The sequence below is a fragment of the Mesorhizobium sp. ZC-5 genome (assembly GCF_025753855.1).
Lineage (GTDB): Bacteria > Pseudomonadota > Alphaproteobacteria > Rhizobiales > Rhizobiaceae > Neomesorhizobium.
Genome location: NZ_JAOWPT010000001.1, coordinates 275,001 through 498,542 on the forward strand (window position 1 = coordinate 275,001; position 223,542 = coordinate 498,542).

Below are 223,542 nucleotides of genomic sequence, written 5' to 3' on the forward strand. Positions count from 1 at the left end.
CTATGTCGGTTCGACCGGCCTCGCCACCGGACCGCACCTGCACTACGAATTGATGGTCAACGGCCGCAAGGTCGACCCGATGCGCGTCCGCCTGCCGGTCGGCCGCGTTCTCAAGGGCATCGACCTCGAAGCGTTCAAGCGCGAACGCAAGCGCATCGACGATCTTCTGCAGCAGGAAGACAAGGACGGGCTGAAGGTCGCGGCGGCGAAGCTCGCCGGATAGTTCCGGAAACCGGCCCTCAGTTCCCCAAAACTAAATTCACATCGGGATTTGCAATTCCATCTGCCTTCCGGTGGAGTCAGATCGGACTAGCGTCCTTCTGCAATTTCGGAGTGGCGCCGGATATGGTCGTCCAGGCAACGACGGCCGAAAGCACGCAGAGCCCGGCGGTGACCCAGGCGACGGCCGAAAAGGCGGCATCGCTCGCGGCAAGCCGGACGGCATCGATCTCCGCCGGGAGATTCGCGGCCGGTTCCCCAAAGCCCGGCACGTTGGCGGTGCTTCCCAGCACCGCCGCATAGCGGAACGCCGCCACGCCGCCGAGCGCGGCCACTGCGAGCAGCCCGGCGATGCGCGAAACCGCATTGTTGATCCCGGAAGCAGCGCCGGTGTCATTGTCTTCGACTGCCGTCATGATGGCGGTCGACAGCGGTGAAACCACCAGCGCCATGCCGAGCCCCAGCAGCACCATCGCCGGGAATATCGCAGTCCAGAATCCGTGGTAGCCCGCCCCGACCGGGACCGCCAGGCCGGCAAATGCCACCGCGACGACCAGGCTGCCGGCCGCAATAGGCAAGCGCGGCCCGATTCGGTCAGAGAGCCTTCCGACCGGGCCGGACAGCAAGGCGATCGCTGCCGACAGCGGCAGGAAGATGAAACCCACTTCCGCTTCGCCAAGGCCCCAGCCGGCAATCAGCAGCATCGGCAGATAGAAGAGAACTCCCGACAGGGCGAAATAGAGGAAGAAGGTCACCACGTTGGCGCCGGTGAAAGCCCCGATTCGAAACAGCGACAGGGTGACCATTGGGTCGCGCTGGCGGCGCTCCCAGAAGATGAAGCCCGCGAAGATGACCAGCCCGGCCACGACGTATGCGATCGACCGGTTTGCGGACGATCCCGCGTCTTCGGCGGACAGCGCGGTGAGACCGTAAGCAAGCGCGCCCAACCCTACCGTCACGATCGCGGCGCCCCCGAGGTCGAGTCTGCGCCTTTCGGCTGGCCGGTCCGCCGGAACCCTGGCGAGGAGAAGGTAAATCGCGACGCCACCGAGCGGCAGGTTGATGGCGAAGATCACCCGCCAGACGCTGTCGTCGAAGACCGACAGAACCAGCCCGCCGATCACCGGCCCGAGCGCGGTGGTCAGTGCCGACGCCGCGGCCCAGATCCCGATGGCCCTGCCGCGTTCCTTTTTCGGATAGGCTTTTGCGATGATCGCCAGGCTGCCCGGCACCATGATCGCGGCGCCGATGCCCTGGACGGCACGCCCCCCAATGAGCGACGCCGGGCCAGGTGCGGCAGCGCAGGCGAGCGACGCGATGACGAAAAGCACGATGCCGGCGACGAACGTCCGGCGCAGGCCGAAATTGTCGCCGGCAGCCCCGCCGGCGAGGATCAGCGCCGACAGCGTCAACGCGTAAGCGTTGGAGATCCACTGCGCGTCGGCGAGCGTGGCGCCGAGGTCGGCACGGATCGCCGGGATGGCGATGGACACCACCGAGCCGTCAATGAAGCCGAGCGCCGATGCCAGGATTGCCGCGATGAGCACGAAGCGGCGCTGCGGTTGCGGGCAGAACGTGCCATTCGCGGCGCCAGTGGAAACGGCGGCCCCGCTCGCTTCAACGGCGTCTCCACTCGCTTCGGATGGTGATTGCATGGAGCCTGCTTGGGTTGGCGGGAAGGCTCTCAACCTACTCCATGAATTCGACGGTGACACCCTTCTTGACGATCTTGGCCAGTTCCTGCGCGTCCCAGTTGGTCAGGCGCACGCAGCCATGGCTCTCGGTCTTGCCGATCTTCGAGGGATCGGGCGTACCGTGGATGCCGTAGGTCGGCTTGGACAATGCGATCCACACGCTGCCGACAGGCCCGTTGGGACCGGGTGGAATTTTCAGGATGCCGTGATTGTCGCCCTGCTTGAAATTGATCTTAGGATTGTAGGTGTATTCCGGATTGAGAGCGATGCGCTCGACAGTGTGCGTTCCGGTCGGCGACGGCGTGTCGGACGAACCGATGGTTGCTGGATAGGCAGCCACCAGCTTGCCGGCCGCGTCATAGGCTCGAACCTGCTTTTCACCCTTGTCCGCCACGATCCGCGCGACCTGCGCGTTGACCGGACCGCCTGTATTGGCGACGCGGATGATGGTGCCGGGACGGCCGAAATTGGCATCGCGGTTGAGCGCCTTCAGGTATTTTTCGTCCATGTGGAAACGCTCGGCGAGCATTTCGGACACCGAGGTGTAGCCGAGCCTTTCGAGCTTGGCCTTCTGGCCGTAGTCCGCGGGAACCGCGGCGACAAACGGGCCGGCGGCATCTTCCGCGGTGATCGTGTAATTGATGAAGGCGTCACCGCCGCTCTCGGCCAACGCCTTCTTGATGCCTGCGGCATCGATCGAGCGCAGGACTTCGCCGGTCAACTGGCGATAGGAGACAAGGCCCTTGTCGACATTCGAGCCGAAGTGCCCGTCGATGACCCCCGGCGACGCGCCCTTGCGATCGAGCAGCACCTGCAGTTCCGCCACCTCGATGCGCGCGGCGGACGTGGTGGGAGGCTCGATGGTTGGCGGATTGGTCGGCTCGACAATGATGTCGGAAGGCTGGTTAGGCGCAATTCCACCCGTGGAAGGATCGGGTGATGTCATCGCCGTGTCGGGACCGATGCCACCCGGTTCGAGCGGCGCCCGCTCGACCGGTTGCCTGGTGATCGGTGGGCGTGTCGCGGTGCGCGGGGGCTGTATCGGCTCCGCGTATCCGCCATCCGGCGCTTCGGGGAACGCATTGCGGGGATATTCCTGCTCGCTTGGATAGGCCGGATATTCCTCGAGCGGAAATTCGGAATATTCGTCGATCGGCGGCGCCGGCCGGCGGCCGAGTTCCTCGAGCCGGTCGCGGCGCAGGCGCTCCATGTCTTCCGGATCGTCGAGGTAGTAACGCTCGGATTCGGCCCGTTCCCGCATGGCGCGGCGCATCGGGCGGCGGCGCTCGCCGCGCGGCTCGATGGCAATGATCTCGCCGGTATAGGCATCGACGATAACCCGGCGTCCACGTCCATCGTAGTAGACTTCAACGTCGCCGGCCTGGGCGAGTTGAATCCCCATGGCTGCACGCTTGCCGGAACCGCCCACTTCGTTGCGTTCCGATGCAAATGCGCCGACCGAGCTCAGGCCGGCGGCAAAGGCCGAAGCAACCATGATTTTGCGGAACATATTGCCTAGTTCTCCGTCAGACGACCGCATCGCGCGCAAAGCAGCCCCGCTTGATAACGGTGCCGCTTCAGAAACTGGACCATCGAACATGAACCGGGCATGAAAATGGCCGTTTGGCGGCGCCTTTTGAGCGCGATCGATCCGTCCCTTCAAAGCTTCAACGGTGCAGCCGAAAAAAGGTTTCGCCTTTCATGGGCACGAGCTTCTCCGTTGCCACGCTCCGGTTTTTGCCGGCCTGGCCATTGGGAGGCTGTCGTGCCTCCCGTGTGAAAAGTGTGGGGGAGGCGGTGCACGTCTGCCGGACGGACCGACAGCGCTGTTTTTAGTTTAACGATGCCCGAAAGGCGCGCACCGCCGGCGTTGCTGCCCCGCCCGGCTCGCCCTGTGCCCGAAGGCCGTAGGCTCACCGTACGTCGAGGGCCGAGACCTTGGAGCATGACCTCCAACCTCGCCAATCCGGAGCGAGGCCAGTCCCGACGCCGCTGTCCTCCCTGGTCAACCCGGTGGCCACCCAGACCCCCACAAAGAACAACACGGTCATTATGCGGGAGGCGGCGAAGGGTGTGGACAGACGAATTTTGCAACAATCGTACAAGCCATTGAAATTGCAGGAAAGAATCTTTGGCGGAGAAGGAAGAGGGCTGGAATCAGGGTGATTCTGTCCACACCCTCTCCTTCGTCATCCTCGGGCCTGACCTGAGGATCCATGCCGTGAGGTTGATGAGAGAAGAGACCGATCAAGTGATCGCCAATTGTATGTGCACCGCAGTCGCGCTGCCGTCAGGTCGCGGCATGGATCCTGGGGTCTTCGCGACGGCCTTCGGCCTGCTTCGCCCCAGGATGACGAAGGCGCGTTTTCTTTGACGCTTCCGCCAACCGAAGCACCCCCACCCCGCGGCCTGCGGTCGCCGATCTTCCCTCAAGAGGGAGGTGAAGGCCGTGGCCTGCGCCGCCTAAAACCCGGTCACCGCCGCCGGATGGCGGTGAGCGAGATTGCCTCGATCATGGACGCCCGTCCCCTGGCGGCGTCGAAGCCGTTCATGCCGGTCGCCATGGTGAGCGAATTGAGGATGGCCTCCTCGGTCGCCTCGATGACGGCCTCGAAGAGCGGCGAGACCGCGTCGTTGGAGAGCGTTGGAAAGCTGGCGAGCGCCTTGCGGCGCGCAGGCGTACGCCGGACGGGCTCGGCGGTCGAGAAGGCGAGTGCGTAGTCGCCGGAGCCGTTGCTCAAGGCGGCGCCTGTGCGGGCAAGACCACCGAAACAGCGCTCAGCCAGCCGCCTGAGATTGCGCGAGCACAGCGGCGCATCGGTGGCGACAATCATGACGATCGAGCCGTCCTTGTCGTGCCCATCGTCGACGCTGTCCGGCTTGTAGGCCTGTCCGGCGATGGAAAGAGTGCCGCCGTAATTGGACTGGACGAGCACACCCAGCGTGTAGGTCTCGGCGGCCACGGTGACGCGGCGCGAACTGGTGCCGATGCCGCCCTTGCGGCCGAAGGCGACCGTGCCGGTTCCGGCGCCGACCGCCCCCTCCCCGACCGGACCGGATTTCGCGGACGACAGCGCCGTCATCATCTCGTCGATGGTCGGGCGCGGGGCGCGAATGTCGTTCAGCCGCGAATCGTTGGTTTCCCCGACCACCGCATTGACCGACACGACCTGCTCGTTTCCGGGTTGGGCGAGCGTATGGCGAATGATGGCCTCGATACCCCGGCCGACTGCGAGCGTGTTGGTCAGGATCACCGGCGTCTCGGTCTCGCCAAGCTCTTCGATCTGCGTGGCGCCGGCGAACTTGCCGAAACCGTTGAATACGGCGAGGCCGGCAGGCACCTTGTCCTGGAACAGATTGCCGGCATGCGCAAGGATGGCGGTCGCGCCGGTGCGCGTGCGATCGCCTTCGACGCAGGTCACGTGTCCGACCAGGACGCCGGCGACATCGGTAATCGCGTTAAGAGGCCCAGGCTCGAAGTGTCCCGGGGTAATGCCCAGGGTTCGCAACCTTACACGGTCGTTTTCCGTCATGCGAATTCCAGTCCCGAGTTCCAACGGACGGCACCGAATGTCAGGCGCCCAATCCCAATTGCTTGCGCATTTGCTTCGTCAGCTTCGCCGCCACCAGCCGGTGGCTCTCGCGCAGGTAATCGCGCAGGGCCCCATCGTCCATCGATTCGTCGCCGTAGCGCTGGATCCATTTCATGCCGCGCGACGCGAGATAGGGCGCAGGCCGACAGCCAGGCTGCTCCTTCAGGATGTCGAAGGCCATCTCGGAAACCTTGAAGGTGACCGCGAGTTGGCTGCCATCGTCCCAGCCGCCGATGGCGAAGACCTTGCCGCCGACCTTCCAGACATGCGCGCCGCCCCACTGGACGACGTGGGTCGTGGACGGCAGCGTGGCGCAGAAGCGGTTGTAGTCATCGGGAGTCATGGTCGCACCGGGGACAGTTTACTCTTATCCGCTCGCATCAGTTATGAAATGGACAACCCGCTCCGCGGATAAAAGTAAACTGTCCCCCTGCATCAGCCATCCTCACCGTCGTAATAGCGCCGCGTCGCCGCCATGTCGAAAATGTCGTCCTCGGAGCGAAGCGCGCGAACCATTATCTTGTTGGAATCGGGATAGACGCAGACCTCGTTCGGATTTTGCTCGCCGATCATCAGGTAGCTGCACAGGCCAGGGCCGCTGTTGATGAAGGAGTGGCCGATCTTCTGGCCGGCCGGAAAGCAGACATAGTCGCCGGCCGTCATTTCGTATCGTTCGTCGCCGAACAGCAGCGTCACCTCGCCGTCGAGGATCAGCGCGTGTTCCTCCTCGAGCATGTGATAATGCCTAGGGCAGAGCCGCATGCCGGGCGAAGGCTGCTCGATCAGCATGCCGACATGATAGTCCCGTCCGACAGCCGCATAGGTGAGATGCCTCGACCTGCCGCCGAAACGCGGCCCCTGCCCTTCGACGTTCCATTCGACCTCCTCAGAGGAGATCGGCGGCTTGGGAGGGACAGTGTCGGCAGTCTCCACGGCGGCATCGAACGGCGGTTGTTCGCCGCCGACATCCTCGCCATCCCAATAGCCGCGAAGGGCCGCAAGGTCGAAGATCGCACGCCGCCCGAGCGCGTTGACCGACACCTTGTTGGAATCGGTGTAGACGCTGACCTCGTTGGGATTGCGCTCGCCCACGATCACATAACGGCAGGTTTTATTGCCGTTGTTGATAAGGCAATGCCCTGCCTTCTGGCCGGCGGGAAAGCAGACGTAGTCGCCGGCCTCCATCTCATGGGTCGCGTCGCCGAGGCGCACCGTCAGCGTGCCTTCGAGGATATAGACATGCTCCTCCTCGAAGATGTGGTAGTGGGCCGGATTGGTTTGCCTGCCGGGATCGAGTTCCTCGATCGCGACGCCAATATGATAGTTTTTTCCCACGGCGGCGAGCGTGAGATGCCGGTAGCGGCCGCCGAAGCGGGTGCCGACTGTGTAGTCTTCCCACGGTACGTCGGAGGAGCGGATCGGAATCGGGGGATTGGGCGGCGACATGCCGGCACGATCCTCCGATTTGGCCATGGAGGCAACTGACAGCCCCTGCCAGTACAGAGCGCCCCCTCCACCACGCTTCGCGTGGTCCCCCTCCCCCGCTTCGCAGGGGAGGATCCGGCAGCGGTGCAGCCGGCGCGATCTGGATCCTCCCCCGTTTACGGGGGAGGGGGACCACGCGAAGCGTGGTGGAGGGGGCTAAGGCCGATGCAGCCACTTCCCTAATCAACGCGATTTACGCCGCTTCGGCTTCCTTGCCGGTCACGGCCGTCGGCTTCGAGCGGAAATTCAGCCGGTCCGACCCCGCGGTGATCTTGACGGTCGAGCCGTCGAGGATCTCGCCGAGCAGGATCTTTTCCGCCAGCGGGTCCTGCAGTTCCTTCTGGATCACCCGCTTCAGCGGCCGCGCGCCATAGGCCGGGTCGTAACCCTTGCTGGCGAGCCAGTCGATCGCATCAGGATCGAGCGACAGCGTGATCTTGCGGTCGGTGAGCAGCTTTTCCAGGCGCTTGAGCTGGATCTCGACGATCTTGCCCATGTCCTGGCGGCGCAGGCGATGGAACAGGATCACCTCGTCGATGCGGTTCAGGAATTCCGGCCTGAACGACGCACGGACCACGCCCATGACCTCGTCGCGCACCTTGTCGACATCCTCTCCCTCGCCGAGATTGACGAGATATTCGGCGCCGAGGTTCGACGTCATGATGATCAGCGTGTTGCGGAAGTCGACGGTGCGGCCCTGGCCGTCCGTCAGGCGCCCGTCGTCGAGCACCTGCAGGAGCACGTTGAAGACATCCGGATGCGCCTTCTCGATCTCGTCGAAAAGGATGACCTGGTAGGGCCTGCGGCGCACGGCTTCCGTCAACGCACCGCCTTCCTCATAGCCGACATAGCCGGGAGGCGCGCCGATCAGCCGGGCGACCGAGTGCTTTTCCATGAACTCCGACATGTCGATGCGGACCATCGCGTGCTCGTCGTCAAACAGATAATCGGCGAGCGCCTTGGTGAGCTCGGTCTTGCCGACGCCGGTCGGGCCGAGGAACATGAACGAGCCCATCGGCCGGTTCGGATCCTGCAAGCCGGCGCGTGCCCTGCGGACGGCCTTCGACACGGCCTGCACGGCTTCGCCCTGCCCGACGACGCGGACGGCAAGTTCGTCTTCCATGCGCAGCAGCTTCTCACGCTGGCCTTCCAGCATCCGGTCGACCGGAATGCCGGTCCAGCGCTCGACGACATGGGCGACGTGATCGGGGGTCACCGTCTCCTCGACCATGGTGCCACGGCCTTCCAGTGCTTCGGCCTCGGTGAGCTTCTTCTCGAGTTCGGGGATGCGGCCATAGGCAAGCTCGCCCGCCTTCTGGAATTCTCCCTTGCGCTGGGCGATGGCGAGTTCGTTGCGCGCCTCCTCGAGCTGACCCTTGAGGTCGGCGGCAAGGCCGAGCTTTTCCTTTTCGGCCATCCACTGGCTGGTCACACCGGCCGATTCTTCCTCGAGCCCGGCAAGCTCCTTTTCCAGCCGTTCGAGACGATCGCGGGACGCGTCGTCCTTCTCCAGCTTGAGCGCCTCGCGCTCGATCTTGAGCTGCATGATGCGGCGGTCGATCTCGTCGAGCGCTTCCGGCTTGGAATCGATCTGCATGCGCAGCCGCGAACCCGCCTCGTCGACGAGGTCGATCGCCTTGTCGGGCAGGAAGCGGTCGGTGATGTAGCGGTTGGACAGCGTGGCGGCGGCGACAAGTGCCGAGTCCGAGATGCGCACCTTGTGGTGCTGCTCGTACTTTTCCTTCAGGCCGCGCAGGATCGAGATGGTATCCTCCACCGTCGGCTCCGAAACGAAGACCGGCTGGAAGCGCCGCGCAAGTGCTGCGTCCTTCTCGACATGCTTGCGGTATTCGTCGAGCGTGGTGGCGCCGACGCAGTGCAACTCGCCGCGCGCCAGCGCCGGCTTCAAGAGGTTCGACGCGTCCATGGCGCCATCGGCCTTGCCGGCGCCGACCAGCGTGTGCATCTCGTCGATGAACAGGATGATGCCGCCGGCAGCCGCCGTCACTTCCGACAGCACGGCCTTCAGCCGCTCCTCGAACTCGCCGCGGTACTTCGCGCCGGCGATTAGCGCGCCCATGTCGAGCGCCATCAGTTGCTTGTCCTTCAAGCTCTCCGGCACGTCGCCGTTGACGATGCGCAGCGCCAGCCCCTCGGCGATCGCCGTCTTGCCGACGCCGGGCTCGCCGATCAGCACCGGGTTGTTCTTGGTGCGGCGCGACAGCACCTGGATGGTGCGGCGGATCTCGTCGTCGCGGCCGATCACCGGGTCCAGCTTGCCGGAACGGGCATCCGCCGTCAGGTCACGCGCGTATTTCTTCAGCGCGTCATAGCCCTGCTCGGCGCTTGCCGAATCGGCGGTGCGGCCCTTGCGGACATCATTGATGACCTGGTTGAGCGCCTGCGCCGTGACGCCGGCCTTGGCCAGTATCTCGGAACTCTTTGCCGACTTCTCGACCGCGAGCGCGGTCAGGAGCCGCTCGACGGTGACAAAACTGTCGCCGGCCTTCTTGGCGAGTTCCTCGGCGGTGGAAAACACTTTCGCCAGCGGCTGCGCCAGATAGAGCTGGCCGTTTCCGCCTTCCACCTTGGGCATCGCCTCGAGGGCGGCCTCGACGCCGAGCTTGACGTCGCGGATGCTGCCGCCAGCGCGCTCGATCAGCGACGCGGCAAGGCCTTCGTCGTCGTCGACGAGCACTTTCAGGATATGTTCGGGCGTAAATTGCTGGTGATTCTTGGCCAGCGCCATGGTCTGCGCGGACTGGATGAAACCCCGGACGCGCTCGGAGTACTTCTCTAGGTTCATGTCTGTCTCCTTTTCGTCACCGGCCCGCTTGGCGGCACCGGATCGGCTTGCGGTGACGGACCCGCTCGGTGAGCCAGGTCCTGTTGAGGCAGATATGGTGCTGGGGTCGCGCCGCCTCAAGACGTCCCGTCATTGCCGAAACGACAATATTTTGCACGGACGGATAAAGCAAAAGCGGCGGAGATTTCTCTCCGCCGCCTGGCAATGCCTTGCCCGCAAGGAGATGCGGGCCTCGCTATCAGTTCTCGGTGACGGCGGGTTCGCCGCTGGCTGCCTCGGTTGGAGCCGCATCGGCAGTATCGCCACCCTCGGCCTGGCTCGCTTCGACGCGTGGACGGCGCGGGCGCCTGGCGCGGCGCGGCGCGGCATCCTTCTCGCCGGCGGTTTCGTTGAGTTCTGCCTGGGCTGCGAGACCGGCCGGCGAAAAATTGTCGAACTGCGGTGCGGGCGGCTGTTCCGCCGCGGCCGTATTTTCCACCTGCGCTTCGTCGGAGCGGTTTTCACCCTGCTCGTCACGGTGGTTTTCGCCCTGCGCGTTGGCCTGGTCACCGCGCTGTTCGCCGCGGGACCCATAATCGCCACGCTGACCGTTCTGGCCATAACCGCCATTCGGCCGGCGATCGCGGTCACGATGGCGATTGCCGCCGTTGCCGTTTCGGCCGCCTTCGCTGTTCAGCGCAACCTCGGCCGGAGTGCCGTCGATAACCGGCTGCGGGCCAGAGCCATGGCTGACGGCAGGCGACGGAGCGTCGGCAGTGCCGTTGTTGTTGCCATTGTCGAGATCGTCGCGCTCGTCATCGCCGTCTTCGTCGAAATCGTCCCGGTTCTGTTGGGGATTCTGGATCGGCATCTGCGCCTGGGCGGCAGCGATGATGCGGTTGTAGTGTTCCGCGTGCTGCAGGTAGTTCTCCGCCATGACACGATCGCCGGCGCTGTGCGCATCACGCGACAGCGTGGTGTATTTTTCCGCGATCTGTTGAGCCGAGCCGCGGATTTTGACGTCCGGGCCGTTGCTCTCGTAGTTGCGCGTCAGTGGGTTCGGGCCTTTGCGGTTGTTGTTATTATTGTTGTTATTATTGTTATTGTTACGACCCCGCATGCGCCGGTTCTGTTGTTGTGGCCTCATTATTTTCTCTTTGCGTTGAAAAATCGTTCGCGGACGGCGCACATCAGGTGTCAGCCGTTCCGTTTGTCCTGCCGGTGCTCGCCCGCATCTCCTGCGCTGGCGTCACGTACCATCCTGTATTCGGTTCATTTACTTGCCGGACGATCCCCGCACGAAGCTAAGGCGTCGTTTACGCAAGAAGGCAGCTTGTTTCTACGGGAACCGAATCGATAACAGTACTGCCTGCTTCGTCTCATCCGGTTACCCGACCCTATCCACATTCCCAACCATTGCCAAGCGTTTTTTCTTGCTATTGAAAAGTGCATTTCAGCGTTGGAAAACAAGGACGCGGTCGCTTCCGGCAAGATCCTTCACCGCGGCAATCAACATGCAGCCGGCTTGGCGAAAGACCTCTGTTACTTCGGCCTTCTGGGTGTATCCGATCTCTACGGCGATCCTCGCGCCGGCTTCGAGACAAGCATCTGCTCCTCGGGCAATGATGCGATAGGCGTCGAGACCATCTTCGCCGCCATCCAAGGCGCGGGCCGGATCGAAATAACGCACTTCCGGCTGCAAGGTCTCAAGCTCTTTGGATGTTATATAGGGCGGATTTGAGACAATTAAATGATAGCGACCTTCCGTCGCGGCATACCAGTCGGAGAGGAGCGGTTCGAATCGCGCTCCAAGCCCGGCATCGGCAGCATTGCGGGCAGCCGTTTTCAGCGCATCGGCGGAGATATCGACGCCGACCGCGGTGGCCTGCGACACTTCCTTGAGCAGCGCCAGCGCGATCGCCCCGGTGCCGGTGCCGAGATCGAGGATGCGGCAGGTGCCTAGCCTAGCCGCCGTTTCACGGACGAACGGCAGTACCGTATCGACCAGGGTCTCGGTGTCGGGTCGCGGCTCCAGAGTTTCGGCCGATAGCGACAGGCGCAGTCCGTGAAAATCGCGAAAGCCGAAAATGCGGTGGACGGGTTCGTGCGCAAGGCGGCGAGACAGCGCATCGTCGATTGCGGCAAGCACGTCCGATGAAATCGGCATATCGGGCCTGACGATCGCGTCCGTGCGTGAGGTAGCCGAATAATGCTCGACGATCATGCGGGCTTCCAGCGCCGGATCGTCGATGAAGGGGACCGTCAGGCGGGTCTTTGCATCGGCAAGAATTTCTTCGAGCGAACGGCTCAACACGGTATCTCATCGACGAGAGTACCCCCACCCCTAACCCCTCCCCTCAAGGGGGAGGGGGACGCGGAGACGGCTGCGTCAGTATCCCCCTCCCCCTTGAGGGGAGGGGTTAGGGGTGGGGGTGCGAAAGCCGGCAAAGAGACGGCGCTCATGCTATCAGCCATCCTGACCAAGGTCCGCCAGCAGCTTCGACTGGTGGTCGGCGATCAGCGCATTGATGATCTCGTCAAGCTCGCCGAGCATGACCCGGTCGAGCTTGTAGAGGGTCAGGTTGATGCGGTGATCGGTGACCCGGCCCTGCGGGAAATTGTAGGTGCGGATCCGCTCGGAGCGATCGCCCGAACCGACCTGTGAACGGCGCGATTCGGAGCGTTCCTGGTCGGCTTTCGAGCGCTCCATGTCGAACAGCCGCGCGCGCAGGATCTGCATGGCGCGGGCACGGTTCTGGTGCTGCGATTTTTCCGCCTGCACGACCATGATGCCCGTCGGCAAATGGGTGATGCGCACCGCCGAATCGGTGGTGTTGACGTGCTGTCCGCCCGAGCCCGAGGCACGCATGGTGTCGATGCGGATATCTTCCGAGCGTATCTCGATGTCGACTTCCTCGGCCTCCGGCAGCACCGCGACCGTAGCGGCCGAGGTGTGGATGCGCCCTTGCGCCTCCGTCGCCGGCACCCGCTGCACGCGATGCACGCCCGATTCGAACTTCAGCTTGGCGAAGACGGCCTTGCCGGAAATGGTCGCGATGATTTCCTTGAAGCCGCCGGCATCGCCGTCGCTGGCCGAGGCGACCTCGAAGCGCCAGCCCTGTTCGGCGGCGTAACGTTCGTACATGCGGAAAAGGTCGCCGGCAAACAATGCCGCCTCGTCGCCACCGGTGCCAGCGCGGATTTCGAGGATGGCATTCTTGTCGTCGGCGGCATCGCGCGGCAACAGCAGGATCTGGATTTCCTGCTGCAATTCCTCGATGCGCTCCTCCACGGCAGGCATGTCGGCCTCGGCCAGGGCCCGCATCTCGGCATCGGTTGCCTTGTCGGCAAGCATCGATTCGAGATCGGCAAGTTCCTGCTCGGCGGCGCGCAGCGCACGGATCTTGCCCGCCATTTCCTGGATTTCCGAATATTCGGAAGCCATCTTCACATAGGCCTCCGGCTCCGGACCGGCCGCCATCAACGCTTCGAGCATGTCAAAACGCTTCACTACCTGGTCCATGCGGTCGCGGGGCAAACTGGTCATGTGAGGTGTCAGAGCGGGATGTTGTGTTGTTCGGCGAAGGCGTGCAGGTCGCCGCGCACGTTTTTCGCGGCGTTGGGATGGGCCAACGCCTCTTCCATTAGGGTGGTGAGTTCTTCAAGCGGCAATTCGGTCAGCATCGCCTTGACCGGGCCGATCGCCGCCGGCGACATCGAGATCGAGCGGTAGCCGATGCCGATCAGCGCCATCGCCGAGATCGGCCGTCCGGCAAGCTCGCCGCATAAGGTGACTGGCGTGCCGACGCGATGACCGGCGTCGGCGATCTGCTTCAGCACCCTGAGGAACGGCACCGACAGCGGGTCGAAGCGCTCGGAAATCTGGGTATTGCCGCGATCGGTCGCCATGACGAACTGGAAGAGGTCGTTGGAGCCGACCGACACGAAATCGACGGTCTTCATAAGTTCGTCGAGCTGCCAGAGCAGCGACGGCACTTCTACCATCGCGCCGAGCTTCAAGAGCGTCGGCAGGTCGTGCGCGAACCGGGACAGATGCCTGACCTCGCGGTCGATGATCTCGCGCGCCTGCATGATCTCGCCGATCTCGGTGACCATCGGCAGCATCAGCCGCAACTCGCGCCCGCCCGCCGCCTTGAGCAATGCGCGCACCTGGGTTCTGAGCAGCGCCGGCCGGTCGAGCGTCAGCCGGATGGCGCGCCAGCCGAGTGCCGGGTTTTCCTCGTGGGCGACGCTCTTGAAGTAAGGCAGCACCTTGTCGCCGCCGATATCGATGGTGCGGAAGGTGACCGGCTTGTCGCGCGCCGCATCGAGCACATCGCGGTAGAGGCGCTCCTGCGTCTCGGCGCGCGGGAAGGTCGCCGCGACCATGAACTGCAGCTCGGTGCGGAAGAGGCCGATGCCGGCGGCGCCCGATTCGGCCAGCTGCGGCAGGTCAACGGCAAGGCCGGCATTCATCAGCAGGTCGACGTGGGTGCCGTCCTTGGTCGACGAAGGTTTCTTGCGCAGTTCGCGATAGAGTTCCTGCCGCCTGGCGCGGAAGCGGACTTTCTCGGCATACGCACCCTCGACATCGGGCTGCGGCCGAAGGTGGATGCGGCCTTCATCGCCATCGACGATGATGGCGTCGCCGTTTTCCGACATCGACACGGCGCCCTTGACCTGGCCCGCGACCGGGATGCCCATGGCGCGGGCGACGATGACGACGTGGCTGGTGACAGCGCCGTCTTCGAGGACAAGGCCGCGCAGACGGTCGCGCGGGTAGTCGAGGAGTTCGGCGGCACCCATCGAGCGGGCGACGATGATGGCGTCCTTCGGCAAGGTTGACGCGAGCAGCTCCGGCCCATGCCCCATCAACTGGCGCAGCAGGCGGTTGGCGAGGTCGTCGAAATCACTCATCCGCTCGCGCAGATAGGGATCGGTCATGTGCAGCATGCGGGCACGCATGTCGCTCTGCACCTTCTCCACCGCCGCTTCGGCGGTCAGGCCGTTGCGCACTGCCTCCTCGAGCCGGCGCACCCAGCCGCGATCGTTGGCGAACATGCGGTAGGCTTCGAGCACGGCACGGTGTTCGCCCTCGAACGCAACATCGCGACGCGACAGCATGTCGTCGATCGACAGGCGGAGTGAACCGAGCGCCTGCTCCAGGCGGCGCGTCTCCTCGTCGCTGTCTTCGTTGAAAAGATTGGTGACGACGATGCGCGGTTCGTGCAGAACGACGTGGCCGAGCCCGACGCCATCGTTGAAGGACAGGCCGGTGAAGCTTGCCGGGCGGCGCAGGTCGAGTTCGAGACCCGGACGGGTAAGCCGCGCCAGATCGCCGGTGGCGATCATTTCGGCGATGACCATCGCCGTGGTTTCCAGCGCCTCCAGCTCGTCGTCGCGGTAATGCCGCTTTGTACGGTTCTGCACGACGAGAACGCCGAGCGTGCGCCCTGCCCTGAGCACCGGCACGCCGAGGAAGGAATTGTAGATTTCCTCGCCCGTCTCCGGCAGGTAGGCGAAGGCCGGATGCTTCTGCGCATCGGAGAGGTTGAGCGCCCGCGCGCTCGCGGCGATGGTACCGACGAGGCCCTGCCCCAGCCGCAACTGCGCCAGGTGGACGGATCCGGGGTTCAGACCCTCGGTGGCGTAGAGCTCGAGCACCGCATCGGCGCGCAGCACATAAAGCGAGCACACCTCGGCCACCATGTTCTGCGCGATTTCGCGGACGATGCGGTCAAGCCGCTCCTGCGGCTCCAGCGGCTCGGCCATGAGCTCGCGGAGCCGTCTCAGAAGCACGCGCGGTCCGGCGGCCATGTCACGCATCGGGCTCTCCAGCGGCTTTACCCGGCCACTCCCTCCTTGAAAGTGCCGGCCTGCCGCGACTGGAATCTCGTCTGTCTACTGCTTATCCAGACCGTACACGGAATGCAAAGTGCGAACTGCAAGTTCCGTGTAGGGACCGTCGATCAAAATGGAAATCTTGATTTCCGACGTGGTGATGGCGCGGATATTGATCGCCTTTTCGGACAGCGCCTTGAAGGCGGTGGCCGCGACGCCGGCATGGCTGCGCATGCCGATGCCGATCACCGATACTTTCGACATGCCGGCTTCCGATTGCAGCACATCGAAGCCGATGGTCTGCTTGACCTTGCCGAGAACGGCGAGCGCCTTGTCGAGGTCGCCCGACGGCACCGTGAAGGTCATGTCGGTGAAGGCGCCGTCCTCGGAGATATTCTGGACGATCATGTCGACATTGATGTTTGCTTCGGCAAGCGGGCCGAAAATGCCCGCCGCCACGCCCGGACGGTCCGAAACGCGCCGCAGCGATATCTGGGCTTCATCCTTGGCGTAGGCAATTCCGGTGACTACCTGCTGTTCCACGATTTCATCCTCGTCGCAAATGAGCGTTCCGGGCGGATTGTCGAAATCCCCCATGCCCGGAGCATCGGGGTCGTCGAAGGAAGACCGCACGAAGGTGCGCACCCGGTGCACCATGGCCAGTTCGACCGACCGGACCTGCAGCACCTTGGCGCCGAGCGACGCCATTTCGAGCATTTCCTCGAACGAGATCTTGGCGAGCCGCCGCGCCTTGGGTTCAATGCGCGGGTCGGTCGTATAGACCCCGTCGACATCGGTATAGATGTCGCAGCGGTCGGCGTGAACAGCAGCCGCGATCGCCACCGCGCTGGTGTCCGAGCCGCCGCGCCCGAGCGTTGCGATGCGGTTGTCCGGCCCAATGCCCTGGAAACCGGCGACAACCGCCACCTGGCCCTCGCCGAAACGCTGGATCAGGAACGAGCCGTCGATATCCATGATGCGTGCCGCGCCATGGGCGTTGTCGGTCTTGATCGGGATCTGCCAGCCTTGCCACGAACGGGCGTGCACGCCCATGTTCTGCAGCGTGATGGCCAGCAATCCGGCTGTCACCTGCTCGCCGGAAGCGACGACGGCGTCATATTCGCGGGCGTCATGCATCGGCGAGGCTTCGCGCGTCCAGCCGACCAGCTCGTTGGTCTTGCCGGCCATCGCCGAGACGACGACTGCGACTTCATGGCCGGCATCGACCTCGCGTTTGACGTGGCGCGCGACGTTGCGGATGCGGCTGATGTCGGCGACCGAAGTCCCGCCGAATTTCATCACGATGCGCGCCATGAACCTGAAATGCCTTCTGATGCCGCCGGTTGGGCTGGAAACGAAACGAAAGCGCCCTGGGTGGCCAGGGCGCGAATGCGCGGTTTCCATAGCCAAATCAGGAAATTTGCGCAAGAACACGATCAGGGGATGCGCCCCTGCCCAGGGCGGCACAAGAGAACATGATCGAAATCGCAGCCGGCTTGCCGATCAAAAAGGGAAAATTCCTTCTGGGGTGGCGCTCGGCTCATCGCAAGGCGTTTCCCAGTTGCTGGGATTTGATCGGAGGGCATGTCGAAGCGAATGAGACGGCAGAGCAGGCACTCGTTCGCGAATTTCAAGAAGAAGTCGGCATCACACCCACGACGTTCGAATTTGTAACCAAATTCGAGACGCCTGACGGTGCCGGCGATCGAATACTTTCTCTTTCAGTTTATCGGATTACCGCTTGGGCCGGCGGCGAACCTAAAATCCGCAACGACGAACACGAGCGTCTCGGCTGGTTTACCGGCAGCGAGGCAGCCAACTTACCCGATTTCGCAGTCGGAGAATACAAGCGGCTTTTCGCGAGTCTGGATCGGCATCCGTAGAGCCGCGTCTCCTGGACAAATTGAAGCCTGGTTTCCCTTAGCCGGGATCGGGGCAAAACATCGCCATTCCCGCGCGGTAGACTCCGCCATTGGCCCCGAATAAGACTTGTATCGTCGCAATTCGGAAAGAATCCGGCCGGATGGCTGAAGAACGCGTGCAACGCCGGCTCACCGCCATCCTGGCCGCTGATGTGGTCGGCTACAGCCGTCTCATGGGCGCCGACGAGCCGGGAACGCTTTCGGCTCTGAAAGTGCATCGCCGCGAACTGGTCGATGGCAGGATCGCCGAACATGAAGGCCGGATCGTAAAACTCACCGGCGACGGCATGCTGGTCGAGTTCCCGAGTGTGGTCAACGCAGTGGCCTGCGCGGTGGAGATCCAGCGCGGTATGCAGGCCCGCAACGCCGAGATCCCCCACGGCCGTCGCATCGAGTTTCGCATCGGCGTCAATCTCGGCGACGTCGTTGTCGAGGACCGCGACATTTTCGGCGACGGCGTCAACGTGGCGGCGCGGCTGGAAGGCATCGCCAGCCCCGGCGGCATATGCGTTTCGGCTTCGGTGCGCGAGCACATCGGCAACCGGCTCGACATCCATTTCGAGGATATCGGCGATCAGTCCCTGAAGAACATCGAACGGCCGGTGCGGGTGTACCGCGTTGCCCTGGCGCCGCAACCAGGAACGGTGCCGGCCGGCTTCCGGCCAACCAGCCCCACCGCGGACAAACCGTCGATCGCCGTGCTTCCCTTCGCCAACATGAGCGGCGATCCCGAACAGGAATATTTCGCCGACGGAATGACCGAGGACCTCATCACCGACCTTTCGAAGGTCTCGGGCCTCTCCGTCATCGCCCGCAATTCCGTCTTCACCTACAAGGGCAAGTCGGTCGACGTCCAGGAGGTGAGCCGGCGCTTCAACGTTGCGAAAATCCTCGAAGGAAGCGTCCGCAAGGCGGGTCAGCGTGTCCGCATCAACGCCCAGCTCGTCGACGGCCGGGAAGGGACCCACCTTTGGGCGGACCGCTACGACCGCGACCTGACCGACATCTTCGCCCTGCAGGACGAGATCACCCATGCCATCGTCGAGCAGCTCAAGGTGAGGCTGCTGCCGGCGGAGAAGCAGGCGATCGAGGCGGAGCCGACGCGGAACCTCGACGCCTACAACTATTACCTGCAGGGGCGGCATTTCTACCATCTTCACTCCACGCGGCATGCCTTGCTTGCCCAACGGCTTTTCCGCAAGGCCGTCGAGCTCGATCCCCTCTATGCACGCGCCTATTCGGGCCTGGCGGACTGCGCCTGGTTCCTCTTCACCAACCATCATGAGGGCGCGAGCGTCGACGAGATCCTGACGGCGAGCACGACGGCGCTGCGGCTGGATCCGATGCTCGCGGAAGCGCATGCCTCGCATGGCATGGCGCTGCATCTTTCAGGCCGTAACGGAGAAGCGCTGGCCGAATTCGACAAGGCCATTGCGCTCGACCCCAATCTGTTCGAGGCCTTCTACCTCTGCGCCTATGCGTGCCGCGACGGCGGCGATCCGGAAGGTGCGGTACGCATGTACGGGCGAGCGGCCGAGCTTGCGCCGGACGACTATCGCACCAAGATGCTGCAAGCGGTGATGCTGAGAGATGTAGGCAGGCTATCCGAGTTTCGGGCGGCGGCCGAAGAGGGCATCGAGCGCGCCGAACGTGCCCTCGAGGCCAACCCCGACATTCCGCTGGCCGCCTCGCTCGGCGCCTCGACGCTTGCCGCGCTGGAAGAGCGCTCGCGAGCCCTCGACTGGGCCGCCCGGGCCCTGACCATCGCCGCCGACGATCCGCTGACACACTACAACATCGCCTGCGTTTACGCGCTGTTGGGTGAAGAGGAAAAGGCTCTCGACCTGCTCGAGCCCTGGAGCCAGCGCGTCAACAAGGTGACGAAGAACTGGCTGGTGAACGACACCGATTTCAACGCGCTGCGCGATCATCCCCGCTTCAGGCGTCTGGTTGAGCGGCACGCATAGGGCCAACTGGCACCGAACCGCTGAATTCAGCGTGGCCGCCGCATGGATCACGGAATGGCGTAGACCTGCACTCCCTGCGCGATGCCGCGCAGCGAGACCTGGTGCGACTGGGGCCTCAACGCCTTCCGCCTGAGCAGGTCGCCGGTCTTTTGGTCGTCGATGACCGCGCCGGTGGCAAAAATGGACTGCGAGTCAGCAAGCCCCTGCACACGCGAGGCAATGTTCACCGTCTGGCCGAAATAGTCCTGCCGTTCATTCATCGCCACGGCGATGCACGGGCCTTCGTGTACGCCGATCTTGAGAAGCAGGTCCTCACGGCCGTTCTTCTCGTTGAGTTGCAGCATCGCCTCGCGCATGCGCAACGCCGCCGCGACTGCCCGGTCCGGCGTCGGGAACGTCGCCATGACCGCATCGCCGATGGTCTTGACCACGGCGCCGGCCTCCGCCGCGACGATTTCCTGAAGCACCTGGAAATGCGAGCGGACGAGGTCGAAAGCGACGAGGTCGCCCACCCGCTCGTATAGCTCCGTCGAGCCGCGAAGGTCGGTGAACAGAAAAGTCAGGCTGGTGATCTTGAGGCGCTGGTCGACGTCCAGCGTATCGGTGCGGAAAAGGTCGCGAAAAGTCTGGTTGCTCAACAACCGCTTGGCGGTGAGGAAGGACCGACGCCTTTCGAGCAGGCAGTGCAGTGTTTGGCCGGCGATGAAAACGGTCGGCAGGACGCGGCCATCCGTGCGGTTTTCCAGCGCAATGCGCAGCGGTCCAGGACGCATCTCCAGCGTCTCGTTCCGGCCATGCTCCCGATCGAAGGACAAGGACAGGTTCTGCCGCTCGCGGGTCGGCTCCCCCTTCACGTCGATGAACTGCGCCGAATGGGTGACCGGCTCGAAGATGATCAGGAACTCGGCCGGCTGCTGGATCGACAGCACGCCTTTCTCGCCCGCGCCGAGTTCGACATGATCGAGCACGAATTCATCGAACAGTTGCTGATAGCTGTCCTCCGGCACGTCGACCCCCGATCCCCAATACATCTGCCGGTAATATTCCTCGACAGAGAGATCATCCGGACTGTGGGCCGCGATGCGACGGACGCGCGGGCTGACGGTGAAGGTCACATCGACCATCTCGTCGAGCGTCGGCTCGTAGGAATCGGCGCAGAGCGAACAGAGATATGCGTTCTTCTGCACTGTCTTCAGGGTTGTATTGCTGTCGAGTACGCCGCCGCAGCCTGGGCACAGCACATTCCAGGCGATGTCGAACATGCCCATCCGCGTTCCATGCAGGAAGGCCGCGACGACACCTTCTTCGTCAAGACCACGCTTCTCGGCGAAGGCGAGCGGATTGATCCGGCACAGCTGGTGGTCGGGCGCTTCGGCAACGAGATTTTCGATGGCGGCGACCGCGTCCGCGTCGGCCGACTGCCGGAGCACTGCGAAAAGATGCTTGGTTTCACTCATGCTCGCGCCTTAGCCCATCATTGACTGTCGCTCACCCGGTGCATGCTACACCCGCCGCAGACCTTACGCCACAAGAGCCGTGCTCCGGTTGGCCGGGGTCGAGGGTGACGCCCATACGCGGAAGTCACGTCTTCAACCGATAGCCGGTACGGAAAATCCAGGCGACGATCGCCATGCACAGAGCCAGGAATGCCAGCGTCATGCCGAGGCTGATGCCGATGCCGACATCCGCCGTGCCGAAGAAGCTCCAGCGGAAGCCGCTGACCAGATAGACGACCGGGTTGAACAGCGAGACCGTCTGCCAGAATGGCGGCAGCATCTCGATCGAATAGAAACTGCCGCCGAGGAAGGTGAGCGGCGTGACGATCAGCAACGGGATGAGCTGCAGCTTCTCGAAACCGTCGGCCCAGATGCCGATGATGAAGCCGAACAGGCTGAAGGTGACGGCGGTAAGCACCAGGAAGAGCAGCATGAAGAACGGGTGCTCGATATGCAGTGGCACGAACAGGCTCGCGGTGGCAAGGATGATCAGGCCGAGCATGATCGACTTGGTCGCCGCCGCGCCGACATAGGAAAGCACGACTTCCAGGTAGGAAACCGGCGCCGACAGGACTTCGTAGATGGTGCCGGTGAATTTCGGGAAATAGATGCCGAAGGAGGCGTTGGCGATGCTCTGGGTCAGCAGCGTCAGCATGATCAGCCCCGGCACGATGAAGGCACCGTAGGAGACGCCGTCGATGGCGTTGATGCGCGAGCCGATGGCGGTGCCGAACACGACGAAATAGAGCGAGGTCGAGATGACCGGCGACACGATGCTCTGCAGCAGCGTGCGGAACGCCCGCGACATTTCGAACATGTAGATGGCTTTGACGGCGCGCCAGTTCATGTACGGTCACTCACCAGGTTGACGAAGATATCTTCCAGCGAACTCTGGCTGGTCTGCAGGTCCTTGAAGCGGATACCTGCCTTGCCGAGGTCGGCAAGCAGGGCGGTAATGCCGGTGCGTTCGCCGCGGCTGTCATAGGTGAACACGAGTTCCGAGCCGCCGTCGGCGAGTTCGAGCTGATAGGCGGAAAGCGCTTGCGGGATACTCTCCAGCGGGGTTTGCAGGAGCAGGGTCAACTGCTTCTTGCCGAGATTGCGCATCAGTTCGGCCTTGTTCTCGACCAGGACGATCTCGCCCTTGTTGATGACGCCGATGCGGTCGGCCATCTCCTCCGCTTCCTCGATGTAGTGGGTGGTGAGGATGATGGTGACGCCGGTCTCGCGCATCTGGCGCACCAGATTCCACATGTCGCGCCGCAACTCCACGTCGACGCCGGCGGTGGGTTCATCCAGGAAGAGGATGTCCGGCTCGTGCGACAGCGCCTTGGCGATCATGTGGCGGCGCTTCATGCCGCCCGACAGGGTGATGATCTTGGCGTCCCGCTTGTCCCAGAGCGACAGGTCCTTCAGGATCTTCTCGATGAGCGCCGGATTGGCCGGCTTGCCGAACAGGCCGCGGCTGAAAGAGACGTCGGCCCGCACCGTCTCGAAGGCGTTGGTGGTGAGTTCCTGCGGCACCAGCCCGATCATCGAACGGGCGGCGCGGTAGTCGGTCTTGATGTCATGGCCGGCGACGCTCACCTGCCCGCTGGTCGGGTTGACGATGCCGCAGATGGCGCCGATCAGCGTTGTCTTGCCGGCGCCGTTGGGACCGAGCAGCGCAAATATCTCGCCTTTCCTGACCTCGAGGTTGATGCTCTTCAGCGCCTCGAATCCGGACGAATAGGTCTTGCAAAGGTCTTTGACTGAAATGATGGGCTGCATGAAAACGGGCCGTCGTTTGGCGGGAAAATTTGCGAAAAACCGGCGCAATGGAGCCGGACAGGTTTTCTATATGGGTCGCCGCGCCGGCAATACCACACCACGGCACGCAGGCGGATGAGAATTTTGTTGCGTCCGGTCTAAAGCGCGTCGCGCCGAATAGAATTCGGCGGCCGCGCTTCAGATTCTTTGATTTGATGCATGTCGTTATCCCGAAACCGAGGACACTTTCGGGCGACATGCATTAACCGAGCTTTCCCCGCCAAAGATTTGGATAGTCGGTGACGAAGCCGACCGGAGCAACCTGCAGCACCTCGTCATAGCCGAACATCGGACCCTGATAGGAATATTCCGCCTCGCTTTGACGGCGATAGTGCTGTTCGAGCCGGATCAGCTTCAGCTCGGGGAAGGCCAGGTAGGCGGCCGGCGCCGGCGTGTCCTGACCAATGGCCAGATCGAAGCGGCGCAGTGCCAGGAGGTTGGTCGCCGGGGTGAAACCGAGATCGACATCGATGAGGTCTGCCAGGCCTGGCTGAACGGCGCCGTTGAGCAGCCAATCGTCATCGATATTCCTCTCGATCTCGAGCGAGAGATCGCGGGCACCACGGAAGCCGCGCACGCAAGCCGACCGTGCCTGCCAGCGTTTGTCGCAAAGTGCCGCGTAGGCGAGGCTGCATGGCTCTCCCTCATGTTCGAAGATGGCGTGCCCATGCAGTTCCCAGCCGTCGTCTTGGCGAATGAGGCGGCAGGCATCGTGCCCGGGAACGTCGAGGCGTTGCCAGAGGATCGTGGCGACGAGTTCAGTCATGGTTCTCCCTTCGCGCTGCGGATCATCACTCTAGACCATGCCTGCTGACATCTTTCCGTCAGGAGCGTCAAAGCGCAGGATTTTCCGCAGTAAAGGTCACTGCGGTCAAAATCGCGTGATGCCTCGCGGCTGCCGGTGCTTCCGTGCCAAATCCAAGATAACGTTCAAGATTGTCACAGACGTATCTCCAGGAGACCGGTATGAGAACGATAGCCGTCGCCATTCTTTTATCGCTGGGTGTCGTTTCCGCTCATGCTCAAACGCGCGCCGACACCACGAACATGAGTTGCGCGCAGATACGCAACGTCCTGGACCAGAATGGCAGTGCGATCCTCCGTCAGCGCTCGTCGCGGAATGCGAGCATCGTGTCTTCGGGCGTCTACGTGAAGGACGGGCGCTACTGCGGCATCGGCCAGACCGCCCAGCCGGCGAGCGTGGTCGCCGCCGACACCGGCAACTGCCGTGTCCAGCGCTGCATGAGCAACGCCCGCGGCAGGTAGTCCGTCTCGGCCTTCAGCACATTTCGAAGCGATATTCTTTGTCCTCCGGCGTCACCAGGTTGCGGTCGCGCAGGACGATCGGAATCTTGCCGCCACGCTTCGAACAGGCCCGCATGAACGCTTCCGGATCATTATCGGGATACTCGATCTCCAGAACCTGATTGTAGATCGATGTGTAAGCGTCGCACTCGTCGTAGACCTCGCATTCCTCGGCGATGGCGAAATCGAAACCCGCCAGCGTCCTGCCGGCCTCGCCGATTTCGGGGTTGTTCTTTTGCCCGACCGCAAGTCCAAGCTCGTGAGCGAAGTCGGACATCAGCCTGGCCAGCGCCAGATTGTCGTTCATGCCGAGCAGGCCGGACGACCTCGACCAGGTGTCCAGATTATCGGGCTCGATGGCGCTGAAGCCATCGTCCGCGCATTTCCTGATCCACGGAGCGATCACGCTGAAAATGGCTTGCCGTTTTGCCGCGGTGGACGTGTCGAGGAGGAATTCGCCCGGCCAGTTCCCGTCCTCGACCGGCTTGCCATCCTGGCCGCGCAGCAGGAGATCGGGGTGTTTTTCTTTCCACAGGGCCGTTTCTTCGGCCTGGGTCTGAAAACCGTTGAAATAGCAGATCGAATAGAGGCCGGGCGCCGGCGGCGACTGGCGGTCGCGGCTGACCGTCTTGACGCCAGCCGGCGGTGGGTAGTCGCCGCCGAGCTGTGAATCATAACCACCGTTCGGCGGCAGAAAGACGATGCCGGCGGCATGCGCGGCCGGGCCGTTGGCATAATCGCCCAATAGGATGAGGATGGCCGCTGCCGCCACGCCGAAAAACGGACATGGCGACGGAAAAAGCCGTCGCGAAGGCGCGGACATTCGAGCGGCACCCCGTGAATGGACAATCCAATCACATCACGGACTTGCGGGGGTTGCAAGCAGCCGCATGGCGCGGGCCGGCAGCAGGGCCTCTGCTCGCGACGCGGAAAATCGTGCCTTGACTTTCGGCGCCCGGAACCCGACTTCCTTTCTCCCGAAGGGAGACCACAAGATGCCCGAGGCCCGACGAACGACGATCGACACCCGTGAAGTCGAGCACTTTTCCGCGCTTGCCGCGGAATGGTGGAATCCGAACGGCAAATTCCGGCCGCTGCACAAGTTCAATCCGATTCGGCTTGCCTATATCCGCGACCAGGTGGCGGCCCGCTTCGGCCGCGACCCGCGTGCGGCGCGGCCTTTCGAAGGTCTGCGCATTCTCGATATCGGCTGCGGCGGCGGCCTCCTGTGCGAGCCGATGGCGCGGCTCGGCGCCACCGTCGTCGGCGCCGATGCGTCGGCCAACAACATCGAGGTGGCCAGGCTGCACGCCGCGGAAGGCGGGCTCGACATCGACTATCGCGCCACCACGGCCGAGTCGCTTGCCGACGAGGGCGAGAAGTTCGACGTCATCCTCAACATGGAAGTCGTCGAGCATGTCGCCGACATCGATCTTTTCATCGGCAAGTGCGGCGAGATGGTGAAGCCGGGCGGCATCATGTTCGTCGCCACCATCAACCGCACGCTCAAGGCACTGGGCCTTGCCATCATCGGCGCCGAATATCTCCTGCGCTGGCTGCCGCGCGGCACCCACCAGTACGGCAAGTTGGTGCGCCCTGACGAGTTGGAGGCCGCGCTCCAGAAGGCAGGCCTGTCGGTGATCGACCGCACCGGCGTCGTCTACAATCCGCTCGGCGATCGCTGGCAGCGCTCCAAGGACATGGACGTCAACTACATGGTGCTGGCGGAAAAGCCCGGAGCCGCCTGAATCAGGCTTCCCGGCTTTGCGCCCTGGTGGTCATCACGACGCCGGCGGTAATGATCGCCGCACCTGCCCAGGTGAGAAGCTGGTAGCGCTCGCCGAGGAAGAAGGTGCCGGCGACCAGCCCGATCGCCGCCGCGACATAGCCGATCTGGCTGAGATAGACCGGCCCGCCGACCGCCTGCAGGCGGAAGAAGAAGGCGAACATCGCCGAAGCCGAGGCGACCTGGGCAAGCACGAGCAGCGGCAGGCCGGATAAGACACCGAAGGCGCTGCCGCCCTCGAACCACAGCAAACCCGCAAGCAGCATCGCCGCCGACGCGAGATGGCTGCCGACCGCGAGTTCGATCGGCCCGGTTCCTTCCGGCCAGTCGTAGGTGCGGTAGATATTGCCGGCGGCAAGGCTGACCGGGATGAGCAGCCCGATCAGCACCCAGAAGGGTTCGGCCGGCTGGCCCGCCTCGCCGCGCGTCAACGCCACCATCAGCGCGCCGACGAAGCCGACCGCGATGCCGGCGATGCCGAGCAGGTTGGGGCGCTTGACGCGGAACAGTATCGACAGCACTAGCGTGACCACCGGCGACAGCGTGAACATGATGCCGGTGTAGCCGGCGCCGAGGTGCGGGATGGCCGAGAACATCAGCAGATTGGGAATGGCGTAGGAGATCGCCGCCGCCACCGCGAAATAACGCAGCTTCCGCGCCGAGATGACGAAACGGTGCCGCCGCACAAGCAGGACGATGAGCAGCACGCCACCGGCACCGAACGAGATGACGAAGGCCCACAGCATGGCGGGCACGCCGCTGACCGTGGCGATCTTGCCGAACGGCAAGGTCAGCCCGAGCAGGCCGCCGGTCACCAGAAGCAGGCCGAAGGCCGAGTCCCAGACAGATTTCATCGAGGCTTCCGTGCCGCTTGATTGTGCTTGCATTGCCATGATCGGTGCCCTTGCGAAAGGCGCAGCCGGCAATTTGCTTGCGCGGCTGTCAGCTACCAGATAACATAGCGATAAGATTCTTAATGTCAAGATACTTTATGGAGAGACAGATGGATCGCGCTGCGCGGGCAGTCGAACAGTGGCGGAAGGAACGGCCGGACCTCGATGTGAGCCCGATGGCCGTGCTGGGGCGGCTGCGCCAGGCAGCCACCATGATCTCCCGAACGCGGCTCGACCCGCTGTTCGAAAAATTCGGCCTGCAGTCCGGCGAATTCGACGTGCTGGCGACGTTGCGCCGTTCCGGAGCGCCCTTTGCGCTGACTCCGACGGCGCTCTACGAGGCGACGATGGTGACCTCCGGCGCCATGACCAATCGCCTCGACCGCTTGGAGAAGTCCGGGCTGATTGCCAGGGCTCCGCACCCCGAGGACCGGCGTGGCGTCATCGTGCAACTGACCGCTAAGGGCCGCGCGCTGATCGACGAGGCCGTCACCGCACATGTCGAAAACGAGCACAACGTACTCTCGGGCCTGACGCGGGAAGAGCAGGACAGGCTGGCGGAACTGCTGGAAAAGCTGATCAGGAGCGTGGCTTAGCCGTATTACCCGAGGCTGGAAGGCGCATAAGCCTTCTGCCGACTTGCCTTCAGGACTGAACCGCCGAGTACGAAGCGGAGCTTGGAAGCTCCGCCTCCGGCCGGGTCAAACAAACGCGCCGTGGCAGTGCTTGTATTTCTTGCCGGAGCCGCAAGGACAGGCCTCGTTGCGGCCAACCTTGCCCCAGGTCGACTGGTCGTTGGGATCGCGGTCTTCCGGCTCGACGACGCGTGAGGTTTCCTGTCTCACGAGCAGCGCGGTCTCGCCGAAATCGTCCTCGCCGGTGGTGCCGTCGATATGGTGGCCGAAGGTTTCCGGCGCCTGCGGCGGCGGTGCCTCGGCGGCCTCGCGCACCAGTTCGACGCGCATCAACTGTGCCGTCACCGCCTGGTTCAGGTTGCCCAGCATCGCCTGGAAAAGCTCGAAAGCTTCCTGCTTGTATTCCTGCAGCGGATCGCGTTGCGCATAACCGCGGAAACCGACCACCGAACGCAGATGGTCGAGATTGACGATGTGCTCGCGCCACAAATGGTCGAGCGTCTGCAGCACCACCGAGCGCTCGACATAGGCCATGATATCCGGTCCGAACCGTTCGGCGCGGTCGGCGGCCTCCTTGTCGGCAAGCTCGGTCAGACGGGTACGGATCTCGTCTTCCGCAATACCTTCTTCCTTGACCCAGTCCTCGATCGGCAGGTCGAGATTGAGGTATTGCCGCACACCCTCCTTGAGGCCGACGGCATTCCACTGCTCGGCATAGGCGTTTTCGGGAATGTGGCTGTTGACGAGATCGTCAATGACGACTTCACGCATTTCGGCAATGGTGTCGCCGAGTCCTTCGCCGTCCATCAGTTCGATGCGGCGCGCGAACACCACCTTGCGTTGGTCGTTCGACACGTCGTCGTATTTCAGGAGATTCTTGCGGATGTCGAAGTTGCGCGCCTCGACCTTCTTCTGTGCCTTTTCCAGCGCCTTGTTGATCCAGGGATGGATGATCGCCTCGTCTTCCTTGAGGCCGAGCTTCTGCAGCATGCCGTCCATGCGCTCGGAACCGAAGATGCGCATCAAATCGTCCTGCAGCGACAGGAAGAATTTCGAGCGGCCGGGATCGCCCTGGCGACCGGAGCGGCCGCGCAACTGGTTGTCGATGCGCCGGCTTTCATGGCGCTCGGTGGCCAGCACATAGAGCCCGCCGGCGGCAAGCGCCTTCTCCTTCAGCTTCTGGATATCCTCGCGGATGGCCTTTTCCTTGGCGGCGCGTTCCTCGCCCTCGGGCATGTCGCCGAGTTCCCGGATGATGCGCATGTCGGCATTGCCGCCGAGCTGGATGTCGGTGCCGCGGCCGGCCATGTTGGTGGCAATGGTGACGGCGCCCGGCACACCGGCCTGGGCGACGATCGACGCTTCCTGTTCATGGTGGCGGGCGTTCAGGACCTGAAAGCCCTTCATGCCTTCCTTGCGCAGGCGTTCGGCGAGAAATTCCGACTTCTCGATCGAGGTGGTGCCCACCAGGATAGGCTGGCCCTTGGCGTTGGCGTCGCGGATCTCGCGGACGATCGCCTTGTATTTCTCCTCGACCGTCCGGTAGACCTCGTCGTCCTCATCGATACGCTTGACGGGCAGGTTGGTCGGGATCTCGAGCACGTTGAGATTGTAGATGTTGCCGAATTCCTCGGCTTCCGTCAGCGCAGTGCCGGTCATGCCGGCGAGCTTGGCGTACATGCGGAAGTAATTCTGGAAGGTGATCGAGGCGAGCGTCTGGTTCTCCGGCTGGATCGCCACATGCTCCTTGGCTTCCAGCGCCTGGTGCAGGCCTTCGGAAAAGCGGCGGCCCGGCATCATGCGGCCGGTGAATTCGTCGATGATGACGATCTCGCCATTGTTGACGATGTAATCCTTGTCGCGCTGGAACAGGCAATGCGCCTTCAGCGCGTTGTTGACGTGATGGACGATGGCGACGTTCTCGACGTCGTAAAGCGATTCACCCTTGAGGTGACCGGCCGCACGCAGCAGGTTCTCGAGCTTCTCGGTGCCCTCCTCGGTGAAGATCGAGGTTTTCTGCTTTTCGTCGACTTCGTAGTCCGCCGGCTCGAGCTGCAGGATGAAGGCGTCGATGGTGTTGTACATCTCCGAGCGGTCTTCGAGCGGGCCGGAAATGATCAAAGGCGTGCGCGCCTCGTCGACGAGGATCGAGTCCACTTCGTCGACGATCGCGTAATTGTGTTCGCGCTGCACCATCTGGTCGCGCTCATACTTCATGTTGTCACGCAGATAGTCGAAACCCAGCTCGTTGTTGGTGGCATAGGTGACGTCGCAGGCGTAAGCCGCGCGGCGTTCCTCGTCCGAAAGCCCATGCACGATGACGCCGACGGTCAGGCCGAGGAACTTGTAGACCCGGCCCATCCATTCGGCGTCGCGCGTGGCGAGGTAGTCGTTGACGGTGACGACATGGACGCCCTTGCTGGCCAACGCGTTGAGATAGACGGGCAGCGTGGCGACGAGCGTCTTGCCTTCGCCGGTGCGCATCTCGGCGATATCGCCGCCATGCAGCACCATGCCGCCGATGAGCTGCACGTCAAAGGGCCGCATGCCGAGTACGCGTTTTGCGGCCTCCCGCACAGTCGCAAAGGCTGGGACAAGCAGATCGTCGAGGGAAGCGCCGTTGGCTATATCCTGGCGGAACTGGTCGGTGCGGGCGCGAAGCTCGGCATCGGACAGTGCCGCGACCTCGTTTTCCATCGCGTTGATCGCTTCGACGCGCGGCCGCATCGATTTGACGCGGCGATCATTGGAAGAGCCGAAGATTTTGCGGGCAAGACCGCCAAGACTGACCATCAACTGGTCCCTTTCAATCCCACAAAGCCCGTGGGGGACACGGGCTGAACCAAGTGCACTTGTATGAATACACGGGTTCCATAACAGAAAGCGTCCGGAAATCGCTTCTGGACGCAAAGTCGAAGGACAGATAAGAGGGGCCCCTTGCGATGTCAACGCTGCTTGATTGCGGCGTGTCGCGCGAAATTTCGCCAGATTCGACTGGTCTTGAAACGTTTCCAATCCGCTGGAGAGTCTCCTTATGCCTTTTTCGTTCCGTAGCGCCTCGCTTGCCCGTATCGGGCTTGCAGCCGGGCTCGTTGCGTTGTCGTCGCTGCCCCTCGTCGCGCAGGAGACTGCGCCCGCAGCCCCGACCACTGCCCCTGCGGCGCCCGTCGACCCCAACGCGGTCGTAGCCACTGCCAACGGCAAGCCCATTACCGAAGCCGACCTGACGCTTGCGGAGAACGATCTCGACCCGCAGTTTTCGCGGCTGCCGCCGGAACAGCGCCGCGCCGCCGCACTGTCGGCGGTGATCGAAATCCGCCTGCTCAGCGACAAGGCCGCAGCCGACGGCATCGACAAGCAGCCCGATTTCCAGCGCCGCATGGAATTCCTCAAGCAGCGCGCCTTGCATAGCGCGCTCGTGGAATCGGAAGTCGCCGCGAAGGTGACCGACGCCGAGATCCAGGCCCGCTACGACACCGAAATGGCCAACACGCCCCCGGTCAACGAGGTGCACGCCCGTCACATCCTTGTGAAGACGAAAGAAGAAGCCGACGCGATCATCAAGCAGCTCGACGGCGGCGCCAAGTTCGAGGACCTCGCCAATCAGCACACGACCGACCCGAGCGGCAAGACGACGGGCGGCGACCTCGGTTATTTCGCGGCCGGCCAGATGGTGCCGGAATTCGAGAAGGCGGCGTTCGCCCTCGAGCCGGGTTCCTATACCAAGCAGCCGGTGCAGAGCCAGTTCGGCTTCCATGTCATCAAGGTGGAGGACAAGCGCGCCCAGCAGCCGCCGGCCTTCGACCAGGTCAAAGAGCAGTTCCGTTCGCTGGTGCTGCGCGACAAGTATTTCGCGATGGTCAAGTCGCTGCGCGACGCCGCCAAGGTCGACATCACCGACCCGGCGCTGAAGACCGCCGTCGACGCGATGGACAAGCAGAAGTAAGATTTTGCCGTCTGGATAATGAAAATGGCGCCGCGGTTACGGCGCCATTTTCATTTGCGGTCCGCGCTGGCGAGACCACGCGCAATGATTGTCGCGACGCTGCGGATCGTCTCGTCGTCCTCATCGAGGCGTCCGGTGAGGAGATGGATCCAGGCGTAGCCGGACAGCATGTCCGCGACCATGGCCGGGTCGACGTCCGGATGGATTTCGCCGCTCGCTTTGGCACGCTCCGCTATCTGTCCCGTTTGGGCACGCCGCTCGCGCATGTAACCGGCAAGAGCCTGGGCAGCGGTTTCGTCTGATTGCGCTTCGGCGACGAGCGAGCGGAAGATGTCGCCGGTCGGCGTTTCCCGCCACTGCCGAAGCAGGCTCCTGACGAAGCGGAACATGTCGTCTTCGAGGGAGATGCCGGAGCCGAAGTCGACATCGCGCTTCTGCCGGTGATAGACGTCGAGCAGCAATGCGGCTTTGCTTGGCCACCAGCGATAGATGGTCGGTTTGCCGGCGCGAGCACGGCGCGCCACCGCCTCGATTGAAAATCCGGCATAGCCCTGTTCCAGCAGCACCGCCTCCGCTGCCTCCAGGATTGCTTCGGCGCTTTCCGGGTTGCGCTTGGCGCCGATCGATCGGCGCATTTCCTTCACGTCCTTTGTCACATCCTATCCCTGCATTTCGTCCAAGCCTTAACATAAACGCTTGACGAAACGAAACGGCTCGTTTTATATGCAAACGAAACGTTCCGTTTCTATGGAGACAAAATGCCGCTTCCCGTCACCAATTCCATCACAGCAACTGCATCGGCCGCGCCCGGCCAGACTCGGCCGGCTCGGTTTTCCCGGCCGCGCTTCGCACTTCTGGTGTTGCTCGGCGTCTATCCGCTGATCACGCTGCTTCTCTACCTGGTCCTGCCGCTGACCGATGGCTGGCCGATCTGGCAGCGCACCCTGCTCATCGCGCCGATCATGGTGACCATAATGGTCTGGGGGCTCATCCCCGGCGTCCAAAATCTTTTTCGTAGCTTCATCAATCCGGTGGGGCGCTGATATTCGCGTCCACTTATCGTTGTCCCCAACCTCGTCGGAGGGTATGCGACAAAGCTTGGCTCAAACGGCCGGACTGCCGAGAATGGCTTCGGGATCTCTATTGGACGATATCCACACCGCACCCTCGGATGAGACCCCGCAGCGGTTCATCCGGGAAAACCTGCATGTCGCGTCAGTGCCCATGGTTCCCGAAGTTCGCCTTTACACGGCGCATTCGGGAAGTGGGCTCAGGCGCCTTTCCGGCGAAGGCCGACTCGTGCCGCCGCCCTATTGGGCGTACCGATGGGCGGGCGGCACGGTGCTCGCCCGTTATTTCCTCGATCATCCGGACACAGTCAGCAGTCGCCGCGTACTCGACCTCGGCGCCGGCTCGGGCATCGTCGGCATCGCCGCGGCGAAGGCCGGGGCGAGCGTCGTGATCGCTGCCGATACAGACCCGTTCGCCGCGGCAGCGACCCGTCTCAATGCCGATCTGAATGGCGTTTCGATCACAGCGATGACGGATGATCTCACCGTAGGTCCACCGCCTGCGGTCGATGTCGTCGCCGTCGGCGATCTCTTTTATGAACGCGATCTCGCCGAGCGGGTTACGGCCTTTCTCGACCGCTGCCTAGCAGCCGGCATGAAGGTGCTCGTCGGCGATCCGGGCCGAGCATTTCTCCCCCGTTCGCGGCTTCGCCTTGTTGCCGAATATGCGGTGGCGGATTTTGGCGACGTGACGGATGCGCCGGTGAAACAAAGCACCGTCTTTTCCTTCGAACCGGATGAAAAGACCGTTTCTGTTAGCTGTCCCTGATATCCGGCTCTGACACGGGAAGCACGCGCGATTTTCGGAAACGCCTTGCGCCGCTGGACATGATCGGGCAAACGGAACCCTTTCATATCCTTCGCCGACCGAGGTCCCATGTCGACCACCGTTTCTCCGCTCGCTCCGAAAACGCATCCCAGGATGCCGGCGATCGACGGCGTTCGCATCGCAACCGCCGAAGCGGGCATAAAATACAAGAACCGCACCGATCTGATGGTCATGGTGTTCGACGAGGGCACCGAAGTCGCCGGCGTCTTCACGCGGTCCAAATGCCCCTCGGCGCCGGTCGATTACTGCCGCGACAACCTCAAGGCCGGCAGGGCGCGGATCCTGGTCGTCAATTCGGGCAACGCCAATGCGTTCACCGGCAAGAAGGGGCGTCAATCCACGGCGATGACCGGCGAGACCGCGGCCAAGGCGGCGGACTGCAAGCCCGGCGACGTGTTCCTCGCCTCGACCGGCGTCATCGGCGAGCCGCTTGACGCGGGAAAGTTCAGCCACCTGCTGGCCAACATGGTGAAGGACGCCAAGCCGACCCTCTGGGCCGACGCCGGCAAGGCGATCATGACGACGGATACCTATCCGAAATATGCAACGGCCAAGGTGAAGCTCGGTGATGCCGACGTCACCATCAATGGCATCGCCAAGGGCGCCGGCATGATCGCGCCAGACATGGCGACGATGCTCTCCTTCGTCGCCACCGACGCGCCGATTGCAGCGCCGGTGCTGCAGGATCTGCTGTCCAAGGGCGTCGGCAAGACCTTCAATGCGGTCACCGTCGACAGCGACACATCTACCAGCGATACGCTGCTGCTTTTCGCTACAGGCGCTGCCGCCGGCAATGGCGCGCCCAGGATCACCGACCCAAAGGACGCAAGGCTCGGCCAGTTCCGCCGCGCTCTCAATCGCATACTCAAGTCGCTTGCCTTGCAGGTCGTTCGCGATGGCGAGGGCGCCCGCAAGCAGGTCGAAGTCACCGTCACCGGCGCCAGATCGGCGCGTTCGGCGAAACGCATCGCACTGTCGGTCGCCAATTCACCGCTCGTCAAAACCGCGGTTGCCGGCGAGGATGCCAATTGGGGTCGCGTCGTCATGGCTGTCGGCAAGGCCGGCGAACCGGCCGACCGCGACCTTCTTTCGGTCTGGTTCGGCGACATCCGCGTCGCCCACAATGGCGAGCGCGACCCGGATTATTCCGAGGCGGCTACATCGACCTACATGAAGGGCGACGAAATCCGCATCGTCGCCGACATCGGCATCGGGCGCGGCAAGGCGACCGTCTGGACCTGCGATCTCACCAAGGAATATGTGGAGATCAACGGCGATTATCGCAGCTGACATGTCTGCCGCCGGGACATTCGCAAAACCGGATCTGGCGCGAGTGCGCCGCTATGAGGCTGCAGGGTTCCGCGCCTGGCCGGCGGCGGCAGTGCACTACGACGGCACCTGGGTGATCCGGCTGACGGCCGACCATCCGGCCAAGCGATTGAACTCGGTCAATCCACTCGATCCCAACGATGTCGTCGATCTCGACGCTCGCGTCGCCAAAGCCCAGCGTCGCTTCGAGGCATATGGGCAGAAGCTGACCTTTCGCCTTTCCCCGCTCTCCGGTCCGATTCTGGCCGGCTACTTCGACAGCCGGGGCTGGAGCACTTTTTCGGAATCGATTGTCATGCGGCTGCCGCTTGCCGAAGCGCCGGTAAAAACCGCCGTCGACCAGGTGCCAATCAGGGACATCGGCCGCTTTACCGCGGCTGCCGCCCAGGCGCATGGCCTGGACGAATCACAGCGTTCCGGACTCTCCGAACTGCTTGGCCGCATTCAGCCCGAGATCGGGCTGTTCGTCCTGGAAAGCGGCGGCAGGCCGGTGGCGAGCGCCATTTGCGTGCACGACAACGATCTTGCCGGGTTTTTCGAAATTGCCACCAATGTCGCCCAGCGTGGCAAGGGCTACGCGCGCCGCCTTGTGCTTTCGGCGCTGAAATGGGCCGGTTCGTCAGGTGCGCGCGAAGCCTGGCTGCAGGTCGAAGCCGACAACGAGCCGGCATATCGGCTTTATGCTTCACTAGGCTTCAGCGAAGTCTATCGCTACCACTACCGCCAGCCGCCGGAGAAATAGGCGTGGAAAAGGGCGAAAGGCGCCTCCTGCTGGTTGCTGCCTGTACGCTGGTCGACGCCGACGGCCGCGTGCTGTTGGCGCAGCGCCCGGAAGGCAAGACGCTGGCAGGCCTCTGGGAGTTTCCCGGCGGCAAGGTCGAGCCGGGCGAGACACCGGAAGAAACGGTGGTGCGCGAACTGCGCGAGGAGATCGGCATCGAGACGAAGGTGCCATGCCTGGCACCGCTGACATTCGCCAGCCACACCTACGACACGTTCCATCTTTTGATGCCGCTGTTTGTCTGCCGCCGGTTCTGGGGCACCGCACATCCGAGAGAAGGGCAGGTGCTCAAATGGGTGCGGCCGCGGCAGATGCGCGACTATCCGATGCCACCTGCCGATGAGCCGTTGATCCCTTTCCTGATCGACCTGCTCTGATCGCCAGCCCAACATCGTTAATCGATCCTTTAGCCTATCGTGAAAAATTGAACGGATAGAGGGGCCGATTTGCGTCTTGCGCGCACCGGAGGGCTGGGCATGCATCCCGAAGACGAGTGGAATCTGATCCGCAAAGACCGTGCGCGCCAATTTAGCGGCACCAGCATGGGGCTTGTCAGGATCGCGCTGCTGTTTGGTTTCATCGCAGTCGCTTTCGCGATGATACTCGTGCCGATAGCCGACGATCAGTCCCGACTCTATCGCGCTGATTCTCCTGTCGGCATCGACAACTTCAAAACCGGAACGATTGGGCACCGGGAGACTTATACCATCCGCCGCAGTGTACTGCAGCCATCGCCGCACGCTGTTTGCACTATTCGCGGCAACGGCCAACGCGAAGGCGATTGCTGAAGCGTATTTAGACCCCGTTAATGCTGTGCCGTTAACCTTTCTTAACGCGTTGGAAGTAAAGTCTATTCCAGGCATAGCGGGCGGCTGACAGATGTTTAGACGATTTCTCAAAGATAAAAGCGGGGCGACCGCGATCGAATACGGGTTGATCGCGGCTCTTATCGCGCTTGCCATCGTCGGCGGTATAGGGGCAACTGGCGGCGGCGTTGCCGAACGCTGGAACGACAATGCCCAGCAAATCGTCGATTGGCTCAACCGCTGACGGTGCGTTGTTATTTCTTGCCGTGATCGATCAGTCCAAGTGCCTTGGTCAATGAAACCTCTGCCGAACCAGGTTTGAGCGGCTTCTGCTGCGAGCCGTGCGGTGCCCATCCGGACATCCAGATGAATGAGAACGTAGCGCGGATGCGGCCATCGGCGTCCGAGAAACGCTCCGCATATATTTCGGCGGCCCTCTGGAACAGCCGCCGTGTGCCCGGCCGCCGCGAGCGCGCTGCAAGCGCGTTCGTCGCACCCATGGCGCGGAGATCCCGTATCAGCCCGAACATCGTATCGTAACGCACGGTTACCGTCTCGACATCGGTAACCGGCAAAGCGAATCCGGCTCGCTGAAGCAGCCCGCCGGCATCGCGCACGTCGGTGAAGGGGATGACGCGCGGACTGGCGCCGCCGAGGATTTCGGTTTCCGCCGCAAGCAGGCTTTCGCGCAGTTCCACAAGCGTTCCGGCACCGCTGAAAGCGCCAAGGAACAAGCCATCCGGCCGCAATGCGCGGCGGATCTGGATCAGCGCGCCGGGAATGTCGTTGGCATCCTGCAGGGCGAGCAGCGAAACCAGGAGATCAACGCTTTCGGGCTCCAGCGGCAGATGTTCGCCTGTGGCTAACCTGCCGGCATCGCAGCCGAGAAAAGCCGGATCCGCCTCGATGCGGATCACTTCGCCGACCTTGCCGCTTGCGGTTATCGCGTCGGCAGCCGTCCGCGTCACGCAAAAGGCCGCAACAGCCTTGTCGAAATGCCGTTCGATGGTTGCCAGCCGCTCCGAAAGATCGTCGACAGCGCGGTCCATGAGGAAGCCGGCGCTTGCGTCCGCCCTGGCAAGGGCGCGCCGCTTTCGCTCCAGAATCAGCCCCGCGTCGAAAATTTGTTCCAATTGCAGTCTGCCCTTGCACGCTGCCGGCTTGCCCGGTCGACCTTTTCGCTCTCATATGGCCATTCGCTCGGGAAAAAGCTCGTGACCGATCCGCGGCAGGAGATCAAGGCATTTGCGTCCACCATTTTCGAATGGCCGGGACGGCTGCTGTTTCCGCCGGTCTGTGCCGGTTGCCGCCGTCAAGTTTCGCAGCCGGGCACGCTGTGCGGTGCCTGCTGGCCGAAGTTGAAGCTTCTCGAGAGGCCATGGTGCGAGGTGATGGGAACTCCATTCAGCCATGACATGGGCGACGGCTTCCTCTCGGCCGACGCAATCGCCAATCCGCCGCCGTTCAGGCGGGCGCGTGCGGCGGTCTCCTATTCCGGCGTTGCCCGCCAGATGGTGCAGGGCCTGAAATACAGCGACCGCACCGACCTGGCTCCGTGGATGGCGCGGTGGATGCTGCGCGCCGGCTCCGAACTGCTTCCCGATGCCGATGTCGTGGTGCCGGTTCCGTTGCACTGGCGGCGTTTCTTCTCGCGGCGTTTCAACCAGTCCGCCGAACTGGCCCGGGCCGTTGCCGCGCTCTCCGGCAAGGCATTCGAGCCGTCGGCCGTCCAGCGTGTCAAGGTGACCCGGCAGCAGGTCGGGCTCGGCCAACGCGAGCGCGAGGACAATGTCCGCGGCGCCTTCCGGGTGCCCGCGGAGGCGGAGATTCGTGTCAGCGGACGCAATGTGCTTCTCGTCGACGATGTCTACACGACCGGAGCGACGGTATCGGCGGTCACCAAGGCGCTGAAGAAAGCGGGAGCCGGACAGGTGGATGTGCTGACGTTCGCCCGCGTCATCCCCGGGGACTTTCAGCCCGGCGAAGCGGCAACTATATAGGGTGGAGACAATACGGAATTCGCCATGACTGATGTAACGATCTACACGCGCATGATGTGCGGCTATTGCACGGCGGCCAAACGGCTGCTCGACAGCAAGGGCGTCGCCTACACCGAGCACGATGCGAGTTTTTCTCCGGAACTCCGGCAGGAGATGATCCAGCGTTCCAACGGCCGCTGGACCTTTCCGCAGATATTCATCGGCGAGACACACGTCGGCGGCGCGGACGACCTGCATGCGCTAGATGCCGCCGGCAAGCTCGACGCGCTGCTTGCCAGCGTCAAAGTGAACTGAGGATTTTCGATGAGTGTTTTCAAGGCTGCAGCCATCCAGATGCGCTCCGGAGCCGACCCCGAGAAGAACGTCGTCGATTTCGAGCGGATGGTTCGCGAGGCAGCCAGCAACGGCGCGCGCTATCTGCAGACGCCGGAAATGACTAACGCGATCGTGCGTGACAAGGAAGCCCGCGCGGCGACGTTCCGCCCGGTGGAGACCGATCTGATCGCGCGGACCGCGGCACGGCTCGCAGCAGAGCTCGGCATCCACATCCATATCGGCTCGAACGCCATCGCAGTCGGCGATGGCAAACTAGCCAACCGGGCGCTTTTCTACGACGCGAGCGGCAATCTCGCCGCCACCTACGACAAGATCCACATGTTCGACGTCGATCTAGACAATGGCGAGAGCTGGCGCGAATCGGCCGCTTATGCGCCAGGCACGGAGACCGTGATCGTCGAGTTGCCGGAGGCCAAGTTCGGCCTTGCCGTCTGCTACGACCTGCGCTTCCCGCAGCTCTTCCGCGCCCAGGCGCTGGCCGGCGCCGAGGTGCTGACCGTGCCTGCCGCCTTCACCCGCCAGACCGGCGAGGCACATTGGCATGTGCTTCTGCGCGCCCGCGCCATCGAGAACGGCGCCTGGGTGATCGCCGCCGCGCAGGGCGGCGTGCATGAGGACGGCCGCGAGACCTACGGCTATTCGCTGATCGTCGATCCGTGGGGACGTGTCGTTGCCGATATCGGCAGCGCCGAGCCTGGCATCATCTATGCCGACATCGACACCGCCGCGTCCGCCGCCGCGCGCAAGAAGATCCCCAATCTGAAGAACGCACGCGACTTTTCGGTCAGGCTCGCCGGCGGCAATGCCGGCCTGAGGGCTGCATCTTGATCCGCTTTTCGCTCGGTTGCGAACATGACCACGAATTCGAGGGCTGGTTCCGCAACAATGACGACTTCGAGACCCAGAAGAAACGCGGTTTCGTGGAATGCCCGGCTTGCGGCTCGCACAAGGTCGAAAAGGCTCTGATGGCGCCGGCCGTCTCGACCGGCCGCAAAAAGGAAAAGGTCGCGCTCGCCATGAACGCCCAGCAACAGGCGGCGATGGCGCAGCTCAAGGCACTGTCGGAAAAGATGCGCGAAAACGCCGACTACGTCGGCGACAAATTCGCCGAGGAAGCGCGGAAAATCCATTTCGGCGAGGCCGACGCGCGCGGCATCTATGGCGAAGCGACGCCCGACGAGGCGCGCGGCCTTGCCGAGGACGGCGTCGAATTCCTGCCGATTCCGGTGTTTCCGGACGACCGGAACTAGCGGACCGACCGGCCCCTGGCCACCGTTTCTTAAAGACTCGCCGTTAACACTCTCCCTCAAGACGGAAAACGGAGAGTATTTGCGTGCGCTTTTCCGCGGCCACGACAGCCGAGCGCTTTCTGCCGGAAGGCATTGCCTTGCGTGCCAGGCCGCTGCTCGTGCGCGTGGACGCGTTGCTGTTCACCACCGACGATCGCGGCGTGGCGGGACGCATGTCGGTGATCGCCTTCGCGATCCGCATCTTCAACGCCGTCATTGCCTTCGTCAGCCAGGTCATGCTGGCGCGTTGGATGGGCAGTTTCGAATACGGCATCTTCGTCCTCGTCTGGGTGACGATGATCATTGTCGGCAATCTCTCCTGCCTCGGCTTCCACACCACCGTCATCCGGTTCATTCCGGAATATTTCGAGCGCGGAAAACTCGCCGAACTGCGCGGCCTCCTGATCACCAGCCGGCTCTTCGTACTGTTCGCCTCTACCGCGATCGCCGCGATCGGAACGCTGGGATTGTGGCTGTTTTCGCCGCTGGTCGAGAGCTATTACGTCATTCCCTTCTATCTCGGCATCATCTGCCTGCCGATGATGGCGCTTTCGGACGTCCTGCAAGGCATATCCCGCGCCAATTCGTGGACTCTGTCAGCCCTCTCGCCCTCCTACATAACCAGACCGATCCTGATCCTGGTGTTCATGGGGGGAGCGTTGATTGCCGGCTATGAGCCTTGCGCCGAGAACGCCATCATCGCGGCGATCCTGGCGACCTATGTGACGACGATCGCCCAGCTGGTCGAGGTCACCACGCGCCTCGATCGCCGGCTGCCGGCGGGGCCACGCAAGATAAGGTTCCGCGAGTGGTTCGTGGTGTCGCTGCCGATCTTCCTTGTCGAGAGCTTCTTCTTCCTGCTCACCAATGCCGACGTGCTGATGGTCGGTGTCTTCATGCAGCCGGACGATGTCGCCGTCTATTTCGCCACCGTAAAGACCCTGGCCCTCGTGCATTTCGTCTATTTCGCCGTCAAGGCGGGCGTCGCCCAGCGCTATGCGCAGTTCACCCATTCCGATCCGGAAAAACTGGCTGCCTTTGCACGCGAGACGGTGTCGTGGACGTTCTGGCCGTCACTGCTGATGGCGATGGTGGTGCTGGTGCTCGGTAAGCCGATGCTGATGCTGTTCGGCCCCGAATTCGACAGCGGCTATCCCCTGCTTTTCCTGCTGGTTGGCGGGGTGGTGGCGCGCGCGGCCGTCGGACCGGCTGAGAGCCTGCTCACCATGAGCGGCAACCAGAACATCTGCGCGGCAGTCTACGCGATGACCCTCGTGCTCAACATCGGCCTCTCGGTGCTTCTCATCCCGGTGTTCGGCCTGTGGGGCGCGGCAATCGCAACCGCGCTTTCCATGATCTTCGAAGCGTCGGCCCTGTCGTTCACGGTCTGGCGCAAGCTCGGCATCGTGATGGCCATCTTCTGGCCTACCGCGCCGGCAAAGGGAGCATTCTGATGGTAGCCGTCCCGTTGCTGGAGGAAATGAGCGGCAGCCCTTCGGCGCCGATGATCGCCGAACTGGCGGGCCTGAACGACGGCGTCGTCGACCGCGCGCACATCGAGGTGCTGGAGGGTAATCGGCCGCCCCGCAAGCTCGCCATCTATCCGGCATCCGCCGGTTTCGACCTGGTCGATGAACTCGATCATCTCTGCACGCGCTCGATCGAACCGAACGTCTTTTTCAATCCCCGCTTCCTCGCTCCGGCGATGCCGCGCCTCGAGGACCGGGAGGTCCGCCTGGCCGTCATCCGCGATGGTGACGAATACCGCAACCGCCTGCGCCTGCTGGTCCCCTTTTCGGTCGAGCGGCCGACGATACCGCTCGGCGTTTCGATCATGCGCACCTGGTCGAGCCCGTTCGGGCCGCTCGGCACGCCGCTGGTCGACCGTGACGATCCCGCCGGCGTCATCGAGGACTTCTTCGCCATCCTATCGCGCAAGCACCTGAAATTGCCGAAGGTCTTCGTGCTGCCGGAGATGCGGCTGGACGGTCCCGTCGCCAGCCTGCTGAGTTCGGTCGCCGAAAGCCGCGGCCTGACGCTGGTCACCACCAACCAGGCCGAGCGGCCGTTTCTCGAGAGCGACCTCGACGGCGCCGCTTATTTCAAGGCGGCACTCAGGCCGCATCATCTGCGCGAATTCCGTCGGCTGAAGCGGCGGCTCGCCGACATGGGCAATCTCGAACACCATGTCGCCCGCGAGGAGGAGGAAGTCCGCCTTGGCGTCGAGGCTTTCCTGACCCTCGAGGCGGCCGGCTGGAAAGGCCGCGAGCGCACCGCGATGGCGATCGACCGCTACCGTGCCGCCTTCGCCCGGGAAGCCGTGTTCCGCATGGCGGAACGCGACCTCTGCCGGGTGCATACGCTTACCCTCGACGGCAAGGTGATCGCCTGCCTCATCGTGTTCATCGAGGCGGGCATCGCCTACACGTGGAAGACGGCTTACGACGAGGCCTTCGCCGCCTATTCGCCGGGCACGCTGCTAATGATCGAGGTGAGCTATAATCATCTCGACGATCCCAACATCGTGGCAACCGATTCCTGCGCGGTGCCCGACCATCCGGTCCTCACCCGGCTATGGATGGAACGCAAGCCGATCGGCACCATCGTCGTCGGCCTCACGCCCGAGGCCGACCGCGCGACGCGGCAGGCCGCTTCGCAACTGCATCTCTACAACGAGACGCGCAACATGGCGCGCCTGCTGCGCAACCGGGTGAAGGACCTGCTGAAGCGGCGGTAAGCTACCGCCCCGCTTCCTGCTTGGCCCTGTCGCGGAAAATCCGCCGGATCACCTTGCCGCTTGTCGTCAGCGGCATCGATTCGACGAACTCGACCTCGCGCGGATATTCGTGCGCCGAAAGCCGCTCGCGCACCCATAGCTTTATCTCCTCGGCCAGCGCCACGCTGGCAGCCGCGCTGTCCTTCAGCACGACATAAGCCTTGACGATCTCGGTGCGAACCGCATCCGGCTTGCCGACAGCGGCGGCGAGCGCCACCGCCGGATGGGCGGCCAGGCAATCCTCGACTTCGCTCGGGCCGATGCGGAAACCCGCGGAGGTGATGACATCGTCGTCGCGGCCGAAGAAATGCACGTAGCCGTCAGCATCTTCGATGCCCTGGTCGCCGGTGGTCATCCAGTCGCCGATGAACTTCTTCGCGGTGGCTTCGGGGTTCTGCCAGTATTCGAGGAACATCACCGGGTCCGGCCGCGCAATGGCGATCTGGCCGGCGGCGCCGGCCTTCACGCGCCGGCCCCCGTCGTCGATCACCGCCACACGGTGGCCGGGGACCGGCAGGCCGATGGCGCCGGCGCGGCTGACGCCGAGTGCTGCACAGGACGACAGCACCAGATTGCACTCGGTCTGGCCGTAGAATTCGTTGATGGTGAGGCCAAGCTCCTCGCGGCCCCATTCGAAGGTCTCGCGGCCGAGCGATTCGCCGCCGGAGCCGATAGTCCTCAGATCGAGTCGGAACCGTTTCGATATATCCGGCACCGTTTTCAGCATGCGCAGCGCCGTCGGCGGGATGAATGTGTTGCGCACCTTCATCTTCTCGGCCAGCAACAGCGCCGCCTCCGGATCGAACTTTTCGAAGCGACCCGACACCACGGGCACACCGAGATAGAGGCCGGGCAGCAGGACGTTGAGCAAGCCGCCGGCCCAGGCCCAATCGGCCGGCGTCCACAAGAGATCGCCCGGCTGCGGCAGGAATTCATGCGGCATCTGCACACCCGGCAGATGGCCGAGCAATACCCGGTGCCCGTGCAGCGCGCCCTTCGGTGGCCCGGTCGTACCCGAGGTGAAGATCATCATCGCCGGATCGTCTGGGCCGGTATCCTCGGCAACGAAATGCGGCGCATTGTCGGCGACGAGTTGGTGAAAATCCCGTGCGCCGCCATCGGCTCCGTCGATCAGGACGATCTGTTCCAACGATGTCAGCCGGCCGCTGATCTTCTTCAGCTTGGCATGGCCGGCGGCATTGGTGACGATCGCCGCGGCACCCGCCGTCTGCATGCGGTATTCGATCGCCTCAACACCGAACAGCAGCGCCAGCGGCACCGCGATGGCGCCGAGCTTGTAGATCGCGACATGGGCGACGACCGTCTCGAAGCATTGCGGCAGCAAAAGCGCGACGCGGTCGCCGCGTTTCAGGCCGCCGGCGCGCAGGCCGTTGGCAAGCGCATTCGACCGTGCCGCGAGTTCGCCGTAGGTGAGACGGCCGGCCTCCCCTACGACGCGGTATTCGAGCAGCGCGGTGCGGTCCGGCGCCGTTGCCGCCCAGCGATCGGCAACCGCCGTGCCGATGTTGAAGCGCGCCGGGATGTTCCAGCGGAAGTCGCGATAGAGATCGCGGTAGCTGTCGCGTCTTTCGAGCATGGGCAAATGCTGCGCTCCTCGGGCGCGAGAAGCGCCGGATCGGAATGGCGGAATACCTATGGGCGGCACCGCATGATCGTCAACTCCGGGTGACTATGCCACATCGACGATATGCTTGTTGTTGCCAGAAATCGCTATGACCCGATAACCTCGCCGGATACTGGCGCCATGCCACCGTGGAAAGGTTGGACCGATGGTTGATCTGGGCGACGTGCTCGATCCTATTCGCAAGCAGGTGATCGATATCAAGGATGCGCTCGCTCACGCGCGCTACCGCTATGATGGATTGGACCTCATCCTGACTGGCGTGGCCGAGGCCAAGGTTCGTGGCGCCAGTCAGGAGATTTTCATGGTCGCCGGCGAAAAAATGGACGCCATCGACAACATGATCGATGAGCTTTACCGCCGGCTGTCGGCTCTCGACCGGGAACTCGAAAATCTCTGACCGGCGGTGAATGGATCACAGAAGCGAAATGAGACTATCTGCGTTTTTGCTGGCGCAGCGAAACCCGGTTGCCATCCGGATCGATGGCGGTTGCCCGCAGACCAAACGGATATTCTTCCGGCTCGGGCTCGGCAAGCGCAACACCGCGCGCTTTGAGTTCGGCGAAGTCCTTGCGGAGATCCTCCGACTCGATAAACAAAACGCCAGGCACCGAAATATCCGGGGCGCCTGGGGCCGCTTTCCCCTTGCCCGCGCTACCCGGCCAAAGCAGGACATCGAAATCCTGACCTTTGAAACCAATCGTCAGGAAGCGGCCCTCTGCCCACGCATTGTCGTCCCGTTTCTCGAAACCGAGGGCTGTGTAGAATTCGAGCGCTTTGTCTTGATCCGAGACGAACAGCGTCGCGAACATGATTTTGCTGAACATTTTGCGTTCCTCTATCTTGATTGATGTCGAGAAGGACGCTGTGTTGACGATCCGGCAGCCCCGGATGTGACACCAGACTACAATTCTCAAACTTATCTCGGGATTGGGCAGGCGGTGGGCATTTCCCGGCGCCGGGCTGCGCCGGCCGACGAAGAGCGTCGGAAGCACCCGCTGAGTTTCACATGGGTGAAAGTGATGGTGCCCCCTGCCGGAATCGAACCAGCACTCCTTTCGGAACCTGATTTTGAGTCAGGCGCGTCTACCAATTCCGCCAAGGGGGCCCTTGCCTGGAAGGCTGAACGGCTGCGGACTATACGGTCAGAGGGCAACTCGTCAACTGGGGAGTGATGTATTCGCCGATGAAGCACGGACTGACAATGGACTGCCACCGCCACCCGGCTTCAGCCGGCGACAATTGGTGGCATGCGCCGGCCATTGTGCGGCGCGGCGATCCTCTTTAGACAGGCTTCGCGCAAACGGGGATGCCGATGCTTCGCAGATTGTACGACTGGACGCTGTCGCTGGCGGCGCGTAAGTCCGCCGAATGGTGGCTTGCCTTCATCGCTTTCATCGAAAGCTCGGTCTTCCTGGTTCCCGCCGACGTGCTTTACCTGCCGATGGCGCTGTCGCGCCCGGATCGCGCCTACAGATATGCCTTCATTGCCACTGCCGCCTCGGTTCTCGGCGGCATCGCCGGCTGGTTCCTCGGCCACTACGCCTACGAGGCCATAGCCAAGCCGGTGCTGGAATTCTACGGCAAATACGATGAGTTCGAGGCGCTCCGCACGTCCAGCGGCACCGGCTTCATCCTGCTGATGCTGGTGACCTCGGGGCTTGCCCACCTGCCGCCGATCAAGGTGGTGACCATCCTCTCCGGGGTCATCGGCGTCGACATCTGGGTGTTCATCATCTCGGCGATCCTCGCCCGCGGCGCCCGCTTCTATTTCCTCGCCTGGCTGCTGAAGACCTACGGCGAACCGATCCGCGAATTCATCGAGAAGCGCCTTGGTCTCATTGCGGGCCTGGGCGCCGCCGCCCTCATTTTGCTTTATCTGCTGGTCAGATATCTGCACTGACACCGGCAAATCGACGAACGAAAGAACCAGCATGACCGCCGTGACCGCGCCTTCGGGCCGCCAGCAGACCCTGACCGCCGTTTTTCTTCTGGTCGCCATGGCCCTGACGGTCGGCACCGCGCTCGGCTTCGAACACATCGGCGGCTACATGCCGTGCAAGCTCTGCCTCGAGCAGCGCATGCCCTACTACATCGGCGTGCCGCTGATGGCGCTGGCCGTGCTATCGTCGACATTGCACTGGCCGCCGATCGTGACGCGCGGCCTGCTCATTGTCGGCGGCCTGCTGATGGCCTATGGGCTCTATCTCGGCGTCTATCATGCCGGCGTCGAATGGGCGTGGTGGCAAGGGCCGACCGATTGCGCAGTGGTCGCGCCCGCCGACACCGGCGGTGCCGGCGTGCTCGACGCCATCAACACGGTAATACCGCCATCCTGCAACAAGGCGGCGCTGCGCGTCCTCGGCCTGTCTTTCGCCGGCTGGAACGTGATCGCCAGCCTCGTACTTGCCGCGGTGGCGTTTCGTGGCGCTTTGGCCAGAGCCTGAAGCTCAAGGCTCCAGTTCGACGTCCCAGTAGAGATAATCCATCCAGCTTTCGTGCAGGTAGTTCGGCGGGAAGCGCTTGCCGTTGTTGTGCAGGTCGTGGACGGTCGGCTGGAAAGGCCGCTGGATCGGCCACATCTTGGCCTGCGCCGGCAAAAGCCCGCCCTTGCGCAGATTGCAGGGTGAGCAGGCGGCCACCACGTTCTCCCAGGTCGTCGCCCCGCCGCAATGGCGCGGGATGACATGGTCGAAGGTGAGGTCCTCCGGGGTGCCGCAATACTGGCACTGGAAACGGTCGCGCAGGAACACGTTGAAGCGCGTAAACGCCGGGTTGCGCGACGGCTTGACGTAGGTCTTGAGGCTGACGACGCTCGGCAGCTTCATCGAGAAGGTCGGCGAGGAAACCGAATGCTCGTATTCGGCAACGATATGCACCCGGTCGAGGAACACCGCCTTGATGGCGTCCTGCCACGACCAGAGCGACAGTGGGTAATAGCTGAGCGGGCGGTAGTCCGCGTTCAGCACCAGCGCTGGAAGCCCATCCGGCGACACTGCGATCGTCACTTATGGCACCTCCTTGGCTCTCGAACCGATCGGCGCGGATAGTGTAAGCCCGAGGTGACAGGAATGTGAAGCCGCTACGGTGTTACACCAGCCGGCAAAACATACTGTTTTTTCGGCTTTTTTACGGTTTCAGGTTGCCGGAGCCGCTTCCCGGCCCTTCCATTCGCGGTAATAGGCCCAAAAAAGCCGCGATGCGACCCCGCGCCAGGGGGTCCATGATTCGGCCAGCGCAATCAGCGCCTTTTCGCCGGGACGTGATTCGAGGCCGAATGCGTGGCCGACGGCGGCCTGCAAAGCGACGTCGCGCGCAGGGAAAACATCCGGGTGTCCGGCGGAGAAAAGCAGGTAGCATTCCGCCGTCCACGGACCAATGCCGGATATGGCGGTCATCCGGCCAACCGCGTCGCCGGCCTCCAGACCGCAGAGGTGGTGCAGGTCGAGGCCGTCGGCGACCGCCGCCGCGATCGCCAGCAGCGTCTTCTGCTTCGGCCGCGACAGGCCGGCTTCGCGAAACACCGCCTCGCCGGCGGAAAGCAGGCCGTCCGGCGTCAGCGGATCGACCAGCCTTGTCAGGCGGCCGAAGATGGCGTCGGCGCTGGCCCGGCTGACTTGCTGCGAGACGATGATCGAGGCCAGGCTTTCGAAGCCGGGCTCGGTGAGGCGCAAAGGCACCTCGCCCGCCGCGGCGCGCACGTCCACGAGCCGCGGATCGATGACACAGAGTTCGTCGAGGCCGTCGGAAATGTCGTCAATCGAGCGGATACGGCGCATGCGGAGCCTTGTTCATGAAGAGACGGCAAAGTAGCAATCTGGAAAAGCCGCGCACAACCCGATCGGCCACCGAAAGATGAGCCTCCTGACATTCCGCTTCGCCCCCAGCCCGAACGGCGAATTGCATCTCGGCCATGCCTATTCGGCGCTGCTCAACCAGAAGCTGGCAAAGGAAACCGGCGGGCGCATGCTGCTGCGCATCGAGGACATCGACCTCACGCGCTGCACGCCGGAGTTCGAGCAGGATATCTACCGCGACCTCGACTGGCTGGGCATCGAATGGGAAAAGCCGGTACGCCGGCAATCCGAACATTTCGCCGACTATGAAGCCGCCCTGCGGACACTTGTCGACGCGAAACTCGTCTACCCGGCATTCATGAGCCGCGGTGAAATCCGTGCGCATATCGCCGAAAGGGAAACCGCGGGCCGGCCATGGCCGCGCGACCCCGATGGCGCACCGCTCTACCCGGGACTGGACAAAGCCCTCTCCCGTAGGGAACGGCAACGTCGCATCGACGATAGCGAACCATTCGCCTGGCGGCTGGACGTCGAAAAGGCATTAGCCGCGCTGCCGACCAAGGAACTGTCATGGCAGGAGGCCGCCGACGAAACCCTGGATCGATTCGACACCGTTACGGCCGCCCCGCTGGCCTGGGGCGATGTCATACTGGCGCGCAAGGAGGTTCCGACCAGCTATCACCTGTCGGTGGTCGTCGACGACGCCTTGCAGGGCGTCAGCCATGTGGTGCGCGGCCGCGACCTCTATCTCGCGACCGCCATCCAGCGCCTGTTGCAGGAGCATCTAGGCCTGCCGGCGCCGCTTTATTTCCACCACGGGCTGATCGAGGGCCCGGACGGGCGAAAACTTTCCAAAAGCAACCGAGACACCGGTATCCGCACCTTGTGGGAAAGCGGCGCCACGCCAGCCGACATCCGGCGCATGATCAGGCTCGACTGACGGCCGCTACATCCGCGCCAGTCCGGCCTTGACCAAGGCGAGCGCGGCGAGTGTGAGAAACGCTCCCGACAAGCCGGTGCCCATGGCAAAGGTGAGGTTGCCCATGGAAATGCCGTGGACGTTGGCAACGAAGATCGACGCGAAGAACCCGACCGTAATCAGGATCATGTTGCCGAACGGCCCGAATCCGTCATCGGCCATGATCGCATCCATGATCGAGCCGAAGAAAAAACCCATCACCGTGACTGAGGCGACAGCCATCATCAGCCACGTTGGGTCGAGCTTCCAAAGCATGCCGGGTCCTTTCAAAAACCTGACACGGCTAACCCCTGAACCCCACCCCGGTTCAATACCGCTCAGGATAAGGATCAAATTGTTTCGCTTTGCTTATCCGATTGAACGGCATTAGAGCCAACCGCTTCGCATTCCTTTCACCACGGCTGTTCCCCATGACATCGCCAGCACGGCTCATCCCCGCCCTCTTCGTCGTGCTCTGGGCGACCGGCTTCATCGGTGCGCGCTACGCGATGCCATGGGCGGAACCTTTCACGTTCCTGGCCGCCCGTTTCGCTATTGCGTTCACACTGCTGGCGCTTGTCCTGCTTTTCCTGCGTGAGCGCCATGCAAACCGCCGCGGCATCGCCAACGCGATCGTCGCCGGCGCACTCATGCACGGCATCTATCTGGGCGGCGTCTTCTGGGCGATCCACAAGGGCATGCCCGCCGGCATCTCCGCTCTCATCGTCGGCCTGCAGCCGCTGATCACCGCTGTCATGGCGGGCAAATTCCTCGACGAGAAGATTCTGCCGCGCCACTGGCTCGGCCTCGGGATCGGCTTCGCCGGCGTCATCGTCGTGCTGTCGCCGAAATTCGGCTCGCTGGGCAGCGGTATAACGGCAGCCACGCTCACAGCCGCGGTGACGGCGGTCATTGCCATGAGCGGCGGCACCATCCTGCAGAAGCGCTGGGGATCGGGAACCGACATGGTGACCGGCACCAAGTATCAGTATCTGGGCGCGGCAATCGTCATGGCGGCCGGCTCGCTGCTGTTCGAAACGCGCACCGTGACATTCAACGGCGAACTGGTCTTCGCCATGGCCTGGCTGGTGATCGTGCTTTCGATCGGCGCGATCTTTCTGCTGATGTACCTGATCCGCGAAGGCGAGATGTCAAAGGTGGCGTCGCTCTTCTACCTCGTGCCTGCCGTCACGGCGGTGATTGCCTGGGTGCTCTTCGGCGAGACGCTGACCATGCTCCAGATATTCGGCATGGCGCTGACCACCTTCGGCGTTGGCCTCGCCACCGCACAGGGCACGGCGGCAAAGCCTTCGGTAGTCTAAAGCGCGTCGCGCCGAATAGGATTCGGCGGCCACGCTTCAGATTCTTTGATTTGATGCATGTCGTTATCCCGAAACCGAGGACACTTTCGGGCGACATGCATCAGGCGCCGACGCGGGCGCGGGCATCGAGATAACGCTTGATCGCGGCGTTGAACTCGCCTCCGAGGATGAAGATCAGGGACATGATGTAGAGGAACACCACCGCGATCATGATCGAGGCCAACCCGGCATAAGTGGTCACGTAGGATGAGAAATTGTCGAGATAGCTGGCGAAGATCGTCGAACCCGCCAGCCAGGCGGCCAGCGTGAAGATGATGCCGGGCACGATGTCGACAAAGCGCCGCTTGCCGGCCGGCAGCCAGAAATGCACGGCAATCAGCCCGAGCACGATGACTGTGGAGGCGATCACGTAACGCCATAGCGTGAAGGTGCCCATATAGGGTTCGATCCAGTCGAATTGAGCCTTGGCAAGGCGCGCGATCAGCGGCGCAAAGACAAGAAGAACGCTGATCACCAGAAAAGCGATGGTGGCGAAGATCACAAAAGCCAGGCTCTGCACGCGGCGATAGATGAGCGAGCGCGTCTCGGTGACGCGGTAGGCACGGTTCAGCGATGTCCTCAATGCCTCGATGCCGTTGGAGGCGAAGAAGGCGGCAAGCACCACGCCGAACGTCAAAAGGTCGCCGCGCTGCACGGTGAGCACGTTGACGACCTCGCGCGCGATCGGCTCGGCGATCTGTTCCGGCCAGGTGTCGAAGACCAGATGCACGGCAGTCTCGGAAAAGGCTTGCGCGCCGAGGAAGCTCGCCAGGGTCGTCGCGAAGATCAGGAACGGAAACAGCGCCATCAACGCGCTGATCGCCAGATGGCTCGCCATCGACCATCCGTCGTCGTCGTTGAAATGGCCGAGAGCGTCAAAGAGCACGCGCCGCGTCGCAACTATCCTGCGCACCCTGTCTCCTTCCAATTGTTTCCTCGCCGCGAATATGGGAAGTGATTGCGGCAAATGGCAAGCGTCACAGACACTACGAACCGCCACCTGCCCGAGTTGCGCACAATCATCGTCACCGGCGCATCCTCCGGCATCGGCGCCTTTTGCGCCCGCGCCCTGAAGGCGGATGGCTGGCGGGTGTTCGCCACCGCGCGAAAGCCGGAGGATATAGCGGCTCTCGAGGCCGACGGCATCGAAAGCTTCTATCTCGACTATTGCCAACCGGATTCGATCGCCTCGCTGGTGGAAGCCGTGCTCGACCGTACCGGCGGCAGGCTCGACGCGCTCTACAACAATGGCGCCTACGCCCAGGCAGGCGCTGTCGAGGATCTGCCCGTGGCGGCCCTGCGTGACCAGTTCGAGGCGAATTTATTCGGCTGGCACGACCTGACACGGCGCATCGTCCCGGTGATGCGCGCGCAAGGGCACGGCCGCATCGTCCATTGCTCGTCAATCCTCGGGCTGACCCCGGTGAAATTCCGCGGCGCCTATGCGGCGGTGAAACATGCGGTCGAAGGCCTGATGCTGTGCATGCGCATGGAACTCGAGGGCACGGGCATCCATGTCTCGCTGATCGAGCCGGGACCGGTGGAATCGAAGATCGCCTCGAACGGCCTCTTCTGGTTCGAGAAATACATCGACCACGAGAATTCGATGCATCGCGCCGAATATCAGGCGCAGCTTGCAAGATTGCGCGGCGGCGGCTCCAAATCGCGGTTCAAGCTCAAGCCGGACGCGGTTCATGCGGTATTGCGCCACGCCCTGCTGTCGCCTCGGCCCAGACCGCATTATGTTGTCACATTGCCGGCAAGGATCGGCGTATTCCTCAAACGCGTTTTGCCGGCATCGGCGCTCTACCGGATTCTGTCGAAGCAGGGCTGATCTCTGGGCGAACAGCCCGATCCCAGGAAGGAACCATGGCTACAGTATTCAACTTTCTTGCCGTCCTGGTAATGATCGCCGTGGTGGTCGTGCTGATCCGCGGTCTCGTGAACATGATGCGGGGCGGTTCCGGCAACACCTCCAACAAGCTTATGCAGATGCGCGTCCTGCTGCAGTTCATCGCGCTGGTGCTGATCCTGCTGGCGGTCTACTTCAACCGCGGCTGATCGAACGGCGTCGGAGGCAAGCGTGGTCAAGCTCAACAAGATCTACACCCGTACCGGCGACGACGGCACCACCGGGCTCGGGACCGGCGAGCGGCGGCTGAAATCCGATTTGCGTGTCGACGCGTACGGCACCGTTGACGAGGCCAACGCCTGCATAGGCCTCGCGCGCCTTCATACCGCGGGGACGCACGCCGAACTCGACGCCATGCTGGGCCGGATCCAGAACGATCTTTTCGATCTCGGCGCCGATCTCGCGACCCCGGATACGGGCAAAGACCTCGGCTACGAGCCGCTGCGGATCATCGCGTCGCAAGTGAAACGGGTCGAGGAGGACATCGACCGGCTGAACAAGAATTTGCAGCCGCTGCGTTCGTTCGTCCTGTCGGGCGGTTCGCCGGCCTCGGCGGCTCTGCATCTTGCCCGCACGGTCGCCCGCCGTGCGGAGCGCATCATGGTCGAACTCGCCCAGAACCCGGCCGAGCACATCAATCGCGACGGGTTGAAGTACATCAATCGCGTATCGGATTTTCTGTTTGTCGCCGCCCGCGTGGTCAATGACAACGGAAACGCCGATGTGTTATGGGTGCCCGGCAAGAACCGCTGAGAAGACATTTCGACAATTCTACTCTGGCGGGCATCTGACGCAGTTTTTCACCGCTTGCGGTGCTCACGGACCGACGTCCGCTGCGCTCCGGTTCTCGAAAACCGCGCCACCTGCCTTACCAGCGCGAATTCTCAAACGTCTTCCCCAGACACTGCCGGGGGGAGCGGCGGGAAAAAATGTTCATTCCGCTTCACGACGCCAACAGCCTGAAATACATCAAACTGCAGTATGTCACCTTCGGGTTGATCGCCATCAACGTGGTGGTGTTCCTGTTAACGACACTCGGCAGCCAGGATTTCAACGAAGCGACGCTGATCGGCTTCGGTTACATTCCCTCCGTCGTCTTCGACGTCGCCGAACTGCCTCCGGAATATATCTATATTCCGGAGAGTTTCAGCTATGTCACCTATGCTTTCCTGCATGGCGACATCTTCCACCTCGGCGGCAACATGCTGTTCCTCTGGGTGTTCGGCGACAATGTCGAGGATGCGCTGGGCCATTTCCGCTTCCTTGTTTTTTATCTTCTTTGCGCGGTCGGCGGCGCGCTTGTCCACGGCCTGGTCGATACCGGCTCGCAAATGCCGCTGATCGGCGCATCCGGCGCCATCGCAGGCGTCGTAGCCGCCTACCTGATCCTGCATCCGCGGGTTAAAATCTGGGTGCTTGCCTTTGCCCGCATTCCGCTGCGGTTGCCGGCATACATCGTGCTGGCGCTGTGGATCGTGTTCCAGTTCCTGATGTTTGCGGCCGGCGGCGAGGACCAGGTTTCCTGGGCCTGCCATATCGGCGGCATCATCACCGGCACCGTGCTGGTGTTCATCCTCAAGCGGCGCGACCAGCCATTGCTCGACCGCGAGATCGTCACGCCACGCTCGGTCAGGGTGGAACAGCCAAGTGCGGTGGAGCCTGTCGAGACGCAGCCGGTACCGCGCTGGGGACGCCAATAATTCAACCGATTCAAGCGTTACGCGGATATTGACGTTCACGTTCCCCCTCACTACGGTCCGCGCGCTTCCAAAGGCCCTCGCAGGCCGGACGCGCGCATGACAACGACCCTTTTTCCGTCCAATATGTCGGCAATCGACAAGCTGGATGGTCTCAGCGCTGCTACAGCGCGTTCAAAATTTCCGCCGGAGAGGTGATAAACTCGATGAAAGTGCTGGTTCCTGTCAAACGGGTGGTCGATTACAACGTGAAGATCCGGGTGAAATCGGACGGATCGGGCGTCGAGCTTGCCAATGTGAAGATGTCGATGAACCCGTTCGACGAGATCGCGGTGGAAGAGGCGATCCGTCTCAAGGAAGCCGGCAAAGTCGAAGAGATCATCGTCGTTTCCGTCGGCCCACAGCAGGCGCAGGAAACGCTGCGCACCGCACTCGCCATGGGCGCCGACCGCGCCATCTTGGTCAAGACAGACGAACTGGCCGAGCCGCTCGGTGTCGCCAAGGTGCTGAAGGGCGTCGTCGACGCCGAGAAGCCCGGCCTCGTCATCCTCGGCAAGCAGGCGATCGACGACGACGCCAACCAGACCGGCCAGATGCTGGCCGCCCTGCTCGGCTGGAGCCAGGGCACCTTTGCTTCCAAGGTCGTCATCGAAGGCGACAAGGCCAAGGTGACCCGCGAAGTCGACGGCGGCCTGCAGACGGTCGAACTGAAGATGCCGGCGATCGTCACCACGGACCTGCGCCTCAACCAGCCGCGCTATGCCTCGCTGCCCAACATCATGAAGGCGAAGAAGAAGCCACTCGACGAGAAGACGGCGGCCGATTTCGGCGCCGACCTGAAGCCCAGGCTGAAGGTTGTAAAGACCGAGGAGCCTGGCGGCCGCAAGGCGGGCGTCAAGGTGAAGGACGTGGCCGAGCTTGTCTCGAGCCTGAAGTCCGCAGGCGTCATCTAAGGTTCGGATAGGAGAACAAGAAAATGGCTATTCTTCTGATTGCCGAACACGACAACGCATCCGTTTCCGACCAGACAGCCAAGGCGCTGTCGGCGGCCCTCGAGATCGGCTCCGACGTCGATATTCTTGTCGCCGGCAAGGACGCCAAGGCTGCCGCCGATGCGGCCGCCAAGCTCAAGGGCGTGCGAAAAGTGCTGCTCGCGGAGGCCGACGAACTGGCCGAGCGGCTCGCCGAGCCGGTTGCAGCGCTCGTCGTCTCGCTGGCCGGCAACTACGACACCATCATCGCCCCGGCGACGACCATGGGCAAGAACGTGACGCCGCGCGTCGCAGCCCTGCTCGATGTCATGCAGGTGTCGGAGATCATCGAGGTTGTCTCGGCCGACACCTTCAAGCGGCCGATCTATGCCGGCAACGCCATCCAGACGGTGCAGGCGACCGACAAGACCAAGGTGATCACCGTGCGCACGGCATCCTTCCAGGCGGCTGGCGAAGGTGGTTCGGCTTCGGTGGAGACGGTCAACGCCGCCGCCAATCCCGGCCTGTCGAGCTTCGTCGAGAACCGCCTGTCGGAAAGCGACCGGCCGGAACTCACCTCGGCCAAGATCATCATCTCCGGCGGCCGCGCACTCGGCTCGTCGGAGAAGTTCCAGGAAGTCATCCTGCCCGTCGCCGACAAGCTGGGCGCCGCAGTCGGTGCATCCCGCGCCGCCGTCGATGCCGGCTACGCGCCGAACGACTGGCAGGTCGGCCAGACCGGCAAGGTGGTCGCGCCCGACCTCTACATCGCCGTCGGCATTTCCGGCGCCATCCAGCACCTCGCCGGCATGAAGGATTCCAAGGTCATCGTCGCCATCAACAAGGACGAGGAAGCGCCGATCTTCCAGGTCGCCGACTACGGCCTCGTCGGCGATCTCTTCGTGGTCCTGCCGGAACTCGAAAAGGCGCTTTGACTTTAGTCGCCTCCATGCGCAAAATCTAAAGAGCGGGGTAGACGAAGCTGCCCCGCTCTTTTAGTTTGCACTGCAACAAAATTGGGCGAAACGCCTAAGACGGGATCAGTGTAATGGCCGCAACGATCGAAACCATCGGCATCGTCGGTGCCGGGCAGATGGGCAGCGGCATCGCCCATGTCGCAGCGCTCGCCGGCTACAAGGTGCTGCTCTACGACGTCTCTCCCGAGCAGATCGAGAAGGGCATGGCCACCGTCAGCGGCAACATGGCCCGTCAGGTGAGCCACGCCAAGCTGGAGGAGAAGGACCGCCAGGCGGCTAGCGCCCGCATCACGGCCGCGCCCAAGATCGAAGACCTTGCAGGTGCCGACCTCGTCATCGAGGCTGCAACCGAGGACGAGACGGTGAAGCGCAAGATCTACGCGCAACTCTGTCCGGTGCTGAACCCGGAGGCGATCCTCGCCACCAACACGTCGTCCATCTCCATCACCAGGCTTGCGGCGCAAACCGACCGGCCGGAGCGTTTCATCGGTATCCACTTCATGAACCCGGTGCCGGTGATGAAGCTGGTCGAACTGGTGCGCGGCATTGCCACCGAGGACCAGACCTTCGAGGCCGCCAAGGAATTTATCCGCCGGCTCGACAAGACCTCGACTGTGGCCGAGGATTTCCCGGCTTTCATCGTCAACCGAATCCTTTTGCCGATGATCAACGAGGCGATCTACACGCTCTACGAGGGCGTCGGCTCGGTCGATTCGATCGACACTGCGATGAAGCTCGGCGCCAACCATCCGATGGGCCCGCTGCAGCTCGCCGACTTCATCGGCCTCGACACCTGCCTGTCGATCATGCAGGTGTTGCACGACGGACTGTCGGATTCCAAATACCGCCCCTGCCCGCTGCTGGTAAAATATGTCGAGGCCGGCTGGCTCGGCCGCAAGACGGGCCGCGGCTTCTACGACTATCGCGGCGAACACCCGGTGCCGACGCGCTAGCGGCGTCTGGAGACGATCTTCAGCCAAGGCGTCAGATGGAAGACGCTCATCAGCGCGTACATAAGAGCCATTCCGCTCAGCACTGACGCGCCCGGCCCCACCGAACAGATATCCGGCGAACCGTAGAACCCCGTCACAAGGGCCATGACGGCGAAGGTTGGGGCGGCCGCGAGGTGCAGCCAGTCACCAACGCGGCGTGCTGCCGCGTTGGTGACTGCGGTACCGACAGATCCGCTGCTGGCGGGCAACATTTCTGCCGGGCGGTGGTGATGGAGCGTCATCAACGTCGACCCGAGCCGTTATTCCACCGTATCGGGCAGCCCTTCGCCCGTCTCGACCAGATTGCGCAGGCTGTCGGCGATCAGCCCAGTCCACGCGCTCTTGCAGATATCGAAGCATTCGACCTCGGGAACCAGGCCGGCATGGGTGAAGCGAATTTCCGTCTTGTCGCCCTTCCCGGAGATGTCGAAGATCATCTTCGTGCCTTCCCATTCCGTTTTGTCTTGCAGGAAGTTCATCCGGGCTTCGACGACATGCCACACCACCTTGCGGTCCGGAACCAGTTCCGCCGTCTGCTGCTTGCTGAAGTGCATGTCCTTGTAGCGGTACGTCCACTCCTGGCCCGCACTGTCGGTCTGCCCTTCGATGTCCTTCCCCCACCAGTCGCGCGGGCGGTTGATGGCGTCGAACGCCTCCTTCGGGGATCGGTCCACCAGGATCGATGTAGTGAAATCGCGGTTAGCCATGACGGCTGCTCCATGTCTTCGGTTGTATTCCGACGCCACCAACCTGCTGGCTGGTTGACGATGGATAGACTAAGAGCGGGTTGCGCATGGGTGGGAGTTACAAGTGTGACGGGATTTGAATGGACTCGCTGATCACCGCGGCTGCCCGTGCCCTCGCGGCAGGTGACCCCCTCGGCGCATTGAAGCGGGTCGCGCTGCGTGACGACGCGCCCGCGCTGGCGCTCAGAGGCATCGCGATGGCCCAGCTCGGCGATCTCGTCCGGGCAAAGACTCTGCTCAAGAGTGCCGCGCGCGCCTTCGGTCCGCGAGAGGCGGTGGCCCGAGCGCGCTGTGTCGTCGCCGAGGCCGAGATCGCCCTCGTCTCACGCGATCTGTCCTGGCCCGCAAAGGCACTCGACACGGCGCGGGCGACGCTCGAAAAGCATGGCGACCGGTTTAACGCGGCGCATGCGCGGAATCTCGAAGCGCGGCGCCTGCTGTTGATCGGGCGCCTCGACGAGGCCGAGCGCGCGCTTTTTCCGCTCGGCTCGACACCGCTGCCGCCGGCCTCGCGGGCGGCCCATGAACTGATCGTCGCCGGCATCGCCATCCGGCGCCTGCAGACCAAGGCGGCGCGTGCAGCGCTCGCCGGGGCAGCACGCGCGGCCCGCCAAGCTGGTATCCCGGCGCTTATGGCAGAGGTGGATAGTGTCGCCCGCGCGCTCGATATCCCAGCGGCGCGCTTGATAGTCGGCGGCGACGAGCGCCCTCTCCTGCTCGACGAGGTCGAAGCGTTGTTCGCGTCGGAGGCACTCGTCGTCGATGCATGCCGCAATGTGGTGCGCACGGCCGGGACGGTCGTATCGCTGGCGACACGTCCGGTGCTGTTCGCGCTTGCCCGCGCACTGACCGAGGCCTGGCCGAACGACGTGTCGCGGAGCCTGCTTCTCGCCCGAGCCTTCCGAGCAAAACATACCGACGAATCGCATCGCGCGCGCCTGCGCGTCGAAATCGGCCGGCTTCGGGCAGAGCTTGCCGTCCTGGCGGATATCAGCGCGACGGAGCGGGGCTTTGCGCTTTTGCCGCGCAATGCCGGCAGGATCGTGGTGCTGGCGCCGCCGGTGGACGAACAGAACCCGGCGGTGCTTGCATTGCTTGCCGACGGCGAGGCGTGGGCGAGCTCGGCACTGGCAATCGCGCTGGACACCAGCCCGCGCACCGTACAGCGAGCCCTGGAGCAGCTTGCCGCGGCCGGCAAGGTGCAGTTCTATGGCCGCGGGCGGGCACGTCGCTGGATGACGCCGCCGGTGCCGGGCTTCCCGACAAGCTTGTTACTCCCAGGTCCGCTGCCGAGCGACTAGATTTGCATCGTTCAGATCAACGCGAGACCCGATCCATGAAACCCACCGCTGCCGAAATCCTCCGCGAATACGGACCCTTTCCAGGTGCCGACCAGATCCATGGCGTCACATTCGATGGAAAGCGCGTATGGTTTGCCACCGGGGACACGCTGAGGGCTCTAGACCCGGAGAGCGGCGAGATACTGCGCTCGATCGACGTCGCTGCACACGCAGGAACCGCTTTCGACGGCAAGCATCTGTTCCAAATTGCCGAGGAGACCATACAGAAGATCGATCCGGAGACCGGGCGCGTGCTGTCCACCATCCCGGCGCCTGGTGGCGGTGGCGATTCCGGGCTCGCCTGGGCTGAAGGGTCGCTCTGGGTGGGAGAATATCAGGCGCGCAAGATCCATCAGGTCGACCCTGAAACAGGCAAGGTGCTGCGCTCCATCGAGACCAACCGCCACGTCACCGGCGTGAGCTGGGTCGACGGCGAACTCTGGCACGGCACCTGGGAAGGCGGCGAGAGCGACGTGCGGCGCATCGATCCCGAGACCGGCAAGGTGCTGGAAAAGCTCGATATGCCGGCCGGAACGGGCGTCTCAGGACTGGAGTCCGATGGAGGCGAGCGATTCTTTTGCGGCGGCGGCGACAGTGGTACAGTGCGGGCGCTTCGTCGGCCCCGGCGAGATTCCGCGGCCTAGCCAGGCGTCCTGCGTCTCACGACGATGCCGCCGTTCATCGCATGTCATCGCTGCTCCTGTCCTGCGGGACATTCCCTCGGGACGATCTTAGGAGTGACTGCGGAGGCACGTTCGCGTTTCCCTCGGTTCGGTCACGATAGAGAGCCGCGCGAGCGAGAAGCATCAACGTGACCGGGGTGGTGATCGTGACGAAGACGCCGATCAGGATCTCGTGCACCGCAGGCCGCGAGCCAAGCATCGAAAAGCAGACGATCGACGCGAGCGCAATGGCACCGGTTCCCCAGCTCGTACCGAGGGTCGGCGCGTGCACGCGTTCGAAGAAGCTGCCGAACCGCAGGGTTCCGATCGCTCCGATCAGCGTCAATCCCGCGCCGACGAGGACCAGGAAGGCCGTCAACAGCGCGGCCCAGGCCGGGAGGTCCGCCGCATGCGTCATTCGATCACCTCCCCGCGCATGAGGAATTTGGCGAGAGCGACGCTCGAGGCGAAACCCAGCACGCTGATGATCAGGGCCGCCTCGAAATAGATCTGGCTCCCCGTGCGGATGCCGATGGTCAGCACCAGCAGCATGGCGCCTACATACATGGCGTCGAGGCACAGCACCCGGTCCTGCGCGCGCGGCCCGCGGATAAGCCTGTAGGCGTTGCATCCCATGGCCGCGACGAGCATGACCTGAGCCACGAATACGGACCACAGGAGGATGTCGGTGATCATTCGAATATCTCCATGAGCAGCGCCTCGTAGCGATTCTTGATCAGGGTAACCCACTCCTCTTCGTCCTTGAGGTCGAGAACGTGGATGAGAAGGACACCTGTGTCGTGAGCGTATTCGACCCATGCGGTTCCCGGCGTGCTGGTGACGATGCAGGCCAGGACGGCAAGTCCCGTGCTGTCGCGCAGGTCGAGAGGTATGGCCACGAAGCCGGACACCCGGTGGCGGCCGCGCCCTCCCTGGAGGATAATGCTGGCGACCGCGATGTTCGACTGCAGGATATCCAGTATAACCATGCCAAACAGTTTCGGGATGACCTGCCATCGCCTCAGCCTCGGCTTCGATGGATGCAGCGCCGCCATCGCGCACGATGCTGCAGCAGCGATCACTCCCCCGAGGAGGAACTGTCCGGGCGAAAAGGACGTAAGCAGCATCCACATCAGCAGGAGCGCCAAGGTCAGGACCGGATAGGGCAGCACGCGGCTCATCTGCCATCAGCCCCCGGATGGCTCGTCCCCAGAACGCCCTGGATGTAGCTCGATGGGTCATGCAGCGAGCGGGCCGCGGCCTCGGTGTAGCTGATCATCGCGCCTCCCTCGATCGTCAGGGCGAGGCAGAGGGCCAGCAGAGCCACGATCGGCGCGACCTCGACCACCAGCACACGCGGGACGATCACCTCGAGCGGCGCCCAGAAGGTCCGGATGCCGGTACGCATCATGGCGACGAGCGCCGCCAGGCCGGACAGGATGAGCAGCGCGACCAGCAGCCAGGTGCGCGCCGGGATCTCGCTCGGTGTCGCCAGTCCGTCCAGGTTCAACATGCCCGTCAGCATGGCGAACTTGGCGATGAAGCCTGACAATGGCGGCAGCCCCGCGAGCAGGAGCGCGACGCAGCCGAAGCAGACGCCGAGGACGGCGAGCGCACCCGGCATGACCACGCCGACTTCTTCCTTCTCGTTCTCCTCCGGATCGGCCTCATCGCCATAGGCTTCCATCGTCACGGTCAGCAGGTCGGCTCCGGGTTCACGTGCGCGCTCCACGAGTTCGATCAGCATGAAGAAGGCCGCGGTGCTGAACGTTGAGCTGACGAGGTAGAACAAGGCCCCGGACACGACGGCGGTATCGCCCATGCCGACAGCCGCAAGCAGGGTTCCCGACGAAACGAGTACACTATACCCGGCGAGCCTACCCATCGCCTGGGAAGCGAGCACGCCCGACGTCGCGAAGGCGACCGTCGCCATGCCGCCCCAAAGCAGGACCGCACCGCCGAAGCCGGTCAGTTCCCCTGCCTCGCTGCCGAAAAGGAGGAGCGTCAGGCGAAGGAGCACGTAGACCCCGACCTTGGTGAGCAGGACGAAGATCGCGGCAACCGGGGCCGCGGCGGCCATGTATGCGGGAGGCAGCCAGAAGCAGAGCGGCCACATGCCCGCCTTGACGAGGAACGCGACGCCCAGGATCGCCGCGCCCGCCTGCAGCAGCATCCGGTCCTCGGCGGGGACGGCAGGCAGGCGCACCGCCAGATCGGCCATGTTGAGCGTGCCGGCGACGCCGTAGATCAGGCTAACGCCGATGAGGAACAGGAGCGAGGCCGCCAGGTTGATCGCGATATAGTGGAGGCCGGAGCGGACCCGGAATGCGCCCGAGCCGTGCAGGAGCAACCCGTAGGATGCCGCCAGCGTCACCTCGAAGAAGACGAACAGGTTGAACAGGTCCCCCGTCAGGAACGCACCGCCCAGTCCCATCAGCAGGAACTGGAAAAGCGTATGGAAATGCGGCCCCATCCTGTCCCAGCGCGCTGTCGAGAACACCAGCGACGCGAGCGCCAGAATGGATGTGAGCGCCAGCATCAGCGCCGACAACCGGTCAAGCACGAGCACGATGGCGAAGGGAGCGGGCCAGTTTCCGACCGCATAAGCCGACGACATCGCGCCGGCCCCCTCGGGAACCGCGCCGGCGAGTTGTACCAGGGCAAAGGCCGTGGCCACGAGCATGACCGTCGATGCAATACCGACCAGCGCCTTCACGGTATGACGCGTCTCGTCGATCAGCAGGAGCGCCGCGCCCGTGACGAGCGGCAGCAGGATCGGAACGATCAGAGCATGCTTCGCCCAATCCATCAGCCCGACTCCCGGCCGTCGACGTGGTCGCTGCCCGTCATGCCACGGGACACCAACAGGACGACCAGCAGGAGCGCGGTCGTCGCGAAGCCGATCACGATGGCGGTGAGCACCAGGGCCTGTGGAACCGGATCCGCGTAGCCCGCGGGATTTCCCATGCCGTCGGCGCCCAGAACGGGAGCCGCGCCGACGCGCAGGCGGCCCATGCTGAAGATGAAGAGGTTCACCGCATAGGAAAGCAGCGAGAGGCCGATGACGAGTTGGTAGGTGCGCGGACGCAGAATCAGCCAGACGCCCGATCCGGTAAGAACCCCGATGGCGATGGCGAGCGTCAATTCCATCACTGGCGTTCCTCCTCGAGACGGGCGGCCCGCAAGCGGCGAATCGACTGGTGGGCGATGGCGATCAGCATCAGCACCGTGGCTCCGACCACGAGGCTGAACACGCCGAGGTCGAAAACGGTCGCGCTCGCCAGCGGCACTTTCCCGACCAGCGGCAGGTCCGCATACCGGAAATACGAAGTGAGGAAAGAATCACCGAGCAGCAGCGAAGCCGTCCCTGTCAGGGCCGCCAGCAACAGTCCGACACCGATCCAGACAACCGGCAGGATGCGCAGCCTGTCTTCCACCCAGACCGTTCCCGCCGCCATGTATTGAAGGATGAAGCCGGCCGCCATCGCCACCCCCGCTACGAAGCCTCCACCGGGAGCATCGTGGCCGCGAAGGAGGAGGTAAGCGGCCAGCACGATGACCACCGGGAACATCCATTGCATGATCACCGAAGGCACGAACAGGTACTCGGCAGCCGTCGCACCGGCCTCCCTGTCCGGCTCAGCTTCGTCGTAGGAACGCTGGACCTGCTGCTGCTCCGGACGCTCGATGCTGTCGGGCGCCGGGCGAAACCGCCGCAGGAGGGCGAAGACGGTCAGGGCCACGATGCCGAGGACGGTGATCTCGCCCAGAGTGTCGAAGCCCCGGAAGTCCACGAGGATCACGTTGACGACGTTGCGCCCGCCGCCTTCACTGTATGCTTTCTCCATGAAAAACCCGGCGATGGATTCGGGTGGCGTACGGGTCATGACGGCGTAGGAAATCGCGGTCATCCCCGCCCCGGCCGCAACCGCGATCGTCAGGTCGCGGATGCGGCGTAAGCGCGCCATCCAGCCGCCGGGCTCGACCAGGGCCGAGGTGCGCTTGGGCAACCAGCGCAGCCCGAGCAGGATGAGGACCGTAGTGACGATCTCGACGACGAGTTGGGTTGCCGCGAGATCTGGCGCCGACAGCCAGACGAAGGTCATGCAGGTCACAAGGCCCGTCGCCCCCAGCAGGACAAGCGCCGCGAGGCGATGGAACTTCGCCTGATGGGCGGCCGCTAACGCGCAGATCATGCCGATGCCCCACAGGCCCGCGAAAGCCAAATCCGTCGTTCCGTTGCCGTAGGCCTCGAAGCCTACGCCTGAAGCGAACAGGGGAATGGCGGCGGCAGCGATCGCCGCCCCCGCGAGCAGACGCATCTGCGGCTGCAGGCGCCTCGTTCCGAATATGTCTTCCACGAGACGCGCCCATCGCCAGGAGACCGCTACCGTAACCTGCTCGAAGATCCGGTAGCCCTGGATCCGGCCGAGAAGCGGGGCGCTTTCGGAACGTTCAAGATAATCCCCTGCCGCCAGATACAGCAGTGCGCCTCCTGCCAGCGCAACCGCGCTCATCGCCAGCGGGAGCGTGAAGCCGTGCCAGACCGCAAGGCTGTATTCCGGCGTGGCGTCCCCGAGCACCGACGACACGGCGACATGCAGGAAGGGACCGATGGTCATGCCGGGGATGATGCCGACGATCAGGCAGGCGACCACCAGGAACGTGACCGGGAACCGCATCCAGAACGGCGGCTCGTGCGGCTCGCGCGGGAAGCTCTCGGGCGGGGCGCCGAGGAAGATCGAGTGGATGAGCCGGATGGAATAGGTGACCGCGAGCGCACTGCCGAGCACCGCTGCATAAGGCGCAATTGTATCCACCCAGGAGTCGGCATGGGTTTCGACTGCTTCAGCGAAGAACATCTCCTTCGACAGGAAGCCGTTCAGCAGCGGAACGCCCGCCATGGCCGCACTTGCCACCATTACCAACGTTCCAGTGATCGGCATGTAGCGGAACAGGCCGGAGAGGCGCCGCAGGTCGCGTGTGCCAGCCTCGTGATCGACAATGCCGGCCGCCATGAACAGGGAGGCCTTGAAGGTTGCGTGGTTCAGCATGTGGAATATGGCGGCAACGGCGGCAAGCGGGCTGCCGAGGCTCAAGAGCAGTGTGATCAGCCCGAGATGGCTGATCGTGGAATAAGCCAGCAGACCCTTCAGGTCCTGCTGGAACATAGCAAGGTAGGCGCCGAGCACGAGCGAGGCCATTCCCGCAAGCCCCAATATGGTGAACCATTCAGGCGTGCCGGAAAGCACCGGCCACAGCCGCGCCATCAGAAAGACGCCCGCCTTCACCATGGTCGCCGAATGAAGGAATGCCGAAACAGGCGTTGGGGCCGCCATGGCGTTGGGCAGCCAGAAGTGGAAGGGGAACTGCGCGCTCTTCGTGAGCGTTCCGAGCAGGATCAGCAGCAGCGCCGGAACATAAAGGTCATGGCTGCGTATGGCATCGCCCGACGCGAGCACCACGTCGAGATCGTAGCTGCCGACGATGTGGCCGACGATGAGAACGCCAGCCAGCAGGGCGAGGCCGCCGATCGCCGTAATCGTGAACGTCATGCGGGCGCCGTCGCGAGCCGCCTGGTTGTGGTGCCAATAACCGATGAGCAGGAAAGAGAAGATGCTGGTGAGTTCCCAGAAGATCACCAGGAGGATCAGGTTGCCGGAGAGAACGACACCCAGCATTGATCCCGTGAACGCCAGGAAGAACAAATAGAACCGGCGAATCGGATCCTCGGCCGACATATAGTACCGGGCGTAGACGACGACGAGGAACCCGATTCCGCAGACCAGCAGCGCGAAAATCCACGCGAATCCGTCCATCCTCAGAGTGAAGTCGAGACCTAGCGCCGGGACCCATTGGATGCGGTGAATGACACTGTCCCCGCTGCTGACGGACGGATAGAGCGAGAGGGTCAACGCCAGGCAAGCGAGCGTCGTGGCTCCGGCAAGCCACGTCACCGTCGTGCGCGAATCCGTCGGAAGCAGGACTGCCGCCAAGCCTGCCAGAAAAGGCAGGGCTATGATCAGAAGGATCGGGTAATGCTCCATCATGCTCCTTGTGACCGCGTGGCATCTAACGGCTCTTTAAGCCATCCACGGTGATCCGCCAACGACCGCACCTGGCTCACCGTACGTGAAGGTCGATCGGCGCGCGAAGCTGCGAATGGCCGCACTACCCACCTCCAGGACCTCGACCCATGGCGGCTCATGAACATCGCTCCCGATGACGGCCATGCCGGAGCCAGACGCGACAGCCGCTCATAGTCGGAGCGGGTCAACCTGACCGCAGGTTTGCGGCTTCAGCCGCACGGCTCAGTTCTGGGCGGCTCCCACCAGCCGCCTGGCATCGTCGCCCGCCCATTCGGCCGGACCGTTCATGTGGGCGAGGAGACAACCTTCGGCGTCGACCAGCAGCGTCACCGGCAGGCCAAGCGCCAGGCCGCGTTTTTTCATGTCGTTGAACAGGTCTAGCGTGTTGTCGCGGTAGTAAGCGAGATTCTCGATACCGATTTCTTCCAGGAACTTCTTCGGCTTCGCGTCGTCGCCGGTGTCGACATTCACCGCAACGACTTCGAATTTTTCGCCGCCCAGCTCTTTCTGCAGCGCGTCAAGCGCCGGCATTTCCGCCCGGCACGGCGCACACCATGTCGCCCACAGATTGACCAGCAGCGTCTTGCCTGAACGGTCGGCCAGCGTCATCGGCGTGCCGTCGGGCGCGTTGAAGGCCAGGTTCTTGACCGATTGCGGCGGATCGGCCGACAGCATCGCGGCGACCTCGCCCGTGGCGGCTTCGCCCACCGCCTTGGCCTTGTCGGACTTGGCGGCGCACGCTGCGACATCGGCCTCGTCGGGCTCAGCCTGCGCGGCAGGTTGCGGCAGCGGGGCGTTGCCAGACGGGGGGCCGCTGACATATACCGCGACCGCGCCGGCAACGACGCCGGCAAGGGCTGCCATCAGCACCAGCCGCCAGGCCGGAAAGAGATTTTTTCCACCATCTGCCATTTCAGTCTCCGGGGATCGGATATCACGATGAGCGACAAGAAGGCCAGCAACGCGATGTGGGGCGGACGTTTTGCCTCGGGCCCCACCGCCATCATGGAAGCCATCAACGCCTCGATCTCCTTCGACAGGAAGCTTTATGCACAGGACATCGCCGGTTCACTGGCACACAGCGAGATGCTGGCTGGACAGGGCATTATTTCGGCGGCGGACCAGAAGAAGATCGCCGGCGGGCTGAAGAAGATTCTGGCCGAGATCGAGGCGGGCACTTTCGAGTTCTCCACTCGGCTGGAAGACATCCATATGAATGTCGAGTCGCGACTGGCCGAATTGATCGGCCCGGCAGCCGGCCGCCTGCACACGGCACGCTCGCGCAACGACCAGGTGGCGGTGGATTTCCGTCTGTGGGTAAAGGCGGAGCTGCTGCGCACGGCCGAAGCGCTGAAGAAGCTGATCGCAGCGTTTCTCGACAGGGCGCAGGAACATGCCGCGACCGTGATGCCGGGCTTTACGCACATGCAGGCAGCGCAGCCGGTGACCTTCGGCCACCACTGCATGGCCTATGTCGAGATGTTCGGCCGCGACCTCTCACGCGTGCGCGATGCAATCGAACGCATGAACGAAAGCCCGCTGGGCGCGGCCGCCCTTGCCGGCACCGGTTTCCCAATCGACCGCCACCGGACCGCAAAGGCGCTCGGTTTCCGCGAGCCGACGCGCAACTCGCTGGACAGCGTCAGCGACCGCGACTTCGCGCTGGAGTTCCTGTCGATCGCGGCGATTTGCGCCACACATCTGTCGCGGCTGGCCGAAGAGATCGTCATCTGGTCGACGCCGCAATTCGCCTTCGTGCGGCTGTCAGACAGCTATTCCACCGGCTCATCGATCATGCCGCAGAAGAAGAACCCCGACGCGGCCGAACTGATCCGCGCCAAGACGGGTCGCGTGAATGGCCACCTGATCGGGCTGCTTACGGTGATGAAGGGCCTGCCGTTGACCTATTCGAAGGATATGCAGGAAGACAAGGAAGCGGTGTTCGACGCCGCCGAGACGCTGGAACTGATGCTGGCGGCAATGGCCGGCATGGTGGCCGACATGACGGTGAATGCCGAGGCAATGAACCGCGCCGCGGGCTCGGGCTATGCGACGGCGACAGATCTTGCCGACTGGCTGGTGCGCGAGGCCGGCCTGCCCTTCCGCGACGCGCACCACGTCACCGGCAAGGCCGTAGCAATGGCCGAGGCGAAAAAGGTCGGGCTGGAGGAACTGCCGCTGACAGAATTGCAGAAGCTTAACCCGGCGATCACGGCGGATGTCTTTTCAGTGCTGACGGTGGAGAAATCGGTGCAGAGCCGCACCTCGTTCGGCGGCACCGCGCCACAGGAGGTGAAGAAGCAGATACGCTATTGGAAGAAGCGGCTGGCGAAAGCGTGAGTGGTTCCGCCAAAAAGCGACTTCGCAGATGTGTGCGGAAAAACCGGTTTCCAGCCTTCGCGGACATGCGCTACAAGCGGCGGACGGATTTTCAGGGATGATGGATCGATGACGGGCAGGCTCTTTTCGGCACTGGTGGTTCTGGCCGCACTCGGCGTGGTGGCGGGCTGCGGCCGCAAATCGGATCTCGACACGCCCTACCAGGCCGCCGTCGATGCCCGCAAGGAAGCCGAGAAGGCGAAACAGCCGCTGCCGCCGGAGCCGACGCCGCCGGTGAAGGACAAGCGCTTCATCCTCGATGGCCTGATCGAATAGCTTTCCCGCTGCCGGAACTAATCCCGTGAACCATTTCGACTACCGCGACGGCGTGCTGTTCGCCGAAGACGTGGCCCTGCCGGAGATCGCTGCGGCCGTCGGCACGCCGTTCTACTGCTATTCGACGGCGACGCTGACGCGGCACTACACCGTCTTTGCCAAAGCCTTTAAGGGCCTCGATGCCCTGGTCTGCTATGCGCTGAAGGCCAATTCCAACCAGGCGGTGCTGAAGACTCTGGCCAAGCTCGGGGCGGGCGCCGACGTCGTCTCGGAAGGCGAATTGCGGCGCGCGCGCGCTGCCGGCGTTCCACCGCACAAGATTGTGTTCTCCGGCGTCGGCAAGACGGCGCGTGAAATGGATTTTGCGCTCGCAGCCGGCATCCATTGCTTCAACATCGAATCCGAACCGGAGCTGGAAATGCTGTCCGCGCGCGCCGTCGCCGCGGGCAAGGTCGCGCCGGTATCGCTGCGCATCAACCCCGATGTCGACGCCAAGACGCACAAGAAGATTTCCACCGGCAAGGCCGAAAACAAGTTCGGCGTGCCGTGGCAGCGGGCGCGCGACGTCTACCGCCGGATGGCCGAACTGCCGGGCATCAAAGCGGTCGGCATCGACACCCATATCGGCAGCCAGATCACTGAGCTGCAGCCTTATGACGACGCCTACAGGCTGCTCGCCGAACTCGCAGGGACGCTGCGCGCCGATGGCCATGCCATCGAGCATATCGATCTCGGCGGCGGACTTGGAATTCCCTACAGGACTGACAACAACCCGCCGCCATTGCCCGATGCCTATGCGGCGATCGTCAAGAAGCACGTTTCGAAGCTCGGGCTGAAGGTGATCTTCGAGCCGGGCCGGCTGCTCGTCGGCAACGCCGGCATCCTTGTCTCGGAAGTCATCTACGTGAAGGAAGGCGAGGCGAAGAACTTCGTCATCGTCGACGTGGCGATGAACGACCTGATCCGGCCGACACTCTACGACGCCTTTCACGACATCAGGCCGGTGGTGCAGCCGCCTGCCGACGCGCCACGACTGACCGCCGACATCGTCGGGCCGATCTGCGAAAGCGGCGACTATCTCGGTCATGACCGCGAACTGCCGAAACTGAAAAGCGGCGACCTGATCGCCGTGTCGACGGCGGGCGCTTACGGCGCCGTGCAGTCGGGCACATACAACACGCGGCTCCTCATCCCCGAAGTGCTGGTCAACGGCGACCGTTTTGCCGTAGTCCGGCGGCGCCAGACTTACGAAGAGTTGATCGGGCTGGATTCCTTGCCGGACTGGCTTTGACAGTGCACGAGGTGAGTAAATGCCGACCGAGTTCCAGATCACCAGAGAGAGCATCGCCGGTACCGAGGCACTGATCCGCTCGCATGTCAGGCACACGCCTGTACTGCGTGCCGACATGGTCGATTTCGGCCGCCCTGCGCTGACGGTCGACCTCAAGCTCGAGTGCCTCCAGCATTCCGGTTCGTTCAAGGCACGCGGCGCCTTCGCCAATTTGCTGACGCGGGAGATACCAAATGCCGGTGTCGTCGCCGCCTCGGGCGGCAATCACGGGGCGGCGGTTGCCTACGCCGCGATGCGGCTCGGCGTGCCGGCGACGATCTTCGTGCCGAGCGTATCGCCGAAGGCGAAGACCGACCGCATCCGCAGCTATGGCGCCGAACTTGTGATCGGCGGCGACCGCTACGCCGAAGCATTGGCTGCCAGCGAGGAATTCGCGGAAAAATCAGGTGCCCTACAGATTCACGCCTTCAACCAGCCGGAAACACTGCTTGGGCAAGGTACGTTGGGCATGGAGATCGAGGCCGACCTGCCCGACATCGACACGCTGCTTGTGGCGGTTGGCGGCGGCGGGCTGATCGGCGGCATCGCCGGCTGGTTTGCCGGGCGCGTCCGCATCGTCGCCGTCGAACCCGACGGCGCCCCTACATTGCATGACGCGCTCGCCGCGGGCGAACCGGTCGACGCGCCGGCGGGAAGCATTGCCGCGGACTCGCTGGCGCCGAAGCGCGTCGGCACGCTGATGTTTCCGGTGGCGCAGGCGTTCGTCGAACGATCCGTGCTGGTGAGCGACGACGACATCGCTGCGGCACAGGCCGCCCTCTGGGACAGTGTGCGGGTCGTCAGCGAACCGGGCGGCGCCGCCGCATTCGCAGCGCTGCTTTCTGGAAAATATGCGCCCGCCCCAGGCGAACGCGTCGCCGTTCTGGTCTGCGGCGCCAACACGACAGCGGTGAAATTCGAATAGGACGTTGGGCTGCCTCGCCGCCACTTGCGGCAAGGCAGGTGCCTTGCGGATTAGAATGACAGCGTCGCCGCACCGTCCTTGATCTCGGCGTGCATGGCGCTCGCACCGACGATGACGACGCCGTCGAGCAGGTCGGCCTGCTCGTAGCCTCGCGATTTTACGCAGGGCGGACAGGCCCAGATGACGCCTCCCCGCTTCTGGAAGTCCTCGATCAGTCCGGCGAGCGGCTCCAGCGGCGCGACCTGCGTCAGGCGCTGGCCACCGCGGCGAACGAGATCGATCGCGGTGCTTGTCAGGAAGATCGATACTTTCAGTCCGGCGGTCAGGCCGCCATTGGCGATGGTCAGGGCGACGGAAGACAGTTCCGATTCGATGCCCTTGGTGACAACCACCACCAATTTATCAGTTCCTGCTTGCATGATATCCTCCAGTTTTCTTGCGATGTCCGTTCAATACAGCGACCGAGGGAGCAGCGTCTTTGGCCGGAGTGCCGAAAGAGTTGATCGAAAGTCCGGAACGCGCAGGGGCCGCCACGCCCGCGGACAACGACGTCCTGTCTGCCGTGCTGGGCACGATTAGGCTCTCCGGATCGCTGCAGTTCTGTTTCATGCCAACCGGTGCCTGGCAGACGGACGCAGCACCGTCACTCGCGGCGATGGCCCCAAGCGCTACCAACTCGATGCCCTTTCACATCGTGGTGGAGGGAGCCTGCTGGCTGAAAATGGATGGCGCGGAGGTTGCGCTTTCGGCCGGTGACATCGTCGCGTTCCCGTTCGGCACCGGCCATCAGCTCGGCGCCGGCAACGACGGCAGGCTGGTGACGCCGGTTCGGGACCTGCCGCCGAAGCCCTGGCGGGAAATCCCGGTCCTCCACTATGGAGACGAACCGCAAAGGGTGCGGTTGCTGTGCGGCTATCTGCATTGCGACGCGTTGAATTTCCGCCCCCTCAGGAACGCGCTGCCGCAACTCGTCTGCGTCAGGACAAAGGGGGCGGATGAAGCCCGCTGGCTCGCCGCGGCGATCGGCCAGATGGTGGCAGAGGTGGACAGGCCGCGCACCGGTGGACTTTCGATGCTGGAGCGGCTGACGGAAATCATATTCATCGAGCTGTTGCGGCATCAGATCGTCGCCGCGAGGCCCGGAGCGACCGGATGGCTCGCGGCGTTGGCTGAGCCATCGCTGGGGAGGTGCCTTTCCCTTATCCACGACAACCCCGGGCGCGATTGGTCGCTGCAGGCCCTTTCAGCTGCTTGCGGGCTATCGCGCAGCACACTCGCCGAACGTTTCGAGACGATACTTGACACATCGCCGATGCGCTATCTGCGCGAATGGCGGCTTTATCTCGCCGGGATCGAACTCGGCACGACCGCCAGGTCAATCGCCGCGATCGCGCATGCCGCGGGATACGGTACCGAGGCAGCTTTCAACCGCGCATTTTCGCGCGCCCATGGCATTCCGCCGGCGGCATGGCGGCAGAACGCCAGGCGGAGCTAGGCTCCTACCGGCTAGCGGGACGGTCTCCCTCAAGGCAATTCCCCGCCGAATCCTGGGATTCCGAACCGATCGCAGAGTTCACGTTTTTGTCACCCGCCTCGCCTTTGCCGTGTTTGCTGCTATTCTTCGAGTCGTGGAGGCGACGCCATCCTGCGTTGTCTGTCTGGAAAGGCCGATGAACGAAACACCGACCGTCAGCACCACACGCGGATTTGCCGGACGGCTGAAGCGCACGCGTCTTGTGACGCGGGCGGCTGTGATGCTTGAGCGGCTGTGGCCGCTGGCATTGCCGGTGGTGGTTGTGGTCAGCCTGTTCCTGTCCCTTTCGTGGCTCGGCCTGTTCCGTATCGTGCCTGATACGGCGCGGCTTGCACTTGCCGTTCTATTCGCCGCCGGCGCCATCGTTGCGCTCTATCCGCTGCGCTTCTTCCGCCGTCCCACGGCAGAGGAGATCGACCGCCGTATCGAGCGCGCCAACGAATTGCAGCATACGCCGGTGCTGGTCCAGACTGACAGGTTAACCGGCAAGGACGACAGTTTCGGCCAGGCGCTCTGGCAAGAGCATCAGCGCCGCATGGCCGAAAAGCTCGGCCGTGTGAGCGGCGACCTGCCGCGCACCTCGGTGCCGGAACGCGACCCCTGGGCGTTGCGCGCCGTCGCTGCCCTGCTGCTTGTCGCGGCTTTCGCCTTTTCGCTGGGGCCGCTCGGCGGCAGCGTCACCGACGCATTCAGGGCACACGCCGCGCGCGACGCGGTTCCCGCACGTATCGATGCCTGGGTGACGCCGCCGGCCTACACCGGCAAGGCGCCGGTATTCCTGACTGCGGACGCAACACAGGCGGCACCGGTCTACACCGTTCCGGAAGGCAGTGACGTGGCCTTGCGCGTAACCGGCGGATCCGGCGAGGAGACGCTCGGCTACACCGACATGAATGGCAACACGCGCGACCTGACGCCCAATGCACCGGCACAGCAGCAGGCCAAGCCGGCGAATTCCCCCGATGCGCCCGGCGCGCCACGCCAGTTTGCCGGCAAGCTCAACACCGACGGCGTCCTGGCGCTGAAGTCGGGCGAGCAGGAGGTCGCCAAATGGTCATTCTCGGTAATCCCCGACAGGGCACCTGAAATCCGTTTCGCCGGCGAGCCGAAACGTGCCGTTAACGGCACCTTTGAATTGAACTACGAAATCGTCGACGACTACGGCGCAGCCTCCGGCGGGACGGAATTCGTTCTCGACGAGTCGCCGAAGCCGGGCGCACGCCCTCTCTACGCCGCGCCTGAAATGCCACTGACCCTGCCGCGCAGGGGTGCCGAGAACGGCGCGGCGAAAGCGACGCGCGACCTGACCGAGCATGTGTGGGCCGGCGCAAAAGTGAAGCTGACGTTGAAGGCGACCGACGATGCCGGTCATGAGGCAAGCAGCGAGACCAAGACGATCACCCTGCCCGAGAAGCCATTCTCCAACCCGCTCGCCAAGGCGGTGGTAGAGCAGCGGCAGATCCTGGCGCTGGACGCCAACCGCAAGCCGCACGTGCTCGACCTGATGGATGCCATCACGCTGCGGCCCGAGGACACGTTCGACAACATGTCGCATTATCTGGCGATCATGAGCGCGCGGACCCGGCTGCGCATGGCGCGCAGTGACGACGACCTACGCGGGGTCGTCAGCTATCTCTGGGAAGTCGCGCTCGGCATCGAGGAGGGCGATCTCTCCGCCGCCGAGAAGCGGCTTCGCCAGGCCCAGGAAGCCTTGAAGCAGGCGCTCGAAGACGGCGCCAGCGACGAGGAAATCGACAAGCTGATGAATGAGCTTCGCCAGGCGATGAACGAATTCCTGCGCGAGTTCGCCGAGCGCGCGCGGCAGAACCCGAACATGGCGCAGCAGATGCCGCCGAACAGCGAGATGATGCGCGAGAGCGACCTGCAGCGCATGCTCGACCAGATCGAGAATCTCGCGAAATCGGGTTCGCGCGACCAGGCGCAGGAGCTGCTGTCGCAGCTTCAGGACATGATGAACAACCTGCAAGCCGCACGCCCGCAGCAAGGCCAGCAGGGCCAGAACGGCCAGCAGAGCGAGATGCGCGAGCAGATGGACAAGCTGGGCGAGATCATGCGGCGCCAGCAGGAGATGATGAACGAGACGTTCCGCATGGACCAGATGCAGCGCGGGCAGCGCCAGCGCGGCGATCAGCAGGGGCAAGAAGGACAGGAAGGTCAGCAGGGTCAGCAAGGGCAAGGCCAGCAACCCGGCCAGCAGGGCCAGCCGATGTCGCCCGAGGAATTCGCCGAGGCGATGAAGCAGTTGCAGGAAGGCCAGGGCAAGCTGCAGGGCGATCTGGGCGACCTGATGAAAGGCCTCGAAGGCATGGGCATCCAGCCCGGCGAAGGTTTCGGCGAGGCCGGCGAAGCTATGGGCGATGCGGGCGATGCCCTTGGCGAGGGACAGGGCGAGCGGGCCGTCGGCGACCAGGGACGCGCGCTGGAGGCGTTGCGCCGTGGCGCCCAGGACATGATGCAGCAGATGCAGCAGGCCATGCAGGGCGATCAGGGCGGTTCCGAACAGGGTGGCCGCCAGCAGAATGCGGACCGCGACCCGCTCGGCCGTCCGCGCGCCACGACCGGTCCGGATTTCGGCAACTCGGTTAAGGTGCCGGACGAGATCGACGTGCAGCGCGCCCGCCAGATCCTCGACGCCATTCGCAAGCGGCTTGGCAATGCGCTGAGCCCGGCACTCGAAAAAGACTATCTCGAGCGACTGCTCGAATTGCGGTAGCAACCCGCCGGAATCCTAACTGCTCGTAAACCATAAGCGCCTGAAACCGGCGATTTTTACGGCGCGCAATTGTTCCGTAAGCCTGACCTGCTACGCGAAAGGTGGAGAACCACGAGGCGCGGTGATGGCGGACGATGCAGCGATTGCAACGGCAGGTGCCGACGGTGGCTTGCTGACCGTCAGCGAAGCGCATGCGTTGGTCGACGTCGCAAACGGCGCCAATGCGTCCTTGCGAACCTTGCTCGATTGGGTCGAAAACTACCTGATGGCAGGTCATCCGGACCTCGGCCGGACCGGCGCCGTGTGCCCATTCACCAAGCAGGCGGCCAAGATCGACACCGTGCGCATGGGCATCTCTCAGGCAGCGCCGCAGGATGAGGAAAAGGCCTTCGTGCTGATCCGCGACGGGTTTGCCGAACTGGAAAAGATCCCAAGCAAACCGGCGATGCGCCATTTTCGCACGGTGATCGTCGGTTTTCCCGGATGCAACAGCGAGGCCGGCGTCGCCATGCTGAAACGGGTGCAGCGAAGGTTGCGCTTCTACTCGCTGCGGCGCGGCAAAATGATCGGCATGATGCACGCCACTTCTGAGGATCCCGGCTTGTGGAACCCCGATTTCCGCCCGCTGCGGTCGCCGCTGCCGGTGCTGGCGATCCGGCATATGGTTGAGCAGGACGCGCCATTCGCGGCCAAGCATCCGCCGCTGATGGTGGCGTATCTGTTGAGGTTCCCGCTGGCGGGAGCAAAACGACTCGTCGCCTACATGCGGGCCGGTGGCTGAACCATGAACAGCCCGGCAAGGTTGGCTGTGGCCGGACAAGCCCCTGCCCCCGACGGACAGCTTGCCGGCCTCGACATTGCCGTGGTCACGAGCGCCGAGGGCTTCGTCGCGCTGAGCAATGAATGGACCGCTTTGTTCGAGCGTGCCGCCGAACCCGCACAAGTCTTTCAAAGCTTCGTCTTTCTCGATCATTGGGCCCGGCACTATCTGGACGAGCGAACGTCGCTTTCCATCGTCACAGGCCGCAAGGGCGGCAGACTGGTGATGGCGTGGCCGCTGGTGCGACGCAAACAGGCAGGGGCAGACACCCTGGCCTTCATGGGCGCGCCGGTGGCGCAGTTCGGCGACCTTTTGATCGACAAGGGCCTGGAGACCGAGGACTGGCTTCGAGCCGGCTGGGCTGCCGTGCGGAGCCTGGGCGCCGATCTGTTCGAGGCTCGCAAGGTGCGCGCGGATTCCGCCTTTTTCCGCTGCCCAATCGAAGACCGCACTATCGCTTTCGACCACCAGGAAGCACCATTCGCTGATCTTGTCCGACGCGTTGGCGTCGATGGGCCGGGCAAAGCTTATTCAGCGAAGGAACGCTCCAACCAGCGCCGTCATCTGCGGCGCCTTGGCGAGCGGGGCGAGATCGCCTTCCATCACCATGATCCGGGATCGCGAGCCGCCGAACTCGCGGTGCAGGCTGTGGCGCTCAAGCGGGAGTGGCTGAGCCGCAGTTCGATCCTGTCGCCGACGGTTAGCGATCCGCGCTTCGAGGCCTTCTTCCGCGATATCGCCGCCGACGCGCAAAACGGTTCGCCGCTGCGTGTCTCGGTCATCGAATGCGACGGGAAGCCGGCCGGCATCGATCTTTCTTTCGACTGCAAGGGACACACCTTCGGTCACGTTCTCGCCAGCGATCCCGGCTACGAGCGCGAGGGCGTCGGCGCCGTCCTGGTGCACCAGGTGTTCGCCAACGCACGCCAGCGCGGCAACACGACATTCGACCTGCTGGCGCCGGCCGATCCCTACAAATTGCATCATGCCGACGGATCGACACCCGTACAGGATATCGTGGTGCCGTTCACCGCGAGAGGCCGCCTGTTTGCGGAGCTTGTGCTGCGGCGGCTGAAGCCAACGATGAAAGCGGCCGCGCGGTTATTGCCCGCGCAACTGCTCCGATCAGTCGCATCGCGTCTCCAGGCCTAACGGCAGCGCGCTCTATTTCCGGACGGCGGTGACTTCGATCTCGACAAGCCAGCTCGGATTGACCAGTGCGGCAACCTGCATCGCCGAGCGCGCTGGCAGATTGGGCTGCGCTTCGGTGCCGAAGAACTGGGTGTAGCCCTTCATGAAACCGGCGAAATCCATCTTGCCGTCCATCTTCGGGTCGCCGACCAGGAAGACCTGCATCTTGACTACGTCGCCCATTGTCAGGCCGAGATCCTTGAGGGTTGCCTCGATCGACTTCAGCACGCCTACGGTCTGGGTCTCGGTATTGCCGAAAGCTTCGGGGCTGCCCTCGGCGGCAGCCTGATCGGCAACCGGCGGCACGGCGCCGCTGACATAGACCGTAGTCAGGCCCGATGGAACTTCGACGGCGCGAGCGATCGGGAAATTGGAGCCCGGCGTCGCATGACGCACGACCTCACCCGCCGCGGGTTTTTCCTGCGCGGTCGCAATCGCCGCGGAAAGCAACGCGACCGACATTGCGGCTGCGGACAGAAGATTTTTCGGGATCATGTCATTCCTCGCATTTCACCGTGGTTCGCGCCCCCGCACAGAACACGGCTCCACCGCACGTCGAAACCGGCGAGCCATCGGGCATCAATCAGGGGCGTGCCGCCTGCACGTCCTCGACCGTCACCGCGTCGGTATAGTTGTTACCGAAATGCGTGCGGATGTAGTTGACCACCGCCGCCACCTGCTCATCGTCGAGATAGGAGCCGAGCGGCGGCATCGCCTTCTGGCCGCTGATCACCATGAAGACAGGATAGGCACCCGCCTCGAGGTTCTCATTCTTGGCGAGTGCGGGATATTTTCCGGCGCCAACCGCGCCGACACCCTCCGGCATATGGCAGCCCTGGCAGATCGCGGCATAGATGGCTGCCCCGTCGCGAGGTTCAATCTTCACCGCGTCGCCGAAGCCGGTGGAATCCGACGACTGCGCCAAGGCATGGCTTGCGGCGAGCACCGCTACCGCGGCAGACGCGGCTAACGAGATGATCCGGTTCATGTCCAAATCCTCCATGTATCGATCCGTGCTTACCCGCTGACCACGCGTTGATGGAGACGGCCGATGGCATCGAGAGACGAAAGGATCGCCCCCTCCATCCAGGCTGGAATGTAGGAGATATGCTCGCCGGCCATGGCGATGCGGCCGTCGATCGAGCTTGCGGCCTGGTAATGCTCCTTGCGCTTTTCTTCGGTCCACTCGCCATAACAGCCGAGCGTCCACGGGACGCGGTGCCAGCCGACGGAAACGCCGTTGTCGAATTCATCCTTGTATTGCGGATGGATCTGCGCGCCATATTCCAGCGCCTTCTGGACCCTCTGCTCGGGCGGCAGCGAGGTGAACTCGTAGGCCCAGGCTTCCCAGGAATAGGCGCCGAGCAGCACGCCCTTGCCGGGACTGTGATAGTCGGTGCTTGGATAGGAGATCAACGTGTTGGGCAGGTCGGTGAAGCTGATGCCGCCATAGATGTGCTCGTCCTCTTCCCAGAAACGACGCTTGAACTGCAGGCCGACCTTGACCGCGGCGGCGTAAGGCAGGTTCTCGATCGCAGCCTTCATCTCGGGCGACACCTTGATCTCGATCTGGCTGAGGATGGAGAACGGCACGGTGCAGATGCACCAGTCGGCGGTTGCCGTCTGCGGCTCGCCGCCCTTCTGCGAATCCTCGTAGCGGACGGTGACGCTCTTGTCGTCCTGGTCGATGGAGATGATCTTCGAATTGTAGCGGATCATCTCGCCTACTTCGCGCTCGAACGCCTTGGCGATCATGTCCATGCCGCCCACCGGCTGCAGCATCGTGGTCTGGTATTCGTAGAGGTTGCCGATGCTGAGATTGCTCCACAAGCCGGACTGCACGATATCCGTCAGGCCGATCGGCTGCGACGGCTTGGCGATCGGCATCTGGCCGCCGCCGGGATCGACTTCGAAGCCGCGCCGCTCACTGCTGTGGTCGCCGGCGACATAAGCGTAGTTCTCGTCGAGGGCTCCCCAGCTTTGCAATGCTTCGAGCAGTTTCTCGCGGTCCTCGGTCGAGACAGTCTGGTCGAGGCCGCCCTGTTTCGTGACCTTCGAGAGAAGCTCCGCGACATGGCCGTTGAAGTCGCTGTTGATGTGACGATAGCGCTGTGGCTTGCCGCCGAACGCCTTGGCCGAGTGCAGGTAGGCGTTGTGGTTGACCTGGACAAAGGCCTCGAGCTTGACGCCGAGCCGCTTGCAATAATCGAGCACCGCATGGTGATGATAAGGAATGCGCCACGGGCCAGGGTTGATGTACAGCCCTTCGTCGAACTCGCAGTCCTGTTCGAAACCGCCGAGTTCGGTGTATTTGTCGCCGCCGCGGATGGTCCAGCAGCGCCCGCCGGCCTTTTCCCGATATTCCAGTATCTGGACCTTGTAACCCACCTTGGCAAGTTCGTAGGCGGCGACCATGCCGGCCAGCCCAGCGCCAAGGATCAGCACCGAGGCCCCCTTCGGGTCTCCGTCCAGCTTGATCGGCCCCTTGTAAGGTGACTCTTCGGCGAAACCGAGGGTTGTCATCGCCTGATACATGGCGGCACTGCCGGCAAGGGTGCCTATCATGGCGAGGAGGTCACGGCGGCTGAGTTGGGAAGTTCCGGAAAGCATCGAACGCACTCCTTCGGTCAGGAACCGAAAGCAGCTTAGTCCCATGCAAGCCGCCCGTCAGGAGTGTAGGGCGTCAATTCGATAAGGCCAGTCGCGTGCCGGCAGCTATGGCAAACGGATGGTAAATGCCGGCTGTACACGCACCAATAACATGCAGAAAGAAAACCGCTTCACTTGGCAAAGAACTTAACATATATAGTCCCGCCACAACCCACGGCTGTTGCTTCCGGATCAACAACTTCGCAGATGGTTCGAGGCGAAAGACACAGTAAAAGGCAGCCGCGACAATAGAAAGACGGATCACAGGACATGACCACCGAAGCTGTCGAAGCCTCCGGCAACAATTTGGATGACGCCGAAAAGGCGAGCCTTGCGATAAAGCGCATCGGTATGATTGCATTGATGGCAATCGGGCTTGGCTTCTTCATGCAAGGATTGATCCTGACTGCGAAGCTTGCCAGCGGCGGATCGTTTCCAAACATCACGTTTCTTGCCGACCTCACGCAGGGTGTCACCTGGTCGTTTCTGGTCTGCAGCGGTGTCGGGATTGCCACGACGCTAGCCAAGGCGCGAGCCGCGCTTGCCGGCATGATTGCCTTCATCTTCGCACCGATCGCCGTGGCAGTGGCAAAAGGAAGCCAGAAGGTGATGGCCGGACTGCTCAACGCCGCGGAGCAGCCAGCCGTGCTGTCATTGGCGACGGTCAGCACCCTGCGTGCCATCGAATATGGGCTGCTGGGTTGGCTGCTCGCCACACTGATCCGCAAGGATGAAAGCCGCGCGTTCCCCTATATCGCAACCGGCATCGCCATCGGCGTCATCTTCGGTGGCACGATCGTCGCCATCTCGTATCAGGTCGCGCTGGGCAAGGGCGTCGTGATGGGCGCTCCGCAATTGGCCGGCAGCCTGGTCAACGAAATCGGCTCGCCGATCGGTTGCGCACTGCTGATCTATATCGGCCAGTTCATCGGCCGTAACGTCAAGATCCTCTCGGCCGCGAAGGCCTAAGTGGGTTACTCAAATAGCCGTAAAATTCTCACTCACGACCGAAAAGCGGCGTCAAATCTTGTGTTGCGCGGAATCCAGCGCGTGATCGCAAGCGGCCCAATGCGGCGAGTTCCATCTTGCCGGATGTTGGCGACAGTTTTTTCCGGGAGCATCGCAGGGGCGTAAAAGACAATTCGTCATCCCAGCAATAGCGCCGCAAGTGCTTGAAAACCGACATTTAGCCGTCAAGCCACATTGCCAGCCATAAATTGCCGATTTCGTCGCGGAAGCCTCCCGGTATCATACTGAAACCAAAAGTGTTCTTTGAAAAACTGCGGCTTTTTCGGTTTGCCGGCGAAGCTGCCTCAAATCGGCCCAGCTCTTCCATTTTTTACGCGCTCCGCTAGCTTCCATGACAGTTCAGTGACAGAAGCGTGACGCTTTCAGTTGGAGTTGAGACCGCCTTGGCGCGACCCGTAGCAAATACAAGTCAGCAGGCATCGCGTTCAGAGCGAGAGGCGCGAAGCGGCCGGCTGCCCTTAGCCCTGAGGATCGCGACCTCGGTGACCATCTCGCTGCTGATCTCGGCCGCGCTCGTTTTTGCCGTCGAAATCGTCGCGCGCGGCTCGTTCGAGAGCACACTGACTTTCCTGCGCGAGCCGCTGCGGCCGGGCTGGACCACCATCGTCTTTTTCGCGCTGCTGCTGACCTGCCTCGACGCACTGCTTGGTCGCGCGCACCTAGCTCTGCTGATTACCGCCCCGCTGGTGCTTGGCGTCGCCTTCATCAGCAAGCAGAAGGCCTACTATCTCGGCGACCCCCTTTATCCGACCGACTTCCTCTATGGCGCGCAGATCATCGAACTGTTGCCGCTGCTGGTGCGCGAAAGACCGTGGACGGCAGTGGCAATTGTTGTCGGCGCGCTGGCTGCCGCAGCGCTGCTGACGGCAGCCTGGATATTCTGGCGTCGCCGTCGTCCGTCGCTGTCCTGGCGTGAGCGCAGTTTGCGACTGGCGCTGGCGCTGCCTGTCCTGGCGTTCTTCGTTTCGATCATGGACTATTCCAACTTCTCCTGGGCGCGAGACCGGCTGCAGATCGTGCCGATGATGTGGGACCAGAAGGAGAATTATGCCTTCAACGGCTTTATGTTCGCCTTCGCGCTCAATCTGCCGATGGCGAATGTAAACGCGCCGGCAGGCTATTCCGCCGATGCGATCCAGCAGGTGCGGACCCCGACCGGTATCGCCACCGTGCCTTCCGAAAAGCCTGACATCATCATCGTGATGAGCGAATCTTTCTGGGATCCCACCCAGCTGCCGGGCGTCAAGATCACCCCAGATCCGATCGAGAACGTCCGGAAGCTCAGTTCCGGTCATATGTTCTCGCCGGAGTTTGGCGGCATGACCGCCAATGTCGAGTTCGAGGCGCTGACCGGCTTCTCAAACGCCTTCCTGCCCTATGGCAGCATTCCCTATCAGCAATATGTGCGCGACAAGATCCCTTCGCTGGCAACCTTCCTGAATGACGAGGGCTATCAGACCCGCGCCATCCACCCATTCACCAAATGGTTCTGGAACCGCGGTGCGGTCTATGACGCGTTCGGCTTCGACAAGTTCATGTCGGAAGAGGATATGCCGACGCTCGGAAAGCGAGGCCCGCTGGTTTCCGATGCGGCGCTGACCGAAGAAATCATCCGCCAGGCAGACAGCAGCCGCGATCCATTCTTCTTCTTCGCGGTGACGTTGCAGAGCCACGGCCCATATGAGCCATACCGCTATGCTGACACGACCCATAAGGTCGAGACCGCGGCAAGCCCGTGGACACGGGAGTCTATCCTTACCTATTCGGAAGGCGCCTCGGACGCCGACAAGGGACTGCAGCGCCTCGTTGACTGGGCGAAGAAGCGGAAGCGCCCGACCGTCATCGCCTTCTTCGGCGACCATCTGCCGCCGCTCGGTCCGGTCTATGTCGATACCGGTTTCATGAAAGAGCCGGTCGCGCCACGCAAGGGTCCGCTGGCGGAGATGAGCCTGCATCACGAGACGCCCCTCGTCATCTGGTCCAACCGCAAGGGACCGGTGAAGAACCTTGGTTCGATCAGCCCGTCCTTCATCCCGCTTCACGTTCTGAAAGCGGCAGGCATCACCCATCCTTACTACACCGGTTTCCTGGGCGAGGTGCGGGATCGCTACCGCGTCGTAGACCGCAATATGCTGGTGACGCCGAAGAACGAGATGACCGAAAACTGGGGTAAAAAGGGCGATCTCGACCCGGTGATCCGCGACTTCCGCTTGCTGCAGTACGACCTGATGTTCGGTGCGCGGCATGGCATGCCGGGCTTCTTCCCTGAACTCGGCGCCAGGGATCCACGCACGAGCTAGGCCAGGTGCGTCGTTCCAGTCGCCAACGCCAAGGGGAGCAAATCAGGCCGGGTCGGTTGGAGATGTCTTTGTTTCTGTCCGACGCTGCGGTGGGCGTGCAACTCAGACGGCATACAGTTCCATAGGCTTGTCGAAGCCCTTCAACTCGTACGCTCTTCCTTCCCCCGCGTTGGTTTCCGCCGGGGCTCGACTGCGAACGGCCCCGGTGACGAGAATACAGCCTGCCTCGGCGACCGACTGGGCGCGGGCCGCGGTATTCACCACAGTGCCGATTGCCGTCAGGTCGCGGTGCGATCGACCAAATTCTCCGAAACTGGTCTGGCCCGAGTCGATGCCAATACCAACGCCAAGTTCACTTCCATCCGCTTCAGCACCCTTAGGAAAATCAAGCTCACGGCCGAGATGGCGACAGCGATGCTGGATGTCGCGCGCAGCCCGCACCGCGCGCTGTGCATGATCGTCGTGGCGAATCGGGAAGTTGAAGATCGCCATGATCGCGTCACCAACGGTCTTGTTGAGCAGTCCGTCATATTCCCAGATAGCCTCGGCGCATTCATCATAAAAAACATCCAGAAGCGATGAGACAGCGGTTGCGGGATGCGATTGCGAAAGCGTCGTATAGCCCCTTAAATCGGCAAAAAGCACCGACACGTCGACATTGATCTGGCGAGCCTTCATCACACGCGTGAACATGAGTTCGCATATTGTACAGGTGTTTGGGTTCATCCGGCTGGGGCGTATGCCAAACGCACGGAATGGTATGGACGCTGGCCCACGCAGAGGCACGGGCAGATGCATCTGCTGCCAGCAGCCCTTGCAAATCATAGATCGGGGAAGCGACATCGCTTATTCTTTCAACGGCAGGCGCCAATTCTAGCACAATCGATTGGAACTCTCTGTCAAAAACGTCTCGTCGGCGCACTGCAGAAAACGAGACCAGTGGGTCCCATAATGTGCCGACATCGCCCGGCGGGTTCGAATCTGCCTGCCTTCGCGGTAACGAGATTGTCCTAGGACGGCTGTCCGGGATCGGTCTCCATCAGCGACTGAAGCCCGCTCATCCCAGCCCACCATGCCGACAGCCCCGGATAGGCGGAAAGAGCAGTCCGGCCATCCTCGGCGGCGGTGAAATAGGCCATCATCGCCGCAAGGTGAATATCGGCGAGCGTCAGTGCGTCACCAGCGAGAAACGGGCTGCCGGAGGCAAGCTTCTCGAGTGCACCAAGGACTGTATGCGATCTAGCGATGCCTTCGGCGATCACGCTTTCATCCGGCACCGTGCCGAGCGCCGCATTGAAGACGCGCGGCGAGAATACCTGGCGCACCATCGGCCAATAACCATAGGAATCGGCGATCGCGATCACCTGGTTCATCCTCGCCCGCTCTTGCGGTCCGCTCGGCTGCAGATGCGGTCCGGCAAAGGCCTCGTCAACGTAGCGGGTGATCGCCGCGGTCTCATAAAGCACGAAATCGCCGTGCTTGAGTGTCGGCACACGGCCGAACGGGTGCAGCGCCAGGTAATCGGATGGAATGATCTTCGCGAATGGATCGATCTCGACATGCGTCCAGCCGATGCCCTTCTCGAGCAACGTCATGCGGACGATACGCAGATAGACGCTGTAGCGATAACCGTAGAGAACGATTTGTGCCGTGGGATCAGGCAAGCGCCCGGACCACTCGATCGCGGATTTCGGCGAGGGTGAACGGCTTCTGCACGACATCCACGATGACGCCGCGCAGATCCTCCGCGCGCTCGCGCTGGTCGGCATAGCCGGTGACCAGCATGATGCGCAGCCCCGGATAGGACGATGCGGCCGCTTTCGCCATCTCGATGCCGTCCATCTCGGGCATGCGGATATCTGAAACGACGAGATCGAAACCGCCGCCCGACGCGCGGATGCAGGCAAGGCCGGCAGCGCCATCGTCGGCAGTTTCGATTGCGTGTCCGGCGCGTTCGAGTGCGCGGGCAGCGAGTGTACGGACGGATTCGTCGTCCTCAACGATCAGGATTTTTGCCATGGCGCGGATACTGGCCGTGATTTCTTGACGATACCTGAACGCGGCCGGCGCTCGGGCGATGTCGGCCCGGCATGCTTACCGGTTTCTTATCAGGCATCGCCCTTGACGATGCCGACGAAGGGCAACTCGCGGAATGCGTGGGCAACATCCATGCCGTAGCCGACGACGAAATAATCGGGGCACTCGAAACCGACGAACTCGGCAGTAAGGTCGGTCTGCCGTCGGGTGTGCTTGTCGAGCAGGACCGCGATGGAGACGCTTCGCGCCCCGCGCGAGAGCATAAGCTCGCGGGTGAATTTCAGCGTCTTTCCCGATTCCAGGATATCGTCGATCAGCAGAACGTCGCGACCGGCGACTTCGTTGTCGATGTCGCGCAGCACCCTGACCTCGCCGCTGGTGGTGCCAGCGCCATAGCTGGAGATGAAGATGAATTCGACCTCCGGCGAAAGGCCGGTGTCGTGCATGGCGCGAATAAGGTCGGCGGCGAAGATGAACGAGCCCTTTAGGATCGAGATGACCAGGAGATCATGGTAGTCGCGCCCGGCGATCTCCTTGGCCAGTTCGAGATTGCGGCGGGCGATGGCCGAGGCCGAAAACAGGACTTCGATGTCCTTGCCGCGAACTACAGGCATGATGGTCTTCCCAGTATTAGCGGCCGAAAGTGACCGAAACGGACTTAACCCCGTTTTTAGGCGCCGGAAGACGGCTCGCAAAGGCGAATCTCTCCCCGGGGGCGACCGTACTGCCCGATGTCCCCAGATTGTATCTGGTGGTGACGTCGTCGTTGCCCATCACTCGGATGTCCAGGGCGGGCATCGGCTGTGGCTTGCCGCCATCGTTCACCGCCTCGCCATCGATGTTCAGCATCATTCGGCCGCCGGACGTGTCGACGCGCGAGCTGACCGAGGCGATGCGCAGGGGCTGTGCCGCTCGCTGCATCGGGCCAGATGCATCCAAGACCAAGGCGTGCCCGCCGGAAAACCAGAAAGCCGCGGCGGCGAGAGCGAGACCGGCTGTCCAGAAGAACGGTCCGCCGCGAACCGAACCGAAAGCCAGGCGGCCTTCCCGCCGTTTACGCAATATGTCCATGCCGGCCGTCGCACCAGGCTCCGGCTTCGGAACCGCGGAAGGCAGCACCGCTGTCACGGACTTGCCGGTTTCGCGATCGACTGTTTCGAATTCGGCGTCGACGATATCGAAACGCGGCGCGCGGCGCGCCGAAGCATCCCCGGCAGACGCCGTGGCCATGATTTCGCCGGAAACCAAGCGTGCCTTGCGCGCGTCAGCCATGCGGGCCGAGTCATCCTTTCGAATCCCCGCTTTCGGGGGTAAACCGAAATGGTTAATGCTTCGCGACCGAAACGCGCCTTCCGGCATGGTCGAGCATATGAAATTAACCGATGATTAACCACGCGGACCCATGGTCATTTCTTAAGAAACGGCGGCCACAAGCAGCCCTGAAACATCCAACGAGCACCGAGTGATCCGCTTCGAAAATGTCGGCCTGAGATACGGAATGGGACCGGAGATCCTCCGCGATATCTCGTTCCAGATCCCTGATCGGTCCTTCCAGTTTCTTAGCGGCCCTTCCGGGGCCGGCAAGACGACGTTGCTGCGGCTGCTGTTTCTGTCGCTGAAGCCGACGCGCGGGCTGATTACCGTTTTCGGCAAGGACCGCTCGCGCATCTCCCGACAGGAACTGCCGATGATCCGGCGGCGGATCGGCGTCGTGTTCCAGGACTTCCGGTTGCTCGACCACATGACGACATACGAGAATGTCGCGCTGCCGTTGCGCGTACGCGGCCGCGAGGAGGCAAGCTACCGCAACGATGTCACCGAACTCCTGAAATGGGTCGGCCTTGGCGAGCGCATGCATGTGCTGCCGCCCGTGCTTTCGGGCGGCGAGAAGCAGCGCGCGGCGATCGCGCGGGCGCTGATCGAGCAGCCGGAAATCCTCCTAGCCGACGAGCCCACCGGCAATGTCGATCCGCCGCTAGCGCGGCGGCTGCTCAGGCTGTTCATCGAACTCAACCGGCTGGGCACGGCCGTCGTCATCGCCACCCATGACCTCGGCCTGATGGAGCAGGTCGATGCGCGGCGGATGATCCTTTCCAGCGGCAGGCTCGACATCTATGACTGAGCTTCCCGAAGAAGTCGGTACGGCGGCAAAGGACGGCAGCACGCGCGCGCAGCGCAAGACTGCGTCGATCGTGCCGGAGCAGAACGTCGTTGGCAACGCGCTGGTCTTCGTCATCGCCATCATGACCTTCCTGTCATGCCTGACGCTCGGCGCGGTGACACTGGTTCGCGACACCGCCTCGGTGTGGGAGAACCAGATCGCCCGTGAAGCAACGATCCAGATCAAGCCGATCGAAGGCCTCGACATGGACGCGGCCCTGGAGACGGCGGCACGCATCGCCACCGGTTTTGCCGGCGTCAGCGGTGCCCGCATCGTCGACCGTGAAGCGACCGCGCGGCTGCTTGAACCATGGCTCGGCTCCGGCTTGAACATAGACGAATTGCCGGTGCCGCGGCTGGTGATCGTCACCATCGATGAAGCGAGCCCACCGGATTTTGCGGCGATGCGCACTATACTGGCGCAGGAACTGCCTAGCGCTTCGCTGGACGACCACCGCACCTGGGTCGACAGGCTGGTCGCCATGGCGCGCACGACGGTGACCATCGGCATGGCCGTTCTGGTACTGATGCTGTCCGCAACCGTGCTTTCGGTGGTTTTCGCGACGCGCGGCGCCATGGCGGGCAATGGCCATATTATCGAGGTGCTGCACTTCGTCGGTGCCGAGGCAGGCTTCATTGCCCGAGAATTCCGCCAGCACTTCCTGATGACCGGCATGAAGGGCGCGGTTGCCGGCGGCGTCGCGGCGATCATCGTCTTCATCGCCTTCTCGTTCTGGTCGTCGATGAACATGGCTACCCCGCAAGCCGACCAGGCAACCGCGCTGTTCGGTAATTTCGCCATCGGCGCCGCCGGCTATCTCGGCGTCGCCCTGATCGTGATGGTTATTGCGGCACTTACCGCAGCGACATCGCACATGACCGTGGTGTCTTATCTTTCGGAAATCGATATGCGCCATCCCGAAGGCGGTTAAGCGAATGCTAAATCACGTATCGGTAATATTCTGTAATGATATGTGCGGGGCGGCCGTCAATCCGCTTGCCAATTTGCCGCGAATCGGGAGTATCCATTGGGCATGAGTGGTCATGAGCCGCCGGGACTGATTCTGAGCAGGCCTGCTGGGGGGACAAGCGCAGAAGCGCGTGCATCCCGCTGGAATTTTTTGACCGTTCTCAAGTTCTCCGCTGTTTCCTTCCTCGCCGCAGCCGTTCTTTTTGCTGGCGGTTTCGGCTGGTTCGCCAACCATGTCAGCCATTTGTCGCCACCAAAGAACGTCGATGGAGCCGATGCGATCATCGTGCTGACAGGAGGTCAGGCCCGGCTCGACACGGCACTCGACCTGCTGAAATCCGGCAAGGGGCAAAGGTTGCTGATCAGCGGTGTCAACCCGAGGGCCAATCTGCACGACTTGCAGGCTGTCACCGGCGGTGACGAGACTTTGTTCAGCTGCTGCGTCGACATCGATCACGCGGCGCTCGACACCATCGGCAATGCCGAGGAGAGCGCCAAATGGGTGCAGAGCCACGCCTACCAGAGCGTGATCCTCGTCACCAACAACTATCACATGCCGCGCAGCCTGCTCGAAATGGGCCGCCTGCTGGGCGCGGCCGAGCTTCGGCCATATCCGGTGGTCAACACCAGGCTCGATGATGGTGTCTGGATGACCAAGCCGGACGCGTTGCGGGTGCTGTTCACCGAATACACCAAATACCTCGCCTCGCTGGCGCGCGGCGCCGTGCCGTCCAGCGGCCTGCCGCACGAAATTACCGTGTTGAACGCCTCGGCTGTATCCGAATAGAGATCCTTGTCACATCAGCCTGAACGACCGCGCGTCGCGCCGGTTTTCCTTTTGCGCGGCTTGGTGTAACCAATCCCGCGCATCCTTGGTCAGGCAACATCCATGCTCGTTATTCGTTCGCTGGCATTCAACGTCGCCTTCTACGCCAATCTCATCATCCAGATGCTCGTCTGGACGCCATTCTATTTCCTAGCGCCGCGCTCGAAGGCGTGGTTCGTACCGAAATTCTGGGCATCGACCAGCCTGTGGCTGCAGGAGAAGATCGCCGGTACGAAAAGCGAGATCACCGGGATCGAGAACCTGCCGCAGGGCTCCTACATCCTGGCGCCGAAGCACCAGTCGTTCTGGGACACCATCGCCTTCCTGCCCTACATTCCCGACGCGCTTTATATCCTCAAGCGCGAGCTGATGTGGATCCCGTTCTTTGGCTGGTACATCGCCAAGATGCGGATGATCCCGGTGCATCGCGGCAGCCGCTCCAAGGCGCTGAAGAAGGCGGTCGCGGCAACCAAGGAGGAACTGGCGCGCAACAGCCGGCAACTCATCATCTATCCGGAAGGCACCAGGCGCGCGCCTGGCGACGTGCCCAACTACAAATACGGCATCGTCGAGCTTTATGCGCAACTCGGCGTGCCGGTGGTGCCGGTCGCCCATGTCGCCGGGCTCTACTGGCCGCGCCGAAAATTCCTGCGTTTCCCCGGCACCATCAAGGCGCGTTTCCTGCCGCCGATCCCGCCGGGTCTCGACAAGGAAGAATTCATGGAACGGCTGATCCGCGAAACGGAAGCCGCCTGCGACCAGTACCTGATCGACGCCGCGACCGGCTCCAACCCGCCGGCATTGCCGCCGACAGCGGTGCGGAGGCTGGGGGAGTTGGGAGTGAAGGTGAAGGGGTGATTGGAGTGCGCTACCTAGAGATCACGCTCGACAACATCACGTACACTTCTCCGTCCTGAAATGACCGGCGCCGAGATTGTTTGATAGCTCGTTATCCGAAATTGGACCCGTTTTTCCGTTGAGACGAGCCCGCTTTTCGAGAAGCGAACAGATCCAAGGTAATGCTTTCGCGGCCTTACTGGTGACTTCCGAATCCGTGGTCTCGAGCGTGATGCGCTTCAGCGAGACGCCTAGACCGAATGTTGCAGCGAGATCGTCGGGATCGACCCGCATGACGGTATTCGGGTCGGCGATGTTGGTGAAGGTGACCAGCAGCGGATAAGCTTCTCTGGGAAGCACCGCACGCGTACCGGGTGGCGTTGCGAGCACCTTTTTGATGGCCGTTTGAGACGTGTAACCCGGTTGCACACATCGAGGCCGGAAAAAGCGATCGGCGCCAAATTGCCAGCGTCGCCGAAATGCTTTTCGCCTTTCAAAAGCGCAAACAGCACGCCGGCCAAACCCAGTTCGACGACGACCGCCTCGCCCTAAGACTGCGATCCGGTCCGTCGGGCACTGAAAACCGGGCGATGGAGAATTCGACGGACTGGACGGATTCACCGGTGACGAGACCCTGCGGCGTCTCGACCTCGACGAGACCCTCTGCCGCCAACTTTCCTCATCCCAAAGGCCACAGCCCGCCAGCATCGGCAAGCCGAGAACCATCGCCCAGAGACGAAAAAACGAAACCACCCCGTGCGCCCGCCACCAATCGTCAATGGTGGGAAAGTATTCGACTCGCCTGAAGGATGTGTAACCTTCGGTGCCGCGTTTTGAAGGGATCGGCGCTATCGCGCCATTCGCCGTTCATGCTCCAGCAGCCAGCTTTTCCGCCACAATCCGCCGCCGTACCCGGTGAGTTCGCCGCCGGCGCCGACGACGCGGTGGCACGGGATGACGATGGCGATGGGATTGGCGCCGTTGGCGCGACCGACGGCGCGCACCGCGGCCGGCTTGCCCATGCCGGCGGCGAGGCCTGAGTAACTCGAGGTGGAGCTGGCCGGTATTTCCCTGAGCATATCCCAGACCTGCCGTTCGAACGGTGTGCCCAGCGGCGCCAACCTGGTGTCGAAAGCGACGGAATTGCCCACGAAATAAGCGGCGAGTTCGGCTTCGATCCGGTCGATCGGGCCGGTTCTTCCGAACACAACGGCCGAGCCGGTCGCCTCCCATAGTTTCTTCACTTCGGTCGCCAGCGCCTTGCGCTCCAGGAACTCAAGAATATGCAGTGCGTGGTCGTCGGCGATGGCGACCATCGGACCGATCGGCGTTTCGATGAAGTCGGCCTTGAGCAGCGTCTTGCCGCGCAGTTTCGGCGGGGTGTCGCCGAGCAGCCGCGCGACGGCATCGCGCAGGGCGAGATCGTAGAGAACGTCGTCGCTTGGTTTTTCGAACAGCATGCCGCCTCAATACCGCGAGTCGCTTCGAGCCGCCCGCCGAAAACGAGCGCCGATTGTTCACTGCTGACATACTTATGAGCCGCTGGCGGCGACACCCGATTTATGCGCTGCGCGCCGCCGCAAGTTCACGCCGCATCCAGGTGCTGTCGCCCCAAGTCGAGAGCCAGATCATGAGATCGGTGAGAAAACCGATGATCCGCACGCTCACGGCATGAAGCCATCCCTGACCGTCCTGACGCCTTTGGGCTTCGCGCAGATGCGCGATCTCCTGTTCCTGGATCGAACTAATCAGCGCGTGAAGGTCGGCGTCGCGCGAAGCGAGGAAGTGCAGCTGCTCCTCAAGGTGCTGATGGACGGTGCTTTCGACGGCTTCCGTGCAGATCCAAACCATGCGCTCGCCCATGAGTGCCGTCATCGCTCCCAACACATAGCCGCCAAGGCTCCACAACGCCATGATGCGGCAGGGTCGCGCATCGCGCGACGGCATCGCGTCGCGAAACAGCCGGCAATGGTCGATCTCGTCGAGCCGCATCTGGTCGAGTTCGGGAACGATGTAAGGGAATAGCCGCCTGGCGACAGCGATCTGCGCGGCATAGATCTTGATGGCACCCGTCTCGCCCGCATGATTGACCTTGAGGACACGGCGAACGGTGACTTGATCCTCGCGAACGAGCCGTGACATTTCCGTCTCCCAGCGACTATGGACAAATCCGAGCACAATGTCGGCGGCCCGGACCTGCCTCGTCGACTGTGACAATTGTCGCAGTCCCGCTTATGCACTCACCAGCCTGGCCACCTTCTCCAGCCAGTGGTCGCGGATGTCGAGCGCCTTCAGGTGTTCGACCGTGTTGCGAACATAGTCCTCGTTGACGCCGGATTGCCCGACAGCGCCCATGACCACCGCCGCTGCCTCCGCCTCGTCGAGCCCGCCGGCATATTGGGGATGCGCCCGGTCGACGATGTAGCAGAGCGCCTGAACCGTCTCGCCGGAATCGAGCCGGACGGACAGCGTGCGCTCCAGATAGACGTTGGTAACCAGTTCGCGTTCGCGCAGATAGGCGACGACCTCCTCGCGCAGTTCGCCCGGCACGCGGAACGCCAAGCCTATGCAGGAACCGCCACGGTCGAGGCCAAGCACCAGGCCGGGCCGCTTCTCGGTGCCGCGATGCACCCAGGAATAGACGCAAAGCGCGCGGCGGAAACCGTGCAGGCGGGCGCGATGCGTCTCCGTATGGGCAAAACCCGGCCGCCAGATCAGCGATCCATAGCCAAAAACCCAAAAATCGCCCATATCGCCAAGCCTGATCACGAGTAACGGCAATGCTTGCCGATTCCAGAACCGGGTTGGCGGATCGGCCATCCCGCCCCAGCGTTAGCGAGAGCCGCAGCATGCCGTCAAGCAAGGCCAATCCCAACTACTCCCGCCGCTTCTTCTGGCTTGCGACATTCATCGTCATCCTGATCGGCGCGTACACCGCCGGCTGGTTCTATCTGGCCGATCGCGTGACCGAGCGGGTCAACGCTACCATCGCGTTGCTAAACCGCGACGGCGTCACCGCCGAATGCGCCAATCCGGTGGTGCGCGGCTATCCGTTCCGGCTCGGCCTCTATTGCGACAGTCTCGGCTACGCCGACCCCGCCCGCAATATCGTCGCAACCGCCGGCAGCCTGGTGACGGCGGCGCAGGTCTACGAGCCGATGCGCGTCATCGCCGAACTGCGGGGACCGTTGCGGACCACTCTGCCGGGCATGCCGCCGCTGTGGCTCGACTGGGACAACCTGCGTGCCAGCGCGCGCCTTGCCAGGCCGCTGCCGCAGTTTCTATCAGTCGAGGCGGATGCCTTTTCCGGCCAGACCGATCCGGAGGATGGCGATCCGGTGATGCTGTTCAGCGCCAACCATGTCGAAGGACATCTGCGGCCCAATGGCGCAGACCTCGATTGGGCCGGCAATTTTGTCGGCCTGCAGATCGACCCGGCAACCGTGGGCGGACGCACGCTGCCGGTGCTGGGCGGTTCCGGCGACGCGACGCTGGCAAACGGCGTGAAACTGGTGGAGACGAAGGCAAGTAGCCTGCGCGGCCAGTCGGGCACGATCCGCAATCTCGACCTGTCGACAAGCCCGGAAACCGGCGTCGCATTGAGCGGGACGTTCTCGGTCGGCGCCGACGGATTGCTCGACGCCGATCTGAAAGTCAGCATGCGCGATCCGAAAGGTGTCGCGGCGGCCCTTGCCACGGCGTTCCCGGAGGCAGCCTCTCAGATCAACACCGGCTTCGCCGGCTTGGCGTTGCTCGGCAACGCGCCATCGATGCCGCTCAAAATCTCCAGGGGCAAAGCCGTGCTCGGCTTCATCCCGCTCGGCGATATCCCGCCGCTGTCATGATTTGCCGACGGGCGCCGGGGCGCCCGGGTGCTCGACCGCCTGGCGGCCGAAATCCGGCACGTCGATTTCCTGGCCGGCATCGATGATGGAGCGCCGCACGGCGCGGGTGCGGGTGAACATGTCGAACAGCTTGTCGCCGTCGCCCCAGCGGATCGCCCGCTGCAGCGAAGCGAGGTCCTCGGAAAACCGCGCCAGCATCTCCAGGATGGCGTCTTTGTTGTGCAGGCAGACATCGCGCCACATCGTCGGGTCGGAGGCCGCCAGGCGGGTGAAATCGCGAAAGCCCGACGCCGAGTATTTGATGACCTCGGATTTGGTGACCGTCTCCAGGTCGTCTGCGGTACCGACGATGTTGTAGGCGATGATGTGCGGCAGGTGCGAGACGATGGCCAGCACCATGTCGTGATGGTCGGCGTCCATGGTGTCGATGTTGGAGCCGCAGCGGCGCCAGAATTCCGACAGCCGTTCCAGTGCTTCCGGATCGGTGCCGGGCAGTGGTGTAAAGATACACCAGCGGTTCTCGAAGAGATCGGCGAAGCCCGCATCCGGCCCGGATTTCTCGGTGCCGGCGAGCGGATGACCGGGAATGAAATGCACATTTTCCGGCATCAACGGCTGCATCTGCGCGATGACGGAACGCTTGGTTGAGCCAACGTCGGTGACGATCGCGCCCGGCTTCAGCGCCGGCGCGATTTCGCCGGCGACCGCGCCGGAAGAGCCCACGGGAACCGAGACGATGACCAGATCGGCATCCTGCACGGCGACCACGGCATCCGTCGAATAGGTGTCGCCTAGCCCCAGTTCGGCGGCGCGCGCCAGCGTGGCCGGGCTGCGTGTCGCGATGGATACCTGCCCAGCCAGGCCCTCGCGGCGGATGACCCGCGCCAGCGACGAGCCTATCAGGCCGATGCCGACCAGGGCGATCTTCTCAAACAGGGGTTTGAACATTTTTCAGCTTTTCAGGAACTCGGTGAGCGCGGCGACAACGCCGCGATTGGCGTCCTCGGCGCCGATGGTGAGGCGGAGCGCATTCGGGAAGCCGTAAGCGGCGACCCGGCGCAGGATATAACCGCGCGCCGAGAGATAGGCGTCCGCCATCTCTGCCGAATGGCCGCCATTCTGTGGGAAATGGACGAGCACGAAGTTGCCGACGCTCGGCGTCACCCGCAATCCGATTTGCGTCAGTTCCTGCGTGAGCCACCCCAACCACTGCTCATTGTGCGCGATCGAGCGCTCGACATGGGCACGGTCGCGCACGGCAGCCGCACCGGCCTCGATCGCCGCGGAATTGACGTTGAATGGCCCGCGCACGCGGTTCAGTGCGTCGATGATAGGAGACGGCGCGTAGATCCAACCGATGCGGATGCCGGCCAACCCGAATATTTTCGAGAAAGTCCGTGTCATCACCACATTCGGCGACGACGAAACGAGCTCGATGCCGGACTCGTAGTCGTTGCGGCGGACATATTCTGCATAGGCCGCGTCAAGCACCAGGATGACACCTCTTGGCAGGCCGGCATGCAGGCGGCGCACTTCCTCGAACGGCAGATAGGTGCCGGTCGGGTTGTTCGGGTTGGCAATGAAGACGAGCTTGGTGCGCTTCGTTACCGCGGCCAGGATGGCATCGACATCGGCACGCTCGTCCATTTCCTTGACGACGACTGGCGTGCCGCCTGCGGCAAGTATCTGGATCTTGTAGACCAGGAAGCCATGCTCGGTGAAAATGCCTTCGTCGCCCGGCGACAGATATGTCTGGGCGATCAAGCCCAGCAGCTCGTCGGAACCGTTGGAGCAGAGGATGTTCGCCGGGTTGAGGCCATGTACCTCTGCGATCGCTTCGCGAAGCTTGGTCGCCGAACCGTCAGGATAATATTCAAGATGGCCGGCAGCCTCGCGCACCGCCTCGATTGCCGCCGCAGGGGCACCGAACGGATTCTCGTTGGAGGAGAGCTTGTGGACCTTGGCGACACCCGCCGGGGCAGCGCTCTTGCCCGGTACATAGGCGGCGATATCCATCACACCTTGTCGCGGTTCGGGGCGCAGCACTTCGTTCATGGTCGGCTCTTTCCAGAATGGCCGCTTGCTCTACCAAAGCTTTTCCGTTGACGCAAAGGGCGGACGGTCCTAAACGTTGCGCGTTCCGTGGTGATTTGGCCGGTCGGCTTGCAGCCACGTTAAAAAAGTCGCTAAAGGGCCGTCGGCACGACAAGCCGTTTGGACCGGGCGCGACTTTCGCGACCGGTTTTTTGTTTTGGAGGCAGCGTTATGCCGATCATGATTCCCAATCAGCTCCCTGCCCGCGACGTGCTGGTGCATGAGGGCGTCTCGGTCATGGACGAACGCACCGCGCTGCGCCAAGATATCCGCCCGATGCAGATCGGCCTCCTGAACCTTATGCCTAACAAGATTCGTACGGAGACGCAGATCGCGCGGCTACTGGGCGCCACGCCGTTGCAGGTGGAGTTGACCCTGGTGCGCGTCGGCAATCATATCGCCAAGAACACGCCCGAGGACCACCTCATCACCTTCTACCAGACCTGGGAGGAAGTGGCGGAGCGCAAGTTCGACGGCTTCATCATCACCGGCGCGCCAATCGAACTTCTGCCGTTCGAGCAGGTCACCTATTGGAACGAACTGACGCGCATTCTCGACTGGACCACCACCAACGTCCACTCCTCCTTCTTCATCTGCTGGGGGGCGATGGCGGCGGCCTGGCATTTCCACGGCATTCCCAAGCATACGCTGGAAAAAAAGGCCTTCGGCGTCTTCCGCCACGGCAACAATGCGCCCGCCTCGCCCTATCTCGCCGGCTTCTCCGACGACTTCGCCATTCCCGTCTCGCGCTGGACAGAGGTTCGCGCCGCCGATATTCCCGCCGGTTCAAGCCTCGAACTGCTGATGGAATCGGATCAGACCGGGCCATGCCTGCTGGCCGAAAAGACCGCCAACCGGCTCTATGTCTTCAACCATATCGAGTACGATTCCACCTCGCTCAAGGAAGAGTACGACCGCGACGTGGCGGCCGGCGTGCCGATCGCGGTGCCGCACGACTATTACCCCGACGACGATCCGGCCCGCCCGCCGCTCAACCGCTGGCGCTCGCACGCCCATCTGCTGTTCGGCAACTGGATCAATCAGGTTTACCAGACGACGCCCTACGATCTCGAGGAGATCGGCAAAATTCTCCAACCCGCCATGTCGCAAGCTGTCTTGTGACCGCCATCGACAAAGCGCCACGGCACTGAATGGCGCGAGCTAGAAGATCGGCCTGTCGATGCCGTGGTGGCTCTGGAGCTTCTTTGGCCAGCAGGCGGTCTTCTTGCTGCGGCGATAACTCCGGTCACGCCCGCCGTTCAATCATCCCAGTACCTCGATCGCCTTGTGGTCGGTCGGGACGCCGTCGACAATCATCAGATCGCCGTCGGAATGGTCGGCGCGCAACGCCAATATCTCGCGGTAGGCCGGCGAATCGTACCACTCACGGGCGTTTGCCCGATCGGGAAATTCGATGACGATGACATCGCCCGGCCAACTGCCTTCCAGTACATCCTTTTCACCGCCATGGATGATGAAACGACCACCGAACGGTTCAAGCGTCGCATCGATACGTTGCAGATATTCAACGATTTCAGGTCCCAGATTGACGTTGCGCAGATGGGCTATTCCGTACGCCGACATGACTTGCTCTCCTGTTCGTGACGAAGCCGACAACGAGCTTCCTGGCGCTGACAATGCCCGACGCGCTGGATGCAGGCGATTACATCGGAGGTAATCAATTCGCTCGACATCGAAGGATCCTCATTTTCCCGGCTTGAATTTCTTCTATCCACAGATCAGTGTTTCCGCCCGGGCGACTATCACGCTCCTGTCACGGCATAATTGCTTCTTGCCATTCCATTGGAGGAAGCAATGAATCGAGTCCTCATCAGCCACTACGCGCTTTGGAGCCCAGCAGAGATAAAGGATCTCAAGCGCATGGCCGCCGCCAGGACACCCGTCGGCGAAATCGCGCTGCAGCTCGGCCGCACGCCACCGGCGATCCGGTCAAAGGCAAGGCAGGAACGGATCGTGCTTCGGGACGACCATCACGTGCCGCCGCTCTCAAGAATGAGGGGCCAGGTCGCGGTACTGATCTGAAATCGACAACATCCGCCCCGGTCAACTGCCGTCCGGGATCGTCAGTAGCGACCGACCCGAACAGCACACGCATGCCAGTTCAGGGATCGAGTTCGGGATAGAACTGGTCCGACAGCGATCGTCTCACCCGCTCGCCGATCATGCAGTCGACTGGCGGTTCGACAGCCACCGGAACGACCGTAGCGGCGCCTGGATCACCGCTGACCTCCAGAATGAGTTTCCTGCGGATGGCGGTGTCAAATTCAGAAACGGCCCGCACCGGAAGCACGAAGGCACCGGCACCGCCGATCACGCACTGGCTGTAATAACGGTCGATGGCGGGAAAAATCGGTGACGGCCTGATCATGATGGGAAGCCCGTTGATGGTGACGCCACCAGCAATCGCGGTGTCCCGCGCCGCGACGACAGGCGGGCCGAAATTGTTGGGACCGTCGCCCGATACGTCGATGACGAGGCGGCCGCCCTGGAAGCTATTCGCTTGCAGCGCCGAAAGGCCGAATATCAACGCGCCGGAGATCGAGGTACCTCGAAAGGTGTTGAACGGCCGCGCTTCGAGCTTCGCCGCGAAGGCGTAAGCGCTGCCTTGACCGTCGATGATCTGCCACGGCACGATCGAAGCCGGGCGGATCGTGCCAGCCCATTCGAAATAGGTGACAGCGACGCGGCCATTGGGCCCTGACTGGGCTGCCGCGATGAATGCCGGATCGCGGAGCGCTCGCACATAACCGGCGCGCTGGATGGCGAATTCTTCGCGGTCCATCGATTCGGAGACATCCACCGCGAGCACGAGTTCCACATCGACGGGCTCGGAATGGGCTTTCGCGATCGCGAAAGCCAGGCAGGCGAGAGCCGCCCGCGCCGCGATCATCAGCCGGTGCGCCGCGCCAGGATCCGGCGGACGCCCTTACGTGGCGCACGGCGCTTCGGTGCGGCGGGTGTGAAGTCGACGCGTTTCAGGCAGTGGCCATCCTTGTCCTTCACAAGATGAAGCTCCCGCGAGAAAAAATCCCCTTTGCGCTGGGCACGGCCGATGTTGACCACGGTCGCGTCGGGAAGATCGTCTTCGAAAATGGACAGTACCTTTTTCAGGGCGACCCGGTCCAGCGTGTCGAGCGCCTCGTCGATGATGACCCAGCGCGGCTTGTGCAGGCTGAGCCTGCCGAAGGCCAGCATGCGTTGCTCTTCCTCGCTTAGCTCACGTTCCCAGCGCGCATCCCGGTCGAGTGACCCTTCCAGCCGCTCGAGACCAACCTTGGACAGGGCATCTTTCAGTTCAGCGTCCACGAAGCCGGCTTCGCCTTGCGGATAGGATAGTACGGCGCGCAGCGTACCCGGCGGAAAATAAGGGGTTCTCGGGACGAAGGTGATCGTTTCGCCGGCAGGTGTGCCGACATGCCCACCGCCCCACGGCCAAAGCCTGGCCAAGGCGCGGAAAAATAGTGTTTTGCCGGCACCCGGATCGCCGGTGACCAGCACCCGCTCGCCGGCGGCAATCTCGACACGCGGCTCGGCGAACTTGGTGCAGCCGGCAGTGGATGCGACCTCCAGACCGTCGAAAGTCAGGCGATTGTCATCGTTTTGGACGAACTCGATCCGTTTCTCGGTGTCGTGCAGGACATCGGCCTCGACCAGGGCGCGGCGGAAAGCGGCGATGCGCAGCAAGGTGGCGCGCCAGTCCGCGATGGCGCCGATGTTGTTGATGAACCAGCGTAATGACGAGTGCACCTGGTTGAAGGCGCCGACCGCCATCATCAGTCCGCCGAAGCTGATATCACCGGCGAAATAGACAGGCGAAGCCACCAGGATCGGCGCGACCAGCGTGATCCAGCCGTAGCCGTCAGTGACCCATTCGAGGTAAATCTGCACGGTGAATATGCGCCGTACGGCACCGAGCACCGACGTAAGATCCGTCTCCAGCCGCCGCTTTTCATCGGCCTCGCCGCCGGCCAGCGAGATGGCGTCGACATGTTCGTTCACCCGCATCATCGAGAAACGCAGGTCCGCCTCGCGCGAATAGCGGTCGCTGTTGAGGGCGATCAATGGCCGGCCGACCAGCCAGCTTATCATCGACGCGGAACCGGCATAGAGGATTGCCGCCCATACCATGTAGCCGGGAATGGCGAACGAATGCCCGCCGACGTGGAAGACAAAGCCAGAAGACAGCGACCAAAGGACACCGACGAAGGACGCGAGCAGGATGGACGACTGCACGAGGCCGAAGCCGAGCCCGGTCGTCAGGTCGGTGAGATGACCGGCATCCTCCTGCATGCGTTGATCGGGATTGATGCCGATCGCGCCGGCATTGGCGAGACGGAAGGCGCGGCGCGGGCGCATCCATTCGGTGATCAGGTCGCGCGTCAGCCCTTCACGCAGTTTGAGCTTCATCATCTGGTTGAGCCATGTCTGGATGACGCCAAGCGTCAGCAAACCGCCGGCGATCGCCACAAACACCAGTAACTGGTGAAAGAACGCGTCGAGATCGCGCCGCTCGATGGCATCGTAGAAAGGGCGGTTCCAGCGGTTGAGGATGATCTGGCCCAGCGACGTGGCCACGATGACGGTGAGCGCTCCCGCCGCCAGCCAGAGGATCGTGTTGCGCAGCGGCGATGCCTTGAAGGCCCTCAGCATCATGGCAAGCTGGGCGCGAAAACCGATGTCCTCGGGGACAATGGGCGATGGCTGGTCGGCTTTGCCGCTGGTCTGATCGGCCATGGTGGATTCCTTCGTTCAGCGCCGAATGTTCTACGGCAGGTATGGTGGCATAACGCCGGTTGCCATACGGCCTTTACCTGAGACGGTCCGGGTTACAGTCGCGGCGGCGTCCGGGCAGCGCGTGTCGCACCTTGTGGCGACAAAACAGGCACGAAGACGCGGCGCGAAGAGCGTTTGGTGACCGGCAGTCCCTGGTACAGGCGTTTCTGCGCTTCGACGACGATGACGCCGGAAAACATCGGCCAGAGGCGCCGGCCGGATCTTTCCAGCAGTTGATGGAAGCGCAACACCCAGCGGCGGCGCGACGGCGGGAAAAACAGTGCGTCGGACCATGGTCCCGGCGTGAAATTGGCCTCGCGCAGCAATTCGGTCAGCTGGCCGCGCGAAAACGGTCGACCGGTGCCGAACGGCGTGTGTTCGAAACGCGCCCAGACGCCGCGCCGGTTGGGCACCACCACCACCAGCCTGCCGCCCGGCGCCAGCACCCGCCAGACCTCCTTGAGCGTCTCGCGCGGGTTTTCGGCATGCTCCAGCGAATGCACCAGCAACATGCGGTCGATCGAGGAATCGACCAGCGGCAGTTCCTCGTCGAAAACCAGAGCCGTGGCCGACGGTCCTTGCGGCGGCCAGTTCACCGCGCCTTGCGTCGCGGGCATGAAGGCGAAGACGCGCTCCGCATCGGTACCGAAACGGTCGAGCCAGGGCAGCACATAGCCGAGGCCGACCAGCCGCTCGTTGGGTAGATTGGCCCATACCGAAGTGATCGCCATGGCGATCGAACGTTCGGCGAGCCGTCCGAGCGTGGTGGCGTAAAAGGAGCGCAGATCGACGATGTCGGAGTTCATAGGCGGACGGTAGCGACGTTGTCCTACGCTTTCAAGAAAGCGCGCCGCAGAGCGTGACATGCGTGGATACCCGCCCTATCGTTTGCTTCAAAAAGGAGACACACGATGGCGATCGAGATCGAGCAGTTCATGTGCCGGAGCGACAATTTCGGCGTTCTGGTGCACGAAACGAAAAGCGGCGAGACAGCGGTGATCGACGCGCCCGAGGAAGCACCCATCCTTGCCGCGATCGAGCGTACCGGCTGGCGGCCGACTGCGCTGCTCATCACTCACCATCATGGTGACCACGTCGAGGCAAACCTGGGGTTGAAGCAGCGCTTCGGGCTGAAAATTACCGGTCCAAAGGCCGAGGCGGCAAAGATTCCCGGCATCGACGAGCAGGTGGTGGAGGGCAATGTCATCAAGCTCGGCGGCGAGGAGATCGCCATCATCGCCACGCCGGGCCACACGGCGGGCCATATCACCTATCATTTTCGCGGCGCCGACATGGCCTTCACCGGCGATACGCTCTTTGCGCTGGGCTGCGGCCGGCTTTTCGAATGCAAGCCGCCGGTGATGTATCAGTCGCTGAAAAAGCTGGCGGCGCTGCCGCTGGAGACGAAGATCTACTGCGGCCACGAATATACCCAGTCGAACGCCCGCTTCGCGCTGACCATCGACCCCACCAATTCGGCGCTGAAGGAGCGTGCGAAGTCCATCGACAAATTGCGCGCCGAAGACAAGCCGACCTTGCCGACGACGATCATGCAGGAGCTTGCAACCAACCCGTTCCTGCGTTGGCACGATCCGGTGATCCGTAAGAACCTGCATATGGAAACTGCCTCCGACGAGGCGATGTTCGCCGAAATCCGCAAGCGCAAGGACCTGTTCTGATGAATGCTGCCGAAATCATCGCCCTGCTTGGCATGAAACGGCACCCGGAAGGCGGCTGGTACGTCGAGACGTTCCGCGACGGTTCCGGTAGCGGGCCGCGCGGCAATTCGACCGCCATCTATTTCCTGCTCGAGGCGGATGACGTTTCGGCCTGGCACCGGGTCAGGGATGCAGCCGAGGTCTGGCATCACTACGCGGGATCGCCGCTGGCGCTGATGACCTATGAAGAAGACGGTCCGGTGGTCACCAAGATGCTCGGCACGGATCTCGCGGCAGGCCAGCGTCCGCAGGCCGTGGTGCCACCGAACTGGTGGCAGATGGCAAGGAGCCTCGGCGACTGGACGCTGGTCGGCTGTACCGTGGCACCGGGCTTCGATTTTACCGCTTTCGAACTGGCTCCCGCCGGCTGGCAGCCTAAGCCAGCAGAAAACCCAACGTGATCAGCGCCTGGGCGGCGTAATAAAGCACCCAGACCGCGATCCTGGCCGGGCGACGGCGCGGCGACAGCGAGGCCATCAGGAATTTTTCGGCGGCTAGGATCGCGTCCGACGCGATGAAAAGCACCGCTCCGGCAATCACGAAAACATTGTCGAGCGTCAGCGCGGCGATACCCATGGCGACGATCGCAGCGACATAGGCGACGATCGGCAGCCGCATATCAGGCGCCACGACCCGCAACAGCCGCGCCAGCATAAACAGCGCGAATACGGCCATCACGATGGCAATGCCGGCACGCCAGGGCTGCGCCGTCAGAATGTCGAACGAGCCGCCGGAGAGCCAGAACAGCGCGATGTACACGAGATGCGCGGCTAGGAAGCTGCCTAACCCCGCCAGAAAGGCTTTGTCGCCTTCCCGCGACAGGAAGGCATCACCCAGCGCGCTCAAACCCAGCGCGGCAGCCAGCAGCAGTGGCCCTCCTTGCACGATCGCAAGAACGGCAAGGAACGCCACGGCAAGCGTTTTTCCAATCGTACGGAACAGCGACGGCTGCGTGGCGAGCAGGAAGAGATACAGCAGTGCCGCGGCGGCGGAAAAAATCAGCGTCGCATTCGCGGTATCGGTCGCAGCCCCCGGGAACGGCAGCATCATGCCTCAGCCTCTCTCTTTTGGGCTGCAGAAGCGCCGAAAAGGAGCGACTTCGCCGCCAGCACGGCACCAGCGGTGATCAGCAGACAGGCAAGCAGGATATGCGGCGTCGCCTGGGTGAAGCCGGCAGCGATCAGGATCAGCGTAGAAAGCAGCGGCGCGGCGTAACTCGCCGCTCCCAGAACCTGGATATTGCCGTGCTTGACGCCGTGATCCCAGGCGTAGAAGGCGGCGCCGACCGGCATCAGGCCGAGACCGAGCACGGCAAGCCATTGGCCGGCATTCGACGGCAGCACGGTTTCTTCCAACGCTAGATGGCAGACGAGGGACAGGATCGCCGTGGCCGCGCAGAACCAGGTGACAATGCTGGTCGGGACCGCCGGAAAGCGCCGCGACAGCAGCGAATAGGCCGACCACAGGAAGGCGCAGACCGCGGCCATGGCATAACCGAATGCGTAGCGGCTCTCGAATGAAAGGCCGCCGCCATTAGTGATGATCAGGAAAGTGCCGGCAAGTCCGAGCGCGGCGCCGGCGATGTGAAACCAGCGCAGCCTCTCTCCCGGCATCAGCGCCGAACCGAGCACGATGAACAGCGGCCATAGATAAGCGATCAGGCTGGCCTCGACCGCCGGGGCGTTGCGCAGCGCAGTGAAATAAAAGAAATGGTAGCCGAACAGCCCGGCGATGCCGATCAGCCAGACCTGCGGTGGGATCCTGACCGGTTGTGTCGGCGCGGACGAAAACATCCGCGCAACCAGGCCGACACAGGTACCAATTGTGAAGCAGATGGCCGATAGCAGGAAGGGCGGCACCTCGCCGGACGCATCCGTAAGCAGCGCCAGCAATGCCCACATGGCGACCGCCGAAAAACCGATCAGCGTTGCGCGCGCCATGCTCTCCCCCGAAAACCCTGCGCAACGCGCTATCTGATCTGTTTCAACCCTCGCGCGCTGATTGTGATCGTTCCGATCCTTGTACCGATCGTCGCGCGGATGGGCGCATATACCCCAGTCGTGCCCAGCGGTGCAAATGTGATGCGTATCTTGCTGCGGTTCTTGAGATACTCGATCGATTTGTGGCCCTTGCGGAAGCCGGCGACAGGCAGGAACCGCGCTTCGCAGACGACAGCCTCGCCTTCGTAGCCGCCGATCGACACCGGGCCTTTCTCGGCAAGCGCGAGCGACAGATCGGCACGCATCTCGCCATCGAATACCTTCAGCGTCCGGCCGCAAACTTCTTCGAGACTATCCGCCCTGACCAATGTCGCCGACAGGGGATCGGCGACACCGCGCAATTGGCTGGCACCCACCGCTATCCAGTCCTTTCCCCGCGGCTTCGGCGGCGGAAGGTTGACGGTCTTCGAAACCGCTCCGCCGGCAAAGCCGATGACGATCTTCTTCGCCTTGCGGCCGGTCGTGTAGTCAGCGGCGAAGGTATCCGGGCGCGCCAGCCCACGCACGAAGCTGCCGGAAGCCGACGTCGTGCCTTTGGTGTCGTCGAACATCTCGGCGATCCCGGCACTCGAAAGCGAACCCTGGAGCCGGAACGACTTGTCGTCGATTGTGCTTTCGAAATTCGAGCGAGCCAAGGTGAGGCCGAGATAGGAGATCGAATATTCGGCGCGAAAAGACTGCGCGCTGTCCGCAGCCGCGGACGGTCCCATCGCAGCCAACACGCCCACGGCAACACCCACGGCCCGTAGCAGCTTCACGGTCGTGTCACGGCCAAGATCGTACCGCATTTCAATCATGCGGCCAGATCGTCGTATGAATCAGGCGATTATGTGGATGCCGGCAATAGTGGAGACATCGAGCTATCGCCTGATCTGCAAATTGTGGTTGCAGTACATCAAGCCACATGGGATAGCGCACCCGCTATCCGTCAGGCGCCCTCATCGACTTCAACCGTCGGAGACAGCCTTCAAAATATGTCACGGAGCGACTTCATGCATACCGCATCTTCGGCCGCGGATTATCCGAACGCCTTCGTCCCGCTTCGGCTGACCGGCCAGCCGCTTGCACTGAAGATCGTAGCGGTTTCGCTTGGAGCACTGTTCCTCGCCGCGGCCTCCTGGATCGACCGGTGGCTATCTGGTTGCATTTCCGATCGCCGCGGCAATCGTCGGCTGGCTCGCCGAGCAAGGCTGGACCGCCAAGGGCAGTCTTTCCCGCAGCCTTGCCGCCATGCTGATCGGCTACACGTTCATCCTGGCATTCGGCGGCATCTGGCTCGCAGCCATGATCGGGGTACCCAGTGCCAATAGAGTATGGGGTGGTTCCGTTCGTGCTGGGGGGCATCCTCAAGGCCGTACTCGCGACCGTAAGCGTCGAAGCGACGCGCCGCGTCCAATCCGCGGGCTGAGGTTTGCCGGCGCGCGGCTTCGCGTCGAGTAAGCCGCAGGCAGCTCACGCTTGACGCCCGCGTCAAATGACACTATGGGAACGCAACTTTTCCCACGTGGCTGCCTGACTGAGCCCGCGCCTGCCGTTTGGTGCGACATCGTCTTTTGGCCCGGTACTGAACTGAAGGTAAGTGAAAAATGTCACGCGCATGTGAACTGACCGGCAAGGCCGTGTTGACCGGCAACAATGTGAGCCACGCCAACAACAAGACGAAGCGCCGGTTCCTGCCGAACCTCGTGAAGGTGACGCTGATCTCGGAAGCCCTGAACCAGAACGTGCGGCTGCGCATTTCGGCCAACGCGCTGCGTTCGGTCGAGCACCGCGGCGGCCTCGACGCCTTCCTCGCAAAGGCCGATGCCGAGGAATTGTCGCAGCGTGCGCGCCTCCTGAAGAAGCAGATTGCCAAGAAGCTCGCCGAGCAGCCGGCCGCCTGATTTCGATCAGCGGACGTTTGATCCGCTTCCTGGGCATGATTCACAAAGATCATGCCTGACTGGTTCCATTACCCAGGATAAAAAAATGATACGCCTTTCCACCTACCTTCCGTTTGTCGTCGCCATGGCGCTTGTCGTCTTGGCCTCGAATGTTCTCGTGCAGTTTCCGGTCCAGGGACAGCTTGGCAGCCTAGCGCTCGCCGATATCCTGACCTGGGGCGCCTTCACCTATCCCATCGCCTTCCTGGTCACAGATCTGGCAAACCGGCGCTATGGGCCGGTGGTGGCACGCCGTGTCGTCCTGATCGGCTTCATGGCAGCGGTGGCCTGCTCGATCGCAATTCCACCGCTGCTTTTCCAATATGGATATATCCCCTATGAGACTGCCGCCGGGCGGCTTATCCGTATCGCCATTGCATCTGGCGGCGCCTTTCTCATCGGCCAACTCCTCGACGTCACTGTCTTCAACTGGCTGCGCCGGCAAAACTGGTGGCGGGCGCCTGTGTTCGGCTCGCTCGCGGGATCGGTGATCGACACGGCGATCTTCTTCAGCATCGCCTTTTCAGCTGCCTTCGCCTTCGTCGGACCAGATGACGGCTTTGCGCTGGAGCAGGCACCGGTGCTCGGTTTCATGGCCGAAACCGCGCCGCGCTGGATGTCCTGGGCAATCGGCGACCTCAGCGTGAAGCTGCTGATCGCGGTCTTCGCGCTGATCCCCTACCGGCTGATTGCCGCGCGCTGGAGCCAACCGGCGGTCGCGGCGTAACCGGTGATTCCCTGGGTCCAGATCGATTCTGCAAAGACGCCCGACGGCGAGCAGGAACTCCGCCTGAAGCGGCGCGGCGCCGAATTCTCGATAATGCTCGGTTCCAACGAATTGATGAACAGCCGGCTGAGCGGTTCGGAAGAAGCGCTGGCCAGTCTGTCCTGCGAGAAGATTCGCGGCCGCGTCAAACCGCACATCCTGATTGGCGGGCTGGGCATGGGTTTTACGCTGCGGGCGGCCCTCGGTGAGCTCGGCTCCGACGCACGCGTCACCGTCTCCGAACTGGTACCTGCTGTCGTCTCCTGGGCGCGCGGCCCGATGGCAGAAATCTTCGGCGGTTGCCTTGATGACCGCCGCGTCAGCGTCGTGGAGGCGGATGTCCGCCTTCTCATCAAGTCCGCCGCGGCGGCCTACGACGCCATCCTGCTCGATATCGACAACGGCCCGGAAGGCCTGACGCACAAGGCAAACGATGCGCTCTATGATCTCGCTGGACTGCGGTCTAGCCGAGCCGCGCTGAAGCCGGGCGGCGTCCTCGCAGTATGGTCGTCGGGACCGGACCACGGCTTCACCCGCAGGCTCGGGCAAGCAGGTTTCTCGGTCGAAGAGATGAAAGTGCGTGCCACCGGCAAACGCGGCGCCCGTCACGTCATCTGGCTGGCAACCAAACAAGGCCAGGTTCGATAGAACTAGGCTCAGTCCTCGTGCAGGATGAATTCCAGATAAAGGTTGCGCTGCAGGATCGAGTGGTTGTCGTCGGACATCAGCGACACCATCACCGCACCATCGGCGCGCGCCCAGACGTCCATCGCTTCCATGTTGTCGATCTGAAAGCCCATGTCCGCCTCAAGCAGCACCGGACCATCGGCGACCGTGCCCTTGGCGACACTCTCGCCATAAATGCGGCGCAGCCGCATCCTGACCCCTTCCGCCATGTTGAAGCTGCGCTCCAGGAGCAGCAGATCGCCGTTGGGCAGGAAAGCGCCGTCTGTGATGTCGAAATTGCCGTTGCGCTTGACCGTGAAGACGCCCTTGTTGGGTCCTTCGATGATTGCCGCGAAGATGTTGCCCTGCTTGTCGAGGCTCTTTTCGGAAACGACGACCAGTCCGCCCTCATGCTGGCCATGGGGATGCGCATGGGTCACGGTTTCGAATCCGCGATTCTGGCGCAGTTCGTTGGCGGGCACGAGGAAATCCAAATTGCGGAGCGCCGCGCCCATCGTGCCGGATTCGATGTCGAACTGGGCAACGCGGTGGTTCCGCTCGAAGCCAACTGTGGCGATGCCGTCCTTGACGGCCAGGCCTTCGGCATCGACTTCCCATTTGCGGGCGAACGTCTGCCCGGTGGCGTCAACCATCTGTTCCATGCGGAAGTTCTCGATTCCCGCTGGCCGCTGATCGGCGTCATGCACGACCGTGCCGAAAAACCAGAAGCCGGTATCCGCAACCCCGACGAAATCGCTGCCCGGGCTGGTGAATCGGAATGCCGACAGCGCGCCGAAATGGCGCGAATTCGCCGTCATTTCGAGGCCGCCGACGAATTCCAGCGGACCAAACTGCTTCTGGTCGCGGCCGATCCGGAACTGGGTGATCGGGCGCGCACTTACCGTGATCTGGTCGAGCGGCGCCGAGCCGGCGTCGCGCGAATTGGCCAGCACCAGCACCGAAATCATCGAGAGTGCGGCAATGCCTGCCAGCCAACCGCGATGCCGGAGAAAACCCGGTTGGCTCATCCGGCGCGCCGCATGCCGCCGCGGCGGGTCTCGCGGCTATTCTCCTCGCCGAACAGCGAAGCAAGCTGCTCGGTCATCGCCCCGGCCAGTTCTTCCGCATCGATGATGGTGACGGCGCGGCGATAGTAGCGGGTAACGTCGTGGCCGATGCCGATGGCCAGCAGTTCGACCGGCGAGCGGTTCTCGATCAGTTCGATAACGGCGCGCAGGTGGCGCTCCAGATAGTTGCCGGGATTGACCGAAAGGGTCGAATCGTCGACGGGGGCACCGTCCGAGATCATCATCAGGATCTTGCGCTGCTCCGGCCGTGCGATCAGACGGTTGTGTGCCCACAACAGCGCCTCACCGTCGATGTTTTCCTTGAGCAAGCCCTCGCGCATCATCAGGCCGAGATTGCGCCGCGCACGGCGCCATGGATGGTCGGCCGATTTGTAGATGATGTGGCGCAGGTCGTTGAGGCGCCCGGGGTTCGGCGGCTTGCCGCCCTTCAGCCACTTCTCACGCGCCTGACCGCCTTTCCACGCACGCGTGGTGAATCCGAGGATTTCCACCGAAACGCCGCAACGCTCCAGCGTACGGGCAAGAATGTCGGCGCAGGTGGCGGCCACCGTGATCGGCCGGCCCCGCATCGAGCCCGAATTGTCGAGCACCAGCGTCACCACGGTATCGCGGAACTTCGTGTCGCGCTCCTGTTTGAAGGAGAGCGGCTGCATCGGGTCGATGACGACACGCACCAACCGGGCCGGATCAAGATACCCTTCTTCGAGATCGAAGTCCCATGAGCGGTTCTGCTGCGCCATCAGGCGGCGCTGAAGCCGGTTGGCGAGGCGTCCGACGACGCCCTGCAGATTGGCGAGCTGCTTGTCCAGGAAGGCACGCAGCCGGTCGAGCTCCTCTTCCTCGCAAAGCTCCTCGGCCCCCACCGTCTCGTCGAACGCGGTTGAGAAGACCTTGTAGTCGATTTCCTTCGGCAGATTGGTGAACGGGTTGTCAGGACGCTTCGCCTCACCGGGCGTTTCGGCGTCGGGATCGTCCTCGTCGGTCATCTCGTCGGTGGTGGAGTCGGCAGCATCCGTCTCGCCAGCTTCCTGGTCGTCGGCGGAGGGTTCGGCATCCTCGGATTGCGAATCGTCGGATCCGGACTCGTCTTCGCCACCTTCTTCGCTGCTTTCCTCGCCTTGTGGCTGGTCGTCGTCGCTGTCTTCGGCTTCGTCGCTCTCCTCGTCGTCGCCGAGTTCCTCAGCCATTTCCATCGAGGCGAGCATCTCGCGCACGACGCGGGCGAAGGCGTTTTGGTCATCGAGCTTGGCGGTCAGGTGGTCGAGGTCGGGACCAGCCTTGTCTTCCACCCACTTGCGCCAGAGGTTGACCATGCGCTCGCCGCTCTTCGGCACCGGACGGCCCGTCAGCTTCTCGCGCACCATCAGCGCCACGGCTTCCTCGATCGGCGCGTCGGCCTGGTCCTTCACGTCGGCGAGATTGGCCCTGGCGTATTTGTCCTCCAGCATCGAACCGATGTTGTCGGCGACACCGAGCATGGCGCGCGAGCCTATCGCCTCGACGCGAGCCTGCTCGACCGCGTCGTATATGGCACGGGCCTGCTTGCCTTCCGGCGCCAGCTTGGTGTGGATGCGGCTGTCATGGCAGGCCCGCTTCAGCGCCATGGAATCGCCGAGACCGCGGGTTACCGCGATGTCGCTCTTCGTAGGCTTCTTCGGCAACTCGGGCAGCCGAGCGCGATTGCCTGCCAGCGCCGGCCGGTCCTTGGCGAAAGCAACTTCGAGGTCGTGGTCGCCGGCGATCGCACGCACGCAGACCGACACCGCACGCTTGAAGGCTTCGCCCTCACCGTTGGCTTTCGGCTTGCTGCGCGTTGAGTTGTCGCCCGGACCCGCCATCTGTGCCTTGCACTATCCCAAAACGACGTTGGCAGCCGATTCGGGCAATTCTTCGCCGAAGGCGCGCTGATAGAACTCGGCCACCACGGCACGTTCCAGTTCGTCGCACTTGTTGAGGAAGGTCAACCGGAACGCCATGCCGACATTGCCGAATATCTCGGCGTTCTCGGCCCAGGTGATGACGGTGCGCGGGCTCATGACGGTCGACAGGTCGCCATTCATGAACGCCGAGCGCGTCATGTCGGCGACCCGCACCATCTTGTTGACGATGTCCTTGCCCTTGTCGTTCTTGTAATGTTTGGCCTTGGCCAGAACGATTGCCACCTCGTTATCGTGCGGCAGGTAGTTCAGCGTGGTGACGATCGACCAGCGATCCATTTGCGCCTGGTTGATCTGCTGGGTGCCGTGATAGAGGCCGGTCGTGTCGCCCAAGCCAACCGTGTTGGCGGTCGAGAACAGCCGGAAAGCAGGGTGCGGTCGGATGACCCGGCTCTGGTCGAGCAAGGTCAGGCGGCCGGACGATTCCAGCACGCGCTGGATGACGAACATCACGTCAGGACGGCCGGCATCATATTCGTCGAAGCAAAGCGCCACATTGTGCTGATAGGCCCAAGGCAGGATGCCGTCGCGGAACTCGGTGACCTGCATGCCGTCCTTGACGACAATCGCATCCTTGCCGACCAGATCGATGCGGCTGACATGGCTGTCGAGGTTGACGCGCACGCAGGGCCAGTTGAGGCGTGCCGCGACCTGCTCGATATGCGTCGACTTGCCGGTGCCGTGATAACCCGAGACCATGACACGGCGATTGAATGCGAAGCCGGAAAGGATTGCCAGTGTGGTCTGTTCGTCGAACAGATAATCAGGATCGATATCCGGCACGTGTTCGGTGGAAACCGAATAGGCCGGTACGACCATCTTGGATTCGAAGCCGAATTTCTCCTTCACCGAGACCGTGGTGTCAGGGAGATTGGCGATGTCGCGATCGACCTTGTTCATTCTTCAACGTCTCCACAGGCGAAGCATCGAGCTTCGCCGGCAATCGATTTTGTCCGGGGGCGGTCTTAGAGCCTTTTCCAACCGGATGAAAGTTGGAAAAAGGCCCGGCCTGTAAGTTCGCTCAGCACAAACCTGCTTGCTTGAGCACACGATACGCCTGAAGCACATCGCGGAACCGGTCTTCCGAACCTCTGTCGCCACCATTCGCATCCGGATGATGACGCTTCACCAGTTCCTTATAGCGTGCCTTGATGTCCGCGCCAGTCGCCTTTGTCGTAAGGCCAAGCGTTTCCAGCGCCTTGGCCTCAAGCGGCTTGGCCTTTCGCTCGCGCGGCTCCTTCGGTCCATTGAACAGATTGAACGGATCGCGCATGCGGTTGTGATAGCCGGCGCGGCCGGAACGTTGCTGGGCGAAATCAGGCGATGACCGGGTGCCGCCGCTGGCGCCCATCTTCCAGGTCGGCCGATGACCGGTCATCGCCTCCTTCTGAAAACGGGCAATTTCGGAATCGGGTACACCGGAGAAATAGTTGAAACCCTTGTTGTACTCGCGCACATGGTCGAAGCAGAATTTGAAATATTCGCCTTCCTTCATGCGGCCGACCGGCGCGCGATGCGTACCGGCCTCGCCGCAGCCGTCCCACTGGCAGCGCGGCGCGCGCGACTTCAGCTCGGCTTCCGGGTCGGGGCGGACGCGGATTTTCTCGAAATATTTCGAATAGGGTTTCATTCGTTCCGATTATGGGGTGTTCGGCGCGCGAAACAAGAATTGACATTTGCAGGACTATGGACCTAACCGCTGATTTGCGATCCGGCCTGTCCGATTGGTGCCTTTTGTGGCGGGCCAAGCACATGTGGTGAAAGGAAGCGGCGATGTCCATACAGGAAACGATGGAAAAGAAGCTCAGCGAGGCTTTTTCGCCGGAGCGGCTGGTCGTCATAAACGAGAGCCACCTGCATGCCGGGCACCATCACGTCGATGGCGGCCATGAGGCGGTCTTCGACGGCTCGGGCGAGACACATTTTCGCATCCGCATCGTGTCGCCGGCATTTGCCGGCAAGAGCCGCATCGAGCGCCATCGCGCGGTGAACGACATTTTGGCCGATGAAATGAAGGCCGGCCTGCATGCGCTGGCGATCGAGCCGGCGGCGCCTGGCGAAAAGACTAGGTGGTAGCGTTATTCCCGTAACTCTTGGGGCGGATTGCGTGAGGCCTCCGCCACCGGCCTGATCCTGATGCGCGTCAGCCGGTTCTTGTCGCGCTTCAGCACGGTGAAACGCTTACCGTGAAATGTGAACGCCTGCTTTTCCTCCGGAATCGACTGCGCCTCGTGGATGACGAGCCCGGCGATCGTCGTGGCCTCGTCGTCCGGCAGGCTCCAGTCGAGCGCCCGGTTCAGGTCGCGGATCGGCACAGTGCCCTCGACGACAATGGAGCCGTCGGCTTCCTGCTTGACGCCCTGCATCTCGACATCGTGCTCATCGGCGATCTCGCCGACAATCTCCTCGATGATGTCCTCCAGAGTGACCAGACCTTCCACCTCACCATATTCGTCGACAACGATGGCGAAGTGCGCCTTGCGGCGCAGGAACGCGTTGAGCTGGTCCTGAAGTGTCGTCGTATCGGGCACGAACCACGGCTTCGACGCCACCTTCATGACATCGACCTTGGCAAAGTCGTTGCCGACATCGTTGAGCGCACGCAGCAGATCTTTGGCGTGCAGCACGCCGACAATATTGTCGAGCGAACCGCGCCACAGCGGCATCCGGGTATGCGGGCTCTGCAGTATCTCGCGCACGACGGCTTCCGGCGGATTGTCGGCATTGACCGAACGCATGTTGGTGCGGTGGACCATGACGTCGGACACTTCGAGTTCGTGCAGGTCGAGCAGTCCTCCGACACGGTCGCGGTCCTGCTTCACCACCGAACCTTCGCGATGCAGGTCAGCCATGGCGCCGCGAAGCTCCTCATGCGGCGTCCGCTGCGGCGAAATCGGCGCAAGTTCGAGACCGAATGCAGCAAGCAGACGGTCACGGAAGACAAACGCCAGAAGCGCCAAAGCGACCAGGACGCCGGCGATGATCCAGGCTTCGGCCATCATCCCGGATGGTTCTCCGTGAGGAACGACAGCACCTCGGATGCCGGCACGTCCCTGGCGATGAAGGACTGTCCGACGCCGCGGGTCAGGATGAAGGTCAACGCGCCGCGCGACACCTTCTTGTCCTGCGCGATGTAACCAAGCAGACGCTCGGCATCGGGCAGCGAGCCAGGAATGTCGGCCATGCGCCACGGCAGGCCGACAGCGCGCAGATGCGTTTCGACGCGGGCAGCATCATCCGGGCTGGCAAGGTTCAGCCGCGACGAGAAGCGATACGCCAGAGCCATGCCGATGGCGACGCCTTCGCCATGGACGAGGCGGGCGCTGTCATACCCGGTGGCGGCTTCCAGCGCATGGCCGAACGTATGTCCAAGATTGAGCAGTGCCCGGTCGCCGGTCTCGAACTCGTCCCGCGCAACGACTTCGGCCTTGGCCCGGCAGGATTGGGCGATCGCCTCGGTGCGGGCCGCGCCACCGGCAAACACTTCCTGCCAGTTCTTTTCCAGCCAGGCGAAGAAATCCGGCCGGTCGATCAGCCCGTATTTGGCAACCTCGGCGTAGCCGGCACGGAACTCCCGTTCCGGGAGCGTGTCGAGCACATCGGTGTCGGCAAGCACGATGCGCGGTTGGTGGAAGACACCGACCAGGTTCTTGCCGTGGGCGCTGTTGATACCGGTCTTGCCGCCAACGGAGGAATCGACTTGCGCCAGCAGCGAGGTCGGCATCTGCACGAAATTCATACCGCGCCGCACGATGCCGGCGGCGAAACCCGCAAGATCGCCGACGACACCACCACCCAGGGCCACCACCGCGTCGCCGCGCTCCAGGCGCGCCGACAAAACACCGTCGACGACCACCTGCAATGCGTCGAAGCTTTTGGTCTTTTCGCCCGCCGGCACAATGATCGGGACCGCCTCGATGCCACCTGCGGCAAGCCCGGCGGTCAAGGCGCCGAGATGCGCGGCAGCTACGTTGTCGTCGGTGACGATCGCAGTGCGGATGCCCGGCAGGCGTTTGGCAATCTCAGCGCCGGAGCGCGCGAGCAGACCCGGGCCGATAAGGATATCGTAGGCACGGTCACCGAGCCCGACTTCGACAGTGACTGTATTCATCTTGCAATCTTCTCCGCCGCGACCGGTACAGCGCCCAGCGCCATCGCCAAAGCCTCAATCACCTCTGTGGCGATCACCTCCTTGCGCTCGTCGCGGGTAGGCACTGTGACCGCGGCCTTGGCATAAACCGGATAACGCTCGGCCATCAGCTTTTCCATGACCGCACGTGGATCGGGATTCTTCAGGAGCGGCCGGTTCTGCTTCTTGGAAACGCGCTCCATCAGGATATCGATATCAGCCTTCAGCCAGACGGAGATGCCGTGATCGGCGATCGCCAGGCGGGTCTGCTCGTTCATGAAGGCGCCGCCCCCGGTCGACAACACTTGCCGGCCTGTCTCGAGGATGCGCAGGATGACACGCTGCTCGAGCGCGCGGAACTCAGCCTCGCCATAGAGTTCGAAGAGTTCGGGAATCGTCATTCGCGACGCGGTTTCGATCTCGTGATCGCTGTCGGTGAACGGAAGGCCAAGCGCCTGCGCCACCTTGCGGCCGATCGCCGTCTTGCCGGCGCCCATCAGGCCGACGAACACGATCGAACGTTCGCCGAGATGCTCCAGCACCTCGGCCGTTCTTTCCGCCGGCAGGATTTGCGTGGCTGTCATGATGGCGCCTCTTCGAGGCCGTAACGACATGAAAAGCCGGCTTGCGTCAAGCGCTGTCGCGGGCGGCGAATGTCCTTGAAATGCTTGGATTCCCGTCCCATAACGGGACGGAGCATAGAAAAAGACGGGCAACAACGATTTATGCCGACACTTTTCCGTTTGCTGATGACGCTCGGCATTTTCGCAGGCCTTGTCTATGGCGCGATGTTTGCGCTGGTGACCTATGTCAAGCCGAAGCAGGGCGAGATCAGCGTGCGCGTGCCGGTCGACAAGCTCAACAAGCCTCAATGAACAGCGCCGCGCGCATCGAAGCATTCCTGGAGATGATGAGCGCCGAACGCGGCGCCAGCGACAACACGCTATCCTCCTATCGCCGCGACCTGGAGGATGCTGCCGAACATGTTGCCGGCAACCTCGCTAGTGCTGCGGCAGGCGACATCCGCGCCTACCTTGCCGACGTCGCCGCGCGCGGCTTTGCCGCGACGTCACAGGCGCGTAAGCTCTCGGCGTTGCGGCAGTTTTTCAAATTTCTCTACACCGAGGGCCTGCGCACTGACGATCCCACCGGCACGCTGGACAGCCCGCGCAAAGAACGCTCGCTGCCCAAAATCATGAGCGAGGCCGAGACCGGACGGCTGCTCGACCGCGCGGCACAGGAGGCGGCGGACGCCGCACTCGGAGATGCCGCCCGCCTGGCGACGCTCCGGATGCATGCGCTGGTCGAAGTCCTCTATGCGACCGGCTTGCGCGTCTCCGAACTGGTCAGCCTGCCGCTCACGGTGGCGCTACGCGACGAACGCTTCTTCATGGTGCGGGGGAAGGGCAACAAGGAGCGCATGGTGCCGCTCTCGGAAAAGGCCCGGCTGGCGATGCGCGCCTGGCAGGCCGAGCGCAAGCGCATCCCTGCCTTCGCTGACAGCCGATGGCTGTTTCCGGCGCTCTCCGAAAGCGGCTACCTGCCGAGACAGGTGTTCGCCCGCGACCTGAAGGGGCTTGCCGCCCGCGCCGGCATTGCGTCGGCGAAGATTTCGCCGCATGTGCTGCGCCACGCTTTCGCCAGCCACCTCCTGCAGAACGGCGCCGACCTGCGCGCCGTCCAGCAACTGCTCGGTCACTCGGACATTTCGACCACCCAGATATACACGCATGTGCTCGAGGAAAGGCTGGTGCGATTGGTCAACTACCATCACCCGCTTGCCGATCACACACCGTAACGCTATGTGAGGGCGTCATTCAGCATGCCGGTTGCGCCATAGTGGCCCTGCCGGCCTTATTTTAATCGGTTTCCGGCGTTCTGGTCCGCTCACGAATGTACAATTACCTCGATTTCGAAAAACCCGTCGCCGACCTCGAAGGCAAGATTCTGGAGCTGAAGAAGCTTTCGGAAAACGGCGAGGCTGTCGATGTCGCCGAGGAAATCGCACGGCTGGAGAAACGTTCCAAGGATGCGCTGCGCGACGCCTACAAGGCGCTGACGCCGTGGCAGAAGGCGCAAGTCGCCCGCCATCCCGACCGTCCCCACTGCCTCGACTATGTCGGCGCGCTGTTCAGTGACTTCACGCCGCTGGCCGGTGATCGCGGCTTCGGCGAGGACAATGCCATCATCGGCGGCTTCGCGCGCTTCCGGGGTGAACCGATTGCAGTGATCGGCCAGGAAAAGGGTTCCGACACCAAGAGCCGGCTGAAACACAATTTCGGCATGGCCAAGCCCGAGGGCTACCGCAAGGCGGTCCGCATCATGGAACTCGCCGACCGTTTCGGCGTGCCGCTGGTGACGCTGGTCGACACGGCTGGCGCCTACCCCGGCATCAACGCCGAAGAACGCGGCCAGGCCGAAGCCATCGCCCGTTCGACATCGGCCTGCCTTGGCCTGAAAATCCCGTCGATTTCGGTCGTTATCGGCGAAGGCGGCTCCGGCGGCGCTATAGCGATAGCCACCGCCAACCGCGTCTACATGCTTGAGCATTCGATCTATTCGGTGATCTCGCCGGAAGGTGCCGCTTCCATCCTCTGGCATGATTCGACGCGCGCCAAGGACGCCGCCACCAACATGAAGATCACCGCGCAGGATCTTCTCGACTTGAAGATTATCGACGGCATCATCCAGGAACCGCTGGGTGGGGCGCATCGCGCGCCGGAAGCCGTGATCAGCGCTACCGGCGACCAGATCGCCAAAACGCTTGGCGAATTCGCCAGCCAGAACATGGATTTCCGCGAGCAGCGGCGGGAAAAGTACCTGGCTATAGGCCGTAGCCTCTGATCGCAGCCGGCACAGCCTCCGGTTGCTCGCTCGTTCTTTTGCGGCGAAAATGTGCAGTTTCGCCACAAAATCGCCGCGCCTTTTCGCTCAATGACAATAACGTGAGTGAAGACGGGCTGCTTGCGGTAACTGAATTTCAAGGTTAACGGGCTTAGCGTGCCGGCGATATCAATTGGATCGGCAGCCAGAACCGGACGGGCCGACGGAAAAGACGACGCGTAACCAGATGCTTGCCAATATCCTCCGTGCCAGTTTGTTGACCGCCGCGCTGATTGTCGCCGGCTGCACCGACACGACGCTTTCAGGTATTTCCAGCGGCGGCGCCAAGGCTGAAAAGCCGCTGCCTGAAAAGGTCGTCGCCAAGATGAAGGCCAAGGGCATGACCCGCACCTCGCCGGTCATGGCGCGCGTCTTCAAGGAGGAAGGCAAGGTCGAGATCTGGAAGCAGAAGAACAACGGCCGCTACGACATCATCGCGGAGTACGACATCTGCAAATGGTCGGGCAAGCTCGGGCCGAAATTCACCGAAGGCGACCGCCAGGCGCCGGAAGGCTTCTATACGGTGCGTCCGGCACAGATGAACCCGCAATCGAGCTATCACCTTGCCTTCAACATCGGCTTCCCCAACGCCTACGACCGTGCCAATGGGCGCACCGGCGCCAATCTGATGGTGCATGGCGCCTGCTCGTCGTCCGGCTGCTACTCGATGACCGACGCCCAGATGGAGGAAATCTACGCGTTTGGCCGCGATGCCTTCCGCGGCGGCCAGACCGAATTCCAGATCCAGGCATTTCCCTTCCGCATGACCGCCGCCAATATGGCGCGTTACCGCAACGACCCGAACTACGACTTCTGGAAGATGCTGAAGGAAGGCTACGATCATTTCGAGATCACGAAAGTGCCGCCGAAGGTCGATGTCTGCGAAAAACGCTACGTTTTCAACCAGACCGCAGCCGAAGGAGGCACTTTCAGCCCGACCGGCGCCTGCCCGATGACGACGCAACCGGATTCGCTGAAGATGGCCTACCAGAGCTATCAGACGAGCTATCAGGCTGCTTTCTCAAGCGCCACGGGTTCCAAGGTTCTTCCGCCGAAGCCGACGATTGCCGGCACCAAGGAAGCAGCGTTGGTTTCCGAGTGGACAAAGAAGCGGGCTCGGGGCGAGCGTGTCTCTATGGAGCCGCCGTCGATGTCGCATGATGGTTCTGTCGCAGTGAGTTCGCGCATGGGGCGGATCGATTCGCCTGCCGGCCGCCGAATGGCTGAACAGGAAGCTGCCGCCGCCGCCAAGAAAAAGGCGGAGGAGGAAAAACTCGCTGCCAAGCAACGCGCCGCCGACGAGAAGGCTGCCGCCGTGGCCGCTGCCAAGGCAGCCAAAGAAGCTCCCGCCGCAACCGCCCCGCTCCCGCAGCCGGAACCCGCGATGGCCGCGGAGGCGATTCAGGCTCCAACGGTCGGCGCACCGACCGAGAAGCCCGGTCTGCTCGGCGGTGTCCGCAAGAAGATCGGAAATCTGTTCGGAGGCTGAGGCTGGACCATGGTCTTCGCGACATGAGTACAGCCACGGCGATCTACGATCTTCGCGGGCTGAACTGCCCGCTGCCCGTCCTGAAGGCCCAGAAGCGTCTGGCGGGCATGCATCCGGGCGGCAGGCTGTGGCTGGAAACTACCGACCCGCTGGCGGTGATCGATATACCGGCCTTCTGTACCGAGAGAGGGCACCTCCTCGTCGAGACGGAGACGGTAGCCGGCGGCCATCGCTTTCTTGTCGAACGAGGCGGCTGAGCCATTGCGGCCGGCAAATCCGCTAACCGCGCATCCCTGCAATCGCCAGAGGATTTTCTTCGAGCGCGGCGCGATCGGGCGTGTCGACCGACGGGCGGTTGGCAAGGGCTCCAAACAGACGCCGAACGTAGTCTTCCGGCATGTCTATCATGATGAGCACCAGGCGTGTGCCCCGCGTTTCGTCCGGCCAGGCCGGCAGCCGCGCCGGCGGGTGAAAGATCTTCTGTACGCCATGCACGACCAGTGGCCGCGACGGATCCTCCGTAAGTTCGACGATGCCTTTCAGCCGCAACAGTTTTTCGCCATGGGTCGAGAGCAGCAGGTCGAGGAACGTCTCGATAGCGCTGAACGGCAACGGCCCGTCGTGGATCAGCGAAATGGCGCGCACGCGGGCATCGTGACGATGCTCGTCGTGCCGATGATCGTGGTCATGCCCGCCATGCTCGTGGTGATGATTATGCGCCGCCTCTTCGCCAAGCCAACGGCGGACGTCGGCGGTTTTCGTGGCCGGATCGTAGAGCCCGCACTCGAACAGCGCGGCGTGGCCGGTGTCGCCATCCTGCGCATCGAGCAGCTGGGCGCCCGGGTTGATCGAACGCAGTCGCGCGCGCAGCGCGACCAGGATATCCTGGTCATCGACCAGATCGGCCTTGGTAAGGACGATGCGGTCCGCGACGGCCGACTGCTTCACCGCCTCGACATGGGCATCCAGCGTCGCGTCGCCGTTGACCGCGTCGACGGCGGTGATGACACCATCGAGCCGGAACGCCTGCACAAGTGCCGGATGGCCCATAATCGCCTGCAGAACCGGCGCGGGATCGGCGAGGCCCGTGGTTTCGATGACGACCCGTTTCAACCGCTTGATGCGGCCGGTCTGCAGCCGGTCAATAAGGTCGGCGAGCGTATCGACCAGTTCGCCGCGCACTGTACAGCACAGGCAGCCGTCGGAAAGCTGGATCACCCCATCGGACGACTGCTCGACCAAAAGGTGGTCGATCGCGACATCGCCGAACTCGTTGATGATCACCGCCGTATCGGCAAGCGCCGGGTCCTTCAGCAGCCGGTTGAGCAATGTGGTCTTGCCAGCACCGAGAAAGCCGGTCAGCACCGACACCGGGATTGGGAAATCCGACATTGTAACTCAGCCGCCGACCTGCGAGGCCTTCGCCGGTTTCGCCGAGGCTTCGGGAACGATCGTGGAGGCCGTTGAGGCCGTGTAATCGGGGCGCGGCGTGGGGATCGGTATGCCATCGACATCCGGGACCTTGCCCGCCGCAATCGCCGCCGCGTAAGCTGCCGGGACCTTGCCTGTCGCATTGCCGAGACCGACGGCAATCAGCTTCGGCGGATGATCGAGCTTCTCCAGGAAGGGCGACTTCGCCTTGTCCGATGCCTGCTCGCTTGGCTGTTCGGCTTTCTGGCCCTTGACCGGTTTCGGGCAGATTTCATCACGCACATTCCGAACCGTGTCGATCCCCTGGCCATAGCGCGTCAGGCCGGCGACGGTCTGTGCGCCGATGTTCTGATTGGCAAAGCCCTGGTCCAGCAGTTTTGCGACGAGTTCGGCACGGGTGACCGCCGTCTTCTCTCCCAGGACGATGGCCACCAGCGTACGTCCATCGCGTGTTGCCGAACCGATCATGTTGAAACCCGACGGACATATGAACCCCGTCTTCATGCCGTCGGCGCCGGCATAACGGCCGACCAGAAGATTGAAGTTGCTGAGCTTCTTCTTGCCGGCCAGCAATCCCTCGATGGAAAAATAGGGCATGTATTGCGGATATTCGCGGCGGAGCGCCATCACCAGAAGGGCAAGGTCGTGGGCGGTGGTATACTGGTCGTCCGCATGCAGTCCATTCGGATTGACGAAATGCGTATCGCTCATGCCAAGCCGCGCGGCCTCGGCGTTCATGCGCGCCGCGAAATCTTCCTCTGTACCGCCGACATTTTCGCCGATCGCCATGGCGATGTCGTTGGCCGACCGGACCAGCATCATCTTCAGCGCATTGTCGAGGTTCATCACCGAACCCGGCTTGTAGCCCATCTTGGCCGGCTGTTCGGACGCCGAGTTCTTGGATACATTGATCGGCGACGTGAGGTCGAGTTCGCCCGCATCCATGGCGCGGAAAGTGACGTAGGCGGTCATCAGCTTGGTGAGCGATGCCGGGTGCCAGCGCTGAAACGCTTCTTCATGGGCGAGCACCCTGCCGCTGTTCAGGTCAAACAGAACCGACGGGTTGGCGCTGGCGCCGGCGGCGAACAATGCCATTGCCGAGAACGACGCGCCTGCCAGAAAAGAATGCAGAAAATGCAGATGCCGCATGATGGATTCCGAAATAGCCTCTTGCCCTGATTGCCCCACGCTCCGTAAGCTTCGTTACCGGCGTGACACATGACGTCGCGAAGCGAACCCCACATTCGCTTCCCTCAACGGTGCTATTTAGCCTATGTGACGCCAAGATGGCAAAATGCGAGCGATCTTTTTGCCGGAACCCGGGCAGTTTCTGCCGATGCCAACGATTGAGAGTCCCAGACCATGCCGATCCTGAACCGCGCCGCCGAAATGCAGCAGGAGGTCGCCGGCTGGCGCCAGCACCTGCACAGCATTCCCGAACTCAATTTCGACCTGCCGCAGACCTCGGCCTTCGTGGAGAAGAAATTGGCGGAATTCGGCTGCGACGAGGTGGCCGCGGGGATCGCCAAGACCGGCGTGGTCGCGATTATCAAGGGCCGCCTGGGTGACGGTCCGACGATCGGCTTGCGGGCCGACATGGACGCACTGCCAATCAACGAGATCACCGGCCGCGCCTATCAATCGCAGTCACCGGGAAAGATGCATGCCTGTGGCCATGATGGCCACACGGCGATGCTCCTGGGTGCGGCGAAATATCTCGCAGAGACGCGCAACTTCGCCGGCTCGGTCGCCCTCATATTCCAGCCGGCGGAAGAAGGCGGCGGTGGCGGCAACGTGATGGTCAAGGAAGGCATGATGGAACGTTTCGGCATCGAAAAGGTGTTCGGCATGCACAACATGCCGGGCCTGCCGGTCGGTCAGTTCGCCCTTCGTCCGGGTCCGATCATGGCGGCGACGGCCGAGTTCACCATCACGGTGAAAGGCAGGGGCGGACACGCGGCGATGCCGCACGGCACGATCGACCCGATCGTCATCACCAGCCAGATCGTCGGCGCCCTGCAGACGATCACCTCGCGCAGCGCCGATCCGGTTGAGGCATTGGTGGTTTCGGTGACCAAATTCCATGCCGGGGACGCTTATAACGTCATTCCCGAAATCGCCGAGATTGCCGGTACCGTGCGCACATTGAAGAAAGAAATGGCACAGCTTGCGCGCGAGCGCATGCAGGCGATCTGCGACGGCATCGCCGCGGCGCATGGCGCCAGCATAAAGGTCGACTACGACGCCAACTATCCGGTCACCTTCAACCATGCCGAGGAAACCGTCTTCGCCGGCGATATCGCCGCAGTCATCGCTGGCGACGCCAGGGTGCATCGCGCCATGCCGCCGGTGATGGGCGGCGAGGATTTCTCCTACATGCTGGAGGCACGGCCGGGCGCCTTCATTTTCATCGGCAACGGCGACACCGCCGGCCTGCATCATCCTGGCTATGACTTCAACGACGAGGTCATCGCGCACGGTATGAGTTACTGGGTGCGACTGACGGAGACCGCACTGGCTGCATAGGCGCGGAGGGGAGCGCTGTGTCTCCGCGGATCACCCAGGACGCCGGCCGACCCGACAGGTTGGTCTGTCGGCGTCCAGATCCATGGCTCGTCGATGTTCTCAAAACCGGTTGGCGAAATGCCAGTAAGCGGTTATGTGTCTCGGCGCGTGGTCCCGTAGCTCAGTAGGATAGAGCGGCAGATTCCTAATCTGTAGGTCACAGGTTCGATTCCTGTCGGGATCACCACTCAGTCCCATGAAAACTGGCGCTCCGAGTGGCCCTCCTAATTACCACAACATTTCCGCGGCTTACCGCATTGAGCTTCAAGGTGTTGGACAGAGACGGCCGGTTTTGAGCCGTGACGCTACGGAATCCGGGCACCGTCTCAATTGGGCATTTTGCATGTGTCCGACAGTTTTTTCGGTGGCCGAGAGCTGACTGCTTCTAGCCTGCAACAAGCAAGAGCCGACGTTGGGTCACAAGTCGTGATGGCCTGAGCGTCTCGCACAAATCGTTGCCCGCCATGGGAAATGTCGGGACACGGAGGATATGCAGCCATTCAGACACGTGGGAAAGCAAAAGCACCGCGGACAGCTATGGAATGGATCTGGATCACATGCTCCTGCTCAGCGGCCAACGATAGGAACGCGAGAGTCTTGTTTAACCGTTAACGCAATGGCACTTACGATGGAGTCAGACATTACTCAATCGTGCATTGGCGAGCGGAAATGATGTCAGTCATCAATATGATCGAAAGCGCATCGGTCGTAATTCTCGCGGTGGTTTTCCTCGCCTTCCTGGGCGACCGTCTTGATCGCTCCTTCTGGATCAAAAGTATCGTCTTCGGGATCGTTTTCGGCGCGACCGGATTGATCAGCATGGCCTCGCCGGTCGAACTTGCGTCCGGCTTTTTCGCCGACGGACGCAATGTGGTAATGGCTCTTTCCGGTGCTATCGGAGGGCCGGTAAGTGCCGTGATCACGGCACTTACTCTTTCGGGCATGCGTATGGCCTTCGGCGGAGCGGGCTTGGCTTCCGCGCTCGTCGGCATCTGGCTCGTGGCTGCTTGCTCGTCGGCAATGTGGGTCTGGCAGCGCACCAAGGGGCAGCAGCGCCTTGCTCCGAAAGACATACTCATCCTAGCGGCCGTGACCGCGATCCTTCCTCCACTTGGCTTGTTGATCCTGCAAATAGCTCCAAGTGGCGAAGTGTTCGGCCAGCTTCTTGCGTTGATCATCCCGACAAATTTCGTCGGTGTGCTCGTTCTCGGATTTCTCATTATCAACGACCAGCAACGCCGATGGGCGATGTCGGCCTACTCCGAAAGCCAAGCGCAGTTACAGGCGATCACCAACAATGCGCCCGGCGTCCTCTTTCAGCTCTCTATCGGGTCGGATGGGATCGGGCGCTTTTCTTACGTATCCGGAGGAGCAGAGCGCGTCCTTGGCGTAACGGCCGAGGACATCGTCGGCAAGCCCGGCACCATCTCGCGCATGATTTCGCGCGAGGCGCTAGCCGAGGTCGAGCACCAGCTCAAGCTGTCGGCAGAGACCCGCCAAGCCTGGTCGATCGAGGCGGAATTCACCAAGCCTGACGGCGAAAAGGTCTGGATGCGCGCCGCAGCGGAGCCGCGCTTCGATATTCGTGGCGAATTGGTGTGGGACGGCTCGCTCTTCGACATAACGGAGCGGAAACGCAGCGAGCAGATGAAGAACGATTTCATCTCGACGGTTAGCCATGAACTCAGGACACCGCTTACCTCGATCCGCGGCTCGCTGGGACTGGTCGCCGCAGGAGCAGCCGGCGAGATTCCGTCCAAGGTTGCCGGACTGATCAATATCGCCCATTCCAACAGCGAACGTCTGGTCCGGCTCATCAACGACATTCTCGACATCGAAAAGATCGAATCCGGGCGCATGCCGTTCGATCCCCGACCGATGGCTCTTCGGCCGCTCATCGAGCAGGCGATCGAAAGCAGCAGCAACTATCTCGCGGACCAAAACGTCTCAGTCGTCCTCGATGACCAGGCGCCCGGTGCATTGGCTGTGGTTGATCCCGATCGGCTGCACCAGGTGACGCTCAACCTGTTGTCTAATGCGATCAAATACTCGCCGCAGGGCGGTCGCGTAACAGTTCGCCTCGTCCGCCTCGAAGATATGGTCCGCTTGTCAGTGATCGATCAAGGCCCCGGCATTCCCCATGCTTTCCAGTCGAGGATTTTTGGCAAATTCGAACAAGCGGACTCGTCCGATTCGAGACAAAAAGGTGGAACTGGTCTAGGCCTAAGCATCGTGAAGGCTATTGTTGACCGGTTGGGCGGAATCGTCTCCTTCGATACCGGGCCGGAGATCGGAACATCTTTCCATGTAGATATTCCGGAAACCAGCGACCGTCGTTCGAGGCCGCGGGATGCGGTTTTGGGAGATGACGGAACAGCGGCACGACGCGTGCTGATCGTGGAGGATGAACGAGACATCGCAGATATCATCGCGCTTGCGCTCGTGGAGGACGGACTCCAAGGCGACATCGCGCCCGACGTCGAAACGGCCAAGGAAATGCTGGCCCGCAATCGATATGTCGCGATGACGCTGGATATCAAACTCGCAAGCCAGTCCGGCCTTACGCTCTACGAATACCTGCGCAAAACCCCCCATGGCCTGGATTTGCCCGTCATCGTCATCTCCGCCTTCATCGACGAGGCCCGTAAGTCCTTGAACGGATCGGCGCTCGGCATTGTCGATTGGCTGGAAAAACCGATCGACATGAACCGGCTGCGTGCCGCGATCGAAAAAGTCAGGGATGGAGCTTTCAAGCGCATGCCCACAGTGCTCCATGTCGAGGACGACGAGGACGTGCTGAAGGTTATATCGGCGGGGCTCGGCGATGACATTGCAATCACATTCGCACGCAATGTGCAGCAGGCGCGCTTCGAGCTCCAGCAGAAGCATTTCGACCTGGTCATACTGGATCTGACCTTGCCAGACGGATCGGGAGCGGACCTGTTGAGGACGATCCCGAGTGAAACTGCGGTTGTCATATTTTCGGCATCTGAGGTCGACGAGCATCTGGCCGCGACTGTGGCAGCAGCAATGACGAAAACCAAGACGTCCGAGATCGCGATCGCCGAACTCGTTCGAAGGCTGACTTCATCACAGGCTGGCAACAAGTTCGCTGCCGCGCCGGAAACGAGGAGATAGGCCGATGGAGACATTTCGCGTGCTCTATGTCGACGACGAGGCGGATATACGCGAGGTAGCCGCAATGTCGCTCGCGCTCGACCCGGCGTTGGACGTGCGGACCAGCGCGTCCGGCCAGGAGGCGCTTGCCGCCACCGCTGCCTGGGAACCCCATCTCATTCTGCTCGACGTCATGATGCCAGGAATGGACGGCCCCGAAACCCTCGCGGAATTGAAGGCAGACGAGCAGACGGCAGCGATCCCGGTCCTATTCATCACCGCTAGGACGCAGACATACGAGGTTGAACGCTTCTTGTCGCTCGGTGCAGTCGGGGTCATTGCCAAACCGTTCGATCCAATGGAACTCGCAGCGCAAGCACGGCGCTATCTCGACGGGCGAACAGTTTGATCAGCGAGAGGCGAGATGGACTGGAGATCTGGGTTGCCGATCCTCTTCGCGTTCATCGCGATGACGCCGGGCCATGCCGCCAACCTATCGGCTGAAGCGCCCAGCGAGATGAAAAACGGCGAGCCATCCGTGGTTTGGAGCCGATCGGTCGCGATGCAAGCGCCTTCCCCGTCCCGCATCACTATTGAAGGCACCGACATCGATGGCCGTTTCGTGCCGCAAGCTGTCAACACCCCCGATGACGATCCGAAAAGAACCAAGAAAACGCCACTGCCGCTTGGCGAGGATCTACTCGGCCGGTTCGATGCGCGGTCTTTCGGCAGTGAGGAGCGCGTTGAGGCAGAGCGGTTGGATGATGGCCTGATCATTCGCTGCGGCGAAGGAACTGCACCGGCCGGCGTCGTCCTCGAAGCCGACACCTTGCATTTTCCACGCGCGGCGCAGTTGAAGCTCGTTGTGACGGGCCTGGGCTCAGGCGAGCCGTTTGGGCTATCGATTGTTGAGCGCGGCGAGGATGCGCCTTCGGCGGCGCAGTCCCCGATCGGTATCGCGGGTGTCAGCCTGCAACTTTCTCCGAACTCCGCTGATGATCTGCCGTCCCGGGACGTTGTAATCAATTGCCCGCCCGGACAGGGCAGCTTCCGGCTGAATGCCATCAGCCTGGAACCCGACAGGTCACTCAGCTCGGTTTCACATACCGGGACGTGGCTCTGGAATGCTGAGACCTGGCTCACGCGGCCCTGGCTGATCGAAAAATGGGCCGTGACTTCGCGGCTCGACCGCGTCTTCCTGCAGTTGCGGATCGACAATGGAGAGTTGGCGGACGGACGCGCCCTCGCGGACTTCATAGCCCATTTGGGCAGGCGGGGGATTTCGGTCCATGCCGTCGAAGGCGATCCGGCAATGATAGTCGGTGACGGGCTCGACAATGCGCTTCGGCGCGTCGCAGCGATCCGCCGCTACCAAACAGCAAACCGGCCGGATGCCCGCCTCGCCGGCCTACAATTCGACATCGAGCCGTATCTTCTGGCCGATTTCGCACTCGATCCCACGGCCGTCTGGAGCCAATGGGCAGCGGCGATCCAGTCGCTCTCCGCGGCATGGGGGCAACCGGTGTCCATCGTTGTCCCATTCTGGATGCTGGATTCGGAGGCCGGAAGATCGGCGATAGACTCGGCACGCTTTGCCGTTTCCGATCTCACGGTCATGGCATACCGCACGGAAACCGGCGAAGTAACTGCACTGAGCGAGCCATGGCTCGCCTGGGGAGCACTCCACGATCTGCCGATCAGGATAGCGCTCGAAAACGGCCCTCTCGGCGTCGAGGTACATCGGACCTTTTTGCGCGCGGAGACGGGGCATCTCCAACTGACCACGGAAAACAGGATAGCCACCGTTTCGCTGCTCTCAGAACCGGCGCGGGCACACCAAGGCGCATTGGCATACGCATTTCATCATGAAACGCGTGTCAATCCGGCGCGAATCAGCTTTATGAACAATCGGGATAAACTAGCGGTTGCGCGGGCCGAACTTGCGCGTTTACTTGTCGCGTGGCCATCCTTCGATGGTCTTATGATTCACGCGCTGGATGAAGCGGATGGCGGTCTTGGGGGCCCGCACATTCCGATGCCGGAGACCAGAGCCAATGAGCCCCAAGCATCGGATCCTGATCTGCGACGATGACCCGTTGCTGATCGAACTGATGAGTTTTCGCCTCAAGGCGAAAGGATTCGACGTGATCACCGCCACGGATGGCGAGGAAGCGCTTGCAAAGCTCGCAAGCGAGCAGCCCTCGCTGATCGTGCTCGACGCAATGATGCCCCGCCTTGACGGGTTCGAAGTGCTCTCGCGGATGAAGAGCGATGGAGCGGTGTCGCACATCCCTGTCATCATGCTGACCGCGCGCAAGGGTGAAAAGGACATCGTGTCGGCACTGGAGCGTGGTGCGGATGATTATCTCGTCAAGCCGTTCATTCCCGAGGAACTGCTTGCGCGCCTCTCCAAGCTTCTCGCGCGGCTGGCCCCAAGGCATCAATGAAGCCGCGTCGCGCCTTGCTCCTGATTCTGCTGAGCGGTCTGCTTGCTGTCGCTGGTGGAGAAAGAGCCGGCGCCCAGACGGTTGACGAGCTGTATCGCGAAGGGGTGGCTGCTCGCATGGAACAGCGCTTCAAGGAGGCGGTTTCCTTACTCGATCGCGCCAAGACGCTCGCCCCCGACAATGCGGACGTATTGGTGCAACTCGGCTTCACCCAACTGGCTCTTGCAAATAATACCGCTGCACGCGAGGCGTTCGAACAAGCACTAGCGATTGCGCCTTCTTATGAAGACGCCCGGTTCGGACTGGCGCAGATTGCATTCAGGAGCAGCGATTTCGTTGAAGCGCGCAGGCTGGCTGCGGCTGTGGTCGGCGCGCAGCCTGATCATGCCGAAGCGAAGCAACTGCTGACCTCGATCGAAGCAGCGGAAAAGGCCGACCAGGCGGAACCACCGCCGGCCGCGCGCGCTGGTCCGACAAGCCAGCCCGCCAAGCGGGCCAAGCCCGGGCCAAGCCGGCTGGAGACCACGCTTCAGCGAGCACGGAAACTGCGCGAGGAAGGCCGCTTTGCCGAGGCCGAGACGTTATATCGCGAGGCGCTGGCGCTGTCGCCCGGCAATGCCGACGTCCTGGTCGCGCTCGGTTTGGTCGCGGGATTTCAGCAGGATTTCGACGAGGCTGAAAGATTTTTTCAGGCGGCGCTTGAAAAGGCGCCAGACTATCTGGACGCCCGCCTGGGGCTTGCTCGCGTGGCACTGTGGCATGGCGACCTGGCCGGTGCCCGGACACTTGTCAGCGCCGTGACGGCGAAATACCCCGATAACACCGAGGCCCGGCTGCTCGCAGCCCGCATCAGCCTGCAGGAAGGTGAGACTCGGGCGGCCGAGGCGCAGTTCCAGGCCATACTGAAGCGCGAACCAGACAACAGCGAGGCGCTGGTCGGCCTCGGCGACGCACAGCGTGCACGGGGCGACGACCGTGCCGCCCGGACCAGCTACGGCAAGGCGCTGGCGCTCGAACCCGCCTCCGTGGATATCCAGCAGCGCCTGGCCCAACCGCCGCCCAAGAAATGGCGGACCGACATCGGCACCGAACTGAGCCACCTCTCCGGAGGCAGGCAGTCATGGACGGACAGTTCGGTTGGCCTTGCCTATACCCCGCAGCCGGGCACCACCATTGGAGGTCGCACGCGGGTAGTGACGCGATATGGCGAAACGGACGTGCAGATCGAGGCACGGATCGATCATGCGTTCTCGCAGGATTTCTCCGCCTACGGTATTGTGGCTGGCACCCCCGACGCCGATTTCCTGGCGCGCTTTTCCGTCGGCGGCGGAGCGACCTGGCGCGCCTACGCACCGGCTGGCGCGTGGGGACCGCTGGTTTTGACACTGGATGGGCGGCACGACATCTTCGCTGATACGTCGGTGAGTACAGTCTCTCCGGCAGCTCAGTTCTTCTTCTTTGACCAAAAGCTCGGTCTGCAGGTCCGATGGATCCACTCGTTCAACGATGAGGGCACAACGGCCAACGGCTATGTCCTTCGCGCCGACCTGGCGGCGACCGATAGGTTTCGCATTCTTGCCGGCTACAGCGACGCTCCTGAAATCTCCGAAGGCACACTTGTCGACACTAAAACCGTGTTCACAGGATTTTCCTACGACCTGTCAGACGCGCTGACCCTGCGGGGCAATTATGCCTATGAACACCGGGAGGCTTTCGACAGGAACACTTTCGGCCTCGGCCTCTCGGTTCGGTTCTGACATGCTTGTCTACATATGGACGTTGTCGATTGTCATTGGGCTGATCGCGCTGGTGATCATGGCGGTCCTGGTCGTCCTCAGGGTCTTTCATGAGCGACGCCACGCGCGCGACGAAATCCTGCGTCGGAAGCTGATGACCTCCCTAATCCGCTTCAGCGAGGACGGCGAACGGCAAACGCTGATGCCGGTACTCAAGGAAATACCCGCTGCAATCGTGGCTGATTCCGGTTTCGAATTCCTGTCGCTGCTGCGTGGGGGCGAGCGCCGGAGAATCGAGGAAGCCTTCGCGGAAACCAGCCTACCCGATTTCGTCCGAAAGCGGCTTCGCAAGGGCAATGAAGCCGAACGAATCCATAGCGCTGAAATCCTGACTGCGTTTCCGGGAGCCGCCAGCGTTGACGCTTTGCTCGAAGCGCTCGGCGACAACTCGCGGGAACTGCGCATCGCCGCCGCGATTTCGCTCAATGCGCTTGGAGCGCTTCCTCCGTTGCAGACGGTGCTTGAGCGCATAGGCCCGAAGGGGCTGCGCTCCCATCGTCTGATCGATCTCTTCGAAAGCCTCCCCGCTGAGCGGGGCAACGAACTCCTGGCCAACGCGTTGAAGGCGGATGGCGCCCCCTTTGTCAGAGCGGCCGCCGTCGAGGCGCTCTCGCTCTCGGAGGACTACCGCTTTCTGGTGGCATTGGAAGATCTGGCCCGTGATCCATCGCCGGAAGTGGCTGCGGCCGCCCTTCGCGCGTTAGGTCGCTCCGGCCATCCGGGAGCGTCGGGAACGGTGCTTGCGGCACTGGGAAGCGCGGATTGGGAGGTGCGCAGGGAGGCAGCGGAGGCTTCCGGCCGCATTGGCATCGTTGAAGCGGTGGAGCCACTGACTTCGTTGCTGGGAGATGGCGAGTGGGCGGTCCGCTATGCGGCGGGCAAGTCCCTCAGGGAAATCGGACCGGCCGGGATGGAAGCGCTGCAGCGAGCGGCAACGGAGGAGTCGTCGCGCAGCCAGCGCACGGCCTCGCTCATCCTGTCGGAAGGGTTGGCCGCATGAATGGCGGCTGGCATCAGGTGCTGCTCCATACGTCAGGCATAGTTGCCTGGATCGTCATCATCTTTGGGCTTATCCAGACCTTCGTATACCTCCTGCAGCTCGTGATTGCGGCCTACGCGCTCTCCCGGCGACCGCCCGTGGCGCGGTCGAGCTTGTTGTGGCACCGCTACGGCGACATCGCGCCTCCCATTTCGCTGATCGTCCCCGCCTATAACGAGCAGATGAACATCGTCGAGAGCGTCCATTCCATGCTGGCGCTCGAATATCCCGCCTACGAGGTCATCGTCGTAAATGACGGGTCCAAGGACGAGACGCTGCAACGGCTGATCGATGCCTTCGAACTCGTATCCTTCCGGCGGTCCTTCGAGGAGACGATCAAGCATGAACCGATCAGGGGAATCTATGCTTCGCCGCGGTCCGACAGACTGTTTGTCGTCGACAAATTCAACGGCGGCAAGGCCGATGCCCAGAATGCCGGCATCAACGTTTGCCGCGCGCCGATCTTTTGCGTTATCGACGGCGATTCGATCCTCGAGCCGGACGCTCTGCTGCGGGCGGTGCAGCCATTCATCGAGGATCCGGAGCGGGTGATCGCCGTTGGAGGCACCATTCGCATCGCCAACAACTCGACCATAGAAGGCGGGCGGGTGAAGACCGTTCGGCTGCCCACGCGAGTTCTGCCGCTCTTCCAGGTGGCCGAATATCTTCGCGCGTTTCTGATGGCCCGTCTCGCTTGGAGCCAGGTCAACACGCTCATGCTGGTCTCGGGCGCGTTCGGCGTCTTCCGACGACGGGAGGCGGTGGCCGTCGGCGGCTTCACCAAGGGCTCCATGGGCGAGGATCTCGACTTCGTCATCAAGCTCCATCGCTACATGCTCGACAAGAAGAAGGAATACCGGATCGAGTTCATCCCGGAGCCGGTCTGCTGGACCGAGGCACCCGAGACACTGGCTGTGCTTGCCAGACAGCGCTCGCGCTGGCAACGCGGGGCACTGGAAGTGTTCTTCCGTTATCGCAGCATGCTGTTCAATCCGCGCTACGGCCGTGTCGGCTTTCTCGGGTTTGGGCATATGCTGATCGTCGACGTGCTAGGCCCGATCATGGAGGTGTTCGGCTACATCCTCATGCCGCTCTTCTGGTTGATGGGTGTGCTTTCGACCGAACACCTCCTTGCTTATACGGCACTGGTTTTCGTCTACGGCGTTTTCGTGAGCGTCGCCTCATTGATCCTGGAGGAGTTGGAGCTAAAACGTTTTCCGCGCCCCCGCGACCTCGCGATCCTGACGCTGGCCGCGGTTGCCGAGAATTTCGGCTATCGGCAGATCAACAATTTTTGGCGCATCAAGGGATATTGGCAGTATCTGCGCGCCGACAATAGTTGGGGCGAAATGACCCGAACGGGCTTTTCGAAGCAAGGCTGACGATCAGCCGGACGAAGCGGAAACCTGTCCCAATATCTGGATCAATTCATCCAACGCCGCGATAGCCTGATTGTCGCCTTCTCCCTCGATTATCAGCGCCTCGAGTGCAAATGCCTTGTTACTTATTTCAGGGAATCCGAATATTCCGCCTGCGCCGGCCAGTGAGTGTGCAATCTTGGTCAACGCCACCGATGCATCCGGATTGTCGAAGCCAGCCGACTTGAGTTCCTCCAAGCTGTGAAGGTCACTGCGGCACCTCTCTATGAAGCGGTTGCGGATATCAGTAAAAGGGTCGGAGGTCACAGCCGCACCCTGACGATGGAGTCATCACTTCACAAGCATGCAAGCAGTTCGCTTAAGGGTCAATGCCCATCCTAGAGCACATCCGGGTATCGATGAATCGATTGTGATGTGACGCGATAGGTGGCTTCTGATTCAACGTCCGCTTTGGCGGAGGTGGACGATGGAGCTTAACTTCGAGAAGAGGGCATGAGCCCTCCCCCGGCTTGTCTCACTTGATCGCCCGCCTGAGATCCGTCGAAACAGGCTTAGCCTCTGGTCTCTGTCGTCCAGTCTTCTCCATGGCAGCGACTTTCACCCAGACAAAGATTGCCGCCGCGACGAGGAGGATGAAGTTGATCCAGACCCACCCTGGAATAACGAAGGTATTCATGGTCAGGCTTCCTGTTCTTGGGTTTTATGTCTGGCGGCGCGACGGCTGAGGAAATAGCCGAGCACCACTACGAAGACCGCGCCTATCGCAGCGGCGGGGAGTTCGATGCGATGGATGAACTCTTCGCCAAGGGTGCTGAGCAGCCACGGGTCAGAAACGAGCATCTCGCCTGCGACCCAGCCGAGCAGCGCGGCACCGGCCCAGACCAGGATCGGTAGACGACCTAGCAGCGCCATGATGATCGCCGAGCCGGCGACGATGAGCGGCACCGAGATGACGAGGCCGACAATCAGCAGCGTGGTGGAATCCTTCGCCACGGCGGCGATGGCCAGAACATTGTCGAGGCTCATCACCGCATCGGCGATCGCAACGGTGCGGATCGCGTGCCAGAGCTGCTCGGTCTGCTGTACCGCGCTGCCGCCTCCTTCCTCGTCCTCACCGAGCACCAGTTTGACGGAGATCCACAGGAGCAGACAGCCGCCAACGATCTTCAGGAAAGGCGTCGAGAGCAGCGTGGCGACGACGACTGTGAAGACGATGCGCAGAACGACCGCGACAAAGGCCCCGAGCACCATGCCGGGCCGCTGCTTGTCCGGCGGCAGGCCGCGGCAGGCCATGGCGATGACGACGGCATTGTCGCCGGAGAGGATGATGTTGATCCAGATGATCTGCACCAGCGCGAGAAGCTCGGGGCCGAAACTTTCCATTAAAACTTACTCCGAAGGCGTGCCGCATGAGCGGCATGCGCGATGTCCCGTCTAGCGTGCGGCTCAGATGGCCGCAGGGTCGTGGGGGTATCGCGGACTAGGCAGCTCGGCGCGCCTTAAGCGCGCTGACCGCCATCGCTTCAGAGGGTCGGAGGACCTGTGCAGGAATGCGCCGACGAGCGAGGAAAGGAGGGACGCCAGGCATCGGTCGCCTGGTACCCGGCATCCTGCGCGCAGTGAAGCGTCGCAAGGGTGAGGAAGATGGCTTCTTCCTGGTCGTCTTCTTCATCGAAGTCTTCGGCAACGCCGAGCGTGGCGCCGACGAGGGTTGCAGTGTCACTCCACGGATCGGCGGGCGCCGACACATATTCCTGGAATTCGTCACCGGGTAGTGGCGCGTCGAAGGTCGGCGCAAGAATCGCCAACAGCGCGAACAGCACCGAGAAGGCCTGCACAAGGATGCGATGGAGGCGGGACTGACGCAGAATCAACCTCTCCAGCACGTCAATTTCAGCACGTTTTTACATTCGGGGAGGGCTCCCGCCATGTCAAGCACTGAGCCGTGCCGGCGCATGAGGGTCTCCGGCCACAATGTTCAGGAAAGCACGTCGTCTCCCCCCGCCGTCGCAGGTTTTTCAGGAGAAGAACGAGATAATCGTCGCCAAAAGCCGATACGCCCGCGCGATTCAGATGATCCGTATCGTAAAATAGACGTCGTCCGGCAAGATATCGTTGCCGGTGCCGGGACACGACGGGCGTCTGATGCTGATCCCGTGCGACTTTGGTTCGAAAGCGTGCTGAGTGCCGCGAAACAGACGGACTGACAGCCCCGCGGGCCCTCCCAACATTCCAGGCTAAATTGTGAAAGCTGGCAAATCGGTCGCAGGTAGCCGAACTGCATACCGCATTGCACAATGAATGGTATCCGCGCACAGTAAGCCATGGTCGCCGCGTCCCTTTCCATCCTGGTCATTGACGAGAACCGCATTCGGGCCGCGGTGATCGAGGCCGGCCTCAGGGATGCGGGGCACGAACGCGTCATGCTGATTCATGACGTCACGGGGATCGCCGCACGCATCGCCGAACTCGAACCCGATGTCATCGTCATCGATCTGGAGAATCCGAACCGCGACATGCTGGAGAACATGTTCCAGCTGTCGAGAACGGTGAAACGGCCGATTGCCATGTTCGTCGACCGCTCGGACCGGGCATCCATCGAGGCGGCCGTGGAGGCGGGCGTGTCTGCCTACGTTGTCGATGGACTGAGGCAGGAGCGAGTGAAACCGATCCTCGACATGGCGGTCAGCCGCTTCAACGCGTTTTCACGCATGGCCCGCGAACTCGAAGAGGCGCGCGGCGAACTGCAGAGCCGCAAGCAGGTCGACAGGGCAAAGCGCATCCTGATGCAGTCGCGCGGCCTGTCCGAGGAGGCAGCATATGCGCTGCTCAGGAAGACCGCGATGAACCAGAACCGCAAGATCAGCGAAATAGCCGACAGCCTGATCACGGCCGCCGGCCTGCTCGGGCCGCAGGAAGGGACTGACGATGGCGCCTGAACACCACGTCAACGCGGCCTTTCTGCCGCTCTTCGACAGCGCGGTGCTGGTCGCAGCCAGGGAAATCGGGTTTGCGGAGCGCGAGGGCGTGGAGTTGACCCTTCATTGCGAAACGTCGTGGGCGAACATTCGCGATCGAATCGCGATTGGCCATTTCGACGTGGCGCATATGCTGGGGCCGATGCCGATTGCCGGCAATCTCGGCCTGACACCGCTCTCATCGGAGACGATCGTGCCGTTTGCGCTGGGGCTGGGCGGCAATTGCGTGACCGTCTCCAATGCCGTGTGGGCTGGAATGGCAGCGCATGGCGCGAAGCCGGATCTCGACCCAGCGGGAGCGGGCGCAGCACTCGGGCGCCTCATCCGCGAGCGGCAAGGGTCGGGGCTCGAGCCGCTCCGCTTCGCCGTCACCCACCCGCATTCGGGACACAAATACGAATTGAGCTACTGGCTGGCGGCCTGCGGTATTGATCCGCAGCGCGATATCGATATCGTCGTCGTGCCCCCACCCTTCATGGCGGATGCACTGGCCGCGGGCCGGATCGACGGCTATTGCGCCGGCGAACCTTGGAACAGCGCGTCGGTAGTGCGCGGCACCGGGCATATCGCCACTGTCAAGGCAGCGATCTGGAAGAACAGCCCGGAGAAGGTGTTGGGCGTGCGCAAGGCCTGGGCCGAGCAGAACGCCGATGCGCTGTCCGCCCTGCTGCGGGCGATGCATCTGTCGGCGCGCTGGTGCCAGGATGCGGGCAATCGCCCGGAACTCGCGAAGCTGATGGCGAGGCCCGAGTTCCTTGGCCTGCCGCCGGACATGCAGATGCCCATCCTGAGCGGAGAACTGAACGTCGGTGGTGGAGTGCTGCGTCGAGTAGAAGATTTCTTCCTCCCCTTCGACAAGGCAGCAAACTTCCCGTGGAAGAGCCACGCGCTGTGGTTCTACACGCAGATGGTCCGCTGGGGACAGGTCGCGCATTCGCCCGCAAACGCAGCCATCGCGCGCGACTGCTACCGGCCCGATCTCTACCGCGCTGCGCTGAAGCCGCTGGGCGTCGCCTTGCCGGGGGCGAATGCGAAGGTTGAGGGCGCGCTCGGAACGGCTACGCCCGTCGGTTCCGCTGGTGCCAGCCTGGTGCTTGGACCGGACGGTTTCTTCGACGGCGAGATGTTCGATCCGGACCGGATCGCCGACTATCTCGAGCGTCAATCCACCTCCTTGGCGGCTGACTGAATCACAGGCAATTTTGCCGCACTGCACAATTTCTGTGCGTCGGCACGCGGCGTATGACTATGATTTCACCTGAGCCGCGTGACGACGCGAACAGGGGCAATCAGACCATATCGTTGATTTCATTGATTTTTCTTCGGCTCTAAGCAAACTGGCACGGTTCCTGCTTGGTTGTTTACAGGTCGAGAGACCACGAAATGGCGTCCAACGATGGGCGCCCCCAAGGCAAAGCCGCCACTCAGGTTGACGCGATTCCCGATGAACGGGGCGCGTGATCTGGCTGGTGGCTTTTTTGTTTTGACGATCTACGAAGCGCGGCGCTCCCGGCCGCTCAACGGAGCCGACCATGACCACACCACTTCCAGTCAGCAGCCCTGACGACGCATCGTCCCGCGCGTTGGCGATGTCCACCATCGCCTTCACCGTATGTTTTGCCGTGTGGACGATCTTCTCGATCATCGGCGTCCGCATCAAGGAGGAACTCGGCCTCAGCGAGACGCAGTTCGGCCTGCTCGTCGGCACACCGATCCTGACCGGCTCGCTTGTCCGCATCCTGCTGGGCATCTGGACCGACCGGTTTGGTGGCAGGCTCGTCTACACCGCTACCATGCTGGCCGCAGCCGCCTCGACTTTCCTGCTGGCCTTCGCCCACACCTACACGCAGATGCTGGTGGCCGCGCTCGGCGTCGGCTTGGCTGGGGGTTCCTTCGCAGTCGGCGTCGCCTATGTCTCGCGTTTCTACCCCACGGAAAAACAAGGCACCGCGCTCGGCATCTTCGGCGTCGGCAATGTCGGGGCGGCGGTCACCAAATTCGCCGCGCCATTCGTGCTGCTGGCCTGGGGCTGGCAGAACGTCGCCGTGATCTGGGCATGCGTGCTTACCTTCATGGCTCTTATCTTCTGGTTCGGCACTGAGGACGATCCGGTGATCCGCGAACGCCGGGCCGGGCGCGGTGCTCCGAAGAATTTCTGGCAGGAGTTCGCGCCGCTGAAGAATCTCCAGGTCTGGCGCTTCGGCCTCTACTACTTCTTCGTCTTCGGCGGCTTCGTTGCGCTGGCGCTGTGGCTGCCCCGCTACCTGATCGGCGTCTACGGGTTCGACATCGCCACCGCCGGCATGATCGGCGCGGCCTATTCGATCCCGGCCTCGATCTTCCGGGCTTATGGCGGCGTACTGTCTGACCGCCTCGGCGCGCGCGCCGTGCTCTACTGGACCTTCGTCGTGTCGGCCGTATGTTGCGCCGTTCTGGCGCTGCCGGCGACCGATTATGCCGTGCGCGGCATCAACGGCCCGATCACTTTTCACTTCGAAATCGGCTGGCTGGCTTTTATCGCCATCGCCTTCGTGCTGGGCTTCTTCATGGCGATCGGCAAAGCCGCCGTCTACAAGCACATCCCCGTCTACTATCCCGACAGTGTCGGCGCCGTCGGCGGCCTCGTCGGCATGATCGGCGGCCTCGGCGGCTTCGTGCTGCCGATCGCGTTCGGCGCGCTGAACGACCTGACGGGTGTCTGGTCAAGCTGCTTCATGTTGCTCTTCCTGGTCGTGGCGGCCTGCCTCGCCTGGATGCATGCGGCAATTCTGCGGATGAACCGCGACGCAGCTACGGCGCGTACGCCGTCGCTCGTGGCGGCGGCCGAGTGAACTGAGGAACACGACATGACCAAAAGACTCGTCATCATCGGCAACGGCATGGCGCCGGGCAGGATGCTGGAGCACCTGCTGGAAGCCGCGCCCGACCACTACCAGGTCACCATTTTCAACGCCGAGCCGCGCGTCAATTACGACCGCATCATGCTGTCGCCGGTCCTGTCGGGGCAAAAGGCGTTCGAGGAGATCGTCATCCATGGCGACGGCTGGTACATCAAGCATGGCATCACGCTCTACAAGGGTCACAAGATCGTCGCGATAGACCGCGAGGCGAAAACAGTCACCTCGGATCACGGTGTGACTGAGCCCTATGACCAACTGGTGATCGCCACGGGGTCGGTGCCGTTCATCATCCCGGTGCCGGGCAAAGACCTGCCCGGCGTCCTTAGCTACCGCGACCTCGACGACGTCAACGCCATGCTACTGGCCGCGCAGTCGCGGGCAAAAGCGGTGGTTATCGGCGGCGGCCTGCTCGGGCTGGAGGCAGCGGCAGGCTTGAAGGAACGCGGCATGGACGTCACCGTGCTGCATGTCATGCCAACGCTGATGGAGCGGCAGCTCGACCCCGCGGCCGGTTACCTGCTTCAGAAGGCGGTCGAGGAGCGTGGCATCAAGGTGATGACCAAGGCCAACACCAAGGCGATCGTCGGCAACGGCAAGGTCGAAGGTGTCGAACTCGCCGACGGCACGGTTATTCCGGCGACTCTCGTGGTGATGGCGGTCGGGATCCGGCCAAACATGACGCTTGCCAAAGAGGCGGGCCTGGAAGTCAACCGCGGCATCGTCGTCGATGACGGCATGCTGACCTCCGATCCGGCGATCATGGCGCTCGGCGAATGTGCCGAAGTCGGCGGCAATGTCTACGGCCTGGTCGCGCCGCTCTACCAGATGGCACGGGTCGCCGCCGCGCATCTCTCGGGCGATCCGGCTCTGCGTTTCACCCATTCCGAGACGCCGACCAAGCTCAAGGTGACCGGCATCGACCTCTATTCGCTGGGTGATTTCGCCGATGGCGACGATCGCGACGAGATCGTGCTGCGTGACGCCTCGGCCGGCGTCTACAAGCGGATCGTGCTGAAGGAGAACCGCATCATCGGCACCGTGCTGTTCGGGGAAACGTCCGACGGCGCCTGGTTCGGAGACCTCCAGAAGAAGGGAACCGATGTTTCGCAGATGCGCGATACGCTGATATTCGGGCAGGTGCATCAGGGAGGAACCGGCGCGGACCCTCTGGCGGCCGTTGCGGCCTTGGCGGATGACGCCGAGATCTGTGGCTGCAACGGCGTCTGCAAGGGCAAGATTACCGACGCAATCACCGGCAAGGGGCTGACGACGCTCGACGGCGTACGCGCGCACACCAAGGCGTCGGCCTCCTGCGGCTCGTGCACCGGGCTGGTCGAGAAACTGATGACGCTGACGCTGGGCGATTCCTATAATCCGGCCGCCGTCCCGCCGATGTGCGGCTGTACCGATCTCGGCCACGACGATGTCCGGCGCCTGATCAAGGCAAAGGGGCTGAAGGCGATCCCGGCCGTCATGCAGGAGTTGAACTGGAAGACCTCCTGCGGCTGCGCGAAATGCCGGCCGGCGCTCAACTACTACCTGGTCTGCGATTGGCCCGACGAATATGCCGACGACTACCAGTCGCGCTTCATCAACGAGCGCGTGCACGCCAACATCCAGAAGGACGGGACCTACTCCGTCGTGCCGCGCATGTGGGGCGGCATGACCTCGTCCAAGGAGTTGCGTGCCATCGCCGACGTCGTCGACAAGTTCAATATCCCCGCCGTGAAGGTCACCGGCGGCCAGCGCATCGACATGCTGGGTATCCGCAAGGAGGACCTGCCCGCGGTCTGGGGCGACCTCGGCAAGGCCGGCTTCGTCTCCGGTCAGGCCTATGCCAAGGGCCTACGCACAGTGAAAACCTGCGTCGGCACCGACTGGTGCCGCTTCGGCACGCAGGATTCGACCGGTCTCGGCATCCGCATCGAGAAGTTCATGTGGGGATCGTGGACCCCCGCGAAGGTCAAGATGGCGGTGTCGGGCTGCCCGCGCAACTGCGCCGAAGCCACCTGCAAGGATGTCGGCGTCATCTGCGTGGACTCCGGCTACGAGATTCATTTCGCCGGCGCCGCCGGTCTCGACATCAAGGGCACGGAGGTTCTGGGCCTCGTGAAGTCGGAGGACGAGGCGCTCACGCATATCGTCGCGCTGACGCAGATGTATCGCGAGCAGGGCCGCTATCTCGAACGCATCTACAAATGGGCCAAGCGTATCGGACTGGATGAAATCCGTCGGCAGATCATGGACGATGCGGAGAGGCGGCAGGGTTACTTCGACCGCTTTGTCTTCAGCCAGAAGTTCGCGCAGGTCGACCCCTGGGAGGAGCGGGTTTCCGGCAAGGACAAGCATGAGTTCCGGCCGATGGCAACCGTCGGCTACGCGCAGGCAGCGGAGTAACCCCATGATCTGGACTTCGATCGGCACCATCAACGACATCCCCCGCCGCGGCGCACGCTGCGTTGCGACCCCACAGGGCAAGGTCGCCGTCTTCCGCACCGCGGACGATAAGATCTATGCGATCGACGACCACTGCCCGCACAAGGGCGGACCGCTGAGCCAGGGCATCGTGCACGACGCGGCCGTGACCTGCCCGCTGCACAACTGGGTGATCTCGCTTGAAACCGGCAAGGCGCTGGGGCCTGACGAAGGCTCGGTGCGCACCATCCCGGTGCGGCTCGACGGCGACAACCTTTTCATCGCGCTCGGCCGGCTCGAGAGCCAGGCAGCCTGATCATGGATGAAGCACGCACGGTGAGGACCGCCTGTCCCTATTGCGGGGTGGGATGCGGCGTGCTTGCGGAGGTCGCCGCGGACGGAGCGACAAGCGTTCGCGGCGACCCGGAGCATCCGGCCAATTTCGGCAAACTATGCTCGAAAGGGTCGGCGCTTGGCGAGACGATGGGCCTCGGCGGGCGTGTCCTGTCGCCGGAGATCTATGGCCGTAAAGCGGGATGGGACGCCGCGCTCGATCTCGTCGCGCGCCGCTTTTCCGAAACGATCGCGGCGCATGGACCGGATGCGGTCGCGTTCTACGTTTCCGGGCAATTGCTGACCGAGGATTATTACGTCGCCAACAAGCTGATGAAGGGTTTTGTCGGCTCCGGCAACATCGACACCAATTCCAGGCTGTGCATGGCTTCGTCGGTCGCCGGCCATCGGCGGGCCTTCGGCGAAGACATCGTGCCGGGCGTCTATGCGGATTTTGAGGAAGCCGATCTCGTCGTGCTGGTCGGTTCGAACACCGCGTGGTGCCATCCGATCCTGTTCCAGCGGCTGCTGGCCGCCCGGCGCGAACACGGCACCAAGATCGTGGTGATCGATCCCCGCCGCACCGCGACCGATTGCGACCTGCATCTGCCACTGAAACCGGGCACCGACGTGCTGCTTTTCAACGGGCTGCTGGCGCACCTCGCCCGCGCCGGCGCGCTGAACGCCGGCTACATCGCGGCGCATACGGCCGGATTCGATGCCGCATTGGCGCTCGCGCAAGCCGACGCGCCGGGCATCGGCCGGGTCGCCTCGGCCTGCGACGTCGACGCCGCTGATCTTCGCACTTTCTACGAGCTGTTCGCAGCGACGGACCGCACGGTCACTGTCTACAGCCAGGGCGTCAACCAGTCGGCGCATGGCACCGACAAGGTCAACGCCATCCTCAACTGCCATCTGGCGACAGGCCGCGTCGGCAAGCCAGGTATGGGGCCGTTCTCGGTCACCGGTCAGCCCAACGCCATGGGCGGGCGCGAGGTCGGCGGCCTGGCCAACCAGCTTGCCGCGCATATGGCATTCGACGATCCGGGCGCTACCGAGCGCGTCGGCCGCTTCTGGAACGCTCCCGCCATCGCCAGCAGGCCCGGCCTGAAGGCCGTCGACATGTTCGACGCGGTGGCAGCCGGAGAGATCAAGGCGATCTGGATCATGGGCACCAATCCGGCGGTCAGCATGCCGGACGCCGCACGGGTGCGCGCTGGTCTCAAGGCCTGCGACTTCGTCGTTGTCTCGGACGTCACCCGCACCGACACCACGCGCCATGCCGACGTGTTCCTGCCAGCGGCGGCGTGGGGCGAGAAGGACGGCACGGTGACGAATTCGGAACGGCGCATCTCGCGCCAGCGCGGCTTCGCGCCGCTTCCCGGAGAGGCGCGGCCGGACTGGTGGATCGTCACGGAGGTGGCGCGCCGCATGGGATTTGCCGATGCCTTCGCCTATGACCGGCCAGCCGCGATCTTCCGCGAGCACGCGGCGCTGTCGGCTTTGGAAAACGATGGCGCGCGGTTGTTTGATCTCGGCGGGCTGAAGGACATCTCCGACGATGAGTATGAAGCGCTTGCTCCAGTCACATGGCCCGCCCGCGCCGGGGCGTGTGAAGGCGCTGGCCGGCTGCTGGGCGACGGCCTCTTCCCGACAGCCGACGGTCGGGCGCGGTTCGTGCCGGTGCGCCAGGAGGGCCCTGCCCTGCCCGCAACGGCTGCGCATCCGCTCGTCCTCAACACCGGCCGCCTGCGCGACCAGTGGCACACGATGACCCGCACCGGCCAAGTCGCCCGACTGATGGCGCATGCGCCGGAGCCGGTGGTGGACATACATCCGGCCGATGCGACGACGATGGGCATTGGCGAAGCGGATATCGCACGGCTCGACAGTCCCTTCGGCACGGCGCGCGCCCGCGTTCGCGTCAATTCCGGGCAACGCCGGGGCGAGGCGTTCCTGGCGATGCACTGGAGCGGTCATTTCGCGGCCGGCGCGGCAGCCGGGTCGCTGTCCAATCCGGCGACGGATCCGTTTTCTGGCCAACCCGAACTCAAGCACACGCCGCTACGCATCAGTCGTGAGGCGATGCGCTGGGCGGGTTTCCTGATCACCCGCCGCGATCTTCGCCCGACCGGTTTCATCCACTGGAGCCGGCGCGCGGTCGATGGCGGCTGGCTCTATGACCTGACCGGCCCCGAGCCGGTGGACCAGGGCATCCTGCTCGGTCAGCGGCTGCTCGATGGGGTTTCGCGCGGCGGGTTCACCGACTACCGCGACAAACGCGGTGCGCTCTACCGGGCGGCTGCGATCAATTTGTCGGGGGCGATCACCGACGCGCTGTTTGTTGGAACATCTGATGCAGCCGCGGAGCGCGACTGGCTGCTCTCGCTTCTTGCATCAGGACGGCCGCTAGAGCCGTCCGAGCGCCGGGCGCTGCTGTCAGGCCGGCCGCCGGTACCGATGGCGAGCGTCGGGCGCATCATCTGCTCCTGCTTCAATGTCGGCCTCAACCAGATCGTCGATGCGGCGACCGCCGGCTGCGCCAGTGTCGATGAGATAGGCCGGGCAGTGAAAGCCGGAACCAATTGCGGCTCTTGCCGCGCGGAAATCAGGGGAATTCTCGATGCAGGACGCCTCCAGGCTGCCGAGTGATCGCAGGACAGCGCGGATCGGCAAACTCGCCGTCCTGCCGGTGTTTCTGTCGCTGAAGGGCAAGCGCGCAGTCGTGGCCGGTGGGTCTGCCGCAGCGGCGTGGAAGGCGGAACTGCTTGCTGCGGCCGGAGCGCGGGTCGATCTCTACGCGCCCTTGGACGAGCTCTGCGACCTGTTTCAGGACTTGATCGGCCACGCAGACCCTCAGATCGCCCATCACGATCGCCACTGGACCGCCGATATCCTCAACGGCGCAGCCATTGCGATCTGCGACGCGGCGAGTGACGGCGAGGCCCAAGCCTTCTTCGGTGCGGCGCGGGTAGCCGGCGTGCCGGTCAATGTCATCGACCGGCCGGAATTCTGCCAGTTCCAGTTCGGCACCATCGTCAATCGTTCGCCTGTGGTGGTGGGCGTGTCGACCGCCGGCGCATCGCCCATTCTCGGTCAGGCGATCCGCCGCCGGATAGAGACGCTGCTGCCGGCAAGCCTTGGGGCATGGGCTTCGCTAGCTGAGACAATCCGTGGCGCGGTCATGGCTCGGCTTGACGCGGGCGCGCAACGGCGCAACTTCTGGGAGCGCTTCTCCGATCGCGCCTTCGGTGCCGCGCCGACGGTGAATGACGAGCACGAGTTGACGCGCAATATCGATCGTATCTCTGTCGATCGAGGCTCCACCATCGGCCGCGTCACGCTCGTCGGTGCAGGACCTGGCGATGCCGAACTGCTCACGCTCAAGGCAGTGCGCGCGCTTCAGGCGGCGGATATCATCCTGTTCGACGATCTTGTCTCTGACGAGGTGCTGGAACTTGCCCGTCGAGAAGCGGCGCGCATAATGGTGGGAAACCCCAGTGGGCACAAAAACCGTCGCCACGAAGACATCACCGATCTGATGGTGAAGCTCGCCAAGGCCGGCAAGCGCGTCATTCGGCTGGAATCGGGCGAGCCGATGAGCGCCTACCGGGCTAACGGGGAAATTGAACGCCTCAAGGCCGAAGGCATCCCGGTCGACGTGGTGCCGGGCATTACTTTTCGGAATATGTCCAATGCTCGCCTCATCGCTTCCGGTAGGGCGCGACAGCCGTTCGCGAATGCGGGAGCGTCTCAAATCGCAGACGCTTCGGATGGAACCAATCGACCGCTATGCGGCATTCATCAAACGATGCCGCCGCCCCCCGAAGCCACCGCCGGTCGTTCGCCCGCGACCTTCTTGCGGTAGCCGCTGGCGCGGTAAGCCGCGATCGGGTCGATGGCACCTCCTGCCTGCAGTCGCGCCATGGCGAGAATGGGTTCGATATCGGTACGAAACGCGACTTTGAGCGTTTGTGTCGCCAAAAGCGCATCGTTGTCGTCCTGGTAACCGGCCAATGCCTCGCGGTCGACCAGCAATGCCGCGCCATAGGCGCGCAGCACCTCCACCGCCGACAGCATCAAGCTCTCGATTGGATCGGTGACATTGTGGCTTTGGTCGAGCATATGCGCCGGATTGAAACCCTCCACCTTGTTGAGTTCCGCGTCGACAAGCTCGTTGAAGACGAGGAACAGCCGGTAGGGATCAATCGAGCCGGCATCGAGGTCGTCGTCGCCATATTTGGAATCGTTGAAGTGGAAGCCGCCGAGTTTTTTGAACTGGATCAGGCGCGACACGATCATCTCGATGTTGACGTTCGGCGCATGGTGACCGAGGTCGACGAGGCAAAAAGCCTTCGGGCCGAGTTCCTGCGCGATGATGTAGTTGGTGCCCCAGTCCTGCACGACGGTCGAATAGAAGGCCGGCTCGTACATCTTGTGCTCGGTAAACAGCCGCCAGTCGGCGGGCAATTGGGAATAAATCTCGCGCATTGAATCAAGATAACGCTCGAAGGCCTTGGCGAAATTGACCTGGCCCGGAAAATTCGAGCCGTCGCCGATCCACACCGTCAGCGCCCTGGAACCGAGCGTCCTGCCTATTTCGATGCATTCGAGGTTGTGCTCGACCGCCTGCTTGCGCGTGTCGACGTCGGCATGGCTGAGCGAACCATATCTGTAGGAGAGCGCCTGATCCTTGGCGTCGGCGAAAGTGTTCGAATTCATCGCGTCGAAGCCGAGCCCGAAACGCGACGCAGCCTGCTTCAGCCGCTTGGGATCAGCCTTGTCCCAGGGGATGTGCAGCGAGACGGTAGGCGTCGCGCGTGTCAACTGCTGGATGACGGCGCAATCCTCGATCTTGTCGAAAATGTCGCGCGGCTCGCCGTCGCCAGGAAAGCGCGCGAAACGCGTGCCCCCGGTGCCCATACCCCAGGACGGGATCGCGACGTGGAAGGCGGCCATCTTGTCGCGGATGTCGTCGATCGAGATGCCGCGCCGGTCGAGCCGTTCGCCGAGCGTCTCGTAGTCGCGCCTCAGGTCAGCCTGCCGCTCCGCATTGTGCTTCTCCACCAGATCGGCGGAAATGATTGTCTCGCTCATGGTTCCTCCCCGGGCGACCGGTCGTGTGCTCACCGCGTAAAGCTTTGCGCATTCCCGGCATCGACGTTCAGTATGTTACCCGTCGATTTGGCAGAAAACTCCGAAGCGAAGAAATAGACAGCCTCGGCGATGTCTTCCGGAAATACCGAGCGCTTCAGCATAGAACGCGAGCGGTAGTGTTCCTCCAGGTCGTCGGTCGACATCTTGTAGGCGGCGGCGCGCTGTTCCTTCCACTCGCCGGTCCAGATCTTCGATCCACGCAGCACCGCATCCGGGTTTACGACATTGACCCTGATCTGCTCCTCCGCCCCTTCGAGCGCTAGGCAGCGGGCAAGATGAATCTCGGCTGCCTTGGCCGTGCAATAGGCGGCCGCGTTGGGCGAAGCGGCAAGGCCGTTCTTGGAGGCAACGAAGACGACATTGCCGCCGATGTCCTGCGCACGGAATAACCGGAATGCCTCGCGGCTGACCAAAAAGTAGCCTGTCGCGAGGATGTCCATGTTCTTGTTCCAAAGCGCCAGCGTGGTGTCCTCAATGGGAGCTGAGGAGGCGAGGCCGGCGTTGGACACCAGAATATCGATGCCACCGAACTCGACCGCAATATCGGCAAAGCCGCCGATCACCGCGTCCTCTTTGGTCACGTCGACTTTCGCCGAGCGCACGAAGTCGGCTCCGAAGCGTTTACCTAGTTCGTCACTTGCGGCCGCCAGCGCCTGATCGTCGATGTCGGCAAGGACCACGCATGCCCCTTCGCCGAGCAGTTTCGTCGCGGTAGCGCGGCCGATGCCGCCGGCGCCGCCGGTAACCAGCGCGATCCTGCCAGCCAGCGACTTAGGCTTCGGCAGCCGCTGCAGCTTCAAATCCTCAAGCAGCCAGTATTCGATGTCGAAAGCTTCCTGCTCCGGCAGACCGACATAGGAGGAAGCAGTCGAAGCGCCGCGCATCACGTTGATGGCATTCACGTAGAACTCGCCCGAGACCCGCGCCGTCGCCTTGTCGCCGGCGAAGGTGAACATGCCGACCCCCGGCATCAGATAAACCACCGCGTTCGGATCGCGCACCGGCGGCGAACCCGCATGTTTGCAGCGGTCGTAATAGGCCTGGTAGTCCGCGCGATAAGCGGTGATGTCTTCCGGCAGTCTTGCGATCACCGCATCGACATCAGGCTTTGCCGGGTCGAACTCGATCAACAGCGGCCGGATTTTCGTGCGCAGGAAATGGTCGGGACAGGAGGTACCCAGCGGAGCGAGCGACCGCAACTCCGTGGAATTCACGAATTCCAGCACGGCCGCGGAGTCGTCGAAATGGCCGATCTTGCGACTGGTCTTGGAGATCAGGCCACGGATTTTCGGCATCAGCCGCGCTGCGATGGCGCGCCGTTCCGCAGGCTCCAGCGCCTTCACCGCTTCTCCGCCGAAGATCGCCTTGCCGGCGCTCTCCTTCTCGAACCATTCCATCGCCTGGTTGATGACCAAGATGGTGGTCTCATAGCATTCCTTCTGCGTGTCGCCCCAGGTGAAGAGGCCGTGGCTTTCCAGGATCGCACCCTTGGCTTCGGGGTTGTCCTTGCAGAACTTTTCCAGCCAGAGCCCGAGCTCGAAGCCCGGCCGCTTCCACGGCAGCCAGCCGATCGCATCGCCGAAAATCTCCCTGGTTAATTCCTTCGAGTTCTCCGCTGCCGCAATCGCAATGATCGCGTCGGGATGCATGTGGTCGACATGGGCGCGCGGCACATAAGCATGCAGCGGTGTATCGATCGACGCCGCGCGCGGGTTCAAGTTGAACGTGCAGTGGGGGAGGTAGCCCACCATCTCGTCCTCGTGTTCGACGCCGCGATAGAGGCCTTTCAGCGCCTTCAACTTGTCCATGTAAAGCGTCGCGAAACCGTCGAGCTTGATCAAGGCGCTGTCGCCGCCGGAACCCTTCACCCACAGCACCTCGACCTCTTCGCCGGTCAGCGGGTCTTTCTGCCGGACCTTCGAGGACGTGTTGCCGCCGCCGTAGTTGGTAACGCGCTTGTCGGAGCCGAGCGTATTGGAGCGGTAGACCAGGCGTTCTGGTTCGCTGAGACCGGCGGCTTTTTCGTCGTTCCAAAGATTGGCGAGGCGCGCGGGGCTGCGCTTGTCGAGCATCGGTGAAACCTCCCTTAGAACCGCGCCAATGGCGATCGCATCGTTTTCGGCAAGATCACACCCCGATAGGCGCATGTCAATCACAAACGATCAAAACCAATCGTATCGCGCTGCAAAATGAGAAATTTTGATCGGAAATGATTGACACTTGTTGCGCAGGATGCCTAGATGGCAATGCACGGGAGGAACCATGCACGAAAAAGAGCGCCATCGCCTGATCCTGTCCGCCGTCCAGGAAAAGCCTGTGGTAACGGTGCAGGAGATGGTCGACCTGACGGAATCCTCCGAGGCGACGATCCGGCGCGATATTGCCGCCCTGCATGTGCAGAAGCGCCTTCGCCGGGTGCGCGGAGGCGCCGAGGCGATCTCGCCGCCTCAGTTTGTAGGCCTTGCCGGTAGGCCATTTTCGGTCAATGAAACCCTTCACGCTTCGCAGAAGCGAGCTATCGCCCGCGAGGCGGTCGATCTGTGCAAGGATGGCGAGCCGATCATCATCAATGGCGGCACCACCACCTTCCAGATGGTGCATTTCCTGACCGGCCGCCGCATGCCGATCTTCACCAATTCGTTCCCGATCGCGGAACACCTGCTGAAGCACTCCAAGAACACCGTGATGCTGTCGGGGGGCACGATCTACCGCGAGCAGAACATCATCCTGTCGCCCTTCGAGAACGACGTGACGCGCAATTTCTACGCGCGGCGCATGTTCATGGGTGCTCAGGGACTCGGGCCTCTCGGCCTGATGGAGGCCGACCCGCTGCTCATCCAGGCCGAGCAGAAGCTGATTGACCAGGCCGACGAACTTGTCGTGCTCATCGATTCCTCGAAGTTCCGCCTGCGCTCCAGTCTCATCCTGTGCGGACTGTCGCGGATCGCGACAGTCATCACCGACGAAGGGATCGAGGATCGCGAGGCGAAGATGCTGGAGACGGCAGGAATTTCGCTGATCGTCGCGCGCAAGTCCGCCGCGGTCGCAAAGGAGGAATCTTCGCTGCAGGCATAGCCTGTGGTGCTGATGGGAATAGGAATACAACCGCTCAAAGGGAGGAAATCGATGAGCTTGTTCAAGAAATTGATGATGACGGCCGCACTTTCCGTCGCGATGTTGGCGACGGCGGCCAATGCTGAACCAATCAAAATTGGCCTGGTGGTGAAGTCGCTCGGCAACGGCTTCTTCGACGCCGCCAACAAGGGCGCGCAGGAAGCCGCCAAGGAGATCGGCGACGTCGAAGTGATCTACACCGGCCCGACCTCAGCCACCGCCGAAGGCCAGATCGAGATCATCAACTCGCTGGTCGCCCAGCAGGTCAATGCGATCGCCATTTCCGCCAACGATCCGGACGCGCTGGTTCCGGCGCTGAAGAAAGCGATGGATCGCGGCATCACCGTGATTTCGTGGGACTCCGGCGTTGCACAGGAAGGTCGTCAGGTCCACCTCAACCCCTCCGACACCAACCTGATCGGCGAGACGATCATCAAGCTCGCGGCTGACCACCTGCCAGAAGGCGGCGATGTCGCGATCCTGTCGGCGTCTTCCACCGCCACCAACCAGAATGCCTGGATCGAGGCGGCCAAGAAGGTGTTGCCGGAGAAGTTCCCGAAGATCAATCTCGTCGCCACAGTTTACGGCGACGACGACTCGGTGAAGTCGACCAACGAGGCCAAGGGCCTGATCTCGTCCCATCCGAACCTGAAGGCGATCATCGCACCCACCACGGTCGGCGTCGTCGCCGCGGCGCAGGTGGTGACCGACCAAAACCTGATCGGCAAGATCAACGTCACCGGTCTTGCGCTGCCGTCGGAATTCAAGAAATTCATCGACAACGGCTCCAGCCAGGCCGTCGCGCTCTGGAATCCAATCGACCTCGGCTATTCCGCCGTGCAGATATCGCATCAGTTGGCGACCAAGAAGGTAGAGGCAAAACCGGGCACCACCATCTCGATTGGCCGCGTCGGATCAATCACGCTCGACGACACCAATTCGGCTGCAATGGCTGCGCCCTTCCAGTTCGACAAGAGCAACATCGAGGAATTCTCGAAGATCTACTGATCTCGGGCTATTCTCAACGGTGCGGCGGGCTCGTTCCGCCGCACTTTTCGACCCATCGGGGCGGATATGGACATGCACACCACAGCCCCGAAAGCTGAGCTGAAAGCGCCGCCGCCGGCCAATGCCGCGCCGCTGCTCGCGCTTTCCGGCGTCTCGAAGTCCTTCCCCGGCGTGCGGGCGCTGCACAATGTCAGCCTCTCACTCTATCCCGGTCAGGTCACGGCGTTGATCGGTGAGAACGGCGCGGGCAAGTCGACGCTCGTAAAGATTCTCACTGGCATCTACCAGCCGGACAGCGGCGAGATCAGCGTCGGCGGAGAGCCGGTCCACCTTACCAGCGCCCACAAGGCCTTCGAGCATGGCATCACCGCCATCCATCAGGAAACCGTGCTCTTCGACGATCTCTCGGTTGCTGAGAACATCTTCCTCGGCCACGCGCCACGCACCCGTTTCGGCACCATCGACTGGAAGACGATGCGTGCCAACGCGCGCGAAGTGCTCGACACCATGCATGCCGGCCACATCGACGCCGACGCACGATTGCGCGACCTCGGCATAGCCAACAAGCATCTCGTCGCCGTCGCGCGCGCCATGTCGATCGACGCCCGGATCGTCATCATGGATGAGCCGACCGCGGCACTCTCGGCCAAGGAGATCGAGGAGCTTTTCCTGCTGATCGAATTCTTGAAGAGCGAGGGCAAGGCCATCCTCTTCATCAGCCACAAGTTCGACGAGATTTTTCGGATCGCCGATCGCTACACCGTTTTCCGGGACGGCGAGATGGTGGGCGAGGGGCTTTTGGCCGACGCAACGCAATCGGCAATCGTCAAGATGATGGTTGGCCGCGCCGTCGACCATATCTTCCCCGAGCGTGAGCCGAACATCGGCGCGCCGGTGCTCGCCGTCTCCGATCTTTCGCATCCCACCGAGTTCGACGGCATCTCGTTTGAGCTACACAAAGGCGAAATTCTCGGTTTCTATGGGCTGGTGGGCGCTGGGCGCAGCGAGCTAATGCAGGCGATCTTCGGCATCACAAGGACGAGCCGCGGCGCTATCTCGCTCGACGGCAAGGCCCTCCATCCGAAATCCGCTGCAGATGCGATCGAAGCCGGCATCGTCTACGTGCCGGAAGAACGCGGCCGCCAGGGCGTTGTCACCGGCATGCCGATCTTCAAGAACGCCTCTCTTCCCTCACTTCAGCGCACGTCGAAATCCGGTGTGCTGCGCCTGAAGGAAGAGTTCGACCTCGCGCGGCGTTACACCGGCCGGCTCGACCTCCGCGCCTCCTCGCTCAGCCAGGATGTCGGAACGCTGTCGGGCGGCAACCAGCAGAAGGTGGTCATCGCCAAATGGCTGGCGACCAGACCCAAGGTGATCATCCTCGATGAACCGACCAAGGGCATCGACATCGGCTCCAAGGCTGCCGTCCACGGCTTCATGGCAGAACTCGTCGCCGAGGGCCTTTCAGTCATCATGGTCTCGTCCGAACTGCCGGAAATCCTCGGCATGTCGGATCGCGTGGTCGTCATGCGCGAAGGCCACATCGCCGCCATCTACGACAACAAGAACCTCGACGCCGAGACGCTCGTCCAGACGGCCGCGGGGATCGCCGCATGAAATCGCTTGCCAAGCACCGCGAGGTCTGGCTGGTCGTCGCCATCGCGGCGTTAATCGCGCTGGTGGCGACCCGCTTCCCCGGCTTCGCGCGGCTGGGTAACCTCGCCACCGTCTTCAACGACACCTCGATCCTGATGATCCTGGCGCTCGGCCAGATGGCCGTCATCCTGACGCGCTCGATCGACCTCTCCATGGCCGCGAACCTCGCCTTCACCGGCATGGCGGTCGCGATGCTCAATTCGGCGGTGCCAGACCTGCCGCTACCGCTTCTCATCGTTTCGGCCCTCGCCATCGGCCTCGTGCTCGGGTCGATCAACGGCCTGCTCGTCTGGAAACTCGATATCCCGTCGATCGTCGTCACGCTCGGCACGCTTACCATCTATCGCGGCGCGACCTTCGTGCTGTCGGGCGGTGCCTGGGTCAACGCCGACCAGATGAGCCCGGCCTTCATCAACTTCCAGCGCGCATCGCTGCTCGGCCTGCCCGTGCTTTCCTGGATCGCCATTCTCGTCATTGCCGCCTTCTGGCTGGTCATGACGCGGACGCCGCTCGGCCGTTCGATCTATGCCATCGGCGTCAACCCGACGGCCTCCGTCTATGCCGGCATCGATGTGGGCCGCACCAAGTTCGTCGCCTTCTGCATCTCCGGCATGGTTGCCGGTCTCTCCGGCTATCTGTGGGTGTCGCGCTACGTCATCGCCTCGGTCGAGGTCGCCAACGGCTACGAGCTTTCCATCATCGCCGCCTGCGTCATCGGCGGTATCTCGATCGCCGGCGGCATCGGCTCGGTTGCAGGTGCTGTTCTCGGGGCGCTCTTCCTCGGCATCATCCAGTCTGCGCTGCCCGTCATCAACGTCTCGCCTTTCTGGCAGATGGCGATCTCCGGAAGCGCCATCATCCTCGCCGTCCTGCTCAACGCGCGCGGCGAGCGCGAGCAGGGCCGCATCATCCTGAAAAAAGCGGAGGCCGCATGAGCGACGCCGTCCATTCGCCCCGCACCATCCCGGACCGGCTCGACAATCCGCTCCGCTCGGCAGTGCTCTCGTGGGAAGCGCTGCTCGTCATCGTGGCGGTTGCCATCTTCGTCATCAACAGTTTTGCCTCACCATACTTTTTGAACGCGTGGTCGCTTTCCGACCTCACCTTCAACTTCACCGAAAAGGCGCTGATAGCGCTTGCCATGGCGCTCCTCATCATCACCGGCGAGATCGACCTTTCGGTCGCGGCTATCATCGCACTCGCCTCGACGCTGATGGGCATGGCGGTGCAGGCAGGTATCGACACGCCTGGGCTGGTCGCGATCGGCATTCTCGTCGGGCTCGGATGCGGCGCGTTCAATGGCGCGATGGTGACCGGCCTCGGGCTGCCGTCCATCGTGGTGACCATCGGCACGATGAGCCTGTTCCGGGGCATTTCTTACATCATCCTCGGCGACCAGGCCTACAAGGGTTATCCGGCCGACTTCGCCTTCTTCGGTCAAGGTTATGTCTGGTGGGTGGTGTCGTTCGAGCTTGTGCTGTTTCTCGTCGCGGCTCTGATCTACGGCTTCCTGCTCCACCGCACGAGCTTCGGCCGGCGCATCTTCGCGATTGGCAACAATCCGGTCGCCACGCAGTTCTCCGGCGTCAGGGTGGGGCGTATCAAGTTCATCCTGTTCTGCCTCACCGGTCTGATGGCAGGCATCGCCTCCGTCCTGATTACTTCCCGCCTTGGCTCGACCCGCCCGTCGATCGCACAGGGCTACGAGCTTGAAGTCATCACCATGGTGGTGCTCGGCGGCGTCTCCATCCTCGGCGGCGCGGGCAGTATCCCGGGCGTCGTGCTCGCCGCCTTCATCATGGGGCTCGTCACCTTCGGCCTCGGCCTGCTCAACGTGCCGGGCATCGTCATGTCGATCTTCATCGGCCTGCTGCTTATTGTCGTCATTGCACTACCGATCGTCTGGAATCGTTTCCGGATGCAGCGATGAGTACGCCAAGCCCTCGCTATGTGGCCGTCATCGACATCGGCAAGACCAACGCGAAGGTAGCGCTGGTCGATCTCGCAGCACGAAGTGAGCTGGCATCGCGGAAGCAGCTGAACACACCGAGCAAAGACGGACCCTACCCGCATCACGACGTCGATGCGATCTGGTCTTTCATCCTGCACGGGCTCGCGGCACTTCGCCAAGAACACCAGATCGATGCAATCTCGGTGACAACGCATGGCGCAACGGCGGCACTGGTCGACGCGGAAGGCGAACTCGTCTTGCCGGTGCTCGACTATGAATTCGACGGTCCGGACGGTCTGCGCGAGGCGTATGAAGAAGTCCGGCCACCCTTTGTCCAAACCGGCTCACCGAATTTGCCCATGAGGCTCAATCTCGGGGCGCAGCTGTTCTGGCTGCATAGAACCTTTCCCGACTTGTTTGGTAGAGCGAGCACGATCCTCACCTACCCTCAGTACTGGACGAGAAAGCTCACCGGTGTTGCCGCAAGCGAGGTTACCTCGCTCGGCTGTCATACGGATCTCTGGAACCCGGCCGCGCGAAGCTTTTCGTCGCTCGTTGACGTGATGGGGTGGCGAGGACTGTTCCCGCCGATGCGTCGTGCGGCCGACATGCTCGGCCCGGTGCTTCCGGACATTGCATCTCGGATCGGGCTCGAACCCGGAACATCGGTCGCCTGCGGCATCCACGATTCCAACGCCTCGCTTCTGCCACACCTGGCGACGCGAAAGGCCCCTTTTGCCGTGGTGTCGACGGGCACATGGGTAGTCTCCATGGCGGTCGGTGGCCGGCACGTCACCCTCGATCCGACACGCGACACGCTCGTCAACGTGAACGCCTTCGGCGATGCGGTCCCATCAGCACGCTTCATGGGCGGCCGGGAATTCGAGATGATGGTGCCGGATACCCACGTTCGCGCTGGTGATGCAGCTTGGAGGGCCGTGCTCACCGAGCCTGTCATGCTGCTCCCTTCCGTACAGCAGGGCTCCGGTCCCTACCCCAAAAGCACCGCTGCCTGGGCAGGACGAGAGCCTGCTGCGGATGAACGGTTCCTCGCCGCTTCCTTCTATCTCGCGCTGATGACGGCGACCTGCCTGCATCTGATTGGTGCCGACGGAGACATCGTGGTCGAGGGACCGTTTGCTGGAAACGAGGCATATCTCGCGATGTTGTCTGCGGCGGTCGGGCGTCCGGTATATTCTCAGACTGGACAATCGACGGGGACCAGTCTCGGTGCCGCGCTTCTGGCCGGAACGTTTTCGGGACATCAGCCGAACGTTGCGTTCCAGACGACCGACCATGTCAGCGCCATGCAATCATATGCGCGTCAGTGGTTCGCTCTTGTGGCCGCCATGCCGGCGCATTGACTTTCAACGGTCTATTTCTCGAAATTGCCAAGACTTGTTGGACAGGCTGCTCCGATGCCTCGCCCAGCAAGCCATTGCACGCAGATGTGATCCAAAATCTCTAAATTTGTTAACCTAGGGCAGCTTTTCTCGCCTCATGTCATTGAAACTTCATAGAACTTCACAATACAATTTAAGCGTTCAGAGGCCATATGACGGCAAGCTAAAATGGAACCGACGGACAAGCAGCGGCATCCGTTTTCACCGTCAGCCGGCTGGCGATTGCTAAAATCTGTCCTTGTCGCGATGACGATATTTGCGGCTGGAATTTCTTTGGCGCATGCGGACGAATGTTCGGCCCTGCGCAGCCAAATGCGGTCCGGTGACCGCTCGGCGGGTCCAGAGTTGGCATCACTGCGTCGGCAACTCGCGGCGATACAAAATCTTGAGCGGCAACGCCAATGTTCGTCGAAAAGCTCGCAGGGCGGATTTTTCAATGCCTGCCGGGATCTTGCCACCAGACGAACGAACATTCAGAAGCGGATGGCCCACGCCTCCAGCTCGGGCGGAGGGGCATCCAGGTTGCAGGCCCGCTTTGTGGCGCTTGGCTGCGGCACAGCACGCAAAACACGCGAAGACAGAACACGCGACGTAAGAAGCGACCAGCCGGCTCGGTCTGTCGCCCGCAATGGTGCCATGTATTTTTGCGTGCGCCCGTCTGATGGATATTTTTTCCCGGCGCCCAATTCGCAATTTGCCAACCACCGCGAAGAGGAAAATACGCTCGATCAGTGCCGGTACATCTGTGATGACGCCACCGTCGGTCTCTACGTGCTGAATGATGCGAACCTGGAGACCGAAAACATGATCTCGGTCGAAGGCGCAAAACCCTACAAGGAGTTGCCGACCGCCTTTCGCTATCGCGACGAGCCGAATTTCAAGGCATGCAACCTGCAGCGTTACTTCCAGCGGGTCGACGAACTCAGGGCAAGAACGGTTACGCCTTCCAACATGGCGAACGCGATCATTCCACTGCCTACCCCTAGCCCTATCGACAACGGCACGGTGGCATCCACATCGACGAACACGGCAGAGGACGTGATAATCCAGCCACAGGCCGATTCACGTCCGATAAGAATGGTCGGTCCATCGTTCTTTCCGCCTGAGTGAAACGGAAAAGAGCTTCACCAGCTGGCCAAAGCTCACCCTCCTCGACGATCGATTCGCGCTTTCGTATTAGCGCAAGTTGAATTGAACCGGCACCGAAAGGCTTCTTATGCCGGGTGGCGGGGCAGGCATCGGTGAGGCGCGCCGCAGGCTGTCAAGGGCCGCGCGGTCGAGTTCGGAACTTCCCGAAGATCTCGAAAGACGCGTCGAAATCACCGCACCGGAGGAGTCGATAACAAAATTCACGCCAACCACGCCTTCCTCGCGACGCGATTTAGCACCACGCGGGTAGCGCTGGAACCGCTTTATCCGGGCAAGCACACGCGCCTGCCACCGGGCCGGGCTGACCGTCGGCGCCTTGGCGGTTTTGCTCGCGGCCGAAGCGCGTGCCGCCGGCTTGGCCTTGGGCTCTGCTTTCGCAACCTCCTTTTTCGGCGCCGGCTTTTCCACGGTCTTGCGTGGCTCTTTCTTACGAGGCTCGGCCTTCTGGACCGGCTGCTTCTTTTCCGGTTCCTCGACGACCGGGCGCGGTTCGGGAAGCGGAATAGCAACTTCCGGCGTCACCTCGGCGACCTCCGGTTCGACCAATTCGGGCTCGACAGTCTCCGGCTCCGCGGTCTCCGCCTCAGTAGTTTCCGGCTCAGCCCGAAGCGGCTGCGTTGTTTCAGGCTCCACCGGGTCGTCCAATTCCGCCGTCTCGGCCGGTTCGACCTGTTCTTCCACCATCTCCTGCACATCGTCGACTGGCTCGACGGTCTCCTGCGGAGCTTCCTCCGTCACCGACTCTGCTTCAACGGTTTCAGGGGTAGAAAATGCCAGCGGAGCGAGGTCGATCATCAACGCCGGCTCCATTGCCTCGACAGGTGGATCGAGAGGCCGCAACGCCTGGATCGCATAGGCGATAGCCACATGCGTCAATACTACGAACAGCGCAGCTCCCGCCCACAAGCCGATCTCGCGCAGCGATCGGAAAGCCGGCGCCTCTCCCAGCACTTCGGCGCGCGCCGTCATTGTGCAGTCGCCGGCGCCGCAGCCGGCAGCGTTTCGAGCCCGACCAGGGCAACCTTGAGATATCCACTGGAGCGCAGCAGGTTCATCAGATCCATCAACGCGCCATAGTCCACCGCTTGGTCGGCACGCAGGAATATCCTGGTTTCTTTATCGCCGCCGGTGCGCTGGTCGAGTGCGGGCCCAAACGCCGCGCGCTGCACAGTCTCGTTGCCGATCGACAGGCTGAGGTCCTGCTTGAGCGTCAGGAAAAGCGGTGTTTCGGGACGCGGCGCGGCTTGCGCCGTCGATCCCGGCAGATCGACATTGATGTCAACAGTGGCGAGCGGCGCCGCCACCATGAAGATGATCAACAGCACCAGCATGACGTCGATGAACGGCGTCACATTGATCTCGTGGGTTTCTTCCAGCTCGTCGCCGGCGCTTTCCCTGACTTTGGCGGCCATCAGAAACTCCTCACTCGGCCGCGAGTGCCGGATGCGGCAGCGCTCGAAAATCGAGATCGCGGCTGACCAGGCGCTCCACACCTGCAGACGCGTCCGCCAGAACCTGGCGATACCCGGTGATCGACCGGGCAAAAACGTTGTAGATGACAACCGCCGGGATGGCCGCGACGAGGCCCAGTGCGGTCGCAAGCAGGGCCTCCGCAATGCCCGGTGCGACCACCGCCAGATTGGTGGTCTGCGCCTCGGAAATGCCGATGAAGGCATTCATGATCCCCCACACGGTACCGAACAGCCCGACAAACGGCGCGGTGGAGCCGATTGTCGCCAGCACGCCGGTGCCGCGCGACATGCGCCGGCCGGCCTGGATTTCGATGCGGCCAAGCCGAGAGGCAACCCGTTCCTTGAGTCCGGCTCCTTCGACGTGATCGAGCGCACGTTCGGAGAGCTGTATCTCCTGCCCCGCGGCTTGCACCAGAAGCGCGCCGGCATCCCGGCGGCTCGCAAGATCGCGCCCGGCGTCGGCCAGGCTGCGCGCTTCGGTGATCGCCTTGAGCGCGCGGCGGGCGCTGAGCCGGGCAGCGGCCAGTTCAAGCGACTTTGCCACCCACACCGTCCAAGTGACCAGCGAGGCGAATGCAAGCCCGATCATCACGGCTTTCACGACGATGTCGGCGTTGATGAACATGCCCCAAGGCGACAGGTCGTGCGGCAGCGTCATTTCGATATCCGGCTGACCGGGAGTCTGGCCATCGGCAGCAGGCGGAGCCGCGTCGGGTTGCCCGACTGCCGGTGTCGAAGGCGAGGCCGGAGGAGTAGCGGGGCCTTCGGGGGAAGCGGCCTGTGGCGCAGGTGCGGGTTGCTCCTGTGCCGAAACCGTTGCGGCCCCGCAAACCATGAACATCACCGCCAACGTCGCGGCCAGACCTGTCACTCTCAGCACAATTCTCTTCCTCAGCTAACGCAAACCTATTTCTGGACAAATACACTCATCTATTGCGGCTGATCAATGACCGACTTGCCATTCCGTTTGCTGCGACGCCCGCCATGCTGCGCAGCGTCCAGCCTGCTGTAGATTCCACCCTTGGCTACGAGGTCGTCGTGCGGGCCCTCTTCGGCAATGCCGGTGGCATCGATGACGACGATCCTGTCGGCGTTGCGGATCGTCGCCAGCCGATGCGCGATCACCAGCGTGGTGCGGCCTTCCGCGAGTTCCGAAAGCGACTGCTGGATCTCGCGCTCTGTCTCGGTGTCGAGCGCCGAAGTCGCCTCGTCGAGGATCAGGATCGGCGGGTTCTTCAGGAACATGCGCGCAATCGCGAGGCGCTGTTTCTGGCCGCCCGAAAGTTTGACGCCGCGTTCGCCGATGATGGTGTCGAGTCCATCAGGCAGCGCAGCGATCGTGTCTTCCAAGCGCGCTCGCCGCGCTGCCTCGATTATCTCGCTCTCGGATGCATCGAGGCGGCCGTAAGCGATGTTTTCGCGGATCGAACCGCCGAACAGGAACACGTCCTGCTGCACGATACCGATCTGGCTGCGCAGCGAGGCCAGCGTCATGTCCCTTATATCGATGCTGTCCACGGTGATGGCGCCCGATTGCACTTCGTAGAAGCGCGGCAACAGCGAACAGATAGTGGTCTTACCAGCACCTGACGGCCCGACGAATGCGATCGTCTGGCCTGCCTCGATGTCGAGGTCGACACCGCGCAGAACCGGCCTGTCACCGCCATAACCGAAGCCGACATCGCGGTAGCGGATATAGCCTTTGAGATTCTTGACCACGATCGCACCGGGACGATCGGCGATGTCCGGCTCGGTATCGAGAAGCTGGGTGTAACGACGGAAGCCGGCGATGCCCTTCGGATAGGTCTCGATCACCGAGTTGATCTTCTCGATGGGACGCACGAACACACCCACCAGCAGCAGGAACCCGACGAAACCGCCGTTCGACAACTCACCGGTGATGACCAGGTAGCTGCCGGCGATCATGACGATCAACTGGATCAGGCGGATGCTCATGTAGCTCAGTGAATTGCTGGCCGCCATGATGCGGTAGGCGTTGAGCTTGGTTTCCCGATAGCGCCGGTTGTCGTCGGCAAACAAACGCCGCTCATGGTCCTCATTGGCGAACGCCTGGACAACGCGCATGCCGCCGACATTCTCCTCGATGCGTACGTTGAAATCTCCGACGCGCCGGTAGAGTGCCTGCCAGTTGCGTTCCATACGATCGCCGTAGCGGATGGTCACCCAGGCGACCAACGGCACCACACAGGCCGTGATCAGCGCGAGTTTCACGTTGATCGTGAACATCAGCAGCAGCGCGCCGATGAAGGTCATGATCGCGATGAAGAGATCCTCCGGACCGTGATGGGCAACCTCTCCGATCTCCTCCAGATCCTTGGTGACGCGCGCGACCAGATGGCCGGTCTTGTTGTTGTCGTAGAAGCGAAAGGAGAGCTTCTGCAGATGATCGAAGCTCTTGCGACGCATCTCGGTCTCGATGTTGATGCCGAGCATGTGGCCCCAATAGGTGACCACCGCCATCAGGACGGTGTTGAACATATAGACTGCGAGCAGCACCGCTGCGGCGAGCAGAATCAGCGTCCAGTTATGACTGGGGAGCAGGTTGTCGACGAAAACCTTGACCGCCATCGGGAAGCCGAGTTCCAGCAGGCCCGACAGGACCGCGCAGGAGAAATCAAGGATAAACAGACCCTTGTAGGGCGCGTAATACGTGAAAAATCGTCTGATCATTCGTCGCGGCCTCAACCGCCCTGTCCTATGATTGTCTGCTGGTGATGGCTTTTAAAATTTCAGCGACCAGCGCACCACCACGCAGACGGCATCATTGTCTGCGTTTCCACATCAACACCATGAAATACGGACCGCCCACCAGGGCGGCGAGCAGGCCTGCAGGAATCTGCCAGGGGAAAATCAGCATGCGGCCCGCCCAATCCGCCGAGACAAGTATCAGACCACCCAGAAGCGCCGAGGCGAAAAGTTGCGGCAATGCACGCTGGAAGCCGAGCATGCGCGCCATGTGCGGCGCCATCAGGCCAACAAAGCTCAGGGGTCCGATAACCAATGTCGCCACCGCGGTTGGCACCGAAACCAGAACCAGCAGAATGACGCGAGCGCGATCCAGCCCAAGGCCAAGCGCACGCGTGGTGGCTTCGCCGAGCGGCAGGATTTCCAGCCAGCGCGCAGTAAGCGGCACGATCGCAAGCAACAGGATCGCAGTCACCGCCGCGATGGCCGCATCGGCGACGGTCGCCGTATAGGTGGAGCCGGAAAGCCAGGCAATGAGTGTATCGAGCCGCGGATCGCCGCCCGCCAGCACCACCGCTGAAAAGGCCGACGCCATTGTCGCCACCGCAACGCCTGCAAGCAGTAACCGGTCAGGAGCGAGAGCCTGCCGGTTGCCGGTCGGCGAGATCAGAGCAAGACTGGCCATGGCGCCGACCAGTCCCGCTGCAAGCATTGCCGGGCGATTGAAATCCGATGTCATGACGAAGAGCAACAACGCGCCGAGCGATGCGCCGCCAGAAATACCCAGCACCTCCGGAGCAGCCATCGGGTTGCCGGTCATCCGCTGCATCAGCGTGCCGGCGAGTGCCAGCATGACACCGGCCGACAATGCCACGACGACACGTGGCGCCCTGAGCGGCAAAAGATTGGCAAGCTCGGTTGTGGAGGCCCAGTACCAGCCGTCAGCGCCACGTCCAAGGACCAGAACTACGCAGAGGAGCACTGTCGTCGCAATGAATGCTGGCAGCAGCCATGCCCAGCCATTGCGACGACGTACCGCAGGCGGCACGGCGCCGTCTCCTTCAGGCGTGGTGCGCATCTTCGGCAGCAGCAGGAAGAGGAGTGGTGCGCCCAGGAAAGCGGTCGCAGTACCCGCCGGGATTTCAGAGGCAAAGGGCAGGATTTGCACCAACCGGTCGGTCAACCACAGCAGCGCGGCACCCGCAAAGGGTGCCCAGACCATGCGCTGGCGCAGGGTTCGTGCGCCGGCGAGCCGAGCCAATGCAGGGGCTGCGAGCGCCACGAAGCTGATGACGCCAACGGCGGCGACAACCAGGGCGCTCAGGGCAACGGCAACCGCCATTCCGGCAAGCCGCGTCACGATAGGTCTTGTGCCGAGACTTGCCGCACTCTCGTCGCTGAGATCGAGAAGCCGCAGCGGCCGGATCAGCAGGAAGCTGGCGATACCACTTAAAACCAGCCACGGTGCAAGCTTGAAGAGCACGGCGTCGCCGTTCTGCACCAGCGAACCGCTCTGCCAGATGAACAGTTCTGCCGAATACTCGCGATTGGCCGCCATCAGCATCGAGCTTGCCGAACTGCATGTCAGGCTGACGACGAGCCCGCCGATGATAATGGCGATAGGCGAAAAGCTCCGGCCTCGCGCCAGTGCGAAAACGACAAGTGTCGTCAGCGCGCCGCCGGCCAGTGCAACCCACTCACGGCCCTGCTCCAGCATCCACGGCGCGTAGAGCGTGGCGATCGTCAACGCGACACTGGCGCCGGCATTGGTGCCGATCGTCGTCGGCTCAGCCAGCGGGTTGCGCAGCACCTGCTGGAGAAGCACGCCAGCAAGGCCAAGGGCGGCACCCGCCAGAACGCTGACCGCAACCCGCGGCAGAAAGGCATGGCGGAAGAGCAATTGCCGCGGGTCGGTAAAATCCGCCGACCCGAGCGCCTGCCACCACATGTCGACGGGCAGCAGTCGCAGCAGACCGGCAAACGTGAGGCTGGCGGCAAGGAGCGCAGGTATGCCGACGAGAGCCGCGAGCAACCAGACACGCCCGTCGGATCCGGGATGGCTGCCTGCGGTGGATTGCATGATGGTCATACCTGCCCCAGGAAGGAGGCGAAGCGCGCAGCGGAAGCCAGTCCTCCAAACGGCCATGCGGGCGGGATCGTCACGACATTGCCTGCCTTTACGCAAGGCAGGTTGGCCCACAGGCTGCTTTGCTCGATCCTGATCTTCACATGCGGGGGAATCGGGTCCAGCGACACGACCCGCGCTTCACCGATAGCCACCAGTTCCTCGATGCCCATCATGGCAAAACCCCAGCTGTCGGTCGGACCGGTCCAGGCGTTGGTGATATCCAGTAGGTCGAGCACATCCTGAAGCAGGCTTCCCTTGCCGTAGACGCGCACATGGCGGTCGTCGAACATGCTGACCACCGCCAGGGGATGCTTGGCTTGTAACGCGAGCCGTCTCCTTGCTTCGGCGATGGTGGCCGCCGTCTGCTGGATGAGGCGCTCGGCCTCGACTTCACGTCCAAGCTTTTGGCCGAGTTTCAGCGATTCATTTTCGGCCTGCCGGTACGGCGCTTCGGTGCCGTCGTAGAACGGCACCATGTGCAGCGCCGCGATGCGCATAAATGGCGTAGGGTCGAGACCGAAGCCGTAGGCGCCGGTTATCAGGTCCGGCTTGAGTTCCATCAGCAATTCGAGATTGGGCTCACCCCGTGAGCCGAGATCGAGACAACCGGCTGGAAGCTCGGGGGCAGCTACCCAGTCGCGATAGCCCTCCGCGTCGGCGACCGCGATCGGCATGATACCGAGCGACATGACCATCTCGGCCGATGTCCATTCCAGACATGCAACGCGTTGCGGCAAGGCGGCAGACACAGGCAGCGTGCCCGACATCCACCACGTCGCGGCGAACCCGCCGACAAATTGGCGACGCGTCGGTCGTGGGGCAGCCGCGCGTTCACTTACCGATCCGGAATAGGCTACCAACGATACTTCATCGAGCCGGTGATCTTGCGGCCCTCTCCGTAGAAGCAACCGGAGCTGCGATTGTAGCAACTGGTGACATATGTCTTGTCGAACAGGTTGCTGGCGTTGAGCTGGAATTTCATGTTCTTCCAGTCGTAGTGAATGGCAGCGTCGACCAGTGTCGCTGCGGGTACTTCGAAGGAATTGGCGTCATCGCCAAAGGTCGATCCGATGTAGCGCACACCGGCACCAGCACCGAAGCCCTCCAGCATACCGCTGCGGACCGTGTAGTCACCCCAAATAGACAGCCGGTGACGCGGCACACCATAAGGCGTGTTGCCGCCAGTGCCATCGCCGTCGTCGAGTATCTTCATGTCTGTATAGGCGTAGGCAAGCTTGATGTCCCAGCCTGAATCGAGACTTGCGACACCTTCCACCTCGATGCCGCGCGAGCGGATCTCGCCGGTCTGAAATGTATCGTTGCCAAAACTGCGGGTGACATTTTCCCGCGTCAGGTTGAAGGCCGAGACGGTGACGAAGCTGTTCCAGCCTTCCGGCTGATATTTCACGCCGACTTCGTATTGCTCGCCGGTCCCCGGCTTGAAGGCCTCACCGTTGCTGTCATTGCCGAGTTCCGGCATGAATGAGGTCGAATAGCTGAGGTAAGGCGCCAACCCGATGTCGGAAAGGTAGACCAGGCCGACACGACCGGTGAAGGCGTTGTCCGACTGCTCGCTGGTGCTATCCTCAAGCTTGTCGTGTATCGTGCTTTTGGTCCAATCTTGGCGGCCGCCGAAACTCAGCACCCAGTTTTCGTATTTGATCTGATCCTGCGCGTAGAGGCCGAGCTGCCACTGTCTGGTGTCGGTATCCGCGTAGGGCGTCAGTTCACCGATCGGCGCACCATAGACCGGATCGAAGATGTCCTCGATCGGGTCGATCTCTCCTCCAGCACCCCAGTCGCTGTAATCGGTATACTGATAGTCGAGGCCCATCAGCAGCGTATGGGCAAGCGGTCCCGTATCGAATGTCGCCTGGGTCTGGTTGTCGATGGCGAAGTTGCCAAGGTTCGAGCGGCCGGCGTCGACATAACGGTGATAGGTATGGCCGTCCGGATCGAGACCCGGATCCAGGTCGGGATTCGGATTGGCGCCACCGCCGAACACTCCGTTCTGTTCACTGTTGTCGAGATAGGAATAACGGGCGTTCTGCCGCACGAGCCAGGTGTCGTTGAAACGATGCTCGAACTCGTAGCCGAGCATGGCGAAGGTCGGGTTGAACTCGTCGAAGGCCGGTTCTCCGACAAAGATGCTTTTTGGCAGACGCTTTCCATCAAGGCCCGGAAACACCGTTCCATCGGCAGGCAGGAACTGGATGCCCCAGCCGGTCTTGTTGCGCTGATAGGTTCCGAGCAGCGTCAGGCTGGTATCCGCATCCGGCTGCCATTTGAGCGACGGCGCGATGAAAATACGGTCGTCGTTGACGAAGTTGACGCCGGTGTCGCCGTCGCGGAAAAGCCCGGTTAGCCGGTAGCTGAGCACGCCGGCCTCGTCGACCACGCCGCCCATATCGAACTGGCCCTGGTAGCGGTCAAAGCTGCCGACACTGACCTCGACCTCGCGAAACGTCTCGCCTGTCGGGCGTTTGCTCACATAGTTGATAATGCCGCCAGGGCTGTTCTGGCCATAGAGCACCGAGGCGGGCCCATGCAGGATTTCGATGCGTTCGGCGCCGTAAGGATCGAGCGATAGAAAGCTCGCAAAATCCGAGCCTTTGAGGCGCAGACCGTCCTTGTAGAAGACCTCATCCCACACATCGAAGCCGCGGATCTGCAAGCCGGAACCGCGGGTGTCATTACCCCACATTTCACCCGATACACCGGGAATATAACGCAGGGCGCCGCCAAGGCTTTCAACGTTTTGCGCCGCCATCTGGTCTGCAGTCACGACCGAGACCGACTGCGGGGTCTCGATCAGCGGCGTGTCGGTCTTGGAGCCGGTTGCGCTGCGTCCGGCGACATAGCCGTCTACCGGTCCCCAGGCATTTTCGATGCGTTCCTGCACTGTGACGGTATCGAGGACGACCGTGCCGCCGGACGCAGTGTCCTGGGCAAAGGCGCCCGGAATTCCGAGGAGCCCCAGCCCGAGTATCGTGGAGGACAGAACGCGGAGCCGTTTTTTGTTTGACCGGCTCAAATCATAGGCGGATTTGGCATGGTCTGTCGGCCGGCAAGTCCGGTCGATCACTTTGAAAACGCTCACCTGCCACGCCCCATTTTTGCTCTCGATTGCGGTTTGGCCGGTAGGCCATCCCCAGCACTACCGACAACAATCTTGACTATGGTAGTCATGTTTCCTAGTCAACCCAGGATCGAGAGCCCCACCCACTTCACGCGGGCCACAGACGAGGTGAACAAGCGTGCCCGCCACCGAAAACCGAAAAGCTTTCACGACCAGCGAACTCAGTTTCGCGATCGGCCAGCGCACGCTGCTCGGTCCGATCTCGCTCGACCTCGAGCGCGGACGCGTTTACGGCCTCATCGGGCACAACGGTTCTGGAAAGACCACGCTGATCAAGCTGCTGACGCGGCAGCACGCGCCGAGCTCGGGAAGCATAACTTTTTCGGGACGGTTGCTGCCCGATTGGAGGCCGCGCGAACTCGCTCGGGTTCTCGCTTACCTGCCGCAGACCACGCCGGCAGCCACCGGCCTGACCGTCCGCGAACTGGCAGCGCTTGGCCGCTATCCCTGGCACGGGGCGCTTGGCCGCTTCAGTTCAGACGACCGTCGCCACGTCGATGAGGCCCTCGCGCTCACTGACATGACCAGGTTCGCCGACCGTCTGGTCGATGAACTGTCGGGCGGTGAACGCCAGCGGGCGTGGATCGCGATGCTGGTGGCGCAAGATGCCGGCGTCATGCTGCTCGACGAGCCCATTTCGGCGCTCGACATCGCGCATCAGGAGGAAGTGCTGGGGCTGGTGAGGGACCTCAGCAAGAAACGCGGTCTTTGTGTCGTCACCGTACTGCACGATCCCAATATGGCTGCGCGCCATTGCGACGAGCTGATCGCGCTGAAGGACGGGAAACTGCTGACCCGCGGTACGCCGCACGAGATGATGACGGGCGACGTGCTGAAACGCATCTTCGGCGTGGAAATGGGCGTGTTTTCGCACCCTGTAACGGGCCAGCCGATCGGCTACGTCCAGTAACGCCTCGGTTCTTCAGGCTGACCAACAAACAAAACCCGCCGGGGACCAGCGGGTTTTGGTACGGACAAAGGCAAGGGAAGAATGCCCTTGCTGGTATTTTCTTTCGATTCAGATCGCCTTGGCGGCGACGGTCTGGATATCACCGCGGGTGATGCCGAGATCGTTGAGCTCGCGATTCGAAAGACGGCTCAGTTCGTTCACGGTATCGCGATAGCGGCGCCAGTTGCGGTAGTTGCGGACCAGGTTCATTTTACCCTCCAATCCATGTTCAATTCTCTGAGCGTCAGATGGGAACTGCACCTCGCCTTTTGAATGCACGCTTTTGCATGAGACCAATGCGTCTATTGCATTGCGGAAGGTGTTTGTTTTCAGAGACTTGAACAGGGCTGCAGTCGACTGCTGCCATGTACGCCCGGTGTCGGCAGGGCATGCTTGTCAACCAGCCTTCATGTCTCATAAGTTTCGTGTCGTATGAACAACCGCTTCCCGCCCGAGGGCGCCCCTGTTCGACGACGCAATCTGTTCGCGCAGGTCGTCGAAAATCTCGGTGTCCGCATCGTGCGCGGCGATCTCAACCCCGAAGAAGCATTTCCGAAGGAAGCCGATCTGGAGGCTGAGTTCGGCGTCAGCCGTTCGGTCATTCGCGAGGCGGTCAAGACCCTGGCCGCGAAGGGGCTGCTGGAATCACGCACTCGTACTGGTATCCGGGTCCTGCCGCCCGTGCGCTGGAACCTGCTCGATGCCGAAGTGCTGGGCTGGCGCTACAACAGCATGCCGCCGGCGCAATTTTTCTCTGAACTGTTCGAAATAAGGTTGATGATCGAGCCCGACGCCGCAGGGTTTGCAGCGACTCGGGCGACGGCCGCCGATCTCCTGGAGATCGAGCAGGCGTTCCAGACGATGACGGACGCGGGCTTAGCGGGCTTGCCGGGAATTGAGGAAGACCTGCGGTTCCACCGCGGCATCCTCGCGGCGGGGCGCAATCCGCTTCTGCTGCAGATGGGCAATCTGATCGGCGTCGGTCTGCTGATCAGTTATCGCTTCTCGCGAGAGTCCTTCGTCATCTTCCTGCCCATGCACAAGCGGGTGATGGACGCCATCAAGGATGGCGACGCGGACGCAGCGAAGTTGGCCATGCAGCGCCTCCTGACGGAGACAAGAGATTACTTGAAAAGCCATATCCGCGACGACTGATGGTTGTCCGGGCCCGGGCTCGCGATCGCTCGGGCCGTAAAGTCGTGGCCTGCAGAATGCCTGGCTTTTCCCGCACCGCCGTTCTGGTGCGCGGATCGCTTTCCGCGCATCAGTTCACGATGACGATGCTGGTATTCGACGGTCCGAATGCCTGGACAAGCTGATAGAAATCCGACGCATTGTCGGGATGAAGCCGGATGCAGCCATGCGAAGCCGGACTGCCGAGACGTTTGACATGAGGCGTGGCGTGGACTGCGTATCCGCCATGGAAAAACACTGAATGCGGCATCGGCGCATTGTCATACTTCCTCGAGTACCACATCTCGTGCATGCGGGTTGGCTTGAACGAACCGGTCGGCGTCACGTAGCCCTTGCCGGCGGTAGAGACCTTCCATTCGAAGGTCTCGCGGCCGTCGACCAGCACCCTCATCCGCTGCTTCGAAATGTCGATGCGCGCGACGATCTTGCTGGCCGCCTCCGCGGCGCTGGTACCGATTGCGAAAAACAGTGCCGAACTCGCCAAAGCGAGGCCTGCAACATTGATCAGCCTGCTCGAAAAGATCTTGTTCATCATATTTCTCCCACCCTGCCGGACAACCGCCCGCGTTCATTCGATGGCGCATTTATGCAGCCATAGTGTTTCGCTTTGATTTCGATAAGAGTGCATTTCTGTTTCGAGATTGTCTCTACAATTTGCCTCGTTTTGCCCGCTTTCCAGAAAATTGACGGAAGAAACCAAAATAACGCTCTGCAAATCGGCCATGCGGAGCTTAGTCGACACCGAATCTCAGTAAATCGGTCGTAGTCGGGCAAAATCAGTCATTCCGTAACGGGTTTTCGTATCGGCGGCATAATCCTGATACAAAGGTGCTGCAATGTTCAAAACAGCGGAAACGAAACCGGCAGCAAAGCGCAGGGCGCGGCAAGATGGGGCGCAACCTCGCCGATCTGGATCGATATTGCGATTGCAACATCCATCTGGTCGGCATCTGGGCAACCTGGGGCGCGCTGCAGACCTCGCATGCAACCGGGCTTCGTTTCCGCACCAGACATTCGGAGTGGCTGGATCACTCTCGTGGAGGACGAAAGCAATGAAATCCAACAAGGCATCGGCGGTTCTTGCCGTCCTTATGTACAGTCAGGGTTTGCTGGGTTTCGCTGCCGTGGCGGCGGTTCTGATGAAGCAGCCCGAACCAGCCCAGGCCAGAAAGGGATCGATATCGATCTCGGTCGTTGAAAGCGCCCCTAAGATGGCGCGGGTGGCCGGCTGAATGGCCGGCATGTACCTGCACAGGCAGGCCAGAGTTCGCAGATGGCTCTACGGGTGACGCCGATCACCCGGCGGATCGAAACGATAGCCGGCACCCCGAATTGTCGTGATGCTCTCGGTGTCGAGCTTGCGTCTCAACCGCACTATCCGCGAATCGATCGAGCGGTCGTAGGCGTCGGAGCTTTCCGCCGGTGCCGAAGCAATGATATCGTCACGCGACAGTACCTTGCGCGGGCTCGTAACAAACAGCCGCAAAAGCGCGATCTGGCCAGGGGACAACTGTTCCTCGTGGCCGGACTTGTGCATGACCAGCGCCGCCTTCATGTCGACGGTCGAATTCTCGAGGATAACAAGATCGGGCGCGGCTTTGCCGCGACGCGCCATCAGGCCGCCTACACGCGTCGCCAGTTCGCGCGGATTGACCGGTTCGCCGACGACGTCCGCGGCACCAAGCTCGAGCGCCAGCACCCTGCCGATCAGATCATGACCGTTGCCGATCATGATGAAGGCCGGTCCGTCGCCGCCGTAACGACGCAGCAACTCCATTCCGGCCCCCCCGCCATTGCCGAGGCCTGCAACCGCCACGTCGATGCCGCCGGACGAGAGAATGGCATCGGCCTCCCATTCATGGCCGGCACTGCGCAATTCATAGCCGCGCCGGTCCAGATACTCACCAATCTGAAGAGTAGCTTCGTCCGGCAGACATAACAGCGCGACTACCGGTCTCCCAGACATGATGGTCCCTTAAAGCAAAGATAAAACAACAGACTGGACAACATGTTTATACCCAATTTACTTTCCGCTGAAAGCGGAGGCGAGAATCCACTGCGCGCGCGTATCGTTGTTGTCGAAGACGAGCCTGATCTGAGGGACGCCGTTGCTGAATATCTCAGTGCCAACGGCTTTGAAGTCGCGACCGCGGCCGATGCACAGGCAATGCGTGCTATGGTCACGGAAGAGCCTTTCCATCTTGCCATTCTCGATATTGCCATGCCCGGCGAGGACGGGCTGTCCCTCGGCCGCTGGCTGCGCTCGCAAATGCCGATCGGCTTGATCTTCGCCAGCGCGGCCGGCACGTCGATCGACCGTATCGTCGGGCTAGAACTCGGCGCCGACGATTACATCGTGAAGCCGTACGAATTGCGTGAGTTGCTGGCACGTGTCCGCAGCGTACTTCGCCGGGTGCCCCAGCCGGCTGAAATCCAGGTTACGTTGAAGAATGGCGAACAAGCGGCACGGCGGATTTTCTCTTTTGGCGGCTATCATGCCGACCTCGACGGCCGTCTGATAACCGGACCTGGCGGCATGGTTGTGGAGATGCCTAAAAGCGAATTCGACATGCTCGAGGTTTTCCTGACGCGCTGCAACCGGCTGCTCACCCGCTCCGCGCTGTCCGAGGCCGTAGGCTTTGCTGAAGACCCGGAATCCTCGCGCGCAGTCGATATCCGCGTCATGCGCCTCAGAAAAAAGATCGAGGAAGATCCGGCCAACCCGCGCTTCCTGAGGACGGTGCGCGGCGAAGGTTATATCTTCGCTCTGCCCGCGACACCCGATGGCAATTGAAATCATGACGTTCGACCGGCGCCGCGTTCTAGTGCCCGATGGCCCGTTGCCATGATCGAGACCCAGCCCGCCAGTCTCGATCCCGACATCGAAAGCCCTGGCCTGCCGGTGATGACCGCTCGCATCCTGCGGCGATTGCGCGAGGCAAATGACTGGCAGACTGAAATCTGTGCAGTGCTGACGGAACTGGGGCACGGCCTCGATGTGCACCGCTCGATCCTGTTCCGGCTGCGCGAGGTGCCGGGCAAAGGATTTGCTCAGTCGATCGCCGCCTATTGGGTGGACGACACCGTCGAAAGCAATACCGAACCGCCGACGCTGATCGTGCAGTCTATTGTCAACAACGACCCGTTGCTGGAGCGCCTCGCCGAGGAGGTCCGCCAGGGCAAGATCTTTGCGGGCCATACGCGAGAGTTGAGCGGCTTCCTTCGCCAAGATTTCGAGAACCAGAAAATCAAGTCTTTCCTCTCGGTCGCGGTTTTCGCGCATGGCCATGTGTGGGGAACGCTGGCGGTCAATGATTGCCTGGTCGAGCGGGAGTGGACCGGCGACGAAAAGGCATCCCTTGAAATCGTCGCGTCGGCGATCGGCGACACGATCGAACGCTCGCTATCGGACACCAACGTCAGCGACATCATCCGCAAGACGATGCTTCAGGCGTCGCTCGATGGCATCGTCGTCATCGATGAGACCGGCAGCATCATCGAGTTCAACCCGGCGGCCGAAAAGATGTTCGGCTGGGAGCGCGCCGAAATCCTCGGCAAGGACGTGCTCGACACGCTGATTCCGGAATATTACCGGCCGGGCTACGCAACCGGTGGCGAATATATGAGCGGCCGCGGCATACCGATGATCGGCCAGCGTCTCGAAACGGTCACGCAGAATGCCGACGGCGAGATCTTTCCGATCGAACTGACCGCGACCGAAATGAAGGTTGCCGACCGCCGGTTGTTCTTCGGCTCGATCCGCGACCTGCGCGACAGACGTCGCGCCGAAGAAGAGATCAACCGGCAGCGCGAGAAACTGCACCAGAATGAGAAGATGGCGGCGATGGGCTCGCTGCTGGCTGGCGTTTCTCACGAACTGAACAATCCACTGGCTGTCGTCGTTGCCCAATCTACCCTGCTGCACGAATTCGCACCCGATCCGCAAACCAAGTCGCGCGCCGAGAAGGTGCGCGCCGCAGCCGAACGCTGCGGGCGCATCGTCAAGAGTTTCCTCGGCATGGTACGGCTGCATCCCACCACCCAGACGGAGACCGATCTCAACCAGGTGGTGCGTTCGGCACTCGAGGTCACCGCCTATGGCGCCCGCAGCGGCGGCATAGGCATCGACACGGATTTCGCCGAGGGCCCTGTTCTAGCGATGGCGGATGCCGACCACATTACCCAGGTGGTGGCAAATTTCCTGGTCAACAGCCAGCATGCACTCGCCGCCATCGCTGCCGACCGGCGTATCAAGGTACGCACCTTCCGCACCGCGAGCGGCGCCAGCGGCTTCTCCGTCGAGGACAACGGCCCCGGCATTCCGGAGGAGATCCGCCCACGCATCTTCGAATCCTATTTCACCACGAAACCTGTCGGGGTCGGTACCGGCATTGGCTTGTCGATCTCGCGCTCCATCGTTGAACGGCACAATGGCCGCGTCCGCTTCGAACCCGTCGAGCCACAGGGCGCACGCTTCGTCGTCGAACTGCCGGCGGTGGATCAGTCGATCGCCATTGCCGCGGCTGGTCGGCCGGCTGCGTCGGGTCTGCGAAACGCGTTGATTATCGACGACGAGCCCGATGTGGCGGGATCGCTTGCCGACATTCTCGAGCTAATGGGTGTGAAATCGAAACTCGTCATTGACTGGACGTCGGCCGACGAAGAACTTGCATCGTTCGAGCCCGATATCGTGTTCAGCGACCTGCGCATGCCGGGCGTCAACGGCATGGTGATCTATCGCGAACTGCTGGAGCAGCGCGCCAACCTGGCGCAGCGTTTCGTGCTGGTGACGGGAGACATGATCGGCGCTCGCGCCGAGATCGAGGCGTTGCCGGCACATCTCAGGCCGCAACTTTTGGAAAAGCCGTTCAGCACCCTCGACGTGCGCGGCGTGCTCGCCGCCATCACCGACCAGGTGACGCTGGCCAGATAGCGATCTGCCGCGAACATAAAAAGACCCTCCATCGCAAGGGCCTTAGCGATGGAGGGTCAAATGTGCGATGCGGTCGCACAGAACTGGAAAGTCAGAAAACGTTGGGTACGGTCTTCAGTGGTTCGGCATTGGCGATCATCCGGACTTTGCGCTCTTCCGTCTTGCCGCTTTCACGGGCAATGGCGACAAGGCACTCCTCACTTTCAGCGCCCCAGGCCTGGCCGTGGCAGGCCCAGCCGGCATCGGTCATCGGCGGCAGGCGCGAGGTCTTGCCGGTTTCGCGGAACTGGTCGGCGATCTTCACCGGCGCGCCGCTCGGCTTGGCCATCACCGCACTGGAAGCCGGCATCATCAACGCCATCGAGACGAAGGCGGCCGAGACCAGCATTGCGAACATGACCATCGGATGATCGCTGCTGCGCTGACGCAGCGCGATACGCGGAAAACGGCCAAGCCTTTCCGGAGCATGAAATCGGTGGCCTTGTTCTGAAGTTTTCGTTTTACCAAGCATTATCGTCGCCTTTGTTTTCGTTCCCTGTTGAAACGAAATATAAGCGCACTCTGTTTCTGCCCGATGTTACCGGCTTTATGTTGTGTAACATACACGAAACAAACAAAACGGTCAAATTCGGTCACAAAAAAGGCAAAAAAATGCCGCAATAACCACGTCATGCGTAGCTAAGGTGTTGCTTTTGCTTAATTTTTCGGAATATATGGAATGGAGGCGAAGGATGCCCTCTCGGTCATCCAAGCCCGTAACCGATAATGCCCTTCACTTCGAGGAAGTCGTGAATAGCCCAGTCGGCATATTCGCGGCCGTTGCCCGACTGCTTGTAGCCGCCGAACGGCGCGAAGGTGTCCCACTCAGGATAGTTGAGGTTGATCTGGCCGGCGCGCAGTCGCGCGGCGACATCGCGTGCATGGCCAATGTCCTTCGACTGCACATAGGCTGCGAGCCCATACACGGTGTCGTTGGCGATGCGGACTGCGTCATCCTCATTCTCGTATGAGAGAACCGACAGGACGGGACCGAAGATTTCTTCGCGCGCGATCGTCATGTCGGGCGTGACATGGCCGAAAATCGTCGGGCGCACATAGTAGCCCCGGTTGAGGTCTTCCGGACGGCCAGGACCGCCGGTAACCAACGTCGCGCCCTCCGAGATGCCGCTTTCGATCAGCCGCTGGATCTTGTTGTACTGGAGTTCGCTGACCACCGGACCGAGCTGTGTTTCCTCGGAGCGAGGATTGCCGACCTTGAAGCTTTCCGCAGCCTTCTTTGCCACGGCCAGCGCCTCGTCGTGGCGCGCGGCAGGCACCAGCATGCGGGTCGGCGCATCACAGGACTGGCCGGAGTTGCCGAAACAGCCTTCGACGCCCTTGCGCACGGCCCGCGCGAAATCCGCGTCCGGCAGGATGATGTTGGGCGATTTGCCGCCGAGTTCCTGAGCAACACGCTTGACCGTCTCGGCAGCAGTCTTGGCAACGATGATGCCGGCGCGGGTCGAGCCGGTGAACGACACCATGTCGACATCAGGATGGCCGGCCATCACCTGCCCGACATCGGCGCCGGTGCCGTTGACGAGGTTGAAAACACCTTTCGGCGTGCCGGCGGCATGCATCACTTCGGCGAAGACGATGCCGCTGATCGGCGCGATCTCGGACGGCTTCAGCACCACCGTGCACCCGGCAGCAAGTGCCGGCGCCACCTTGCAGACGATCTGGTTCAACGGCCAGTTCCACGGCGTGATCAGCGCGCAGACCCCGATCGGTTCCTTGACCACCATTGTGGTACCGCGCAACTCGCTGAACTCGTAATCCTCCAGCCCCTTGATCGTCGCTTCCATATGCGCCCGGCCGGCCCATGTCTGCGCTTCACGCGCCCAGGTGATCGGAGCGCCCATCTCCCGGCTGACCGCTTGGGCAATGTCCTCGTAGCGCTCGTTATAGACGTCGAGGATCTTGCGCAGCAGAGCTAGGCGCTCATACTTGCTCGTCTGCGAAAATGCCGGGAATGCGGCCTTTGCCGCCGCAACGGCGCGATCCACATCGGCGGCGGAACCGACCGAAATGGTGGTGTAAGCTTCTTCAGTCGACGGATCGATGACATCCAGCGTCGCGGGTTTGGCCGGATCGACCCAGGCGCCGTCGATGTAGAAGCGAAGGTGATTGTTCATCCGGTTTCTCCGTGGATTGGTTTCCGCGGCAGACTAGATGCCCGCGCCGCGATCGCAAGAGGCAGAGCAGATAGTGTCGGCGATCCAGTGCCGTATCGCTGTTGAGTGAGCGACCGCCGGCGGCGCGATCGCCTTTCAACTTTTCAGGACGTCGGCCCAGTCCTTGTGGCGGCGGAACTCTGTCGCGACGTATCGGCAAAGCGGTGTGATCTTCAAACCTTGCGCTCGCGCATCCTCCACCACGCGGACCACCAGCTTTTCGGCGATGCCGCGGCCGCGATAGTCCTGCGGCACCCACGTATGATCAACGGTGATATGGCCGGGACCGCTGTCTACGAAAGTCAGTTCAGCCGGCTCGCCGCTCGGCATGTCGAGTACGTAGCGGCCGCGGTGGCCTCGCCTTTCCAGCCTGATCTCGGATGTGATCTCGTCCATTTCTGCCTCGTGGCTGATCGATAGACCAGTGCGAAGACTGATCGGCGCCGGCGCATCAGGTCTTCAGCACGTCGGCCCACTCCGCATGCCGTTTGAATTGCGCATTCGCGAATGGGCAGAGCGGGATGATCTTCTTGCCGGCGGCGCGGGCATCCTCCACCGCGCGGGTGACCAGCCTAAGCCCGGCGCCCTGCCCACGGAACGCGTCCGGTACCTCGGTATGATCGATGATGAACATGTGTTCGCCGGCCTTGCTGAACGTCATTTCGGCCTCGGTGCCGTCTGGGCCGCGCAGGAAATAGCGCCCCTTCGAGCCGGTTTCCTCAAGCTGGATAGCAGGCTGTTCGTCATTCATTTCCAAATCCGATCCTATTGGGCATTGCGGTAGGGGGCGAGAAAATTCCTGGCGGCAACAAGCTCGTTCTGCCGCATCTCATGGCCGCCCTCGTGCCACTCCAATGTGACATCGGCCTTCAGCGCACGCAAATGGCTTTCCAGCCGCGACGTCAGGTTGGGCGGACAGATCGGGTCATGGCGTCCTGCCGTGATCAGGATGCGCTTGCCCGAAAGATCGCCTTCGACCTGCGGCTCGAAAGGGATCAGCGGGTGCATCAGCACGGCGGCATCGAACAGCTTGGGTTCCGCGAAAATCAGTGAGGCCAGGATGTTGGCACCGTTTGAAAAGCCAATCCCGATGACCGACGACGGCTTTGCGGCGTCGACATGCGCCTGCACGAAACCAGCCATGGTCCTGGTCCTCGCCGCAAGGTCTTCCATGTCGTAGACACCCTCGCCGGTGCGACGGAAGAACCGCGCTGCACCATGCTCCGAAACGTCGCCGCGAGGCGAAATTGCTGCTGTGCCTGGCATCAGGTCGATGGCGAGCCCAAGCAACTGGTTTTCATTGCCGCCTGTTCCATGGAACAGGAACATCAGCGGGCCACCCGGCGTGCCGGGCAGCGATGTGTGAGTGTAGGAATCCTTGGACATGATCTTGCCTCGATTGATCGAAGTTCCGGGCTTCAAACGCGAGCCCGGACGCGATGACACTCAGTTGCCGATCGACTGCAGGTTTTTCTCGAGGTAGGGCCGAAGATGCGCATGCTGCTTCGGCAGTTTCAAGGCCTCGCCGAGATGGGCACTATCCTCGTCACGGTCGAAACCCGGTTCGTTGGTGGCAACTTCGAACAGGACCCCACCCGGCGTGCGGAAATAGATGGACCAGAAATAGTCGCGGTCGATGACCGGCGTGACCTGATAACCGGTATCCATGAGCGCCTTTCGTACCTCGAGCTGCTTCGCACGGTTTTCGACCGCGAACGCAATGTGATGCACGGAGCCGGCACCGAGATCGGCAAACGGCGTTCCAGGCAAGGTTTCGATGTAGATGACATCGGCGCCGTTGCCGTTCTTAATTGCAAGCCGCTTGATGTTGCCGGACGTGTCGACGTCCTCGTAGCCCATGAACTTCAAGAGTTCCGCAGTGGCGCCGCCATCTTTCAGCCGAAGCGTCGCGGAATGGAAGCCGCGGATTGCCTCGTCGCCCGGCACACCGCCCTTCGACCATGGTATGCGAGCGTCATCCTTGCCTTCGACGAGAGCAAAAACCTCGCTGTCCGGCCCATCGAAACGCAAGCGCTTCTCGCCGAATGTTTCTTCGCTTTTCAAACCGGTGACGCCCTGTTCTGCCAGCCGTGTTTGCCAGTAGCCGAGCGAGCCTTCCGGCACGGAATAGACCGTCGTGCCCACCTCGCCGACGCCGGGGCGGCCCTTGCCGATGTTGGGAAACGGGAAATAGGTCATTACCGAGCCGGGCGTTCCCGTCTCGTCACCGTAATAGAGGTGATAGACATCCGGCGCGTCGAAGTTGACGGTTTTCTTGACCCGGCGCAGGCCAAGCGTGCCGGTGAAGAAGGCGTTGTTCTGGCGCGCATCCTTGGCCATCGAGGTGACGTGATGCAAACCTTTGATCTGATCGAGCATGATCGTGACCTTCCCGATTTCATTGCTGACGGCATAAAACGTGTTGTCCCGATATGTCGATCTGCAGCGCGAAAAAGGAAAGGCACCGTCGTCGCGATGGATTGTTCACTTTTAGCGAACGATCTTGAAAGCACTGTTTATAGGCTATTGCGCCGCCTTGTGCGTCTTCAAAAAATCGTCTCCATGGCATGCCGGGCAGAGGAGAATAACGCGTGGTAAAATCACCAACCAGGCCGAACGTGCTTCTGATCACATGCGACCAATGGCGAGGCGACTGCCTGTCGGCTGTTGGGCACTCGACGGTGAAGACGCCGAACGCCGACGCCCTTGCACGCGAGGGCGTGCTGTTTCGCCGGCATTACGCCGGCACGGCCCCTTGCTCGCCAGCCCGCGCCTGCCTCTACACAGGCCTCTACCAGATGAACAATCGCGTCTGCCGCAACGGCACGCCGCTCGACGCGCGGCATGACACGATTGCGCTGGCGGCGCGTCGCATCGGCTATGACCCGACCTTGTTCGGCTACACCGATGTCGCGCCGGATCCCCGTCTCCATGCACCGGGCGATCCGGTGCTGCGGAGCTACGAGGGCGTGCTGCCGGGTTTCACCGTGCGCCAGTTCCTGCCTGAGCACCAGAAGCCGTGGCTCTCCTGGCTCGCGGCGCGCGGCATCGACGCGCACACGGGATTTCCGGATATCCACCGTCCGCTCGGAAAGCCATCGCGGAAGGTCACCAACGCCCCGCCGGTCTATTCGAAGGACGAAACGCCGACCGCCTTCCTGGCTGGAGAATTCACCCGCTGGCTGGGCGAACAGGAACCTGATGCATCCTGGTTCGCGCATATCTCCTTCCTCAGTCCGCATCCGCCGTTCATCGTGCCGGAACCTTACAACACGATGTACGACCCGGCGGATGGTCCCGCCTTCCGTCGAACTGAAAGCAATGGGGCCGAAGCGGCGGTCCACCCCTACGTCGCCTGGGAACTTTCAAAACAGCAGCGTGCAAATTTTCTGCCCGGTATGGCGGGCAGAGTCAGCGAATGGGATGAAGCGAGCTTCCGGAAAATCCGCGCCATCTATTACGGCATGATTTCCGAGATGGATGCCCAACTCGGCCACCTTTGGCAGGCACTGAAGGCCACCGACGCGTGGGAGAACACTGTCATCATGCTGACCTCCGACCATGCCGAGATGATGGGCGACCACTACATGCTCGGCAAGGGCGGATTCTTCGACGGCAGCTTCCATATCCCGCTGATCATCCGCGATCCCCGCCTGAAGCAGAGCGCGGGAACCGAGGTCGCGCAATTCACCGAAGCGGTCGATATCATGCCGACGCTGATCGAATTGCTCGGCGGCCAGGCGCCGGCCCATCTCGACGGCAAGTCGCTGCAGCCGTTTCTCAGCGGCAATCCACCTTCTGCCTGGCGTGATGCTGCCCATTGGGAGTACGACTTCCGCTCGGTGGCCGAGGGGAGAACCGAAGCGCATTTCGGCCTGAAACCGCAGCAGTGCAATCTCGCGGTCATCCGCACTGAGAAATACAAATATGTGCATTTCGGCGGCGGCCTGCCGCCGTTGCTCTATCAACTCGATGACGATCCCGGCGAGATCAGGAATGTTGCCGGCGAGGCCAGCCATCAAGCGGTGAGACTGGAATTCGCCGAACGGCTTCTAAGCTGGCGGGCGGAGCATCTCGACCAGTCGCTGGCTCTCGTTGAGCTAACCGAAAACGGTGTGGTCGGCGAAATACCGCGACGTATTTGATATTAGCGCTTCGCGCCCGGAACGACTTCCTATCACCGGCGTTGCACATTTCTGCAACTCCGGATGCGAGGATCAAACGATGGCTCCACGCGCGGTGTGGAAAGGTTTCCTCAAGCTCGCCAGCGTGTCATGCGCGGTGAAGCTCACGAGCGCGACCACGGAAGGCGAGACGGTGCATTTCCGCACGCTGAACCGGACGACCAAGACGCCGGTGCACAGCATCTATGTCGATGAAGGGACCGGGAAGCCTGTCGACAGCGATGATCAGGTAAAAGGGTATGAACTCGACAACGAAGAGTTCGTGCTCATCGAGCCGAAGGAAATCAAGAAGCTGAAGCTTGAGTCGGAGCACACGCTGGAGATCGACCAGTTCGTCGATCCCGCGACGATTCCCTCGCTCTATCGGGAAAAGCCGTATTATCTCTACCCCGCCGACAAGGTGGCGACCGAACCATTCGCAATTGTGCGCGAGGCCATGGCCCGCAAGAAAATGGCCGGCATGGCCTCGCTTGTTCTCTATCAGCGTGAACGGCCCGTCCTCATCGAGCCTATGGGCAAGGGACTGCTGATGACGACATTGCGCTTCGAGAATTGGGTGGTCGAAGCCAAGGACGTGTTCTCGGGACTTCACAAGGTGGACGTCGATCCGGAGATGGCCGAGATCGCTTCCTTGATCATCGAAAAGAAAACAGGAAAATTCGAGCCCTCCGGGTTTGAGGATACCTACGAAAACGCACTTCTGGAATTGATCAAGGCGAAGCAGCAGGGCAAGAAGCCGCCGAAATCCGTGCCGGCGCCGCGTGAAAACGTCATCAACCTGGCCGAAATACTGCGCAACAGCCTGGAGAAGGAAAGCGGCAAACAGCCGGCCGGAAAAGCGTCGAAGGCAAAGAAGGCCGATGGCGGCAAAAAACGAAAATCCGCCGCGTGAATTAAAATCCGCCGCGTGAATGCGGCTTCCGTCTCAACAGACAAATGAAAACTCCCGCATCGTCGCCGATGCGGGAGTTTTCGTCAAAGCTGACCGTTACTGAGCCGGTGCGGGCTCAACCGGAGCCGGGGTTGCCGACGGTGCGGTCTCGGTCGAACCCGTGGCCATCGGTGCCGGGGCAGGATCGAACGGCTTGCGGTCGAACGCCGGCATGGCTTCGAGCTCTTCCTTGGTGGCCGCGACGACGATCCAGCGATCGCCATCCTTCTCGGCCCATTCCGCCTTGTCGTAAGGCAGTTCGACGTGCTTCTCGCCGACACCAAGGAAGCCGCCGGCGCCGATAACGATCGATTTGATCTTGCCATCCTTATCGAAGACGAGATCGTTCACGTCACCGATATTCTGCGCATCTTCTCCGGTGCCGTTATAGACGGTCTCACCGATCATATTGGTGGCCAGAAAACCGTCAGCCGGTGTCATGGCTGGCGTTTCAGTGGCTGCAGGCGCCGCCGGATCGGCCGGAGCCGGTGTGGTGGTCGCCTGGGCGAAAGCGCCGGTTGCGATGAATGTCGCGAGCGCGGTAGTGGCCAAAAGTTTGCGGATCATGTTACCTTCTCCTTGTGCGATTTTGTTGCACTGCCGCGCCCAGAACGAACCGTCGCAGGGAAGAACTGGGCGCGGCCTCACACCTTCACAACGTCGCGACGCCGTTCTAGTTCCGATTTTTTCGCAATCGCGACGATTGCAGGAAATGGACGCGTGAAAGCTGCATCGTCCGGCAATACTCTGTTTTCATTGGAACTTTTTTCTATCGGCCCGATTTATGAAGGTTTGTTGATCTCAGGACCGCCTATCGCGGTTATCGCATAGGTGGCGATGCTGAATCGCCAATACTGTCGCTGAGCCATGCTTGATCGACGGCATCGAAATAGCGGCCGCTGCGGATCAACCGGCCGGGCGTGGCGTTGTAGGTTCAGTCTGTTCGGCCTGCCCAGGAGTTTGCGGATCAGTCGCCTCGCCATAGAGTTCGGCAATCGCCCATGCTCCTGCGGCGAGCACCAATGCTGCGACCAGGACAACCAGTACCTGAGTGCCCCGGCCTCCTTGCCTGGCCTTGTCGGTCGGAACTGTCTTTCGCATAATTTCTCTCCATAAACGCGTTGGGCGCAAGAACCCGTAGAGGAGAGAATGCGTGCCACCGGGCATGGTTCCGCACCGCGCTTGGACAGGATTTCAAATGGCGGTGATCCAGCAGAGCCTAGGCAAGGTTTTGCCGAGCATGTGAAGCATGAATTTCTGCCGGACGGCGTCAGCGCCGCTTGACCAGCAGGCCGCTGAGACAAAAGCTAAACGGGTCCGTCGCCTTTATCCGGTCCGGCCTTGCTGTTTTCCCGATAGATTGCGTAAGCGGCAACCGCAAGCGCCGGCGCCAGAAGCGTTGCCAGTCCGCCCTTGCCGCGTAGTAAGGTAGGGAGCACGGCGATTGCCGCCGCGGCTCCGATGGTAGCGAGTTCGCTCGAACGTTTGCGCGCGATCGAGCGCGCGCGCATGCTCGATATGATGCGATTCACGATCAGGATGACAACCGCGAGCAGGAGAAAGCCTGCGGCAAAAGACAGCGCCGCTTCGATCGAACCGTAGCGTCGGGCCGCAGCGACATAGCCTGCCCCGACGGCAAATCCGATCGCAACGAGCAGGGCGACACCGGCGAGCGAATACGCGATCGCTGCCCGGCGGATCCGACGGGCAGCTTGAAATGTTTCGCCCGAGGCGAATGCGGCGAGCAGCGATGCGAGCATTGCGGCGCGAACTAGCGGCGGGCCATCAAAGCGAAAAGGAAACCGACGCCGGCAGCAATGGCCAACGCGGTGATCGGTTTCTCGCGCACGCTGGTCATCACCTGCTGCTCGATGTCCTTGGCATTGGCGCGGATATTTTCGATCGCTGCCTCGCCTTCGACGCGCAGGCGATCAGCCCCTTCCGTGGCCGCGCGCCGCGCTGCGCCGTAGGAATGCTCGCCAGTCGCAGCAAGCTGTTTCGCCAGCTTGGCGATGTCTTCCTTCAGTTGCTGGATGTCGGTTTCAAGATCCTGCGTTGTAGCGCGTACGCCGTTCTCGGGCTTGATGGCTTTGGTCGACGTCGTGGCCATGCGAAATTCTCCTTTGTAGGGGTCGATCTTCAACGCCTCATGCCCATGGAGGTTCCAGTTGACCGACCGTATTCGCTGGAACGTACTACAGACGCCGACTGTTCGACCACCGCCCTCTTCAAAAGCGGTTAAACAAGCGGGCGCCGGCCCTCGGGAAGGCCTTCCCAGCGGGCGACACCGAGCAATCCTTCGATATCGACGACCTCGCAGCCACGATCGCGCCACTTGACCAGGTTACGGTCGGCGAGCTTGCGGATCGTCTTGTTGGTGTGAACCAAAGAGAGCCCGAGCGTATCTGCGATATGCTGCTGGGTGATGGGAATTTCGACCTGCTTCTTGCCGTTGAGCCCGACCGAGGCGGCGCGGGCGGAGATGAAAGCGATCAAATAGGCTGCTCGCTCCAGGGCCGTGCGACGCCCCACCGAGAGCAGGTTTTCATCCAGCATTTGCTCCTCGCGAGAGGCGATCCAGGTAATGTCGTAAGCCAGGCCGGGATGGTTACGGTAGAGTTCCTGAAGCTTGTCGCGCTCGAACATGCATAGCAGCATTGGCGACAATGCCTCGACGGAATGCTGCATTTCGCCCATCAGGCTGCCCTGGAGACCGATCAGGTCGCCAGGCATGAGATAGTTGAGGATCTGCCGGCGGCCATCCGGAAGTAGTTTGTAGCGAAAGCCCCAGCCGGAAAGCACCGTGAACAGGTGAGCGCTGTGCGTCCCCTCCACCAGTACCGTAGCGCCCTTGTCGACACTGAGTTCGCCGCGCTTGAATTTGCTGACGAAGGCGAGTTCCTCTTTTTCGAACGGTCGGAAAACCTCCAGCGGCCTGAGCGGGCATTCTTCGCAGGGATATCGTTTTGCGGGACGAACTGTATTAGCTTTGGCCACCGTGCTTCCCCGAATTTTCCCTCTTGATGTTAGATCAACCTGGTGCGGCATGTTAGATCAGCACGGCGCGGCTTCGTCGATGAGGCGTTCAGCCGCCGGGGTTCATGTCTTTTTTAAATGACAGTGCAGGCGATGTCGGCCATGAACCGCACTCATTCTGCTGGAGTATGCCTTGTCAAAGCCGCTTAAGGGTCTTCGAGTTCTCATCCTGGAAGACGAGTTCCTCATTGCGATGGACGTTGAACAGCTTTGCCGCGACAGCGGTGCGGAAGATGTCTTTATCGTACGCAGCCTGCAGGAGCTCGCCGCCGATATGCCGGATTTCGATGTGGCGATCGTCGACCTGATGCTCTCCGGTGTCTCAACGCTGGACTTTGCCCGGCAGATTTACGATCGCGGCGTGCCGTTCGTCTTTGCGTCCGGCTACACCGATCTGCAGGAGATCACCGAGAAGTTCCCGAATATTTCGGTGATCGGTAAACCCTATGCCGGAGAGGATCTGATCGGCGCTGTTACTGCGGCTGTAGCCAACCGCAACTCTAGGCAATCGCTGACGACCCCATGACCTGGGTGGCGATGGCATCCGGCCCGAAATCCGCCTCACCCGAGATCTTGAGGATTTCCTGAAGTCTCGTTCTGGCGCGGCTGACGCGGCTTTTGATGGTTCCGACCGCGCATTCGCAGATTTCTGCCGCTTCCTCGTAGGAGAAACCGGATGCCCCGATGAGGATAATCGCCTCGCGCTGATCTTCCGGCAGCAATTCGAGTGCGGCGCGGAAATCGCCAAGGTCAAGCATGCCGTGCTGGCTCGGATGAACCGCCAGCCGGCCGGTCATGATGCCGTCGCTGTCTTGCACTTCCCTGCCGCGCTTGCGCATCTGTGAATAGAATTCGTTGCGCAGGATCGTGAACAGCCAGGCCTTGAGGTTGGTGCCCGGCTGAAAACTGGTCTGTTTGTCCCAAGCCTTCACGAGGGTTTCCTGCACCAGGTCGTCAGCCTTGTCGGCGTTTTGGGCAAGCGAAACCGCAAACGCGCGCAAGCTTGGAATTGCGCCGAGCAAGTCGGTCTTAAATCCGGCGGAAACGGCCATCCAGATCAGTCCTTTTTCTGGGCAGGCGCAGCTTTTTCGAGCTGGCTCAGCAATTGCGCAAAACGGTCCGGAACGTCGTCCGAAACCAATTCGTCGTAATATTGCTTGAGCTTTCGACCGATCTCCGTGTTCGCTCCCAGAAGGTCCGATGTCACGTTGCGCCTGGGTTTGGCGCCTGGTGCGCCTTCTTGATCTTTGGTCATTCTGTACATTCGTTCCTGACGATCTCCTGGAGCCGACCTAGCACCCAAACTTCGGGTGCAAGCAAGCGTCGGGCTTCCATGGCTGTCGCCCGATTCGACCCACAACGCCTCATTTCAAATTTCGTTCCACCCTGACGGAACTTTTTATAATGCGCGGCGTTTTGTGGTCTAGTTTCGTGATTATCCCACCATGACGTCATCTTTGAGGGAGACGCCCCAACATGAGTTTATCCGCCAAAATTGCTCCGCATCTGCCATTCCTGCGCCGCTTCGCGCGTGCCGTATCGGGCTCGCAAGCCAGTGGCGACGCACTCGTCGCCGCAATGCTCGAAGCGATCATTGAAGATATAAGCATTTTCCCCGAAGCCTCCAACGAGCGCATCTCACTCTATAAACTTTTTGCCAAGCTGTTCACCTCGGTATCCATTCGCGTCCCGCAGGAATCGCCGAGTTCGGCTTGGGAGCAACGCGCCGCCGCGAACCTTTCATCTCTCGCGCCGCGTCCTCGCCAGGCTTTTCTCCTTGTTGCCGTCGAAGGTTTCACTGAACAGGATTCCGCGGAAATCCTCGACGTGAATGAGGAGGAATTCGCCTCGCTCCTGCGTCAGGCGAGCAACGAGATATCGCGGCAGGTAGCCACCGACATACTGATCATCGAAGATGAGCCGTTGATTGCGATGGACATAGAAGAGATGGTCGAAAGCCTCGGCCACCGCGTTGTCGGCACGGCGCGCACGCATAGCGAAGCCACCGCCCTTTTCGCCAAGAACAACCCGAAAATGGTGCTTGCCGATATCCAGCTCGCCGATGGCAGCTCCGGCATCGACGCGGTCAACGAAATTCTTGCATCGACCGCCGTCCCCGTCATCTTCATTACCGCGTTCCCCGAAAGGCTCTTGACGGGCGAGCGGCCAGAGCCGGCCTTCCTTGTCACCAAGCCGTTCAATCCCGACATGGTGAAAGCCCTGATCAGCCAGGCGCTGTTCTTCGACCGGCAGGCCAAGGCTGCCGCAGCCTGATATTCCGCCAGGCCGATTGAAAAAGCCGCTCGTGAGGGCGGCTTTTTCATGTGACGGAACAAACGGCGCATTCCGGCGTTTTTCATGCAAGCTTTCTAAGGAGTTGAAACATGCTTTACTGGGCTCTTGTTTTCCTGGTGGTCGCGATCATCGCCGGTGCTCTTGGCTTCGGCGGTATAGCCGGAACATCGGCTGGCATTGCGCAGATTCTGTTCTTTATTTTCCTCGCGTTTCTTGTTCTGTCACTATTGGCAGGATTGTTTCGCAGGGCACGCTGAGTAGGCGTTAGCGACAGCCTCGAACCTGAAAACCGATCCCCTCAAGCGGTTTTCAGCCTCCGCCGGACCGTGCCCCCTCGGGGACGCGTTGTCCGGCGGAACCTTTTGCGGGGAACCCAAACCGGACTGAACCGTTCAACCTTCGAGGGAAAAGCGGGGAGCAATCATGGGTCCGCACGATCGAAGAAAAAGGAGCGGCGGCGAAGCGGGCGATACCATGAACATGCATATGCCGAAAACTGACAGGGGTATCGAACGGAACCTTTTACGCTCGTTGCGCAATACCGGCATTTCGGTCCTCTATCAGGACGACGATCTGCGCATTCTATGGGCTCAAAACGTGCCTGCTGCCTGGGCGCATGGTGATCTCGACGGAATGAGCGATCCCGATTTCCTGCCGGAATCGGAGGCAGTGCGCATGATCGCGGCGAAACGCAACGTGCTTGCGACCGGCGAGATGGAGAGCCTTGAAATCAGCATCCCGGACGACGAAGGCGCACGCTGGTTCGACGTGTGGATCGACGCGGACCGGGGAAATGATGGCGCGGTGCTGGGGGTGGTGACAACTGCCGTCGAAACCACCGAGCAGAAACGCCGCGAGCAGACGCTGCGCGCGCTACTGCGTGAGGTCAGCCATCGCTCCAAGAACCTGCTAGCGATCATCCAGAGCGTCGCCACCCAGACCGGCCGCTATTCAGGAACGCTGGAGGGGTTTCTCACGCGTTTTCGTGGCCGGCTGCAATCGATGGCTTCTTCCCAGGATTTGGTCACCATGTCGAACTGGCGCGGCGCCGATCTTCGCGAATTGGTGATCGGCCAGGTTGGCCGCTATTGCGCGGATCCGGCCAAAAACATTCGCCTGGAAGGTGCAAATCCCTACCTTAGCCCCAATGCGGCATTACATATCGGCTTGGCTCTGCACGAACTCGCGGTCAATTCGGTGAGTTACGGAGCGTTGTCCAAGCCGGACGGCTTGGTGACAATTTCTGCCGATCTGAAGGCGGGAGAAACTCCGGACGCCCTGACCTTGACCTGGATCGAGGCGATCGCCGCTGCTGCTGATAAGCTCAAGGACAAGAAATTCGGCAGTGTTGCGCTGGAACGCGTGGTTCCGGCCTCGCTCAACGGCAAGGGGTCGCTCACCGCCGATGGCAACCGCCTAGAGTATCGCCTGATCGTTCCCAAGGGGAATTTCGAGATCGATTGAACGCTTGGGTAACAGCAAAAAGCCGACCCCCTCGGGGGCCGGCCTTTGTGCAGATGTCGAAGACGGAGGGGATCGTCTTCTCTGTGGATCGAAGGCCGCCAGGGGTTGCGGGGGCTTGGGGGCGGTGGCCCTCGGACATCACTAGCCATTAATTCGCTCCTGGCCAAAAGGTTCCAGAATTTTCCATAATTCTGAGCGCGTACAATTTTGGGCCGGCACCTAGCAGCCGCGCTTCGCTCGACGGAACCCGAGCCCACTTTCATTCGTTCTAGAAGCAAAGGAGCTCGGCTATGGAGCACATTGCTGCACTTTTACTCATCATCGGTTGCTCGGACGATCTCGCGCAATGCCGCGAACTCCCAGCCCCCGTCCCGGTCTTCGAGACTGTTGAAGAATGCGAAGGCGAATTGCCGGTAAGCCTCGGGTCGTTCACCGGCCAGCATCCCCAGATTTTCGCGCAGTGCGTGACGGTCGATCCGGCGCTTGAGGAAGAGGATGCGGAACTCGCGTGGGACGTCAAGCCGGACGGCACGCTGGTGGCCTCGATCAGCGTTCCTGACGTCATGGTTGCGTCAAATTCCAAGAGCAAGGACGACCGGTATAGCACGCAAGAGTAATTTGCTTGATTGAGGCAGATATCTTCCGGCATGATATATGACGGTAGGGACATCACCACCCTGAGGAGAGTAGGAAATGAGGAACATTCTTTTTGCGCTGATTGCAACGGTTGCAATAGCCGGTTGCACGACCGCCGAAAGGACTGCAGTCGCGGGCGGTGCCGCCGGCGCTGCCATCGGCGGCATTGCCGGCGGCTGGGAAGGCGCGGCGATCGGTGCGGGCGCAGGTGCGATCGGTGGTTACCTGCTCGGCAGGGCTGCGGACCGTCCCGGCTATTGCCGCTACCGCGACCGTCGTACTGGCCGCGTCTACGTCGAACGCTGCTGATACCAATCGACGCTCAAGGATAAAAACAGGCCTGACCATGTTCCAAGGGGGACCGGGTCGGGCCTGTTTTCTATTGTCTGTTTGAGCTTCGGCTGCCGGCCTTGGTTTGCTGGGAGACGAGCGGAATCTCTATCTCCACTTTCAATCCGTCGGCCCCAAATTCCCGCGCAATCGTACCGTCGAGTTCCCGAGTGATATTCATGTCGATGAGCTTCGTGCCGAAGCTCGTCTTTTCCGGGATCGTCAGCGGTTCGTCACTTGCTTCCGACCATGTCAGCGCCAAGGTGCTCCGGGCACCCTCCCGGAGAACACACCAGGCGACAGTCAGACCACCCTTGCCGCGTCCCACGTCACCGTATTTGAGCGCGTTGGTAGCTAGTTCGTGAAAGGTCAGGCCGAGCGCCTGGGTGGTTGTTTCGTCGATCTCCACCGCAGGGCCGGACAGCGTTCCTGCCTCCAGGTTCTTGCCGAAAACCTGCTCCAGTTCGGTTTTGAGCAACTCCTCGAGATCCGCCTTCTGCCACCTGGAGCGCGTCAGCATGTCCTGCGAAGCGGCCATCGCCTGAAGGCGGGCGGCAAACGAAGCGGAAAACTCGTCGATATTCTCGGAATGGCTCGCCGTCTGCCGGGCCATCGCAAGCACCCGGGTGATGGAATTCTTGATGCGATGCTTCATTTCCTGAAGCATCAGGTCTTTCTCCAGCAGGCTCTTCTCGGTAGCGCTCTGCAGCGTCTCGACAGCTGAATAGGCGCGGTCCTGCCACCGGGCGAGCAGCGCGATCGCAGCCGCGAGCACCAGGCCGACAAGCCCGAGCGCAACCGGAATGACTGGCGAGGATGGCAACGCGAACGCGCCGGACGGACGGAACAGAATAGTCCAGGCCTGACCGGCGACAACGAGTTCGCGCGTTACGAGATGGGACTCGGCAAGATCGGGATCCGGTCCTGCATGTGAGCGGAAGAGCAGATTGTCCGGCTCTGGGGCGCCTTCGTATACCTCGACATTGACCGGAAGCAGCGGCGTCTGACCCAGGGCTGCACTGAAAAGTTCATGTGCGCGAAATGCCGCATAAAGGAATCCGGCGGCAGGCCTGACAGCTTCCGTGGCAGTCGACTGCGAAGTAGCGGCATCGACGCGTAGAAAAACCAGGAAGCCGGGATACACCGGCCCCCCGGACGTTGCGCCGAGTTGGACACGCCCCGTGGCATGAACGCCGGCCGTGCTGACTGCTGCGTCGAGTGCGCGCCGACGGGCGGAGTCGCTGTACATGTCGAAGCCGATGGAAGTGTCGCCGGTTTGATCTGTCGGCTCGAACATCACGACGGGCATCCGCCGAGTCTCGCCGGAATCCGGCCAGACCTTCCGGGGCACCCCATAGTTCGCGAATATCTCTGCTTCGATCGCCGCGTCGTCGTCTTTTCCCACCTGTTTGAGGAAGCCTATGCCCCGAAGACCCGTATAGGTGTCGTGGATCTTCAATGCATCGACAAACCGCTTGAATTCATCATGCGTCGGCGCACCGCCACGCGCGTCGAAGAATGCATGAGCGGCTCGCAGCAGCGAAAGATGCAGATCTATCCGGCCCTCGATCCGGGCGAAGGCGTCATCGGCGGCGGCGGTAAACTTGATGCGGCCGGCTTCTTCGCTCGCAAAATAGGCAAACCCGGCCAACACGAGGCTGGCAAGAGCCACCGACAGGAAGACTGCGAACGGAAATAACTTCTTCAAGGCGGCAATCTCAAGCTGGTCAAGCACCGACTTGTAACCACTACAAGCCTCAATGCAACGTGACGGGCAGTGCCACCACCGCGTTGAGGTCGTGCCAACGGGGGTTGCTGCGCCCGATTTGCATGAAATCGACCGCGTTAGCGACCAAGCCGGCTAATCTTACAAGCAGCTTTTAAGCTCAGGCGGCGATCTTCAGGGCACCCGGCCCCGGAATGGCCCCGGGCGGGCATTTTCCCAGGATGATCATGCCGAGCACCTCGTCCTGCGTGACGTCCTTCGTGTGTGCGGTACCGACCACCTGGCCGTTCTTCATCACGCAGACCCGGTCGGCAAGATCGAAGACGTCATGGATATCATGGCTGATCAGGAAGATGCCGATGCCGTCCGCTTTCAACTGTTTGACCAGTTCGCCGACCTGTGCCGTTTCCTGTGGTCCAAGTGCTGCCGTCGGCTCGTCCATGATCAGGATGCGGGCATTGAACAGGATGGCCCGCGCAATAGCCACCGACTGCCGCTGGCCTCCGGAAAGCTTGATAACAGGGTCCTTGAAGCGCTGGAAGCGCGGGTTGAGCCGGCCCATTACCTTGCGTGCCTCGGCTTCCATCGCGCCGTCGTCGAGCGTGCCGTAAGAGGTCATGAGTTCGCGGCCAAGGAACAGGTTGGCGGCGGCATCCACATTATCGGCCAGCGCCAGCGTCTGGTAGATCGTCTCGATGCCATATTTCTTGGCGTCGCGGGGGTTGCCGATCGACGCTTCTTCGCCATTGACGAATATCTGCCCTGCATCGCGCTTGTAGGCGCCGGAGAGTATCTTGATCAGCGTCGACTTGCCGGCGCCGTTGTGGCCAAGCAGCGCCACCACTTCTCCCGGGAAAAGATCGACCGATGCGTCGTCGACGGCGCGGATACCACCGAAGGCGATCGAGATGTTCTTCATCTCGATCAGCGGCGTGCCGGCGGGATTGCTGTTGTCTGCCATGATTGTTCCCCCTTAAACCCGCTTCCGGTAGATCGTATCAAGCCACACCGCGACAACCAGCACGGCGCCGACGACAATGCTCTGCAGCGGCGAATCGATACCGAGCAGCACCATTCCGGACTGCAGCGACTGCATCAGCAACGCGCCAAGCATGGCACCGATGATCGTTCCCGACCCACCCGCCAGCGAGGTGCCGCCAATGACGGCGGCTGCGATGACCAGCAGTTCATCGAGCGTGCCGAGCGAGTTCGTCGAGGAATTGAGCCGCGCCGATGAGATCGCCGCGCTGATCGCTGCAAGGACGCCCATCACCATGAATACCTTCATGGTGATCCAGCGCGTATTGATGCCGGCGAGGTTGGCCGCTTCCGGATTGCCGCCGATCGCAAAGACATAGCGGCCGAAACGCGTGCGCGTGGAGATAAAGGTCATCACGATACCGACGGTGACAGCCATCAGCACTGGAATGGCGATGCCATGCGCGATGAACAGCCCTCCTTCGGGGACGGCGATCCCATTCTCCTCGGCATACCTTCTCACGATGCCGATCGGCCAGGGATAGGAATTCGCGATCCACACGGCGCCAAGGACAACGATCCAGATAACGGCGCCGATGAACACCTCGGCCCAGATGGGGCGGAGTGGAAACTTGAAACGCTGACGCTGCCGGCGACCGTTTATCAGCATTAGGGCGACGGCGAGACAGGCAACAATACCGACAACCCAGCTCCAGGCCGCTCCGATCGACCCTCGCGGCCCACCTCCCATGAGCTGAAATGTCGTATCGAGCGGCGCAATGGTCTGGCCGCTGGTGATCCACCACGCCGCGCCGCGCCAGATCAGCAGCCCGCCGAGCGTGACGATGAAGGATGGGACTTCGAGATAGGCAATGATGAAACCCTGGAGAGCGCCGATCAGCAGCCCGACCGTGACGCCGATGGCAAGCGCTATGATCCAGATCCAGGGGTCGCCAAGCGGCATGCCCATCATGCGCACAAGGAAATGCACTTGCGCGAAGCCCATCAGCATGCCGACCACACCCTCCACCGATCCAACCGAAAGATCAATGTTGCGCATGACGATTACCAGAACCATGCCGGTAGCCATGATCGCCACCGAGGAGGTCTGGACCGAGAGGTTCCAGAGATTTCGGGGCGTCAGGAACAGGCCGCCCGACAGGAGATGTATTCCAACCCAGATGACCAGCAGCGCACCGAGCATGCCCAGCATGCGCATGTCGATCTCGGTTGCCTTCAGAAAACGCTGTACCGGGCCGAGTTCGGACTCGCGCGCCTGGTCTGGCGCGGGTGAAGTCACGTCGGTCATGTTACCTCCCGCCGGCCTTCCCCCTGGCGCGGGTGCCGGTATCTCATCTTAAGAAGACGCCGCGGTTTTCGTCAAACCGCGGCGCTGGATCGAACTATGCAACCAGGATCAGTTGCAGGCGGCAACCGAACCGGCGGCCACGCCGGCGCAAACCACATCCTTGCCAACCCAGCCGGCGTCGATGACGACGTTGAGGTTGTCCTTGGTGATGGCGACCGGGGTCAGGAACACCGAGTTGGTCTCGTTGCCGCCGGGAGTGGTGAACTTGACCGCGTTCGGGATCTTGTCCAGGGCTGTACCGTCGGCAAGCTGCGACGCGATTTCAGCAGCCGCCTTGCCGAGTTCGCGCGCGTCCTTCCACACCGACACAGTCTGCGTGCCGAGCGCCACACGGTTCAACGCGGCATGGTCGCCGTCCTGGCCGGAAACCGGCACCGAACCGGCCAGCCCCTGGGCGGTCAGCGCCGCGACGACGCCGCCGGCGGTGCCGTCATTGGCAGCAACTACCGCATCGACCTTGTTGTCGTTGGCGGTCAGGAACTGTTCCATGTTCTTCTGCGCGTTGGCCGGAAGCCAGCCGTCGGTATAGGCCTCGCCGACATTCTTGATCTTGCCGCCGTCGATCGCTTCTTTCAGTACTTCCATCGAACCGGCGAACAGGAAGTCGGCGTTCGGGTCGGCGCCGGAGCCCTTGATGAAGACGTAGTTGCCTTCAGGCTTCACCTTGAACACCTCGGCGGCCTGCATGCGACCGACTTCCTTGTTGTCGAAGGTCAGGTAGAAAACGTCCTTGTTCTCGATCAGGCGGTCGTAACCGACCACCGGAATGCCTTCGTCCAGCGCCTTCTGTACGGCCGGGCCGATCGCCGACGCGTCCTGCGCCAGGATGATCAGCGCGTTGGCGCCCTGGGAGATCAGGCTTTCCACATCGGTGAGCTGCTTGCCGGGATTGGATTGCGCGTCGGCAGAGATGTATTTGTCCCCGGCGGCTTCGAGGGCTGCCTTGATGGCGGCTTCATCGGTCTTCCAGCGTTCTTCCTGGAAATTCGACCAGGAAACACCGACGACCTTGTCCTTGGCTTCGGCGACGGCCGAAAGCGCAAACGACATGGCAACGCCCGCCAGGATGGCGGTTGCAAACTTCTTCATGATTTCCTCCCTGCGCCTTGAGGCGCGATGACATTGGCCTGAGTCATTCGGAAGCTCTTTTTTTCGAGCCTCGAAAAAAAGAATGACTCAACCCGGCAAGCGTGTCAATATCATTTCGGCGTGGTGGCTGTTGACGGCTTCCGCAATGCATGGAAGAGCCGCACAGGTATCACCGGGGAGGAATGCCTAATGACGGTCGGGATCCGTCACGACGATCTGCGCCGCCGCAACCGCGCGATGGTGATCTCCGCCGTGCGTCATGCTGGCCAACCGTCCCGCACGGAGATTGCAGGCACGACAGGCCTCTCCCATTCTACGATTTCTGCGATTTCGTCGGATCTGATCGACGAGGGTGTATTGTTCGAGACGAAGGGCAGCGATGCCCCGTCCGCGAAGCGTGGGCGCCCGCAAGTGGCGCTTGGCCTCAAACCGAGCGCGGCTTCGGTCATAACCGTGGTCCTGTCGCTCAACTATCTTTCGGCGGCACTCGTCGACTACGCTGGCAACGTGACCGACCAGGAACAGCGCCGCTTGTCGACGCTTACCATGCCCAGGGACGAATTGATCGGCGAGATGCTGGCGATGATCCGGCGCCTGCTCGCTGGCCGTCATGCGTCGATGAAGCCCGTCATGCGCATGGTGCTTGCCATCCAGGGCATCACCGATGCCAGCGCCCGCACCATGCTGTGGTCGCCGATCACCATGCATGCAGACATCCCGTTCGCTTCGCTGCTCGAAGATGCCTTCGGCATTCCGGCGACGGTGGAGAACGACTGCAACATGATCGCCATGGCGCTGCGCTGGCACAAGCCCGAGCGCTACCGCGAGGACTTCATCGCCATCCTGCTGTCGCACGGCATCGGCATGGGGATGGTTCTCAAAGGCGAACTGTTCACCGGCACGCAATCTTCCGGCGGTGAGTTCGGCCACATGATCCACAGGCCGGACGGGGCGCTTTGCCGCTGCGGCCGCCGCGGCTGCGTCGAGGCTTATGCCGGCAATTATGCGATCTGGCGCAATGCGCGGCAGCACAGCGAAGACGAAACCCCGGCCGCCGATATCAGCGACGCGGACATGCTTGAGTTGGCTGACCGCGCCCGCGCGCAAGACGGTCCGGAGCGCCAGGCATTTCGAAAAGCCGGAGAGGCCATCGGCTTCAGCCTTGGCAGTCTGTTTGCCCTGATCGATCCGGCGCCCGTGGCGATGGTCGGTCACGGCGCCGGCGCATTCGACCTTATCGAGCCGTCGATGCGCGAGGCGATCGCCAGGACTGCGGGCGGCCACCATTCAAAGGCCATCTCCTTCGATACGGAACCGGACGAGATGCCGTTGATCCGCGAGGGCTGCGCCATGCGGGCGCTGACATATGTCGACCACGAGATCCTGGCGCCCGGCAACGGAGCCTTGACCGACCTGACGGGCAAGAGCGTGGCCTGAGGAAGCCTTCCGCTCAAATCTCGCGGATGGCGTAGCCGGCGCCACGAATGGTGCGGATGACGTCCGGCATGCGCCCGTTGTTGACCGCCTTGCGCAGCCGCCCGACATGCACGTCGACGGTGCGCTCGTCGATGTAGATCGTCTCGCCCCATACATTGTCGAGCAATTGGCTGCGCGAGAAGACGCGGCCAGGATGCTGCATCATGAATTCGAGCAGCCGGAACTCGGTAGGCCCGAGCCGGATCTCACTCTTCTTGCGGTAGACGCGGTGCGCCTCCCGGTCGAGCACGATGTCGCCGACCTTGAGCACGCTGGAGAGCACTTCCGGCTTGGCGCGGCGTAACAGCGCCCGCACGCGAGCGATGAATTCCGGCGTGGAGAACGGCTTCACCAGATAGTCGTCGGCACCGGTCGAAAGGCCTCGCACGCGGTCGCTTTCCTCGCCGCGCGCCGTCAGCATGATAATCGGCAGGCGCTCGGTTTCCGGCCGCATCCTGAGGCGGCGGCACAGTTCGATACCGGAAACGGCGGGAACCATCCAGTCGAGCACCAGCAGGTCGGGCACGTTTTCCTGAAGCCTGATCTCGGCCTCGTCGCCGCGCGTCACCACTTCGACCTGATAGCCTTCGGCCTCGAGATTGTAGCGGAGAAGGACGCACAGCGGCTCCTCGTCCTCCACAACCATGATCTTCGGAGCAATCATGTGGCTGTCGTTCCTTTTGGTCGTTCTATTCGGCGAGTAGGGCCGTCATTCCGGTCTCGTCGATCTTCGGCCGATGCGGCGGCAATTGCGTGCCGGTCATCACGTAATAGGCATTCTCGGCGATATTGGTGACATGGTCGCCGATCCGCTCCAAGTTCTTCGCGCAAAACAGAAGATGGGTGCAGGCGGTGATGTTGCGCGGATCTTCCATCATATAGGTGAGGAGTTCGCGAAACACCGCCGTGTATTGGATGTCGATTTTCTCATCGTCGGCTCTCAGCGGCTTCAGGCTTTCGGCCTCGCGCGCCACATATTTGTCGACGACGCCCTGCACCTGGGTCAGCACAAGTGCTGCCATCGTTTCGATCGAGTGCGACAGGTTGCGCGGCGTGGTGCTCTGGCCGACCGCGCCGACCCGCTTGGCGATGTTCTTGGCAAGGTCGCCGATCCGTTCGAGGTCGGCGGCCATGCGGATCGCGCCCACTACGGCGCGCAGATCCTGCGCCATCGGCTGCCGTTTGGCGATAAGCGTGATCGCCCGGTCGTCGAGTTCGCGCTGCTTGGCGTCCATGATGGTGTCATCGGATATCACCCGCTGGGCGAGCGGGTTGTCCGACAGCAGCAGCGATTTGGTCGCCGATTGCAGCATCGCGCCCGCAAGGTCACCCATGTCGCGGATGAGCTGGTCGATGTGTTCGAGCTCTTCGTCGAAAGACGCGACGGTATGTTCGCGCATCATTCTCTCCTCGTCATTCGGTTGCGAGGCGGAGCGGCTCAGCCGAACCGGCCCGTGATGTAGTCCTGAGTGCGCTTGTCGTCGGGGTTGGTGAACATCTTGTCGGTCGCACCTTCCTCCACGAGATATCCGAGGTGGAACATGGCGGTCCGCTGCGAGACGCGCGCCGCCTGCTGCATCGAGTGCGTGACGATGACGATCGTGTAGTTCTCGCGTAGCTCGTCGATCAGTTCCTCGACCTTGGCGGTAGCGATAGGATCGAGCGCCGAGCACGGCTCGTCCATCAAAATGACTTCAGGCGACACGGCGATGGCGCGCGCGATGCACAGACGTTGCTGCTGACCGCCGGAGAGACCGGTGCCCGATTCGTGCAGCCGGTCCTTGACCTCGTTCCACAGCGCCGCCTTCTTCAGACTGGATTCGACGACACTGTCGAGTTCGGCTTTGCTCCTGGTCAGACCGTGAATTTTCGGCCCGTAGGCGACATTGTCGTAAATCGACTTCGGGAATGGATTCGGCTTCTGGAACACCATCCCGACGCGAGCGCGCAGTTCCACGACGTCGATATTCGGATCGTAGACGTCCTCTTCATCGAGCGTGATCTTGCCGGTCACGCGGGCGATCGAAATCGTGTCGTTCATGCGGTTGAGGCAGCGCAGAAAGGTCGACTTGCCGCAGCCCGAAGGGCCGATCAGCGCCGTCACCTGGTTCTGGCGCACGTCGAGGTCGACGTCGAAAAGGGCGCGTTTTTCTCCGTAATATACCGAGACCTTGTCGCCCTTCATCTTCACCGAAGGCTCATCGGCACCGGTTGCCAACTTCTTTTCAATGTCGGCTTCAGTCATGATGTTCATGTCCTTTTCTCCGCTACCAGCGCCGCTCGAAGCGTCTGCGCAGGATTACAGCTATGGCATTCATGATGATCAGGAACGCCAGCAGGATAAGAATGGCCGCCGACGTTTTCTGCTGGAAGCCGGGTTCGGGGAAATCCGCCCACATGAAGATCTGCACGGGCAAGATCGTCGCTGGATCGGTAAAGCCACCGGGAATGTCGACAATGAAGGCGACCATCCCGATCATCAACAGCGGCGCCGTCTCACCGAGCGCATGCGCCATGCCGAGGATGGTTCCGGTCATGATGCCGGGCATGGCCAACGGCAGCACGTGATGAAATACGGTCTGGACTTTAGACGCGCCGATGCCGAGCGCAGCTTCACGAATTGACGGCGGCACCGCGCGTATGGAGGCGCGCGAGGCGATAATGATGATCGGCATGGTCATCAGCGCAAGCACCATGCCGCCGACCACTGGAGCGGAGCGGGGCAGCCCGAAGAAATTCAGGAAAACAGCCAGTCCAAGCAGACCGAAGACGATGGACGGCACCGCGGCAAGGTTGTTGATGTTGACTTCGATGAGATTGGTCCAACGGTTCTTCGGCGCGAATTCCTCGAGATAGATCGCCGCCGAGACACCGATGGGAAAAGCAATGGCAAGGGTGACGACCATCGTCAGAAAAGATCCGACCACGGCGCCCCATATACCGGCGAGTTCCGGTTCTCGGCTGGCACCGCTGGTGAAGAAAATCGAGTTGAAGCGGCTTTCGACGAGATTCTGGCCTTTCAGGCCCTCCAGCCAGACGATCTCCTTGTCCGAAATCTTGCGGGAACTCTCCGATGCATCGATGACGCGCAGCTTGGCCGTGCCCGCCGCCTGAGTCGTGCCTTGTGGCTTGGTGATCACCGTGCCCTTGGCGGCAGCGCCGCCGTTCGCGGCAGGTGCGACCTGGGTGAGCTTGATGATGCCGCCATTTATTTCGAGCAGCAACGATGCCGCACCGCTGGTGAGGTTAAGAACTCCGTTTTCGCCCTCCGTGGCGCCGCTCGCGTGAGCGAAGGTCAATATCTCGTCCTTGTCGAAGCCAATATCCACGTCGCCGCTGTCGGCCGAAAGGGTAATCGCCGACTGCACCGGTGCAACGCTGCCTTTCGCCGCCAAGAGGCCCTTGAGATAGAGATCGGCGAAGTCATCGACCGGAACGGCGTAGTCCACCGTCTTGCCGAGCATCGAAGGGTCCTCGGCGATGTCCTTGCGCAACTGCAGCCCGGCGCCGGTCGAGATCATTCCACGCACCAGCCGCCTGTCCTGACGGCTTGAGGCGTCCGGAATCTTTGCCGCCAGCGCCTCCTGTATGACCGTATCGTAGTTGACGCTGTCCAATGCCGCCGGGTCGACTTTCGCGGAGGAAAGGTCGACGGGCAAGGTAATGTAGTTCATCCGCAACGCTGGCCAGGCCTGCGTGACGATCGTCGAAAGCAGGAGCACGAGGAACAGCGCGGAGATGGCGATGGCGGCAGCGCCAAGCCACTTGAACCGCTGCTCCGCAGCGTAGCGCTTTTTCAGGCGCGCCTTGGCAGCGTCATCGGCGTGTATGCTTCGGGGGCGACCGACGGCGCCCATTGTCGAGGTCGTATCAGTCATATTGTTCCCGATATTTCTGGACGACGCGCAACGCGACGATATTCAGTGCGAGCGTGATGCAGAAGAGCACAAGGCCGAGCGCGAAAGCGGCGAGCGTCTTGGCGCTGTCGAATTCCTGGTCGCCGACCAGCAAGGTCACGATTTGAACCGTTACCGTCGTAACAGCCTCGAGCGGATTGACGGTCAGGTTGGCAGCCAGGCCGGCAGCCATCACGACGATCATGGTCTCGCCGATCGCCCGGCTCACGGCAAGCAACATCGCGGAAACGATACCTGGAAGCGCTGCCGGCAACACTACCTTGCGGATGGTTTCTGATTTGGTCGCGCCTAGCCCTGCGGAGCCGTCACGCAACGACTGCGGCACGGCGTTGATGACGTCATCGGAGAGCGACGAGACGAACGGAATGATCATGATGCCCATGACGACACCGGCTGCCAGCGCCGATTCGGACGCCACACCGAGCCCGATGCTTTCACCAAGGCCGCGAAAGAAAGGCGCCACGGTGAGCGCGGCGAAGAAGCCGTAGACCACCGTCGGTATGCCGGCCAGGATTTCAAGGATGGGCTTGGCGACAGCACGGACCGGTTTGGATGCATAATCAGACAGATATATCGCCGCCATCAGACCGGTCGGCGCTGCCACGAGCATAGCTATGAAGGTAATTAGCAGAGTACCGACGAACAGTGGAACCATACCGAAAATATTCGGATCGACGGCGCCTTGGGCCGTGCCGGCGCCGGTGAATGCGCTTTGCGGGCTCCAATGCGTGCCGAAGAGGAACTTGTGGATCGGCACCTGCTGAAAGAAGCGCAGTGATTCGAAGATCAGCGACAGCACGATGCCGATCGTCGTCAGGATGGCGACCGCCGAGCACGCGATGAGAAAGATGCGAACGATGCGCTCGACCATGTGTCGCGCCCGATAGGGCGGGGCGATCTTTCCATATCCCCAGACAAATCCGCCGATCGCCAGAACCGCACAGATTAGCAGGATGATCCAGACGCTTCTGGCGTGGACCGTTTTGTACAGGGCGGCAGCCGCTTCCTTGGTCGCGTCGGTGAAGCCCACCACGCCGCCGAAGGCCATGGCCCGTGCGTCGCGTATGAAGGCTTCAACCTGAGGAACACCCAGTCCACCGAGTTCGGTGGCGAAGTTGTTTTTTATGATGTTGGATTCAATACCCGGCGTGATCAGCGACCAGATTATGAGCGCCAGCAATGCCGGTACGACGCTGACCAGAGCCAGGAACATGCCGTGCTGGCCGGGAAGCGAATGAAGCTTGGAAACTTCCCCGTTCACGCTGGCCACCGCTCTCGATCGTCCAACGAAATATGCAGCCACGAAAAGAGCGATCAGCGCAAAAACCAGATAGGTGACCATGGCGTACCCGCAACCGCTGTTTTCAAAGACGCATGTTCCGGTTCGGTAAACAGGAACAGTCGATAAGAAACCAGGCCCGGGATGGAAAGCATCCCGGGCCTAGGCAATGCCTACATCAGGAACCCATGCCCTTGAGCGCTTTCGCGTCCTCGGCCGACTTGGCGCGCTCCGCGTCCGGAAGCGGGATCAAGCCCTTGTCGGCGAGATAGCCCTCAGGACCCCAGGCGGCATCCGACGTATACTCGGCGATGAACTCTTCCATGCCGGGGATCACGCCAACATGTTCCTTCTTGGCATAGATGAACAGCGAGCGCGAAATCTTGTAGTCGCCGGACGCGATGTTTTCGAAGGTCGGCTCGACGCCATCCACCTTGTGGCCCTGCAGCTTGTCGGCGTTCTGGTCGAGGAAGGAGAAGCCGAAGACGCCGAAAGCATTGGCGTTGGCTTCAAGCTTCTGAACGATCAGGTTGTCATTTTCACCGGCTTCGATGAAAGCGCCGTCTTCGCGGATTTCCGGGCAGGCCTTTTCGTTGGCAGCCTTGACTTCGTCCTGGCAGGCTTCGAGCATGACAAGTTCAACGAAGGCGTCGCGCGTGCCGGAGGTCGGGGGCGGGCCGAGCACTTCGATCTTGGTGGCGGGCAACGAGGCGTCTACATCCGACCAGTTGACGTAGGGATTCGGTACGACCTTGCCGTCGACGGCAACGTTCTTGGCCAGCGCCTTGAAGATCTGCTCTTTGGTCAGATCGACAACCGTGCCGGCTTTCGAATTCGCAAGCACGATACCATCGAAGCCGACCTTGATCTCGACCGGCGTGGCGCCATTGGCCTTGCAAGTCTCGAGTTCGCTGTCCTTGATGGCGCGCGAGGCATTGGTGAAGTCAGGGGTGTTCTCGCCGACGCCCGAGCAGAACAGCTTGATGCCGCCGCCGGTGCCGGTGGACTCGACGACGGGGGTCTTGAACTTGCCGCCCTGGCCGAGCTTCTCGGCGACAGCAGTGGTGAACGGGAACACCGTCGACGAGCCGACGATCTGGATCTGGTCGCGCGCGGCGGCGTAACCGGCCGATGCGGCCAGCGCGAGCGCCGCGGCCGACGCCGTGAGCATAAGTTTCTTCATGTGGCCTACTCCTGTCCGGAAAATTGTCCCGACGCTTTTTTCAGCGTCCGCAGAGGCCATAGCGCCCATTTGTAACAGTTGGATGACAGTTTTGTGTCGGCTCGGTAAAGCCTGATGCCCTGCTGCGGCCACGACTTCGGACCGTGATCCGGCTGCGCGTTATTTCGTCTCGCGGAATCAGGCGCTTGCCGCCGCCTGGCTTACTAAGCCGGCAAGGTATCGATTATTCCGGCGAGGTGACGCTGCTGGCAAAAGCCTCAACCCACTTCGCGGTGAGCCTGCGCTTGCGTGGCAGCCCAGCGCTCGACTTTCTCCATCAGGGCTTTCGGACTGATCGGCTTCGGCAGATAGTCGTCCATGCCGGCCTCGACGCAGCGCTCGCGGTCACCCTTCAGCGCATGCGCCGTCACGCCGATGATCGGGACCCTGGTGCCGGCCGCCTCTTCCAGGCGCCGGATCGCGCCGGTCGCTTCGAGCCCGTTCATTTCCGGCATCGAAACGTCCATGAGGATCATGCGCGGATTCATTTCGCCGAAGGCTTCGACGGCACGCCTGCCATTACCGACGATCTCGAAGCTGTAACGGGTCTCGCCGAGTATCTGGGTGAAGACCAGCTGATTGACCTCGTTGTCTTCGGCGACGAGGATATCGATGCGATGACCATCCGCCGGCGTCACGCGGCTCTTCTGCAGCGAGGAAGGCATCGCGCGCCGCGCCAGGCTCATTGCCGCCGCCGAGATGCGGCCTTGCGTTCCCTCCGAATCCGCCGCGGCAGCCTTCTCGGCCTCGTCATGGTGCTCGGCTTGCGAAATTGCCGAACGGTGTTTCTGGATGGTCGAGACCAGCGTCTCCAGGAGCACGGAAGAGCGCGCCGGCTTGATCAGCTGCGCATCGATGCTGAGGTCGCGGTAGCTCACATTGGAAAGCGATTGATCGACCGAGGTCAGCATCACGATGGGCGTGCCGGCGATTTCCGGCGTGGCGCGAATGATCCGGGCAACTTCCGCACCCGTCATCATGGGCATCTGGTAGTCGAGCACCACGCAATCGACTGGAACCCCGTAGCTGGCGGCCGCCTTCAATACACCGAGCCCTTCGAGGCCGTTTTCGGCGGCGCAGGAATCGAACGTCCAGGAGACCATCTGCTCGGTGAGGATCGAGCGATTGACCGCGTTGTCGTCGATAATCAGGATGCGCGCGCCGGAAACATCGAGCGGCGTCACCCGGCGGGTACTCCGGTTTCCGGCGTGCGGCAGTTCGATCGTGAACCAGAACGTTGAACCCTTGCCCTCGGCACTGTCGGCGCCGATCTCGCCGTCCATCAGCGCGACGAGCCGCGACGTGATCGCGAGGCCAAGGCCTGTTCCCTCATGGCGTCGGGTCGACGAGGAATCGACCTGGCTGAACTTCTCGAAAACCTGGCTCAGCTTGTCCTCTGGAATGCCGATGCCGGTGTCGGTCACGCTGATGGTCAACCTGGTCCGGTCCGTGCTCTTGTCACCGGTCACATCGACCAGCACGTGTCCGGAATCGGTGAACTTGACCGCATTGCCGAGCAGGTTGGTGATGATCTGCCGGATGCGCCCGACGTCGCCGACGTAAAGTTCGGTGAGTTTCGGCTCGACGCGAACGATGAGCTCGAGATCCTTTTCCTTGGCGCGCGTGGAGACCAGCGTCGCAACGTCCTCGATCGCCTCGGCGAGATTGAACGGCGCCGGATCGAGCACCAGCTGGCCGGCGTCGATCTTCGAGAAATCCAGGATGTCGTTGATGATCGTCAGCAGCGCGTTGCCGGATTTGACGATGATGTCGGTGAAGGTCTTCTGCTTGGCGTCGAGGTCGGATTTTGCCAGCAGCTCGGCCATGCCGAGCACGCCGTTCATCGGCGTGCGTATCTCGTGGCTCATATTGGCCAGGAATTCCGACTTGGCGCGGTCCGCCAGCACGGCGCGCTGCTGCGCTTCCCGCAACTCCTGCTCGCGCAGCTTCAGTTCGGTGATGTCGGTGGTTGAACCGATCAGGTAGAGCGAACCGTCGGAAGCGGCCATCACGCTCTTGCGAGCGATCTGATGGCGGGTACCGCCAACCGCATCGCTTACCGTCTCTTCGATCTCCTGCTTCTCTGCTGTCCGCAGGACGGCGCGGTCGCCCTCCATGAAGGCCTCGCCATCGACGCCGAAAATCTCGGCATCGGTTTTTCCCACGGCCTGTTCCTTCGAGAAGCCGGTAAGATCGGACCACCCCTTGTTGACGTAGAAAAGCTTGAGATCCGGCCGCTTTGCGTAGATCGCCACCGGAACATTGTCGATGAGGCTGCGGAAAATCTCGTTTTCACGCAGACTTTCCTTGAGTTCGTTCTCGCGCAGCTTGATTTCCGTGATGTCGGTGCTGGACCCGAACAGATGCACCGACCCGTCGATCGCCACCAGCCTGCCCTTGCGGGTCATCAACTGGCGCACGGTGCCATTCCGGTGAGAAACCGCTTCCTCGGTTTCGAGACGCTCCCCGGTGATGCCGACCTCCGTGTCGGCGACGGTGAAGCCTTCGGCTTCCGCGCCGAAAAGCTCGAGGTCGGTCTTGCCGACCGCCTCTTCCTTGGAGATCCCGGTGAACGCACACCAGGTCTTGTTGACGTACTCCAGCGTGAGGTCTTCGCTCTTGATGTTGGTGGCGACCGGCAACTCGTCGAGCACATGCCGGTAGAGGTCGATCTGCCGCATGCTGTCGCGCAGCGCCTTTTCCCGATCCTTGAGTTCGGTGATGTCGACACGCACGCCGATGAATGTGCCGTCGGCGGCACGCGTATCGAACACCTGGTACCAGCGTCCATCCGGGTTCTGGCGCTCGTAGACGGCGTGGCGGACCTGATGCCGCTGCATGTAACGATCGAGCCAGGCCTTCGGATCGGTATCGTACAATGCGTCGAGCGCGCGATCGCCGCTGCTGCGGAAATAGCCGGCCGAATGGCCTTGTTCGATCGCCTCGCGGAACGTGCATCCGGCCTCCCAGGCCGGCTTCAGCGCGGGAAGCGAATCCTGCAGCTTTTTGTTGGCGAGCACGAACTTGTCGTCGCGGTCATAGATGATCACGCCGGCCGGCAGCGATTCCATCACGTTGGCCAGCCGCCGATGCGCCTCGTCGGCCTCGACCTCCCGGCGTTTCATATCGGTGATGTCGATGACGAAGCAGGCGACATAGTCCTTGCCGCTGTTCATTTCGACCTTGTTCTTGCGAACGATGCGCGACCGGCCGATGCCGGCGAATTCGAAATTCTCCTCGACCTCGTAGAACTGCCCGGTCGCCAGCACCTCGCGCTCCGATTGCTCGAACTGCGCCGCGTCCGCAGGCGGCAGGAAATCCGAAGCCTGCTTGCCGAGCATATCCGCCGGCTTCATGTCGAAAAGTTTCGAGAACGCCTCGTTGACGAAAACGAACCTGAGTTCGGAATCCTTGACGAAGATCGGATCCCTGACGCCGTTGATCACCGCGTCCGCGAGCTTCGACCGCTCGAGTGCCGCCGCCAGCTCGGCCTCGCGGTCCTTCATCCGGGTGATGTCGTAATAGGAGATCAGGCGCTTGCCGCCGGACAACGCGGTGACCGAATAGATCATCGTGCAGCCGTCGGCGCGGCGGAATTCACGCGGCGCCACGTCGCCGGCACGGATCTCGTCGAGACGCGCGGCGACGTAGCTTTCCCATTTGGCGTCCGGCACGTCGTAGACGCCGTTGTGGCGGTTGATATCCATCAGCGCCCGGAACTGCGAGCCGACGGCGACGTCGCGCGGGGTCACCTTCCAGATGTCGTAGAAAGCCTGGTTGACGATCTCCGCCTTGAGATCGGCATCGACCAGAACCACGCCCATTTCCATGGAATCGAGCGTCCGCGCCAGATCGGAGCGCACCCGCTCAGTCTCGTTGCGGCCTGCGGTGTCGGCGGCCGAATATCCCTCATCTCCAGGATTCTCGAACGAGGCGGCGATACCGGTCACATTGCGGGCGACACCGCGATAACCGAGAAAGTCACCGGCTTCATCGAAGCGCGGATAGCCCGAGATGGCGACCCAGCGGCAATCGGGGCGTCCGCCTGCGAGTTCATAGACGAAATCGCGAAACGGGCGGCGCGCCTCCAGGTCCGCCAGATGGGCTGCGGCACTTTCTTTCGGTGCTTTCTTGAGGAAATCGAAGCGAAAATGGCCAAGCACTTTCGCCGGCGAAATGCCCGTGACGTCCTCGTAATTGCCCGAAAGCCAGGAGAATCGCAGCTCGCTGTCGGTTTCCCAGATCCAATCCGAGCCGGCGCCAACCAGTTCCCGCAATTCGGCTATCGAAACCGCGCGGGCCCCGCAATCCGCAGCGCCTTCGATACTCGCCATCGATAAGAATTGCGCTTCTCCGGCGCCTTTCTTTCCAGCCATTCCCTGCCCATCCCCCAACGCCACGGCAAAACACCCCATTGCCAAGGTTCGTGCGGTGGAATGTGCAGGAATTGCGTTAAGGATCAGCTAACCTTAATCGAACGTTACGGCGCCGCGATCGACTGGGCCGCGGTGTCCAGACAGCCGTACTGTCCGCATCAGATCAGGAAGCTGGGAAGTGTCCTGGTACGCCCACGGGGAATCGAACCCCGGTTTGCGCCGTGAGAGGGCGCCGTCCTGACCGCTAGACGATGGGCGCGGAGACTTTTGGCGATATAGGCGAGGCTTTCGCAAAACGCAACCGCGATTCGCCAGCCGGCGGAGGATGCCCGGCTGCGCGCCTTTGGCTCGGGTCAAAATCGCCGCGCAGTTGCGGTCAGGATGTGTCGCGGCGCTCCTCCAGGACGTCGAAGGCGAGGCCGTGGAGGTCTTTCAGGATTTCGTGGATCTCGTGCCGGGATTTTTGCCGGCCCTGCCTGGGATGCTGGCCGGGCGGGCGGCCGGGAAGCAGCGGCCAGATGCGGTGCAGGCGACTGCGTCGGCGCGGTTCTCCGGTTTGCGTAGCGGCGTCCGGGTTTCTGTCCTGTGCGATGATCGCATCGCGACGCGCGCGCCAGCGGGCGAAGCGTTTTGCCTGGCGCGGCAGGTCGTCGAGGATCGCGGCGAGGGTGGCGAGCCGGCGGCCAAGCCGCGTGGCGTCGACCGGGTCGTCGGGTGCTGGCAGGCGGCGGGGCACGATGGCGACAGTGTGGTGTAGCCGGGCACCGAGATGCGCGGCACGCTTTTCGCGACCGGACGGCATGGGCGGATATTCCATCGCGGAAGCCGGTCGAACAAGGGCAGCGTGAGCGTGGGGGTAGATGCGCTCTTACCCCCACCCCTTACCCCTCCCCTCAGGGGGGAGGGGTAAGGGGTGGGGGTCCGGGCGGCATCAGGATACCGGTTCCGATGCCGTTGCGGAGGATCGTCGGCGCAGGCTTCGCCTTGCGCCAGCGCGACGGCGGGACGACAACGCCACGCGCCGCCACGATGATGAGCCGCCGGGTGGCAGACTCGGCCGGCCGCAGCAGGCGGAGCACGGTGGTGTGGGATGGCGCGGCAGGGTACCCCCACCCGACGCTTCGCGTCGACCTCCCCACAAGGGGGAGGTGAAGGAAGTTCCGCCGGCGAGCCCCGCCATGGCGACGAGCGCGGCCAGGATGCGCTTCAGCGCCTCCGTGTTCCGCTCGATCGCCAGGTTCCAGTCCATCGCCGTTCCTTCCAAGTTGACGAGGAGGATTATGCGGGGCGGCTGGAGGGGTGGGGATAAAGGGAGAGAAGATTGCTGACAGATGGTGACAGGAAAGCGTTTGTTCCGCCTCATGCTTCCGCAGGGTTCCGGCATGGATTCCCGACACGCTCCGCTCGTTCCTCGCTCACGCGGTCGGGAATGACGGATAGTTCCTTTGCCACTTCCGCTAGTCGCCAACGCTGGCGATTGGCAGCCGCGTTCATGAAAACCGTCATTCCCGGCCGCGTGAGCGAGGAACGAGCGGAGCGTGTCGGGAATCCATGCCGTGACGTTGACGACAGGAGAGGATGGATCTGGGACCTAAAAGAGCGTAATCCGCTCCTGCTCCGCCCGGAAGATTGTGCGGGGAGCTCGCGTTCCTTCGCGCCCCCTCTGGCCTGCCGGCTCCGGCCCTTCGCTATGGCTTCGGGCGTTCGTCGTTCGAAAAGCCAAATCGTTGGTTTTCGTTGCCTTTGGCAACCACTCCTCACCCCCCCACGAGTGGGGAGATTGGCAGCTTCGACGGTGGCGCTCACCGATCAGCGCGGCTCGATCAGGTCCCAGAGGTTACCATAGAGGTCGGCGAACACGGCCACCGTGCCATAGGCTTCACGGCGCGGCTCCTCGCGGAATTCCACGCCGCGCGTCTTCATGGACGCGTGGTCGCGGGCGAAGTCGTCGGTTTCCAGAAAGAAGGCGACACGGCCGCCGGTCTGGTTGCCGACCGCCGCGACCTGCGCCCCGTCGTTCGCACCGGAAAGGAACACATCGGCTTTGGCCAGCAGCAATCGCGCGCCGCCACCAACCGAAACCGTCACCCAGCGCTTGCCGCCGCCGAGGTCGACGTCGTCGGCGAGCTGGAAACCGAGCTTTTCCGTATACCAGGCGATCGCCTCGTCGTAGTCGGCCACGACCAGGGTGACGGTGGCAATGCGGCGGTTGCCGGAAAAATCCGCACTCATTGGGTCTTCACCGCAAACCGGCCAACGATGCGTTTTTCGGCGATATCATAAAGAAAGATCGCCCGGGTACCGTCGGCGAGTTCCGCGTCGAGCGCGATGCGGTTGCCTGAAAGGCTCTGCGACAGGAGTTTAGCACCTGCCGGCAGCGGGATGTCGCCGGCGAGCATCCCGCCTTCCGCCGGCGACGGCACCACGGATGCCGGGGCGGCGGTCTCGGGCTCGGATTGGCCGGATTTGTAGACAATCGCCGCGACCACCGCCATAAGGGCGATGAACAGCAGGCCGAGATTGATGGCGACGAAGCGGACCAGTTTTTTCCGCACCCTCTCGACCGCCGGGTCGAGCGGCTTTTCCTCGTTGTCGTCGTCTGGCCGTGCCATTGAAAAATCCAGTGGGAATTGCCCGTGGGAATTGAATGAACGCTCCTGATAGCGAAGCCGGTAAAGGATTGAAAGTGCTGGAAACCGGGCCTGATGCCGCGGGACAGCGCCTCGATCAATGGCTGTCAGCGGCGCTCGGGGCTGATTTTTCCCGCAACCGTGTGCAGGCGCTGATCAAACTGGGCGCTGTGCAAATTGGCGGCAAGCCGGTGACCGAGGCCAAGCGCAAGATGGCCGCCGGCGAGAACGTGTCGGTGGACATGCCGGAGCCGGAGCCGGCGGAACCGCGGGGCGAGAACATCCCGCTCGACATTCTCTACGAAGACGCCGAACTGATCGTCATCAACAAGCCGGCCGGGCTTGTCGTGCATCCCGGCGCCGGCAACTGGACCGGCACGCTGGTCAACGCGCTGATCCATCATTGCGGCGACAGTCTTTCGGGCATCGGTGGTGTCAGGCGGCCGGGCATCGTGCACCGGCTGGACAAGCAGACCAGCGGCGTCATGGTGGCCGCCAAGACCGACCTGGCGCATCGCGCGCTGTCGGAGGCCTTCGCCGACCATGGCGCCAGCGGCGACCTCGAACGCGCCTATTCGGCGCTGGTCTGGGGCATCCCACCGCGCATGACCGGCACGGTCGACGCGCCGCTCGGGCGCGCCGCAGACCGGGTGCGGCGCGCCGTCGTGCCCGAGGCCCGCGATGACGCCCGTCATGCGATCACCCATTTCACCGTCCGGGAAAAGTTCGGCGAAGGGCGCCCGGACACCGCGCAGGCGTCACTGGTCGAATGTCGCCTGGAAACCGGCCGTACCCACCAGATCCGCGTCCACACGGCCCATATCGGCCACCCGGTGATCGGCGACCCGGACTACGGCCAGGCCTTTCGCACCAAGGCGAACCGGCTGCCGGAGCCATTGAAAACACTTGTAAAATCTTTCCCTCGGCAGGCGCTGCACGCCGGCCTTCTTGCATTCCGGCATCCGGCTACCCATATCCTGATGAAGTTCGAAGCGCCGCTGCCAGGGGACATGCAGGAACTGGTACGCGGCTTTCGCAATCCCTGAACGTCGGTTGAGAAAACCTGATTCGCTTTGTTCACTTACGCGTGACACACTGTTTCGTGTTGAACAAATGCGTGTATTTTCCCGATTTGTTCCTATATGAAGGTGTTGTGCGGCGCAGCAGAAACCGCTGACCGCGCCTTATGCCCGCCTCGTTCAGGGGGCACAATTCTTGAGAGAGGGAGGGTGCTTTTATGGCCCAGACACTACCCAGCATCGTTTCCGGAGAAGGCGGCCTCAGCCGCTACCTGGAAGAAATCCGCCGCTTTCCCATGCTGCAGCCGCAGGAAGAGTACATGCTCGCCAAGCGGTACCAGGAGCATGAGGATACCGGTGCGGCCCACAAGCTCGTGACCAGCCATCTGCGTCTCGTGGCGAAGATCGCCATGGGTTATCGCGGCTACGGCCTGCCGATCGGCGAAGTCATTTCCGAAGGCAATGTCGGCCTCATGCAGGCAGTGAAGAAATTCGAGCCGGAGCGCGGCTTCCGGCTGGCGACCTATGCCATGTGGTGGATCAAGGCTTCGATCCAGGAATACATCCTGCGCTCGTGGAGTCTGGTGAAGATGGGCACCACCGCCAACCAGAAGCGCCTGTTCTTCAACCTGCGCAAGGTGAAGGGCAAGATCCAGGCGCTCGATGACGGCGACCTGAAGCCCGAGCAGATCACCGAGATCGCCACCCGGCTGAATGTCAGCGAGGCGGAGGTCGTTTCGATGAACCGCCGCCTGTCGGGCGACGCTTCGCTCAACGCGCCGATCCGCGCGACCGAAGGCGAGTCCGGCGAGTGGCAGGACTGGCTGGTCGACGATCACGACAGCCAGGAAGACATGCTCATCGAGCAGGACGAACTGGAAAACCGCCGCGGCATGCTCGCCGGCGCCATGTCGGTGCTCAACGACCGCGAACGCCGCATCTTCGAGGCGCGGCGCCTCGCCGAAGAGCCGATGACGCTCGAGGAACTGTCGTCGGAGTTCGACATCAGCCGCGAGCGCGTGCGCCAGATCGAGGTCCGCGCCTTCGAGAAGGTGCAGGACGCGGTGAAGGCGGCCGCCCGGCGGCAGGCCCAGTCGCTGCGCACCATCGAGGCGCAGCCGGCACACTGAACGGCACAACCCGAAAGAAAAAACCGCCGCAGAAATGCGGCGGTTTTTGTTTGAGGCAGCTCAAGTCGGAGGCGTTCGATTGCCAGACGCTGACGCTTAACCCGCCGAGCCGGCCGTCTTGGTTTCCCAGGCCTTCATCGCTTCCTCGAACACCTTCTCGCCGGGGATGCCCTTCTCCATCGTGATCAGGGCGCGGCGGCCGGATTTGTAGACCAGCGGCACGTCGATCCATTGATCGCGGCGCAGAAGGTTGAGATTGGTATCGACCTCCGCCTTGGTGTCGGTCAGCGCCACCAGGAAGAAACCGTCGGCGATCTTGGCGGGGATTCCGAGCAGCGCGTTGCCGGCCGACTGCTCCGTATCCTTCAGCGATACGCGCAGGATGTTCTCGATGCCGCCGCCCTCGAAACCTTCGGGCGTCAGGAAGATCATCTCGATGATATGGCTTGCCGGCAGGGTCGGGTCGCCGTTGCGCTTGATGGTCATGCGCAACTGGAGATCCTTGCCCGGGATCGTCGCTTCGGCACGGATTGCCGGCTCCGGCGGCTGATCGCCGCCCGGCGATTCCTGGACGACCGACCACACGATCGAGCCGGTGTCGGCCGACCCTTGCGCGACATTGGTCCGCTCCTCGTAGAAGATCGCCTTTTGGCCGACGGCGACCGCCGGTTCCGCTGCGGGGGGCGTGCCGGGGCCGGGAGCAGCAGGCGCTGCCGGGTCTACTGCGGCGGCAGGCGCGCCGGGATCGGTGGTTCCGGGGGCAGCAGGTTCTGCCGGCGCCGGTGGCTCCGGCGGCTGGGTCGCCGCTGCGACGGAGGTGCCCTCGCCGATCGTCTGGGCGCTCGAAGCCGGACCTTCGTCGACTTCCGAACCGTCGGCGTTCAGCCGCTGGGTGAATTTTTCGGGCTGCGCCGGCGCCTCGGCGGGCGGAGCGGCTGCCTCGGCATCGACCGCGGGTTTTTCGGGCGGCGGTGCCTCTGCCGGCGGCGGCGCCACTGCCACCGTTTCGGTCTTGTCGAGGCCGAGCATTGCCGACAGGTCGTCCTTGTTCAGCCATGCGGCATAGCCGCCACCGCCGAGCAGCGCCAGCACGACCAACGCAGCGATGATCCCGCCAAGGCCGCGCCGGCGCGGCGCCGCATCGTCGAAATCCTCGTAGCTGTCGTCGCCGGATTCGGCATGCTGGAAGTCGGACCTGGATTCGTTTTCGGGAGAATCCATGCCGGCGAGCACAGTCGGTTTCGAACCTGGAACCCCCGTCGCCGCCGGCTTGACCTCGAAGCTGCTGCCGGGCGTCCTTGCCGGCACCGCTTCAACCGGCTTCGAGCCATCGAGCGTCGAAAAAACGCTTTCGAGTTCTTCCAGCGGATCGGCGTCGGCCGGCCCGGCCCGGTATCCCGCTTCGATTTCCGCGATCGCGCCTTCGAGCGACTTCTTCTGCCGTTCGGCAATCGCCGCCGGCGGCGGCGGGTTGATCGCCGCAAGCTTGGCTGCGACCGTGGCGCGTGCCTTTTCGTAGACGCGCTCGCGCATCGCCGGAGTTGTGTCGCCCAGCCCGTCGATCGTTTTCTTCAGAACAGCAACGAAATCTGCCATGCTTCTTCAACCTGTACTTTCCGATCACCCGGCCGGTGCCGGGAAATCCTGCCGGTCGGAGCCGGCTTTTAAATCACGCTCCCACCCCTGATCTCACTGAATCATGGTCTAATCTTGAAAAGGGTCCGTCACAAGTATGGTGTCGTCCCGTTCGGGACTGGTCGAAAGCAGCGCCACCGGCGCTCCGATCAGTTCTTCTATGTGACGTACATACTTAACTGCCTGCGCCGGCAGATCGTTCCAGCTTCGCGCACCGGCTGTCGTACCCTTCCAGCCTTCCAGCGTTTCATAAATCGGCTCCACCCGTGCCTGCGCACCCTGGCTGGCGGGCAGATAGTCGATTTCCTCGCCGTCCAGCCGGTAGCCGGTGCACACCTTGATCTCTTCGAGACCGTCAAGCACGTCGAGTTTTGTCAGGGCGATGCCATTGATGCCGTTCACCGCCACCGCCTGGCGCACCAGAACGGCGTCGAACCAGCCGCAGCGGCGCTTGCGGCCGGTCACCACGCCGAACTCATGGCCGCGCGTGCCCAGGAACTCGCCGATCTCGTTGGTCTGCTCGGTCGGGAAAGGCCCTTCGCCGACGCGCGTCGTGTAGGCCTTGGTGATGCCGAGCACATAGCCGATGGCGCCCGGGCCCATGCCGGATCCGGTAGCGGCCTGTCCGGCAACCGTGTTCGACGAGGTCACGAACGGATACGTGCCCTGGTCGATATCGAGCAGCGTCCCCTGGGCGCCCTCGAACAGGATGCGCGCGCCGGCGCGGCGCTTGTCGTCGAGGACTTTCCAGACGCGATCGACATAGGGGAGGATCTGCTCAGCGACCGAGGTAAGCTCCTCCATGATGGTCTCGTGCGAGACTTCGGGATGGCCCAGTCCGCGCCGCAGCGCGTTGTGGTGGGTCAGCAGGCGGTCGACCTTGATCGGCAGCGTGTCGAGGCTGGCCAGATCCATGACGCGTACCGCGCGGCGGCCGACCTTGTCCTCGTAGGCCGGGCCGATGCCGCGGCGGGTCGTGCCGATCTTGGTGCCGGAATTCGAGGCCGCATCCTCGCGGAATCCGTCCAGTTCGCGGTGCAGCGACAGGATCAGCGCGGTGTTCTCGGCGATCTTCAGCCGCTCGGGCGTCACCTCGACGCCTTGCGCCTTCAGTTTGGTGGACTCGGCGACGAAGGCGTGGGGATCGAACACCACGCCGTTGCCGATGATCGACAGCTTGCCCTCGCGGACGACGCCGGATGGCAGCAGCGACAGTTTGTAGACCTTGCCGTCGACGACCAGCGTGTGGCCGGCGTTGTGGCCGCCCTGGAACCGCACCACGACATCGGCACGCTCCGACAGCCAGTCGACGATCTTGCCCTTGCCTTCGTCACCCCACTGCGAGCCGACGACCACCACATTGGCCATGCAAATTCCCCTTCATGCGGCGCAAGGCGCCCAAAATGACAGGCCTCTATACCGTCAAGAACCGACAAGCGCGACCCTTCTTTGGGCTTGTCGTTTCGATCAGGCACAACAAATTCCGGCTTTCACATCATTTACTTGGCCGGGCATGCGTTCTAGGCCGCCTGCAACCTCGGGAAGAGCCGTCCTCATGCATCATCGCAAAGCCTACGCCCTGCTGCTCATGACCACCCTGTTCTGGGGCGGCAATGCCATCGCCGGAAAGCTGGCGATAGGCCACGTCTCGCCGATGCTTTTGACCGCGGCGCGTTGGATTGCCGCCTTCCTGCTGCTTCTGATCATCGGCATGCCTCGTGTCACCGCCGACTGGCCGGTGATCCGGCAGAACCTCTGGCTCCTGGCAGGCCTTGGTTTCCTGGGTTTCACACTCTTCAATGTCGCGCTCTACTCCGCGCTTCTCTACACGACCGCAATCAACGTCAGCATCGAACAGGCGGGCATTCCGATGCTGATATTCCTCGCCAACTTCCTGCTGTTCCGCACGCGGGTCACCTGGGCCCAGATCCTCGGCTCGGTGCTTTCGATCGTCGGCGTGCTTCTCACCGCGAGCCATGGCAGCCTGTCGCGGCTTTTGGACCTCGAGGTTAATTTCGGTGACGCGCTGATGCTGCTGGCCGTGCTTTTGTACAGCGGCTACACCGTCGCGCTGCGCTTCAAGCCGGCGATCCACTGGCAAAGCATGATCATCGTCCTGTGCGGCAGCGCCGCCCTCACTTCCATACCCTTCGCTATCGCCGAAATCTGGTATGGCGCCGCCATTCTGCCGGACCTGATAGGTTGGAGTGTGATTGCCTATACGGTGCTTTTTCCATCCATCCTGGCGCAGGTCTTCTACATCCGCGGCGTCGAACTGATCGGCGCCAATCGCGCCGGCCTGTTCGTCAACCTGGTGCCGATCTTCGGCACGCTGCTGTCGATCCTGATCCTCGGCGAGGATTTCCAGACCTATCACGCGCTGGCGATGGTTCTCGTCATCAGCGGCATCTGGCTGGCGGAGCATAGCGGACGAAAAAGTGCAGGCTGACGACGGGCGTGTTAAACACAATCCGATATGCTATCATGATAGCAATGGAGAAAGCCATGGCCCAGTTGCTGATCCGTCAGATCGATGAAGACGTGAAGGAAAGCCTCCGCAAACGCGCTAAACGGAACGGCGTGAGCGTGGAAGCGGAGGCGCGCGCTATCCTGCGCGCTGAATTGCTGCGAACTGATCCGGGCGAGTACGGACTTGGTTCCAAAATTGCCGCGCTGTTCAGGGATGTTCCCGATAACAATGAGCCTTTCGAACGCAAACTGGACCAATCCGTTCGACGTGCGAAATTCGACGAATGATCATCCTCGATACGAATGTCATTTCGGCGCTGATGCGGCCGGAAATGAACACACGCGTTATCCAATGGCTTGATACGAAGCCAGCATCGGACCTTTGGATTACCGCCATCACGCTTCTTGAGATCAGAAGCGGGCTTCTCTTCATGCCTGACGGCAAACGAAAAGAGGCATTGGTTGCAGGTTTCGAAAAAATGCTGAATGGTTTGTTCGCCGGTCGGGTGCTGCCTTTTGACGGCCCTTCCGCCGAACAGGCGTCCCGGGTCGATTTGCTTCAGCACCGCCGCGGGAACAACATCGGCATTGGCGATATCCAGATCGCCGGTATCGCCCTTGAACAGAACGCCATCCTTGCCACACGGAATGTCAGAGACTTTGACGACCTCGACATTCCGCTGGTCAATCCTTGGACCGATTGACCTCACACACTTGCCACGTCGAAATGCAGCGGCTTGGCCGAGTCGATCGACTTGTGCGCCCGCACCTGGGCGAGCACGTCTTCCGGGAACGGTGCGTCGAGATAGAGCAGCGCGATCGCGTCGCCTCCCGGGCGGTTGCGGCCGAGCTGGAAGTTGGCGATGTTGACGCCGTTCTCGCCGCAGACGGTGCCCAGCAGGCCGATGATGCCCGGCGCATCGGCATTGGTGGTGTAGAGCATGTGCTGACCGACTTCGGCATCGAGGTTGATACCCTTGATCTGGATGAAGCGCGGCTTGTGGTCGGAAAAACAGGTGCCGGCGATCGACCGTGTCTGCTTCTCGGTTTTCACCGTCAGCTTGATGTAACCGTCGAAGACGCCCGACTTGTCGCGTTTCACCTCGGCGACGATGATACCGCGCTCCTTCACCATGATCGGCGCCGACACCATGTTGACATCGGATACTTGCGGCCGGATCAGGCCGGCAAGTGCCGCGCTGATCAGCGCCCGGGTGTTCATGGTCGCGGTGGCGCCATCGAACAGGATTTCGACTTCAGTGATCGGATCCTCCGTCACCTGGCCGACAAAGGCGCCCAGCACTTCCGCCAGCTTGACGAAGGGCTTCAGCTTCGGTGCTTCCTCTGCCGTGATCGACGGCATGTTGATGGCGTTGGAGACCGCGCCCTTGACCAGATAATCCGCCATCTGCTCGGCGATCTGCAGCGCGACGTTCTCCTGGGCTTCCGTCGTCGAGGCGCCCAGATGCGGGGTGGCGACGACGTTCTCCATGCCGAACAGCGGGCTTTCCGTAGCCGGCTCGGTCTCGAACACGTCAATGCCGGCGCCGGCCACCTTGCCGCTTTTCAGGGCGGCGACCAGGTCGGCCTCGACGATCAGGCCGCCCCGCGCGCAGTTGATGATGCGCACGCCGTCCTTCATCTTCGCAATGCTTTCCGCATTGATGATGTTGCGGGTCTTGTCCGTCATCGGCGTGTGCAGCGTGATGAAGTCGGCCCGGTGAAGCAGCTCGTCCAGTTCCACCTTCTCGACGCCGAGTTCTTCGGCGCGTCCCTCTGAAAGAAAAGGGTCGAACGCCACGACATGCATCTTCAGCCCGACGGCCCGCATGGCCACGATCGAGCCGATATTGCCGCAGCCGATGACGCCGAGCGTCTTGCCGGTGATCTCGACCCCCATGAAGCGGTTCTTTTCCCACTTGCCGGAATGCGTCGAGGCGTTGGCTATTGGCAGTTCGCGAGCCAGCGCGAACATCAGCGCGATGGCATGTTCGGCCGTCGTGATCGAATTGCCGAAAGGCGTGTTCATCACGATGATGCCCTTGCGCGATGCGGCCGGGATGTCGACATTGTCGACGCCGATGCCGGCGCGGCCCACCACCTTGAGGTTGGTGGCGGCGGCGATCAGTTTTTCGGTGACCTTGGTCGCCGAGCGGATGGCTAGTCCGTCGTACTGGTGGATGACCTCGAGCAGTTTGTCCTTGTCCTTGCCGAGATCTGGCAGGTAGTCGACCTCGACGCCGCGATCCTTGAAAATCTGCACGGCGGTGGGCGAAAGCTTGTCGGATACGAGAACGCGGGGCGCCATGACGGCCTCCTTGATGAAACGATGAGGAATAGGCGGCCTTGTCGGCCGCCGATTGTTCGACGATCAGGCGGCAGCCTTGAGCGCGGCCTTCTGGCTGGCGAAAGCCCAGTCCAGCCAGGGCACCAGCGCTTCGAGATCGGATGCCTCGACCGTCGCGCCGGCCCAGATGCGCAGTCCGGGCGGCGCATCGCGATAGGCGCCGATGTCATAGGCGACGCCTTCCTTGTCGAGCGCCGCCACCATGGCCTTGGCGAAGTTCGCTCGCGCATCGCCGTCCAGGGCAAGGAATTGCGGATCGACGATGGACAGGCACACCGACGTGTTGGAGCGCGTCGTGGGGTCGACCGCCAGATGACCTGCCCAGGTCGAATCGGCAACGAAACGGTCGATGACGGCGAAATTGGCATCGGCGCGGGCAATCAGCGCATCGAGCCCGCCGATCGACTTCGCCCAGCCGAGCGCGTCGAGATAATCCTCGACGGCAAGCATCGACGGCGTGTTGATGGTCTCACCCTTGAAGATGCCCTCGATCAGTTTGCCGTTCGACGTCAGCCGGAAAATCTTCGGCAGCGGCCAGGCGGGTTTGTAGCTTTCGAGGCGCTGCACCGCGCGCGGGCTGAGGATAAGCATGCCATGCGCGCCCTCGCCGCCGAGCACCTTCTGCCAGGAGAAGGTGACGACATCGAGCTTGGCGAAATCAAGCCGCTGCGCGAAAGCGGCGCTGGTGGCGTCGCAGATCGTCAGGCCCTGGCGGTCAGCCGGGATGAAATCACCATTCGGCACGCGCACGCCGGAAGTGGTGCCGTTCCAGGTGAAGACGACGTCGCGGTCGAAATCGATGGCGGAAAGATCGGGGAGTGATCCGTAGTCGGCCTCGATCTTTCGCACGTCGGCCAGCTTCAGCTGCTTGACCACATCGGTCACCCAGCCGGCGCCGAAACTTTCCCAGGCGACCATGTCGACGCCGCGTTCGCCGAGCAGCGACCACAGCGCCATCTCGACCGCGCCGGTGTCGGACGCCGGCACGATGCCGATCCGGTAGTCGGCGGGAACTTGGAGAATTTCGCGCGTGAGGTCTATCGCCCGCTCGAGCTTGGACTTGCCGATCTTGGCGCGGTGCGAACGGCCGAGCGCCGCGTCGGCGAGCGCTTCGAGCGACCAGCCGGGACGTTTTGCGCAGGGACCAGAGGAAAAATTAGGGTTTGCCGGACGGAGTCCGGGCTTGGCGACAGTCGTCATCGTGGTTCTATCCTTCCAGATAGCTAGCTCCTCGTTGGGGAGGAGTGGCCCACGGACGGCGTTAAGCGCTTGCCGAAGCGGCGTCAAGAGAAATGTCTTTGTCGCGGATGGGATACTTTGGATGAGATACTCTTCCCCGCGAAACAAAAAAGGCGGGTACGAGACCCGCCTTCCTGGTTTTGCGAGACCTCCGGTTACCAGAGATCGTAGCGCAGCCCGACCTTGACCTGATGGTAGTCGATGCCCTTGTGGAGCGTCGGGCCTGCCATGTCCATCGAGACGTATTTTGCGTCAGGAACGGCAAAGTACTGGTAGCCGAAATCGACCGACGCATTCTTGCTGACGCGATAGGCAAAGCCGGCACCGAGTGAATAAGCGAAGTTGTACTGCCGTTCGGACTGGACGGCGCCCTCATAGGCCGAAGGATCGTCGCACTCGAAGATCGTTGTGGTGTTCCCCGCCGAGGCCGACTGATCGATGCAGTTACGGTCGCCCACCGAGGACCGGAAGGTGGTGTAGGCCACGCCCACGCCGCCGCCCACATAGGGCGTGAAGCCGGAATAGGTGCCGAGGTCGACATATGCGTTCGCCATCAGATTGTAGGCTTTGTTGCTGCCATTGTCGGAGCCCTCGCAATCGCGCGAGCGCCGACCGGATGCGACCGTGGTGGAGCCATCCGGGTTCGTCACCGTCACCGTCTGGGTGCCCTCGCAGCTGCTCATGAAGTCGTTGGAGAATTTGCTCGTCGGCAGGATGCCGAAATTCAGTTCGCCGCGAAAATAATCGTTGAAGTGATAGCCCATGCCGACGCTTCCGGAGATCGGGCTCTCGCTCGAGGAGAAGCCGTCCGGTTGTTCGAAATAATCGTAGGGCTTGTTGACGCTGTAGCCGACATCGCCGCGCAGATACCATCCGGAGCCGACCTCGACCGGCACGAATTCCGGAGCTTCATCCACCACGATCGGCGGATCATAGTCCGCCGCATGCACCGACGCCGTTGCCAGAAGCGCTGCTGCCAATGCCGGCAGAAGCAAACGTGAATGCAGATTCATAACCGAAACTCCCGCCGATTTGGCTGACCGGCATCCACCCGGCTAGCCCCCGTTTCGAGAGTATTGTTAACCATAGTGGTTAAGTCGCGGTTAAGGCTAACAGAGAGTTATCGTCGCATTGTGCGAATGAATGACTGCGAGATCAGCATAAAACAAAACCGCCCGGCGAGCCGGGCGGTTTTGTCAGAAACCTGGTCGTCTTGTTATTTGTAGACGGGCTCCACCGGCGGGGGCTCGTAGGCCACGACGGGCTCGGCGCAGTTCGGGTTGGCGCCACCGAACGAGTAACGCAGACCGGCGCGAACCTCGTGTACATCGAAGCCGCCGTCGAACCCTGGACCGGCGACCGGGGCGTATTCGAACATGCGGCCCTTGCTGATATTGGTGTAACGATAACCGCCATCGAGCTGCAGATTGCTGGTCAGGCAGTAGGACGCACCGGCCATCAGCGCCCAGGCGAAACGCCAGTTATCGGCACCCTCGTGTTCGGTGGTGATGCCGTCGACGGTGTTTCTGAGCGTATCCCATTTGACATGCGCGCCGCCGATACCGGCGCCTACATAGGGCGTAAAGCCGCTATACGTACCGAGATCCACATAGGCATTGGCCAGAAGCACGAATGCCGAATAGGAAGAGCTGTCGCTGGAAACGCAAGGCAGCCCGCCGCAGGTCCCCGAGGTCTGTCCGTCGAAATCCGACTCGAACCAGTAGTCGCCGGTCAGGTCTGTGCGGAAGTATTTGGTGACCTGGTAGCCGACACCGGCGCCGATCGACATCGCGCCCCTGAGGTCGGTGGAATCGAAGGTGCCCGTTCCGGGGGGCGGACCATAGGTAATATAGTCGGCGCCACCAAGATCCGACCAATGGTAGTCGACGTCGCCGCGGATATACCAGGCGCCATACGAAGGCTCTTCGTAAGCGACGGGCGGCGGCGCCTCGACGATCGGCGGCTCCATGATGTCTGCTGCGAACGCCGGCATGGCGACGCCGGCGAGCATTGCGGCAAAAAAGGCGCGCTTGGCAAATCTGAACATATGCTTTCACCCCTGCGATTCCCGGTTTCCCCGCCGGTCCGGTGGTTTGAACTCGCGTGGATAATGAATTGCAAAGGTTAAGGGCCGCTTAACCCTATTCCTTAACCACGTTTTACCTTGGTTAAGGAAAGGTTCGGCGAGGAAATCGCGCGCGCGGGAATGAAAAAAGCCCGCCGATGGGCGGGCTCTTTTGACAACTGAAATACCGATCAGGCGGCGGTCTTCGTATGTGCGATCAGATCGACGATATCGTTCACGACCTTTTCGACCAGACCTGAATCGTCGCCCTCGGCCATGACGCGAATCAGCGGCTCGGTGCCGGACGGACGAATGACCAGCCGGCCGTTCTTGCCCAGTTGGCTGCGGGCGTCCTCGATCGCAGCCTTGATCGGCGCGCTTTCGAGCGGCTTGCCGCCGGAGAAGCGGACATTCTTGAGAAGCTGCGGCACCGGCTCGAATTTCTTGCAGATCTCGCTGACCGGCTTGTCTTCGCGCTTCACGCAAGCAAGCACCTGGAGTGCCGAGACCAGCCCGTCGCCGGTGGTCGAGAAGTCCGAAAGCACGATGTGGCCGGATTGTTCGCCGCCGACATTGAGCCCGTGCGCGCGCATGTGCTCGACGACATAGCGGTCGCCGACTTTCGTGCGGTGCAGCTGCAGGCCGACGCTGTCCAGAAAACGTTCGAGGCCGAGGTTCGACATCACGGTCGCGACGACGCCGCCACCGGCCAGCCGGCCGTTCTGGTTCCATGATTCGGCGATCAGCGCCATGATCTGGTCGCCGTCGACGAGCGTGCCGTTCTCGTCCACGATGACCATGCGGTCGGCATCGCCGTCCAGCGCGATGCCGATATCGCCACGAACTTCGAGCACCTTCTTGACCAGGCTCATCGGGTTCGTCGAGCCGCAGTCTTCGTTGATGTTGAAGCCGTTCGGCTCGTTGTGGATGGTGATCACCTCGGCGCCGAGTTCCCACAGCGCATCCGGCGCCACCTTGTAGCCGGCACCGTTTGCGCAATCGACGACGATGCGCAGCCCGGCCAGCGACATCGAGCCTTGCGGCAGCGTACGCTTGGCGAATTCGATGTAGCGGTCATAGGCGCCGTCGATGCGCTTGGCGCGTCCGAGTGCGTCCTGGTCCGCCAGCTTGACGTCGATCTCGCCGTCGAGCATGGCCTCGATACGGCCTTCGATCTCGTCCGAAAGCTTGTAGCCGTCCGGGCCGAACAGCTTGATGCCGTTGTCGTGGTAGGCGTTGTGCGACGCCGAGATCATCACGCCGATGTCGGCGCGCAGCGAACGCGCCAGCATGGCAACCGCCGGCGTCGGGATCGGGCCGAGCAGCAGCACGTCCATGCCGGCCGCGCAGAAGCCGGCAACCATTGCATTCTCGATCATGTAGCCCGACAGGCGCGTATCCTTGCCGAGGACCACGCGATGCCGATGATTGCCGCGCTGAAACGACATGCCTGCAGCCATGCCGACCTTCATCGCCACTTCGGCAGTCATCGGAAATTTGTTTGCCCGTCCCCGGATACCATCCGTTCCGAAATAACGTCCTGCCATCGTCTATCCTTTACCCCACGAGTACCCCGCCCCTTGGGTGCTTGATCTGCCACAACAGGTACCCTGAAGGACATCACTTTCTGTGAGTATTTGTTACGAATTCTTAGGAAATCGTTCCAATACCGCGCAAGAGCCTCCAATCAGGCACCCTGACGCCCTACAACCAGCAGGCAGCGGAAGCTATTCCATCTCCACGATCCACTGCCGGAGCAGGGCCGCGGCATCGGGATCGGCGATATGACGGCCGAGTTCCGGCATCATGATTCCGGGCTCCGTGCTTTCGACACGATAAAGCAGAATCGAGCCGTCGGGATCGCCCGGCTTGATGTCGAACTGGCGGTCGCCGGAGCCGCGGCCGGCAGCCACCGGGCGTTTCATCACCCCGTAGGCAACGGAAACGCTTTCACCGAAAGTCAGGAACAGGCCGGAATTGCTGGCCGGTCCTTCGCGGCGATGGCAGTGGGCACAGTTGACGTCGAGCCAGGCGCGGGCGCGATGGTCGAGAGGTGCCGACGGATCGAGCCAATCCGGAGCTTCCGGTGCGGCTTCGGGTGCCGGAGCGCCGGTCAGTATCTTCAGCGCGGTCCAGTGCGCCAGCTGGTTTTCCGTGACACCGTCATAAACGGCATCGCCGTTCAGGTTACGTGCTTTCGGTCCGAGCGGCACGATCGAGCCGTTGAAGGCATGGCAGCCCTTGCACTGATTCTTGTTGGGGACCGCATAGGTGAAAGCCAGCGGCGATCCGTCGGCCGAAATGGTTGCGATCTCCACCTTGGCGCCGGCAATTTTGAGCGTTGCGTCGGTCTGTTCGTCGTTCCACAGATAGGCCCAGGCCTGCCAGCCGGTTTCCTGGCGAAGCAGTACCCGCGTCTCGACCAGCCGCAGATTCTCTTCCAGCTTGCGGTAATCCGCCGGGAAGGCGAAAGTCTTGATGAGCGCCGCGCCGACCGGAAACTCGAAGGCCTCCGTGGCGTCGTACCGTGCGGCCTTGCCCTCAGGCAGATACGCAAAACGGAATTTCTGCGCATTGTCGGAGAACAGCGGCGTGTTGAGCCGGAACGGCACCACGCCGGTCGCCGGCTTTTGCGAGCGCGCATCGTCGAAGAAGCCGTATTCGGATAGGAGTTTTGGCGGCTTCTGGGCGAGGATCGCATCGAGCGAAGGCGCGGCTTGGATGGGGATTGTCGCCAAGAGGTACGAAAAGAGCCAGCAGATAAATGAGTAGACCGCCGTGTTTCTTCGCGCCCCCCTCTGTCCTGCCGGACATCTCCCCCACAAGGGGGGAGATTGGCAGCTTCGCTGTTTCGCCTCCCTTTGCAGCCGAGAAGGTTGGCGAGAACGGACATGAAATCCAATCTCCCCCCTTGTGGGGGAGATGTCCGGCAGGACAGAGGGGGGCAACGTAGAACGCATTTGAGCCGGCAAATCAGTTGTAAATCTACGCCCCGCTGTCCTGCGGCAGCTTAACCGGTGCCGGCTCGGGCAGGCTGCCCTTGTAGCCGGCGATGTCGGTGTCA

General features: G+C 62.3%; 224 protein-coding genes, 3 tRNA genes, 1 pseudogene and 1 riboswitch (2 of these 229 running past the window's edge). Of the genes and pseudogenes, 107 read left to right on the forward strand and 121 right to left on the reverse strand.

Annotated elements, in window-relative coordinates; all coding sequences use genetic code 11:
• Positions 1-223, forward strand: partial view of a M23 family metallopeptidase gene (locus OHD58_RS01190; RefSeq protein WP_263801214.1) — the final stretch only. Its footprint begins 1,733 nt before the window's first position; 223 of the gene's 1,956 nt are visible here — the last part of the coding sequence; its start codon lies off the left edge, out of view; it ends in the stop codon at positions 221-223.
• Positions 224-299: 76 nt separating this feature from the next.
• On the opposite strand, the gene OHD58_RS01195 is transcribed toward OHD58_RS01190, so the two are convergent.
• Both OHD58_RS01195 and OHD58_RS01200 read right to left on the reverse strand, forming a co-directional pair.
• Complete coding sequence (locus OHD58_RS01195; RefSeq protein ID WP_263801215.1) at positions 300-1,874, reverse strand: MFS transporter; 1,575 nt, start codon at positions 1,872-1,874, stop codon at positions 300-302.
• Positions 1,875-1,908: 34 nt separating this feature from the next.
• Positions 1,909-3,423: a L,D-transpeptidase family protein gene (locus OHD58_RS01200; protein WP_263801216.1), complete on the reverse strand. Its 1,515-nt coding sequence runs from the start codon at positions 3,421-3,423 to the stop codon at positions 1,909-1,911.
• A gap of 621 nt (positions 3,424-4,044) precedes the next feature.
• Here OHD58_RS01200 and OHD58_RS01205 point away from each other — a divergent pair.
• The gene (locus OHD58_RS01205; protein ID WP_263801217.1) at positions 4,045-4,287 is read left to right on the forward strand and encodes a hypothetical protein; all 243 of its coding nucleotides are present in this window, start codon (positions 4,045-4,047) and stop codon (positions 4,285-4,287) included.
• A gap of 100 nt (positions 4,288-4,387) precedes the next feature.
• On the opposite strand, the gene OHD58_RS01210 is transcribed toward OHD58_RS01205, so the two are convergent.
• From OHD58_RS01210 to OHD58_RS01250, 9 genes are all read right to left on the reverse strand, one after another.
• Complete coding sequence (locus OHD58_RS01210) at positions 4,388-5,446, reverse strand: P1 family peptidase (protein ID WP_263801218.1); 1,059 nt, start codon at positions 5,444-5,446, stop codon at positions 4,388-4,390.
• 40 nt (positions 5,447-5,486) lie between these two features.
• The gene (locus OHD58_RS01215; RefSeq protein WP_263801219.1) at positions 5,487-5,849 is read right to left on the reverse strand and encodes an MmcQ/YjbR family DNA-binding protein; all 363 of its coding nucleotides are present in this window, start codon (positions 5,847-5,849) and stop codon (positions 5,487-5,489) included.
• Positions 5,850-5,941: 92 nt separating this feature from the next.
• Positions 5,942-6,979, reverse strand: a complete 1,038-nt coding sequence (locus tag OHD58_RS01220) for a cupin domain-containing protein (protein ID WP_263801220.1) — start codon at positions 6,977-6,979, stop codon at positions 5,942-5,944.
• A 205-nt stretch (positions 6,980-7,184) separates the two neighbouring features.
• Positions 7,185-9,797 carry an ATP-dependent chaperone ClpB gene (gene clpB, locus OHD58_RS01225; RefSeq protein ID WP_263801221.1) on the reverse strand — a complete coding sequence of 871 codons (2,613 nt, stop codon included), beginning with the start codon at positions 9,795-9,797 and terminating at the stop codon, positions 7,185-7,187.
• A gap of 238 nt (positions 9,798-10,035) precedes the next feature.
• Positions 10,036-10,923: a DUF4167 domain-containing protein gene (locus OHD58_RS01230; RefSeq protein ID WP_263801222.1), complete on the reverse strand. Its 888-nt coding sequence runs from the start codon at positions 10,921-10,923 to the stop codon at positions 10,036-10,038.
• A gap of 306 nt (positions 10,924-11,229) precedes the next feature.
• Positions 11,230-12,087, reverse strand: coding sequence for a peptide chain release factor N(5)-glutamine methyltransferase (prmC, locus tag OHD58_RS01235; protein WP_263801223.1), 858 nt, complete (start codon positions 12,085-12,087; stop codon positions 11,230-11,232).
• Positions 12,088-12,243: 156 nt separating this feature from the next.
• On the reverse strand, positions 12,244-13,323 hold the full coding sequence (gene prfA, locus OHD58_RS01240) for a peptide chain release factor 1 (protein ID WP_263801224.1): 1,080 nt from the start codon (positions 13,321-13,323) through the stop codon (positions 12,244-12,246).
• 8 nt (positions 13,324-13,331) lie between these two features.
• The gene (gene ptsP, locus OHD58_RS01245) at positions 13,332-15,602 is read right to left on the reverse strand and encodes a phosphoenolpyruvate--protein phosphotransferase (protein WP_263801225.1); all 2,271 of its coding nucleotides are present in this window, start codon (positions 15,600-15,602) and stop codon (positions 13,332-13,334) included.
• Positions 15,603-15,677: 75 nt separating this feature from the next.
• A complete protein-coding gene (locus tag OHD58_RS01250) occupies positions 15,678-16,931 on the reverse strand; it encodes an aspartate kinase (protein ID WP_263801226.1) in 1,254 nt (417 codons plus the stop codon).
• 161 nt (positions 16,932-17,092) lie between these two features.
• On the opposite strand from OHD58_RS01250, the gene OHD58_RS01255 reads away from it, so the two are divergent.
• Both OHD58_RS01255 and OHD58_RS01260 read left to right on the forward strand, forming a co-directional pair.
• On the forward strand, positions 17,093-17,500 hold the full coding sequence (locus tag OHD58_RS01255; protein ID WP_263801227.1) for an NUDIX domain-containing protein: 408 nt from the start codon (positions 17,093-17,095) through the stop codon (positions 17,498-17,500).
• Between the two features lie 140 nt (positions 17,501-17,640).
• Positions 17,641-19,506 carry an adenylate/guanylate cyclase domain-containing protein gene (locus tag OHD58_RS01260; protein ID WP_263801228.1) on the forward strand — a complete coding sequence of 622 codons (1,866 nt, stop codon included), beginning with the start codon at positions 17,641-17,643 and terminating at the stop codon, positions 19,504-19,506.
• A 47-nt stretch (positions 19,507-19,553) separates the two neighbouring features.
• Here OHD58_RS01260 and OHD58_RS01265 read toward each other — a convergent pair whose 3' ends face one another.
• From OHD58_RS01265 to OHD58_RS01280, 4 genes are all read right to left on the reverse strand, one after another.
• Positions 19,554-20,963: an adenylate/guanylate cyclase domain-containing protein gene (locus tag OHD58_RS01265; protein ID WP_263801229.1), complete on the reverse strand. Its 1,410-nt coding sequence runs from the start codon at positions 20,961-20,963 to the stop codon at positions 19,554-19,556.
• Positions 20,964-21,087: 124 nt separating this feature from the next.
• Complete coding sequence (locus tag OHD58_RS01270; protein ID WP_263801230.1) at positions 21,088-21,849, reverse strand: ABC transporter permease; 762 nt, start codon at positions 21,847-21,849, stop codon at positions 21,088-21,090.
• On the reverse strand, positions 21,846-22,772 hold the full coding sequence (locus OHD58_RS01275) for an ABC transporter ATP-binding protein (RefSeq protein ID WP_263801231.1): 927 nt from the start codon (positions 22,770-22,772) through the stop codon (positions 21,846-21,848). Before OHD58_RS01275 ends, OHD58_RS01270 begins: the two co-directional genes overlap by 4 nt.
• Before the next feature lie 241 nt (positions 22,773-23,013).
• The gene (locus OHD58_RS01280; protein WP_263801232.1) at positions 23,014-23,577 is read right to left on the reverse strand and encodes a putative glycolipid-binding domain-containing protein; all 564 of its coding nucleotides are present in this window, start codon (positions 23,575-23,577) and stop codon (positions 23,014-23,016) included.
• A gap of 200 nt (positions 23,578-23,777) precedes the next feature.
• Between OHD58_RS01280 and OHD58_RS01285 the strand changes: the two genes are divergently transcribed.
• A complete protein-coding gene (locus OHD58_RS01285) occupies positions 23,778-24,077 on the forward strand; it encodes a hypothetical protein (protein WP_263801233.1) in 300 nt (99 codons plus the stop codon).
• A gap of 13 nt (positions 24,078-24,090) precedes the next feature.
• Here the strand turns inward: OHD58_RS01285 and OHD58_RS01290 are convergent, their stop codons facing one another.
• Positions 24,091-24,939 carry an endo alpha-1,4 polygalactosaminidase gene (locus OHD58_RS01290; RefSeq protein WP_263801234.1) on the reverse strand — a complete coding sequence of 283 codons (849 nt, stop codon included), beginning with the start codon at positions 24,937-24,939 and terminating at the stop codon, positions 24,091-24,093.
• A gap of 172 nt (positions 24,940-25,111) precedes the next feature.
• Here OHD58_RS01290 and ubiG point away from each other — a divergent pair, with 172 nt between their 5' ends.
• Positions 25,112-25,864 (forward strand): bifunctional 2-polyprenyl-6-hydroxyphenol methylase/3-demethylubiquinol 3-O-methyltransferase UbiG, encoded by a 753-nt coding sequence (gene ubiG, locus OHD58_RS01295; protein WP_263801235.1) that lies wholly within the window; start codon positions 25,112-25,114, stop codon positions 25,862-25,864.
• A 1-nt stretch (position 25,865) separates the two neighbouring features.
• Here the strand turns inward: ubiG and OHD58_RS01300 are convergent, their stop codons facing one another.
• Positions 25,866-26,756 carry a DMT family transporter gene (locus OHD58_RS01300; protein ID WP_263801236.1) on the reverse strand — a complete coding sequence of 297 codons (891 nt, stop codon included), beginning with the start codon at positions 26,754-26,756 and terminating at the stop codon, positions 25,866-25,868.
• 149 nt (positions 26,757-26,905) lie between these two features.
• Here OHD58_RS01300 and OHD58_RS01305 point away from each other — a divergent pair, with 149 nt between their 5' ends.
• On the forward strand, positions 26,906-27,391 hold the full coding sequence (locus OHD58_RS01305; protein WP_263801237.1) for a MarR family winged helix-turn-helix transcriptional regulator: 486 nt from the start codon (positions 26,906-26,908) through the stop codon (positions 27,389-27,391).
• A gap of 105 nt (positions 27,392-27,496) precedes the next feature.
• On the opposite strand, the gene secA is transcribed toward OHD58_RS01305, so the two are convergent.
• The gene (gene secA / locus OHD58_RS01310) at positions 27,497-30,223 is read right to left on the reverse strand and encodes a preprotein translocase subunit SecA (protein WP_263801238.1); all 2,727 of its coding nucleotides are present in this window, start codon (positions 30,221-30,223) and stop codon (positions 27,497-27,499) included.
• A gap of 241 nt (positions 30,224-30,464) precedes the next feature.
• Here secA and OHD58_RS01315 point away from each other — a divergent pair, with 241 nt between their 5' ends.
• Complete coding sequence (locus OHD58_RS01315; RefSeq protein WP_263801239.1) at positions 30,465-31,376, forward strand: peptidylprolyl isomerase; 912 nt, start codon at positions 30,465-30,467, stop codon at positions 31,374-31,376.
• Positions 31,377-31,426: 50 nt separating this feature from the next.
• Here OHD58_RS01315 and OHD58_RS01320 read toward each other — a convergent pair whose 3' ends face one another.
• Positions 31,427-32,011, reverse strand: coding sequence for a TetR/AcrR family transcriptional regulator (locus OHD58_RS01320; RefSeq protein ID WP_263801240.1), 585 nt, complete (start codon positions 32,009-32,011; stop codon positions 31,427-31,429).
• Between the two features lie 123 nt (positions 32,012-32,134).
• On the opposite strand from OHD58_RS01320, the gene OHD58_RS01325 reads away from it, so the two are divergent.
• The 7 genes from OHD58_RS01325 (at position 32,135) to OHD58_RS01355 (ending at position 36,435) form a co-directional block, all read left to right on the forward strand.
• Positions 32,135-32,419 carry a hypothetical protein gene (locus OHD58_RS01325; protein WP_263801241.1) on the forward strand — a complete coding sequence of 95 codons (285 nt, stop codon included), beginning with the start codon at positions 32,135-32,137 and terminating at the stop codon, positions 32,417-32,419.
• A gap of 82 nt (positions 32,420-32,501) precedes the next feature.
• On the forward strand, positions 32,502-33,215 hold the full coding sequence (locus tag OHD58_RS01330) for a class I SAM-dependent methyltransferase (RefSeq protein ID WP_263801242.1): 714 nt from the start codon (positions 32,502-32,504) through the stop codon (positions 33,213-33,215).
• A 108-nt stretch (positions 33,216-33,323) separates the two neighbouring features.
• Entirely contained in the window at positions 33,324-34,565 is a 1,242-nt protein-coding gene (argJ, locus tag OHD58_RS01335) for a bifunctional glutamate N-acetyltransferase/amino-acid acetyltransferase ArgJ (RefSeq protein WP_263801243.1), read from the forward strand.
• A 1-nt stretch (position 34,566) separates the two neighbouring features.
• Entirely contained in the window at positions 34,567-35,346 is a 780-nt protein-coding gene (locus OHD58_RS01340) for a GNAT family N-acetyltransferase (RefSeq protein WP_263801244.1), read from the forward strand.
• Between the two features lie 2 nt (positions 35,347-35,348).
• A complete protein-coding gene (locus OHD58_RS01345) occupies positions 35,349-35,762 on the forward strand; it encodes a (deoxy)nucleoside triphosphate pyrophosphohydrolase (RefSeq protein WP_263801245.1) in 414 nt (137 codons plus the stop codon).
• 99 nt (positions 35,763-35,861) lie between these two features.
• A complete protein-coding gene (locus tag OHD58_RS01350; RefSeq protein ID WP_263801246.1) occupies positions 35,862-36,173 on the forward strand; it encodes a hypothetical protein in 312 nt (103 codons plus the stop codon).
• Positions 36,174-36,264: 91 nt separating this feature from the next.
• Positions 36,265-36,435, forward strand: a complete 171-nt coding sequence (locus OHD58_RS01355; RefSeq protein WP_263801247.1) for a Flp family type IVb pilin — start codon at positions 36,265-36,267, stop codon at positions 36,433-36,435.
• A 10-nt stretch (positions 36,436-36,445) separates the two neighbouring features.
• Here the strand turns inward: OHD58_RS01355 and OHD58_RS01360 are convergent, their stop codons facing one another.
• Entirely contained in the window at positions 36,446-37,324 is an 879-nt protein-coding gene (locus OHD58_RS01360) for a methyltransferase domain-containing protein (protein WP_263801248.1), read from the reverse strand.
• Positions 37,325-37,405: 81 nt separating this feature from the next.
• On the opposite strand from OHD58_RS01360, the gene OHD58_RS01365 reads away from it, so the two are divergent.
• The 6 genes from OHD58_RS01365 (at position 37,406) to OHD58_RS01390 (ending at position 42,553) form a co-directional block, all read left to right on the forward strand.
• Positions 37,406-38,191, forward strand: a complete 786-nt coding sequence (locus tag OHD58_RS01365; protein ID WP_412177146.1) for a ComF family protein — start codon at positions 37,406-37,408, stop codon at positions 38,189-38,191.
• Positions 38,192-38,215: 24 nt separating this feature from the next.
• Positions 38,216-38,485 carry a glutaredoxin 3 gene (gene grxC / locus OHD58_RS01370; RefSeq protein ID WP_263801249.1) on the forward strand — a complete coding sequence of 90 codons (270 nt, stop codon included), beginning with the start codon at positions 38,216-38,218 and terminating at the stop codon, positions 38,483-38,485.
• 9 nt (positions 38,486-38,494) lie between these two features.
• Positions 38,495-39,355, forward strand: a complete 861-nt coding sequence (locus tag OHD58_RS01375; RefSeq protein WP_263801250.1) for a carbon-nitrogen hydrolase family protein — start codon at positions 38,495-38,497, stop codon at positions 39,353-39,355.
• On the forward strand, positions 39,352-39,777 hold the full coding sequence (locus tag OHD58_RS01380; RefSeq protein WP_263801251.1) for a DUF1178 family protein: 426 nt from the start codon (positions 39,352-39,354) through the stop codon (positions 39,775-39,777). The genes OHD58_RS01375 and OHD58_RS01380 overlap by 4 nt, the downstream gene beginning before the upstream one ends.
• A gap of 83 nt (positions 39,778-39,860) precedes the next feature.
• Complete coding sequence (locus OHD58_RS01385; RefSeq protein WP_263801252.1) at positions 39,861-41,270, forward strand: oligosaccharide flippase family protein; 1,410 nt, start codon at positions 39,861-39,863, stop codon at positions 41,268-41,270.
• Positions 41,270-42,553 carry a GNAT family N-acetyltransferase gene (locus OHD58_RS01390; protein WP_263801253.1) on the forward strand — a complete coding sequence of 428 codons (1,284 nt, stop codon included), beginning with the start codon at positions 41,270-41,272 and terminating at the stop codon, positions 42,551-42,553. Before OHD58_RS01385 ends, OHD58_RS01390 begins: the two co-directional genes overlap by 1 nt.
• A 1-nt stretch (position 42,554) precedes the next feature.
• On the opposite strand, the gene OHD58_RS01395 is transcribed toward OHD58_RS01390, so the two are convergent.
• Positions 42,555-44,189: an AMP-binding protein gene (locus OHD58_RS01395; protein WP_263801254.1), complete on the reverse strand. Its 1,635-nt coding sequence runs from the start codon at positions 44,187-44,189 to the stop codon at positions 42,555-42,557.
• Between the two features lie 193 nt (positions 44,190-44,382).
• Between OHD58_RS01395 and OHD58_RS01400 the strand changes: the two genes are divergently transcribed.
• A complete protein-coding gene (locus tag OHD58_RS01400) occupies positions 44,383-44,634 on the forward strand; it encodes a hypothetical protein (RefSeq protein ID WP_263801255.1) in 252 nt (83 codons plus the stop codon).
• Positions 44,635-44,668: 34 nt separating this feature from the next.
• On the opposite strand, the gene OHD58_RS01405 is transcribed toward OHD58_RS01400, so the two are convergent.
• Entirely contained in the window at positions 44,669-45,061 is a 393-nt protein-coding gene (locus tag OHD58_RS01405) for a VOC family protein (protein WP_263801256.1), read from the reverse strand.
• Positions 45,062-45,257: 196 nt separating this feature from the next.
• A tRNA-Leu gene (locus tag OHD58_RS01410) sits at positions 45,258-45,342 on the reverse strand.
• A 207-nt stretch (positions 45,343-45,549) separates the two neighbouring features.
• Between OHD58_RS01410 and OHD58_RS01415 the strand changes: the two genes are divergently transcribed.
• Together OHD58_RS01415 and OHD58_RS01420 are read left to right on the forward strand one after the other, a co-directional pair.
• The gene (locus OHD58_RS01415) at positions 45,550-46,137 is read left to right on the forward strand and encodes a YqaA family protein (protein ID WP_263801257.1); all 588 of its coding nucleotides are present in this window, start codon (positions 45,550-45,552) and stop codon (positions 46,135-46,137) included.
• A gap of 31 nt (positions 46,138-46,168) precedes the next feature.
• On the forward strand, positions 46,169-46,681 hold the full coding sequence (locus OHD58_RS01420; protein ID WP_263801258.1) for a disulfide bond formation protein B: 513 nt from the start codon (positions 46,169-46,171) through the stop codon (positions 46,679-46,681).
• A 3-nt stretch (positions 46,682-46,684) separates the two neighbouring features.
• Here the strand turns inward: OHD58_RS01420 and OHD58_RS01425 are convergent, their stop codons facing one another.
• Positions 46,685-47,242 (reverse strand): HNH endonuclease, encoded by a 558-nt coding sequence (locus OHD58_RS01425; RefSeq protein WP_263801259.1) that lies wholly within the window; start codon positions 47,240-47,242, stop codon positions 46,685-46,687.
• Positions 47,243-47,371: 129 nt separating this feature from the next.
• On the reverse strand, positions 47,372-48,013 hold the full coding sequence (locus tag OHD58_RS01430; protein ID WP_263801260.1) for a DNA-3-methyladenine glycosylase family protein: 642 nt from the start codon (positions 48,011-48,013) through the stop codon (positions 47,372-47,374).
• A gap of 76 nt (positions 48,014-48,089) precedes the next feature.
• On the opposite strand from OHD58_RS01430, the gene gluQRS reads away from it, so the two are divergent.
• Positions 48,090-48,971 carry a tRNA glutamyl-Q(34) synthetase GluQRS gene (gene gluQRS / locus OHD58_RS01435; RefSeq protein WP_263801261.1) on the forward strand — a complete coding sequence of 294 codons (882 nt, stop codon included), beginning with the start codon at positions 48,090-48,092 and terminating at the stop codon, positions 48,969-48,971.
• 6 nt (positions 48,972-48,977) lie between these two features.
• On the opposite strand, the gene OHD58_RS01440 is transcribed toward gluQRS, so the two are convergent.
• A complete protein-coding gene (locus OHD58_RS01440; RefSeq protein ID WP_263801262.1) occupies positions 48,978-49,265 on the reverse strand; it encodes a hypothetical protein in 288 nt (95 codons plus the stop codon).
• Between the two features lie 155 nt (positions 49,266-49,420).
• Between OHD58_RS01440 and OHD58_RS01445 the strand changes: the two genes are divergently transcribed.
• The gene (locus OHD58_RS01445; protein WP_263801263.1) at positions 49,421-50,311 is read left to right on the forward strand and encodes a DMT family transporter; all 891 of its coding nucleotides are present in this window, start codon (positions 49,421-49,423) and stop codon (positions 50,309-50,311) included.
• A 100-nt stretch (positions 50,312-50,411) separates the two neighbouring features.
• Here the strand turns inward: OHD58_RS01445 and OHD58_RS01450 are convergent, their stop codons facing one another.
• Entirely contained in the window at positions 50,412-51,263 is an 852-nt protein-coding gene (locus OHD58_RS01450; protein WP_263801264.1) for a YihY/virulence factor BrkB family protein, read from the reverse strand.
• Between the two features lie 54 nt (positions 51,264-51,317).
• Between OHD58_RS01450 and OHD58_RS01455 the strand changes: the two genes are divergently transcribed.
• From OHD58_RS01455 to OHD58_RS01485, 7 genes are all read left to right on the forward strand, one after another.
• The gene (locus OHD58_RS01455) at positions 51,318-52,184 is read left to right on the forward strand and encodes an SDR family oxidoreductase (RefSeq protein ID WP_263801266.1); all 867 of its coding nucleotides are present in this window, start codon (positions 51,318-51,320) and stop codon (positions 52,182-52,184) included.
• Between the two features lie 35 nt (positions 52,185-52,219).
• Positions 52,220-52,411 carry a twin transmembrane helix small protein gene (locus OHD58_RS01460; RefSeq protein ID WP_263801267.1) on the forward strand — a complete coding sequence of 64 codons (192 nt, stop codon included), beginning with the start codon at positions 52,220-52,222 and terminating at the stop codon, positions 52,409-52,411.
• A gap of 22 nt (positions 52,412-52,433) precedes the next feature.
• Positions 52,434-53,015 carry a cob(I)yrinic acid a,c-diamide adenosyltransferase gene (locus tag OHD58_RS01465; RefSeq protein WP_263801268.1) on the forward strand — a complete coding sequence of 194 codons (582 nt, stop codon included), beginning with the start codon at positions 52,434-52,436 and terminating at the stop codon, positions 53,013-53,015.
• A 176-nt stretch (positions 53,016-53,191) separates the two neighbouring features.
• Positions 53,192-53,962, forward strand: a complete 771-nt coding sequence (locus OHD58_RS01470) for a rhomboid family intramembrane serine protease (protein ID WP_263801269.1) — start codon at positions 53,192-53,194, stop codon at positions 53,960-53,962.
• A 203-nt stretch (positions 53,963-54,165) separates the two neighbouring features.
• A complete protein-coding gene (locus OHD58_RS01475; protein ID WP_263801270.1) occupies positions 54,166-54,912 on the forward strand; it encodes an electron transfer flavoprotein subunit beta/FixA family protein in 747 nt (248 codons plus the stop codon).
• Between the two features lie 23 nt (positions 54,913-54,935).
• Positions 54,936-55,865, forward strand: a complete 930-nt coding sequence (locus OHD58_RS01480) for an electron transfer flavoprotein subunit alpha/FixB family protein (protein WP_263801271.1) — start codon at positions 54,936-54,938, stop codon at positions 55,863-55,865.
• Between the two features lie 113 nt (positions 55,866-55,978).
• Complete coding sequence (locus OHD58_RS01485; RefSeq protein WP_263801272.1) at positions 55,979-56,860, forward strand: 3-hydroxybutyryl-CoA dehydrogenase; 882 nt, start codon at positions 55,979-55,981, stop codon at positions 56,858-56,860.
• On the opposite strand, the gene OHD58_RS01490 is transcribed toward OHD58_RS01485, so the two are convergent.
• Together OHD58_RS01490 and OHD58_RS01495 are read right to left on the reverse strand one after the other, a co-directional pair.
• A complete protein-coding gene (locus tag OHD58_RS01490) occupies positions 56,857-57,111 on the reverse strand; it encodes a hypothetical protein (protein ID WP_318528231.1) in 255 nt (84 codons plus the stop codon). The two genes, OHD58_RS01485 and OHD58_RS01490, sit on opposite strands and share 4 nt — an antisense overlap.
• 48 nt (positions 57,112-57,159) lie before the next feature.
• The gene (locus OHD58_RS01495) at positions 57,160-57,606 is read right to left on the reverse strand and encodes an SRPBCC family protein (RefSeq protein WP_263801274.1); all 447 of its coding nucleotides are present in this window, start codon (positions 57,604-57,606) and stop codon (positions 57,160-57,162) included.
• Positions 57,607-57,725: 119 nt separating this feature from the next.
• Between OHD58_RS01495 and OHD58_RS01500 the strand changes: the two genes are divergently transcribed.
• Both OHD58_RS01500 and OHD58_RS01505 read left to right on the forward strand, forming a co-directional pair.
• Entirely contained in the window at positions 57,726-58,946 is a 1,221-nt protein-coding gene (locus tag OHD58_RS01500; protein ID WP_263801275.1) for a helix-turn-helix domain-containing protein, read from the forward strand.
• Positions 58,947-58,981: 35 nt separating this feature from the next.
• Positions 58,982-59,629 (forward strand): glutaminyl-peptide cyclotransferase, encoded by a 648-nt coding sequence (locus tag OHD58_RS01505; protein WP_263801276.1) that lies wholly within the window; start codon positions 58,982-58,984, stop codon positions 59,627-59,629.
• Positions 59,630-59,663: 34 nt separating this feature from the next.
• Here the strand turns inward: OHD58_RS01505 and mnhG are convergent, their stop codons facing one another.
• The 7 genes from mnhG to tlpA all read right to left on the reverse strand — a co-directional run bounded on the left by mnhG (position 59,664) and on the right by tlpA (position 66,648).
• Entirely contained in the window at positions 59,664-60,065 is a 402-nt protein-coding gene (mnhG, locus tag OHD58_RS01510) for a monovalent cation/H(+) antiporter subunit G (protein ID WP_263801277.1), read from the reverse strand.
• Positions 60,062-60,343 (reverse strand): K+/H+ antiporter subunit F, encoded by a 282-nt coding sequence (locus OHD58_RS01515; RefSeq protein ID WP_263801278.1) that lies wholly within the window; start codon positions 60,341-60,343, stop codon positions 60,062-60,064. The genes mnhG and OHD58_RS01515 overlap by 4 nt, the downstream gene beginning before the upstream one ends.
• Positions 60,340-60,828, reverse strand: a complete 489-nt coding sequence (locus OHD58_RS01520; RefSeq protein ID WP_263801279.1) for a Na+/H+ antiporter subunit E — start codon at positions 60,826-60,828, stop codon at positions 60,340-60,342. Before OHD58_RS01520 ends, OHD58_RS01515 begins: the two co-directional genes overlap by 4 nt.
• Positions 60,825-62,456, reverse strand: a complete 1,632-nt coding sequence (locus OHD58_RS01525) for a monovalent cation/H+ antiporter subunit D (protein WP_263801280.1) — start codon at positions 62,454-62,456, stop codon at positions 60,825-60,827. Before OHD58_RS01525 ends, OHD58_RS01520 begins: the two co-directional genes overlap by 4 nt.
• Positions 62,456-62,797: a Na+/H+ antiporter subunit C gene (locus OHD58_RS01530; protein WP_263801281.1), complete on the reverse strand. Its 342-nt coding sequence runs from the start codon at positions 62,795-62,797 to the stop codon at positions 62,456-62,458. The genes OHD58_RS01525 and OHD58_RS01530 overlap by 1 nt, the downstream gene beginning before the upstream one ends.
• Positions 62,797-65,697, reverse strand: coding sequence for a monovalent cation/H+ antiporter subunit A (locus tag OHD58_RS01535; protein WP_263801282.1), 2,901 nt, complete (start codon positions 65,695-65,697; stop codon positions 62,797-62,799). Before OHD58_RS01535 ends, OHD58_RS01530 begins: the two co-directional genes overlap by 1 nt.
• 261 nt (positions 65,698-65,958) lie before the next feature.
• Entirely contained in the window at positions 65,959-66,648 is a 690-nt protein-coding gene (gene tlpA, locus OHD58_RS01540) for a thiol:disulfide interchange protein TlpA (RefSeq protein WP_263801283.1), read from the reverse strand.
• 27 nt (positions 66,649-66,675) lie between these two features.
• On the opposite strand from tlpA, the gene argH reads away from it, so the two are divergent.
• The 4 genes from argH (at position 66,676) to OHD58_RS01560 (ending at position 70,646) form a co-directional block, all read left to right on the forward strand.
• Positions 66,676-68,076, forward strand: a complete 1,401-nt coding sequence (gene argH, locus OHD58_RS01545) for an argininosuccinate lyase (RefSeq protein WP_263801284.1) — start codon at positions 66,676-66,678, stop codon at positions 68,074-68,076.
• A gap of 108 nt (positions 68,077-68,184) precedes the next feature.
• Complete coding sequence (locus tag OHD58_RS01550; protein ID WP_263801285.1) at positions 68,185-68,391, forward strand: lipoprotein; 207 nt, start codon at positions 68,185-68,187, stop codon at positions 68,389-68,391.
• Between the two features lie 25 nt (positions 68,392-68,416).
• Positions 68,417-69,682 carry a diaminopimelate decarboxylase gene (lysA, locus tag OHD58_RS01555; RefSeq protein WP_263801286.1) on the forward strand — a complete coding sequence of 422 codons (1,266 nt, stop codon included), beginning with the start codon at positions 68,417-68,419 and terminating at the stop codon, positions 69,680-69,682.
• A gap of 19 nt (positions 69,683-69,701) precedes the next feature.
• Positions 69,702-70,646, forward strand: coding sequence for a threonine/serine dehydratase (locus OHD58_RS01560; RefSeq protein WP_263801287.1), 945 nt, complete (start codon positions 69,702-69,704; stop codon positions 70,644-70,646).
• A 50-nt stretch (positions 70,647-70,696) separates the two neighbouring features.
• Here OHD58_RS01560 and OHD58_RS01565 read toward each other — a convergent pair whose 3' ends face one another.
• Complete coding sequence (locus tag OHD58_RS01565; protein WP_263801288.1) at positions 70,697-71,065, reverse strand: DsrE family protein; 369 nt, start codon at positions 71,063-71,065, stop codon at positions 70,697-70,699.
• A 68-nt stretch (positions 71,066-71,133) separates the two neighbouring features.
• On the opposite strand from OHD58_RS01565, the gene OHD58_RS01570 reads away from it, so the two are divergent.
• The 4 genes from OHD58_RS01570 (at position 71,134) to OHD58_RS01585 (ending at position 76,886) form a co-directional block, all read left to right on the forward strand.
• The gene (locus OHD58_RS01570; protein WP_263801584.1) at positions 71,134-72,141 is read left to right on the forward strand and encodes an AraC family transcriptional regulator; all 1,008 of its coding nucleotides are present in this window, start codon (positions 71,134-71,136) and stop codon (positions 72,139-72,141) included.
• Between the two features lie 175 nt (positions 72,142-72,316).
• On the forward strand, positions 72,317-74,914 hold the full coding sequence (locus OHD58_RS01575; RefSeq protein WP_263801289.1) for a TIGR02302 family protein: 2,598 nt from the start codon (positions 72,317-72,319) through the stop codon (positions 74,912-74,914).
• A gap of 124 nt (positions 74,915-75,038) precedes the next feature.
• A complete protein-coding gene (locus tag OHD58_RS01580; protein WP_263801290.1) occupies positions 75,039-75,695 on the forward strand; it encodes a DUF6875 domain-containing protein in 657 nt (218 codons plus the stop codon).
• A gap of 3 nt (positions 75,696-75,698) precedes the next feature.
• Positions 75,699-76,886 (forward strand): GNAT family N-acetyltransferase, encoded by a 1,188-nt coding sequence (locus OHD58_RS01585; RefSeq protein WP_263801291.1) that lies wholly within the window; start codon positions 75,699-75,701, stop codon positions 76,884-76,886.
• Between the two features lie 12 nt (positions 76,887-76,898).
• On the opposite strand, the gene OHD58_RS01590 is transcribed toward OHD58_RS01585, so the two are convergent.
• The 3 genes from OHD58_RS01590 to OHD58_RS01600 all read right to left on the reverse strand — a co-directional run bounded on the left by OHD58_RS01590 (position 76,899) and on the right by OHD58_RS01600 (position 79,535).
• Positions 76,899-77,420, reverse strand: a complete 522-nt coding sequence (locus OHD58_RS01590) for a RidA family protein (RefSeq protein ID WP_263801292.1) — start codon at positions 77,418-77,420, stop codon at positions 76,899-76,901.
• Between the two features lie 88 nt (positions 77,421-77,508).
• Complete coding sequence (locus tag OHD58_RS01595; protein WP_263801293.1) at positions 77,509-77,913, reverse strand: c-type cytochrome; 405 nt, start codon at positions 77,911-77,913, stop codon at positions 77,509-77,511.
• 29 nt (positions 77,914-77,942) lie between these two features.
• Positions 77,943-79,535 (reverse strand): NAD(P)/FAD-dependent oxidoreductase, encoded by a 1,593-nt coding sequence (locus OHD58_RS01600; protein ID WP_263801294.1) that lies wholly within the window; start codon positions 79,533-79,535, stop codon positions 77,943-77,945.
• Positions 79,536-79,844: 309 nt separating this feature from the next.
• On the opposite strand from OHD58_RS01600, the gene OHD58_RS01605 reads away from it, so the two are divergent.
• Positions 79,845-80,543, forward strand: a complete 699-nt coding sequence (locus tag OHD58_RS01605; RefSeq protein WP_263801295.1) for a hypothetical protein — start codon at positions 79,845-79,847, stop codon at positions 80,541-80,543.
• Between the two features lie 217 nt (positions 80,544-80,760).
• On the opposite strand, the gene OHD58_RS01610 is transcribed toward OHD58_RS01605, so the two are convergent.
• The gene (locus OHD58_RS01610; protein WP_263801296.1) at positions 80,761-80,910 is read right to left on the reverse strand and encodes a hypothetical protein; all 150 of its coding nucleotides are present in this window, start codon (positions 80,908-80,910) and stop codon (positions 80,761-80,763) included.
• Between the two features lie 76 nt (positions 80,911-80,986).
• Between OHD58_RS01610 and OHD58_RS01615 the strand changes: the two genes are divergently transcribed.
• Positions 80,987-82,903 (forward strand): LTA synthase family protein, encoded by a 1,917-nt coding sequence (locus OHD58_RS01615; protein ID WP_412177147.1) that lies wholly within the window; start codon positions 80,987-80,989, stop codon positions 82,901-82,903.
• Positions 82,904-83,005: 102 nt separating this feature from the next.
• On the opposite strand, the gene OHD58_RS01620 is transcribed toward OHD58_RS01615, so the two are convergent.
• The 5 genes from OHD58_RS01620 to OHD58_RS01640 form a co-directional block, all read right to left on the reverse strand.
• The gene (locus OHD58_RS01620) at positions 83,006-83,746 is read right to left on the reverse strand and encodes an adenylate/guanylate cyclase domain-containing protein (protein ID WP_412177148.1); all 741 of its coding nucleotides are present in this window, start codon (positions 83,744-83,746) and stop codon (positions 83,006-83,008) included.
• Positions 83,747-83,913: 167 nt separating this feature from the next.
• Positions 83,914-84,567, reverse strand: coding sequence for a glutathione S-transferase family protein (locus OHD58_RS01625; protein ID WP_263801299.1), 654 nt, complete (start codon positions 84,565-84,567; stop codon positions 83,914-83,916).
• A complete protein-coding gene (locus tag OHD58_RS01630; RefSeq protein ID WP_263801300.1) occupies positions 84,560-84,922 on the reverse strand; it encodes a response regulator in 363 nt (120 codons plus the stop codon). Before OHD58_RS01630 ends, OHD58_RS01625 begins: the two co-directional genes overlap by 8 nt.
• A gap of 89 nt (positions 84,923-85,011) precedes the next feature.
• Positions 85,012-85,554, reverse strand: a complete 543-nt coding sequence (gene hpt / locus OHD58_RS01635) for a hypoxanthine phosphoribosyltransferase (protein WP_263801301.1) — start codon at positions 85,552-85,554, stop codon at positions 85,012-85,014.
• Between the two features lie 16 nt (positions 85,555-85,570).
• Entirely contained in the window at positions 85,571-86,299 is a 729-nt protein-coding gene (locus OHD58_RS01640; protein WP_263801302.1) for a hypothetical protein, read from the reverse strand.
• A gap of 103 nt (positions 86,300-86,402) precedes the next feature.
• Between OHD58_RS01640 and ftsE the strand changes: the two genes are divergently transcribed.
• The 4 genes from ftsE to OHD58_RS01660 all read left to right on the forward strand — a co-directional run bounded on the left by ftsE (position 86,403) and on the right by OHD58_RS01660 (position 89,754).
• Positions 86,403-87,062 carry a cell division ATP-binding protein FtsE gene (gene ftsE / locus OHD58_RS01645; protein WP_263801303.1) on the forward strand — a complete coding sequence of 220 codons (660 nt, stop codon included), beginning with the start codon at positions 86,403-86,405 and terminating at the stop codon, positions 87,060-87,062.
• A complete protein-coding gene (locus tag OHD58_RS01650; protein WP_263801304.1) occupies positions 87,055-88,032 on the forward strand; it encodes a cell division protein FtsX in 978 nt (325 codons plus the stop codon). Before ftsE ends, OHD58_RS01650 begins: the two co-directional genes overlap by 8 nt.
• Positions 88,033-88,221: 189 nt before the next feature.
• Entirely contained in the window at positions 88,222-88,857 is a 636-nt protein-coding gene (locus OHD58_RS01655) for a YdcF family protein (protein WP_263801305.1), read from the forward strand.
• 102 nt (positions 88,858-88,959) lie between these two features.
• A complete protein-coding gene (locus tag OHD58_RS01660) occupies positions 88,960-89,754 on the forward strand; it encodes a lysophospholipid acyltransferase family protein (RefSeq protein ID WP_263801306.1) in 795 nt (264 codons plus the stop codon).
• Between the two features lie 36 nt (positions 89,755-89,790).
• Here the strand turns inward: OHD58_RS01660 and OHD58_RS01665 are convergent, their stop codons facing one another.
• From OHD58_RS01665 to OHD58_RS01680, 4 genes and pseudogenes are all read right to left on the reverse strand, one after another.
• Entirely contained in the window at positions 89,791-90,162 is a 372-nt protein-coding gene (locus OHD58_RS01665; protein ID WP_263801307.1) for a hypothetical protein, read from the reverse strand.
• A 419-nt stretch (positions 90,163-90,581) separates the two neighbouring features.
• A pseudogene (locus OHD58_RS01670) lies at positions 90,582-91,145 on the reverse strand (methylated-DNA--[protein]-cysteine S-methyltransferase); the annotation flags it as partial.
• A gap of 148 nt (positions 91,146-91,293) precedes the next feature.
• On the reverse strand, positions 91,294-91,875 hold the full coding sequence (locus OHD58_RS01675; protein WP_263801308.1) for a demethoxyubiquinone hydroxylase family protein: 582 nt from the start codon (positions 91,873-91,875) through the stop codon (positions 91,294-91,296).
• Positions 91,876-91,965: 90 nt separating this feature from the next.
• A complete protein-coding gene (locus OHD58_RS01680) occupies positions 91,966-92,484 on the reverse strand; it encodes a gamma-glutamylcyclotransferase (RefSeq protein WP_263801585.1) in 519 nt (172 codons plus the stop codon).
• A 98-nt stretch (positions 92,485-92,582) separates the two neighbouring features.
• On the opposite strand from OHD58_RS01680, the gene OHD58_RS01685 reads away from it, so the two are divergent.
• Positions 92,583-93,578 carry a DUF2125 domain-containing protein gene (locus OHD58_RS01685; protein WP_263801309.1) on the forward strand — a complete coding sequence of 332 codons (996 nt, stop codon included), beginning with the start codon at positions 92,583-92,585 and terminating at the stop codon, positions 93,576-93,578.
• Here OHD58_RS01685 and OHD58_RS01690 read toward each other — a convergent pair.
• Together OHD58_RS01690 and hisC are read right to left on the reverse strand one after the other, a co-directional pair.
• Positions 93,573-94,526, reverse strand: a complete 954-nt coding sequence (locus tag OHD58_RS01690; RefSeq protein WP_263801310.1) for a prephenate/arogenate dehydrogenase family protein — start codon at positions 94,524-94,526, stop codon at positions 93,573-93,575. The genes OHD58_RS01685 and OHD58_RS01690 overlap by 6 nt on opposite strands.
• Positions 94,527-94,529: 3 nt before the next feature.
• Positions 94,530-95,633, reverse strand: coding sequence for a histidinol-phosphate transaminase (gene hisC, locus OHD58_RS01695; RefSeq protein ID WP_263801311.1), 1,104 nt, complete (start codon positions 95,631-95,633; stop codon positions 94,530-94,532).
• Positions 95,634-95,710: 77 nt separating this feature from the next.
• A riboswitch (SAM riboswitch) is annotated at positions 95,711-95,788 on the forward strand.
• A gap of 55 nt (positions 95,789-95,843) precedes the next feature.
• Between hisC and metA the strand changes: the two genes are divergently transcribed.
• A complete protein-coding gene (gene metA, locus OHD58_RS01700; protein WP_263801312.1) occupies positions 95,844-96,794 on the forward strand; it encodes a homoserine O-acetyltransferase MetA in 951 nt (316 codons plus the stop codon).
• A gap of 141 nt (positions 96,795-96,935) precedes the next feature.
• On the opposite strand, the gene OHD58_RS01705 is transcribed toward metA, so the two are convergent.
• Complete coding sequence (locus tag OHD58_RS01705; RefSeq protein WP_263801313.1) at positions 96,936-97,256, reverse strand: DUF1330 domain-containing protein; 321 nt, start codon at positions 97,254-97,256, stop codon at positions 96,936-96,938.
• 231 nt (positions 97,257-97,487) lie between these two features.
• Here OHD58_RS01705 and OHD58_RS01710 point away from each other — a divergent pair, with 231 nt between their 5' ends.
• On the forward strand, positions 97,488-97,715 hold the full coding sequence (locus OHD58_RS01710) for a hypothetical protein (protein ID WP_263801314.1): 228 nt from the start codon (positions 97,488-97,490) through the stop codon (positions 97,713-97,715).
• 79 nt (positions 97,716-97,794) lie between these two features.
• On the opposite strand, the gene OHD58_RS01715 is transcribed toward OHD58_RS01710, so the two are convergent.
• The 3 genes from OHD58_RS01715 to OHD58_RS01725 form a co-directional block, all read right to left on the reverse strand.
• A complete protein-coding gene (locus OHD58_RS01715) occupies positions 97,795-98,583 on the reverse strand; it encodes a DUF1194 domain-containing protein (protein ID WP_263801315.1) in 789 nt (262 codons plus the stop codon).
• Positions 98,583-100,427 (reverse strand): ABC transporter ATP-binding protein/permease, encoded by a 1,845-nt coding sequence (locus tag OHD58_RS01720; protein WP_263801316.1) that lies wholly within the window; start codon positions 100,425-100,427, stop codon positions 98,583-98,585. Before OHD58_RS01720 ends, OHD58_RS01715 begins: the two co-directional genes overlap by 1 nt.
• A gap of 92 nt (positions 100,428-100,519) precedes the next feature.
• Positions 100,520-101,272, reverse strand: a complete 753-nt coding sequence (locus OHD58_RS01725) for a class I SAM-dependent methyltransferase (protein ID WP_263801317.1) — start codon at positions 101,270-101,272, stop codon at positions 100,520-100,522.
• Positions 101,273-101,377: 105 nt separating this feature from the next.
• Here OHD58_RS01725 and gloB point away from each other — a divergent pair, with 105 nt between their 5' ends.
• Positions 101,378-102,145: a hydroxyacylglutathione hydrolase gene (gene gloB / locus OHD58_RS01730; RefSeq protein ID WP_263801318.1), complete on the forward strand. Its 768-nt coding sequence runs from the start codon at positions 101,378-101,380 to the stop codon at positions 102,143-102,145.
• Positions 102,142-102,585 (forward strand): cupin domain-containing protein, encoded by a 444-nt coding sequence (locus OHD58_RS01735; protein WP_263801586.1) that lies wholly within the window; start codon positions 102,142-102,144, stop codon positions 102,583-102,585. Before gloB ends, OHD58_RS01735 begins: the two co-directional genes overlap by 4 nt.
• Here the strand turns inward: OHD58_RS01735 and OHD58_RS01740 are convergent.
• The 3 genes from OHD58_RS01740 to OHD58_RS01750 are packed head-to-tail and all read right to left on the reverse strand — an operon-like array spanning position 102,560 to position 104,981.
• Positions 102,560-103,234: a lysoplasmalogenase gene (locus OHD58_RS01740; RefSeq protein WP_263801319.1), complete on the reverse strand. Its 675-nt coding sequence runs from the start codon at positions 103,232-103,234 to the stop codon at positions 102,560-102,562. The genes OHD58_RS01735 and OHD58_RS01740 overlap by 26 nt on opposite strands.
• The gene (locus OHD58_RS01745) at positions 103,231-104,124 is read right to left on the reverse strand and encodes a DMT family transporter (RefSeq protein ID WP_263801320.1); all 894 of its coding nucleotides are present in this window, start codon (positions 104,122-104,124) and stop codon (positions 103,231-103,233) included. Before OHD58_RS01745 ends, OHD58_RS01740 begins: the two co-directional genes overlap by 4 nt.
• A 29-nt stretch (positions 104,125-104,153) precedes the next feature.
• Positions 104,154-104,981: a DUF3108 domain-containing protein gene (locus OHD58_RS01750; protein WP_318528224.1), complete on the reverse strand. Its 828-nt coding sequence runs from the start codon at positions 104,979-104,981 to the stop codon at positions 104,154-104,156.
• A 292-nt stretch (positions 104,982-105,273) separates the two neighbouring features.
• On the opposite strand from OHD58_RS01750, the gene OHD58_RS01755 reads away from it, so the two are divergent.
• The 4 genes from OHD58_RS01755 to OHD58_RS01770 all read left to right on the forward strand — a co-directional run bounded on the left by OHD58_RS01755 (position 105,274) and on the right by OHD58_RS01770 (position 107,520).
• Positions 105,274-105,624, forward strand: a complete 351-nt coding sequence (locus OHD58_RS01755) for a biotin transporter BioY (protein ID WP_263801321.1) — start codon at positions 105,274-105,276, stop codon at positions 105,622-105,624.
• Positions 105,625-105,770: 146 nt separating this feature from the next.
• Positions 105,771-106,067 (forward strand): 50S ribosomal protein L28, encoded by a 297-nt coding sequence (gene rpmB / locus OHD58_RS01760; RefSeq protein ID WP_263801322.1) that lies wholly within the window; start codon positions 105,771-105,773, stop codon positions 106,065-106,067.
• An 85-nt stretch (positions 106,068-106,152) separates the two neighbouring features.
• Positions 106,153-106,833, forward strand: coding sequence for a queuosine precursor transporter (locus tag OHD58_RS01765; protein ID WP_263801323.1), 681 nt, complete (start codon positions 106,153-106,155; stop codon positions 106,831-106,833).
• Positions 106,834-106,836: 3 nt separating this feature from the next.
• Complete coding sequence (locus OHD58_RS01770) at positions 106,837-107,520, forward strand: spermidine synthase (protein WP_263801324.1); 684 nt, start codon at positions 106,837-106,839, stop codon at positions 107,518-107,520.
• Between the two features lie 8 nt (positions 107,521-107,528).
• Here OHD58_RS01770 and OHD58_RS01775 read toward each other — a convergent pair whose 3' ends face one another.
• From OHD58_RS01775 to OHD58_RS01790, 4 genes are all read right to left on the reverse strand, one after another.
• Positions 107,529-108,506 carry an esterase-like activity of phytase family protein gene (locus OHD58_RS01775; protein WP_263801588.1) on the reverse strand — a complete coding sequence of 326 codons (978 nt, stop codon included), beginning with the start codon at positions 108,504-108,506 and terminating at the stop codon, positions 107,529-107,531.
• Between the two features lie 56 nt (positions 108,507-108,562).
• Positions 108,563-110,464 (reverse strand): cobaltochelatase subunit CobT, encoded by a 1,902-nt coding sequence (gene cobT, locus OHD58_RS01780; protein WP_263801325.1) that lies wholly within the window; start codon positions 110,462-110,464, stop codon positions 108,563-108,565.
• A 12-nt stretch (positions 110,465-110,476) separates the two neighbouring features.
• Positions 110,477-111,463 carry a cobaltochelatase subunit CobS gene (gene cobS / locus OHD58_RS01785; RefSeq protein ID WP_263801326.1) on the reverse strand — a complete coding sequence of 329 codons (987 nt, stop codon included), beginning with the start codon at positions 111,461-111,463 and terminating at the stop codon, positions 110,477-110,479.
• 121 nt (positions 111,464-111,584) lie between these two features.
• On the reverse strand, positions 111,585-112,193 hold the full coding sequence (locus tag OHD58_RS01790) for a J domain-containing protein (RefSeq protein ID WP_263801327.1): 609 nt from the start codon (positions 112,191-112,193) through the stop codon (positions 111,585-111,587).
• 143 nt (positions 112,194-112,336) lie between these two features.
• On the opposite strand from OHD58_RS01790, the gene OHD58_RS01795 reads away from it, so the two are divergent.
• On the forward strand, positions 112,337-112,639 hold the full coding sequence (locus tag OHD58_RS01795) for a BolA family protein (RefSeq protein ID WP_263801328.1): 303 nt from the start codon (positions 112,337-112,339) through the stop codon (positions 112,637-112,639).
• A 2-nt stretch (positions 112,640-112,641) separates the two neighbouring features.
• On the opposite strand, the gene OHD58_RS01800 is transcribed toward OHD58_RS01795, so the two are convergent.
• Genes OHD58_RS01800 through OHD58_RS01810 form a run of 3 tightly spaced genes read right to left on the reverse strand, consistent with a single transcriptional unit; the run spans position 112,642 to position 115,276 of the window.
• A complete protein-coding gene (locus OHD58_RS01800) occupies positions 112,642-113,565 on the reverse strand; it encodes an HlyC/CorC family transporter (protein ID WP_412177149.1) in 924 nt (307 codons plus the stop codon).
• A complete protein-coding gene (gene aroB / locus OHD58_RS01805) occupies positions 113,562-114,674 on the reverse strand; it encodes a 3-dehydroquinate synthase (protein WP_263801330.1) in 1,113 nt (370 codons plus the stop codon). The genes OHD58_RS01800 and aroB overlap by 4 nt, the downstream gene beginning before the upstream one ends.
• A complete protein-coding gene (locus OHD58_RS01810) occupies positions 114,671-115,276 on the reverse strand; it encodes a shikimate kinase (RefSeq protein WP_263801331.1) in 606 nt (201 codons plus the stop codon). Before OHD58_RS01810 ends, aroB begins: the two co-directional genes overlap by 4 nt.
• Before the next feature lie 141 nt (positions 115,277-115,417).
• On the opposite strand from OHD58_RS01810, the gene OHD58_RS01815 reads away from it, so the two are divergent.
• From OHD58_RS01815 to OHD58_RS01835, 5 genes are all read left to right on the forward strand, one after another.
• Entirely contained in the window at positions 115,418-115,567 is a 150-nt protein-coding gene (locus OHD58_RS01815) for a histidine kinase (RefSeq protein WP_263801332.1), read from the forward strand.
• On the forward strand, positions 115,564-116,490 hold the full coding sequence (locus OHD58_RS01820; RefSeq protein WP_263801333.1) for a site-specific tyrosine recombinase XerD: 927 nt from the start codon (positions 115,564-115,566) through the stop codon (positions 116,488-116,490). The genes OHD58_RS01815 and OHD58_RS01820 overlap by 4 nt, the downstream gene beginning before the upstream one ends.
• Before the next feature lie 95 nt (positions 116,491-116,585).
• Positions 116,586-117,536 carry an acetyl-CoA carboxylase carboxyltransferase subunit alpha gene (locus tag OHD58_RS01825; protein WP_263801334.1) on the forward strand — a complete coding sequence of 317 codons (951 nt, stop codon included), beginning with the start codon at positions 116,586-116,588 and terminating at the stop codon, positions 117,534-117,536.
• 226 nt (positions 117,537-117,762) lie between these two features.
• The gene (locus OHD58_RS01830; RefSeq protein WP_263801589.1) at positions 117,763-119,064 is read left to right on the forward strand and encodes a L,D-transpeptidase family protein; all 1,302 of its coding nucleotides are present in this window, start codon (positions 117,763-117,765) and stop codon (positions 119,062-119,064) included.
• Positions 119,065-119,087: 23 nt separating this feature from the next.
• Positions 119,088-119,321: a sulfurtransferase TusA family protein gene (locus tag OHD58_RS01835; RefSeq protein WP_263801335.1), complete on the forward strand. Its 234-nt coding sequence runs from the start codon at positions 119,088-119,090 to the stop codon at positions 119,319-119,321.
• Positions 119,322-119,343: 22 nt separating this feature from the next.
• Here the strand turns inward: OHD58_RS01835 and OHD58_RS01840 are convergent, their stop codons facing one another.
• Together OHD58_RS01840 and OHD58_RS01845 are read right to left on the reverse strand one after the other, a co-directional pair.
• Complete coding sequence (locus OHD58_RS01840) at positions 119,344-120,456, reverse strand: CobW family GTP-binding protein (RefSeq protein WP_263801336.1); 1,113 nt, start codon at positions 120,454-120,456, stop codon at positions 119,344-119,346.
• Between the two features lie 6 nt (positions 120,457-120,462).
• Positions 120,463-121,644, reverse strand: a complete 1,182-nt coding sequence (locus tag OHD58_RS01845; RefSeq protein WP_263801337.1) for a D-alanyl-D-alanine carboxypeptidase family protein — start codon at positions 121,642-121,644, stop codon at positions 120,463-120,465.
• A 213-nt stretch (positions 121,645-121,857) separates the two neighbouring features.
• Between OHD58_RS01845 and OHD58_RS01850 the strand changes: the two genes are divergently transcribed.
• The 9 genes from OHD58_RS01850 (at position 121,858) to OHD58_RS01890 (ending at position 132,841) form a co-directional block, all read left to right on the forward strand.
• Positions 121,858-123,021, forward strand: coding sequence for a M20 aminoacylase family protein (locus tag OHD58_RS01850; protein ID WP_263801338.1), 1,164 nt, complete (start codon positions 121,858-121,860; stop codon positions 123,019-123,021).
• A 149-nt stretch (positions 123,022-123,170) separates the two neighbouring features.
• A tRNA-Arg gene (locus OHD58_RS01855) sits at positions 123,171-123,247 on the forward strand.
• Positions 123,248-123,732: 485 nt separating this feature from the next.
• Positions 123,733-126,198 (forward strand): ATP-binding protein, encoded by a 2,466-nt coding sequence (locus OHD58_RS01860; protein WP_263801339.1) that lies wholly within the window; start codon positions 123,733-123,735, stop codon positions 126,196-126,198.
• Between the two features lie 4 nt (positions 126,199-126,202).
• Positions 126,203-126,586, forward strand: coding sequence for a response regulator (locus OHD58_RS01865; RefSeq protein ID WP_263801340.1), 384 nt, complete (start codon positions 126,203-126,205; stop codon positions 126,584-126,586).
• 15 nt (positions 126,587-126,601) lie between these two features.
• Positions 126,602-128,269 carry a hypothetical protein gene (locus tag OHD58_RS01870; RefSeq protein ID WP_263801341.1) on the forward strand — a complete coding sequence of 556 codons (1,668 nt, stop codon included), beginning with the start codon at positions 126,602-126,604 and terminating at the stop codon, positions 128,267-128,269.
• Positions 128,232-128,624, forward strand: a complete 393-nt coding sequence (locus OHD58_RS01875; RefSeq protein WP_263801342.1) for a response regulator transcription factor — start codon at positions 128,232-128,234, stop codon at positions 128,622-128,624. Before OHD58_RS01870 ends, OHD58_RS01875 begins: the two co-directional genes overlap by 38 nt.
• A complete protein-coding gene (locus OHD58_RS01880; RefSeq protein ID WP_263801343.1) occupies positions 128,621-130,381 on the forward strand; it encodes a tetratricopeptide repeat protein in 1,761 nt (586 codons plus the stop codon). The genes OHD58_RS01875 and OHD58_RS01880 overlap by 4 nt, the downstream gene beginning before the upstream one ends.
• Before the next feature lies 1 nt (position 130,382).
• Entirely contained in the window at positions 130,383-131,420 is a 1,038-nt protein-coding gene (locus OHD58_RS01885) for a HEAT repeat domain-containing protein (protein WP_263801344.1), read from the forward strand.
• The gene (locus OHD58_RS01890; protein ID WP_263801345.1) at positions 131,417-132,841 is read left to right on the forward strand and encodes a glycosyltransferase family 2 protein; all 1,425 of its coding nucleotides are present in this window, start codon (positions 131,417-131,419) and stop codon (positions 132,839-132,841) included. Before OHD58_RS01885 ends, OHD58_RS01890 begins: the two co-directional genes overlap by 4 nt.
• Before the next feature lie 3 nt (positions 132,842-132,844).
• Here OHD58_RS01890 and OHD58_RS01895 read toward each other — a convergent pair whose 3' ends face one another.
• The 4 genes from OHD58_RS01895 to OHD58_RS01910 all read right to left on the reverse strand — a co-directional run bounded on the left by OHD58_RS01895 (position 132,845) and on the right by OHD58_RS01910 (position 134,724).
• Positions 132,845-133,144: an Hpt domain-containing protein gene (locus OHD58_RS01895; protein ID WP_263801346.1), complete on the reverse strand. Its 300-nt coding sequence runs from the start codon at positions 133,142-133,144 to the stop codon at positions 132,845-132,847.
• A gap of 208 nt (positions 133,145-133,352) precedes the next feature.
• On the reverse strand, positions 133,353-133,514 hold the full coding sequence (locus tag OHD58_RS01900; protein ID WP_263801347.1) for a hypothetical protein: 162 nt from the start codon (positions 133,512-133,514) through the stop codon (positions 133,353-133,355).
• Between the two features lie 2 nt (positions 133,515-133,516).
• Positions 133,517-134,221: a TerC family protein gene (locus OHD58_RS01905; protein ID WP_263801348.1), complete on the reverse strand. Its 705-nt coding sequence runs from the start codon at positions 134,219-134,221 to the stop codon at positions 133,517-133,519.
• A gap of 140 nt (positions 134,222-134,361) precedes the next feature.
• A complete protein-coding gene (locus OHD58_RS01910; RefSeq protein ID WP_263801349.1) occupies positions 134,362-134,724 on the reverse strand; it encodes a hypothetical protein in 363 nt (120 codons plus the stop codon).
• A 438-nt stretch (positions 134,725-135,162) separates the two neighbouring features.
• On the opposite strand from OHD58_RS01910, the gene OHD58_RS01915 reads away from it, so the two are divergent.
• The 7 genes from OHD58_RS01915 to OHD58_RS01945 all read left to right on the forward strand — a co-directional run bounded on the left by OHD58_RS01915 (position 135,163) and on the right by OHD58_RS01945 (position 145,332).
• On the forward strand, positions 135,163-135,777 hold the full coding sequence (locus OHD58_RS01915) for an ANTAR domain-containing response regulator (RefSeq protein WP_263801350.1): 615 nt from the start codon (positions 135,163-135,165) through the stop codon (positions 135,775-135,777).
• Complete coding sequence (locus OHD58_RS01920; RefSeq protein ID WP_263801351.1) at positions 135,767-137,005, forward strand: CmpA/NrtA family ABC transporter substrate-binding protein; 1,239 nt, start codon at positions 135,767-135,769, stop codon at positions 137,003-137,005. The genes OHD58_RS01915 and OHD58_RS01920 overlap by 11 nt, the downstream gene beginning before the upstream one ends.
• Positions 137,006-137,348: 343 nt before the next feature.
• Positions 137,349-138,647 (forward strand): MFS transporter, encoded by a 1,299-nt coding sequence (locus OHD58_RS01925; protein ID WP_263801352.1) that lies wholly within the window; start codon positions 137,349-137,351, stop codon positions 138,645-138,647.
• Positions 138,648-138,662: 15 nt separating this feature from the next.
• Complete coding sequence (nirB, locus tag OHD58_RS01930) at positions 138,663-141,113, forward strand: nitrite reductase large subunit NirB (RefSeq protein ID WP_263801353.1); 2,451 nt, start codon at positions 138,663-138,665, stop codon at positions 141,111-141,113.
• Between the two features lie 4 nt (positions 141,114-141,117).
• Complete coding sequence (nirD, locus tag OHD58_RS01935) at positions 141,118-141,447, forward strand: nitrite reductase small subunit NirD (protein WP_263801354.1); 330 nt, start codon at positions 141,118-141,120, stop codon at positions 141,445-141,447.
• Between the two features lie 2 nt (positions 141,448-141,449).
• Positions 141,450-144,116, forward strand: a complete 2,667-nt coding sequence (locus OHD58_RS01940; RefSeq protein ID WP_263801355.1) for a nitrate reductase — start codon at positions 141,450-141,452, stop codon at positions 144,114-144,116.
• Positions 144,088-145,332 carry an SAM-dependent methyltransferase gene (locus OHD58_RS01945; RefSeq protein WP_263801356.1) on the forward strand — a complete coding sequence of 415 codons (1,245 nt, stop codon included), beginning with the start codon at positions 144,088-144,090 and terminating at the stop codon, positions 145,330-145,332. The genes OHD58_RS01940 and OHD58_RS01945 overlap by 29 nt, the downstream gene beginning before the upstream one ends.
• Here OHD58_RS01945 and rhaI read toward each other — a convergent pair.
• Positions 145,269-146,561, reverse strand: a complete 1,293-nt coding sequence (gene rhaI / locus OHD58_RS01950) for an L-rhamnose catabolism isomerase (RefSeq protein WP_263801357.1) — start codon at positions 146,559-146,561, stop codon at positions 145,269-145,271. The genes OHD58_RS01945 and rhaI overlap by 64 nt on opposite strands.
• Before the next feature lie 29 nt (positions 146,562-146,590).
• Complete coding sequence (locus tag OHD58_RS01955) at positions 146,591-148,693, reverse strand: bifunctional rhamnulose-1-phosphate aldolase/short-chain dehydrogenase (RefSeq protein ID WP_263801358.1); 2,103 nt, start codon at positions 148,691-148,693, stop codon at positions 146,591-146,593.
• 190 nt (positions 148,694-148,883) lie between these two features.
• Between OHD58_RS01955 and OHD58_RS01960 the strand changes: the two genes are divergently transcribed.
• From OHD58_RS01960 to OHD58_RS01990, 7 genes are all read left to right on the forward strand, one after another.
• Positions 148,884-149,696 carry a DeoR/GlpR family DNA-binding transcription regulator gene (locus tag OHD58_RS01960; RefSeq protein WP_263801359.1) on the forward strand — a complete coding sequence of 271 codons (813 nt, stop codon included), beginning with the start codon at positions 148,884-148,886 and terminating at the stop codon, positions 149,694-149,696.
• A 51-nt stretch (positions 149,697-149,747) separates the two neighbouring features.
• Entirely contained in the window at positions 149,748-150,743 is a 996-nt protein-coding gene (gene rhaS, locus OHD58_RS01965) for a rhamnose ABC transporter substrate-binding protein (protein ID WP_263801360.1), read from the forward strand.
• 72 nt (positions 150,744-150,815) lie between these two features.
• Positions 150,816-152,360, forward strand: coding sequence for a sugar ABC transporter ATP-binding protein (locus OHD58_RS01970; RefSeq protein ID WP_263801361.1), 1,545 nt, complete (start codon positions 150,816-150,818; stop codon positions 152,358-152,360).
• On the forward strand, positions 152,357-153,334 hold the full coding sequence (locus OHD58_RS01975; RefSeq protein WP_263801362.1) for an ABC transporter permease: 978 nt from the start codon (positions 152,357-152,359) through the stop codon (positions 153,332-153,334). Before OHD58_RS01970 ends, OHD58_RS01975 begins: the two co-directional genes overlap by 4 nt.
• Positions 153,331-154,329 carry an ABC transporter permease gene (locus OHD58_RS01980; protein WP_263801363.1) on the forward strand — a complete coding sequence of 333 codons (999 nt, stop codon included), beginning with the start codon at positions 153,331-153,333 and terminating at the stop codon, positions 154,327-154,329. The genes OHD58_RS01975 and OHD58_RS01980 overlap by 4 nt, the downstream gene beginning before the upstream one ends.
• Positions 154,326-155,714, forward strand: coding sequence for an FGGY-family carbohydrate kinase (locus OHD58_RS01985; protein ID WP_263801364.1), 1,389 nt, complete (start codon positions 154,326-154,328; stop codon positions 155,712-155,714). Before OHD58_RS01980 ends, OHD58_RS01985 begins: the two co-directional genes overlap by 4 nt.
• Positions 155,715-155,921: 207 nt before the next feature.
• The gene (locus OHD58_RS01990; protein WP_263801365.1) at positions 155,922-156,863 is read left to right on the forward strand and encodes a DUF2865 domain-containing protein; all 942 of its coding nucleotides are present in this window, start codon (positions 155,922-155,924) and stop codon (positions 156,861-156,863) included.
• A gap of 66 nt (positions 156,864-156,929) precedes the next feature.
• Here OHD58_RS01990 and OHD58_RS01995 read toward each other — a convergent pair whose 3' ends face one another.
• The 7 genes from OHD58_RS01995 to OHD58_RS02025 form a co-directional block, all read right to left on the reverse strand.
• Positions 156,930-157,871: an energy transducer TonB gene (locus OHD58_RS01995; protein WP_263801366.1), complete on the reverse strand. Its 942-nt coding sequence runs from the start codon at positions 157,869-157,871 to the stop codon at positions 156,930-156,932.
• A complete protein-coding gene (gene exbD / locus OHD58_RS02000; protein WP_263801367.1) occupies positions 157,868-158,314 on the reverse strand; it encodes a TonB system transport protein ExbD in 447 nt (148 codons plus the stop codon). The genes OHD58_RS01995 and exbD overlap by 4 nt, the downstream gene beginning before the upstream one ends.
• 10 nt (positions 158,315-158,324) lie before the next feature.
• A complete protein-coding gene (exbB, locus tag OHD58_RS02005; RefSeq protein WP_263801590.1) occupies positions 158,325-159,215 on the reverse strand; it encodes a tonB-system energizer ExbB in 891 nt (296 codons plus the stop codon).
• Positions 159,216-159,304: 89 nt separating this feature from the next.
• A complete protein-coding gene (locus OHD58_RS02010) occupies positions 159,305-161,065 on the reverse strand; it encodes an ABC transporter ATP-binding protein (protein ID WP_263801368.1) in 1,761 nt (586 codons plus the stop codon).
• Between the two features lie 91 nt (positions 161,066-161,156).
• Positions 161,157-163,169 carry a Fe(3+)-hydroxamate ABC transporter permease FhuB gene (gene fhuB / locus OHD58_RS02015; RefSeq protein WP_263801369.1) on the reverse strand — a complete coding sequence of 671 codons (2,013 nt, stop codon included), beginning with the start codon at positions 163,167-163,169 and terminating at the stop codon, positions 161,157-161,159.
• The gene (locus OHD58_RS02020; RefSeq protein WP_263801591.1) at positions 163,166-163,975 is read right to left on the reverse strand and encodes an ABC transporter substrate-binding protein; all 810 of its coding nucleotides are present in this window, start codon (positions 163,973-163,975) and stop codon (positions 163,166-163,168) included. The genes fhuB and OHD58_RS02020 overlap by 4 nt, the downstream gene beginning before the upstream one ends.
• Positions 163,976-164,061: 86 nt before the next feature.
• The gene (locus OHD58_RS02025) at positions 164,062-166,308 is read right to left on the reverse strand and encodes a TonB-dependent siderophore receptor (RefSeq protein WP_263801370.1); all 2,247 of its coding nucleotides are present in this window, start codon (positions 166,306-166,308) and stop codon (positions 164,062-164,064) included.
• A 157-nt stretch (positions 166,309-166,465) separates the two neighbouring features.
• Between OHD58_RS02025 and OHD58_RS02030 the strand changes: the two genes are divergently transcribed.
• On the forward strand, positions 166,466-167,257 hold the full coding sequence (locus OHD58_RS02030; RefSeq protein ID WP_263801371.1) for an ABC transporter ATP-binding protein: 792 nt from the start codon (positions 166,466-166,468) through the stop codon (positions 167,255-167,257).
• Between the two features lie 108 nt (positions 167,258-167,365).
• Here the strand turns inward: OHD58_RS02030 and OHD58_RS02035 are convergent, their stop codons facing one another.
• Positions 167,366-167,506, reverse strand: a complete 141-nt coding sequence (locus OHD58_RS02035; RefSeq protein ID WP_263801372.1) for a DUF1127 domain-containing protein — start codon at positions 167,504-167,506, stop codon at positions 167,366-167,368.
• 222 nt (positions 167,507-167,728) lie between these two features.
• Here OHD58_RS02035 and OHD58_RS02040 point away from each other — a divergent pair, with 222 nt between their 5' ends.
• A complete protein-coding gene (locus OHD58_RS02040) occupies positions 167,729-168,451 on the forward strand; it encodes a FadR/GntR family transcriptional regulator (RefSeq protein ID WP_263801373.1) in 723 nt (240 codons plus the stop codon).
• 109 nt (positions 168,452-168,560) lie between these two features.
• On the opposite strand, the gene OHD58_RS02045 is transcribed toward OHD58_RS02040, so the two are convergent.
• Complete coding sequence (locus OHD58_RS02045) at positions 168,561-169,022, reverse strand: L,D-transpeptidase (protein ID WP_263801374.1); 462 nt, start codon at positions 169,020-169,022, stop codon at positions 168,561-168,563.
• A 520-nt stretch (positions 169,023-169,542) separates the two neighbouring features.
• Between OHD58_RS02045 and OHD58_RS02050 the strand changes: the two genes are divergently transcribed.
• Positions 169,543-169,722 (forward strand): hypothetical protein, encoded by a 180-nt coding sequence (locus OHD58_RS02050; RefSeq protein ID WP_263801375.1) that lies wholly within the window; start codon positions 169,543-169,545, stop codon positions 169,720-169,722.
• 47 nt (positions 169,723-169,769) lie between these two features.
• On the opposite strand, the gene OHD58_RS02055 is transcribed toward OHD58_RS02050, so the two are convergent.
• Positions 169,770-170,456 carry a winged helix-turn-helix domain-containing protein gene (locus OHD58_RS02055; RefSeq protein WP_263801376.1) on the reverse strand — a complete coding sequence of 229 codons (687 nt, stop codon included), beginning with the start codon at positions 170,454-170,456 and terminating at the stop codon, positions 169,770-169,772.
• Between the two features lie 42 nt (positions 170,457-170,498).
• On the opposite strand from OHD58_RS02055, the gene OHD58_RS02060 reads away from it, so the two are divergent.
• Positions 170,499-171,284: a response regulator gene (locus tag OHD58_RS02060; protein ID WP_263801377.1), complete on the forward strand. Its 786-nt coding sequence runs from the start codon at positions 170,499-170,501 to the stop codon at positions 171,282-171,284.
• Positions 171,285-171,395: 111 nt separating this feature from the next.
• Positions 171,396-173,423, forward strand: coding sequence for an ATP-binding protein (locus OHD58_RS02065; RefSeq protein WP_263801592.1), 2,028 nt, complete (start codon positions 171,396-171,398; stop codon positions 173,421-173,423).
• A 91-nt stretch (positions 173,424-173,514) separates the two neighbouring features.
• Here the strand turns inward: OHD58_RS02065 and OHD58_RS02070 are convergent, their stop codons facing one another.
• From OHD58_RS02070 to OHD58_RS02095, 6 genes are all read right to left on the reverse strand, one after another.
• On the reverse strand, positions 173,515-173,826 hold the full coding sequence (locus OHD58_RS02070; RefSeq protein ID WP_263801378.1) for a hypothetical protein: 312 nt from the start codon (positions 173,824-173,826) through the stop codon (positions 173,515-173,517).
• Between the two features lie 340 nt (positions 173,827-174,166).
• Positions 174,167-175,597 carry an aldehyde dehydrogenase family protein gene (locus tag OHD58_RS02075; protein ID WP_263801379.1) on the reverse strand — a complete coding sequence of 477 codons (1,431 nt, stop codon included), beginning with the start codon at positions 175,595-175,597 and terminating at the stop codon, positions 174,167-174,169.
• Between the two features lie 135 nt (positions 175,598-175,732).
• Positions 175,733-176,032: a GNAT family N-acetyltransferase gene (locus OHD58_RS02080; protein ID WP_263801380.1), complete on the reverse strand. Its 300-nt coding sequence runs from the start codon at positions 176,030-176,032 to the stop codon at positions 175,733-175,735.
• Between the two features lie 55 nt (positions 176,033-176,087).
• Entirely contained in the window at positions 176,088-176,387 is a 300-nt protein-coding gene (locus tag OHD58_RS02085; protein ID WP_263801381.1) for a GNAT family N-acetyltransferase, read from the reverse strand.
• A gap of 14 nt (positions 176,388-176,401) precedes the next feature.
• Positions 176,402-177,022, reverse strand: a complete 621-nt coding sequence (locus tag OHD58_RS02090) for an alpha/beta hydrolase (protein ID WP_263801382.1) — start codon at positions 177,020-177,022, stop codon at positions 176,402-176,404.
• A gap of 60 nt (positions 177,023-177,082) precedes the next feature.
• Positions 177,083-178,015, reverse strand: a complete 933-nt coding sequence (locus OHD58_RS02095; RefSeq protein WP_263801383.1) for a VOC family protein — start codon at positions 178,013-178,015, stop codon at positions 177,083-177,085.
• 212 nt (positions 178,016-178,227) lie between these two features.
• Here OHD58_RS02095 and OHD58_RS02100 point away from each other — a divergent pair, with 212 nt between their 5' ends.
• Complete coding sequence (locus OHD58_RS02100) at positions 178,228-179,781, forward strand: alkaline phosphatase family protein (protein WP_263801384.1); 1,554 nt, start codon at positions 178,228-178,230, stop codon at positions 179,779-179,781.
• Between the two features lie 79 nt (positions 179,782-179,860).
• Positions 179,861-180,712, forward strand: coding sequence for a Ku protein (locus tag OHD58_RS02105; RefSeq protein WP_263801385.1), 852 nt, complete (start codon positions 179,861-179,863; stop codon positions 180,710-180,712).
• Positions 180,713-180,808: 96 nt separating this feature from the next.
• Here OHD58_RS02105 and OHD58_RS02110 read toward each other — a convergent pair whose 3' ends face one another.
• The 5 genes from OHD58_RS02110 to OHD58_RS02130 form a co-directional block, all read right to left on the reverse strand.
• Positions 180,809-181,318 carry a PRC-barrel domain-containing protein gene (locus OHD58_RS02110; protein WP_318528225.1) on the reverse strand — a complete coding sequence of 170 codons (510 nt, stop codon included), beginning with the start codon at positions 181,316-181,318 and terminating at the stop codon, positions 180,809-180,811.
• A gap of 339 nt (positions 181,319-181,657) precedes the next feature.
• Positions 181,658-181,852: a hypothetical protein gene (locus tag OHD58_RS02115; RefSeq protein WP_263801386.1), complete on the reverse strand. Its 195-nt coding sequence runs from the start codon at positions 181,850-181,852 to the stop codon at positions 181,658-181,660.
• 206 nt (positions 181,853-182,058) lie between these two features.
• Entirely contained in the window at positions 182,059-182,511 is a 453-nt protein-coding gene (locus OHD58_RS02120; protein ID WP_263801387.1) for a hypothetical protein, read from the reverse strand.
• Positions 182,512-182,522: 11 nt separating this feature from the next.
• Entirely contained in the window at positions 182,523-182,861 is a 339-nt protein-coding gene (locus OHD58_RS02125) for a DUF883 family protein (protein WP_263801388.1), read from the reverse strand.
• Between the two features lie 128 nt (positions 182,862-182,989).
• Complete coding sequence (locus OHD58_RS02130) at positions 182,990-183,748, reverse strand: Crp/Fnr family transcriptional regulator (RefSeq protein WP_263801389.1); 759 nt, start codon at positions 183,746-183,748, stop codon at positions 182,990-182,992.
• Positions 183,749-183,920: 172 nt separating this feature from the next.
• Here OHD58_RS02130 and OHD58_RS02135 point away from each other — a divergent pair, with 172 nt between their 5' ends.
• A complete protein-coding gene (locus tag OHD58_RS02135) occupies positions 183,921-184,313 on the forward strand; it encodes a response regulator (RefSeq protein WP_263801390.1) in 393 nt (130 codons plus the stop codon).
• Here OHD58_RS02135 and OHD58_RS02140 read toward each other — a convergent pair.
• A complete protein-coding gene (locus tag OHD58_RS02140; protein ID WP_263801391.1) occupies positions 184,288-184,839 on the reverse strand; it encodes a sigma-70 family RNA polymerase sigma factor in 552 nt (183 codons plus the stop codon). The genes OHD58_RS02135 and OHD58_RS02140 overlap by 26 nt on opposite strands.
• Positions 184,840-184,844: 5 nt before the next feature.
• Entirely contained in the window at positions 184,845-185,051 is a 207-nt protein-coding gene (locus OHD58_RS02145) for a NepR family anti-sigma factor (RefSeq protein WP_263801392.1), read from the reverse strand.
• Positions 185,052-185,263: 212 nt separating this feature from the next.
• Between OHD58_RS02145 and OHD58_RS02150 the strand changes: the two genes are divergently transcribed.
• The 5 genes from OHD58_RS02150 (at position 185,264) to OHD58_RS02170 (ending at position 188,491) form a co-directional block, all read left to right on the forward strand.
• Positions 185,264-186,061, forward strand: coding sequence for a response regulator (locus tag OHD58_RS02150; RefSeq protein ID WP_263801393.1), 798 nt, complete (start codon positions 185,264-185,266; stop codon positions 186,059-186,061).
• A gap of 110 nt (positions 186,062-186,171) precedes the next feature.
• Positions 186,172-186,339: a DUF1328 domain-containing protein gene (locus OHD58_RS02155; protein ID WP_149759409.1), complete on the forward strand. Its 168-nt coding sequence runs from the start codon at positions 186,172-186,174 to the stop codon at positions 186,337-186,339.
• A 217-nt stretch (positions 186,340-186,556) separates the two neighbouring features.
• Positions 186,557-187,546, forward strand: coding sequence for a sensor histidine kinase (locus OHD58_RS02160; RefSeq protein WP_263801394.1), 990 nt, complete (start codon positions 186,557-186,559; stop codon positions 187,544-187,546).
• A 290-nt stretch (positions 187,547-187,836) separates the two neighbouring features.
• Positions 187,837-188,163 carry a hypothetical protein gene (locus OHD58_RS02165; RefSeq protein ID WP_263801395.1) on the forward strand — a complete coding sequence of 109 codons (327 nt, stop codon included), beginning with the start codon at positions 187,837-187,839 and terminating at the stop codon, positions 188,161-188,163.
• Between the two features lie 76 nt (positions 188,164-188,239).
• The gene (locus tag OHD58_RS02170; protein ID WP_263801396.1) at positions 188,240-188,491 is read left to right on the forward strand and encodes a glycine zipper domain-containing protein; all 252 of its coding nucleotides are present in this window, start codon (positions 188,240-188,242) and stop codon (positions 188,489-188,491) included.
• Between the two features lie 70 nt (positions 188,492-188,561).
• On the opposite strand, the gene OHD58_RS02175 is transcribed toward OHD58_RS02170, so the two are convergent.
• The 4 genes from OHD58_RS02175 to xylF all read right to left on the reverse strand — a co-directional run bounded on the left by OHD58_RS02175 (position 188,562) and on the right by xylF (position 193,674).
• Positions 188,562-190,220, reverse strand: a complete 1,659-nt coding sequence (locus tag OHD58_RS02175; protein WP_263801397.1) for a CHASE domain-containing protein — start codon at positions 190,218-190,220, stop codon at positions 188,562-188,564.
• A gap of 178 nt (positions 190,221-190,398) precedes the next feature.
• Positions 190,399-191,199, reverse strand: coding sequence for an ATP-binding cassette domain-containing protein (locus OHD58_RS02180; RefSeq protein WP_263801398.1), 801 nt, complete (start codon positions 191,197-191,199; stop codon positions 190,399-190,401).
• A 12-nt stretch (positions 191,200-191,211) separates the two neighbouring features.
• Entirely contained in the window at positions 191,212-192,525 is a 1,314-nt protein-coding gene (locus OHD58_RS02185; protein ID WP_263801399.1) for a sugar ABC transporter permease, read from the reverse strand.
• A 108-nt stretch (positions 192,526-192,633) separates the two neighbouring features.
• The gene (xylF, locus tag OHD58_RS02190) at positions 192,634-193,674 is read right to left on the reverse strand and encodes a D-xylose ABC transporter substrate-binding protein (protein ID WP_263801400.1); all 1,041 of its coding nucleotides are present in this window, start codon (positions 193,672-193,674) and stop codon (positions 192,634-192,636) included.
• Positions 193,675-193,863: 189 nt separating this feature from the next.
• On the opposite strand from xylF, the gene OHD58_RS02195 reads away from it, so the two are divergent.
• Entirely contained in the window at positions 193,864-195,111 is a 1,248-nt protein-coding gene (locus tag OHD58_RS02195) for an ROK family protein (protein WP_263801401.1), read from the forward strand.
• Between the two features lie 13 nt (positions 195,112-195,124).
• On the opposite strand, the gene phoB is transcribed toward OHD58_RS02195, so the two are convergent.
• The 9 genes from phoB to OHD58_RS02240 form a co-directional block, all read right to left on the reverse strand.
• Complete coding sequence (gene phoB, locus OHD58_RS02200) at positions 195,125-195,814, reverse strand: phosphate regulon transcriptional regulator PhoB (RefSeq protein WP_263801402.1); 690 nt, start codon at positions 195,812-195,814, stop codon at positions 195,125-195,127.
• A gap of 25 nt (positions 195,815-195,839) precedes the next feature.
• On the reverse strand, positions 195,840-196,550 hold the full coding sequence (phoU, locus tag OHD58_RS02205) for a phosphate signaling complex protein PhoU (RefSeq protein WP_263801403.1): 711 nt from the start codon (positions 196,548-196,550) through the stop codon (positions 195,840-195,842).
• A gap of 38 nt (positions 196,551-196,588) precedes the next feature.
• Positions 196,589-197,404, reverse strand: coding sequence for a phosphate ABC transporter ATP-binding protein PstB (pstB, locus tag OHD58_RS02210; RefSeq protein WP_263801404.1), 816 nt, complete (start codon positions 197,402-197,404; stop codon positions 196,589-196,591).
• Positions 197,405-197,417: 13 nt separating this feature from the next.
• Positions 197,418-199,028, reverse strand: coding sequence for a phosphate ABC transporter permease PstA (gene pstA, locus OHD58_RS02215; protein ID WP_263801405.1), 1,611 nt, complete (start codon positions 199,026-199,028; stop codon positions 197,418-197,420).
• Positions 199,021-200,409, reverse strand: a complete 1,389-nt coding sequence (pstC, locus tag OHD58_RS02220) for a phosphate ABC transporter permease subunit PstC (protein WP_263801406.1) — start codon at positions 200,407-200,409, stop codon at positions 199,021-199,023. Before pstC ends, pstA begins: the two co-directional genes overlap by 8 nt.
• Before the next feature lie 115 nt (positions 200,410-200,524).
• A complete protein-coding gene (locus tag OHD58_RS02225) occupies positions 200,525-201,529 on the reverse strand; it encodes a PstS family phosphate ABC transporter substrate-binding protein (RefSeq protein WP_263801407.1) in 1,005 nt (334 codons plus the stop codon).
• A 257-nt stretch (positions 201,530-201,786) separates the two neighbouring features.
• A complete protein-coding gene (locus OHD58_RS02230) occupies positions 201,787-205,944 on the reverse strand; it encodes a PAS domain-containing protein (RefSeq protein ID WP_412177150.1) in 4,158 nt (1,385 codons plus the stop codon).
• 184 nt (positions 205,945-206,128) lie between these two features.
• Positions 206,129-206,203 (reverse strand) — tRNA-Glu (locus OHD58_RS02235).
• 117 nt (positions 206,204-206,320) lie between these two features.
• Complete coding sequence (locus tag OHD58_RS02240; protein WP_263801408.1) at positions 206,321-206,746, reverse strand: hypothetical protein; 426 nt, start codon at positions 206,744-206,746, stop codon at positions 206,321-206,323.
• A 146-nt stretch (positions 206,747-206,892) separates the two neighbouring features.
• On the opposite strand from OHD58_RS02240, the gene OHD58_RS02245 reads away from it, so the two are divergent.
• Positions 206,893-207,096: a hypothetical protein gene (locus tag OHD58_RS02245; RefSeq protein ID WP_263801409.1), complete on the forward strand. Its 204-nt coding sequence runs from the start codon at positions 206,893-206,895 to the stop codon at positions 207,094-207,096.
• Positions 207,097-207,753: 657 nt separating this feature from the next.
• On the opposite strand, the gene OHD58_RS02250 is transcribed toward OHD58_RS02245, so the two are convergent.
• Both OHD58_RS02250 and OHD58_RS02255 read right to left on the reverse strand, forming a co-directional pair.
• The gene (locus OHD58_RS02250) at positions 207,754-208,176 is read right to left on the reverse strand and encodes a VOC family protein (protein ID WP_263801410.1); all 423 of its coding nucleotides are present in this window, start codon (positions 208,174-208,176) and stop codon (positions 207,754-207,756) included.
• Positions 208,173-208,556: a fimbrial protein gene (locus tag OHD58_RS02255; RefSeq protein WP_263801411.1), complete on the reverse strand. Its 384-nt coding sequence runs from the start codon at positions 208,554-208,556 to the stop codon at positions 208,173-208,175. The genes OHD58_RS02250 and OHD58_RS02255 overlap by 4 nt, the downstream gene beginning before the upstream one ends.
• 35 nt (positions 208,557-208,591) lie before the next feature.
• On the opposite strand from OHD58_RS02255, the gene OHD58_RS02260 reads away from it, so the two are divergent.
• Both OHD58_RS02260 and rpoH read left to right on the forward strand, forming a co-directional pair.
• A complete protein-coding gene (locus tag OHD58_RS02260) occupies positions 208,592-209,620 on the forward strand; it encodes an RluA family pseudouridine synthase (RefSeq protein ID WP_263801412.1) in 1,029 nt (342 codons plus the stop codon).
• 191 nt (positions 209,621-209,811) lie between these two features.
• Complete coding sequence (gene rpoH, locus OHD58_RS02265) at positions 209,812-210,723, forward strand: RNA polymerase sigma factor RpoH (protein ID WP_263801413.1); 912 nt, start codon at positions 209,812-209,814, stop codon at positions 210,721-210,723.
• Between the two features lie 96 nt (positions 210,724-210,819).
• On the opposite strand, the gene OHD58_RS02270 is transcribed toward rpoH, so the two are convergent.
• A complete protein-coding gene (locus OHD58_RS02270; RefSeq protein WP_263801414.1) occupies positions 210,820-212,319 on the reverse strand; it encodes a hypothetical protein in 1,500 nt (499 codons plus the stop codon).
• A gap of 108 nt (positions 212,320-212,427) precedes the next feature.
• A complete protein-coding gene (locus tag OHD58_RS02275; RefSeq protein WP_263801415.1) occupies positions 212,428-213,726 on the reverse strand; it encodes an adenylosuccinate synthase in 1,299 nt (432 codons plus the stop codon).
• Between the two features lie 187 nt (positions 213,727-213,913).
• On the opposite strand from OHD58_RS02275, the gene OHD58_RS02280 reads away from it, so the two are divergent.
• The 3 genes from OHD58_RS02280 to OHD58_RS02290 are packed head-to-tail and all read left to right on the forward strand — an operon-like array spanning position 213,914 to position 215,531.
• A complete protein-coding gene (locus OHD58_RS02280; RefSeq protein WP_263801416.1) occupies positions 213,914-214,807 on the forward strand; it encodes a DMT family transporter in 894 nt (297 codons plus the stop codon).
• Between the two features lie 56 nt (positions 214,808-214,863).
• Complete coding sequence (locus OHD58_RS02285) at positions 214,864-215,115, forward strand: FitA-like ribbon-helix-helix domain-containing protein (RefSeq protein WP_263801417.1); 252 nt, start codon at positions 214,864-214,866, stop codon at positions 215,113-215,115.
• The gene (locus OHD58_RS02290; protein ID WP_263801418.1) at positions 215,112-215,531 is read left to right on the forward strand and encodes a type II toxin-antitoxin system VapC family toxin; all 420 of its coding nucleotides are present in this window, start codon (positions 215,112-215,114) and stop codon (positions 215,529-215,531) included. The genes OHD58_RS02285 and OHD58_RS02290 overlap by 4 nt, the downstream gene beginning before the upstream one ends.
• A gap of 2 nt (positions 215,532-215,533) precedes the next feature.
• Here the strand turns inward: OHD58_RS02290 and serA are convergent, their stop codons facing one another.
• From serA to OHD58_RS02325, 7 genes are all read right to left on the reverse strand, one after another.
• Complete coding sequence (serA, locus tag OHD58_RS02295) at positions 215,534-217,135, reverse strand: phosphoglycerate dehydrogenase (protein ID WP_263801419.1); 1,602 nt, start codon at positions 217,133-217,135, stop codon at positions 215,534-215,536.
• 63 nt (positions 217,136-217,198) lie between these two features.
• Positions 217,199-218,374, reverse strand: coding sequence for a phosphoserine transaminase (locus OHD58_RS02300; RefSeq protein WP_263801420.1), 1,176 nt, complete (start codon positions 218,372-218,374; stop codon positions 217,199-217,201).
• Between the two features lie 194 nt (positions 218,375-218,568).
• Positions 218,569-219,426 (reverse strand): outer membrane protein, encoded by an 858-nt coding sequence (locus tag OHD58_RS02305; RefSeq protein WP_263801421.1) that lies wholly within the window; start codon positions 219,424-219,426, stop codon positions 218,569-218,571.
• 203 nt (positions 219,427-219,629) lie between these two features.
• Complete coding sequence (locus tag OHD58_RS02310; RefSeq protein WP_263801422.1) at positions 219,630-220,460, reverse strand: outer membrane protein; 831 nt, start codon at positions 220,458-220,460, stop codon at positions 219,630-219,632.
• A 209-nt stretch (positions 220,461-220,669) separates the two neighbouring features.
• The gene (glmM, locus tag OHD58_RS02315) at positions 220,670-222,025 is read right to left on the reverse strand and encodes a phosphoglucosamine mutase (protein WP_263801423.1); all 1,356 of its coding nucleotides are present in this window, start codon (positions 222,023-222,025) and stop codon (positions 220,670-220,672) included.
• A gap of 180 nt (positions 222,026-222,205) precedes the next feature.
• Entirely contained in the window at positions 222,206-223,216 is a 1,011-nt protein-coding gene (locus OHD58_RS02320) for an SO2930 family diheme c-type cytochrome (RefSeq protein ID WP_263801424.1), read from the reverse strand.
• Positions 223,217-223,463: 247 nt separating this feature from the next.
• Positions 223,464-223,542, reverse strand: partial view of a parallel beta-helix domain-containing protein gene (locus tag OHD58_RS02325; RefSeq protein ID WP_263801425.1) — the 3' end only. Its footprint extends 1,160 nt past the window's final position; only the last 79 of its 1,239 coding nucleotides appear in the window; the start codon falls outside the window, past its right edge; it ends in the stop codon at positions 223,464-223,466.

What these genes read in the sequence shown, in the direction of transcription:
- OHD58_RS01195 (WP_263801215.1), bottom strand. Translation starts at nt 1,874, where the DNA reads ATGCAATCACCATCCGAAGCGAGTGGAGACGCCGTTGAAGCGAGCGGG.
- OHD58_RS01200 (WP_263801216.1), bottom strand. Translation starts at nt 3,423, where the DNA reads ATGTTCCGCAAAATCATGGTTGCTTCGGCCTTTGCCGCCGGCCTGAGC.
- OHD58_RS01210 (WP_263801218.1), bottom strand. Translation starts at nt 5,446, where the DNA reads ATGACGGAAAACGACCGTGTAAGGTTGCGAACCCTGGGCATTACCCCG.
- OHD58_RS01215 (WP_263801219.1), bottom strand. Translation starts at nt 5,849, where the DNA reads ATGACTCCCGATGACTACAACCGCTTCTGCGCCACGCTGCCGTCCACG.
- OHD58_RS01220 (WP_263801220.1), bottom strand. Translation starts at nt 6,979, where the DNA reads ATGGCCAAATCGGAGGATCGTGCCGGCATGTCGCCGCCCAATCCCCCG.
- clpB (WP_263801221.1), bottom strand. Translation starts at nt 9,797, where the DNA reads ATGAACCTAGAGAAGTACTCCGAGCGCGTCCGGGGTTTCATCCAGTCC.
- OHD58_RS01230 (WP_263801222.1), bottom strand. Translation starts at nt 10,923, where the DNA reads ATGAGGCCACAACAACAGAACCGGCGCATGCGGGGTCGTAACAATAAC.
- prfA (WP_263801224.1), bottom strand. Translation starts at nt 13,323, where the DNA reads ATGACCAGTTTGCCCCGCGACCGCATGGACCAGGTAGTGAAGCGTTTT.
- ptsP (WP_263801225.1), bottom strand. Translation starts at nt 15,602, where the DNA reads ATGCGTGACATGGCCGCCGGACCGCGCGTGCTTCTGAGACGGCTCCGC.
- OHD58_RS01250 (WP_263801226.1), bottom strand. Translation starts at nt 16,931, where the DNA reads ATGGCGCGCATCGTGATGAAATTCGGCGGGACTTCGGTCGCCGACATC.
- OHD58_RS01255 (WP_263801227.1), top strand. Translation starts at nt 17,093, where the DNA reads ATGATCGAAATCGCAGCCGGCTTGCCGATCAAAAAGGGAAAATTCCTT.
- OHD58_RS01260 (WP_263801228.1), top strand. Translation starts at nt 17,641, where the DNA reads ATGGCTGAAGAACGCGTGCAACGCCGGCTCACCGCCATCCTGGCCGCT.
- OHD58_RS01265 (WP_263801229.1), bottom strand. Translation starts at nt 20,963, where the DNA reads ATGAGTGAAACCAAGCATCTTTTCGCAGTGCTCCGGCAGTCGGCCGAC.
- OHD58_RS01270 (WP_263801230.1), bottom strand. Translation starts at nt 21,849, where the DNA reads ATGAACTGGCGCGCCGTCAAAGCCATCTACATGTTCGAAATGTCGCGG.
- OHD58_RS01275 (WP_263801231.1), bottom strand. Translation starts at nt 22,772, where the DNA reads ATGCAGCCCATCATTTCAGTCAAAGACCTTTGCAAGACCTATTCGTCC.
- OHD58_RS01280 (WP_263801232.1), bottom strand. Translation starts at nt 23,577, where the DNA reads ATGACTGAACTCGTCGCCACGATCCTCTGGCAACGCCTCGACGTTCCC.
- OHD58_RS01285 (WP_263801233.1), top strand. Translation starts at nt 23,778, where the DNA reads ATGAGAACGATAGCCGTCGCCATTCTTTTATCGCTGGGTGTCGTTTCC.
- OHD58_RS01290 (WP_263801234.1), bottom strand. Translation starts at nt 24,939, where the DNA reads ATGTCCGCGCCTTCGCGACGGCTTTTTCCGTCGCCATGTCCGTTTTTC.
- ubiG (WP_263801235.1), top strand. Translation starts at nt 25,112, where the DNA reads ATGCCCGAGGCCCGACGAACGACGATCGACACCCGTGAAGTCGAGCAC.
- OHD58_RS01300 (WP_263801236.1), bottom strand. Translation starts at nt 26,756, where the DNA reads ATGAAATCTGTCTGGGACTCGGCCTTCGGCCTGCTTCTGGTGACCGGC.
- OHD58_RS01305 (WP_263801237.1), top strand. Translation starts at nt 26,906, where the DNA reads ATGGATCGCGCTGCGCGGGCAGTCGAACAGTGGCGGAAGGAACGGCCG.
- secA (WP_263801238.1), bottom strand. Translation starts at nt 30,223, where the DNA reads ATGGTCAGTCTTGGCGGTCTTGCCCGCAAAATCTTCGGCTCTTCCAAT.
- OHD58_RS01315 (WP_263801239.1), top strand. Translation starts at nt 30,465, where the DNA reads ATGCCTTTTTCGTTCCGTAGCGCCTCGCTTGCCCGTATCGGGCTTGCA.
- OHD58_RS01320 (WP_263801240.1), bottom strand. Translation starts at nt 32,011, where the DNA reads ATGCGCCGATCGATCGGCGCCAAGCGCAACCCGGAAAGCGCCGAAGCA.
- OHD58_RS01325 (WP_263801241.1), top strand. Translation starts at nt 32,135, where the DNA reads ATGCCGCTTCCCGTCACCAATTCCATCACAGCAACTGCATCGGCCGCG.
- OHD58_RS01330 (WP_263801242.1), top strand. Translation starts at nt 32,502, where the DNA reads ATGGCTTCGGGATCTCTATTGGACGATATCCACACCGCACCCTCGGAT.
- argJ (WP_263801243.1), top strand. Translation starts at nt 33,324, where the DNA reads ATGTCGACCACCGTTTCTCCGCTCGCTCCGAAAACGCATCCCAGGATG.
- OHD58_RS01340 (WP_263801244.1), top strand. Translation starts at nt 34,567, where the DNA reads ATGTCTGCCGCCGGGACATTCGCAAAACCGGATCTGGCGCGAGTGCGC.
- OHD58_RS01350 (WP_263801246.1), top strand. Translation starts at nt 35,862, where the DNA reads ATGCATCCCGAAGACGAGTGGAATCTGATCCGCAAAGACCGTGCGCGC.
- OHD58_RS01355 (WP_263801247.1), top strand. Translation starts at nt 36,265, where the DNA reads ATGTTTAGACGATTTCTCAAAGATAAAAGCGGGGCGACCGCGATCGAA.
- grxC (WP_263801249.1), top strand. Translation starts at nt 38,216, where the DNA reads ATGACTGATGTAACGATCTACACGCGCATGATGTGCGGCTATTGCACG.
- OHD58_RS01375 (WP_263801250.1), top strand. Translation starts at nt 38,495, where the DNA reads ATGAGTGTTTTCAAGGCTGCAGCCATCCAGATGCGCTCCGGAGCCGAC.
- OHD58_RS01390 (WP_263801253.1), top strand. Translation starts at nt 41,270, where the DNA reads ATGGTAGCCGTCCCGTTGCTGGAGGAAATGAGCGGCAGCCCTTCGGCG.
- OHD58_RS01395 (WP_263801254.1), bottom strand. Translation starts at nt 44,189, where the DNA reads ATGCTCGAAAGACGCGACAGCTACCGCGATCTCTATCGCGACTTCCGC.
- OHD58_RS01400 (WP_263801255.1), top strand. Translation starts at nt 44,383, where the DNA reads ATGGTTGATCTGGGCGACGTGCTCGATCCTATTCGCAAGCAGGTGATC.
- OHD58_RS01405 (WP_263801256.1), bottom strand. Translation starts at nt 45,061, where the DNA reads ATGTTCAGCAAAATCATGTTCGCGACGCTGTTCGTCTCGGATCAAGAC.
- OHD58_RS01415 (WP_263801257.1), top strand. Translation starts at nt 45,550, where the DNA reads ATGCTTCGCAGATTGTACGACTGGACGCTGTCGCTGGCGGCGCGTAAG.
- OHD58_RS01420 (WP_263801258.1), top strand. Translation starts at nt 46,169, where the DNA reads ATGACCGCCGTGACCGCGCCTTCGGGCCGCCAGCAGACCCTGACCGCC.
- OHD58_RS01430 (WP_263801260.1), bottom strand. Translation starts at nt 48,013, where the DNA reads ATGCGCCGTATCCGCTCGATTGACGACATTTCCGACGGCCTCGACGAA.
- gluQRS (WP_263801261.1), top strand. Translation starts at nt 48,090, where the DNA reads ATGAGCCTCCTGACATTCCGCTTCGCCCCCAGCCCGAACGGCGAATTG.
- OHD58_RS01440 (WP_263801262.1), bottom strand. Translation starts at nt 49,265, where the DNA reads ATGCTTTGGAAGCTCGACCCAACGTGGCTGATGATGGCTGTCGCCTCA.
- OHD58_RS01445 (WP_263801263.1), top strand. Translation starts at nt 49,421, where the DNA reads ATGACATCGCCAGCACGGCTCATCCCCGCCCTCTTCGTCGTGCTCTGG.
- OHD58_RS01455 (WP_263801266.1), top strand. Translation starts at nt 51,318, where the DNA reads ATGGCAAGCGTCACAGACACTACGAACCGCCACCTGCCCGAGTTGCGC.
- OHD58_RS01460 (WP_263801267.1), top strand. Translation starts at nt 52,220, where the DNA reads ATGGCTACAGTATTCAACTTTCTTGCCGTCCTGGTAATGATCGCCGTG.
- OHD58_RS01470 (WP_263801269.1), top strand. Translation starts at nt 53,192, where the DNA reads ATGTTCATTCCGCTTCACGACGCCAACAGCCTGAAATACATCAAACTG.
- OHD58_RS01475 (WP_263801270.1), top strand. Translation starts at nt 54,166, where the DNA reads ATGAAAGTGCTGGTTCCTGTCAAACGGGTGGTCGATTACAACGTGAAG.
- OHD58_RS01480 (WP_263801271.1), top strand. Translation starts at nt 54,936, where the DNA reads ATGGCTATTCTTCTGATTGCCGAACACGACAACGCATCCGTTTCCGAC.
- OHD58_RS01485 (WP_263801272.1), top strand. Translation starts at nt 55,979, where the DNA reads ATGGCCGCAACGATCGAAACCATCGGCATCGTCGGTGCCGGGCAGATG.
- OHD58_RS01490 (WP_318528231.1), bottom strand. Translation starts at nt 57,111, where the DNA reads ATGTTGCCCGCCAGCAGCGGATCTGTCGGTACCGCAGTCACCAACGCG.
- OHD58_RS01495 (WP_263801274.1), bottom strand. Translation starts at nt 57,606, where the DNA reads ATGGCTAACCGCGATTTCACTACATCGATCCTGGTGGACCGATCCCCG.
- OHD58_RS01500 (WP_263801275.1), top strand. Translation starts at nt 57,726, where the DNA reads ATGGACTCGCTGATCACCGCGGCTGCCCGTGCCCTCGCGGCAGGTGAC.
- OHD58_RS01505 (WP_263801276.1), top strand. Translation starts at nt 58,982, where the DNA reads ATGAAACCCACCGCTGCCGAAATCCTCCGCGAATACGGACCCTTTCCA.
- mnhG (WP_263801277.1), bottom strand. Translation starts at nt 60,065, where the DNA reads ATGACGCATGCGGCGGACCTCCCGGCCTGGGCCGCGCTGTTGACGGCC.
- OHD58_RS01515 (WP_263801278.1), bottom strand. Translation starts at nt 60,343, where the DNA reads ATGATCACCGACATCCTCCTGTGGTCCGTATTCGTGGCTCAGGTCATG.
- OHD58_RS01520 (WP_263801279.1), bottom strand. Translation starts at nt 60,828, where the DNA reads ATGAGCCGCGTGCTGCCCTATCCGGTCCTGACCTTGGCGCTCCTGCTG.
- OHD58_RS01525 (WP_263801280.1), bottom strand. Translation starts at nt 62,456, where the DNA reads ATGGATTGGGCGAAGCATGCTCTGATCGTTCCGATCCTGCTGCCGCTC.
- OHD58_RS01530 (WP_263801281.1), bottom strand. Translation starts at nt 62,797, where the DNA reads ATGGAATTGACGCTCGCCATCGCCATCGGGGTTCTTACCGGATCGGGC.
- OHD58_RS01535 (WP_263801282.1), bottom strand. Translation starts at nt 65,697, where the DNA reads ATGATGGAGCATTACCCGATCCTTCTGATCATAGCCCTGCCTTTTCTG.
- tlpA (WP_263801283.1), bottom strand. Translation starts at nt 66,648, where the DNA reads ATGGCAGATGGTGGAAAAAATCTCTTTCCGGCCTGGCGGCTGGTGCTG.
- argH (WP_263801284.1), top strand. Translation starts at nt 66,676, where the DNA reads ATGAGCGACAAGAAGGCCAGCAACGCGATGTGGGGCGGACGTTTTGCC.
- OHD58_RS01550 (WP_263801285.1), top strand. Translation starts at nt 68,185, where the DNA reads ATGACGGGCAGGCTCTTTTCGGCACTGGTGGTTCTGGCCGCACTCGGC.
- OHD58_RS01560 (WP_263801287.1), top strand. Translation starts at nt 69,702, where the DNA reads ATGCCGACCGAGTTCCAGATCACCAGAGAGAGCATCGCCGGTACCGAG.
- OHD58_RS01565 (WP_263801288.1), bottom strand. Translation starts at nt 71,065, where the DNA reads ATGCAAGCAGGAACTGATAAATTGGTGGTGGTTGTCACCAAGGGCATC.
- OHD58_RS01575 (WP_263801289.1), top strand. Translation starts at nt 72,317, where the DNA reads ATGAACGAAACACCGACCGTCAGCACCACACGCGGATTTGCCGGACGG.
- OHD58_RS01580 (WP_263801290.1), top strand. Translation starts at nt 75,039, where the DNA reads ATGGCGGACGATGCAGCGATTGCAACGGCAGGTGCCGACGGTGGCTTG.
- OHD58_RS01585 (WP_263801291.1), top strand. Translation starts at nt 75,699, where the DNA reads ATGAACAGCCCGGCAAGGTTGGCTGTGGCCGGACAAGCCCCTGCCCCC.
- OHD58_RS01590 (WP_263801292.1), bottom strand. Translation starts at nt 77,420, where the DNA reads ATGATCCCGAAAAATCTTCTGTCCGCAGCCGCAATGTCGGTCGCGTTG.
- OHD58_RS01595 (WP_263801293.1), bottom strand. Translation starts at nt 77,913, where the DNA reads ATGAACCGGATCATCTCGTTAGCCGCGTCTGCCGCGGTAGCGGTGCTC.
- OHD58_RS01600 (WP_263801294.1), bottom strand. Translation starts at nt 79,535, where the DNA reads ATGCTTTCCGGAACTTCCCAACTCAGCCGCCGTGACCTCCTCGCCATG.
- OHD58_RS01605 (WP_263801295.1), top strand. Translation starts at nt 79,845, where the DNA reads ATGACCACCGAAGCTGTCGAAGCCTCCGGCAACAATTTGGATGACGCC.
- OHD58_RS01610 (WP_263801296.1), bottom strand. Translation starts at nt 80,910, where the DNA reads ATGGAAGAGCTGGGCCGATTTGAGGCAGCTTCGCCGGCAAACCGAAAA.
- OHD58_RS01620 (WP_412177148.1), bottom strand. Translation starts at nt 83,746, where the DNA reads ATGTCGCTTCCCCGATCTATGATTTGCAAGGGCTGCTGGCAGCAGATG.
- OHD58_RS01630 (WP_263801300.1), bottom strand. Translation starts at nt 84,922, where the DNA reads ATGGCAAAAATCCTGATCGTTGAGGACGACGAATCCGTCCGTACACTC.
- hpt (WP_263801301.1), bottom strand. Translation starts at nt 85,554, where the DNA reads ATGCCTGTAGTTCGCGGCAAGGACATCGAAGTCCTGTTTTCGGCCTCG.
- OHD58_RS01640 (WP_263801302.1), bottom strand. Translation starts at nt 86,299, where the DNA reads ATGCCGGAAGGCGCGTTTCGGTCGCGAAGCATTAACCATTTCGGTTTA.
- OHD58_RS01650 (WP_263801304.1), top strand. Translation starts at nt 87,055, where the DNA reads ATGACTGAGCTTCCCGAAGAAGTCGGTACGGCGGCAAAGGACGGCAGC.
- OHD58_RS01660 (WP_263801306.1), top strand. Translation starts at nt 88,960, where the DNA reads ATGCTCGTTATTCGTTCGCTGGCATTCAACGTCGCCTTCTACGCCAAT.
- OHD58_RS01675 (WP_263801308.1), bottom strand. Translation starts at nt 91,875, where the DNA reads ATGTCACGGCTCGTTCGCGAGGATCAAGTCACCGTTCGCCGTGTCCTC.
- OHD58_RS01680 (WP_263801585.1), bottom strand. Translation starts at nt 92,484, where the DNA reads ATGGGCGATTTTTGGGTTTTTGGCTATGGATCGCTGATCTGGCGGCCG.
- OHD58_RS01685 (WP_263801309.1), top strand. Translation starts at nt 92,583, where the DNA reads ATGCCGTCAAGCAAGGCCAATCCCAACTACTCCCGCCGCTTCTTCTGG.
- OHD58_RS01690 (WP_263801310.1), bottom strand. Translation starts at nt 94,526, where the DNA reads ATGTTCAAACCCCTGTTTGAGAAGATCGCCCTGGTCGGCATCGGCCTG.
- hisC (WP_263801311.1), bottom strand. Translation starts at nt 95,633, where the DNA reads ATGAACGAAGTGCTGCGCCCCGAACCGCGACAAGGTGTGATGGATATC.
- metA (WP_263801312.1), top strand. Translation starts at nt 95,844, where the DNA reads ATGCCGATCATGATTCCCAATCAGCTCCCTGCCCGCGACGTGCTGGTG.
- OHD58_RS01705 (WP_263801313.1), bottom strand. Translation starts at nt 97,256, where the DNA reads ATGTCGGCGTACGGAATAGCCCATCTGCGCAACGTCAATCTGGGACCT.
- OHD58_RS01710 (WP_263801314.1), top strand. Translation starts at nt 97,488, where the DNA reads ATGAATCGAGTCCTCATCAGCCACTACGCGCTTTGGAGCCCAGCAGAG.
- OHD58_RS01715 (WP_263801315.1), bottom strand. Translation starts at nt 98,583, where the DNA reads ATGATCGCGGCGCGGGCGGCTCTCGCCTGCCTGGCTTTCGCGATCGCG.
- OHD58_RS01720 (WP_263801316.1), bottom strand. Translation starts at nt 100,427, where the DNA reads ATGGCCGATCAGACCAGCGGCAAAGCCGACCAGCCATCGCCCATTGTC.
- OHD58_RS01725 (WP_263801317.1), bottom strand. Translation starts at nt 101,272, where the DNA reads ATGAACTCCGACATCGTCGATCTGCGCTCCTTTTACGCCACCACGCTC.
- gloB (WP_263801318.1), top strand. Translation starts at nt 101,378, where the DNA reads ATGGCGATCGAGATCGAGCAGTTCATGTGCCGGAGCGACAATTTCGGC.
- OHD58_RS01740 (WP_263801319.1), bottom strand. Translation starts at nt 103,234, where the DNA reads ATGATGCTGCCGTTCCCGGGGGCTGCGACCGATACCGCGAATGCGACG.
- OHD58_RS01745 (WP_263801320.1), bottom strand. Translation starts at nt 104,124, where the DNA reads ATGGCGCGCGCAACGCTGATCGGTTTTTCGGCGGTCGCCATGTGGGCA.
- OHD58_RS01750 (WP_318528224.1), bottom strand. Translation starts at nt 104,981, where the DNA reads ATGATTGAAATGCGGTACGATCTTGGCCGTGACACGACCGTGAAGCTG.
- rpmB (WP_263801322.1), top strand. Translation starts at nt 105,771, where the DNA reads ATGTCACGCGCATGTGAACTGACCGGCAAGGCCGTGTTGACCGGCAAC.
- OHD58_RS01765 (WP_263801323.1), top strand. Translation starts at nt 106,153, where the DNA reads ATGATACGCCTTTCCACCTACCTTCCGTTTGTCGTCGCCATGGCGCTT.
- OHD58_RS01775 (WP_263801588.1), bottom strand. Translation starts at nt 108,506, where the DNA reads ATGATTTCGGTGCTGGTGCTGGCCAATTCGCGCGACGCCGGCTCGGCG.
- cobT (WP_263801325.1), bottom strand. Translation starts at nt 110,464, where the DNA reads ATGGCGGGTCCGGGCGACAACTCAACGCGCAGCAAGCCGAAAGCCAAC.
- cobS (WP_263801326.1), bottom strand. Translation starts at nt 111,463, where the DNA reads ATGAACAAGGTCGATCGCGACATCGCCAATCTCCCTGACACCACGGTC.
- OHD58_RS01790 (WP_263801327.1), bottom strand. Translation starts at nt 112,193, where the DNA reads ATGAAACCCTATTCGAAATATTTCGAGAAAATCCGCGTCCGCCCCGAC.
- OHD58_RS01795 (WP_263801328.1), top strand. Translation starts at nt 112,337, where the DNA reads ATGTCCATACAGGAAACGATGGAAAAGAAGCTCAGCGAGGCTTTTTCG.
- OHD58_RS01800 (WP_412177149.1), bottom strand. Translation starts at nt 113,565, where the DNA reads ATGATGGCCGAAGCCTGGATCATCGCCGGCGTCCTGGTCGCTTTGGCG.
- aroB (WP_263801330.1), bottom strand. Translation starts at nt 114,674, where the DNA reads ATGAATACAGTCACTGTCGAAGTCGGGCTCGGTGACCGTGCCTACGAT.
- OHD58_RS01810 (WP_263801331.1), bottom strand. Translation starts at nt 115,276, where the DNA reads ATGACAGCCACGCAAATCCTGCCGGCGGAAAGAACGGCCGAGGTGCTG.
- OHD58_RS01815 (WP_263801332.1), top strand. Translation starts at nt 115,418, where the DNA reads ATGCCGACACTTTTCCGTTTGCTGATGACGCTCGGCATTTTCGCAGGC.
- OHD58_RS01820 (WP_263801333.1), top strand. Translation starts at nt 115,564, where the DNA reads ATGAACAGCGCCGCGCGCATCGAAGCATTCCTGGAGATGATGAGCGCC.
- OHD58_RS01825 (WP_263801334.1), top strand. Translation starts at nt 116,586, where the DNA reads ATGTACAATTACCTCGATTTCGAAAAACCCGTCGCCGACCTCGAAGGC.
- OHD58_RS01830 (WP_263801589.1), top strand. Translation starts at nt 117,763, where the DNA reads ATGCTTGCCAATATCCTCCGTGCCAGTTTGTTGACCGCCGCGCTGATT.
- OHD58_RS01835 (WP_263801335.1), top strand. Translation starts at nt 119,088, where the DNA reads ATGAGTACAGCCACGGCGATCTACGATCTTCGCGGGCTGAACTGCCCG.
- OHD58_RS01840 (WP_263801336.1), bottom strand. Translation starts at nt 120,456, where the DNA reads ATGTCGGATTTCCCAATCCCGGTGTCGGTGCTGACCGGCTTTCTCGGT.
- OHD58_RS01845 (WP_263801337.1), bottom strand. Translation starts at nt 121,644, where the DNA reads ATGCGGCATCTGCATTTTCTGCATTCTTTTCTGGCAGGCGCGTCGTTC.
- OHD58_RS01850 (WP_263801338.1), top strand. Translation starts at nt 121,858, where the DNA reads ATGCCGATCCTGAACCGCGCCGCCGAAATGCAGCAGGAGGTCGCCGGC.
- OHD58_RS01860 (WP_263801339.1), top strand. Translation starts at nt 123,733, where the DNA reads ATGTCAGTCATCAATATGATCGAAAGCGCATCGGTCGTAATTCTCGCG.
- OHD58_RS01865 (WP_263801340.1), top strand. Translation starts at nt 126,203, where the DNA reads ATGGAGACATTTCGCGTGCTCTATGTCGACGACGAGGCGGATATACGC.
- OHD58_RS01870 (WP_263801341.1), top strand. Translation starts at nt 126,602, where the DNA reads ATGGACTGGAGATCTGGGTTGCCGATCCTCTTCGCGTTCATCGCGATG.
- OHD58_RS01875 (WP_263801342.1), top strand. Translation starts at nt 128,232, where the DNA reads ATGAGCCCCAAGCATCGGATCCTGATCTGCGACGATGACCCGTTGCTG.
- OHD58_RS01880 (WP_263801343.1), top strand. Translation starts at nt 128,621, where the DNA reads ATGAAGCCGCGTCGCGCCTTGCTCCTGATTCTGCTGAGCGGTCTGCTT.
- OHD58_RS01885 (WP_263801344.1), top strand. Translation starts at nt 130,383, where the DNA reads ATGCTTGTCTACATATGGACGTTGTCGATTGTCATTGGGCTGATCGCG.
- OHD58_RS01890 (WP_263801345.1), top strand. Translation starts at nt 131,417, where the DNA reads ATGAATGGCGGCTGGCATCAGGTGCTGCTCCATACGTCAGGCATAGTT.
- OHD58_RS01900 (WP_263801347.1), bottom strand. Translation starts at nt 133,514, where the DNA reads ATGAATACCTTCGTTATTCCAGGGTGGGTCTGGATCAACTTCATCCTC.
- OHD58_RS01905 (WP_263801348.1), bottom strand. Translation starts at nt 134,221, where the DNA reads ATGGAAAGTTTCGGCCCCGAGCTTCTCGCGCTGGTGCAGATCATCTGG.
- OHD58_RS01915 (WP_263801350.1), top strand. Translation starts at nt 135,163, where the DNA reads ATGGTCGCCGCGTCCCTTTCCATCCTGGTCATTGACGAGAACCGCATT.
- OHD58_RS01920 (WP_263801351.1), top strand. Translation starts at nt 135,767, where the DNA reads ATGGCGCCTGAACACCACGTCAACGCGGCCTTTCTGCCGCTCTTCGAC.
- OHD58_RS01925 (WP_263801352.1), top strand. Translation starts at nt 137,349, where the DNA reads ATGACCACACCACTTCCAGTCAGCAGCCCTGACGACGCATCGTCCCGC.
- nirB (WP_263801353.1), top strand. Translation starts at nt 138,663, where the DNA reads ATGACCAAAAGACTCGTCATCATCGGCAACGGCATGGCGCCGGGCAGG.
- nirD (WP_263801354.1), top strand. Translation starts at nt 141,118, where the DNA reads ATGATCTGGACTTCGATCGGCACCATCAACGACATCCCCCGCCGCGGC.
- OHD58_RS01940 (WP_263801355.1), top strand. Translation starts at nt 141,450, where the DNA reads ATGGATGAAGCACGCACGGTGAGGACCGCCTGTCCCTATTGCGGGGTG.
- OHD58_RS01945 (WP_263801356.1), top strand. Translation starts at nt 144,088, where the DNA reads ATGCAGGACGCCTCCAGGCTGCCGAGTGATCGCAGGACAGCGCGGATC.
- rhaI (WP_263801357.1), bottom strand. Translation starts at nt 146,561, where the DNA reads ATGAGCGAGACAATCATTTCCGCCGATCTGGTGGAGAAGCACAATGCG.
- OHD58_RS01955 (WP_263801358.1), bottom strand. Translation starts at nt 148,693, where the DNA reads ATGCTCGACAAGCGCAGCCCCGCGCGCCTCGCCAATCTTTGGAACGAC.
- OHD58_RS01960 (WP_263801359.1), top strand. Translation starts at nt 148,884, where the DNA reads ATGCACGAAAAAGAGCGCCATCGCCTGATCCTGTCCGCCGTCCAGGAA.
- rhaS (WP_263801360.1), top strand. Translation starts at nt 149,748, where the DNA reads ATGAGCTTGTTCAAGAAATTGATGATGACGGCCGCACTTTCCGTCGCG.
- OHD58_RS01970 (WP_263801361.1), top strand. Translation starts at nt 150,816, where the DNA reads ATGCACACCACAGCCCCGAAAGCTGAGCTGAAAGCGCCGCCGCCGGCC.
- OHD58_RS01975 (WP_263801362.1), top strand. Translation starts at nt 152,357, where the DNA reads ATGAAATCGCTTGCCAAGCACCGCGAGGTCTGGCTGGTCGTCGCCATC.
- OHD58_RS01980 (WP_263801363.1), top strand. Translation starts at nt 153,331, where the DNA reads ATGAGCGACGCCGTCCATTCGCCCCGCACCATCCCGGACCGGCTCGAC.
- OHD58_RS01985 (WP_263801364.1), top strand. Translation starts at nt 154,326, where the DNA reads ATGAGTACGCCAAGCCCTCGCTATGTGGCCGTCATCGACATCGGCAAG.
- OHD58_RS01990 (WP_263801365.1), top strand. Translation starts at nt 155,922, where the DNA reads ATGGAACCGACGGACAAGCAGCGGCATCCGTTTTCACCGTCAGCCGGC.
- OHD58_RS01995 (WP_263801366.1), bottom strand. Translation starts at nt 157,871, where the DNA reads ATGACGGCGCGCGCCGAAGTGCTGGGAGAGGCGCCGGCTTTCCGATCG.
- exbD (WP_263801367.1), bottom strand. Translation starts at nt 158,314, where the DNA reads ATGGCCGCCAAAGTCAGGGAAAGCGCCGGCGACGAGCTGGAAGAAACC.
- exbB (WP_263801590.1), bottom strand. Translation starts at nt 159,215, where the DNA reads ATGTTCATGGTTTGCGGGGCCGCAACGGTTTCGGCACAGGAGCAACCC.
- OHD58_RS02010 (WP_263801368.1), bottom strand. Translation starts at nt 161,065, where the DNA reads ATGATCAGACGATTTTTCACGTATTACGCGCCCTACAAGGGTCTGTTT.
- fhuB (WP_263801369.1), bottom strand. Translation starts at nt 163,169, where the DNA reads ATGACCATCATGCAATCCACCGCAGGCAGCCATCCCGGATCCGACGGG.
- OHD58_RS02020 (WP_263801591.1), bottom strand. Translation starts at nt 163,975, where the DNA reads ATGTCGGGCACGCTGCCTGTGTCTGCCGCCTTGCCGCAACGCGTTGCA.
- OHD58_RS02035 (WP_263801372.1), bottom strand. Translation starts at nt 167,506, where the DNA reads ATGAACCTGGTCCGCAACTACCGCAACTGGCGCCGCTATCGCGATACC.
- OHD58_RS02040 (WP_263801373.1), top strand. Translation starts at nt 167,729, where the DNA reads ATGAACAACCGCTTCCCGCCCGAGGGCGCCCCTGTTCGACGACGCAAT.
- OHD58_RS02045 (WP_263801374.1), bottom strand. Translation starts at nt 169,022, where the DNA reads ATGAACAAGATCTTTTCGAGCAGGCTGATCAATGTTGCAGGCCTCGCT.
- OHD58_RS02050 (WP_263801375.1), top strand. Translation starts at nt 169,543, where the DNA reads ATGAAATCCAACAAGGCATCGGCGGTTCTTGCCGTCCTTATGTACAGT.
- OHD58_RS02055 (WP_263801376.1), bottom strand. Translation starts at nt 170,456, where the DNA reads ATGTCTGGGAGACCGGTAGTCGCGCTGTTATGTCTGCCGGACGAAGCT.
- OHD58_RS02060 (WP_263801377.1), top strand. Translation starts at nt 170,499, where the DNA reads ATGTTTATACCCAATTTACTTTCCGCTGAAAGCGGAGGCGAGAATCCA.
- OHD58_RS02065 (WP_263801592.1), top strand. Translation starts at nt 171,396, where the DNA reads ATGACCGCTCGCATCCTGCGGCGATTGCGCGAGGCAAATGACTGGCAG.
- OHD58_RS02070 (WP_263801378.1), bottom strand. Translation starts at nt 173,826, where the DNA reads ATGGTCATGTTCGCAATGCTGGTCTCGGCCGCCTTCGTCTCGATGGCG.
- OHD58_RS02075 (WP_263801379.1), bottom strand. Translation starts at nt 175,597, where the DNA reads ATGAACAATCACCTTCGCTTCTACATCGACGGCGCCTGGGTCGATCCG.
- OHD58_RS02080 (WP_263801380.1), bottom strand. Translation starts at nt 176,032, where the DNA reads ATGGACGAGATCACATCCGAGATCAGGCTGGAAAGGCGAGGCCACCGC.
- OHD58_RS02085 (WP_263801381.1), bottom strand. Translation starts at nt 176,387, where the DNA reads ATGAATGACGAACAGCCTGCTATCCAGCTTGAGGAAACCGGCTCGAAG.
- OHD58_RS02090 (WP_263801382.1), bottom strand. Translation starts at nt 177,022, where the DNA reads ATGTCCAAGGATTCCTACACTCACACATCGCTGCCCGGCACGCCGGGT.
- OHD58_RS02095 (WP_263801383.1), bottom strand. Translation starts at nt 178,015, where the DNA reads ATGCTCGATCAGATCAAAGGTTTGCATCACGTCACCTCGATGGCCAAG.
- OHD58_RS02105 (WP_263801385.1), top strand. Translation starts at nt 179,861, where the DNA reads ATGGCTCCACGCGCGGTGTGGAAAGGTTTCCTCAAGCTCGCCAGCGTG.
- OHD58_RS02110 (WP_318528225.1), bottom strand. Translation starts at nt 181,318, where the DNA reads ATGATCCGCAAACTTTTGGCCACTACCGCGCTCGCGACATTCATCGCA.
- OHD58_RS02115 (WP_263801386.1), bottom strand. Translation starts at nt 181,852, where the DNA reads ATGCGAAAGACAGTTCCGACCGACAAGGCCAGGCAAGGAGGCCGGGGC.
- OHD58_RS02120 (WP_263801387.1), bottom strand. Translation starts at nt 182,511, where the DNA reads ATGCTCGCATCGCTGCTCGCCGCATTCGCCTCGGGCGAAACATTTCAA.
- OHD58_RS02125 (WP_263801388.1), bottom strand. Translation starts at nt 182,861, where the DNA reads ATGGCCACGACGTCGACCAAAGCCATCAAGCCCGAGAACGGCGTACGC.
- OHD58_RS02140 (WP_263801391.1), bottom strand. Translation starts at nt 184,839, where the DNA reads ATGGCCGTTTCCGCCGGATTTAAGACCGACTTGCTCGGCGCAATTCCA.
- OHD58_RS02145 (WP_263801392.1), bottom strand. Translation starts at nt 185,051, where the DNA reads ATGTACAGAATGACCAAAGATCAAGAAGGCGCACCAGGCGCCAAACCC.
- OHD58_RS02150 (WP_263801393.1), top strand. Translation starts at nt 185,264, where the DNA reads ATGAGTTTATCCGCCAAAATTGCTCCGCATCTGCCATTCCTGCGCCGC.
- OHD58_RS02155 (WP_149759409.1), top strand. Translation starts at nt 186,172, where the DNA reads ATGCTTTACTGGGCTCTTGTTTTCCTGGTGGTCGCGATCATCGCCGGT.
- OHD58_RS02160 (WP_263801394.1), top strand. Translation starts at nt 186,557, where the DNA reads ATGAACATGCATATGCCGAAAACTGACAGGGGTATCGAACGGAACCTT.
- OHD58_RS02165 (WP_263801395.1), top strand. Translation starts at nt 187,837, where the DNA reads ATGGAGCACATTGCTGCACTTTTACTCATCATCGGTTGCTCGGACGAT.
- OHD58_RS02170 (WP_263801396.1), top strand. Translation starts at nt 188,240, where the DNA reads ATGAGGAACATTCTTTTTGCGCTGATTGCAACGGTTGCAATAGCCGGT.
- OHD58_RS02180 (WP_263801398.1), bottom strand. Translation starts at nt 191,199, where the DNA reads ATGGCAGACAACAGCAATCCCGCCGGCACGCCGCTGATCGAGATGAAG.
- OHD58_RS02185 (WP_263801399.1), bottom strand. Translation starts at nt 192,525, where the DNA reads ATGACCGACGTGACTTCACCCGCGCCAGACCAGGCGCGCGAGTCCGAA.
- xylF (WP_263801400.1), bottom strand. Translation starts at nt 193,674, where the DNA reads ATGAAGAAGTTTGCAACCGCCATCCTGGCGGGCGTTGCCATGTCGTTT.
- OHD58_RS02195 (WP_263801401.1), top strand. Translation starts at nt 193,864, where the DNA reads ATGACGGTCGGGATCCGTCACGACGATCTGCGCCGCCGCAACCGCGCG.
- phoB (WP_263801402.1), bottom strand. Translation starts at nt 195,814, where the DNA reads ATGATTGCTCCGAAGATCATGGTTGTGGAGGACGAGGAGCCGCTGTGC.
- phoU (WP_263801403.1), bottom strand. Translation starts at nt 196,550, where the DNA reads ATGCGCGAACATACCGTCGCGTCTTTCGACGAAGAGCTCGAACACATC.
- pstB (WP_263801404.1), bottom strand. Translation starts at nt 197,404, where the DNA reads ATGAACATCATGACTGAAGCCGACATTGAAAAGAAGTTGGCAACCGGT.
- pstA (WP_263801405.1), bottom strand. Translation starts at nt 199,028, where the DNA reads ATGACTGATACGACCTCGACAATGGGCGCCGTCGGTCGCCCCCGAAGC.
- pstC (WP_263801406.1), bottom strand. Translation starts at nt 200,409, where the DNA reads ATGGTCACCTATCTGGTTTTTGCGCTGATCGCTCTTTTCGTGGCTGCA.
- OHD58_RS02225 (WP_263801407.1), bottom strand. Translation starts at nt 201,529, where the DNA reads ATGAAGAAACTTATGCTCACGGCGTCGGCCGCGGCGCTCGCGCTGGCC.
- OHD58_RS02230 (WP_412177150.1), bottom strand. Translation starts at nt 205,944, where the DNA reads ATGGCTGGAAAGAAAGGCGCCGGAGAAGCGCAATTCTTATCGATGGCG.
- OHD58_RS02240 (WP_263801408.1), bottom strand. Translation starts at nt 206,746, where the DNA reads ATGCCGTCCGGTCGCGAAAAGCGTGCCGCGCATCTCGGTGCCCGGCTA.
- OHD58_RS02245 (WP_263801409.1), top strand. Translation starts at nt 206,893, where the DNA reads ATGCCGTTGCGGAGGATCGTCGGCGCAGGCTTCGCCTTGCGCCAGCGC.
- OHD58_RS02250 (WP_263801410.1), bottom strand. Translation starts at nt 208,176, where the DNA reads ATGAGTGCGGATTTTTCCGGCAACCGCCGCATTGCCACCGTCACCCTG.
- OHD58_RS02255 (WP_263801411.1), bottom strand. Translation starts at nt 208,556, where the DNA reads ATGGCACGGCCAGACGACGACAACGAGGAAAAGCCGCTCGACCCGGCG.
- OHD58_RS02260 (WP_263801412.1), top strand. Translation starts at nt 208,592, where the DNA reads ATGAACGCTCCTGATAGCGAAGCCGGTAAAGGATTGAAAGTGCTGGAA.
- rpoH (WP_263801413.1), top strand. Translation starts at nt 209,812, where the DNA reads ATGGCCCAGACACTACCCAGCATCGTTTCCGGAGAAGGCGGCCTCAGC.
- OHD58_RS02270 (WP_263801414.1), bottom strand. Translation starts at nt 212,319, where the DNA reads ATGGCAGATTTCGTTGCTGTTCTGAAGAAAACGATCGACGGGCTGGGC.
- OHD58_RS02275 (WP_263801415.1), bottom strand. Translation starts at nt 213,726, where the DNA reads ATGGCCAATGTGGTGGTCGTCGGCTCGCAGTGGGGTGACGAAGGCAAG.
- OHD58_RS02280 (WP_263801416.1), top strand. Translation starts at nt 213,914, where the DNA reads ATGCATCATCGCAAAGCCTACGCCCTGCTGCTCATGACCACCCTGTTC.
- OHD58_RS02285 (WP_263801417.1), top strand. Translation starts at nt 214,864, where the DNA reads ATGGCCCAGTTGCTGATCCGTCAGATCGATGAAGACGTGAAGGAAAGC.
- OHD58_RS02290 (WP_263801418.1), top strand. Translation starts at nt 215,112, where the DNA reads ATGATCATCCTCGATACGAATGTCATTTCGGCGCTGATGCGGCCGGAA.
- serA (WP_263801419.1), bottom strand. Translation starts at nt 217,135, where the DNA reads ATGGCGCCCCGCGTTCTCGTATCCGACAAGCTTTCGCCCACCGCCGTG.
- OHD58_RS02300 (WP_263801420.1), bottom strand. Translation starts at nt 218,374, where the DNA reads ATGACGACTGTCGCCAAGCCCGGACTCCGTCCGGCAAACCCTAATTTT.
- OHD58_RS02305 (WP_263801421.1), bottom strand. Translation starts at nt 219,426, where the DNA reads ATGAATCTGCATTCACGTTTGCTTCTGCCGGCATTGGCAGCAGCGCTT.
- OHD58_RS02310 (WP_263801422.1), bottom strand. Translation starts at nt 220,460, where the DNA reads ATGTTCAGATTTGCCAAGCGCGCCTTTTTTGCCGCAATGCTCGCCGGC.
- glmM (WP_263801423.1), bottom strand. Translation starts at nt 222,025, where the DNA reads ATGGCAGGACGTTATTTCGGAACGGATGGTATCCGGGGACGGGCAAAC.